We start from the raw sequence: 230686 nt of genomic DNA, 5'->3' as shown, positions 1-230686 counted from the left end.
TTGTAGCCGATGTGAATACAGGAGCTGTTTATTACTCAGAAACCTATGAAGAGCATGAAGCAAATGTTGAAAAATATGTTAATAGTCAATTAGATGAATAATAAATACTGACAAACATGGTGTGCTTCACATCATGTTTGTATTTGTAGATTATCCAAATAAATTTTAGAAAAGAGATAGAAAATGGCAGAAAAAACTTATCCAATGACCCTCGCTGAAAAAGAACAACTCGAACAAGAATTAGAAGAATTAAAATTAGTTCGTCGTCCAGAAGTTGTCGAACGTATTAAAATTGCACGTTCATATGGTGACCTTTCTGAAAACTCAGAATACGATGCTGCTAAAGACGAACAAGCTTTTGTTGAAGGACAAATCCAAATTTTAGAAACTAAAATTCGCTATGCTGAAATCATTGACAGCGATGCTGTTGCCAAAGATGAAGTAGCGATTGGTAAAACTGTTACTGTTGAAGAAGTTGGTACAACTGATAAAGACGTTTACCATATCGTCGGTGCAGCTGGTGCTGATATCTTCTCAGGACGTATTTCTAACGAAAGCCCAATTGCGCAAGCTTTAATTGGTAAAAAAACAGGTGATATTGTTACTATCGAATCACCTGCAGGAAGCTACGACGTTAAAATCGTTAGTGTTGAAAAAACAGCTTAATAAAGTCAGAGCCCCACAAAGGGCTTTTAGAATGTAGATAAACCTATTTTTAACTGAGATAAGTTATAAATAATTATTGTCTCTGTTTGTTTTCAGGATTATTTGCGAGTGAAGCGAGCAAGAAAATGATACTTTGTGCCGCTTAAACAATCTGGGAGATTGTTAGAGATCTTATCTAGAAATAAAAAAGCGAGGAACCTAAGGGAAGTATCGAAAAAGACTTTTTCTTGAAGTTAAAAATTAAAAAGGAACAGGAAGTGCTAAACTTCCTGTTCCTTTTGGTTTTAGTTTTATTATTTACGTTTACGTTGTTTACCAGCGTTGCGGTTGCTTTTCTTAGGTTTGTTGCTAAGTTGTGCATTGTTAGCAGCTGGTGTTACGTCTTTACGAACTTTTGATTTGTAAGTTTTTGGTGGATTTTTTTCAAATTCAGCAGCAATTTTCTGACGAAGTTTTGGTTTGATGATGAGCATAGTAATCAATTGTTGGATGATTGAGAAGAAACCACCGACTAACCAATAAAGGAGAACACTTGCTGGCATGCTCATACCGAAGAATACCATCATAAGTGGCATAGCGTACATCGTACCTTTCATCGCAGCACGTTGTTCTTCAGCAACACCTTGCATAGACAACCATGATTGGAAGAGGTACAAGACGGCGATAACGGCTGTTAGAGGGATACTGCGTGTGCCAAGGTCTATTCCTAAGAAAGTACTTTCAGAGACACCTTGTGTGTATTGCGCAGCAAAATACATTGCTGAGAAGAATGGCATTTGGACGAGAAGTGGGAGACATCCCATACCACCAAGCATATTGATGCCATTTTCTTTTTGGGCAGCCATCAATTCTGTTTGGGCAGCTAATTTTTCTTCTTGTGTTGTTGCATTACGCATACGCTCGTTGATTGGTTCAAAGATTGGTTTAAGATAAGCCATCTTTTCAGATTGATAGCTTGCTTTCCAAGATTGGTAAAGTCCGAGCGGTAGAATAATACAACGAACAATGATAGTTACTAAGATAATAGCTAAACCAAAGCCAAGTCCAACATTATTAGCAAAATATTGGATAAGTTTTGCCATTGGTTCACCAAGAATGTACCAGATAGTACCAGTAGGATTACCATTTGAATCACGACTGACACAACCAGTTAGTAAGAACAATAACGATAAGCTGAGTCCTGAAAAGAGGACACGATTTAGTTTCTTTTTCAATAGATTATTTCCTTTTATTATAATACCCTACTATTTTACTGTTTTTTGGGCAATTTCTCAATACATCTGTAGTCTTATTTTTTAGTGTATTAGTTGACAATGCGAAAATCAGTGAAATCTTCGAAATTAGCAATTTTAACATCAACATAGGTAACCTTTGACCATTGTGAAGGACCTTTGCGAATTTCTTGGATGAATTTAGCTATTTTAGCTGAGTCCTCGGATTGAGCGAGAATTTCTACGGTGCCATCGTCATTATTCCAAACGCGACCATAAATATCCCCGAGTTCAAGGGCTAGGGCATAAGTCGAATAACGGAATCCAACACCTTGAACACGCCCTGAGACAATTAAGCGTACTTTTTTCATCTCACTTTCCTCCTTATAAATACTTGTTAACTTTATCTAGTTTTATTATAACATAAGCAGTTTATGACTGCTTATGTTATAATAGTCATAAAGTTAAAAAAAGAATAGTTAAGTAAGATTACTGATTAATGATTACTGGAATTGGTAGTTGTTAACTCAAAAATTAGTGAGGAATATATGTCCGAAAAACGTCCAAGACTTGAAGATGTAGCTGCTTTGGCGGGTGTTTCCAAAACAACTGTTTCCAGAGTTTTAAATAATAGGGGATACTTAAGTAAAGAAACAATTCAAAAAGTTAATGATGCAATGAAAGAAATAGGCTATCAGCCAAATATTATTGCACGACAATTCTATACACAAAAGACTAACTTAGTCGGACTTATCTTCCCTACTATTAATAACCCATTCTTTGCGCAACTAGAAGCTGAAATGGAACTTCTTTTGTACAAAAAAGGATATAAAGTTTTAATTGGTAATTCACAAAATGATCCAGATAAAGAAGAAGATTATTTGAATCAATTACTGAGTCATCAGGTTGATGGTTTAATTGTTGGGGCGCATAACCAGGGGTTAAGTGAGTATCAAAACAGAAACTTACCAATTGTTTCTATTGATAGAATTATGAATGAGGATATTCCTGTTATTTCTTCGGATAATTACCAAGGTGGGAGGATAGCTACAGAAAAACTAATTTCTGCTGACTGTCAGTATATCGTACATACTAATGGTCCTATAGAATTACAGACACCAGCTCAGAAGCGTCGTATTGGTTATGAAGATACCATGATAGAACATGGATTGACACCAATAACTTATCATCTTGACTTTAATATTAGTCAGGAAGAAAAAAGGGAGTGTCTACGTCACATTTTTGTAGAACATCCGGAAGTTGATGGTATTTTTGCATCTAATGATACTGATGCAGCTATTTTGTTATCTTTAGCACAAGAATTTGACCGTAATGTTCCAAATGATTTAAAAATTATTGGATATGATGGTGCAGATATGGTACGCTTATTACTCCCCCATCTTTCGACTATTCAGCAGCCTATCAATGAGATGGCTGAACTAGCAGTAACCATTTTAGATAATCGGATTAATGGTAAAGGTGACGAAACTACTTCATATACATTACCGGTGAAACTGATTGAAGGTAAAACTTGTTAAATATAAGCAGAAGTAATTAATATTTTTTACAACAGACTCTACATTCTATTTATATGAGAATGTAGAGTTTTTTGCTTGTTTTTACAAGTATATAAAATGTCACATTATTCCTAAAATAATAAGTTAGTATTTGGGTTAAGTCAATGGTGCTACTGGCTAAGATTTTTTTATTTTTTTTGCAAAAAAATATATCAACCGGTTGACATATGAAAATGTAAGCGTTATAATATAACTAACTTCTAGAGGAAAACGATTACATTATATGTTAACCGGTTGATATAAAAAGAGGATAATTATGAATGAAATGACTGTTACTAACCAACGTTATCGCCTTAACTATCATTTAATGGCCAAATCAGGATGGATTAATGATCCTAATGGTTTATCATATTTTAAGGGGTATTACCATATCTTTTATCAATATTATCCATATGACTCTGAGTGGGGGCCAATGCATTGGGGACATGCTAGAAGTAAAGATTTGGTTCATTGGGAAACACTACCAGTTGCTTTAACACCAGGAGAAAGTGAAGATGGCTGCTTTTCAGGTAGTGCGATTGAGTATGATGGAAAATTATGGTTGATTTATACTGGTCACCATTATACTGATCCAACAGATCAAGAACAATTTTATGAAGATCAGAATCTTGCCTACAGTACTGATGGTATCCATTTTACAAAATATGAAGGTAACCCTGTTTTGAGAACACCTGTCGGTAACACCAAACATTTTAGAGATCCAAAAGTTTGGCAAGATAGTGATAATTTCTATATGGTTTTGGGAAGTCAAGAGGAGAATGGATTAGGTAGAGCGTTGCTATATCGTTCTAAAAATTTAATTGATTGGGAATTTATTTCAGTATTATCACAAGCTATCGATTGTGATAGAGAAGGTTTTATGTGGGAATGTCCAGATTTCTTCAGATTAAATGGAGAAGATGTTTTACTAATGTCGCCACAAGGAGTCCAAGAAGATGGTGATAAATACCGTAACCTGAATCAGACAGGCTATTTACTTGGACAATTAGATGACAACAATGGTGTCTTCCATCGTGGGGAGTTTTTCGAGATTGATAATGGTCATGATTTCTATGCAACTCAAACTTTACTGACACCAGATGGACGTCGTGTTATGATAGCTTGGATGAATGCCTGGGATTCTCCGATGTATGAAAAAGAAGATGGTTGGGCAGGAGCTTTAACATTACCAAGAGAATTGGTTATTCGTGATGGTCGACTTTGTCAGTTGCCAATTAAAGAATTAAAAACTTTGCGCGAAAAGATATTATTTGATGGAAAACTTGAAAAAGATGTGCCTTATACTTTAGAAGATAGCAGTGAAATTATTATTGATGCTCAACATATTAATTCTGGTCAATTCTTAAGTCTTTTTGATGGTAGTAATAGTTTAAAAATATCCGTTGATCGTGATGGTGATCGAATTATTTTAAATCGAACAACTACTGATGGTGAACGTGTCGCTCATATGTCATTATCTGATAGCTTGTCTTTACATATTTATGTAGATAGTAGCTCTGTTGAAATTTTCATGAATCAAGGAAGTGTCACTTTTACAGAAAGGATGTATTGGCAGGATAAAATTAACCTAAGCCTGTTAGCAGACTGTGATAATCAATCACGTATCTATCAATTGGAAAGAAATGCAAATAGTTACTAAGATTTGAGAGGTAAATTATGAGTAATTTAAAAAAGTATACTGCTAATCCGTTTTATATGAGCAATTCCTTGATGATTCTTTTATTCTTTACAGGTTGGGGAATTTGGTGGTCATTTTTTCAAATTTGGTTAACAACTAAGCAAGGCTTTTCAGGAACACAAGTTGGAACAATCTATTCTTTCAATTCAGCTATAACATTGATTTTAATGTTTGTGTATGGTTCACTACAGGATAAGCTTGGAATCAAAAAAAATCTATTAATTTTTTGTGTTGCTTGTGAAGTATTTTTAGGTCCTTTCTTTACTTGGGTTTATGTTCCTCTATTAAAAAGTAATTTTATTGTCGGTGCTTTAATTGGTTCTATTTACCTTTCAGTAGCTTTTCTTGCTGCTTCACCAACTTTTGAAGCTTTAGCAGAACGAATGAGTCGTCGTTTTGGTTTTGAATATGGTCAAGCACGCGCATGGGGATCTTTTGGTTATGCTGTTGCGGCTTTAATCGCAGGCTTCATGTTTACACTAAATGCCTATTTGATTTTTTGGATTGGTTCAGTATTTTCAATTGTATTATTACTTGTTTTGCTTTTTGTTAAACCAGAAAATGACACAGCTATCGTTACAAAATATGAAAGTAAATCTGATAACCAAGATGTCAATAATTCACCATCGCTACTAGAAATTTTGAGTGTGTTCAAGATGCCTGATCTTTGGAAAATTGTTATTTTCATCAGTATGAGTTGGACTTTCTATACTGTTTTTGATCAACAAATGTTTCCTGAATTTTTCACTACATTCTTTGGAACAGAAACAGCAGGTCAACAAGCTTATGGTGTTCTTAACTCTTTAGAAGTATTCTTAGAATCAATTATGATGGGAATTATTCCAATTATGATGAGAAAGACAGGGGTTCGTAAAAGTCTATTGATTGGATTGGTTATTATGGTTCTACGTATTGGTGGCTGTGGTTTGGTAACTAATCCTCTTGGTGTATCAATCATTAAGCTTTTACATGCTCCAGAAACTGCAATTTTTATTCTTGCAATGTTCCGTTATTTTACCCTACACTTTGACACGCGTATTTCGACGACACTTTATATGGTAGGGTTTCAAATTGCTGCACAAGTTGGACAGATTATTTTTTCAACGCCATTTGGATTATTACATGATAAAATTGGCTATCAACCAACTTTCTTAATTGTGGCAGGTATTGTATTCATTTCTGCGATATATGCTTTCTTTGTTTTAAAAAAGGACGATCAAGATGTTTATGGACAACCTTTGGAAATAAATTAAACACTACACTAAATCTCCTATTTAGGAGATTTTTTGTTATAATGTAAGCATGCAAGTAGTTATAACCTCAAAATCGAATAATCTCATTAAAAAGGCTAAAAAGTTATTGAAAAAAAAGTATCGTGACCATTCTTATTTAATTGAAGGTTGGCATCTTTTTGAAGAAGCGGAAAAAGCAGGGGCAGAATTTTTAAATATTTTTGTTCTTGAGGACTATGCTGACCGCGTCAGCCATTTTTCAATGGTAACATATGTAACACCTGAGATTTTAAAAGAATTAACGGATTCTAAGACACCGCAGGGGATCATTGCTGAACTTGCTATGCCAAGCCTGCCTTTAGAGAATTTAAAGGTAGGGCGATATTTGGTACTGGAAGATGTTCAAGACCCAGGAAATGTGGGAACGATGATTCGTACAGCAGATGCCGCTGGTTTGGACGGTGTGTTGATTTCAGAAAAATCAGCTGATATTTACAATCAAAAAACGCTACGTTCCATGCAGGGTAGCCATTTTCATTTACCGATTTGGCGTACTAATGTGTATGAGGCTTGTCAGAAGTTACAAAATCTTGATGTACCGCTGATTGCCACAACACTTTCCAAAGAGTCTGTGTCTTACAAGACCGTTGAGCACAATGGAAATTTTGCGCTTGTCATGGGAAATGAAGGTAATGGTATCTCAGATTCAATGACAAAGCAAGCTGATATTTTGGCACATATTATTATGCCTGGGCAAGCAGAAAGTTTAAATGTTGCTGTGGCAACAGGAATTGTCCTTTTTCAGTTGATTTAATTTGAAAATTGCGGTGCAGGAAAAGTAATTTTTGAGAACTTATTTTCAGTTTAATTTAAGGTCATATGCTATAATTAGAGCGAAAGAAGGTGATTCTGCATGGAAGCATATAAAAAAGATAAAGAGTTTATGGAGCTTGTTGGTCATCTTATCCAACACCCTCGTTTTCAAAAATTAGATAATATTCCACAGCATCACTATTCGACGCGTATGGAACATTCTATTAATGTGGCTTATACGAGCTACAAGATTGCCAAAAAAATTGGTTGGGATGAAAAATCCACGGCGCGAGGAGGACTTTTACACGATTTCTTTTATTACGATTGGCGAGAAACGAAATTTAATAAAGGCCATGCTTGGGTACATCCGAGAATTGCTGTGCGTAATGCCAGAAAATTGACTACACTAAATAAACGTGAGGAAGATATTATCTTGAAACATATGTGGGGAGCAACAATTGCTCCACCGCGTTATAAAGAAGGTTATATCGTGACAATGGTGGATAAATATTGGGCTGTCAAAGAAGCCATTACCCCATTTCGTAATCGTTTTAATAAGAGAAAGCGTTACAGTCGTAAAATTTTACCTAGTAATCATCGCTAGAATGGATTGAGTTTAGAAGGATTTTCTAATAGTAAGAGAGGAGATTTCATGAATCATAACGATGTTATTTACACACAGACAGATAGTGCACTGAATCGTTTCTTTGCCAAGATTTACGGTTTGGTCGGAGTTGGAATTGGGTTATCAGCTTTGGTATCGTTTTTGATGCTATATGTGTTTACTGATAACATGATTAATATTATTGTTTACCATCCATTTGTTTATTATGTTGCTATCTTTTTAGAGCTTGCTTTGGTTTTCTTAGCTAGTAATGCTGCTCGTAAAAATACGCCTGCTGCTCTGCCGTTGTTTCTATTTTATTCGGCATTAAATGGCTTTACGCTTAGTTTTGTTATTGTGGCATATACGCAAGCAACGGTTGTTCAAGCCTTTGTTTCATCAGCTTTAGTCTTTGGTGTTATGGCTGTTATCGGAACTTTTGTTAAAAAAGATTTGTCTGGAATGGCTAAGGCACTTATGGCAGGGTTGATTGGTATCATTATTGCTAGTTTGGTCAATATGTTTATTGGTTCAGGCACAATGAGTTATATCATTAGTATCATTTCAGTTTTGATTTTCTCTGGTTTGATTGCTTATGATAATCAAATGATTAAACGTGTTTATGAGAGCACTGGTGGTAATGTTGGTGATGGTTGGGCAATTTCAATGGCCTTAAGTCTTTACCTTGATTTTATTAACTTGTTCTTGAGTTTGCTTCGTATTTTTGGAAATGACGATTAATATGATGAAAAGGAGTTGGTGCAGTTCAATCTGTATCGGCTTCTTTTATTTTTAGGGGATTTCCATTGGTGATTTTGGCGCTTTGTGTTATAATAGTCCTAATATTTTGAAAATTCGAGGGATAAATATGAAAACACCTTTTATTTCAGCTGAAGAGCTCCAAAAAATTACTGATGCATTTCCAACGCCATTTCATCTTTATGATGAAATGGGTATTCGTGAAAAAGCTCGCGCCTTAAACAAAGCTTTTGCTTGGAATAAGGGGTTCAAGGAGTATTTTGCGGTTAAGGCAACACCGACACCTGCGATTTTGAAGATTCTTCAAGAGGAAGATTGTGGTGTAGATTGTGCGACAGAAGTGGAATTATTGATGAGTCACAAGCTTGGTTTTACCGATATTATGTTTTCATCGAACGATACTCCTGCGCGTGAATTTAGATATGCTAAAGAAATCGGAGCAACGATTAATCTTGATGCTTATGAGCATATTGCTTTCTTGAAAGAAGCGGCTGGGCTTCCTGAAACCGTTTCGCTTCGTTACAATCCAGGAGGTGTTTTTGCTCTTGGAACAGATATTATGGATAACCCCGAAGAATCTAAATTTGGGATGACTAAAGCCCAATTGATTCAAGGGTTCAAAGATTTGAAGGCAGAAGGCGTCAAAAACTTTGGTATTCATTCATTTCTTGCTTCAAATACAGTCACAAATGATTACTATCCTGAATTGGCGCGTCAATTATTTGAATTGGCAGTTGAGGTTAAAGAAAAAACAGGTGTAGCTGTCAGCTTTATCAATTTGTCTGGTGGTGTTGGGGTCAACTATCGTCCCGAACAAGAACCAAATGACATTGCTGTGATTGGTAAAGGCGTTCATCGTGTCTTTGATGAGGTGTTGATTCCAGCTGGACTTGGTGATGTCAAAATATTTACCGAACTTGGTCGCTTTATGTTGGCGCCGCATGGTTTACTTGTAACCAAAGTTCGTCATCGTAAACAAACTTATCGAACTTATATTGGAGTCGATGCGTCAGCAGTTAACCTGATGCGCCCTGCCATGTATGATGCTTATCATCATATCACTAACGTGTCTAATCCTAATGGCAAACTTGAAGTGGTTGACGTTGTCGGCTCACTTTGTGAAAACAATGATAAATTTGCAAAACAGCGTGAATTGCCAGAAGCGCGTGTTGGTGATACGCTTGTGGTTCATGATACTGGTGCGCATGGTTTTTCAATGGGCTATCAGTATAATGGTCGCCTACGTTCAGCCGAAATCCTTTACCAAGAAGACGGTGGTGCTCGCTTAATCCGCCGTGCAGAAACACCAGAAGATTATTTCGCAACTATCGAAGGATTTGATTTCGATAACTAACATACCACCATAAAGCACTCGCTTGTGCAATCAAAGTATTGATTAGCATAAAGCGGGTGTTTTTTAGTTAAAAATATAATAAAAATCTGATTATCCGCTAAAACACAGTATCTATCAGCATTTTCAAGGAAATAAATACATCAACTTACTACTTATTTACTACCATTGAATGAGCCTTGATACGCAAAGTTTTCCTAGATATGGTACAGCATATCAGTATTGAAACAGGAAAAATTGAATAACTCATAGACTATGGAATACCTAAAATGACGTTCCATCTCTATTTTATTACCCAAAATGAAAGTAGCATTAGATTTATGAAAAAATATTGAAACGATTGTGTGCGGGCGTACTTGCCCTAGCGACTGTCGTTACCACCTTATCGAGTACATCTGTTCATGCGGAAAGTAAACAATACTGGGCGCAATCCAATGAGCGTGTCTCTATCGTTGAAAAAATAATGAATGACGATTTGGAGGTAATGACTGACACAGTCTATAAAGGAATTATCCGCGCTAGCAGGATATAAAATGACCTATCCATTGACAATCAAAGCTGGCGAAAAGTATTTTAAGTACGAATAAAAGGTAAAACTTGCCAATCCAGTAGCCGATACGGTATCAGGAAAAAACTATACGGGTGCAGATGTGGACTGGTATGTAAAGGCAGAGGATATTGTGTTGAAGAATAAAGGCAATCAAAACGCAGGCAATCCACAGAACCATACACCGCAGGGACAGACGAAAAAATAGGCTTAGTGAATAGATTTTCATTGTAGCGGATATGTGGAACTGTTATAATATGGAATGAAAACAAATTAAATTCATGTAAAGGTAGTGGTGTTATGAAAAGGTATATTGCATTTCTTCGAGGTATAAATATCAGCGGAAAAAATAAAATTTCAATGGCAGAACTAAAAAAGAATTTTGAAGAACTTGGTTTCGAGGAAGTTAAAACATACCTAAATAGTGGCAATGTGATTTTTTTGAGTGATGAAGAAAATATAGGAAAATTAACAATTCAAATTGAAACCATGATAAAGGAATATTTTGGATTTGATATCCCTATCTTTTGTATGTCCAAAGAAGAACTTGAAAATATTTTACAAAATGCTCCTGATTGGTGGGGCAACGAAAATAAAGAAATTTATGACAATTTGATTTTTATTATGCCCCCTGCCACGTTTTCTGATGTTTTCAATGAAATTGGAGAACCGAAAGAAGAATTAGAAAAGATAAGAAATTATAAAGATGTTATTTTCTGGTCTTTTAGTCGAAAGGATTATCAAAAAACAAATTGGTGGTCTAAGACAGCAAGTACAAATATTAGTGGAAAGCTGACAATAAGAACAGCAAATACAGTTAGAAAACTAGCTAAAATGTAATTACTTTTTTACCACAGTTTATATTTCATATCCATACACGCAAAGCAGTTAGTCTGAGGATTGACTGCTTTTTTCGTACCCAGAAAGGAGTGATTGATTTATGCGTATGATTTTGGAATAAAGGACACCGAGTCCCCAGCTTAAAAAGCGTATCTATGATTTGAAGTGCAGTCTGCATGGTGGAATTATCCCCGTGTCTGTACCGCCAGAAGTGCCGTTAAGGGAATTTCCCTACAATGCAGTCGTGGAGCTTGTCAATCCCGCAGCCGATACAGTATCAAGAAAAACTTTTACTGGTGCTGATGTAGACAGGTATGTAAAGGCAGAGGATATTGTATTGAAGAATAAAGGCAATCCACAGAATAATAACACGCAGGAACAGGCCAAAAAATAAGCCAACATCTTATATTTTTATTGTAGCGGATATATGGAACTGTTATAATATGGATATGAAGAAACGAGCAAATTTGAATTTGAGGTGGAAATATGGCATCAAGCAAGGAATATTTAGAGTTTATTTTAGGGCAGTTATCTGAGTTAGAAGAAATTACTTATCGAGCTATGATGGGAGAATTTATTATCTATTATCGTGGCAAGATTGTAGGTGGTATCTATGATGATAGATTGCTTGTTAAACCAGTGAAATCGGCAATTAGTTATATGCCGACAGCTCCGTATGAATTACCCTATGAGGGAGCAAAAGAAATGTTGTTGGTAGATGAAGTTGATAATAAGGAATTTTTAGCAGGATTATTTAATGCTATGTATGATGAGTTACCAAATTCAAAACCGAAAAAGAAGAAATAATAAACGCCCAGTTTGAAAACTTTATATCCATACACACAAAGCAGTTAGTCTTAGGATTGACTGTTTTTTCATACCCAGAAAGGAGTGATTGATTTATGTGCATGATTTGGAACAAAGGACATCGAGTACCCAGCTTAAAAAGCGTATCTATGATTTGAAGTGCAGTCTGCATGGTGGAATTATCCCCGTATCTGTACCGCCAGAAGTGCCGTTAAGGGAATTTCCGTACAATGCAGTCGTGGAGCTTGTCAATCCCGCAGCCGATACAGTATCAAGAAAAACTTTTACTGGTGCTGATGTAGACAGGTATGTAAAGGCAGAGGATATTGTATTGAAGAATAAAGGCAACCAGAACGCAGGTAATCCACAGAACTCTACACCGCAGGGACAGCCGAAAAAATAAACTTACGAAATAGATTTTCATTGTAGCGGATATATGGAACTGTTATAATATGGATATGAAGAAACGGACAAATTAGAATTTGGTGAGGAGATGAGGCTGTTTGAAAAAATATATTGCTACTTTAGAAAAAGAATTTTCTTTAATAGAAAATGGGTTCAAAGAGGAAGAAAAAAGAGCTTTTTTAGATTATAAATCCAATGATAGTGAACATAGTAAAACATTGGCATTTTTAGCCTATAAGTCTGATGTGTATCAAGTAAGAATGTACGGCGTATTTCTTTTTGGTTATTTATCAGAAGATGAAAATATTTTAGAATTTATGAGAGATGAGGTTTCGCATGACGATAATTGGAGAGTTCAAGAAGTTTTAGCAAAGGCGTTTGATGAATTTTGCAAGAAAACAGGATATAAACAGGCACTTCCAATTATAGATGAATGGTTAAAAAGTAGTAATCCTAATACAAGGAGAGCTGTTACAGAGGGATTGAGAATATGGACAAGTAGACCATATTTCAAAGAAAATCCGAATGAAGCTATTAAAAGAATTTCCGGCTTAAAAGAGGATACAAGTGAATATGTTAGAAAATCAGTTGGGAACGCTTTAAGGGATATTAGTAAGAAGTTCCCAGAGTTAATTAGAATTGAACTTGATAGCTGGCACTTAGAAACTAAAGAAATTAAACAAGTTTACAAGCTTGCAAATAAATTGATTGTATGACAAATTCCAGTTTGACAATTTCATATCCATACACACAAAGCAGTTAGTCTTAGGATTGACTGCTTTTTTCGTACCTAGAAAGGAGTGATGAAAAGATGTGCTGTTAGAACTTTTTAATAAGATTATCGGAGCATAAAATTTTATTGTGGTACTGATATGCGAATGTTATAATTGGGATATAAAACATACAAATAAATTTGCTGAAAAATGAGGTATCAAAATATGGAAAATGAATTACTGGAAAACTTAGGAAGACTTCACACAACTGAACTTGGCGTTATTAGAATTAAAAAGAACTTATCTTTGAATGTAGAAAATGTAATTGAATGGTGCAAAGAAAAAATTAGCCTTTCTAATGCGGAAATCACAAGAAAAGGAAAAAACTGGTATATAACGATTGATAATTGTATTATAACGGTAAATGCGTACAGTTATACCGTTATCACTGCTCACAAGGTAAAATGATAAATTTTTCTATAAAGGAATTAAACGCATTTGCAGTTATTGGGCAAGAAGTAGAACTGACTAATTATCAAAAAAAGAATATTCAGATTAGTACACAGTTTTGGAGAAAGTTTAACAGTAGTTTGAAAAAAGCGTATCTTTCACAATCGGGAAATTGGGTAAAATATGCTTTTATGGAAAGAAGAAATGGAAAACTTTATTATTTCTGTTCTATTCCCCAAAGAACCATTACCCCAGAGGGCTTTCTGTATAAAGAAATACCGTCTTATAAATATTTGGTTGTGGAGCATATTGGTGCTATGGATAAAATATATGAAACTTATGGCAAGATTTATCAAGAAATTATTCCTAGTACATCGTATATTCCTATAAAAGATATTATCCTACACTTTGAAAAATACGATTATCGTTTTCATTGGAATAGTGATAATTCAGTTATTGAAATTTGGATACCTATTCAAGATTGAAAGCAATTTCATATCCATACACAAAGCAGTTGGTCTTAGGATTGACTGCTTTTTTCATATCCAGAAAGGAGTGATTGATTTATGCGTAAGATTTGGAACAAAGGACATCGTATCAGAGCCAGCGACAAGCACCTTGTTTACCACTTTTCCATAGGGACGCTTCTGTTTGTATTCGTGGCGGTTCTATTGCTATTGAATATAAAACAGCTCATGCGTACCGATTGGGAGCATTTCGGCTTGTTAGAAAACGGCTTGACGCTTTCCCCTTACAACTTTATAACGATACTGATAGCGACTGGTGTTTGTACATTGGTCGCTTTTCTGTATTATCGCTTCTGCTACGACAGTTTCAAGAAGCTCCTACACTGTCAAAAGCTGGCAAGAATGGTACTGGAAAATAAATAGTATGAAACTGACGACAAAGCCAGAGCCTTACACCTTAGACCGCACATTGCGTTGGGTACAACGGCAGGTAGCACCGACCTTGAAAATGCTGAAAAAGATTGATAAGGGAAACGGTACAGACTACATGGAAACAATCGAAAAGCAGGCAACCTTGAGTGAAAAACATAAAATGATAATCAAACAGCAGACGACCCCTGCAAAAGATTTAGTGGAAAGTTAGGAGTGATAAAAAATGTGGGAATTAGGAAAAGACTTCCTGTTGGTATCTATGGGAATGGGTATCGGCGTAGTCTTGATGTGTATTTTGAGTGTTGGCAAAGAAGCTGACTATAAAATGAAACAATTAAAAGAAAGCGAGGACAATTAAATGAATTTCGGGCAAAATTTGTATCAATGGTTTTTAAGCAACGCACAGAGCCTAGTGCTTATGGCGATTGTGGTTATCGGTATCTACTTAGGGTTCAAACGTGAATTTTCAAAGCTCATTGGCTTCTTGGTAGTTGCCCTTGTCGCAGTCGGCTTGGTATTCAACGCTGGCGGTGTGAAAGATGTACTGTTAGAGCTGTTCAATAAGATTATTGGTGCGTAAAACCTTATTGTAGTGTTTATATAGGGCTGATATAATTGAAATATCTTAATAAAATATCAAAGGAGAAACCTATTTTATGAGCCAAAATTTTCAATATACTAAACAATTCAATTTTTTTACTGATAAAGAAATTGAAGAACAGTTAAAGAAGTCTGATTATAAACACTTGTATAAATGGTTTGATACTGACATACCCAATGATAATCCAAAGCTAATTAGACCTAGCAATAATTTTGAAAATAAACTTGCTGACGAGAGAATATATTATTTTGCATATATAAAATTTTTCAAAATGGACAATCAATTATATGGGATTGTTGCAGGAAAAACAAAGTCTAAATTAGTTAATAGAACTTCTGATGTGAATTTTACAAAAAATTTGAAATATGCTCCTAAAACAAAATGGAACGCAAAAGAATTTCTTGTTCTAAATAACCTTGAATGGGAAAAAAGTAAAATTTTAGTAATTATTCCAAAACAAACAGAGATTGGGTTAAAAGAGAAAGAAGCAAAACAAATAGAAAATTGGTTGCAAAAAGAATTTAATTTGTTCGGTAGTTGATATTGAAAGCAGTTAGTCTTAGGATTGACTGCTTTTTTCTTACCTAAATTTCAGATTGGAGTGATGAAATGAATGATATTTTTAAGGATATGCAGGCAAAAGTCGGCTGTGATTATATTTCTGACCTGCCCTCTTACAAACGTAAGGTATGGCAGGAAATGAAACGACTGAACCCTGCCGATTATGAAGAAAAGCAGTTGGAAGATTTTTCAAAGTATGTGTTTGGTATGTCGTACCAGACCTTAAAAAGACACATGCTGGGAAGCGTGATGGTATATCATTGAGGGAAAAAGAAGCACAGATAAAAAGCGGAACGATGGTATCGACACAGTCAGCGGTAAAATGGCAGTCTGCCAGCTCTATGACAAGAAGAACAGTCAAGGAAAGAATATCAAGAGGACTACTGAAAAATGACCCGTTGGATATGAGGGGCTGGTGCGAGAACTGATTAACAAGTATCACATGGACAAGTTACTGAACATCACACCACATTTATTCCGACATACTTACTGTACAAATATGACAAACAGAGGAATGAACTCAAAAACTCTCCAATATCTCATGGGACACGCTAACATAACCATGACACTTGGCTGTGACGCACACGGTACATTTCAGTCTGAAAAAGTGGAGCTGAAAAGACTGGCTTGTTAATATCGGAGCTTATATATACTACTCATTTACTACTTTTGGTTGCATTTTCATGCTGGTAAATGCCAGCTTATCAACTTATGAAAAGATAATCAGAAATTTAGTAAGCTTTTTAGTTAAAAAGACTTACAATTCATTTGACAAAAACCATTCAAGAATTTGTAAACTCTTTCTATTTTTGCTATAATGAGTGTTGTAGAAAAACTTAGGAGAAAATTATTCATGACAACATTTCTTTGGATTTTGTTAGTTTTGGTTGCCCTTCTTGGCGGCCTTGTTGGTGGCGTTTTCATTGCTCGTAAACAGTTTGAAAAGGAAATTGGTGAACACCCACGTTTGACGCCTGAAGCGATCCGTGAAATGATGAGCCAAATGGGTCAAAAACCTAGCGAAGCTAAGATTCAACAAACTTATCGTAACATTATCAAACAATCAAAAGCAGCTGCAACCAAAGCTAAAAAATAATCTTTAAGCTTTGGTTTGAAAAAATAATTGTCAATTGCTGTGATTGGTGTCGTTGATATTCCAAAAAGTCAGTCTTTTGGCTAAGATTTTCGAGCACAGAGCTCAGAAATGAATGACTCAGTTGGCTCACCAACTGAGTTTTTTCTAAGTCCATGATTAGAAAGAAGATTCTATGGATAATAGACCAATTGGTTTTTTAGATTCTGGAGTTGGTGGCTTAACAGTTGTACGTGAGTTAATGCGTCAGCTGCCACATGAAGAAATTGTATATATTGGAGATTCTGCTAGAGCACCGTACGGTCCTAGACCTGCTGAACAGATTCGCGAATACACTTGGGAATTGGTTAATTTTCTCTTGACACAAAATGTTAAGATGATTGTATTTGCTTGCAATACTGCAACAGCAGTCGCTTGGGAAGCAGTTAAGGAAAAACTGGATATTCCTGTTTTGGGAGTTATTTTGCCAGGTTCTAGCGCAGCCATTAAATCAACTCGCAATGGAAAAATCGGTGTGATTGGAACGCCGATGACAATCAAGTCGGATATTTATCATCAAAAAATAAAATCATTGGCACCGCAAATGAACGTTACAAGCCTCTCTTGTCCTAAATTTGCTCCTCTTGTAGAATCTAACGAAATGACATCAAGTGTTGCTAAAAAAGTTGTTTATGAAACGTTAGCACCGCTTGTTGGTAAAGTCGATACATTAGTGCTCGGATGTACACACTATCCTTTACTTCGTCCGATTATTCAAAACGTAATGGGACCGAATGTCAAACTTATTGATAGTGGGGCTGAATGTATTCGTGATGTATCGGTTTTGTTAAATTACTTTGAAATTAATCGCAGTCGCACACAAGATGATGTGACTCATGCGTTTTACACAACAGCAAGTAGCCAGAGTTTCAAAGAAATTGCTGTGAATTGGCTTGCTAAAGATATTGATGTGCAACACGTCGATTTGAAAAAGCTGAACAAATAGAAATAGGATTGTAATAAATGACTGATAAAATTTATGAGTATAAAGATGCGGAAAATTGGTTTCTTGGTGAATGGGGCGGATTTAATGCCATTTCAGGTTTAGGAAATGTTTGCGATGATGCCGTGTATGAATTAAGTCAACAACTGGCTAAATTGAACACAAGCAAGTGTTGTGGCAATTGCCACGGAGATTGTCATTCCGATGATAGAAATGGTTATAATGTGACTGTTGTGAAAAAATCATCAGATTTTCAATTGATTCGTTTTGTCGCTGATATGATTAATCAAGAAACAAATCGCAAGCTTGAAGTGACACAACGTGCGGGAGCAGTGATTGTTACGGAAGCTGAACAATTGCTCTTGGTTCATTTGCCAGAAAACGGTGTTGAAGCAGCGGCTTTCTTTGGACAAACTTCTGAAGCTGACTTTGGTGATACGATTTTGATTGCAACACGTAATGAAGGCAAGACCAAAGAATTCCGTAAGATGTTTGAAAAAATCGGTATCAAGGTTGAAAATCTTAATGATTATCCTGATTTACCAGAAGTTGAAGAAACTGGCATGAGCTTTGAGGAAAATGCACGTTTGAAAGCTGAAACCATTTCAAAATTGATAGGAAAAATGGTCTTGGCAGATGATTCAGGATTGAAGGTTGATGCTCTTGGCGGACTTCCTGGGGTTTGGTCAGCTCGTTTTTCTGGACCAGATGCGACAGATGAATCAAATAACGCCAAACTACTTCATGAGCTGGCTATGGTATTTGACCATAAAGACCGTTCTGCACAATTCCATACTACTTTGGTGGTTGCAGCACCAGACAAAGACAGTTTAGTTGTTGAAGCTGACTGGCCAGGCTATATTGCAATGGAAGCAAAAGGCGATAATGGCTTTGGCTATGACCCATTGTTTATGGTCGGTGAAACTGGACGTCACGCAGCTGAATTGACTGCTGAAGAAAAAAATAATATTTCGCACAGAGGATTGGCTGTTAAGAAATTAATGGAGGCATTCCCAGTATGGCAAACAAAACAATAATTGTAATGAGTGACTCTCATGGCGACCGTGAGATTATCAATGATATTAAGACAAAATACCAAGGGGAAGTAGATGCTATTTTCCACAATGGTGATTCTGAATTGCCAAGTTCGGACACGATTTGGGAAGGTATCAAGGTGGTTCGTGGTAACTGTGACTATGACAATGGTTATCCTGAAAGATTAATCACTTATCTCGGTGATGTTGTTGTGGCACAAACACATGGTCATCTTTATAATATTAATTTTACGTGGGATAGATTGGATTTATTTGCCCAAGAAGCGGATGCTGATATTTGCCTTTATGGTCATCTACATCGTCCAGCAGCTTGGCGCAATGGCAAAACAATCTTTATCAACCCAGGTAGTGTTTTACAACCACGTGGTGATGTGAAAGAAAAACTCTATGCCAAAATTGACATTACTGATGATAAGATTAAGGTAAATTATTACACACGTAATCACGACCTTTTCCATGTACTTTCTAAGGAATTTGACAGATGATAGCAAAAGAATTTGAAGAGTTTCTTCTCAGTCATTTGGAACATTATTTGATTCCAGCAGAGGATTTAGCTATTTTTATTGATACTCATAATTCTGACCATGCTATGCTTTTATTAGCTAACAATGGTTATTCGCGTGTTCCGGTTATTACTAAAGAGAAAAAATATGTTGGAACCATTAGCATTGCGGATATTATGTCTTATCAAGCCAAAAATCAGTTGACAGACTGGGAATTAGCTCAAACAGATATTGGTAAAATGGTAAATACTAAAATGGAAACGATTAGTGAAACGTCAAATTTGACGGATATTATGCATCTTTTGGTAGATTATCCATTTTTACCTGTTTTAGATAAAAATGACCAGTTTTTGGGCATTATTACTCGTAAATCGATTCTAAAGGCGGTGAATAGCCTTTTACACGATTTCACTGATTATTACACGATTACTCCGAAAGATGATTGATTTTATCCAAGATTTTATTGATAGCAAGCCCTTATCTGAAAATACAAAGAATGCCTATTTTTATGATTTGCAACAATTCGTTGAAGCTATTGATGGCAAAGTTAGCAAAGAAAAGCTGGCATTGTATGAACACTCTTTGTCACTTTTAAAAGCTTCGGCTAAAAAACGAAAAATTTCAGCGGTCAATCAGTTTCTGTATTTTTTATATGAAACAGACCGACTGGACCATTTTTACAAGTTGAGTAATAAAGAGAAAATCACAACAAAACCAGTTGAACTGGCGCTTTTGGATTATCGTTCTTTTTATCAGGAAACGAATTGTCAAACAGGGCAGCTAATTGCGCTTTTGATGATTGAGCTTGGTTTATCACCAAGTGACATTCAACAGTTAAAAATTGCTGATTTTGATTTGACTTTTGCTGTTTTGCGCGTGCAAAGAGCAGGCTTAGTGAGGGTTTTAGAGCTTCCTGAAAAATTATTGCCTTATGTGGCAGCAAGTTTTTCAGAGAATCAGCTTTATCTTTTTGACAATCAAGGACAACCTTATTCACGTCAATGGTTTTTCAATCAACTAAAATCATTTTTAGCAACCTTGGATTTAGATTACTTATCTGCGCAGGCAATTCGCAAGCAGTACATTTTGCATCAAAAAGCAGCAGGTAAATCAATATTGGAGGTTAGTCGTAATCTGGGCCTTAAAAGTCCAGTGACTTTAGAGAAATTTTATAAATAATGGATATTAAGTTAAAAGATTTTGAAGGTCCTCTTGATTTGCTTTTGCATTTGGTTTCAAAGTACCAAATGGATATTTATGATGTGCCGATTGTAGAAGTTATTGAGCAATATTTGGCTTATATTTCAACCTTGCAAGCCATGAAATTGGAAGTGGCTGGTGAATATATGGTTATGGCAAGTCAGCTGATGTTGATTAAAAGCCGTAAGCTTTTGCCAAAAGTTGTCGAGGCAGAGCCAGAAGAAAATGACCCTGAACAAGAATTGCTGACCCAAATTGAGGAATATCGCCGCTTTAAAGCGATTAGTGAGGAACTGTCAGCGCAGCACGACGAACGTGCTAAATTTTATTCAAAACCAAAGCAAGAATTAATTTTTGAAGATGCTGTGTTAACACACGATAAGACGGTCATGGATTTGTTCTTATCGTTTTCGCATGTCATGGCTGAAAAACAAAAAGAATTAAAAAATAGCAATACAGTTATCGAACGTGATGATTATCGCATTGAGGACATGATGACAATCATTGTGGAACGTCTTAATGCGACAAAAAAACTAGTGCTGACAACCGTTTTTCGTGAATGCCAGACACTTCCTGAAATGATTACCATTTTTTTGGCAACCTTGGAATTAATCAAAGTTCACGAAGTTGAGGTTGAACAAGAAAAAAATTTTGGTGACATTGTTTTACGAAGTGTTAGCTAAGCTGTCAAATCTTGTAGAAGGCATTTAGCAAAAGAAGATTAAGAAAGGAAGTTACATGAACTATTTAGCTCAGATTGAAGCCCTCCTTTTTGTGGCAGGTGAAGAGGGATTGAGCTTGCGACATTTGGCTAGTATGGTTAATTTAACACCGACAGCTCTCCAACAACAATTGGAAAAATTAGCCCAAAAATATGAAGTAGATGAGACATCAAGCCTCTGTCTGATTGAAACCGCAGGTAATTATAAAATTGTAACGAAGGAAATCTTTGCTGGCTTACTACGAGAGTTTGCTAAAGCACCTGTCAACCAAAGTTTATCACGTGCGAGTTTAGAAGTTTTGTCCATTATTGCTTATAAACAACCTATTACACGTATTGAAGTTGATGATATTCGTGGGGTGAATTCAAGCAGCGCTATTAGCAAATTGATGGCTTTAGGACTGATCACAGAAGCAGGGAAAAAAGAAGTTATTGGTCGTCCAAATCTATATGTGACAACTGATTATTTCTTGGATTTCATGGGCATTAATGACTTGAGTGAATTAATCGACGTTTCTAATATTGAGTTGGTTGATGAGGAAATGACCCTTTTTGATAATTCTGGCTTGCCTGAAGAAGGTTAGACAGTCGCTAAAAATAATGAAATACTGTAAAATAACAATAAAATCAATTGGTATTTTATAGCATGTAGTAAAGGAAAGAGAATGAGAATTAATAAATACATTGCCCATGCGGGAATTGCCAGCCGTCGTAAAGCTGAAGATTTGATTAAAAGAGGTTTGGTAACCATCAACGGTAAAGTTGTTACAGAACTAGCTACAACGGTTAAAGCTGGTGATGTTGTTGAAGTTGAAGGGACACCAATCTATAACGAAGAAAAAGTTTATTACCTTCTTAATAAACCTCGTGGTGTGATTTCAAGTGTATCAGATGACAAAGGCCGTAAAACGGTTGTTGACTTGCTACCAAATGTTACAGAACGTATCTACCCTGTTGGACGTTTGGACTGGGATACCACTGGACTTTTGATTTTGACAAATGATGGTGATTTCACAGATGAAATGATTCACCCACGTAATGAAATTGACAAAGTCTACTTAGCTCGTGTTAAAGGACTTGCGACAAAAGAAAATCTTCGTCCATTGACACGTGGTGTTGTTATCGATGGCAAAAAGACAAAACCAGCTCGCTACAATATCATTAAGGTAGATCCTGAGAAAAATCGTTCAGTGGTTGAATTAACCATTCATGAAGGACGCAATCACCAAGTTAAGAAAATGTTCGAATCAGTTGGACTTTTGGTAGATAAATTGTCTCGTACGAACTTTGGAACTTTGGATCTATCAGGACTTCGCCCAGGTGAATCACGTCGTTTGAGTAAAAAAGAAATCAGCCAGTTACATAATTTAGCTGTTAACAAACAAAAATGATAAAAAAACTTCTTATTGCGCTTGTTAAATGGTATCAAAAACGGATTTCCCCCATTACCCCTCCATCATGTCGCTATCGACCAAGCTGTTCGTATTACATGATTGTGGCGATTGAAAAGCATGGGCTAAAGGGTGTCATTATGGGAGTGGCAAGGATTTTGCGTTGCCATCCCTTTGTAGAAGGTGGGGATGATCCAGTGCCTGATTATTTTACGCTTCGACGCAATAAAGATTATCGTAAAAAGAAAGAGGAAAGCTAAGCTTTCCTCTTTTTGTGTATTAATATTTAGACCATGTTTTTGGAATGAAGAGGAGCAGCATTGGGTAAATTTCCAAGCGTCCTGCAATCATGGCAAATGACATGAGTAATTTTGAAAATGGACTAAAGATGGCAAAGGTTTGGCTTGTGCCGAGCATTGGTCCGATGTTGTTAAAGGTTGATGTTGCTGCGCTGACAACAACCATAAAGTTATTATTATCAAGCGATAACATCAAGGTCAATCCTAGAAGTAAGAAAACATAAAGCGTCAAATACTTAAGGACACCGTGTTGAATTTCCTTATCAAGTGGTTGCTCGTTGATATGAATAGTCATGATACGGTGTGGATAAAGGGTTGAGAGCACTTGATTTCTTGCGATTTTAGTTAGAATAAGCGTACGCATGACCTTAATCCCACCAGCGGTTGATCCAGCAGATCCACCGACAAACATGAGAAAGAGCAGGATAACCTGAGCAAACAAAGGCCAAACGGTCAAATCGGTCACTCCAAATCCTGTTGTTGTCATGACGTTAGCCACTTCAAATAATGAATTTTCCAAAGCTTTTCCAGTACTTGGATAAAGGCCACTAACATTCAACCAGATTAGGGCTGTTGCAATCATAACAATCCCAATATAAGTTCTTAGTTCTTCGTCTTTAAAGAATGCTTTAAACTTGCGAAGTAATAAGAAGTAGTACAGGTTAAAGTTAATCCCAAAAAGGAGTACAGCAATTGAGACAATATTTGTGATTAGTGAACTGTTGTAATGAGCAATCGAATCATTATAGACTCCAAAACCACCAGTACCAGCACAGCCCATTGCTGTGATGACACTGTCAAAGGCAGGCATGCCAGCTACCATTAAAATAACTACTAAAATAGCAAACATGCTGAGGTAAATGACATAAAGGATTTGCGCTGTTTCTTTCAACTTAGAAACCACTTTACCAAAGACAGGACCAGGTACCTCAGCACGCATAACTTCTAAGTGGCTATTTTTACTATTTTCCATAATGGCTAGTGCAAACACCAATACCCCCATACCACCGATAAGGTGGGCGAAACTTCGCCAGAAGAGTAGTGAGTGTGATAGTACGGCAACATCAGGTACAATAGTGGCACCAGTTGTGGTAAATCCAGAAACCATTTCAAAGAAAGCATCAATGATACTTGGAATTTGTCCTGAAAGTACAAACGGCAGCGCTCCAAAGAATGACCAAAGTATCCAACATAGAGCAACAATTAAGAGTCCCTCTTTGGTGTAAACATGGTAATTTTTTGGCTTGAAAGCAACTCCAAGAAGTCCAATGATGACAAGCATTCCAATCGTGATGACCAGGCTGTTAATCACGCGTATATCTTCATGATAAATGAAAGCCACAATCACAGGTATCAACATCAAAGAGGCTTCAATCAAGAGCAGTTTTGAAAGGAGGTAACGAACCATACTTTTATTCATAACTTACCTCGCTAACAAATCATAGATGCGCGTGATGTTTTTCAAGAAGGTTACGACGACAATCTTATCACCAACTTCAAAGACATCCTCACCAGTTGGATAAATGGTTTTACCTTTGCGGATAATCGCAGCAATCAGAATATTTTCTTTGAATTTCAGTGATGAGAGACTCTTGCCTGCCATTTTATTATTTTCACGAATTTCAAATTGTAAGGTCTCGATACGACCATTAGCAACGTGGTGCATGGCATCAAGGTTTGAGTCTTGGGCATTCACACGACCACGAATGAAGTGCATCATGCTATCAACCGCAATACTTTTTGGTGTGATAATACTTGAAAATTGGCTAGTGTCGATAATTTCAAGCAAGCTAGTACGGTTGACTTTGGTGATATTTTTTCGTACGCCAAGTGTTTCAAGGAACATGGAAGTGATGATGTTTTCTTCATCTACCCCAGTTAGTGTTGCGACCGCATCAAAGTTTTCTACACATTCTTCTAGGAGTACACTCTTGGCTGTACCGTCACCTTGAACGACATGGACGTTTGGAAAGTCTTGGCTGAACATCTGAGCTTGCTCAGGATTATTTTCAATGACCTTAAGATTCATCTTAGTGTTCTTAAGGATGTTGAGCAAGTAGTATGCAATTCGTCCAGCACCAATAATCATCATGTTTTTGATAGATTTGGTTTTTACAGAATTGTGGAAAAGAATCATGTCAATACGATTTCCTGTAACGAAAATCTTATCAGCAGTTTGTAGTGTTGCATCCCCATCAGGAATGATTAATTTTCCACGACGTTCGATAGCACAGATAACTATGTTGCCGAATTTTTTACGGAACTGGCTTAAACTCATGTGGCAAAGTTTACTGCCATCAGAAATCACAAATTCCATCAGCATGACACGTCCATTGACAAAGTGCTCAACAGAAAGGGCATTTGGAAAGTCAACAGTATTAGCAATATAACGTGCAGTTAACAATTCTGGATTGACCACCAAAGAAAAGCCAAGAAAATTCTTATCTTTGAAATAAGTATTTGAGTATTCTGGATTACGAACACGGACAACCGTTTCTTTAGCGCCCATTTGTTTGGCAAGAACAGCTGAAATCATATTAACTTCGTCTTTATCAGTCAGAGCAATAAAGATATCGCAGTTAGCAACATCAGCTTGCTCAAGGATTTTAAAGTTAGCACCATTACCAACGATTCCCATAATATCGTGACGTTTGGTAATATTTTTTAAAACAGCTTCTTTTTCTTCAATTAAGACGACATTGTGTTTTTCTTCAACAAGAGAGCGACAAAGTGCGGTACCAACCTTACCTCCGCCGACAACAATTATTTTCATTTTAACCTCCGAAATGTATCGTATCTATATTACTCTATTTTTCCTAAAAATACTAGCCATTCTAACTGCTGACAAGGGATTAAGCTTGATTTATCAAAGCTAACAATGATTGTTAAAATTATATAACATTTTTACAAAATACTTGCTAAATGAGAAGGGGAGAATTATAATAAATCGTTATCTAATTTTAGGGAGAATTTCAATGCTTGAAAAGTTAAGAAATGTTTTTATTGGTAATCCATTAAAATCAGCTGGCGAGTATGATGAAGAACATTTATTGTCTAAATCACAAGCGTTAGCGATGTTATCGAGTGATGCTCTTTCGTCTATTGCCTATGGACCAGAACAAGTTATCTTAGTTTTAACAACGATTTCTGCGGCAGCTATTTGGTGGTCTCTACCGATTGGATTATTGGTTTTGGTATTGTTAGCTAGTTTGACAATTTCTTACCAACAAGTTATTCACGCCTATCCAAAAGGTGGCGGAGCATATATGGTTTCGACTGAAAATCTATCGCCAAGCATGGGCTTGATAGCTGGTGGTAGTCTTTTGGTTGATTACATGTTGACGGTAGCAGTATCCGTAGCATCTGGTGCCGATGCAATTACATCAGCTTTTCCTGCTATTAAAGAATTTAATCTGGAAATTTCTATTGTATTGGTTCTAATTTTGATGTTTATGAATTTGCGTGGTTTGCGTGAATCAGCGACCTCGCTGATGATTCCAGTTTACCTTTTCATTGTCAGCATCCTTTTCTTAATTGGCTACGGAGGCATTCAAATTGCAACGGGGCACCTTGCTTATAGTGCAACAGCACATGTTGGCAAAGTTGTTCCTGGGGTGTCGTTGATTCTTTTACTAAGAGCTTTCACAAGCGGTTCGGCTTCCCTTACTGGTGTTGAAGCTATTTCAAATGCGGTGCCATTTTTCAAAAAGCCTAAAGAAAAAAATGCTGCTGGTACGCTTGCTATCATGTCAATCATTTTAGGTGTTATGTTTGCAGGTATCACTTTCTTAAACTATTGGTTGGGCATTTTGCCAACAGCACATGTGACTGTTTTGGCGCAAATTGCTCAAAAGGTCTTTGGAGATTCAGCAATTGGAAACGCACTTTTCTATATTTTCCAGTTGTCAACAGCACTTATCTTAGCCGTAGCTGCTAATACTGGTTTTTCAGCCTTTCCAATGTTATCTTTCAACATGGCTAAAAATAAATACATGCCACATCTTTTCATGGAAAAAGGAGCCCGTTTAGGCTATTCTAATGGAATTATTACCTTGGCAGGCGGAGCAATTGTTTTGCTCTGTATTTTCAATGGATCAACAGAACGTCTTATCCCACTTTATACAATTGGTGTTTTTATTCCATTTGCTCTTTCACAAACTGGTATGGTCATCCATTGGAAACGCAAATTTGGTAAAGGGTATTTGAAACATTCGCTTGCTAATATTTTAGGAGCAATCATTTGTTATCTGATTATCTTGATTTTATTGATTTTTAGAATCGGTGAAATCTGGCCATTCTTCCCAATTATTGTGGTCTTGATGATTCTATTTTATTCAATTAAGAGCCATTATAATAATGTTGCCATGCAGTTACGTTTAACAGACGATGTCAAAAATATTCATTACGACGGCAATACGGTTTTGATTTTAGTTGGGAATATCACACAAGCAAGTATTCGTGCCATTAATTACGCCAAAAGTATCGGTCAAACCGTTGTTGCTATGCATGTTTCAACGTTAGAAACCCGTGAAAAAGATTTGGAAATTGAACAAGAATTTAAAACCTATTTCCCAGACGTAACGTTTGTCAATATCGAATCAAACTACCGTGATGTTGTGAAACCAACAATGTCATTCGTTCAAAAAATGAATCGGGAAGCTAAGAAAAACAACCATACCATGACGGTAATTATTCCAAAATTCATTCCAAAACACAGTTGGCAAAATATTCTTCACAACCAAATGAGCTTACGCTTGCGTGCTCGCCTACGCTGGTATGAAGATATTATCATCGCAACGTATTCTTATCATTTGAAAAAATAAATACATAAAGCCCTGAATTTCAGGGTTTTTTTAAAAAAATGAAATAAAAAGTATTGAAACCGTTATTTTTAGGAAAAGAGTCAAAAAATCTTGAAAAAATACGCAAAAACATCACAAAATCATGTCAAATGCGTTGACTTTAGGTATTAAAGTGTTATAATAAATATCAAGAATTCGTTAGTTTAAATCAAACCTGTTATGATTTAAGTTAATGAATCGCCGCCAACCACATTGTTTGCTGAGCTTGACTCCGAGCAGTGTGGTTTATTTTTATGTCGAAATGAAAGGGTAAGTTATGAATATTGAAGAGCTTGACTATCACGAAGAACCGAATAAAGCGACGAATCATATTGTTCTTTTTCAACCACAAATTCCACAAAATACAGGAAATATTGCCAGAACTTGCGCTGCGACAAACGCTCCTTTGCACATTATTCGTCCAATGGGATTCCCAATTGATGACCGTAAAATGAAACGCGCGGGGTTGGATTATTGGGAAAAACTTGATGTGACATTTTATGATAGTTTGGATGAATTTATGGAAAAATGCGATGGTGAGGTTCATTTGATTAGTAAATTTGCCAACAAAGTGTATTCTGATGAAAATTATAACGACGGGAAGCACCATTATTTTCTTTTTGGGCGTGAAGATAAAGGTTTGCCAGAAGAATTTATGCGAGCTAATCCTGAAAAAGCTCTTCGCATTCCGATGAATGATGAACACGTTCGTAGCCTAAACTTATCAAATACTGTTTGTATGATTGTTTATGAAGCTCTTCGTCAGCAAGCTTTTCCGAATTTAGAATTAAGTCATACTTACGCACACGATAAATTAAAATAATTCATATGAAAGCAGTCAAAATGGCTGTTTTTTTGATAATGGCAAGGTTTTTGTGCGAAAAATATTGCATGAATGCTGTTTTTTTGCTATTCTAGAATTGTCTTCAGGGCAGGGTGTAATTCCCGACCGGCGGTAATAATTGCTGAAAATTTTCAACAACTTAGTTTGGTAAGAGAACGAGAGTGATTTAAGTCCGCGAGCTGCAGGGCAGCTGATCTGGTGCGATTCCAGAACCGACAGTATAGTCTGGATGGGAGAAGACTAAGAGTTTGGCTATGCTGTTTTTGTTGTGCTACCATATACTCGAACGCCTTCTTTCAATTTGAGAAAATTGGAGGAACTTTTTTATGCCTGAAACAATGACTAATACGCGTAAAATCGCTCATATTGCGATTTTATCTACACTTTCTTTTTTGCTGATGTATCTTCAGTTTCCACTGATTCCATCAGCTAGTTTTTTACAGTTTGATTTTTCAGTTTTGCCTGTTTTAGTTGGGCTTGTGATGTTTGATTTGAAGAGTGCTTTGGGAATTTTAATTCTTCGTACTCTGCTAAAGCTTTTGCTAAATAACGGTGGTATTTCAACGATTATTGGTTTGCCAATGAATGTCCTTGCTCTAGGTGTTTTTGTAGTAGCGCTAGCTATTCTTTGGAACCAAAAACCAAGCTTGAAAAATTACATACTGGCATCAGTCGTGGGAACGCTTGGCTTAACTGTGGTAATGTTTATGCTGAATTATGTTTACGCTGTGCCACTTTATGCCAAATTTGCGAATTTTGATATTTCTGCTATTTTAGGTTTGGGAAACTATCTCTTTGCCATGGTCATTCCATTTAACCTCATTGAAGGGATTATCTTTTCGGTGACATTCTTTATTTTATATAGTTGTCTTAAACCAATTTTAAAAATAGATTAAGTTGAAAAATTTTTAATACTTCCCCTAGGTTTCTTGCTTTTCAATTTCTAGACTTAGACCTCAAACCATCCACTGGATGCTTTGAGCTGTCGGCAAGTTTAACAGTCCAGTGGACTGTTAGAGGAAACCAAGGAATTCTTAAAACTTCCGAGACGTCATTTCTCTTATCTGCAACCTTAAACAATCTTCCAGATTGTTTAAGCGGTACAAAGTATTGTTTTGTTGGGAGCAAAATTCGCAAATAATTCTAAAATAAACAGAGAAAATAATTATTTGTAACCTATTTTGGATTAAAAGTGGTTTGTCTATACTCTAAAAGCCAACAATGTGTTGGCTTTTGCTTTACGCTCAAAAATGTTATAGTTTAAGTGGAATGAGGGAAAATAGATGTGGGTTTTATTTGCGATTTTATCGGCAGTATTTGCTGCGTTAACATCTATCTTAGCTAAGATTGGGATAAGTGGTGTCAATTCAAATTTAGCGACAGCTATCAGAACAGTTGTCGTGGTTTTCATGGCTTGGGGAATAGTCTTTATCACAAATGCTCAGAGTGGTATTGGTGATATTAGCCGAAAAAGTTGGTTGTTTTTGATATTGTCTGGGCTTGCTACTGGTGTTTCTTGGTTATTTTATTATCGCGCTTTACAAATGGGCGACGCTTCAAAAGTAGCTTCGATAGATAAATTAAGTGTTGTCATCACCTTGATTTTAGCCTTCATTTTTCTAAATGAACAGCTAACTTTAAAGTCAATGCTTGGGTGTTTGCTGATTGTGGCTGGAAGCCTTTTGATGATTTTGTAAACTGTTTAGAATGATAAATTCCTACAATTTTGCCACAGATTTTTCGAGGATTTATCTGGGATTTGAAAACTAACTAAGGTATAATAGACTTACGACATTTTGATAGAAAAGGTATTGTAATATGAAACATAAACAAAATTATTTTGTAGGAGCTTCATTTTTCCTTGTCATTTTTATGATGTTAGGCTATTTGGTCAAATTCTTTCCTGAGACTTTGGCTGGAATTGACTCAAGCATTCAAACAAGTGTTCGTGGCGACCTTCCTGCCAATGCGACAACTTTCTTTAAAATCGTAACGAATTTTGGACACGAAGTTTTTATCTTTGTTTATGTCTTTGCCATTGCTTTTGTATTTTATTTCTGGAAAAAGTGGAAAGCAGAGGCTATTTTGCTAGCTGGAAATTTAGTGTTAATGGGTATTTTTTCAACAGGTTTTAAATACCTTTACAATCGTCCGCGCCCAAGTATCCAGTACTTTATTCCAAAGCCAATGGGACCATCATTTCCTAGTTGGCATTGTGCGGCAACCATGGTCGTTGCTTTGAGTTTGGTTGTGATTATGGAACAACACTTAACCAAGATGATACTTAAACGTTGCTTACAAGTTTTAGTTGTGGTTATTGCTTTGACAACAGCACTTTCAAGAATTTACTTAGGGGTTCATTATCCGTCTGATATTTTGGGAGGCTGGTTACTAGCATTTACTATCGTAGCCGCAACCTATCCATTTTATGACAAAAAACGCTTTGAATGGCGCTTTCAAGGAAAACAAGAGTGAAAAAATTAGAATGAGAGAATAAAAGAAACTGGGGTCATCCCAGTTTCTTTTATAGCTAAGAATACGCTTACGACAAGTGATAAGAGTTTGTTTGTTTTTGGGAAAGTGTTATAATATAAGCTATGAAAAAGCGTTATAATACTTTAAATGATTATTATCGTCAGATTTTTGGGGAGAAGATTTTTAAAGTTCCTATCGATGCGGGCTTTGATTGTCCAAATCGAGATGGTACGGTCGCACATGGAGGCTGTACATTTTGCACTGTATCTGGTTCAGGAGATGCGATTGTTGCTCCTGATGCACCAATTCGTGACCAATTTTACAAAGAAATTGATTTCATGCACCGCAAATGGCCAGATGTTAAGAAATACTTGGTTTATTTTCAAAATTTCACAAATACGCATGATACCGTAGATGTCATTCGTGAGCGTTATGAGCAAGCCATTAATGAACCTGGGGTGGTTGGTATCAATATTGGTACGCGTCCAGACTGCCTGCCAGATGAGACGATTGCTTATATTGCTGCGCTTTCTGAGCGTATGCATGTAACGGTTGAGCTTGGTTTGCAAACAACTTATGATGAAACATCCAAAATCATCAATCGCGCGCATACTTATGACCTTTACGTTGAAACGGTTAAACGCTTGCGTCAGTTAGCGCCAAAAGTTGAGATTGTTTCACATTTGATTAATGGTCTGCCTGGCGAAACGCATGACATGATGATTGAAAATGTCAGACGTTGTGTGACAGATAATGAAATTGACGGGATTAAGCTTCATTTATTGCATTTGATGACAAGTACGAAAATGCAACGTGATTACCATGAAGGGCGTTTAAAATTGCTGGGTATGGAAGAATATGTTAATATCATCTGTGACCAACTGGAGATTATTCCTAAAAATATCATTATTCATCGTATTACAGGTGACGCTCCGCGCGATATGCTCATTGGTCCAATGTGGAGTCTTAAAAAATGGGAAGTCTTAAATGCCATTGATCAAGAAATGGAACGCCGTGGTTCTTATCAAGGGTGTAAGCTAGAAAATAAGGAGGTCGTGTTATGATAAAACGTCCTTTGCATTTATCTCATGATTTTTTAGCAGAAGTTTTGGATGAACAAGCTATCGCAGTTGATGCGACCATGGGAAATGGCAATGACACAGCTTTTCTTGCCCAACATGCTAAAGAGGTTTATGCCTTTGATGTGCAAGAACAAGCTTTGCAAAGCACGAAAGAACGTTTAGAAAAACAAGAAATTCACAACGCTCATTTAATTTTGGATGGGCATCAACATATTGACCATTATGTGAATCAACCAATTCGCGCAGCTATTTTCAATTTAGGGTATTTGCCAAGTGCTGATAAAACGGTTATCACTAAACCTGACACAACCTTGATTGCTGTGGAGAAAATTTTAGAAAAGCTTGAGGTTGGTGGTCGCTTAGCTATCATGATTTACTATGGACATGAGGGTGGCGACATGGAAAAAGATGCTGTGCTAGAATATGTCAATCAGCTAGACCAAAGGCTTTTTACCGCCATGCTGTATCAACCTTTAAACCAAATTAATCAACCACCATTTTTAGTGATGATTGAAAAATTAAAACAGTCGAAAGAGAGTTAAGCATTATGCAAACCGTAGCGGTTCGTGAAAAATTACATCAAATGCATCAAAAATATTTAGATGACGCAAACACTAAACCGTGTGCCAAGTTGTCAGAAGAAGATGCAGAGAAAATCTTGACAATTAAGAAAAAGTTAGCTAGTCTTGAAAAAGAACGTTGCGTACGACTTCGTGATCGTAAAGATGTTACGGCTATTGATCAAAAAATTGCCAAGCAAAAAGAACGTTTTACTGTTTATTGCCGCCAAAAACAACGATAAGGAGTGATGGTTTATCGAGAGTTCTATCCTTGTTATAGCATTTTTATTAATGCTTATTGTTTCCAACGTCATTAATCGTCTTTATCCTAAATTGCCTTTACCTTTTATCCAAATTGTTTTGGGAATTTTGGTGGGTGTTTTAGCAAAAGAGACGACACTCACTTTAGATTCAGAGCTATTTCTGGCTTTGGTAATTGCACCGCTTAATTTTAGAGAGGGGCAAGAAAGTGATGTGACGACCTTTGTCAAATACAAGTCGATTGTGGCTTATCTGATTTTGCCAACTGTTTTGATAACAATGCTGACAGTTGGTTATGTGACTGGTAAGTTATTGCCTGTTGATGTCCCCTTGGCTGCTAGTTTTGCCTTGGGAGCAGCGCTTGCTCCGACAGATGCCGTTGCGTTTTTATCAATTGCAAAACGGTTTAAATTTCCAAAGCGAGTCGAATCCATTTTGACAATAGAAGGGCTTTTGAATGATGCCAGCGGTTTGATTTCTTTCCAATTTGCTGTGACGGCTTTGACTACTGGAGCCTTTTCTTTGCTTACTGCGAGCTTTAGTCTGTTTTGGGCAATTATTGGTGGAATGTTGGTCGGGCTATTTTTTGCCTTGTTAAATCGAGGAGTCATGGCTTTTCTTGAAAAAATTGACGTCGCTGATGTGACAGGGGCTCTCTTATTGGAATTATCATTGCCGATTGTGTCATACTTTGTTGCCAGTCTTTTTGGTGTATCGGGTATCATTGCTGTCGTGATTGCTGGATTATCACAAGCCAGTCGCTTCAAACGAATTCGCTTATTTGATGCTGAGGTGGACCGTGTCAGCCAGATTATTTGGGAGACGGTCAGCTTCATCTTAAATGGCTTTGTCTTTATCGTTTTTGGCTATGAATTGACACGTATTGTTGAGCCTGCTTTGACCAATCCTTTGGTTAATAATTATCGTCTTGCGGCGATTGTGTTAATCGTGACAGCTTTGCTCTTTTTAGTTCGATTTGTCATGGTTGGGCTTTATTATATTCTCCATTATCGTAAAGAAAAACGTTTCAGTAAATCACTATTGAGGGAGGTTTTACTGTTAACTTTTTCTGGTGTGAAAGGGACGGTATCAATCGCGACAATTTTGCTATTGCCGCAGTTTGAAAGTTACGCCTATAGCTTGATTTTATTTACTGTAGCAGCGGTGACTTTGTTAAGTTTTCTAATTGGAGTATTTGTTTTACCACACTTGGCACAAAACTCTGATGATACTGATACTACCGATTATGTCACTCAAATTGCTATTTTAAATGAAGTGGTTAAGACATTGGAGCAAGATTTAAAAGAAGTCAAGAACAAAGGTCCACTTTATGCAGCCATTGATAATTACAATGGGCGTATTGAGCACTTAATTTTGGAACAAGAGCCGACTATTGTCAAAAAAGAATTGGCTTACTTGCGCTTGATGATTCTTGGAATTGAAAGCGATGGTTTAGAGCATGCTTTTTCAGAAGGCAAAATAGAATTAGTTGAATACCGTTTGTATCAACGTTATTTGCAAAATTTGGAACGTCAGATTAATCGCGGTTTTATTTCAACGTTTAGTTATTTCTTCACGATTAGCATGCGAGTGATTCGTCGCTTAGTTCGTGAAAGCCTTAGTTTTTGGCCGACTATCCGTCACTTTCTTTCTGGAAAATCACGCGAAATTAAATTGACAGAAGATAACCGTGACCGCTTGACAGAGCTTTATTTAAGCAATACGGAGCTGGTGTTAGAAGGGTTACAAGATTTGGAAGGCATTTATAATTCTGAGCTGATTGGCTTTCTTCAAAGGTCACGCCTACAAGAAGCTAATATCATTGAATCGGGCGTCTTTGTTGAACGTGTCATTGCTCATATGAAACCTGATAATATTGATGAAATGTTGCGAGGGTATTATCTTGAGCGTAAAGTGATTGCTGAATATGAAATGCGTGGAGACATTACATCAAGCTACGCAACCTTCCTACGCCGCAATGTCAATAAACTCGAAAGTTATTCGTTAAAAGATGACTATGGAACACTACCATATAATTACTTTATTATAAAATGACCCCTAGAACAAAAATGTCCTAGGGGTTTTACTGTTATGATTTAAATTCAGGTTTGATGTAAATGCGTTCGTCGCCTAGTGGGATGATTGAGACGGTTTGGTCATAGAAATCGGTTAAAATGTCCTCAGTCAAAACATCATTTTTAGGACCTTGGGCAATGATTTCTCCTTTTTTCAGCAACAAGACATGAGTTATTGATCGTGTAATTTCTTCGGCATGGTGTGTTACGTAGAGAATTGTTGGAGCATTAGGAAGGCTTGTGATTTGCTTAATCTGTGTCAATAGTTTTTCACGCGCAAACAAATCAAGCCCACTTGTAGCCTCATCTAAAATCAAAATTTCAGGATTTTCCATTAAACTACGTGCGATAAGGAGCAGTTGTTTTTCACCTTGTGACAGACTAGCATAAATACGTCCAAGCAGATGTTCGCCACCAATTGAAATCAACATTTGTCGTGCTTCATCAAGTTCTTTTTCACCGTATTCTTTGTAAAGAATGCTTGATTTGTATTTCCCAGTCAAAACGATTTTTTCGGCAAGCATATTTGCTGGAAGTCGCTCAGCAATAAATGAGCCAACGATACCAATTTTGGTACGAATATCGCTAATATCAGTACCACCAAATGGTGTTCCTAGGACTTCCACCTCACCGTCTGTTTTCCAATATTCAGCCATGATAAGCTTTAAAAGTGTTGTCTTACCAGAACCATTCAATCCTAAAATAGCCCAATGTTCCCCCTTGTTAACTGCCCAGTTAAGATTTTTTAATAATAATTTATGTTGACGTTCTAAGCTGACATTTTTTAGTTTTACTTGTAACATCTGGAGACCTCCATGTGTTTTTAATAATTATTATATCATTTTTCTGAAAATTTTGATATTTTAGTTTGGCATATGTAAAATATGGATGATATAGCTATCAGAATGTAAATAAATCTACTTTTAACCGAAATAAGTTATAAGTAATTATTACTTCCGTTTAATTTCAGAATTATTTGCGATCCTTGTCCCCAATAAAACGATACTTTGTGCCGCTTAAACAATCTGGGAGATTGTTTAAGGTTTCAGATTGGGAATTTTTTGGTTTCCTCTAACAGTCTACTGAATTGTTAGGACTGCCGATGGTTCAAAGCCTCTAGTGGATGGTTGAGGTTTAAGCCTAGAAATTGAAGAGCGAGGAATCTAAGGAAAGTATCAAAAAGACTTTTTCTTCAGTTTAACAGCTGATAGAGCTGTTTGCCTATTACATAAATGCAAAAATATGCTATAATGTAATTACTGTACTATTTTGTCGTGGAGAATAAAATCTTACCATAATAGATATTTGAAGAATAGGAGTAGAATTGATATGGAAGACCCCAGTCAGAATTTAATTTTGCAATTTGTTTTATTATTAATTTTGACCTTGCTAAATGCTTTTTTCTCAGCTTCTGAGATGGCATTAGTTTCCCTTAATCGTTCACGTGTTGAACAAAAAGCAGAAGAAGGCGATAAGAAATTCATTCGTCTATTGTCTGTTTTGGAAAATCCTAATAATTTTTTATCAACGATTCAAGTTGGTATCACCTTTATCAGTCTCTTACAGGGGGCTAGCTTATCTGCCTCTCTTGGGGGTGTTATTGCGTCTTGGTTTGGAGATTTTGTTTGGGCTCAGACAGCAGGTAGTGTTATTTCCCTTGTCTTTTTGACCTATATTTCCATTGTTCTTGGTGAGCTTTATCCAAAACGTATTGCCATGAATCTCAAGGAAAATCTGGCTGTTATCTCTGCCCCTGTTATCATTTTTCTTGGAAAAATTGTTAGTCCTTTTGTTTGGCTCTTATCAGCGTCAACCAATCTTCTCTCACGTATTACGCCAATGCAATTTGATGATGCGGACGAAAAAATGACCCGTGATGAAATTGAATACATGCTGTCAAATAGTGAAGAAACTCTAGATGCTGAAGAAATTGAGATGTTACAAGGTATCTTTTCGCTCGACGAATTAATGGCGCGTGAAGTTATGGTTCCAAGAACAGACGCTTTCATGATTGACATCAATGATGATACACAAGAAAATATTCAAGAAATTCTCAAACAGAATTTTTCACGTATTCCTGTCTATGATGATGATAAGGATAAGATTGTTGGTGTACTTCACACCAAACGCTTGCTGGACGCTGGTTTCCGTGATGGTTTTGACAATATTGTCTTGCGTAAGATTTTGCAAGAACCGCTCTTTGTTCCAGAAACGATTTTTGTGGACGATTTGTTACGCCAATTGAGAAATACCCAAAATCAAATGGCAATTTTGTTGGACGAATATGGTGGCGTTGCAGGTATTGTCACACTTGAGGATTTGCTTGAAGAAATCGTCGGAGAAATCGACGACGAAACAGATAAAGCAGAGCAATTTGTCCGTGAAATTGGTGAACATACTTATATTGTTCTTGGGACAATGACCATCAACGAATTTAATGACTATTTTGACGTCGATCTTGAAAGTGATGATGTGGATACTATTGCTGGTTACTACCTAACTGGTGTGGGAAATATTCCGGACCAAGATAGTCGTGAAACGTTTGAAGTGGATACGAAAGAAAAACACCTTGCTTTGACAAATGATAAAGTTAAAGATGGACGTGTTACAAAACTGAAAGTTATTTTTTCTGATATAGAACAGAGTATTGAAGAAGACTAAGCTAATCTTAGTCTTTTTCCTTTAGAAAATGTTATAATGAAAGCAGAAAAAACGGTTACAAAGGAAGAAAAAAATGACTGAAATTGATTACGGAAAAGTAACTGGGATGATTCACTCAACAGAAAGTTTTGGTTCTGTGGACGGTCCAGGGATTCGGTTTGTAATTTTTATGCAGGGCTGTAAGATGCGCTGTCAATATTGCCACAATCCAGACACTTGGGCTATGGAAACCAATAAATCGCAAGAACGCACAGTTGATGATGTATTGGCTGAAGCTTTGCGTTACAAGCATTTCTGGGGAAACAATGGTGGCATTACCGTATCAGGTGGTGAAGCCATGTTACAGATTGAATTTGTCACAGCACTTTTCACAAAAGCAAAAGAATTGGGAATCCATTGCACGCTAGATACTTGTGGTTTTGCTTTTCGTGACACACCAGAATACCATGAAATTGTGGATAAATTGTTAGCAGTAACAGATTTGGTTCTTTTAGATTTGAAAGAAATTAATCCTAAACAACATATTGTTGTGACACGTCAGCCAAATACTAATATTTTGGCATTTGCGCGTTATTTATCTGATAAGGGTATTCCTGTTTGGATTCGTCACGTTTTGGTACCTGGATTAACTGATTTTGATGATGATTTGGTTGAACTTGGTAAATTTGTCGCAACGTTGAAAAATGTGGATAAATTTGAAATTCTTCCTTATCATACCTTGGGTGAATTTAAATGGCATGAGCTTGGCATTCCATATACTTTGGAGGGCGTTAAACCTCCAACGAAGGAACGTGTGCAAAATGCCAAAGACCTGATGCATACAGAATCTTACACCGAATACATGAAACGGATTCATCAGTAAAAATATTGACATTAGCTTGAAACTTTGGTAAGCTCTAGCATAAGGTGGAATCTATGAACAGTTACAAAGTTTTAAAATTTGACGACGAATTCGTTTACTTGATGCAAGACGGAAAAATAAAAAAGCTTGCGCGTGATTTATTTGATTTTGACATAAAACTAGGAGACAAGGTTGACTATATTCAAGACGGGGACATTGTCCTTGTCTTGCCAAATCAAGATGAGGCGACTTTTGATTTAGATGATGACAAGTCTGTAAAATCTGGGCTATTACAAGGTATCTTGAACCTTTTTCTAGAAACATTGTCTATCCATAATAATGACCTAGGTAATCTGAAAAAAATTTTTTCTCAATTATTGGTGACGCTTTTTATGGCTTGGAGTTTACTTGGTGTCATTGCGATTGAAATCTTACTCTTGATTGAATCGCTTATTACATTTATTTGGCGTTTGCTCGTCAAAGGTGTGAAGAAATTGCATATTGTGGATAATAGCCGAAAGTACATGGCTTATCGCAAAGAACAAGAAGCTATCCGCAATCAAGAAAATCGTGAAGAAGAAGAACGCTTGTTACGCTTAGCCTTAGAGCAAGAAAAAACTGCAAAAGCAGAAGCCGCTAAGGACGATTCTTCTGATAATGAAATGCCAGATGTCGAAAACATCAGCAATGATTTCAAACAAAACACGACAGAAAAAGACTAAAGTAAAAGCATTTTTATCAGTAATTAACAATAATTAGTGATAAAGGTGCTCTTTTTGTGTTATTATTGCGATAAAAGCAGCTACTGACTTTGCTATCTCCTTTAAATTTTGCTAAAATAAGAATAAATAATTATTATGAGGTAGAAAACATGTCTAAAATTTTAGTTTTTGGTCACCAAAATCCAGACTCTGATGCTATCGGTTCATCAGTTGCTTATGCTTATTTGAAACGTGAACTTGGTGTTGATGCTGAAGCTGTTGCTCTTGGAACACCTAATGAAGAAACAACTTTCGCTTTGAATTACTTTGGCGTAGAAGCACCACGTGTTGTTGAATCAGCAAAAGCTGAAGGGGCTGACCAAGTTATTTTGACAGACCACAACGAATTCCAACAATCAATCTCTGATATTCGTGACGTTGAAGTTATCGAAGTTGTTGATCACCACCGTGTTGCAAATTTTGAAACAGCTAACCCACTTTACATGCGTTTAGAACCAGTTGGTTCAGCTTCATCAATCGTTTACCGCCTATACAAAGAAAATAACGTTGTTATTCCTAAAGAAATGGCTGGTTTGCTTTTGTCTGGTTTGATTTCAGATACACTTCTTCTTAAATCACCAACAACTCACTCAACTGACCCAGCTGTTGCTGCTGACTTGGCAGAAATCGCAGGTGTAAACCTTGAAGAATATGGTTTGGCATTGCTTAAAGCTGGTACAAACTTGGCAACAAAATCTGCTGAAGAATTGATTGACATTGACGCTAAAACATTTGAACTTAATGGAAACCAAGTTCGTGTAGCACAAGTTAACACAGTTGATATTAACGAAGTTCTTGAACGCCAAGCAGAAATCGAAGCAGCTATTACAGCAGCAAATACTGCAAATGGTTACTCTGACTTTGTACTTATGATTACTGATATTCTTAACTCAAACTCAGAAATTTTGGCACTTGGTTCAAACATTGACAAAGTTGAAGCTGCCTTCAACTTCAAACTTGAAAACAACCACGCATTCCTTGCAGGTGCTGTTTCACGTAAAAAACAAGTTGTCCCACAATTAACAGAGAGCTTCAACGCTTAATTAATAAGGGATAATAAAAAAGCGACGTGAGTCGTCTTTTTTGGAGAAGTTAAGGAAAAGAAATATGACAGACGAAAAAATACTCTATCATAAAAAAGGAAACCATTGGGAGATTACACTTTCAAAAACGTCAAAAAGAGAAAAGATAGAAGGTGTAATAGGACTTCTTATTGCACTCATTACTTATTTTTTGATGAAATAATGTTATTTCGGTAAATCCTAACATAACAAAAGCCAACCAATCGTTAATTTGATTGGTTTGCTTTTTATTTTTGGGATGTTATTCTTGATCACGGATAAAGGTGAGGGTTTGGTCTTTGGATAATTCTGGTGAGAATTGGAAGCCGTCAAAGGTTAGGTGTTTGATTTGCTCAATGGTTTCAATTTGTTTTTCAGCCATTAGTGAGACCAAACGACCACGTCCTTTTTTAGAAATGGTTGAATGAACTTTTGGCTTTCCGTTTCTATTTTCCATAAAGACAATTTTAACCATGCGTTTGCGGATATTTGGAGAGAAAACTTGCTCAAATTCTGATGACAGTAATGAAATGATGAGTTCGTCATCTTGGACTTCTTCGTTGTATTGTTGTCTCCAAAATTGTTTTAATGATGTGTTGTCAATCTTGAGATTTCCTTGAAAATCAAGGCGATGTGGTGCGATTAACGTCATGGGACTGATTAAACCGTATAAGGCAGTAGCGATACGAAGGTGGTTATCAAGATAATGTCGCTCCGCTTCGGTTACCTGAGTTCGTTTCATATACCGATACATGAGACCGTCATATAATAGCCATGCGGGATAGGTTTTGGCTTGTTTATCCGCTAGACGTTGCCAACGTGTCCATTCTTGGTCAGCTTTACTTGAATTGATTTTGTAGAAATTAGCCAAATTTTCGGCGGGGTATTCTTGTAAGGTTTTGAGCACTGCTTGGCTCTGGGCAGATAATGGTTGGCTTGGAAAAGCATCTTGGTTGGTATGTAATTCTTTGGCGTTAGGAATTAATATTTTCATACTGGCATTATAGCATAGACCTCAAAAATTCTTCAAAGATAAAAACTTATTAAAAAGTGAAGTTTATCTTCTTATAGCAGTCATTCTTGTTTTTTGTTACAATAAAGCTATGAATATTCAAGAATTGCGAGCTGGCGATTTGCTTTTTATGTACGGAATTTCCGATATGTCGCAAGCTATCCAGAAAGCAACTGGACAATATAGCCACGTTGCTATTTATTTTGACTCAATGATTTATCACGCGACCAAGGATAAAGGTGTCATTAAACAGCAGTTAAGGGAATTTTTGAAAACGAAGCAGCATAGGATTTTTGTTTACCGTTATCCTAGGATTAAGGCTGATCAGGTTCAGGTAGCAGCGGAGCATTTGCTGGGCAGACCTTACAATCACAGTTTCTATCCAGATAATGGTTCTTATTATTGCTCACAATATATTGCGGATATTTTGCCGATTTTTGAAACGATTCCCATGCAGTTTGGTGATGACAAGCATACGATTTCTGAGTTTTGGCAGCAATATTATGATGAGCTTGGAGTGGCTGTTCCGTTAAATCAATCTGGGACTAACCCTAGTCAATTGGCACAGTCCGAGAATTTGCAGTATTTAGGAGAATTACATGATTAACATTTGTAATCCAGATAAATTAACCAGACAAGCTTTTTTTCAAGACTTGATTAATTTTCTTTATCAAACAGATGATGTGACCTTACGCCAAATCAAGGCAAACTTTCCAGAAGTTCCCAAAATTGACCGTTTGATTGAGGAATACGTGCAAGCAGGCTACATTATTCGTGACAATAAACGCTATACGATTGGTTTTGACTTGCTTGATAGCCTAGAAAATGTTAGTTTAGACAGTCAACTTTTTGTAGATGACCAAAGTGCTATCTATGAGGACTTGATGGCTCTGACTTTTGAAACACGTTTGACAAATGAGGCTAATGATTTGGTGCTTGTTGAAAAAACAAGTATCGCTCGTAGTGAGTTAACCTTGTCAAATTATTTCTTCAAATTAGCAGATAATTTACCAATGTCTAAAGCGCAAGAACCTTTGTATGACTTGCTTGGAGACGTCAATCCACAATACGCTTTGAAATATATGACAACATTTTTGTTAAAATTTGGTCGTAAGGACGAAGTTGCCCAAAAACGCCCAGATATTTTTGTAGAAACGTTGGAAAAATTGGATTATATCCGAAAAAATGACCAAGGGAAGTACGAATTGAACATGCTTTTTGACAAAGAAAACTTGATTTTTACCAGTAAAGCTTAAAAAACCTGTCCAGTGGACAGGTTTTTCATGAGCCTGAAAATTAAAAATCGAGTTAAGTCCATTGGACAATTCACGTTGTTTTTATCATTAGATAGAGAAAATAAGGAGCTCCGATAACGGCAACGACAAGTCCTGTTGGAATTCCTGTGCCAACTAAGCAAACACGTCCAATTGTATCGGCGATTAAAAAGATAATCATTCCGATGAGCAGACTAGACGGAAGGCTGATGCGGTGGTCGCTTCCTAATAATTGGCGCGTGATGTGACCAGCAAGCAGACCGATAAATGTAATATTGCCCACAAGAACAACACTAAGCGCCGCCAAGGCAGTCGAGAGTATTAGTGTGTAGAGACGTTCTCGTTTTAGATTTAAACCTAAAGCGATAGCTGTTTCTTCGTTAAGGCTCATAATATTTAGTGCATAACTTCGACTGTAAGTTAGTAGCCAAGTGACTAATAGCAGCGGTGCTAAAATCATCAATGTCTGCCAATTGCCACCACTTACTTTTCCGCTTAGCCATGAGACGATATAATCCGTCTTACTCGTATCAAGGTTAGCAATGATTGAAATCATGATGCCTGAAAGCAAGCTAGAAATCCCAACACCTGTAATGATAAGGCGTGTCGGACTAATCGGCTGATTTTTCTGACGTGAAACAAAATAAACAGTACAAATGGTCAGAATACCACCTAACATGGCTAAAAATGGCATAAGCGCAATCATCATGGAATTGGTAACATCCAAAAGCCCAACCATAATCGCAATCACGAGCCCAGCTCCTGCATTTATTCCTAAAATACCTGAATCGGCTAAGGGATTTTTAGTGAGTGTTTGAAGCAACACACCTGACATGGCAAGCGAACCGCCACCGAGCATACAAGCCAAAATGCGTGGCAGTCTGATTTGCGTGACAATGAAAGACATGGTTGCATCTGATTTTCCTAAAAAGACCTTGCAAACCTCTAGAAGTGAGGAATTAGCATATCCTAGAGATAAGGATAGCAGGAAAATAAGACATAACAGAAAAATGAGAACACTGAAATGACAAGCTACTTTCTTTCCAGATGTCATAAATTTTCCCCCTTTCGCACCAACCACAGAAAGCATGGTAAGCCAACAATACTAACAACCGCACTAACTGGCGTTTCTGCTGGCGGATTGATTGTACGGCAAATCAAATCGACCCAAAGCATAAAAGTGCTCCCAGCAAATGCTGTTAAAGGAAGGATAATCCGATAATCTTTCGCCACAAACATTTTGATAAAATGAGGAATGATAAGCCCGACAAATGCAATGCTGCCAACAAGAGCCACGGCGGCAGCCGATAAGATAACCACAATAGCAAGGAAAGTCATGGTCATGGCAAAAGTTCGTTGCCCCAGAGCTTTAGCAACTGTTTCATCAAGACTTAGAATGGTTAATTGACGCGCAAAAAGCTGCGCTAATAGCAATCCAAGGATAATAAAAGGCGCAATAATTCCCAACATTTTCCAATTTATTTGTGCTAAGCCACCAGATTGCCAACCGATAACTGCTTTTGACAAATCAAAATACAGCGTTATTGCCTGACCAAGTGATGAAAATAGGGTTGAAATCATAGCACCTGCTAAAATGAGTCGAAGTTGTTGGTATCCTTTTCGAGGATGATAAGCTATTCCAAATACTAAAATAGCAGCTAAAATCGCACCAAACAGACAAGTGATTAAAATCAAACTGTAATGCATACTACCAAAAATGGCATAACCTACAATCAAGGCTAAACCAGCGCCAGCATTAATGCCAAGCAAACCAGGGTCAGCAATAGGATTACGAGTAACGCCTTGAATAATGCTACCAGCTTGTGCCATGGCAGCCCCAACTAAAATAGCAGCAATGGTTCTTGGAAGCCGCAAATCAAAAATCACATCTTGTAAGTTAGAATCAGTTAAAGGGTGTCTAAAAACACTCATTAATTGAGCATTAGAATAAGCTACCGCACCAAAGCGAAGGCTTAAATACCAACCAAGGATAAAAAGAAAACATAGGCTGAAAAAAAGAAGCCACGCTCTTAAACGTTTATTCTTTTGAAAAAGAAGGTACAGTTGTTTCATTGTCTTTCCCTTTCAGAGAAATCAGCGAAAACTGCCTAGCGTATGGATTGCAGGCAGTTCTCAGCTGGTAAATGAGTTTAACTATTAGCTTGCTCGATTGCTGATACAAAAGCATCCAGCTGTTTATCAAGCGACATTGGGTCTGAGAAGTAGAAGAGGCTTTCATCAACTTCTAAAACGTGATTATTTTTCACAGCAGAAATATTGTTCCAAACATCGCTTTCTTTTAGGGAAGCTGCCGCTTCTTTAGTGTCGTCACTAACATTAAGAACAACGTAGTCTCCGATATAATCTCCAAGAACTTCTTGTGAAATGCCAAACCAGCCAGCAGGGAAAACATCATCTTGGACTTTTTGTGGTGCAGCATAACCAAGCGAATCATAAATCAACTCACCACCACGTCCCCAGTTATTACCATAAAGGTAGATATCTTTGTCGTAAAAATCCATAACCGTAAAAGTCGTTGATGAATCAATGTATTGACTCAGTTCTTCTTTAGCTTCAGCAGTTTTAGTTTCCCAGTTATCAAGCCATTCTTGGGCTTCATCTTCTTTATCAAAAACTTTTCCGAGATTAGTCATCATTTCCAAATAATCACTTTTACCGTATTCAATGACTAAAACAGGAGCAATTGCTTTCAAATCATCAAGATTTTCATCTGTTGAAAAAGCGATGATAAGGTCTGGTTTTTGGGTAGCAATAGCTTCGGTATCATCTGATGTTAATTGGACAGCCTCAGCTAATTGATCACCAAAAGCAGGGCTATTTTTTTCTAAATCAAGTGAATAACTTGAAACATTGACACCGAGTTCTAATAAATAACCTGTGTATGAGTAGGCAAAATTAATGACCTTTTGAGGATTTTTAGGAATATCTCCTTCATAAGAAAATCCAGTAATTTTAGGCATGCTAGATAACTCGGTATTATCTGAAGTTGATGATGTATTATGGCAAGCAACGAGTAAAAATGTTGCTAGAAAAGTCGTTAAAACGGCGAAAAACTTTTTCATGTCTATTCTCCTAATAAAAATCTATGTTAGCTGATAAGTCAGCAAAATAGGACGATTGTGGATAGGGTCTTGAACGATATGGGCTTCGATATTAAAAATATCACGTAAAATGTCTGCTGTCATGATGTCTTGAACCTTACTGTGATATTTAATCGCGCCAGCTTTCATGGCAATCAATTCGTCAGAAAAACGTGCTGATAAGTTCAAATCGTGCAAAACCATAATAATAGTTTTCTGGGTATCTTGGTTAAGTTTTTGGAGTAATTCCAAGATTTCCAGCTGGTGGTTCATATCTAGATAAGTTGTTGGCTCGTCTAAAAAAATAGTATCTGTGTCTTGAGCTAAAGCCATAGCAATCCAAACACGTTGACGTTGACCACCTGAAAGCGAATCAACTTTTTCATTGGCAAATTCAACAACTTTGGTTATTTCCATTGCCCAGTTGATTTTTTCCTTGTCTGTGTCGCTTAAACTTCCCAAATAGTTTTGATGTGGAAAGCGACCGTATGAGACAAGCTCATAAACTGAAATCCCTTCAGTCGCTTCAAGCATTTGGGGGAGTAGTGCTAACTTTTTGGCAATTTCTTTAGTTGGTAAATGAGCAATTGCTTCTCCGTCAACAAATACTTGACCAGCTTTAAGGGCATGAATGCGTGTTAAAGCTTTTAATAAAGTTGATTTACCACAACCATTGGCACCGATAATTGTCGTGATTTTTTGTTTTGCTATGGTGACAGATAAGTCATTGATAATCACTTTATCATCGTAAGCTACTGAGATGTTTTCAGCGTAAATATCTGACATAATCGACCTCCTTTCAAAATGATTTTAGGGGAATTTTTCTTCCCAAAAACAAGTCCCTAAATCGAGAATTGTTTTTTTATTGTAACAAGAAAAAAGACCTCTGAAAAGCCTTTTTTTGAATATTTTTATATTATTTAAATATTTTTATTATTAATTAGAATTGTTCAAAATAATACTTGAAATCGTTCTAATTAAGGTAGCTTTTAGCGATATTCAAATCACCAGCATAAGCTGTGCGTTCACCATTTACGATTTGATAAGCATCAGCTCCTTTACCAGCGATAATAACGGCATCTGTTTCATTATTAGTGCGTGCCATAGCTTGTGAAATAGCCTTTTCACGGTCAACTTGAATGTCAAGTGGACGTGTCACTTGACTAGCAATTTCTTCGGCAATAGCTTGTGGGTCTTCGTAATTAGGGTCATCAGCTGTTAAGATAACGTGAAGATTTGGGTGAGCATTGATGACACGAGCAAAGTCAGCACGACGGCTTTCTCCCTTATTACCAGTTGCACCAAGAATCAGGTGAAGGTCGCCTTTTTGGTGTTCTTCAACGACAGATAACAGTTTTTCAAGACTGTCACCATTGTGCGCATAATCGACGAAGACTTTAGCACCATTAGTTTGCGTAATGACTTCCATGCGACCAGGGACACTTGTTTGGGCAATTCCTTTTTGAATATCAGCTAGACTTGTTCCCAAACGCAGACAAGCAAGACCAGCAGCAACCGCATTTTCTTGGTTAAATGAGCCAATGAGCTGAATATCATAATGTCCTGCTAGTTTGCCAGTCACATCAAAGTCAAAAGCTCTGCCATTTTCAATCGTATTATCAGAATCCTTGCCGTAAAAATCATGAGGAGTATTGGCAACTTGTTGTGCGACAACATTAAAATAATCCATACCTGCATTGACAACAACAGCTTTGCTATTTGCCATTAAAAGGCGTTTGTGGTAGAAATAATCTTCAAATGTTGGATGTTCAATCGGTCCAATATGGTCTGGGCTGATGTTGAGAAACGCTCCGACATCAAAAGTCAATCCATAAACACGTTCAACCAGATAAGCTTGACTAGAAACCTCCATGATAAGGTGTGTCATGCCATTTTGGACAGCTGTTGCCATCATTTTGAAAAGGTCAAGACTTTCAGGCGTTGTTAATTTTGATTTAAAGAAAGTTTTGCCGTCCAAAGTTGTGTTCATGGTTGAAAACATCGCAGGTCTGTGGCTTTGTTTCAAGATATTGTAGGCAAAATAAGCAGCGGTTGTTTTCCCTTTTGTTCCCGTAAAAGCAATGATTTTCAAATCATTTTCTGGATGACCATAAAATTCCATGGCGATTAAGCTCATGGCTTTTTTGATATCAGTAACGATAATCGCTGGAATATCAAGCTCATAATCAACTTGGCTAACATAGAAAGTCAAGCCATTTTCAATTGCTTGCTCAAGATACTCTTTTTTAAAGGTCGCACCTTTGGCAAAGAAAAGTGTTGATTTATCTGCTTCGCGACTATCAAAACTAATCTGAGAAAAACTTGGATTTTCTTTCCAATCTAAAGAATAGTGATTATGGAAAATAATTTCGCGAAAATTATGGTCATTTTTCAGAATGTCGAGGGTTTTTTCAAGTGTAATCATACTCTCTATTTTAGACTTAATGTCTTTGTTTTACAAGTCACAATCAAAAGTTTATAATAAAAAGTAACGCTTATTTTAAAAATTAGGAAGAATACTATGTCTGAAAACAAAACAAATATGACACAGCAGCAACAGATGGTGCGCGGGGCGGCATGGTTGACAGCGTCAAACTTTATTAGTCGCCTTTTGGGTGCTTTCTACATTATCCCTTGGTATGCTTGGATGGGGACTCACGGTGAGCAAGCCAATGCACTTTTTGGAATGGGCTATAATATTTACGCCGTTTTCCTACTCATCTCAACCGCGGGAATTCCTGTTGCCATTGCTAAACAGGTTTCGAAGTATAATACGTTAGGTCAAGAAGATACTAGTTATTATTTATTACGTAAAATTTTAAGATTGACCTTGGTATTGGGGCTTATTTTTGCGGCAATTATGTACATTGGCTCACCGATTCTAGCTGCTTGGAGTGGTGGCGGAGCTGATTTGGTTCGTGTTATGAAAAGTTTATCTTGGGCACTCTTGCTTTTCCCGTCAATGAGTGTTCTACGTGGCTTTTTCCAAGGATTTAATAATTTAAAACCTTATGCCATGAGCCAAATTGCAGAGCAAATTATCCGTGTTATTTGGATGCTTTTAACAGCTTTCATGATTATGAAAATTGGCTCTGGTGATTATGTTTCAGCCGTTGTTCAATCAACGTTTGCTGCTTTTATCGGAATGATTGCTAGTGTCCTCGTCCTCCTTTTCTTCCTTTGGCGCGAGGGTAAATTGCAAGCTATTTTCTCTGCAGGAAATAATGATGTTAATATTGATGCCAATGCGATTATCATTGAAACGATAAAAGAAGCTATTCCGTTTATCATTACAGGAGCAGCGATTCAACTCTTCCAGATTGTTGACCAGTTGTCATTTATCAACACAATGAAGTTGTTTACGTCGCATACGACCAAAGAATTGCAAATTTTATATGCTTATTTGTCAAGTAATCCAAATAAAGTAACGATGATTTTGATTTCTTTGGCTACTGCCATCGGTGGAGCTGGTATTCCCCTTTTGACAGAAAACTTTGTTAATAAAGACAAAAAAGCAGCAGCTCATTTGGTCATTAATAGTTTGCAAATGCTGTGTATGGTGCTTTTTCCAGCAATGCTTGGGGCGATTATTTTAGCACAGCCACTCTATACGCTTTTCTACGGTGCGCCAAATAGCACAGCCCTGTGGTTATTTGTAGGTGCCTTGCTGCAAGTGATTTTCTTAGCACTCTATAGCCTTTTAGCACCTATGCTTCAAGCCTTATTTGAAAATCGCAAAGCTATTCGATATTTTGGTTACGGTTTAATTATTAAGATTGTTTTGCAAATTCCGTTTATCTATTTCTTCCACGCTTATGGCCCACTTTTATCCACAGCCATTGGTTTAACAATACCGATTGTTCTGATGTATAAGCGCATTTATGAAGTGACACGCTTTAACCGTAAAGCTTTGTTGCGAGGAATTTTTCTTGTTAGTATTTTAACAGCTATGATGGGTGTTATTGTTGCTATAGCAACCGTTGGACTTCATTTTATTGTTAGCCCAACGACACGTGTTGGTAGTGTTGTTTATATTGTGCTTGTAGGTGCCTTAGGTGTTCTTGTTTACGGCTTCCTTGCCCTAGTAACTCGTTTGCTTGATAAATTAATTGGTGGCAGAGCAAAAGCACTCCGCCAAAAACTACATTTAGAGCGATGAAAACAGTCCAGTGGACTAACTCGCTTCTTTATTTTTAAGCTCATGAAAAAACAGTCCACTGGATTGACTCGCTTTCTTATTTCTGGGCTCGTGAAAAAAACGTCCAAGGGACGTTTTTTTTAGTTATAGTTTTTACTTATAGCTGATTATCAAGAAATAGAATAACGAAAAAGTCATGCATTTCAACGAATAAATGATAGAATAGTTTATAAATTTTAATAGACCAGATAGCTGGTAGTGATATGTTTTGAGGGGGAGACACCATGAAAAGTGATTGTAGATTGGCAACTATTTTAGCACATGCAGGAATAAAATCAGATGAAGCGACAGGAGCGTTAGCAGCACCTATTCATTTTTCCACAACTTATCAACACCCAGAGTTTGGAAAATCAACAGGTTTTGATTACACAAGAACGAAAAATCCAACACGCGCAACGCTTGAAAAGACACTTGCAGCGATTGAAAAAGCAGATTATGCACTTGCAACGTCATCTGGTATGAGTGCTATTGTTTTAGCCTTTGAAATTTTTCCTGTTAGAGCCAAAGTAGTTGCCGCACGTGACTTATATGGTGGCTCTTTCCGTTGGTTCAATGATAAAGAAAAAGAAGGGCGTTTTTCGTTTGAATACACCAATACAGAAGCAGAGCTTTTAGCAGCGATTTCTGATGACACGGATATTGTTTACATTGAGACCCCAACGAACCCACTAATGGTTGAATTTGACATTGAAAAAGTGGCGAATGCGGCTCATGCCAAGGGCGCTAAGCTTATTGTGGACAATACTTTTTACAGCCCAATTTATCAAAATCCAATTCCACTTGGAGCTGATATTGTTGTGCATTCAGCCACAAAATATTTGGCAGGACATAATGATGTCTTAGCAGGCGTTGTGATTACAAACGACAAAGAGACATATGACAAACTTTTCTACAATCTCAATACGACTGGTCCAACCTTATCACCATTTGATTCTTATATGTTGATGCGTGGGCTAAAAACCCTTAAACTTCGCATGGAAAAATCAACTGAAAATGCGCGTGAGATTGTTGCATTTTTGGAAAAATTACCTGCTGTTAAAGAAGTGCTTTATACGGGTAAAGGTGGCATGATTTCTTTCAGAGTGGTTGATGAAAGTAAGATTCCAGATATTATCAATAGCCTTGACATCATTACATTTGCAGAAAGTCTTGGTGGTGTGGAAAGTTTAATCACTTACCCGAGAACCCAAACACACGCAGACATTCCTGAAGAGGTTCGTTTATCTTACGGATTAACCAATGATTTATTGCGCCTATCTATTGGAATCGAAGATGTTGAAGATTTGATTGATGACCTAAAACACGCATTGGAGGCTTAGTATGGGAACATATGATTTTACAACGAGACCAAATCGTCTAACACATTTCACATATAAATGGCAGGCATCTGAAAATGACCCTGATTTGCTTCAACTTTGGGTTGCTGATATGGATTTTTTGCCTGTTCCAGAAATTAAAGAAGCGATTATAGATTATGGACAAGAACACATCTTTGGCTATAATTATTTTAAGGATTCTCTTTATCAATCAGTGATTGATTGGGAAAGAAAAGAACACGGCTACAACATCACCAAAGATGACATTTCTTTCATTGACGGTGTTGTTCCTGCCATTTCAGTTGCTATTCAGGCCTTTACTGAAAAAGGCGATGCGGTGCTGATTAATTCGCCAGTTTATTATCCTTTTGCACGGACAATTCGCTTAAATGACCGTAAATTAGTGGAAAATTCTTTGATTATTAAGAATGGGCATTTTGAAATTGACTTTGACCAACTTGAGAAAGATATCGTTGATAATCAGGTAAAACTTTATGTTTTTTGTAGCCCACACAACCCTGGTGGACGTATCTGGTCAGCACAAGAATTACAAAAAATCGGTGAGCTTTGTGAAAAACATGGCGTTATATTGGCTTCAGATGAAATTCATCAAGATTTGGCGCTTTTTGGCAATAAGCATCATTCTTTCAACACAGTTGATGACCGTTTTAAAGAATTTACACTTATCCTGTCATCAGCTACGAAAACATTTAACATTGCTGGTACGAAAAACAGTTTTGCGATTATTCAAAATCCGAAACTTCGTAAGCAATTTAAACGTGTCCAACTGGCTAATAATCAACACGAAGTTCCGACTCTGGGAATGATTACGACGGAAACTGCCTTTACTTATGGCAAGCCATGGTTAGAAGAATTAAAAAAAGTTATCGAAGAAAATATTAATTACGTTGTGGATTATTTTGAAGAACATACCAAGATTAAGGTCATGAAGCCTGAGGGAACTTACCTTGTGTGGCTTGACTTTTCAGCCTATGACATTGAACAACCACAATTAGATGAAAAACTTCAAAAGGAAGCAAAAGTGGTGTTAAATGACGGCGCACATTTCGGAAAAGAAGGCAAAAGTTTTGCTCGTCTAAACGTTGCTGCACCACTAGAAACTGTAAAAGAAGCCAGCAAACGCATCGCTAGCGTCTTTGGAAAGTAAAGACATCAGTCCAATTGGCTGATGTTTTTTTCATAAAACTGAGAATAATGACTAATTTTAAAAAAGTATGACATTCGTCATAATTAGTGAGCATATTTTGCCATTTTCTGCTATAATTGATAAGGTTAAACTAAATTCAGTATAAAAGGAGTACATCATGGGAAAATTCCAAGTTATCTCACACCCGCTTATCCAACACAAATTATCAATCTTGCGTCGCACAACAACTTCAACTAAAGATTTTCGTGAATTAGTTAACGAAATTGCAATGCTTATGGGTTATGAAGTGTTGCGCGACCTTCCACTCGAAGATGTTGAAATCGAAACACCGATTACAAAAACAACTCAAAAACAATTAGCTGGTAAAAAATTAGCAATTGTTCCTATTTTACGTGCTGGTATCGGTATGGTTGATGGTTTTCTTAGCCTTGTTCCAGCTGCTAAAGTTGGTCATATCGGAATGTATCGTGATGAAGAAACATTGCAACCTGTTGAATACCTTGTAAAATTACCAGAAGATATTGACCAACGACAAATTTTTGTGGTTGACCCAATGCTTGCAACAGGTGGTTCAGCTATTTTAGCCGTTGATTCTCTTAAAAAACGTGGCGCAGCTAACATTAAATTTGTTTGTCTCGTATCTGCACCAGAAGGTGTTAAAGCTCTCCAAGAAGCACACCCAGATATCGACATTTACACAGCCACTCTTGACGAAAAACTTAACGAACATGGTTACATCGTTCCAGGTCTTGGTGACGCTGGTGACCGACTATTCGGTACAAAATAAGGTTAAGTTGATTGCTTAACTATTAAAAAGAGCACCTCATTTGAAGTGCTCTTTTTAATATCTGCATGTTCTACTTTATTTTATTATCTAAAAAATGTAGAGTTTCAATTGATTTGTAGTGCAATGTAATGAAAGTCAATGTTTCAAAAATCACATGAAATCAAGGTTTCTACCGTCTATTGACGTGTAGTGAACCCCTATTTTACTTCAGGAAAAAGTCAATTATTAACGTTTTTTATTTGACCTTTTTTGACCAATTGACTATAATAGTTTCAGATTGATTATTAAAACCAGACATGGATAAGAAGGTGATAGTCACCATTTCAATTTGTCCGTGTAGCTTAATAAAGGAGAAAATATATGATTCCTGTAGTTATTGAACAAACGAGCCGTGGCGAACGCTCATACGATATTTATTCACGCCTTTTGAAAGACCGTATTATCATGTTGACTGGACCAGTTGAAGATAATATGGCTAACTCTATCATTGCCCAATTGTTGTTCCTTGATGCACAAGATAACACTAAAGATATTTACCTTTATGTTAATACTCCTGGTGGTTCAGTATCAGCAGGGCTTGCCATTGTTGATACAATGAATTTCATTAAGTCAGATGTTCAAACAATTGTTATGGGTATGGCAGCTTCAATGGGAACTGTTATTGCGTCATCAGGTGCAAAAGGTAAACGTTTCATGTTGCCAAATGCTGAATACATGATTCACCAACCAATGGGTGGTACTGGTGGCGGTACACAACAAACAGATATGGCAATTGCTGCCGAACACCTTTTGAAAACACGTCAAAACTTGGAACAAATTTTGGCTGACAACTCTGGTCAAACATTGGAAAAAGTTCATGCTGATGCTGAACGTGATAACTGGATGAGTGCACAAGAAACTCTCGAATACGGCTTCATCGACGAAATCATGGTAAACAACGAATTAAACTAATTGAAGATATATATTAAACCCGCCTTTGGTGGGTTTTTTGTTGCGAGCTGACCAAGGATACATTTAACTTTAATTGTGGTATAATCGTTTTATGTTGACAATTGATGAACAATTATTTGATATTGATGAAGCTATTGATGAGGTTGCCGCATCTTTTCTTGAGTTGGAAAGTGTTAAAAACTATCGGAAAGCACGTGAGGTTTTCTTGGCAGATACTGTGCTTCAGGAAAAAATTATGCATTTTCAAGCCTTGAAACAAAGCTATGAAGATGTTAAATCGTATGCAGCTTTTCGATCAGAAGTTGCTGAAATACGTCGTCAACTTTTTAAGGAAAAAAGGGGCATTGACATTAACGAAAAAGTTAGTCAATTGCGACAAAGTGAAGTTGCTGTTCAAAAAAATTTAGCAGAGCTATCACAAAAGATCTCATCAACTATTTCATCTGATATTTTTGTAGAGACAGGTTTGCCTTTGGCACCACATAAATCACATTATGGGAATTGTAGTAAAGGAGGAAGGAAAAAGCATGTTTAAAAAGCAGGAACGTCAGGGGATTATTGTTTATTTATACTATAATCGTGATGCTCGAAAGTTAAATAAATTTGGTGATGTTTTATACCATTCGCATAAAATGCGATATCAGATCTTGTATGTAAACAAGGAAGAAGCAGAAGATATTGCAAAAGAAATTTCAGAATTGAAATTTGTTAAAGAAGTATTATTATCGGAGTTTGATAATATCGATGAAAATTTTGTAGGCAATTTAGCTCGTTTTTGATATAATATAATCTTGTATGAAGAAGTACGAAAAGAATATTGACAATTTTCTGATAATTCAGTATTATTTTAAGTGACTTTTTATTAGAAATTTAAGGAGAGAAATTCTTATGCATAAAAAGATTGCGCTCACAGCGCTAACTTTTTTAGCCTCAATTACTTTAGCAGCTTGTAGTAAGTCGCCAGACGTAACTGCAAATGCCACAGGAACAACGATTGGTGACACCTTGAAAATTGGTGTTAACCTTGAATTGACTGGTGCGGTAGCTGCTTATGGTAATGCAGAAAATGACGGTATTAAACTTGCCGTTGAAGAGATTAATAAAGCTGGCGGTGTTGATGGTAAAAAAATTGAACTCGTTACGAAAGATAATAAATCTGAAAACGCGGAAGCCTCTACTGCAGCGACTAACTTGGCTATTCAAAGTCAAGTTAATGCAATGATTGGTCCAGCCACTTCTGGTGCGGTTTCTGCCGCTAGTTTGAATGCCCAGAAAACAGGGGTTCCGTTGTTGACTCCAAGTGGTACACAGGATGATTTGACAGTGGGTAGTGATGGTGTGAAAAAAGACGTTTTCCGTACGACTTTCCAAGACAGCTTCCAAGGTCAAGTTTTAGCACAGTACGCTTATAGCAATTTAAATGCTAAAAAGGTTGTTCTTTATTATGATAACTCAAGTGACTATGCTAAAGGAATTGCTGAGGAATTCCAAGAAAAATATCACGGAGAGATTGTTGCAACAGCGACATTTGCTTCAGGGGATAAAGATTTCCAATCAGCCTTGACAAAATTCAAAAACTTGGATTATGATGCGATTGTAATGCCAGGTTATTATACAGAAACTGGTATCATTACAAAACAAGCGCGTGATATGGGTATCGAAGTTCCAATTTTGGGACCTGATGGTTTCAATGATGATAGCTTCGCTGACTTGGCCGGTACAGCAAATACGCATGATGTTTATTACGTATCGGGTTATTCAACGAAAACAGCACTTTCAGATAAAGCAACAGAATTTATTGCAGCATATAAAGAAAAATACGGTTCAGAACCAAATATGTTTGCAGCGCTTGCTTATGACTCTGTTTATATGATTGCTAAAGCAGCAGAAGGTGCAGAAACTTCAATTGATATTGCTAATAACTTAGCAAATCTGACAGATTTTGAAGGTGTTACTGGTACAATGACTATCGATGAAGATCATAACCCAATCAAGACAGCTTTGATGGTTAAGATGAAAGATGGTGTTGAAGATTCAGCTGAAGCCGTTGAAATTACAGGAGATAACTAGAGGTCATTTTCCTTTAGCTTTATATCACATAACTAGAAAGTTTGGTATTATATGTTTTTAGAACAGCTCCCCCAACAACTGGTTAATGGTATTATTCTAGGAAGTATCTATGCGTTACTTGCTCTTGGGTATACCATGGTTTATGGGATTATTAAATTAATTAATTTTGCTCATGGCGATATTTATATGCTAGGTGCATTTATCGGTTACTATGCTATTAGTAGCCTTCACATGAATTTCTGGATTGCCCTCATTTTTACAATGATTGCAACAGCTTGCCTGGGAATGATTATTGAGTTTTTGGCTTATCGTCCATTACGTCATTCGACGCGTATTGCAGCCTTGATTACGGCGATTGGTGTGTCGTTCTTCCTTGAATATGGTATGGTTTTCTTGGTTGGCGCAAATACGCATTCATTCCCGCAAGCTATCGATATTGTTAGCTATAAGATTGGCTCTGTAACAGTGACAAACATTCAATTGTTGATTTTAATTGTTTCCCTTGCTTTGATGGTAGCTTTGCAATTAATCGTTAAGAAAACAAAAATGGGGAAAGCAATGCGTGCCGTGTCTGTTGATAGCGATGCAGCTGAATTAATGGGAATTAACGTCAATTCAACAATTAGTTTCACATTTGCGCTCGGTTCAGCACTTGCAGGTGCCGCAGGTGTGTTAATCGGTCTTTACTATAACTCAATTGAACCATTAATGGGGATGACACCTGGTATTAAAGCCTTCGTTGCCGCTGTTCTGGGTGGTATCGGCATTATTCCAGGGGCAGCTTTAGGTGGATTTGTTATTGGTATTTTGGAAACTTTATCAATTTCGCTCAACCTTTCAAGTTATCGTGATGCCATTGTTTACGGTGTCTTAATTATCATTCTTTTGGTAAGACCTGCTGGTATTCTTGGCAAAAACGTGAAAGAGAAGGTGTAGAAAATGAAAAAGAATCTAAAAATCAATCTTTCTTGGCTTGCTTTGATTGTTGTTCTTTTTGGAATCTTAGAATTTCTAGCAACAACTAATATTTTGAACCTTTACTACATTCAAATTCTCATGGGGATTGGGATTAGTATTTTAATGGGACTTGGTACTAACCTTGTGCTCGGTTTCTCAGGACAATTCACACTTGGACAAGCTGGGTTTATGGCAATCGGTGCTTATGCCACAGCGATTATCACACAACAAAATCCAACTTACGGTGGCTTTTATTTCTCAATGCTTGTTGGGATTGTGATTGCTGTTCTTGTAGCGCTTGTCTTTGGTATTCCAACACTTCGTTTGAAAGGTGACTACCTTGCGATTGCAACGCTTGGTATGGCTGAAATTATCCGTATTGTTATTGTCAATGGTGGCGATTTAACCAACGGTGCGGCTGGTTTGACAGGAATTTTGCCATACACAACATGGCCAGTTATCTTTATCTTTGTCGTTGCAATTACGATTTTGATTTTAAATTTCCTACGTTCATCTATTGGACGTCAAGTTATTTCTGTTCGTGAAGATGAGATTGCAGCAGAAGCAATGGGTGTCAACATCACAAGAATGAAAGTCTTGATTTTTGTAATGGGAGCTATCATTTCAGCTATTGCTGGCTCACTTTACGTTGGTTACATCGGAACAGTTGTACCAAAAGACTTTACTATCATGAAATCAATTGATTACTTGATTATTGCTGTTCTTGGTGGGCTAGGTTCTATCACAGGAACTATTCTAGCAGCCATTGTTTTAGGCATTCTTAACATGTTCTTACAAAACGTTTCAAACCTCCGTATGATTATCTATTCTTTGGCATTAATTTTGGTAATGATTTTCCGTCCAGGAGGACTTTTAGGAACAAAAGAATTCACATTATCACGTTTCTTTAATAAAACTAAGGGGGGCAATCATTAATGGCACTTCTTGATGTTAAAAATTTAACCAAAAATTTCGGTGGTTTGACAGCCGTTGGTGATGTCACAATGCATTTAAATGAGGGAGAATTAGTTGGTCTTATTGGTCCAAACGGTGCTGGTAAAACAACACTTTTCAACCTTTTAACAGGTGTCTATGAACCAAGCGAAGGTTCAGTTTCTTTGGATGGCACATTGTTAAATAGCAAGAAACCTTATAAAATCGCATCACTTGGTCTTTCACGTACTTTCCAAAATATCCGTCTCTTTAAAGATATGACCGTTTTGGAAAATGTACTTGTTGGCATGGCTAATCAAAATAAATCGCATGTCTTTGCAAGCTTTCTTCGTTTGCCAAAATTCTATCAAAGCGAGGAAGAGTTGCGCCAAAAAGCTATGGATTTGTTAGCTATCTTTAATTTGGATGGAGATGCAGATACCCTAGCTAAAAATCTTCCTTACGGTCAGCAACGTCGTTTGGAAATTGTACGTGCCCTTGCCACTGAACCCAAAATTCTCTTTTTAGATGAACCTGCTGCTGGGATGAACCCACAAGAAACAGCAGAATTGACACAGTTAATTCGTCAAATCAAAGAAGAATTTGACATTACCATTATGCTTATCGAACACGATATGAGTCTTGTAATGGAAGTGACAGAACGTATTTACGTTCTTGAATATGGACGTTTAATTGCTCACGGTACACCTGATGAAATCAAAAATAATCAACGTGTTATTGAAGCTTATCTTGGAGGTGAAGGATAATGACAATGTTAAAAGTTGATAATTTATCAGTCCATTACGGCGTTATCCAAGCTGTAAAAGATGTTTCTTTTGAAGTCAATGAAGGAGAAGTTGTCACACTTATCGGTGCCAATGGTGCTGGTAAAACTTCTATTCTTCGTACGATTTCTGGTTTGGTTCGTCCAAGTGCTGGTAAAATCGAATTCTTAGGACAAGAAATTCAAAAAGAACCTGCTCGAAAAATCGTTGCTAGTGGCTTGTCACAGGTTCCTGAAGGACGTCATGTTTTCCCAGGCTTAACTGTGCTTGAAAACCTTGAATTGGGAGCTTTCTTGCGTAATGACCGTGAAGAAAATCAAAAGAATTTGAAGAAAGTTTTTGAACGCTTCCCACGACTTGAAGAACGTAAATCGCAAGATGCAGCCACACTTTCAGGGGGTGAGCAACAGATGCTTGCTATGGGGCGTGCTTTGATGAGCCAACCCAAATTACTTCTTCTTGATGAACCGTCAATGGGGCTTGCGCCAATTTTTATCCAAGAAATATTTGACATCATTCAAGATATTCAAAAACAAGGAACAACTGTCTTGTTGATTGAACAAAATGCCAATAAAGCGTTAGCAATTGCTGACCGCGGTTATGTTTTAGAAACAGGAAAAATTGTTCTTTCAGGAACAGGTAAAGAATTGTTAGAATCAGAAGAAGTCCGCAAGGCTTACCTCGGTGGCTAACAAACCGTTAACTGAATTTAGTATTTAACCAAGTCTAGGATAGCTGTTATCCTAGACTTTTTATCATTAACAACAGTCTCGTCTGCTTTATTTTCATTATTTTTTCAATCTTTGGTGAAACCGTTTGCGGTTTGTGGTATAATAATAACAAGAAAATAATGCGGAGAATTGTTATGGCAGTAAAAGATTTTATGACTAAAAAAGTTGTTTATGTGTCTCCTGATACAACAGTAGCACATGCGGCTGATATGATGAGAGAACAAGGCTTGCGTCGCTTGCCTGTTATCGAAAATGATAAGCTTGTCGGGATTGTTACCGAAAGAACAATGGCAGAAGCTAGTCCTTCAAAAGCAACGACTTTGTCAATTTATGAGATGAATTATTTGCTTAATAAAACTAAAATTCGTGACGTGATGATTCGCGATGTTGTGACGGTTTCACCGTACGCAAGTCTAGAAGATGCGATTTATACCATGATGAAAAATCGTGTTGGAATTGTTCCTGTTGTCGAAAGCGACCAAGTCTATGGTGTTATTACAGATAAAGACGTTTTCAAAGCTTTTCTTGAAATTTCTGGTTATGGCGAAGAAGGTGTTCGCGTGGTTATTTCGGCTGATGATACGGTTGGAACTTTGGCAAAAATTGTAGATACGATTTCAAACGACAATCTCAATATCAAACGTACCGTTGTTGCCACTCGTAAATCTGGAAAAGTTGCTATTGAAATTCAAATCGACGGTAAAGCTGATGTTGCAGATCTACGAGAAAAATTGCTTAACCAAGGCATTCAAGTTGATGCGATTGAATTAACAGAAGCAAAATCATTGGATTAAGTGCTAATTTAACTGAGAAAGCAGAATTTAGTTTCAAGCTAGGTTCTGTTTTTTTTTGAGCGACGAGACGGAAAGTTATGTCTATCAACTTTTTATGCTTGAATCCAATAAGTTAGCGAATTTGCTAGTGTTATTTTTGTCTGTTTTTTGTTAAAATAGAAACATAGAAAGAATTTTAAGGAATTTTCATGAAAAACGGTATAATCATTTCATTTGAAGGCCCAGATGGTGCTGGAAAAACCACAGTTTTAGAACAAGTCCTTCCAGTTTTGCAAGAAAAGGGCTATGATATTATAACCACACGTGAACCTGGTGGTGTCGAAATTGCAGAGCGTATTCGTGATGTCATCTTAGATGTTAACCACGTTGCTATGGATAATAAGACAGAGTTGCTCTTGTATATGGCTGCAAGACGTCAACATTATGTTGAAAAGGTTCTGCCAGCTTTAGAGGCTGGTAAGGTGGTCTTGATTGATCGTTTTATTGATAGTTCAATTGCTTACCAAGGTGCTGGACGTGGCTTGGATAAAGATATCATTAGGAGATTAAATGACTTTGCAACAGACGGTAGAAAACCAGATTTGACGCTTTATTTTGATGTTGAATCAGAAATTGGTTTAGCCAGAATTGCTAAAAATGCTGAGCGTGAAGTTAACCGACTTGATTTGGAAAAATTAGACATGCACAAGCGTGTTCGAGAAGGTTATTTAGCCTTGACTGAACAAGAAAAACGTATTGTGACTATTGATGCGTCACGTGAATTGGCAGAGGTCGTGTCAGAGACACTTCATACCATTCTTGAACAGTTAGCAAAAAATGAGTAGAGGGATTTAGATGGAATTAGAGCACTTGCAACCCCAACTTTTTAAAGAGTTTAATCAAATTTTGAAATCAGATAGGATGAACCACGCCTATCTTTTTTCAGGGGATTTTGCGAGCTTTGATTTTGCTCTTTACTTTGCTAAAAGTCGTTTTTGCGAAAACCTCCAAGATAGTTTGCCATGCGGGAAATGCCGTGAATGTCAGTTAATTGCGGAAAATGAATTTTCGGATGTTAAGGTTGTCAAACCAAGTGGGCAAGTCATCAAAACTGATACGATTCGTGAATTGATGCGTGATTTCTCACGTTCAGGTTTTGAAGGCAAATCACAAGTTTTCATTATTCAAAATTGTGAAAAAATGCATGTTAATGCTGCAAATAGCCTTTTGAAATTCATTGAAGAACCACAAAGTTCTTCCTACATGATTTTGTTGACTAGTGATGAGAATAAAGTTTTACCGACGATTAAAAGTCGAACACAGATTTTCCGTTTTCCGAAAAATAAGCCACTGTTGATCGAGCAAGCTGAAAAAGCTGGAGTTTTGAAAATACAAGCAGAAATATTAGCAGAATTGTCAAAAACACCGGAGCACCTTGATGAAATGATGCAAGATAAAAAAGTATTGGATGTCATTCAAACTTGTGAGCGTTTTGTCACGGTTCTGTTTAAAGAAAAAATGCTGGCTTATTTAGAAACAGGGCGTTTGGTTCAAGTTGCTTTAGAAAAGTCTGACCAAGAACTTGTTTTTCAACTCTTGCCGCTATTTTTAGCAAAGCAATTTAATCAAAAAGAAAGTTTGGTTTATTTAGAAAAAAGTTTTAAGGCGCAACAAATGTGGAAAAGTAATGTGAGTTTCCAAAATGCGCTAGAATATATGGTGATTTCATGACAGAAGTATTGAGCGTAAAATACGAAGAAACAGGCAGTATTGTCTATGTTTTACCAAATAAAAAATATAAACTCGGCGATTACGTCGTCGTCAAAAATAAAAAAGGGTGTCGTTTGGCGCAAGTTGTCACTAGCAACGAAGTCATTGATGAGGTCAAATTACCTGCTGAGATGGATTCTGTAACACGTCTTGCCAATGAAAAAGATAAACAAGCTTACCAAGAAAATATTGATTTAGCGAAGCGTTCGTTTTCAACGGTTAATGAGCTAATTTTAGCTAATGACCTAAAAATGAAAGTGATTGATATTATTTTCCCTTTGGAAAGAAGCTGTGTGCTTATCACGTTTTCAGCAGAAGAACGTGTTGATTTTCGTCAATTGCTACGTGATTTAGCAGGTCATTTCAAAACAAGAATCGAACTTCGTCAAATCAACAGCCGCGAAGAAGCTAAGGTTTATGGTGGTCTTGGACCGTGTGGTCGTGCCCTTTGTTGTTCAAGTTTTTTGGGAGAATTTCCACCTGTGTCTATTAAAATGGTCAAAAATCAAGGAATGTCACTCAGCACAGGAAAAACATCAGGTATCTGTGGGCGTTTGATGTGTTGTTTGAGTTTTGAAGATGACTTTTATAAAGCCTCTAAGAGGAAATTCCCTGATGTAGGAACGGAGATTGAAACAGTTGATGGCTTGGGAGTTATTGCAGGGATTGATGTGTTTTCTGATACCGTCAAAGTTCGTTTTCCAGAAAAACACACGCTCTTAACCTATGCTTTAGAGGAGGTCAAAGTACGTGGATAAAAAAGAATTATTTGATGCCTTTGATGGTTTTTCACAAAATTTAATGATTACCTTAGCTGAAATTGAAGCCATGAAAAAACAAGTGCAATCACTACTAGAGGAAAATACAGCTTTGCGTCTTGAAAATGATAAAATTCGCACGCGTCTAGCTCAACTTGAGCAAGATACACCAGCTAAATCTTCTAAGCAAGGAAAACGATATATCGAAGGCATTTACCATGATGGTTTCCATATTTGCAATGATTATTATGGTCAACGTCGTGAAAACGATGAAGAATGTATGTTTTGTATGGAAGTTTTAGATAGGGAGTAACTGCCTATGAAAGTACAAAAAAGTTTTAAAAATCAGACAACCTATGGCCAGCTGTATCTTGTTCCAACACCGATTGGCAATATGCAAGACATGACTTATCGTGCCGTGGAAATACTAAAAAATGCTGATTTTGTCTGTGCAGAAGACACTCGCAATACAGGGCTTTTGCTGAAACATTTTGACATTTCAGCCAAGCAAATTAGCTTTCATGAACACAATGCCTATGAAAAAATTCCTGAATTGATTGCTCTGATGAAAGAAGGAAAAATTTTGGCACAAGTGTCTGATGCTGGGATGCCTTCTATTTCTGACCCAGGTCATGATTTAGTAAAAGCAGCTATAGCTGAAGAGATTACTGTCGTTGCTATCCCAGGGGCTTCTGCTGGGATTACGGCGCTTATTGCGAGTGGCTTAGCACCGCAACCACATATTTTTTACGGTTTCTTGCCAAGAAAAGCTAAGCAGCAGAAGGAATTTTTTGAAGCTAAGAAGCAGTATCCTGAAACACAAATTTTTTATGAATCACCTTATCGTGTCGCAGATACATTGGACAATATGTTAGCAGTATATGGTGATAGAAAAATTGTTTTGGTTCGTGAGTTGACAAAGCTTTTTGAAGAATACCAGCGCGGATGCATCTCAGAAATTTTGGAATACATTGCCCAAAATCCTTTAAAAGGAGAGTGTTTAATCGTTGTATCTGGTCAAGATGAGATAGCGACATTAGAAGAAATATCAGAAAATATTAATCCAGCTGAACTCGTTGCTCAGTTAATCGAAGCTGGGGACAAGCCAAATCAAGCCATTAAAAAAATTGCTAAAACTTACGGCTTAAACCGTCAAGAAGTTTACAATGCTTATCATCAACTTTAAACATTACTAATCAGCTGAGACAACTACCGATGATTATGGAATTATCATCGGTAGTTTTTTGTCTTGTAAACTCCTTTTATTTATATTTTATAATTTTATGTAAGAAAACATAACAAGGATAGTTGTATCAAAATTAGCGACTTTGCTAACATTTCTATGTCAAGTTATAGAATCAATAAAATGAGTATTATCAAAGGAAGAATATTGTTTTTAAATGTAGAAGAAGACTGACGTTTTATGTTATAAATACAGAAAATTTAGAAAATTCAACAAAAAACACTTTACTCTGCCCCAAAATAATGTTATATTATCTAACATAAAATATCGCAACACTTGTTGTAGTATTTTAGAAAGTCGACTTTAAGGTTTAAAGTCTTAGAATATAAAAGGAGTTTTTGATATGGATGCAGGAAGTATAGCTTTTATGATTATCTGTGCTAGCCTAGTCTTTTTGATGACACCAGGTTTAGCATTCTTCTATGGTGGTTTAGGGAGACGCAAAAATGTCATTAATACAATGATGATGTGTGTGATTCCGATTGCTGTTGCTTCAGTAATGTGGATGATTTGTGGGTATTCCCTTTCATTTGGTGGTGATGGAAGCCTAATTGGTAATTTCTCGCATCTCTTTTTCAATGGTGTTAGCGAAACGGCTAGCACACGTGGTTTAGAAATTCCTGATGCGTTATTCGCAGCGTTCCAAATGATGTTTCCAATCATTACGGTTGCCATTTTAACAGGAGCGGCAGCAGGACGTATGCGTTTTACACCTTTGATTATTTTCATCATTTTCTGGCTTCTCTTGGTTTATTTCCCATTTGCTCATATGGTCTGGGATGAAGGGCTTTTGGCTCAATGGGGAACAATTGACTTTGCTGGTGGTGATGTCGTTCATATTACCTCTGGGGTTTCAGGTTTGGTTTTGGCATTGGTACTTGGAAAACGTCGAGATTATAACCGTTTAGAATACCGTCCGCATAACGTACCATTTGTTTTCCTTGGTGCAGGTCTTCTCTGGTTTGGTTGGTTTGGATTCAATGCTGGTTCTGCCCTTGCAGCAGACGGGCTTGCAGTCCATGCCTTTGTCACAACACACATTTCAGCAGCGGCAGCAATGTTGTCTTGGTTGCTTGTTGAAAAAGTGTTAACTGGAAAATTCTCACTTGTCGGTGCTTCAACAGGATTGGTAGCAGGGCTTGTCGCTATCACGCCAGGAGCAGGTTTTGTTTCAACGTGGAGCTCTCTTCTCATCGGTCTTTGCGTTAGCCCAGTTTGTTATTTTGCGATTTCAGTTCTTAAGAGTAAATTCGGTTATGATGATGCTTTAGATGCCTTTGGTTGTCATGGTATCGGAGGGATCTTTGGTGGTTTGGTAACAGGACTTTTCACTACACCAGAACTCGCTCTTGACGGAAACAATATCGGTTTAATCTATGGTAATGCGCATTTATTCCTAGTAATAGTAGCAGCTATCATTTTTACAATTGTTTGGTCAGCGGTAGCAACTTTTGTTATTATTAAAGTGATTTCAATCTTCACAAGTATTCGTGTTGAGGATCGTGCGGAAGCTATTGGTCTTGATGATAGTGAGCATGAAGAAACAGCTTACCCAACATTTATGGGGCTTGATTCATAATTAAAGGATAGTTAGAAATCTGAGCTAAATAGAAACGTTTAGAAAGAGAGTGTATTATGAAAAAAATAGAGGCGATTATCCGTTCAGACCGTTTGGAAGATCTCAAAGATGCCTTATCTAAAGCAGGATTTACCAAGGGAATGACAGTCAGTCAAGTGCTTGGTTATGGAAACCAACGCGGTTTTGCAGAATATGTTCGTGGTCAAAAGATTGTGCCAACTTTGCTTGCGAAAGTAAAAGTTGAAATTGTGACACACGATGCGGCGGTTGATGAAATTGTGGATATCATCTGCAAAGCTGTTCGTACAGGTGAAGTTGGAGATGGTAAAATTTTTATTCTTCCGATTGAAGAAGTTGTCCGTATTCGGACAGGAGAACGAGGTGGTGATGCCGTTTAAGTTTTAAAATCTCCGAAGTTTAGTCAAGCAAAAATAGTGGTAGAAAACCTGAATTCTTAAAGGATTCGGTTTTTTTGATATAAAAAAGGGAGTGAGACAGAAATCGGTAATTTTGAAAAAATTCGATTTCGTTATCTCACCCCCGTATGGCTCGAAAGATTTGTGGAATCTTTCGAGGTGGGAAAAGAAGTCAAGCGTAGCTTGATGTCAAAAAAGGGTTGTAAAAGCTGATTTATCAGCGCATTAAAAACCCCTCAACTACTGCGTTTTGCAATTAACAACAGGATAAACAAAGAAGCCGAACACTTTTGTCTCTGCCTTTTAATTAATTTTTGTTCCGTGTGCTGCTTGAGCACCAGTTTTTTCAATAAGTTCTTGGTAATTATCAGCTGTGACACCGCCACCAATCATGATTTCAATACGACCGTCAGCGTAATCAACAAGATCTTTAAGGTGAGCGACATTTTCAAAAATATCATTATTTTGAGTAGATCCGTGTGTCAAAATACGTGTAAAGCCTAATTTAACCAATTGGTCGAGTGCTTCTTTTTGCTCTTCAAGCGGAATTTGGTCAAAAGCCATGTGAAAAACAAGTGGTAGTCCTTGTGTGGCGGGAAGAAGTTGTTCGATACCATCTTGGTCAATGTGATTATCTTCTGTTAATAATCCCAAAACTAAACTGTCACTTTCAAGTTCAACGGCGCGAAGAATATCGTCTTCCATGATGCGAAGTTCGCTATCATTATAGACAAAGTTACCACCGCGAGGACGAATCATTGTTGCTAGTGCGATGTCTTTTTCATGCAGGTAGCGTGCCGCTTCTTTGATAACACCATAAGATGGCGTTGTACCTCCAACGGCTAAATTATCACAAAGTTCAACGCGTTTAACAGACTGATTGAGTTGATTGAGAAGTGTTGTATTTTCAGCACAAAATTCTTTGATAATCATTTGGACTCCTTAATTATTTACTACTTACTATTATATCATGATTATTTATAAATATTTTAAGTAAAAAATCTCAAAAATCTTTACAAAATTCAGAAAATTGTGTTATAATTTATACTATTATACGGAGGTATTTTTATGACAATTTACAATTTCTCTGCAGGTCCTGCAGTGTTACCGAAACCAGTGCTTGAACAAGCACAGCGTGAAATGCTTGACTACCAAGGTAGCGGCATGAGTGTTTTAGAAATGTCCCACCGTTCCAAAGAGTTTGATAATATTATTAAAGAAGCAGAACAATTATTGCGTGAATTAATGGCTATTCCAGATAATTATAAAGTGATGTTCCTTCAAGGTGGTGCATCTACGCAATTTACAATGCTTCCTTTAAACCTTGCTAAGGGACGTAAGGCATATTATCTAGTTGGTGGTTCGTGGGGTAAAAAAGCTTATGCAGAAGCTGTTAAATTGTCCAAAACTGTTCCTTTTGAACCATTGCTACTAGCATCATCTGAAGATACAGTATATGACCATATTCCTACTTTTGATTCAAAAGATATTGATCCAGAAGCTGCTTATGTTCACATCACAACAAACAATACAATTGAAGGAACGTCTATTTATGATCTTCCTGATACAAATGGTGTGCCAATTGTAGCGGATATGTCTTCAAATATTCTGGCTGTACGTTACAACGTTGAAGATTTTGCTTTGATTTATGCAGGTGCCCAAAAGAACATCGGTCCTGCAGGGGTTACAGTTGTAATCGTCCGTGAAGATTTCTTGAATGATGAACCAACGCTTTCTGCTATGCTTGATTACCGTATCCAAGCAGAAGCGGGTTCACTTTACAATACACCGCCTGCATATAACATCTATATTGCAAAACTTGTTTTTGAATGGGTGAAAGCTTTCGGTGGTGTTGATAAAATGGAAGCTGCTAACCGCGAAAAATCAGGTTTGTTGTACGATTTCATTGACCAATCTGACTTCTATACAAACCCTGTTAAAAATCCAGCAGAACGTTCAGTAGCTAATATTCCATTTGTAACACCAAGTAAAGAACTTGATGCTAAATTTGTTGCTGAAGCAACACCGCTTGGATTTAAAAATATCAAAGGTCACCGTTCTGTGGGTGGTATGCGTGCTAGTCTTTACAATGCATTCCCACGTCAAGGGGTACTTGATTTGATTGAATTCATGAAAAAATTTGAAGCTGAAAATAAATAATTGTTTTATTACCACTTTCGCATCGAATTTGTTATAAAATAGATTCATAATCATTAGAAGAGGTAATAATATGGAAATTAGACAAGCTTTTCCAAATGAAGTCGACCAAATCATGCTCGTTATTGAGGACGCACGAAAACAATTGGCAGCAAGCGGTAGTAATCAATGGCAAGGGAAATATCCTGATGAGGATACGATTTATGATGACGTTTTGACTGGTCAAGGGTATGTAGCCTTATTAGATGGGCAAATTGTAGCCTATGCAGCTGTTATCACTGATGGTGATCCTGCTTATGACAAGATTTACGATGGTCAGTGGAAACACAATAATCACCGTTACATCACATTTCACCGTGTTGCTGTTTTGTCTAGTGTGACTGGTCGAAAGGTTGCTCAAACATTTCTTCAAGGATTGATTGAAGGAACTGATGGACATGATTTCCGTTGTGACACCCATGAAAAGAATGGTGCCATGCAACACATTTTTGAGAAACTTGGTTATGTCTATTGTGGAAAAGTGCCAATTGATGGTGAACGTCTAGCTTATCAAAAAATTAAAACTAAGGATGAGAATGCTCTCTATCAAGAAGTTGATGAGGCTGATCATCATAGTTATTAACAATAACGGAAAAGGAAGGCTTTTTGTAGCCTTTGTGTGAAATAAATGGTATATAGTGTTAAAACGTTTAATAATATTAATCAAGTAGGGCTTAAAGAATTAGGAAATCATTTTCAAATTGATGGTGAGTTAGCGGAAAATCCAGATGCCTATATTCTTCGTAGTCAAAATTTGCATGGAACAGTATTTCCAGAAAATTTAAAAGCGATTGCGCGTGCAGGTGCAGGAACAAATAATATTCCGATTGATGAAGCAACGGCAGCAGGGATTGTAGTCTTTAATACGCCTGGTGCAAATGCTAATGCTGTAAAAGAAGCGGTTCTTGCTTCTATCTTGATGTCAGCGCGTGACTACATCGCTGCTAATGCGTGGGTAAACACCCTTTCTGGTGATGATGTTCCAAAACAAGTCGAAGCTGGTAAGAAACAATTTGCTGGTAATGAAATTTCTGGTAAAACGCTAGGCGTTATCGGACTTGGTGCTATCGGTGGTCGTATTGCTAACTATGCACAACGTCTTGGTATGAATGTTCTAGGGTATGACCCATATGTTTCTATTGAAACAGCTTGGAATATTTCTCATCACGTCAAACGTGTGGCTGATGTTAAAGAAATCTTTGCGAATTCTGATTATATCACTGTTCATGTGCCTTTGACAGATGAAACACGCCATACATTTGATAGTGAAGCATTTGGTTTGATGCAAAAAGGAACGGTTGTTATCAATTTTGCGCGTGGTGAATTGGTTGACAATGCAGCACTTTTTGAAGCTATTGCAGCTGGTGTTGTGAAACGTTACATTACTGATTTTGGGACAGAAGAGTTGCTTAACAAAGATAAAATCACAGTTTTCCCTCACGTAGGTGGTTCAACGGCTGAAGCTGAACTTAATTGTGCGATTATGGCTGGTAAGACAATTCGTCAGTTCATGGAAACAGGTGAGATTACTAACTCTGTTAACTTTCCAAATGTGCATCAAGCATTGACTGCACCATATCGTATCACATTGATTAATAAAAATGTGCCAAATATCGTCGCTAAAATTTCAACAGCGGTCTCTGACTTAGGCATTAATATTGATAATATCATCAATCGCTCAAAAGGTGACTATGCTTATACGCTACTTGACCTTGATGAAACTGATAAGGCGAAAATTGATCACTTAGTTGCTAATTTTGAATCTAGCGATAATATCGTTCGTGTACGTTTAATCACGAAAAAATAACAATAAAGATTGGAAGAGTTGGGAGTATTTCTCAGCTCTTTTTTTCTTTTTTTGCTATAATGGTTAAAACGATTTCAAAATTAGGGGAGGGAGATAGTTTATGGATAAAAAGCAGTTAAAAGAATACCAAAAACAGTTAAGAGAACGATTTTTCAGTGTTCGATTTGGTAATAAAAAAACAAAATTTGGTTCTGTTAGTTGACCGTGAAATTGGAGTAGAATATCTTGGAGTGACGGCTGGTCTAGGTAATCCTTCGGGGATAACACCTTTACTTAATGCGGATGGGACACCTAAGATTAATACAGAATGGCAGAACCATCAGTTATAGATAAGGCAGCAGAGCTTGCTTTTTCTATTAGGCATATGGATTAAGTGGGAGTGATAAAATGTTAAGAAAGTTGGTTTATCAGTCTGAGTTAGGAGAAATAGTCGTATTAGCTAATGAAAAAGGGCTCTTAGGTTGCTATTTTCTAGGACAAAAGTATTTTGAATATGGTTATGAACGCGAAAAAATTATTGAAGAAACGACCATTTTTTTAGATGAGGCAAAAGTTTGGTTGGATGATTATTTTACTGGTAAAAATCCCGACCCGAGTCGATTGACCTTGGTGCCTTATGGTACGGCTTTTCAGAGGAAAGTTTGGAAAGTCTTAGTACAAATTCCTTATGGGGAGACAATGACCTATGGAGAAATTGCCGAAAAAATTAACTGTGGTTCGGCGCAAGCCGTTGGTGGAGCTGTAGGTAAAAATCCCTTGTCTATCATTGTTCCTTGTCACCGTGTTTTAGGAAATCAAGGGCAATTAACAGGCTATGCTGGCGGAGTAGAGCGAAAGTGTTGGCTATTGGAACATGAGAAAGCTAATTTTTAGAAGGAGAAAGAAATGTTTACTTTTTATGAATATCCAAAATGTAGTACGTGTCGCCGTGCTAAGGCGGAATTGCAAGAATTAGGTGTTGATTTTGTAGCTGTCGATATTACAGTCGATACCCCAAAGGCAGAACAATTGGAAGAATGGATTGAAAATTCAACATATACTATCAAGAATTTTTTCAACACTAGCGGACAAGTCTACCGTGCCCTTGGTTTAAAAGATAAAATCGATAGTTTGTCAATTGATGAGGCAGCAAGCCTCTTGGCTTCAGATGGTATGCTCATCAAACGTCCAGTACTGGTTAAAGATAATCAAGTCTTACAACTTGGCCACCGCAAATCCTATGCAGAATTGCTAGAAAAATAAAATCAACCACTTTCGGTATAGAAAGTGGTTTTTTGTGGGAATTTTTACTCAATGAAAATTAGACTGGTGAGCCGATGTTGATAGATTATTTTTTCAAATTAAGCTAGTGAGGTCTGAATTTGATTTCCAACGAATGTTAATTATCTTGCAGGAGTTTGTTTAGTAATTTTTGAAAATCTTGGACAACTTCTCGGTGATTATCTTTTCGTTTGACGATAGAGCAAGCGATTCCTGATGTTTCTTCAAAGGGAATCCACATGAGATTTGGTGTATTGTCCTTTAAAAATCCTGGGACGAGGCAAACCCCACGACCAGATAAAATATTGGTAATGGTAGATGAGTGATTTGGGCTATCAAAGGTTTTTACTTGGGATTTAGAGATTACTTTTTCCTGAGCTTCTTTGAGTTCTTTGGGGCTGATTTGGCTGACCATTAAAGTTTGATTGTTGAGGTCAGTAGATTTAGCTGTTTTCAAAGTTGATAGGGGATGAGAATTTTCAACAACTAAGTAAATCGGGCTTTGGTATAAAAAAGTTGCTTCCAATTCTGTGATGTTTGGCAATGATGAAGTGATAGCCAGTGCTATGTCCAGTTGCCTGTTTAACAATTGTTCGAGAGCATCCGTAGCATTGAACTGCACATCAATAATTGATTATTTTTCCTACCTGAGATAATCATGGTGATTCCTAAAATGAGGAGGCTTGAAAAAACTCAGGAGCCTAGGATAATGGTAATGAGCCAGCTAAAGTAGGCATCGGCTGGACCACTGAATTGTCTTAGCATCATGGTTTGAAGGAAAAAGAGTGAAAAAGGGAAGAAGCAAAAGAAATGTTTTTATTTGCTTTGAGATAATTCGTTGGTATTATGACAGCAGTAGCGACTAATTCAGCTGCAACTTATGGTGTTAATGCTAATATCCACGGCATGAATGTCAGCTTCTTTGCCATGTCTTTATTTGCTTTGATATTATTGCTACTTGCTCTCAGCTGCCCTACAAGTGAAAAGTAAGAAGGCTTAATTTTTTTAATAAAAATAATCTCCTAAGCTAAAAAACTTAGGAGATTTTATGTGGGTTATAAATCAATTTCCAAGACAATTGGTGTGTGGTCTTGGCGTGCGCCTGAGTCAATCATTTCTGATTTTGTGATTTTGTCTGCGATACGACTTGATGTGAGCCAGTAGTCAATACGCCAGCCACTATTGTTGATTTTGCTTGTTTTGCTACGTTGCGCCCACCAACTATAAACATCAGGAATATCGCCATGGATGTAGCGGAAAGTGTCGGTAAAACCTTTTGCTAGTAAGTTGGTGAATCCTGCACGTTCTTCGTCGGTAAAGCCAGGAGAACGACGGTTTGAGCTTGGGTGTGCCAAGTCAATTTCTTTGTGAGCGACGTTGTAGTCACCTGTTGCCAAGACTGGTTTTACTTGGTCTAATTCTGTTAAGTAATCTGCATATTTTTCGTCCCAGATTTGACGTTCAGCCAAACGTTTTAAACCGTCACCAGCGTTTGGGGTGTAAACTTGTGTGACGAAAAATTTGTCAAATTCAAGGGTGATAATGCGCCCTTCACTATCCATGGTGTCAGGAGCACCGATTTCAGGATATGAAATGCTTGGTGTCAAGCTACTTTTGTAGAGAAACATGGTACCAGCATAGCCTTTTCTGGCAGGTTCAACAGATGAACGCCAAGAGACCTCGTATTCAGGAAAATAATCTTGCAAAATTTGCAAATGCTTTTTGGTCGGACCTTTGGCTGACAATTTTGTTTCTTGAATGGCAATGATGTCAGCATTTTCAGTAACCAAGGTATCAATAACAGCGCGAGACATAACAGCGCGTGCGGAATCGCTAGTCAAAGCAGCGTTGAGTGAATCAATATTCCACGAAATAAGTTTCATAACTAAGCTACCAGAACCTTGTAGGAAAACAAGATTCTCTTCTTTCTAAAAAAATCTAATCGTTACCCCCTATTTTAACAAAAAAAGAAATAGTACGCGACTTTGATGATTTGAAAGGTGGTTTTTTCTTACCATAAAATATGAAGAAAGTGTTATAATCTATTTAGAAAAATATCTAAATAGATTTTCTAAATAACGAAGGGAGGCAGCTATGGGATTTGCAGAGACTTTTAAAGCGTTATCACACCCAATTCGGCGAGAGATTCTGGAGTTATTAAAATCAGAACGCTTGCCAGCAGGTGATATTGCTGGACATTTTGACGTTGCAGGTGCGACAATTTCTCACCACCTTAATATTTTGAAAAAGGCTGGTTTGGTTGTTGAGAAACGTGAGAAAAATTTTATCTATTACGAATTAAGTACGTCAGTTTTAGAAGATATTATGACATGGTTAGCGGATTTAAAGGGGGAGTCAGGAAATGAAGATTAATAAAAAGAGTTTGGTTAAGACAAGTCTTGTCATTCTTTTACCAGTTCTTATCGGAATTTTATTGTGGAATCAATTGCCAAGTCAAATGGCGACACATTTTGATATTAGTGGAACTGCCGACGGTTATAATAGTAAAATTTTTGCCATCTTTGCTTTTCCGATACTTTTCTTACTTTTTCAATCGATTGTGCTAGTATCGTTAGAAAAGGATTCTGTTAAAGCTACCACGCCAGCTCGTATGGTAAAGATATATGCGTGGCTCATTCCTTTGTTTAGTTTAATTGTCCAGTTATCGATTTATGCGAATGCACTTGGAGTTATCAAAAGTAGTCCGGCACTTGTAACTGCTTTTCTGGGCAGCATCTTTATTTTTATTGGAAATTACCTTCCTAAAACACAACGAAATTATACGATTGGCATTCGTTTGCCATGGACACTTTCTGATGACCGCAATTGGTATAAAACGCACCGTTTTGCTAGTAAGATTTGGGTGCTGGGTGGCTTGCTTCTTTTATTTGATAGTTTTTTCCAACTTGCTTTGCCTTATGTTTTGGGTGGTGTTATTGGTGTAATGGTTATTGTGCCAGTGCTTTATTCGTTTGTGCTTAGTCGTCACTCAAGCAAGTAATTTCAGGTAATAATGTGTGATTTCAATAGCTTCGAGGTCTGGTTGGGCGTGTAGCCACCAGCTAAGCGTTGTTAAAAAAGTATCAATAATATATTGGTCCAACAGTTGGTCAGGTAACGCGTTTTCTTTAAAGTAAATGGGCTTAAGAATGGGAACCAAATATTTTTGAAGTTCTGCTTGTAGACTGCGACTAAAATAATCGTCTTCCAGCTGGTAAAGGGTTGTCACTTTATCAGCATTTTCTTTGAAGTGTTGGTAAAGGTGAGTTACCTGCTCTTCAAGGCTGCCTTTGTGTAAGGATTGGTTGGTTTGATGTTCAGCAAGCGAAGAAGTCACAAAAACGTGTTGAAAAAGCTGTTGACAGACAGCGATTAGCAAATCATCTTTGCTCGTAAAATGACTATAAAAGGTTGAACGACCAATATTAGCTTTCTGACATAATTCGCCAATGCGAATATCGTGAAATGATTTTTGAGCTAATAAATCAAAAAATGCGGTAAAAATGGCTTCCTGTGTCTTGACTTCCTGACGTGTCATGAGATTTCTCCTAAAATGGACATTTTTTCTTTTTTGTCTATTATTGAACATTATAATATTTTTGCGTATGGTTTTAAAGTTAAAAGTTTAAGATAATAGAGATAATTTAAAGAAAGAAGTAATCTTATGACAAATACATTACATAAATCCATTTTAAATCTTGCGATACCAGCAACGATTGAAAATATTTTACAGACCTTGGTGGGCTTTATTGATACCTTGATGATTGCAAAACTTGGCTTGACAGCGGTGACAGCAGTAGGTGTTTCTAATACAATTCTTAATGTTTACTTAGCGGTTTACATTGCCATTGGGGTTGGAAGTTCAGCACTGGTATCGCGAAATATTGGTGCGAAAAATAGCAAAGCTGCAAAGAGCGTTGCTGTTCAGTCGATTTATTTAGGACTCATTGTTAGTTTGGTTTTGGGACTGGTAGCGGTACTGTTTGGACATTATCTTTTACTTTGGATGGGGCTTGATGCAACAGAATTGGCAGCAGCCAAAACTTATTTTTACCTTGTTGGCGGATTGACGTGTTTTAATAGTTTGATGACTGTTTTAGCAAGTATTATTCGTGCAACTGGTGATACCAAGTCGCCGATGACGATTTCAGCTATCACAAATGTGACGAATGTCTGTGTTGATTATGTTTTGATTTTTGGGATTGGGTCGTTTGCTGGACTTGGAATATTGGGGACAGCGATTGGAACAGTAATTGCCAGAATCTTTGGAACGGTTTTGTTGTTTAAAAAATTACAATCTTCGGCACTAGCCTTGAAAAGAGAGGATTTAAAGTTTGGAAGTCGTGATAAGGAATTGATTTCCTTGACCATTCCGGCGACAGCAGAGCGTTTGGTCATGCGTTTGGGACAAGTGGTTTATATGAGCTTGATTGTTGCGATTAGTAGTAAAACATACGCCAGCCATAATATTGCAGGGTCAATTGAATCATTTGTTTACATGCCAGCTTATGGTTTAGCAACGGCAGCAGCTGTTTTGGTTGGTATGGCAAAGGGTGAAAAAGATTATCATAAAATTCGTCAAGTTGGTTTTTGGTCAACCCTTTATGGCGTTGTTATCTTAGGATTTTTCGGGCTATTTTTGTTTTTTGGTGGAGCTTATTTTGCCACTTTCTTTACCTCTGATAGCTCTGCGATTGCCCAAGTGGGCATTGCTTTAAAAATTGATGGTTTTATCCAACCTGTTTTGGCGATTAGTTTGATTTTAGCGGGAGCTCTTCAAGGAATGGGGGATACCAAAACGCCTCTTTACAGCACCGTTATTGGCATGTGGGGAATACGCGTGGTTGGTGTATTTCTCTTAGGACAATATCTTGGTTTAGGTATTGCAGGTGTTTGGTTATCGATTCTAATTGATTTAGCCATTCGAGCTATTTTTCTATCTTATCGCTTTAATAAAGTCACTAAAATCTTGGCGTGATTGCCAGGATTTTTTCGCATTGTTATGCGATTTTACCTATAATCAGCTATAAATTTATGTTATAATAAAGTGTTATCAATAAAGGAGTTTCATTAGCTCCTATTTGAAAGGAAAGAAAATGACTAGTAAACAACCATTTTATATTACAACACCTATTTATTATCCATCTGGTAAGCTTCACATTGGTTCAGCTTATACAACAATTGCTTGTGACGTTTTAGCACGTTACAAACGCATGATGAACCACGAGGTTTTTTATTTGACTGGTCTTGATGAACACGGTCAAAAAATTCAACAAAAAGCTGAAGAAGCAGGAATTACACCACAAGCTTATGTTGACGGTATGGCTGCTGACGTTAAAAAACTTTGGGAAATGCTTGATATTTCTTATGATAAATTCATTCGTACAACTGATGATTACCATGAAAAAGTCGTTGCTGATGTTTTTGAAAAATTGTTGGCACAAGATGATATTTATTTGGGTGAGTATTCTGGTTGGTACTCAGTATCAGATGAAGAATTTTTCACAGAAAGCCAATTAGAAGAAGTTTTCCGTGACGAAAATGGAAAAGTCATTGGCGGGATTGCACCTTCTGGACACGAAGTAGAATGGGTTTCAGAAGAATCATATTTCTTACGTCTTGGAAAATATGCTGACCGCTTGGTAGAATTTTTCCATGCATACCCTGATTTCATCCAACCTGATGGTCGTATGAACGAAATCATCAAGAACTTCATTGAACCAGGTCTTGAAGATTTGGCTGTCAGTCGTACATCATTTACATGGGGCGTTAAAGTGCCTTCAAATCCAAAACACGTTGTTTACGTGTGGATTGATGCGCTTCTTAACTACGCTACGGCACTTGGTTATGGTCAAGAAGAACACGCAAACTTTGATAAATTCTGGAACGAGGGAACAGTTTTCCATATGGTTGGTAAAGATATCCTACGTTTCCACTCAATTTACTGGCCAATTATGCTCATGATGTTAGATATGAAATTGCCTGACCGCTTGATTGCCCACGGTTGGTTTGTCATGAAAGACGGTAAAATGTCTAAATCTAAAGGTAATGTGGTTTACCCAGAAATGCTTGTCGAACGCTATGGACTTGACCCACTTCGTTATTACCTCATGCGCTCACTTCCAGTTGGTTCTGATGGAACATTTACGCCAGAAGATTACGTTGGACGTATCAATTATGAGTTGGCAAATGACCTTGGAAACCTTCTTAACCGCACGGTTGCCATGATTAATAAATATTTCGGTGGCGATGTTCCAGCCTACGTTGAAAATGTCACAGCATTTGATGCTGATTTGGCAGGTGTTGTCGAAGAAAAACTCGCTGAATACCATAAACAAATGAATGCTGTTGACTACCCACGCGCACTTGATGCGGTTTGGAACATTATTTCACGTACAAATAAATACATTGACGAAACAGCTCCTTGGGTTCTTGCAAAAGATGACGCTAAACGTGATGAACTGGCAGCAGTAATGGCTCACTTGGCAGCTAGTCTTCGTGTGGTGGCTCACCTTATTCAACCATTTATGATGACAACATCAAACGCTATTATGGAACAACTTGGTCTAGGAAGTGACTTTGACCTTGAAAATCTTACCCTTGCAGGCTTCCCAGAAGGTGTTAAAGTTGTTGCCGAAGGAACACCAATCTTCCCACGCCTTGACATGGAAGCTGAAATCGACTATATCAAAGCTAACATGGGTGGAGCAGCAGTTGCGACAGAAGAAAAAGAATGGAATCCAGCAGATGTTGAGCTAAAAAATGAAAAGAAAGCTATCAAATTTGATGACTTTGACAAAGTAGAAATCCGTGTTGCAGAAGTCAAAGAAGTATCAAAAGTTGAAGGTTCTGAAAAATTACTCAAATTCCGTCTTGATGCTGGCGACGGGGAGGACCGTCAAATCCTTTCAGGAATTGCAAAATTCTATCCAAATGAACAAGAACTCGTTGGTAAAAAATTGCAAATCGTTGCTAATCTGAAACCACGTAAAATGATGGGCTTGCTTAGTCAGGGAATGATTCTATCGGCTGAACATGATGGCAACTTGACTGTTTTAACCATTGACCCAAGCGTACCAAACGGTAGCCAAATTGGTTAATAGTTGTCACAAAAGATAATGAAAATACTCAGTACCTATAATGGTAACTGGGTATTTAACTTGTCTTTTTATGAAAAGAAATTCGCAAAAAATGAAAATAAATTTCAAAAATGACAATTAATTTTCATTTAAGTTTCCTTTGATAATTTTTAATGGCGAATTTTATTATGGTGAATTAGAATCGAGAAAAACAAACATGACTTTAAAAATCTTATCACGAGAAGATTATGAACAAGTGAGTGCCACATTTAAAGAACGTTCGTTTATGCAATCTGTTGAAATGGCGGATTTGCTTGAAAAACGTGGGTTTGACATTACTTTTCTAGGTTTGGAAGCAGATGGAGCTATCCAAGTGGCGGGTGTTTTGTACAGCATGCTGATGACAGGCGGACTTCACATGGAAATTAATTCGGGTCCTGCTTCGACAGATACGGCTTATCTGGCTGAATTTTACAGAGAATTACAAGCTTATGCCAAGGAAAATGGGGCGCTTGAACTGATTGTCAAGCCTTACGATACTTATCAAACATTTGATAGTCACGGTGAGCCAAATGACGACGAAAAGCCTGAACTGATTACGTGTCTGACAGAACTTGGCTATCACTTTGATGGTCTGCAAACTGGTTATCCTGGTGGCGAACCAGATTGGCATTATGTCAAAGATTTGACAGGATTGACACCTGAAACGCTGCGCAAGTCATTTAGCAAAAAAGGACGTCCGCTAGCTAACAAAACAAATTCTTTTGGTATTAAAGTGCGTCGTCTAGAGCGTGATGAACTCCACATTTTTAAAGAAATTACAGCATCAACTTCAGAACGTCGCGAATACGTTGATAAACCGTTAGATTATTATGAAGCTTTTTACGATAGTTTTGGTGATAAATGCGAATTTATGATTGCAACGATTAATTTCCAAGACTATCTTAAAAATCTTCAGTCTAGCCATGAAACGATTGCTTCTGAACTAGCTGTTTTAAATCAAAGAATTGCTGACGGTGTTAACTCAGCTAAGGTCAATAAACAAAAAGCGCAGTTGGATAAACAAATTGCAACCTTTGATGTTCGTATCAAGGAAGCCAAAGAGCTTATTGAGAAACATGGTTCAGAAGATGTGGTTTTGGCAGGTAGTCTCTTTATTTACACACCACAAGAAGCTGTTTACCTCTTTAGTGGCTCTTATACGGAATTTAACAAATTCTATGCGCCTGTCGCCCTTCAAGAACATGTGATGACAGAATCATTAAATCGTGGTATTCATTTTTATACTTTCCTTGGTATTCAAGGGATTTTCGACGGTAGTGATGGTGTTCTTCGTTTCAAACAAAACTTTAATGGCTATATTGTCCGCAAAATGGGAACATTCCGTTATTATCCACGTCCAATACTGCATAAAGTCATAGCTATAATCAAGAAAGTTCTAAGACGATAATTATAACGAGCTTACGAGCTCGTTTTTTGATATACTAGACTTAGTAAAATCAAGGAGAGAGAAATGACTTTTGAAGAAATTTTGCCTGGTTTAAAGGCTAAGAAAAAATATGTCCGCACAGGCTGGGGTGGCGCTGAAAATTACGTTCAGCTATTTGATACGCTTGAGCAAAATGGCGTGGCATTACCAGTAACACCGTATTTTCTCATCAACGTTTCAGGTGACGGTGAAGGCTTTTCCATGTGGTCGCCGACCCCATGTGACGTTCTAGCGACTGATTGGGTTGAAGTCCATGACTAAAGTTCTCATCACAGGCGTTAGTTCTGGCATTGGACTCGCACAAGCACGACTTTTTTTGAAACATGGCTGCGCGGTATATGGCGTTGACAAATCGCAAGCGCCTCAGATTCAAGATGACAACTTTCATTTCTTGCAGTTGGACTTGACGACGGATTTAGCTGCGCTGTACGATTCTGTTCAGGACGTGGATATCTTGTGTAACACCGCTGGAATTCTCGACGCTTACAAGCCTTTGCTTGAAGTATCAGACGACGAATTGGAACGTGTTTTTCAGACCAATTTCTTTGCGACAGTCAAAATTACACGCCACTACTTAGCCAAAATGGTGGAACGACAATCTGGTATCATCATCAACATGTGCTCAATTGCGTCATTTATCGCAGGTGGTGGCGGAGCAGCTTACACCGCTAGTAAACACGCTCTTGCAGGCTTCACGCGCCAGCTGGCACTTGACTATGCTAAGGATAAGATTCAAATTTTTGGTATCGCACCAGGTGCGGTTAAGACAGCCATGACAGCTAGCGATTTTGAACCAGGAGGATTAGCTGACTGGGTAGCCCAAGAAACACCAATCGGACGTTGGAGTAATCCCGAAGAAATCGCTGATTTGACAGAATTTTTAGCATCAGGCAAAGCAAGCTCCATGCAAGGCGAAATCATCAAAATCGACGGTGGCTGGAGTTTGAAGTAGTTATTGGTTATTTGCGAGCGTAGTAAATAGCATATTTAGAAACGAGATTTTAGCAACGGGTAGATAAACAATTCGGCATTGCTTCAAAGGTAGAACAATGAAAGGGAGGCTTCAAAATGAAGAGGAGAAAACCATAGTGGAAAATTCTGTCAAACGGATTGTAAGAAGAAGTAAGACAGAAAAGAATAGGAGATAACCATGAACGCACAAGAACTTTGGAACAAGTATAAGAAAATCAACCCATCAATCGGAGATGTCATTGACGCTTGGCAATTTGGGCTAGAAGCTGATTTGTTAGCGAAGCTAGTCCTTGAGGGCACAAAAACGGCGACGGCATCAGCTTATGACTTATATGCTGTTGATAATGACCCGCTACCTGAAGTTGGATTTTATGATGTGATTTTAGATAGCAAAGACCAAGCAGTTTGCATTATTCAGATTAAAAAAGTCTCTGTTGTACCTTTTAAGGAAGTCTCGGAGAAGCATGCTTTTAAAGAAGGTGAGGGTGATAAATCGCTTGCTTACTGGCGAGATGTTCACGAAGCATTTTTCAAACCCTATTTTAAAGAATGTGGGTTGACATTCACACCAGAAAGCTTAATCGTTTTAGAAGAATTTGAAGTGGTTTATCCCACAGTTTAGCAAGATACGATAGGAGGAAATTCATGAAATTAGCCATTTTAGGAACAGGAAAAATTGTTGACGAAGTGTTACCGGTTTTAAAAGAAATCAATGGCATTGAGTTAAGTGCTATTTTATCAACACCACGAAGTCTTGAAAAAGCACAAAAACTCGCTGAAATTTACGGCATTTCTCAAGCAAGTAGCGATTATGATAGCATTTTGGCAAATCCAGACGTTGACACCGTTTATGTGGCACTTCCAAACCACTTGCACTATGATTATGCTAAAAAAGCACTTCTTGCTGGGAAACACGTCATTTGTGAAAAGCCATTTACATTGACTTTAGCAGAATTTGAAGACTTGGCCAAAATAGCAGAGCAAAACAATCGTATTTTGTTAGAAGCTATTACCAATCAGTACCTTGGCAATTTTGCAGCTATTAAAGACAATCTGGCTAAGCTTGGTGATATTAAAATCGTTGAATGTAATTATTCACAGTATTCTTCACGTTACGACGCCTTCAAACGTGGCGAGATTGCGCCTGCCTTTGACCCAGCAAAAGGTGGCGGAGCACTGCGTGACCTTAATATTTACAACATTCATTTGGTAATTGGCTTATTTGGTAAACCTGAAAAAGTACAGTATTTGGCAAATATGGAACGTGGTGTGGATACCTCAGGTATCCTAATCATGGATTATGGTCACTTTAAAGCTGCTTGTATTGGTGCCAAAGATTGTGCAGCAGAGATTAAATCAACGATTCAAGGCAATAAAGGCTCAATTGCTATTATCGGCGCTACGAATACCTTGCCAGAATTAGCTTTAAGCTTGAATAATCAAAGCATGACAATGATTAATGAAAATACCCTAAATCACCGTATGCACGATGAATTTGTTGCTTTCCAAGCCATTATCGAGCAAGAGGACATGACGGCTACAAAATTGGCGCTTGAGCATAGTCGTGCCGTTATGGAAGTCTTGGATGCAGCCGTTAACAGCTTGTAATGGTTAGAATGTGCACCTTGATTGCCATAAAATTAAGCTCAAAATAAGTAAATGTGATATAATGGAGTAGCTTGTGTGAGAAAAATAAAGGAATGTAACCTTGTTTATCCCACAGAACTACTCTATTTTTTAAGGAATTAGTTATGTCAAATTATGCAATTATTTTAGCCGCTGGTAAGGGAACACGTATGAAATCTGACTTGCCAAAAGTCCTTCATAAAGTTTCTGGCATTACAATGTTAGAACACGTTTTTCGTGCCGTATCAGCTTTGAATCCAGAAAAAAATGTGACGGTTATTGGGCATAAAGCCGAAATGGTTCGTGAGGTTTTAGCTGACAAATCAGAATTTGTCATGCAAACAGAACAACTCGGAACTGGTCATGCGGTCATGATGGCAGAAAATGAATTGGCTGGTCTTGAAGGTCAGACCCTTGTTATCGCTGGTGATACACCGCTTATCACTGGAGAAAGCTTGAAAGAATTAATTGATTTTCATGTTAGCCACAAAAACGTTGCCACAATTTTAACAGCGACAGCCGAAAATCCATTTGGTTACGGCCGTATCATTCGTAATGAAAACGGCGAAGTGCTTAAAATCGTTGAACAAAAAGACGCTTCTGAATTTGAACGTCAAGTCAAAGAAATCAACACAGGAACTTATGTCTTTGACAATAAACGCCTTTTTGAAGCGCTTAAAAATATCAACACTAACAACGCCCAAGGGGAATATTATTTGACTGATGTTATTTCAATTTTCCGCAATAATGGTGAAAAAGTCGGAGCTTACGTGCTTCATGATTTTGATGAAAGTCTTGGTGTTAATGACCGTGTGGCACTTGCGACAGCAGAAGACATTATGCGCCGTCGTATCAACAAAAAACACATGGTCAACGGTGTGACTTTCCAAAACCCAGCAGCAACTTACATTGATGTTGACGTTGAGATTGCACCTGATGTGATGATTGAAGCCAACGTTACCCTCAAAGGAAATACTAAAGTTGGTTCAGGCTCTGTCTTGACAAATGGTACTTATCTTGTTGATGCAACAATTGGTGAAAATGTCGTTATCACAAGCTCAATGATTGAACAATCTGTTGTTAAAGATGGTGTAACCATTGGACCATTTGCTCATGTTCGCCCAGATTCAACACTTGAAAAAAATGTTCACATTGGTAACTTTGTTGAAGTAAAATCATCTATCGTTGGTGAAGATACTAAAGCAGGACATTTGACATACATTGGTAACGCGACCGTTGGAAGCGAAGTTAATTTTGGTGCTGGTACAATCATTGCCAACTATGATGGTCAACATAAATTTAAAACAACCATTGGCAACAATGTGTTTGTTGGAAGCAATTCAACAATCATTGCGCCAGTTACTTTGGGAGATAACGCTTTGACAGCAGCAGGTTCAACGATTTCTGATGATGTTGAAAAAGATGCTTTAGCGATTGGACGTGGTCGTCAAGTTAATAAAGCAGGCTATGCGCTTAACAAACCACACCACCCAAACAATAAAAAGTAAGCATATTTTAGGAGGTTTAAATCATTAAGCTGTATTATGACATGGGCGATTTCTGCTTATTGTTCAGAGGGGACAGTATCAACTTGATTTGACCTCTTTTTAATGATTTTTTAGGGACATTATGGCAATTGACCGTGTAAGAATGGCATTTCTTGCTGTTTTGTAGTAAAATTTATTTGGGAATATTTTTAGGGAGAATGCTTAGTATGGCTTTTGAAGAAAAAACGCTCAAACGAACAGAAATTTTTGATGGGCACATTTTTAAAGTTGTTGTTGACGATGTTGAATTACCAAATGGTTTAGGTCAAGCTAAAAGAGAACTCATTCTTCACCGAGGAGCTGTTGCTGTTTTAGCGGTGACTGATGAGAATAAAATTATTCTGGTTAAGCAATATCGCAAGTCAATCGAAAAAATTTCTTACGAAATTCCAGCAGGCAAACTCGAAATTGGTGAAAACGGCTCTGAACAAGATGCCGCTGCGCGTGAATTAGAAGAGGAAACAGGATACTCTGGCGATTTAAAACAAATTCATGAGTTTTATACTGCTATTGGTTTTTGCAATGAAAAAATTAAGTTATATCAAGCAACTCATTTGCAAAAAGTGCCAAATCCACGTCCGCAAGATGATGACGAAGTCTTAGAAATTCTTGAATTAACCTATCAAGAATGTATGGATTTGGTGAAATCTGGAGCTATTGAAGATGCTAAAACAATCATAGCCCTTCAATATTATGCTCTGCATTTTGGAGGATAGACAAAATGGGAAAACCACTTTTAACAGACGAGATAATCGAACGTGCTAACCGTGGTGAAATTTTTTATGATGACCAGTATCTAGAGGATGACGAGGAGACAAAAGTTATTCGTACAGACCTTTATGACACCATTGTGCCATATGAAGAAGAGGAAGAAGAAACCCAAGGATTTCTGGATAAATGGAAAGATCGTAAGAAAAAAGACCAATACGTTTATAAAAGTCGTCGCATTGAAAATGCTAAACGTAGCAAGTTTCAACGAAAACTTAATCTAATCATGTTTGTGGTTATTGTTTTATTAATTGCACTCTTTTTCGCGGTGTTTAATCTCTAATTAAAAAAGTTAAGAAGGAGTAAGCAAGAGTTAGAAAACTAACTTGGAGAATCATCTTAGTTGAAAACTCTTGTATTTTTGTGATGAAAATTGGAATTATTGCAGCAATGGAGCAGGAATTAAAGCTTCTTGTGGAACATTTGGAAAACAAAGTTGAACATCAAGTTCTAGGGAATACTTATTATGAAGGTAAACTTGGAAATCATGATGTTGTTCTTGTCCAATCAGGTGTTGGAAAGGTGATGTCAGCGATGTCTGTAGCTGTTCTTGCCGATCATTTTGGTGTTGATGCTCTTATTAACACAGGGTCAGCTGGTGCTGTTGCTACGGGTTTAAATATTGGTGATGTTGTCGTTGCTGATAAATTAGTTTATCATGACGTTGATTTAACAGCTTTTGGCTATGATTATGGTCAAATGTCAATGCAACCTCTTTACTTTGAGTCAGACAAAGGCTTTATTGACACTTTTGAACAAGTCTTAAACAAAGCTAACGTCGCTAGTAAAATTGGTTTGATTGCAACTGGGGATTCTTTTATCGCTGGCCAAGATAAAATTGATGCCATTAAAGCAGCATTTCCAGAAGTTCAAGCTGTTGAAATGGAAGGTGCTGCGATTGCGCAAGCTGCCCACAGTTTGAACAAACCATTTATCGTTGTTCGTGCCATGTCTGACACAGCAGCCCATGATGCCAATATTACATTTGATGAATTTATCATCGAAGCTGGTAAACAATCTGCCAAAATTTTAATGGCATTTTTGGAAAAATTAGCGTAGTAACAGTGACTAAGGGATTATTTATTATAGTTAACACTTTACTCAAATAAATCAGATATATGGAAGTAAAATAAAAATAAGTCTGAGACAAGAGTAACTCAAAGCAAAAAGCAACAGCATCAAAACTGTTGCTTTTTGCTTTGTAGCAAGACTATCTCATGTATCTTCACTGTAACACAAATCAAACAAACTTACCATTAGAAATTGCTTCTTGTTTGTCTACTCACAAGGGGTCTTTTCTGGACGGAAAATCGAAAAAATGATGGTTGAAAACTTGGCATGCCCTATCGAACAGGTCAACTTGTCGTCTCTTAGCGGACTATCAATCAATTTCAAGTAGTAGCTGGTATGGAAAGATAAAAGAAAACTTAAACGCCGTCAGCTTAAGAAAGTCCTTCAAAAAGTTTTAGTGCGGGCTGAAAAGTATGAGAACTATCAAGAAACATTTGATGGTCATAATAGCTTTTCTAAAACCAATCCAGATGCTACCTTTATGCGGATGAAAGAGGAGTATATAGTGGTCAACTCAAAGCAGGTTATGGCAGTAAAGAGAACCTCCTAACCTTAGAAATGGGAGTCAGCCACCTGATTAAATATGGCTTATTTAATAAAGACTAGAAAAGAAAGCAGAAGCAATGTTAAAGGTATTTCGATAATTGAGGTTATGATGAAGTCAATGTTATTTACCTCATCTTGACGGTTTGGAAGATCATTTTGATTCTGTTAAACATCAGAGGACAGAGACAGGATTTGAACAAGAAATCAAGGTTTATCAAGCCGTACAGCTAATTTACCTTCCCAAAAAGGACTCTATGTGAATGGGAATATCAGCTCTTAAAAGTAAAAGAAAGCGCTGTTATCTTAGGAAAGCAGTCAGATTTTTGCACAACGCAAAGTTGATGTGGAATCAGTCTTCGGTCAGATCAAGGCTTGTTTGGGTTACAAACGCTGTAGCTTACTGAAATACAACAAGAAATTAACTAATAAAAAAGAGAAACTCACACTAAATATGACTCTCTCTTTTTTATTAGCTGAGAATTCTGCTTATCTCAGACTTATTTTTTGTCTAAGGTTCCTCAATATATAGTTGAGGACATTCTTTTTGGGCTCGTGAGTGTTTAGTTAACTTTAAAATATTTTTACTACAAGCTAATATTAGCTACTCAAACTTTAATAGTCGCTCAGTTAGTTTTCTACTTGATGTCTATTTATACTGATTAATGCAATGCACAATGTTCAGAAAATAGTGTTTCAACTATTAATTGGAAGTGACCTGAGTACTATGAATTAAAGCCTATACCACATAGTAACTTGATATTAGTATATGAACTTTAAAGTTATAACTCCCTAAGTTTTTGGTGGCTTTGTCGGTATCTTTTTCGATTTAAGAATATGTTTTTTAATTAATCATTTGAGGTGTTAGTGGTATCAGTTGTCATAGAATAGGGGAGTTCATTTGCTGTATAAGAACGTGGATTTGGTACAATTCCTAGTTCAAATGACAGCTCCCCTCCCTTGATGATATCATCATGGTTTAAGAAAGTTTCTGTGATAGTTTTCTTATTAAGATCAATGTGATCAACAAATAGTTGTTGAGGAGCGTTTGGTTGAGCGAGAATAGTCAGTTGTTTTCCAGAAGATAGGTTGATAATAGCTTTGTCCCAAAGAGGAATACCGAGTACATATTGGTTTGAAGCAGCAGTAACTGGATAAAAACCAAGGCTAGAGAAAATGTACCAGGCAGCAGTTGTACCGTTATCTTCGTCACCTGGATATCCTTCATAACCGTTGTTAAAAGTCTCTGTCATAAGTTGTCGTAATAAAGGAGTAGCCATCCAAGGTTTTCCGATATAGCTAAAAAGATAGGGATAATGAAAGCTTGGCTGATTCGAAATAGCAACTTGACCAAATTCGAGTGCTGCTAACTCGCTCATTTCATGGATTTCAAAACCATACCCTTCTACATTGAAATCTGGTCGCTGATTACATAATTTAATTAATTTTTTCTCAAAAGCTTCAGAGGAACCATAGCAACTAATAAGTCCAGCAAAATCATGTAAAACTGACCAAGAAGTTTGCCAAGCAGAACCCTCGGCGTAGTCTCTCCCCCATCTTGTAGGGAGAAAATTAGGACGGAAATTGCCATCAGTATCTTTAGCACGCATAAAACCAGTAACAGGATCAAAGATATTACGATAATTTTTGGCTTGTTGGGCATATTTTTGAGCTATATCATCTTTTCCTAGTTTTTTAGCAACTTGTGAAATACAATAATCAGAGAAAGCATAATCCAGAGTGTGGTTAACAGACTCATGGTGATTGAGTGGTACATAGCCTAGTTGCAAGTAATCTTTAGTACCGCGTCGACCGTAATTTGTTTTGCTTGATTGAACAGTTGCCCCTTTTATCATCGCATCTAAAAATTCAGGCATTAAGTCAAGACGGATTTCCTTACTAGCTGCATCAGCAATGACAGCATCAATTAAAGTACCGGGCATAAGGCCACGTTCATCTGGAGAGAGCCATTTTGGTAAAAAGCCTGTCTCACGATAACTGTTAAGAAATCCTTCTAGCATATCACTATACTGTTCTGTTGCAATTAGGCTGTATAGTGGATAGACAGTTCTGAAAGTATCCCAAAATCCATTATTGGTGTAAAGTGGTCCTGTTTTAATGCTTTTAGAAGTAGTATCATAATGAATTTTCCGATTATCCTTATCGTATTCATAAAATGTTTGAGGAAACAGGAAAGTACGATAGAAGTTATGGTAGAAAGTAGAAACTTCATCTTGGTTATGGTGTTCAATCTGAATACGTGAAAGTAAATCCTCCCAAGCGGCTTCAGCTTTGGTAAGATAATCTTCTTTAGACCAATCTTGTTCACGTTTGAGATTAAGCTGGGCCTGTTCTTGTGAGATAAAAGAAGTTGCAAAGTGGATACTAATTTGTTGAGAATCGCCGAAATGTAACTGAACAGCTCCATTTTCTTCCGTCGTTTTCTGTTCACTTATTGTAAAAGGTTGGCTAGTTTTTAGAATGCAGTAGAAAGTGAAATTTTTATCTTCGCAGTCGGCAAAATTAATAACTGAAAGACTGAGAAGATTAGAGTCTTCTTGAGCTACTTTATATTGACCTGGAAGATGAAGCACGAGTCCATTTTCGCTTGCTTGAGTGTCTTTATAGGTAATGTCAAGTAAACCACCATACATAGATGGAATCAATTCAGAAGTGATTTGGTAGCGACATTGAGTGATTTTTAATCGTGTAGGATTAAAAATAGCTTCTTCTGGTCGGTAGGAACTTGTAATATGGTATAAAGAAAGGTCTTTTACCAAGCCCGAAATAGGAGTCATAGTGAGATGTGAAAAATCTCCCATCCATGGACTTGGTTGATGAGTTATGCGATACCCTTCAAAGGTTCGATCGTTTGGATGAAACCACCAAGCCCCCCGGTTGTTAGCAGTCGAGGGGGCGAAATAATTCATCCCCCAAGGAAGTCCCGTGTAAGGGAGGCAGTTTCCATGTGAAAAAGTAGCATCATTTGCAGTGCCATGACGTGTGTCGATAGTATGAATAATCATTTTATATTGTGTGCTCCTTTAAAGTTTTGCGTTTTACAAGATGGACAGGGATTTTAACATCATTTGGCCTTTCTCCTGTTTGAATCCAGTCTAGAAGAAGTTGACCAGCGACCTGTCCCATACGAAAGAAATCTTGTGCTACTGTAGTAAGTGGTGGATTGGAAAGACTCGCTGCCTGAATGTCATCAAACCCTATAATGGAAAGATCATTTGGGATAGAAAAATTATTATCTTGTAATGTTTTCATTGCTTGTAGAGCCACTAAATCATTTTCGCAAACTAAACCAGTTACCTTTTGCTCACGCACTAATTCTAAGACCGAATCTTCTGTATACAGCGCATTATCTAATGTAGTATGAAAAGGAATATTATATTCATTGAGAACTTTAATATAACCTAAGTAGCGATTTCTAGTTGTATGAGGATGATGTTTTTCATTGCTAGTAAGAAAGGCAATGCGCTGATGCCCTAGTTCTAATAGTGCTTGTGTAGCTTGTTCACCACCATTAAAATTATCTGAAGAGACACACGGAAATTGAAAACTATAGATTGGTTTATCTAATAATACAACAGGAAATTGCTGTAGGGAAAGTTCTAATAAGATATCTAGATACTGTGCAGTCGATAGAGGATAGTAAATCAAACCATCAAAACTTTTGGTAATATCAGCGACGGTATTTTCATTTAGATAATTAGCATAGGTAATAAAAACTTTGATATCACTATTATCTAAAGTTGGTACAAGTCCCTGGGTGAAATTACCAAAAGAGACACCTTCAAATGGAATGAGAAAGAGGATTTGTTTCGAAGAGTGGGTTTGTTGCTTTTGAGGGAGTTGGACAAAGGTACCTTTTCCTCTGGTCCTACTAACAAGTCCAAGATGCTCTAAATCATTAAGAGCTCGCTTGGCAGTGATGCGGCTTACAGAGTAACTTTCGGAAAGTTCCTTTTCAGTTGGAAGCTGGTCTCCTACTTTAAAATAACCACTAACAATTTTTTGTTTTAAATCGTCAGAGATATGTTGGTAGAGAGGTAACGTCATAAAAGTATCCCTTTCTTTTAAATATGATATACCATATTTTACTATTTTTTATTAAAAAAACAAGGAAAAAAGCCCAAAAAACTATTTTTTTAATTAAAAAGTTATAATATATCAAAAAAAGCGCTTGCAAAAAATATCAAAAAGACGTATAATCTACTCAAAAGATATATCAAATATTCTATGGAGGAAGACAGTGAGTATGACTATTCCAAAATCGGTTCAAAAATTTATGGAAGAAATAACGGAACTTTGTGGTGAAACTCATAAAGAGTGGGCGATTAATTTTAATCATTCTTTTTCAAATACCTTAGAAACGACCTTAAAAGTTCATGACGATGGTACTACTTTTTTGTTGACAGGTGATATTCCAGCTATGTGGCTGCGGGACTCGACAGCTCAAATGCGTCCTTATCTTGTATTAGCCGAAAAAGATGAAGCTATTCGGAACTTAATTGCTGGCCTTGTTCGTAAGCAAATGTATTATATCAATCTCGATCCATATGCAAATGCCTTTAATGAAAGCGAAAATTTTGCAGGTCATCAGAGTGACCACACAAATTTTAATAGTGCAAAAGGATGGATTTGGGAACGCAAATACGAGATTGATTCGCTTTGTTATCCTGTTCAACTAGCTTATTTGCTTTATAAAAATACGGGCTATACAGAGCATTTTGATGAAGTTTTTGTAGAAGCAGCAAGTAAAATATTAGATGTCTTCGAAATAGAACAAAATCATGAAAAGTCTGAGTATCGTTTTGTTCGTGATACGGAGCGTTTGGAAGATACGTTACCACGAGAAGGACGTGGGACAGCTGTCGCTTACACGGGGATGACTTGGTCCGGTTTTAGACCAAGTGATGATGCTTGTCAATATGGTTATCTGGTTCCGTCTAATATGTTTGCAGTAGTAGTGTTAGATTACCTTGTGGAGATTTTTACCAATCTTATCCCAAATGATACTCTAGCTTGTCGAGCTGAGAAATTATGTATGGTGATTCGGGACGGGTTGGAGAACCATGCCAAGACGACAAATCAAAAAGGTGAGACTATTTGGGCCTATGAAGTAGATGGTCTTGGTCAAGCATCTATTATGGACGACAGCAATGTTCCTAATTTAATGGCGGCTCCTTATCTTGGCTTTTGTGAGATGGATGATGCCTGCTACCTTCAAACGCGAGAGACACTACTAAGTCAGGAAAATCCATTTTATTATGAAGGAACATATGCGTGTGGTATTGGTTCCAGTCATACTCCTGAAAACTATGTGTGGCCAATTGCAATGGCTATGGAAGGACTAACTAGTTTAGATAAAAAAGAGAAAAGACGTATCTTAGATCAGTTGGTTGCAACTGATGCAGGGACGCATTTGATGCATGAAGGCTTTGATGTTGATAACCCGAAACACTATACTCGAGAGTGGTTTAGTTGGGCTAATATGATGTTTTGTGAATTAGTTATGGATTATTTTGATATTCGTGTAAAAAGATAAGAGGATAATTTTCTAGCGGTTTCAAAGGCTGTCATATCAGCTCCAATTTCAGAAATGATACGTAAAGCTGATAAGCGAACCAGGTACGCTTTGGATAACTGATACTTGTTCTTGAAACTTCTGTCTCAAGTCTAAAATTATTTGTTTAAATCTTCTTTACAAATGGCTAGTTCATCGTAGTGAACCTTAATCAGTGGTTATCTCACTATCAATGGTAATTTCTAAAGCTTGGGCTTTGACTGTCATACTTTTATGAACCAGTTCTCCAATTTTTGATTCTTCTTCGGGGTGGTCAAGGATGCTTTCGATAATTGATTGAGCACTTTTTCCGAAAACATCAGAAACGACATTTGCCGCTTGAATATTAGACCAAGTCAGACAATTTTGATAATGGTTCTTTTCATTCACTTGAAGTTGCGTTAATTTCATACGATAACGAAAGAGGTCAGCTATCCACTGTGTCTTTTTCTTATCTGTCTTTTTCCTCGAATTGCTTTGACGTATTTAGGATAAGCCAAACAAATATGGTAGTCCTTTTTAAGGATATTAAAGACTGGAATCCAGTATTTTCTAGTTGATTCCATGCAGATATCCAACCAGGAATAATAGTTAAGCCAATCTTTTAGCTGAAGAAGCCCGTTGGTAAAAGTCGAAAAAGGTTTACGGTGATATTTCGTAATTCTTTGCTTATTTGCGATAGCAACAACCGCAATCACAAAGGTTTTGTGCACATCGATTTCACAACAAGTCGGATAGACAATTTTTACTATGGGTTACTCCCTACATAAACGAGCTAAGTATAAGTTTAGTGCTCATCTTTGCAGTTAGTGATGCTTGATAGAAAAGACGGCACCTATAAGGATACAAGGTCGTAGATGAAATCACACACTTACTCATCTCCCTGTGATTTGTAGTAGTGACAAGGCTTCTCACTTTAATTGTAATCTAGAAAACTCAAAGCACAACACTTTCTCATGAGGTGTTATGCTTTGAATGAAACGAAAGGAATGTATTATAAGAATGACAAAGAAAACAGTACATATCATTTCTCATAGTCATTGGGATCGGGAATGGTATATGGCTTATGAAGAACATCACATGCGACTGATTCAGTTGATTGATGATTTATTGGATTTATTTAAGGCAGATCCAGACTTTGATAGTTTTCATTTAGATGGACAAACTATTATTCTAGAGGATTATTTGCAAGTAAGACCTGAAAGGCGTCAAGAATTAGCTGAAGCGATTACTGCAGGCAAATTAAAAATTGGACCTTTTTATATTTTACAAGATGATTTTTTAATTAGTCCTGAAGCGAATGTTCGTAATATGTTAATAGGACGTCAAGATTCTGAGCATTGGGGCTCGCCAGTAGAACTAGGTTATTTTCCAGATACTTTTGGTAACATGGGACAAGCTCCACAACTCATGAAAGGTGCAAAACTAAATGCCGCAGCTTTTGGTCGAGGGGTTAAACCTATTGGTTTTGATAATCAGGTTTTAGAGCAGTCCGATGAAGCTTATAGCTCACAGTTTTCAGAAATGTGGTGGGAAGGACCAGATGGAACTAAGATTTTAGGGATTTTATTTGCTAACTGGTATTCTAATGGAAATGAGATACCTTCAGAAAAGGAAGCTGCAAAAAGCTTTTGGAAAGAAAAATTAGCAGACGTGGAGCGCTTTGCTTCTACATCTCACCTTTTGATGATGAATGGAGTTGATCATCAACCAGTTCAAAAAGATTTGAGTAAGGCTATTCGACTAGCCAATGAACTTTTTCCAGACTATCATTTTGTTCATAGCAACTGGCCAGCCTATTTAGAGGCAGTATGTTCGGATTTGCCTGAGGAGCTTTCTACGGTAACAGGAGAATTGACTTCTCAAGAGACTGATGGTTGGTATACTTTGGCCAATACAGCTTCTAGCCGTGTTTATCTCAAACAGTGGAATACAAAAGTAGAACGCCAATTGGAAAATGTTGCCGAGCCACTAGCGAGTCTGGCTTACCGAGTGACTAATCAGTATCCACATGATCAATTAACTTATGCATGGAAGACGCTTCTGCAAAATCATCCTCATGATAGCATTTGTGGTTGTTCAGTTGATGCAGTACATCGTGAAATGATGACACGTTTTGAGAAAGCTTACGATGTCGGAAACTTTATTGCTGAGGATGCCTTAGTGGAATTATCAAAAGCAATTACTTTTGAAGGGGAACATCCTTTTGTAGTATTTAATACGGCAAGTTATTCAAAAACTGGTGAGGTCGAAGTTGAGGTGGTTTTGGAACGCAAGTTCTTTAAGGATGGACGTCCGGATCAACTCTATGATCATTTACAAACACGTCCTCAATGTCAATATAAGGTTGTTGATCGAAATGGCTGTGAAATTCCAGCTATGATTAGTGATGAGGAAGTTCTATTTGATTATGATTTACCAAAAGACCGTTTCCGAATCCCTTATATGAAACGTTTTGTTAAAGTCACTCTCTTCTTGAAGGATATGCCTGCTTTTTCTTGGGATACTTACGATTTAGTTCGAGCAGATACAGCCTCTTATCAGAAAGAAAGTATGATTTTTGATCGAATTATTGAAAATGAATATATTCAATTGAAAGTTCAAGAAAACGGTAGCCTGCGTTTGTTTGATAAGATTTCGCAAAAAGTTTTTCATGATTTACTTGTTTTTGAAGAGACAGGAGATATAGGGAATGAATACATCTATTTCCAACCAACAGGCACAAAGCCAATCCTGTCAACGGATTTACCAACTACTTTCTCTGTTGTCATAGATAGACCAGAATTAGCAAAAGTTCGATTAGAGCAAGTCATGATGGTTCCTGAATCAGCAGATGCCTTGTTGGAAGAAGAACAGAAAAAAGTTTTGGAATTCCGTAATCGAAAGGCAGGCCGTTCTGAGAAGATGATACCGATGAAAGTAACAACTTTCATAACAGTTCGTCAATACTCGAAAAAAATAGATTTTGAAACTTATGTGGACAATCAAGCTAAAGATCATCGCCTTCGGGTACTCTTTCCAACAGGTATGAAAGTAGCGACTCATGAAGCAGATAGTATTTATGAAGTGGTAACTAGACCAAATGTAGTACCAAAAACATGGGAGAATCCAACAAACCCACAACATCAGCAGGCTTTTGTAAATTTACGTAATGACCAATATGGTCTAACTGTTGGTAACTTTGGTTTGAATGAATATGAAATTTTAGATAGTTCGACTATTGCACTTACTCTCTTTAGGGGAGTCGGTGAGATGGGGGATTGGGGCTACTTCCCAACGCCGGAAGCACAAACATTGGGCAAGCTTAGATTTTGCTATAGCTTAGAATGTCATGGTCAACCAAGGGAACGTTATAAGACTTATCAAAATGCTTATGCTAGTCAAGTACCATTTTCAGCGATTCAGATTTTATCCACAGATGATAATACATCTACCAAGATGCCGTCTCATGGAACAATGGTAGCTATTGATGATGAGCGTTTTGCTGTGACAGCTTTAAAACGTCGTATATCTGATAATGGTCTCGTCTTACGTGGTTTTAATCTATCGAATCAATCGATTGATTTGAAATTTAATGGAGCTTTACAACTTAATTTATTGGAAGAAGCTTTAGATACACCTTTTGAGGGGCATGTCGGTCCATGCAATATTCAAACTCTATTAATTAAGGAGGAAGAATAATGACAAAATTTTTCAAAAATCTTTGGAGATACAAAGCTTTGGTAGCTATGGCTTTGCCTGGTGCTGTTTGGATGGTTTTCTTCTTTTACATCCCAGTTTTTGCTAATGTTGTCGCTTTCAAAGACTTTCATTTAGATCCAGCAGGTTTTTTAGCTAGTTTATCCAATAGCCCTTGGGTAGGATTGAGTAATTTTGAATTCCTCTTTTCTTCAGGAGCAGCTTTTGACATTACTCGTAACACTATTCTTTATAATCTTGGTTTTATTACTCTGAATTTGTTTATTTCGATTTCATTTGCCATTATTATGAGTGAGTTACGTAATAAAAAGCTTGTAAAAGTGTATCAGACAATGTCACTTTTCCCTTACTTTCTTTCTTGGATTGTAATTTCTTACTTTGTTTATGCATTTTTGGCACCAGGAAAAACAGGTATTATCAACCAACTCATTATGAATAATGGTGGTGTGCCTGTTAACTGGTACCAAGAACCAAAGTATTGGGTTGCTATAATTCTCTTTATTGGTGTCTGGAAAGGAATTGGTTATAACTCAATTGTTTATTTTGCTACTGTCATGGGAATCAATCCAACCTATTATGAAGCAGCCATGGTAGATGGAGCTACAAAATGGCAACAAATTAAACATGTTACCATACCACAAGTTATTCCTTTGATGACCATTTTGACCATACTAGCAGTGGGTAATATTTTTAGAGCAGACTTTGGATTATTCTACAATGTACCACGTCAGTCAGGTGCCTTAACTTCGGTTACTCAGGTGTTAGATACTTACATCTATAATGGTTTGGCTAATACAGGAGATTTAGGAATGGCGACGGCTGCCGCACTTTATCAGTCAGTTGTTGGTTTTATTTTGTTAATGATTACAAACTTTTTCGCTCGTAAATTAGATAGCGATTCTGCCTTATTCTAGGAGGAGATTTGATTGTGAAGAAAAAAAAGAAAAAAATAGCATCTTTATCTGTTAGGGGATTTAATCGTCCGGTCAATTTTATCTTCAATATTGTGATTGCGTTATTTGCGATTTCATGTGTTCTCCCCTTTTTATTTGTTTTAGCTATTTCACTTACAAAAGAATCAGCTTTACAGCAATATGGTTATAGTTTTTTTCCTAGGGAATGGAGCTTTTATGCTTACACTTTCTTGTTTGATCAGATGAAAGAGAAGATGTTGCAGTCTTTATTTGTAACAATTCTTGTAACAGTTCTTGGGACAGTGATTAATGCGACGGCAACTTCTTTATATGCTTATGCAATTTCTCGGAATAACTTTCCTTTTCGTCGCTTTTTTACAGTATTTTGTCTTATCACTATGCTGTTTTCACCTGGTATGATTGCTAACTATCTTGTTGTAACCAATCTTTTGCAACTGCAAGATACAATTTGGGCCTTAATTTTACCAATGGCAGTTTCTCCATTTAATATTATTGTTATGCGAACCTTTTTCAAACGTTCGGTTCCGGATTCTATTATTGAGTCAGCACGTATTGACGGGGCTAGCGAGATGAGAATCTTTACTCAAATTGTTCTTCCACTAGCTGTCCCTGGTATTGCTACTATCTCACTTTTTGCAGCGCTTGGCTATTGGAATGATTGGTTCAATGCTCTACTTTATATATCAGATGATAAGCTGATACCGTTGCAGTATTTATTGATGAAGATTCAAAATAATCTACAATATTTGACGCAAAATGCTGGAGCAGGATCACAGATTGCTGGTGGTCTAGCGGCTCTTCCGGGAGAATCAGCTCGAATGGCTATTGTCGTTATCTCAACTTTGCCGATTGCAATCAGCTATCCTTTCTTCCAACGCTATTTTGTTAAGGGATTGACAATTGGCGGTGTCAAAGAATAGCTAAGATATTATTTACTTTTTAATGTGTTATTTAAATAAAATGGAGGAAACTCCAAGGAGGTTATCTTATGAAAAAATACCAAAGAATTGCTCTTGCTTCACTGTCGATATTGGCAGCTACAACTCTCGTAGCTTGTGGAACTTCAAAATCTTCTAAAGAAGGTTCTAGTGACAAAATCCTGCACATGTATCAAAAAGGTGATAAGCCGGATAATTATGAAGAGTTGATGGCTCAAGCTAATAAAATTATTGAAAAAGAAACAGGATATAAACTAGAAATTAGTTACATTGGTTGGGGAGATTATGATAAAAAAATGAATGTTATAATTTCTTCTGGTGAGGATTACGATATAGCTTTTGCTCAGGATTATGCGACTAATGCTTCTAAGGGAGCGTTTGCTGATTTGACAGACTTAGCACCTAAGTATGCTAAAACTGCATATGAATCTCTCAATCCATCTTATATTGAAGGAAATAAGATTAATGGTAAACTTTATGCTTTTCCTGTAAATGCGAATATTTATGCCCAACAAGTAATTACTTTTAATAAACAGTATCTTGATAAGTATAATTTATCAATTAATGATGTGAATTCCTTTGCGTCAGCTCAAAAAGTTTTAGAAGAATTTCATGAAAAAGAGCCAAATATTGCAGCTCTAGCTGTTGGTCAAGGGTATAAAACACCAGGAAATGTTGATTATGTATTAGGAAATGGCCTACCATTTGTGGTTGATGTGACTGGAGATGGAAAGAAAATTCAAAATGTATATGATATTCCTTCTTATGTTGAGAATTTAAAACTAATGCATGAATATTATACAAAAGGACTTATTCCAGCAGATGCTGCTACTTCTAGTACTGCTTATGATTTGAACTCAAACAACTGGTTTGCTCGAATTGAGACTCAAGGTCCTTACGATTATGGTGATACCATCTTAACGCAAGCTGCAGGTCAAGAATTAGTTTCAAAACCTTTGACAGAATCATTGATTACAACTGACCAAGCACGTGTAGCAAATTTTGTTGTCTCAAATACTTCTAAACATAAAAAAGAAGCAGTGCAAGTTCTTGGATTAATCAACAGCAACGAAAAGCTACTTAATACTCTTGTTTATGGTATTGAAGGTAAACAATGGGAAAAAACGGGTGATAAGAAGATTAAAACATTGAAATCTTATAGTGAAGGTGTAACACACATGCCTGCTTGGAATACTGGAAATAATGCCCTTCTTTACACTACAGATGCTGTTACAGATGAGATGATTGCTAAAAGAGATGAGTCTATTAAAAATGCTTCTGTTTCACCATTATTAGGTTTTACTTTCGATCAATCAAAAGTAAAATCTGAGATTTCAAATCTTTCTAATGTGATGAGTCAGTACTTGGACCAATTAAATACAGGAAGTGTTGATCCGACTGAAACATTGCCAAAACTAAAAGATGATTTGAAGAAAGCTGGTTTTGATAAAGTACAAAAAGAAATGCAAGCACAATATGATGATTATCTTAAAAGTAAAGAATCTAACTAAAGGTATGGTTAACAACAGTCGTTTTTAAAATTAGAGTTTAATTGGTCTAACGTATTAAAACTTTGCTATACCAGAAATCTACTTGACTGAAATTCGGTAGAAAAATTAGTAAGTATCGGGACCTCTCTTGTTGTTTTTTTAAAACATCTTGGGAGGTCTTATTTACTAATAAGTTAACTCAACATTTTATTTTCTTCCTCTTGTATCTATCTTATTCTTAAGCTACATTGGAAGTTGTTCACAATAAAAAATGATTTGGAGTATATGATGACTAATTGGTGGAAAAAAGCTGTTATTTATCAGATTTATCCACGTTCTTTTAAAGATAGTAATGGTGATGGAATAGGAGATATACGTGGAATCTTAGAGAAGTTAGATTATCTAAAAAACTTAGGAATTGATGCTATTTGGCTATCTCCTGTTTATCAATCTCCCATGGTTGATAATGGTTATGATGTGGGGGATTATTGTAAAATCGACCCAATTTTTGGAACGCTATCAGATTTTGATAAGCTTGTCAATCAGTCAAAAAAACTAGGAATTCGTCTGATTATGGATATGGTGGTAAATCATACTTCGGACCAACATGCTTGGTTTCAAGAATCTTGTAAATCTAAGCATAATTCTAAAAGAAATTTCTATATCTGGCGTGATCAGCCTATCGGAAATCCTAGTAACTGGACCTATGATTCGCAGACCAATCAGTATTATTACCATCTCTTTAGTCCCCAGCAACCTGATCTTAACTGGGAAAATAAAGAAGTTCGTCAGCAAATTTATCAGATGATGAATTTTTGGTTAGACAAAGGTATTAGCGGTTTTCGTTTGGATGTGATTGATTTGATTGGTAAGCAAGTCGATAAGGAAGTGACAGTAAATGGTCCGCATCTTCATGATTATCTTCAAGAAATGCATGAGGCTACCTTCGGAAAGCGTGATTGTCTTGTCGTTGGTGAGGCTTGGTCGAGTTCACCAGAGTTGGCAAAGCTTTACAGTGCGCCAGAACGTAAGGAATTGTCGATGGTTTTTGGCTTTTGGCATATCTTGACTTCAGCTGGAAATGGTGACAAATGGAATAAACTTCCTTTAAATGTACCAAAACTAAAAGAGGCTCTACTTGCTTGGCAATCACTAAAGCCAAATCAAGCATGGAATGCTTTATTTACAAATAATCATGATTTGCCACGCATAGTATCTTTCTGGGGTGATGAAGGAGACTATCGTGAGCGTTCGGCTAAAGCTTTTGCTATTCTTTTTCACTTGCTACGAGGCACACCCTTTATTTATCAGGGAGAAGAATTGGGCATGACCAACTATCCCTTTACTGACTTGTCGGAGTTTAAAGATATAGAATCGTGGGATTTTTACAAGTTACAACGACAAATTGGGAAGTCAAAAGAAGATATTTTGAATATCTTACGTGATATGAGTCGTGACAATGCTAGAACCCCTATGCAATGGACAAGTGATATCCAAGCAGGATTTACAACGGGGATTCCTTGGATATCAGTAAATCCTAATTATGTCAATATTAATGCAAAGGATGCTTTAGCAGAGCCTCAATCTATTTTTACGACTTATCAAAATCTGATTCGTCTGAGACACGATGAAGATTGGGTCACTACGGGAGAAACTTTATTTCTAGATAGTGTTGATAGCGTTATTGCCTATCTCAGAAAAACATCTCACCAGACAATTCTTGTGGTCATTAATTTGTCATCCTATCCACAGAATTTTGAGTCTGATTTTATTATAAAACGTCTTATTATTGGTAATGTCTCATTTCCAGATTCGCTGAGTATGGTTTTGCTCCAACCTTGGCAAGCTTTTGCTATCGAAATCGATTCGGTGACTAGGGAAGACTAACTATTTATTGGAGAATGATATGAAAATAACGAAGAAAATGCTCGTTCGATTAGGTCTGTCAACAACAGGAGTGTTAACAGTAGCAACTTTATTAGCAGCTTGTAATAATATGTCTAGTGAGACAAACTATAAAGTAACCTCGGAAGCAATAGCGGACTATCAAAGTAAAAATACCCCCATTTCCTCCTATTGGATGCCCGAAAAATTCTTGAAGTGGTCAGCTAAAAAAGATAAAGATTTACTCTATAATCAATCAAGAGTTCCTCTGGCAAAACGTGTTGCTACAGAGAATTTAACTTCGTCAAATTCCTCACAAAATGAGAAGACTAAAATTGTAGCTCTTTCGATGATGAACTCGTCTACTTCGGGGAACCCATCACGTGGTAGTTCTGAATTTTCGACTTATACTTTCGACTATTGGCAATACATTGATACACTAGTGTATTGGGGTGGTTCAGCTGGAGAGGGGTTGATTGTGACTCCATCAGCAGATGTTATCGATGAAGCTCATATCAACGGTGTACCTGTTCTGGGCACGATTTTCCTACCTCCTAATGAATATGGTGGTAAGGAAGATTGGGTTAAGAAAATGCTTGCAAAGGATGATAATGGTCAATTTCCATTTGCAAGTCAAATGGTAAAAGTGGCAAAAGCATATGGATTTGAAGGTTGGTTTATCAATGAAGAAACAGATGGACTTAGCGCTGAAGATGCGGCAAATATGAAAGCCCTTATTCAACAAGTCAAAAAAGAAGAGCCTAATCTGCAAGTGATGTGGTATGATGCCATGACAAAAGATGGTAAGGTAGATTGGCAAAATCAACTTAATGATCAAAATGCAACCTTCATAGAAGATAAGGCAGCTGATAGCATGTTCTTGAATTTTTGGTGGAATACTAATAAGCTAGCCGATCAAAAGTTACTTGAGAAATCAAATCAATACGCTAAAGAACATAGTTTGGATCCATATCAAATTTATGCGGGGATAGATGTTCAAGAAAAAGATGTGCAGACATCGGTTAAATGGGACTTATTGGAGCAAGGAGACAATAGCACCCAAACTTCTATCGGTTTGTATGCTGCTAGTGCCACCTATACCAATGCTACTGATTGGGATGATTTCCAAAATCGCGAGTCAACTTTTTGGGTCAATCAAGAAGCAGATCCAAGAAAAGTCGATGCCTCTGATGATGAATCTTGGATCGGACTTTCTAAATATGTCCTGGAAAAATCAGCAATCACAGGAGATTCGTTTACTACTAATTTCAATCTAGGAAATGGTTATAATTATTTTAAAGACGGTCAAAAAATATCCGAAAGAGACTGGAACGATCGTAGTTTGGCGGGTATTCTACCGACTTATCGTTGGATTATTGACAATGAAGGCGATAATCAGATAACTCCAAGTTTTGATTTTGCTAATGCTTATAATGGTGGTAATTCTCTTAAATTGCAGGCAGACTATCTTGCAGCAGGTAAATCTTCTACGCTTACTTTGTTTGCCACAGATTTGACCGTCAAAAAAGATGCCATTTTTTCTGTCAAGATGCGTTCCGATCAATCAGTTAAAGTTAAAGCGATTTTTGAATTATCTGATGGTAAAAAAATTGAGTTATCTGGGGATAAAAGCTTAGATAGTGATTGGTCTAATATTACTTTTGATACCAAAAAACTGGTTGGAAAAAACATTCGAAAAATTGGACTTCGCTTGACAGCAGATAAAGATATGGAGGCTCAATCTATTCATATTGGCGAAATGACATTGACAAATGGAGACAAAGCTAAAAATATTTCTGTAGCAGAGGCTAAAGTCTCTGATAAAGTCTTTGAAGAAGAAGGGACTATTGGTGGTTTTAGACTAACTTGGAAGTCAGATGCAGATGAGAGTAATCAAGTACACTATGAGATTTATCAGATTAATGCGGATAAAAGCAAGGAATTTTTAGGTAGCTCCAATATTAATGCTTTCTTTGTAAACGCTTTAAAACGTGGTAAAAATGTAGAGAAAACAAGCTTTGAGATTGTACCTGTTAACCAAGAGGGTAAAGCAGGAAAATCATCAACTACTACAGTTGATTGGCCAGATAATTCTTTACCACAAGCAGCATTTGTAGCAGATAAAACAGTGGTTAGTGTTGGTGAAAAAGTGCACTTTATAAATAAGTCAAACTTAGCTTCTGTAAAATACAAGTGGAAAATCGAAGGTGCCGATAAGGAAAGTGCAACAGCGAAAAATCCGACAGTAAGTTTTGCAAAAGCAGGTACCTATTCAGTTAGTTTGACAGCAGTAAATAATAAGGGCAAGGAAAATAAAGTGACGCAAAAAGCTTTAATAACTGTCGTAGATAAAACAGTGGAATTAACAAATTTTGCTCTCAATAAAGTAGTTGAAGTGGATGGATTTACCAATGAATCAGAAGCAGGCGAAATGGTTGTTGATGGTAAATTAGATACGAAGTGGTGTGCTGTTGGCCCCCGTAAACATAATGTGACGATTGATCTTGGAAAAGCAGAAACAATTAACCAAGTATCAATCAGCCATGCAGAAGCTGGTGGAGAATCGGCGGACATGAATACTTCCGATTATATTGTTGAAGTCTCAGCAGATAAGCAAAACTGGACAGAAGTTGCTAATGTGAAAAAAAATAAGGCGGAAGAAACACAACACGCCTTTAAGCAATGTCAAGCACGTTATGTGCGTATCACAGCAAAAAAACCAACTCAAGGTTCTGACTCAGCGGTTCGCTTGTATGAAGTTCAAGTACAAGGTTTAAAATAAATACAAAATTCACTTAGAAAAGATACTTCCTTATATTTCGGCATCTCTTAATGAATCATTATTTATGAATTTGCAACTCTTATTTGAGTAAAATAATCCTTTAGAAATAAGTAATTCTGAGAAAAATGGATCATGTACACTCTTCGAAAGTTAAAACGATACTGTACCTTCCTTGACTTACCAAATCTTGGTTATATGGGGTAGTTCATTATCTAGTATAGTTTTAATTTTCGTTGAGCGCTATTTGATATTTACTGTTTACCTTAAAACGATATTAACGTTGTTTAAAAACAGTTAAGTCCTCAGAGAAGTGGTACAATAAGGAAAAACACAAATAGAAAGATAGTGAAAAATGATTGGAAAAGCATTAGAAACTTTTTTTATTCGAATATGGGTTATCGTAAAATTGACCCTATTCTTTTGGATTTTAACGGCTACTGGTTTAATTGTTGCGGGAATCGGACCTGCTTTAAAAGTTATTACCATTCTTTATTTATCATATGACTTCGATTATAAATCTATTACGTTAAGGGAAGCGTTTCAACTTTTTCGAAAAGAGTTTGCACGCGCGAACCTAATTTTTTGGATTTATACAGCTATACTTATTTTACTTAGCTACAATTTATATTTATCAGTGCAGATTTCAGGTCTATTATTCTTAGTAGTTGATTTTATTTTGTTCTTCGCTTTAATTTTTGTCATAATAGCTTTTGAGTATGCTTTATTGATCGATAGTCAATTTGAGATAAGTATAAAGAATTTAATAGGATTAAGTTTTATTTCAAATTTTGTTAATTTTATGACCTATTTAAAACTATTAGTAGGCTTAGTTTTGATTTTAGCTCTCACATATCAATTTAAGGGATTAATTCTTTTTGGGATGATAGGTCTTTTACAGGTCTATTGTGTAGCTGTTACCAAGGATTGGCGAAATCATGTTGAGGAACAATTAGCAGAATAAAAGGAGCTTTGTATGTTAGTAACATTTCCAAAGGATTTTTTATGGGGGGGAGCAACGAGTGGCCCGCAAACCGAGGGACGATTTAAGAAAAAGCACGATAGCGTCTTTGACTATGATTTTGATCACTATCAAGAGCGTTTTTGGGGAGCGCTAGGTCCAGACACTGCCAGCAATTTTTTTCATGATTTTAAAGAAGACATACGTTTGATGAAAGAAGCTGGTTTAAAATCACTAAGGACCAGTATTCAGTGGACTCGTTTAATAGATGATTTTGAGAAAAACACTGTCAATGAACAAGGACTTGCCTTTTATAATGCTGTTATTGATGAGTGCTTGGCACAAGGCATTCGCCCCATGTTGAATTTAAATCATTTTGATTTACCAATGGAGTTGATGGAACGGTATGGTGGTTGGGAGAGTCGTCATGTAGTGGATTTGTACGCAAAATTTGCTTCTGTTTGCTTCCAAGCATTTAGCGATCGTGTGGTTGATTGGTTTACCTTCAATGAACCGATGGTAGTGGTTGAATGTGGCTATCTTCTAGGTTTTCACTACCCAGATCTAGTTGATGGCAAAAAAGCAATTCAAGTCGCTTATCACCTTCAATTAGCTTCCTCGTGTGCTATTGCGAATTACCGAAAATATAATCAAAACCCCAAAGGACGGATTGGTATTATATTAAATGTTACGCCTGCCTATCCAGCGACAGACAATATAGAAGATATCAAAGCAACAGAGATGGCAGATCTTTGGCAAAATCGTTTCTTTCTAGATGCTTCAGTTAAAGGCCAATTTCCAAAAGATTTTGTGGAATTATTGGTTAAAGAAGGTATTATCTGGAACTCTAATGTAGAGGATCTGGCTTGTATTCAGAATAATACCATTGATATTTTAGGGATAAATTATTATCATCCAAATCGTGTTAGAGAACCAGAGTATTCAAGTGACAGTTTAGCGCAAGATTGGCGTCCAGATAAATATTATGCTTCTTATCAAAAACGAGGAGTACGTATGAATGCAGATAGAGGATGGGAAATTCATCCTCAGACGCTATATGCTATTGCAAAACGTTTACAAAATGATTACGGAAATCTTCCTTGGTTTGTATCAGAAAATGGAATTGGAGTTGAAAATGAAGAACGCTTCAAGGATGCAGATAATATGATCTGCGATGATTACCGTATTATTTTCATGACTGAGCATCTTTTTTGGTTATATAAAGCTATAGAGGAAGGTGCTAATTGTTTAGGATATCATGTCTGGACTCCGATAGATTGTTGGAGTTGGCGAAATTCATATAAAAATCGTTATGGATTAATTGCTCTAAATACGCATACTCAAATTAAGACGTTAAAAAAATCTGCTTACTGGTATAAACAGCTAACAGATACGTCTACTCTAGATATTTCTGAAGAAATTTTAGAAAAGTATCGAACTTGATAGTAATTTTTTAACTAATTATCTGTATAAGGAGATATTATGTCATTACTAGCTATTGATATCGGTGGAACAACCATAAAATACACCCTTTATGATAAAGGAAAATTAGGAGATATTACCAGTGTTAAAACACCGATAGATTTAGAATCTTTTTATCATTGCCTAAGTAATATAGTGGAACAGGCAAAGAAGGAACACATTATTCAAGGTGTAGCGATTAGTTCCCCGGGTGCTGTTAATAAAAACACTGGTGTTATTGAAGGAGCAAGCGCTCTACCTTATATACATGGATTTAATATTCAGTCGGAACTTGAAACACTGTTTGCTCTTCCTGTATCCATTGAAAATGATGCCAATTGCGCAGCTTTAGCAGAAGTAGCTTTTGGAGCGGCTAAAGGCTGTACGACAGCTTTGTTGTTAGTTCTTGGAACTGGTGTGGGAGGTGCTGTTGTTATCGATGGTAAGGTTCACCATGGCGAGCATCTTTTTGGTGGGGAATTCGGTTATATGTTGGTGGATGATACTCAAACTTTCTCAACTGTTGGAACGACTGTTAGCATGGCTAGACGTTATTATAAACGTACAGGGGAAAAGTTAGATGCAGTTGAGATTTTTGAAAGGGCTTTTCTTGGTGAAACCATTGCTTGTGAGGAAAAAGCTTTTTTTGTACATCAGGTAGCCAGAGGAATTTTTAATTTATCTTATGCTTTTGATCCAGACATTATTTTAATAGGTGGAGGTGTTTCTCAGGCAGATTGGTTAATTCCCGACTTGACAAAAGAATTGAATAATCTGAAGCAAATCGTTGGTATTGCGCCTTTTGTCCCAAATATTGCCAGATGTCGATTTCAAAATGCTGCTAACTTAATGGGGGCTACTGTTGATTTTTTACAAAAAAACAAATTATCTTAACATAGTAGCAGCATATTTTTTGAAAGACTTGCTATACTTAGGTTGACCACTCTTGTTCTTATTACATTTCCGGCGAAATAAACAGTGATAGAGTGGAACTATGGATGTTATTGCAATTAAGGTAAATTATTTTTAGTGTGAGGCATCTTCTTTCATAAGATTTAAGAATTGTCCATCTATTGATTGTTTGTTACTGTTACAAATGATTTACTTCTTTTCTAGTGATTTGGAGTGATGGAGCTTCTCAAAATGTTATTATGAAAATAAAAAGCGTAACACTTCTTTTTCGTTTAGTGTTGTGCCTTGAGTGAAACGAAAGGAATGATTTATAAAAATGACTAAATTATACGGTAGTGTAGAAGCGGGCGGAACCAAATTTGTTTGTGCCGTTGGAGATGAAAATTTCCAAGTTGTTGAAAAAGTACAATTTCCAACAACAACCCCTTATGAAACCATTGACAAAACAGTAGCATTCTTTAAACGTTTTGAAGCTGATTTGGCAGGAATTGCTATTGGCTCTTTTGGTCCAATCGATATTGATGAAAATTCAGAAACTTACGGCTATATCACAACCACTCCAAAACCACACTGGGCTAATGTTGACTTGGTTGGATTGATTTCAAAACACTTTAAGGTGCCAATGTATTTCACAACAGATGTTAACAGCTCTGCTTATGGTGAAACAATTGTTCGTAAAGGTGTTAAGAGCCTTGTCTATTACACAATCGGTACAGGTATCGGTGCCGGTGCAATTCAAAATGGTGAATTCATCGGTGGTATCGGTCATACAGAAGCTGGTCACGTTTATGTGGCTCCACATCCACAAGACGTTGCGAACAACTATACTGGTTTCTGTCCCTTCCACAAAGGTTGTCTAGAAGGTATGGCAGCAGGACCATCACTAGAAGGCCGTACAGGCATTCGTGGTGAATTGATTGAGTTGAATTCAGAAGTTTGGGACGTTCAAGCTTACTATATCGCACAAGCTGCAGTTCAAGCTACTCTTCTTTACCGTCCACAAGTTATTGTCTTTGGTGGTGGTGTTATGGCTCAAGAACACATGTTGAAACGCGTTCGTGATAAATTCACTGCTTTGTTAAATGGTTACGTACCAGTTCCAGATGTAACAGAATATATTGTGACACCAGGTGTTTCTGAAAATGGTTCTGCTACTCTTGGTAACTTTGCTTTGGCTAAAAAAGTATCTGAACGCTAATTATTAATGTCTAATAAACCATTGAGATTGAGGGAATCTAAGGAGATTCTATCCAATAAGCGAGCTCCAAATGAAAGGACTCCAAAACCCAGGTTTTGGAGTCCTTTTGTTATTGACTGATTATACTCGTTCAACATAAATTTGTTCAGCAATTCTTTCTGGGATAACCAATTGTCGTGAGTGGTAGGCGAGTGTGTGCGTTTTGGCATAATCATCGACTTTTATCAACTTGACGACATCATTAATGGCTAATTCATGTTCTTCAAGGTAGTTTAGTAAATGAGCTTCATCGTGTGTTCGACTGATTTTGTAAGTTCCCAATGTTTCAATTTGACTGAGCGTTTGGTGATGAATTTCTACTAAAAAGTCACCCTTTTTTGGAATTGTTCCACCGTGTGGACAAAATGCGGGAAAATTAAGATTTTCTTCCAAACGATCGATAAAAATGGTAGAAACCGTATGTTCTAAAACTTCAGCTTCTTGGTGAATTTCATCAGCATTGTAATGAAGATGGTTGGCTAGAAAAACTTCTATCAAACGGTGTTTTCGGTAAAGTTCTGAAACCAAAAGCAAGCCTTTTTTGGTCAGGTAGTAGCCAAGCTCTTTATCTTTGACAATGAGGTCCTCGGCAATCATTTTTTTGATCATTTCAGAAACAGCTGGCGCAGATACTTTCATTAATTCAGCAATGCGTTTGTTCGTGATTTTAGTTCTGGTTTCTCCAAGTTCATGAATACATTTTAAGTAATCTTCTTTATTTGGCGTCATATCGTCTCGCTTTCTGTTCTTATATTATAGCAAAAAATCTGTTTTTCTTGGGAGATTTGGCGTTTTAGTGGAATGATTTTAATAAAAAGGTAAGCAAAAAATCAAGGCAGGTTATCCTAGCTTGATTTTTTAATTATTTGAGGATCAATTCATTAATCAAAATCGTAGTCTTTCACAACCTCAATACTTGTGATGGTAACATCAGTCGTTGGTTTATCATTGTCATCAGTGTCAACCGCAGCGATTTTATCAACTACATCCATGCCATCAATAACTTGTCCAAAGACAGTATAGTTTTTATCTAAGCTTGGGTTACCGCCGTTAGCATAAGCATCAATAATCGATTGAGGATAATTATCTGATGAGAGTTGACTTGATTGGTCATCTGAATTTTGGTTGATGAAAAATTGGCTACCGTTGGTATCAGCACCAGCATTTGCCATGGCAAGAGCGCCACGAATATTATAGAGGTAGGGTGAGATTTCATTGACAAATCCATTCCCTGAGTCGATACTCTTGTCTTTACCATTCCAGATAGATTGACCACCTGTGCCATCTCCGTTAGGATCGCCTGATTGAATCATGAAATCTGAAATCACACGGTGAAATAGCAGACCATCATAATAGCCGTCCTTGGCGTGTGTGAGGAAATTATCGACCGCCAAAGGTGCGTATTTTGGAAAGAGTTTTAAGGTAATATCTCCCATAGAAGTGTGCATAATAACTTCTGCTTCGTCATTTGCGACATCTGTTGATAATTGAGGAAAGGCAGATTGGTCAGCACTTAAAGCTTTCTTTAATTCTTTTTGGTAAGCTTTTGATGAGGATGCGCTGGCGCTTGCTGAAGCAGAAGCAGCAGCTTCTGAAGAACTCGCTGCTATTTTTGCATTGACATAATCATCACCACGAATAGCGCGTGTAATGCTTTCACAACCAGATAAACTAGCTAGGCATAATACCATTAATCCAAAAGACCAAAATTTTTTCATGTTGCCTCCTAAACAGCTCAAAATCATCAACAGCTTGTGGATATTCTGGTGATAACACGTGTGCATAATCATCATTTGAAATCAACTTATCCACAAGTTTATAGTAATAGAAGTGATATTAGTTATTCCATTTTATCATATTTTTATCGAAATAACCTAAAAGCTTAAAAAATGCTATAATAAGGTTATGTTAACGTAGAAATATAAATTCTTGATTTAAAAGTGTTTTGAGCTATTTTTTATAATTGTAGTAGAGAAACTAACCAAAAATTAACCAAGCAACATATTTTTAATCAATTAGGTATAGAATAAAGTGCATTAGTTTTTTACTAGTGCATTTTACTGTATATTAAATAGATTTTTTTAGTGACAGATTTTGAATTGGTAATTGGTATTTGCAGATTAGTTTCATGTTGCATTAAAGTTAAATTATTCTTAAAAAATATTGACGTTTAAAAATAGAAGTGGCACAATAAGCATAGGAAGAAGTATTTATATTGAAAGCAGAAATATTATTTGACTATTACTTAATTTAAAGTCGTTGCATAGAAAGGGAGAATAACGGAAACAATATTTTTTAACTACTTTAATTAAACTTAAATCATTTACCTTGACGAAACTTATGAAAGTGTGATTTGTTATGAAAAAGATATTATTTATAATAGTTTTTTCTTTTAATGTATTGTTTTTATTATTCGGAACTAATTCGGCTTTTGCTTTGGAGAGTGATGTTTCTTATACTTTAACGCAGGAGCAAATAAATACAGAGTTTGAAGGGTTAAGTGATAATCAGACTGTAGTGGCATTGCCTGACGGTGGGATTATTTTTAGTGTTAATCAAGGATATGTCTTTTCTAATGAAGAGGTTACACAAAATCAGGGTTATGTAGCTATAGTGGGTCAGCTAAAAGATGAGTATCAAACTAAAGAATTTGTCACTTCTGTTAGTGTGATTCCAGAAGTTCCGTTGACTAGGGCGGCTGCACCATCTGCTACGGCTAAAGTTTTGCGAAGTGGATAAGTCTATCGTTCGGCGACTTTTAGTGGTACTGGATGGCGGTTTTCCGGTCTAGGATTTAAACCGGCAGATGGCACAGGTGCTTATTTAGCATGGCAGACATTTAATGATGATGGACGCGTTGGGGATTATAATGAGGCAACTAGAACATTAGGAGGAACTCCTACGGGTACCCTTTTATATAGAGGCACGAGAATATATGTGTTGAGTCGTTATGTCTATCCGTTGTACTATTACACTTATAATCCAGTAGTTGGAACGTACTATATAGTTGATAATATTTGAGGAAAAAGATGTTAAAAAAAGTATTGCCTATATTAGGATTTATTATACTAGTTGTCAGTGTATCTGATGTTTAGCAAACTAAAAATTGGATATTGTCAAAAATAGGTTACTTTTTAGAGCTTTACGCATATCGTAACAACAAAATAAGAGTAATTCAGTACCTCTGCAGTAAGCATGCTTCTTTGGTACTGAATTGCTCTTATTAAGACGCTTGTAAGGACATTGTAACACAATTTAATGGATTTGTTTGTGAAAATTATAAATTTTTATTTAGGTGCTATGAATCCGTATAAGGTTATATCAGAATAGTCCATATGATAGTAAAGAATAATCTATTTGAATGGAAAGCTATTGACAATAACTAAAAATACAATTTTTAAGAGTCATATTGCGTGTTTTGTAAATATTTTGAGCTATAGTGTAGTGGCTGCATGTTTAGTGTTTTTGAGTTTTATGGTGGTTCGTGAGCTTAATAATTAGCATCAAAGCTATAAGATAGAGTAAGATGAAGCAAATCAAAGTAGCGGTGTATGTATGGGTTATTGCATATGACGTTGCTAATAACATTGGTCCGAAAAGAGCAGCCATTGCCCAAGCTGTTAAAATATAACCGTGTAAAATGGCTAATTCCTTTGCGCCATAAATATCGCTGAGATAGGGTGGAATTAGAGAGAACCCTGCCCCATAACAGGACATTAAAATAGCCATTGCAATAACAAATAATATTGGAGAATGGGAAAGCATGATCATTATTGTCATAAGAATATTAACAATGAATAAAATTAAAAAGGTTAAAGGACGACCTATAAAGTCTGAAAGACTTGCCCATAACAGTCTTCCAAAACCATTAAAAACTCCCATAATTCCTACAATAATTGCTGCCTCACTAGCAGATATTCCAGCTAAATCTTGAGCCATTGGAGCAACAACTGAAATAAGTCCCAGTCCACAAGAAATATTGATGAAAAAAATCATCCATAACATATAGAAATCCCATGTTTTTAAAGCTTTTTTAGCAGAGACGCCTTGGGTGATATCCGTTGGTAAATTATCTTTAGATAAAATGTAAAAATCTTTGCTTGTAGGGAGTTTGATAAACTGTGAAACAAGAATCATTACAACGAAATATATTACTCCTAGTATATAAAATGTATTAATAATTCCAGAATGTATTATTAACGACTGTGCCATAGGACTAGTTAAAAGAGCTGCGAAACCAAATCCCATAATAGCTAATCCAGTAGCTAAACCACGTTTATCTGGGAACCATTTAATAATAGTGGATACAGGTGTAATATACCCAGCACCTAATCCGATTCCACCAATAATTCCATACCCTAGATAGAGCAGAACAATACTATTCTTTGCAATAGCCAAACCAGTTAATATGTTGCCTAAGGCATAAAGAAAGGCAGATATACTTCCAGTTAATCTAGGACCAAATTTTTCTACGAGTTGTCCCATAAAAGCAGCGGACATTCCTAAACAAAAAATAGCAAGCGAGAAGGCAAAAGCAATGGCTGATTGATCCCATCCTGTTTCTGCGATAATTGGATTTCTGTAGACGCTCCAAGCATAGGTTGAGCCTAGCATTAAATGTAAGATAACACCACATGTTGCGATGAAGTAACGGTTAGTTTTCATTTTTTCTCCTTTTACGAATATTATTTTATATATAGTCATATTCGTTAGGATTTTATAGTAACTTTTTTATAAAAATAAGTAAAATAATAAGATTTTAAATAAGTGAGTTTATATTCTTAGTAATTAACCTAAAGGTATTTTATTAAAGAAAGTCATCGTGTGGATAGTTGGAAGTAAGGTTTAGAAAAGGTGAAGCTATCATATTTTCTATAAAGTTGGAAGTTTATCTCAAACAGAATAGTTGTGCTAGTATGAACTTTGTAGTAGCATAGCAGTGTACAAAGATTTCCATAGTACTGTGGTTAATGTTAGCGCCAACATGTGAGTAACACAGTATTATGAGTTGGAAAGGAAATATAAGTGATGATTGAAATTACATTTTTAAACGCAGGAAACCAAGAACGAGTGGTGACGTTTGACTCATACGAGGAATTCGAACGTTCACAGCAAGCTTGCTCAATCGATATTGCCGACTATTACAAAGTCACTAAGGTCGTTTATAACGGTCATGTACTGGATTATTCAGGAAATTATGGCAACTTATTTTACTACTTTTTAAAACAAGATTTAACACAATATCGCTAATATCATGTTTGTTATTTAATGATGCGGTGCTTTTATGGGGGAACAAAAATGAAAACATATGATTTATTAGTTATTGGCTTTGGTAAAGCTGGAAAGACACTTGCTGCTAAGATGAGTTCTCTTGGCAAGAAAGTTGCTCTTGTTGAAGAAAGTTCTTCAATGTATGGAGGAACTTGTATCAATATTGGCTGTATTCCAACAAAAACATTAATCCATGCAGCTGAAAATCATTTAACATTTGAGCAGGCAATGGCTGAAAAAGAGGTGGTTACGCATCGATTAAATCAGAAAAATAAAGCCAATGTGGTCAATGCTGGTGTAGATCTTTATGATGCTAAAGCAAGTTTTGTCTCTAATAAGGTTATTAAAATAGTTGCTGGCGAGGATAGTGAACAGTTAACAGCTGATACTATAGTGATTAATACAGGCGCCATTTCAAATCGTTTGCCTATCCCAGGATTAAAGGAATCTAAAAATGTCTTTGACAGCACTGGTATTCAAAAATTAGAAACTTTGCCACAAAGGTTAGGAATCATTGGAGGGGGTAATATCGGGCTTGAATTTGCCAGCCTTTATGCTAATCTTGGCAGTAAGGTCACCGTTTTTGAGACTGCTAACCGTATTTTGCCACGTGAGGAGGATATCGTTGCGCAGCTAGCAAAAGAATACATGGAAGAAGACGGTGTTTCCTTTGTTTTAAATGCTCAGATAAATGCTTTAGAAAATGATGAAGAGGATAATGTTATTTTAAGCAATCATGGTCAGAAAATGAGTTTTGATGCTGTCCTTTATGCGACTGGTCGTAAACCGAATATTACTGACTTGGGACTTGAAAATACAGATATTGTGGTAACAGACCGTGGTGCCATTGAGGTTGATGATTATTGTGAAACTAGTGTTCCAAATGTTTATGCTGTTGGGGATGTCAATGGCGGGCTCCAATTTACTTATGTGTCATTGGACGATTATCGCATAGTTTTTAATAAATTAACTGGACAGAGTGATTATAACGCTAGTCAGAGAAAGAATATCCCTACTACATTATTTATTAACCCTGCTTTGGCACGTGTAGGTTTAACAGAAAAAGAAGCTGCAGAGGCAAATCTTCCCTATAAAGCAAATGAATTAATGGTTTCAGCTATGCCTAGAGCTCATGTTAATGGCAATCTTCGAGGTATTTATAAGGTTATTGTTAATGAAAAAACACAAGATATTTTAGGAGCAACTCTTTTTGGTGAAGGGGCTCAGGAAAATATAAACCTGATTAAGTTAGCTATGGATAACCATATCCCATACACTTATCTTAAGAATCAAATATTTACGCATCCTACTATGGCAGAGAACTTTAATGATGTTTTTAATTTTTAAAATAAAAGGGTGATTAGAAAGATTTGAGTAGTTCCTTGTCAAGTAGTTAGTGAAATAGTAAAAATAGTTAAGCAACCTGATTCCTTAATTCTAAAGGAGTCAGGTTATTTAGTTTAGTTCTCTTTAAATATGGTTATATAGACTAATTTGAATTATTGCTTATATAGTTTGACATATATTGACGTTATTGATATATGAGGATATAGTAACGTGAAATTATAAATGCTTAATTTAAGGGCATTTTAAACTTTTTTATAATTGTAGTAAGGGAGCTAACTAAAAATTAACCAAGCAACATATTTTAATCAACTAGGTATAGAATAAAATGCATTAGTTTTTTGCTAATGCATTTTACTTCAGTGAGAAAGTCAAGATATTAGTGACTGTTGATGATGTTTAGAAACATTGATTTTATCACGTTTTAATCAAAGTAAAGAATATATAAATTATTGTCATTTATCATTTTATAGTGGTTTAATCAGTCAAAAATCAGTCAAGTTTTGGCTAATTAAACTTTTTATGAGATGGATATTTAATAAGTAAAACAATATATTTTTTAATCAATTAGGTATAGAATAAAGTGCATTAGTGTTACTAATGCATTTTACTGTGTATTTTAGTTGAAAAAACTATAAAATAGTGGTACAATGTAAGTACAAATAGAGTACGGAGGTTTTAGTTATGTCAATGGTAACAGTACGTGTAGATGATGAACTAAAGAAAGAAGCTTCAAAGATATATAAAGATTTAGGGCTTGATATGGCAACAGCCGTTAGAATGTTTTTGATTCAAAGTGTGAGAACACGCAGTTTGCCTTTTGATGTAACTTTAGAAAAGCCATCTATTTCTGATGAGGAATTTCTCAAAATGATAGAAGAAAAAATACCATCTAAAAAGGTAGATTTTAATAATCCTGCTGATGTAAAAGAGTTTTTCAGTGACGAAGACTTTTCAGAATATGAGGAGGTGTTTAATGACTGATTTAAATATCTATTCTGTAGTGGTTGCTAGAATAGAGTATATGAGATGAAAGCCATCATGGATTGATATTGTAAGATTTTATGAAATTGATAGTGATAAAGTCAAAATAAAAATTATTGGTCACTTATCAGGACGTGATGTTGATAGATTAAAAGTTTTCTATCAGATAGGGATATATATTAAGGGAGGTGCTTTTTATGAAAAAGAAGTTATTAGCGGTATTGTTAGCGGTTATGTCAGTATTCTTACTTGTTGCGTGTTCATCAAAAGATGATTTAAGTGGGAAGTATTATGGTGTTAATTATAATGGTGAAAAAGAATTAGCTTTGGAGATAGATGGTGATTCTGGGAAATTATATTTTGAGGGTGAACATTCTATAACTAGTGTTGATAGAGAGCATGGTACTTTTACTTTTGTAGATGGAAAAGAATATATTGTATCATATACGTTAGATGATGATGGAGAAATTGATATTGATTATGGTAGTTATGTTTTTTCAGGTTCATCTAAGGCTACTTATTATAAGGAAAATAGCGAAGCTTTGAAAGAAGCTATTGAGGACGCAAAAGATGACGACTAGAAAAAATTCTAGTCGTCTTTTTTTGTTTTATCAGGATTTTTTAGATGATTGTTTATATAATTTTCAAATTCTGGTTTAATGTCATAATGATTTGAAAAATTATAGATATTCCAGTATTCTTCTGGTGTTTCTTCTATATAAGTAGTTATATCTGCTTTTATTCTTCCGTGTTCTGCTTCCGCTTCGAGTTTTGTAAGATAGTTAGGAGAAGAATAAGAGGTTTTGGAGTGTTTCCTTTTGATATGTTCTAGTTCATGTAAGATAATCTGTTCTTGTTTTTGTTGTGGTAGATTTGGATTTACAACCATAAGATTTAACTGTACATAAGCTTTACCACCGCTATCAATGTTTCGGTAAATAATTCTAGTACCTAATTCGTCAAGAAGTTTGTCAATCGTAGTCCTTAAGCTTGCCATCAAAATAATCCTTAATTACCTGTGTTAGAATTTCTCTGTCATGTTCTGTCATAGGTTTTCCGTCATAACTGATAACGTCATTGTTGAGAATTTGTTCAATGTCAGTTTCAGTTAATTCAGAACTATTTTTGATGTCTGTTTTTCCTAATAAATAGTCGGTTGATACATTAAAGAAATTAGCAAATCTTTCTAAAGTTTCTGCTTTAGGTTTTGTTCGACCATTTTCCCATTGAGCATAAGTTGGCTGTTTGATGTTAAGTGCTTCAGCCATTTGTTTTTGAGTAAGTTTTGCCTCTTTACGTAAGGCTTTTAAGCGTTCTGGGAACATATTTTCCTTTCTTTAAAAAAATTTATTTTTTTGTCAAAAAAAGCTTGACAATATAGTTAATCAACTATATAATATAAATATAGTTAGTTAACTATAGTGATTATAACCATTAATTTTTGATTTTCAGTAGTCATATTGAAGTAATTAAGCATATTAATTATTTCAATATACCTATTGACAATCTATTGTTCAAAAGAGATAAAGAGTGCTTTAAAAAAGCAAAATTAGAATTATCCCATGAACGAAAAAGATGTTAGGTATAGTAAAATTAATTTAATAAAAAACACGTCAGATTCTCACTGACATCAGTTAAAATCTAACGTATAATATAGTTTGGTTACTTGTATTATATGCATTTTGGCTGATTTTGTCAAGACTTTTGCGAATTGGTATAGCGTTAAGTTTACTACATCAAATTTGTTAAAAGTAGATTGATAAATCTGACAATGGTGTTAAGGTTTGGGCGGAGCGAAAGCTCAAAGTAGGAAAGATTCAAAAATGGGTTGGAACTGCTTTTGGTTTCCTTGAATTGTACAAAAACCACGAACTGTTTTACGTCAAAAGCGTAAAGAGACCCGCGAGGGTGGACGGTATGTTCTTTCTTTTAAAAAAGAACGGGCTATGGGATAAGGTGTTTTAATAGTGCCTTTTTAGCACTAGCAAGGGGAGTATTTTGAGTAATACGGAACTTGGTGACTTATCCCAAAGGAAAATGCAATGTAGTGTTGTTATTTACTTTAGTAAATGGCATTTGGCGACGATATGAGCCCACGAATGCTTTAACCATTGTATTTTCTTTGATTTTAAGCAGGTGTTTTCGCTGTACTTAAAATCAGTATTGAAGTTAAAGTTGTTTTTAGTGTACTTTAAAATATTTAAAGTATTGAAATATTAAAGTGGCTTAGCAATAAGTCACTTTTTGTTTTGAAAAAGGGTATTAGCGTTTATAATACCCTTTTCCAAGATAAAAGAAAATATGATAGAATGGAGGAAAAATGATAAGAGATTATTCGATTATGGATTTAGCAACGTTTTTAACGGCTCTAATTGCTCTTTTTGGAGTTTTGAATAGTATTATAAGGAATTCTAGAGATACAAGTGCTATTTTGAGAGAATTTACAGCACAATCAAAAGAACATGATGGTTTATCAAAAGAGCATACTGGCTTAACTAATGCTATTAGTGGAGTATCACGGAAAGTTTCTGACGAGTGTGAACAGCTTTCAAAAGAACATTATTCTATTAAAAATGATACGAGATATATTCGTAATGAAATGTTACGTGAAGAAAAGGCTAGAGAAAATCTGTATAATAACACTTCTCGTGCAAAAGAGATTTTGGAGACAATGGATATGATGAAAGAAGTCGTTATCCAAAATTCGAAATTAAATGCAGAGGTTGCTGAATTAAAGGTTAAAAATCAAAAACTTTTAGTTCAAAAAGATGATAAGTATTCTAAATTGTTAGATGCTATTGGTAGGTTTAAAACTCAATTAGCTGAATTTGAAATGTATGGTGAATCGGAGGATATACGTTTTATTTTAAGAAAGATTGAGAATGAATTATCAGAATATGTTGATTGAATGTACAGGTTAATCTTGTACATTTTTTGTTTTAAAAAGCCTACTAAATAAATTAGTAGGTTTCTTAAAGCATATTAGTTTGTGTTTTGAATTTTATAATAGGTGAGGTGATTTTTATTTGAAAGAAGATATTATTTTTTGCCAATTTAAGGTAGATGAAAATGATATTCAGAAAACTAGTATTAATCTTAATATTTTAGCATTAGGAGAAGTCGGTGAGGGAAAAGGTTTTAAAAACATAGGAAAACAGTAAAGTCTAATATTATATGTTATAATAAGACTAGAAAGAGAGGTATGTAGTTATGGTTTATACGATAGAACAGATACAAGAAAAGATTAATCCATTGGCAGAGAAGTATAACCTATCTGCTGTCTATCTTTTTGGTTCGTATGCAAGAGGTGAAGCTGATGAGAATAGTGATATTGATTTAGTTATTGTTTCAAGAGGTTCAGAGGCTTTAGGTTTTGCATTTTATAAACTTTATGATGAATTAGAGGCTGTTTTTGATGATGTAGAAGTTGATTTAATGACTATGGAAGGACTTTCAACAAATTCTACATATATTGGTAAAGAAGTTTATAAGAATTTTGAAAAGGATAAGGTATTACTATATGAGAAGAGAGCAGTTGGAACTGGATTATTCTTATCTTAGGCAGATGTTAAGCTTTGCAGAAGAAATTGAAAATACTTTAGATAAAGTAAAACATTATGGTATTGATTTATATGATGAAATGGTTGTTGCTTCGCTAGCAATGCATATCGGGCAAATTGGTGAGCAATTAGATTCTCGTAAGTTATCTAGTGATCTTCAAGAAAGATATGCTGATTTATTGCCTTGGTCTGAAATTAAGAGATTCAGGGATAAAGCATATCATCACTATGGTGGAACAGATTCATATGAGATTGTTCAAATTGCTTTAAAAGACATTCCAGTTTTGATTGAAAATTTACAAATTATTATTAGGAATGTTGAACGAGAGTTGGATAAAGATTATTAGTTATATGTAAGTCATGAAGAAAGTTCATGGCTTTTTTCTTTTGCAAAAAATTAAGAAGAGGTGATGTTGAGTGATATTTTTACTTGTTTTAATTTTATTTGGTTTTGCAACGTTTGCAACATGGGCGATTGTTCATGGTGGTGATACGAGACATTAGTTAAGATAACTATTGAAAATGGAGGATTATTATGAGTGCTAACAGGGATGATTATTATAAAAAAGAATATGAAAGAATTGTCAATCGGTTTATTTGGAACATATCAATTTATGGTTCAATGTCTGATTGTTATGACGCTTGTTATCAAGAAGCTGTTGATGAAATTGAAAAACTCTATGAAAAAGCATACGGTAGTGAAGATATAACATCAGGTTTACGCAATTGGGCTGTAAATACTATCAAACGCTATTACTTAATGAATAAAAAGAAAGTTAGTGAGTGGGTGAGTTAAAATTTATATTAATATAATCGATAAATGGCGTTATGATAGTGAGTTTCAACCAATGATAAAATTTTATGGGATTGAGATTGTTAATGATAAAACAGGTGAAATATATCGTCCAGTTTATCCGTTTGCAGAATATGAAAATCGAGCAGTATTAGTTGAATTTGTTGAATTGTATGAGAAAGAGTTGCTAGATTTTTATATAAATGGTTGGAATTATTCTTTTGGAACGTTTGTTCATGAAGATAGAGAAAATGATACGAAAGATAAGTTTCGTGATTCTTGGTTTAAAAAAGGGGTGGTGTTTTATTGAATGGTTTTAAGAAAATAGTAAATCGAAAGAAATTTATTTTGGTTTCGTTAATTGCTTTAGGTTTATTAGTTCCGTTAAAGATTGGTTATGATTATTATTCAAGTGATTATCATAGCGATTTAACGGCTAAAGTATATAATGATACAGTTAATGAAGATGTCAACATTGTTTTTTATAAAAAGGGTTGTCCTTACTGTGAAGCTGGAATGAGTAAGATTAAGAGTGAAGCTAAACAAAGTGATGTGACAACGTTTTATGTTGATGTTAATTCAACGGACGGACAAGCGTTAACAAGTCGTTTTGATGTGGTTAAAGCACCGACTATCGTTACGATTCGTAATGGAGCAATTACTTTAGATTATTACGCTTATGATGATAAAAATGGTGATATTGCTGTTAATGATAAGTATATTGAGGAGGTGTTTGCGGATTAGTTAAAGGAGAAAGTAAATGTCAAATAATGTAGTTGAACAATGGTTAGTTAAGCATAAGTTGCTATATCAATTAAGAAATAAAGCACAGTCTAATTCGATTCGTGTTTATTTCTTGAAAAAGTCAGGTGAGGTTGTTTTTGTAAAAACTTATAAACGATATGATGAAGCTTATATTGTAAAAGTTTCTTCTTTAGATTATGCAACATTACGCCGTTATATTGCTAACGGTAGTTTTATTATTTTTAAAGGTAAGTCAACAACGTCACTTGTTGATTTTTTATTAAAGTCAAAAGGTCGAAAGTGGCTACATATTGAACGTCAGATTTTAGATTAAATTGAAAGCGAGATGATGTAGTGAAGTTTGCAAGAGCACCAGCTAGTTATTTAGTGTTGTTGAGTTAAAGATAGTTTTTGCTATCTTTTTTTGTTTTATAAAAAAAGTTAAATAGGAGTTTTAAATTAATGAAAAATAATAATGTTGTAGGTCATGGATTTTTCCGTAAATCAAAAGCATACGGTCTAGTATGTGGTATTGCATTAGGATTAGCTTTTCTAGGTGGTAAAGTTAACGCAGATGAGGCTGTTGTGCCTGACGGAACAGATGTTCCAGTAGTTGCTGAAGCTAGTCAAACGATTGTTGAGCCAGCAAGTGATGAGCTAAATACAGCGATTAGCGACGCAGAAAATACAGGTGTCACAGTTTCGCAAACCACGTCAGAAACAGTTGTTAATCAGGAAGAAGCGCAAGCCGATTATGCCACACAAGCAGAAAGCTTGGAAGCAGTCACAGCGCAACAAGAACAGATTAATACTGAAAATGCGCAAATCACAGCTGATAATCAAGCCCTAAACGAAGCTTACGAAAGTGCTAAAGCACAGGCAGAAAGCACGAATCAAGCTGTTTCAGAAGCTCAATCAACTTATGGGGCAACAGTAACTGAAACAACAGTTGATTATGGTGATGGCACGTTAACTACTGATTATCAAGCAGGTCAAGCTCAAGCGGAAAGTATTGCTGAAGCTAATGAGCAAGCTGTTAGTGATTACTTAACTGAAAAAGCAGCCGTTGATGCTTATAATGCGCAAGTGAAAGCTCGTGAAGATGCTTTAAAGAGTAATAACATTGCTTCAGATGAAGCCAATTATCTTTATGTCACAGGTGAGTTTGATACTAATGCGACAGGTCTTGCTTACTATCAAAACATTAAAGTAGTGACACTTGACCCTAACGCTAAAACAGCTCAAAGTCTTGGCTGGCAAGATAACACAACGATTTCTAATGCGAATGGCGTAACAGTTACAAGTCATGATACTGCAAATGACCCAGCGATTTATGGCACGACGTCAGATTTTTTTTATAAAGTTACAGAAGCGACTGTTGGCGATACCTTTACATTAAATAATATTGGTAAAGCAACTGATGGTACTAATATTAATGCGATTGTGACGATTACCAAAGCTAGTGCTTTAACTGATAAAGAAGATTCATGGTTTGTTATCGGGAAAACTGCTGACAATGGTATCGCTGTCGATTATTGGAACTACGATAACTTGGGATTATCTTTCCAATTTGTAGATGATAGTGGTAATGCTGTTAAATTGGTGGTTGCTTCTGTGGTTGGGGACGTCGATAATGACCAAACGTCTAAAATCGAATTTGATGGTAATACGCTTAACTATGTTAACCCAGATGGTTCAGGTCTGATTGCCAATGCGGATAAATCTCTAACAGGTCTTGGTTTTGCCGTAGATGGCTACCAACAAGCACCACAGGGGACATATCTTATGGTTGGGTCTTCAACAACGGTTAACTACACTCATACGTCAGATGATAATGTTGTTGATGGCAATGGTAATATTGTCAACTACATTGAATTTGACCTCTTTGGCACAACGTCAATGGTTACAACTGAAGAATTTAAGTATCTGCCAGACCCAACACTAACCTTGACAAGTGTTACCTTACCAACTTCACCAGTGGAAACACCACTCAAAGATAATCTAACAGCGACTTATCATCTTAATGAGTATGATGTGGCTTTAACGACGGTTAAAGATGTTTTAAATGACCAAGGTATTTCAATTGATGGTGGCGAGCTTCAAATCGGTGAAACAGGTCATTACACGCTTGAGGGGGCTAAAGTCTTAGCGAATGGTAAAGATACGCTTGTGAAATATGACTTTGAAGATTATCTTGACATTGAACATGATGAATATCAAGGCTATAGCATTTATGCTTTTGTACCAATCACCTTAAAAGACGGGACAGTCATCCAATCTGGCGAAGATCTCAAAGCTTATGCGCAGGCTGTTTACGACGATGTCACAGGTCACTTCTATGTATCTCTTAATTCTGATTTCTTAGCACAAGTGGCTAAAGACTCAGACTTCCAAGCTAAGGTTGATATTGAGTTCGTTCGTATCGCAGCAGGTGATGTTTATAATGATTTCACGAACCATCTTGCTTTTGAAGATGAAGATGGTAATGTGACAGAAGTTCCTGTACCATCAAACGAAGTGGTTACCCATACGGTAGAACCACCAGTTGAAGAAGTGCCAGAAGAACCACAAGCACCAACTGATGTGCAAACGCCAGAAGTGGCAGAAGATGTGCCAGTTGTTAGTCAATCAGTTTTACCTGAAACAGGAGATAATGTTGTTTTAAGCTTAGTTACAGTTCTATCTGGTATCTTGATGACAATGGTTGGATTCTTAGGTATTCGCAAACGTAAAGAAGATTAATGATGTGACCTTGGCATGTCTTAAAACTGCCTTTTTATTGTGTAAAAAATAAAGTGAGGAAAATTTAAATGGAAATTATTGATAACTTGAAATTGAAAAAAGATTTTGTTGGTAAGTTCTTTTACGAACAATTAGGTCAAGCGCTACGTCGTGTGAATGGGGAAGCTGGAAATTATCAACGTCATATTGTAAATAATGAAAAACATGGTGTCTTTCATATTATTACACCTGCTCTTTCTCAAACGTTTCAATTTGATGATGAGCTTGAAATTGATGGTGATTGTTTCTTCTTAGAAGATACAGCTTGGAATGGTCAAGATGTAGCACCAGCTATGAATGTATTGGCAAAAGGTTTTAAACGTGTAGGAGGTAATAAATAATGGCAAAAGTTGGTTTGAATTTTGGTGAGAAGTTACAGGTTGCAGATAAAGAATATCGTATTTTAAATGATGGACTTGTTTCAGCTAAAGAAATTTTGGGTGATTTGAAGTTAATTGCAGTTGTTGAAGAGGATTTGGTTTATACAGACGATACATCTCAACCACGCCGTCAAGATGGAACATATCCACAAATTCCTACGGGTGAAACACGTGGTTTGGTGCTTTCTGTATCATCCTCTGTTTTGAAAAAGTCAGTTAATGTGACAGTATCAGATATGACCGAGGTTCGTTTTGCGGAACTTGGTATTAAGTATCGTGATGTTATTGAATTTGATGATTTGACTTTTGCCTATGTGTCAATTGGTAAACGTTCTGACCGTATTAAACTTTTAGCTTCTAATGTTAAAAAAGTAGGTCAAACACCTAATCAATCTCAACCAAAATCACAGGAGCAAGATAAAAAATAGGGGGTAATCTATGCGATTATTGCCTGAATATAGAGGGCGACGAATTCGTCCGTACATGCGAAAGCTAAATGTGACTTTAGCTTTCGTTTTTTCTTTTGTGTTGTTGTTACCATCAATTGCTTTTGGTTATGTTAATATTGACGCTTTAAAAGCAGTAGATGTTAAAACAATTGTGATTTTAGCTGTTTTAAGTGTTTTGGCAATTGTTTTAGGTATTTGGTTTTCATGGTTTTTTAGAGAACAAACGCCTTTTGGTAAGAAAGTTGACCGTTTAGGTATTTTATCAAAATATTTTTTTGAACATGGTTTTTATTATGAGAAAAAGCGGTCAGGTCAAAATGTAAAGTCTAAAATTAGATATCCAAAAATTTATGTGAAACAGCGTAAATATGATTTGGATATTTCGTTTGAGATGGCTGGGAACAAATTTCAAGATAAGTTTTCAAAAATGGGTGGTGAGCTTGAAAAAACGTTGTTTATGGATTTTATGGAAACAGTAGATGACGTTAAATATAAGACGTATACTATGGCTTATCAAGCTTTTCTTAATCGTATTAATGTTACAGATGTAACGTACGAAAAAGGAAAAGGCTTGTTGCTGATGAAAAATTTTTATTGGGATTTTGATTCAGACCCACATTTGCTTGTTGCAGGTGGTACTGGTGGTGGTAAAACGGTTCTTTTGCAAACATTAGTTTTAGCTTTAGCTAAAATTGGTGTGGTTGATATTTGTGACCCTAAGCAGGCTGATTTTGTAGCGATAGCTGATATGCCAGCTTTTAAAGGTCGTGTTGCTTTTGATGTTGAAGATATTATACAACGTTTTGAGAAAGCAGAAGTAATCATGATGGCACGTTATAAATTCATGAATGATGAACGTGTTCGATTGAAACATAAGAGTTTAAAAAAATATTATGAATATGGCTTAGAGCCGTATTTTATTAGTTGTGATGAGCTTAACGCTTTAATGGCAATGTTAGATTATAAACAACGTGAACGATTAGATAAATCACTTGGAAACATTTTGTTTTTAGGTCGTCAAGCGGGTGTTTTTGATATTTCTGCTATGCAAAAACCAAGTCGTGAAGATTTGGGTTCTAAATTGCAAGCAAATATTAATATGCGTTTGAATGTTGGGCGTCTTGATGACGGAGGCTATGACATTATGTATGGTGAAGTTAATCGTAACAAAGATTTTAAATATCTTAAATATATTTCTGGTCGTCGTGTCTATGGTCGTGGATATGGTGCTGTTATGGGTGATGTGGCTCGTGAGTTTTTCTCACCGAATATGCCTAAAGGATTTGAGTTTTATGATGAGTTTATTAAATTAGAGCGTCATGAAAATCGTTTTGACCCTGATGAAAATCCAGAAATTTCTGTTGATATTGTTAACGATAAAGAACTTTTGGCGGTTGCCACAGAAGCGACTAATCAGGCTAATCAGATATCGGCTAACAAAGTTCAAACAGAAGAGACTAAATATAGCTTAAAAGAAGTTGCTGATAGTATTGGTGCTTCTCGTCCACAAGTTTTTAAGGTTGTGAAAATGATTGAAGATGACGGTTATACAACTTTTGAGCATGATGATACTGATAAACAGGTATTAACTAGTTCGGAAGTGGCTTTAGTGAAAGAGCTCTTTGACTTTAAAGCAACAAATGATTTAACGTGGTCTAATGCTGTGGAGCAGTATTTTACCAAAGAAAGTGAAGATTAGGGTAGGTTTACCCTTTTCTTTTTCCAAGAAGCGATAGCTTGATAGCCGATAGCATGGGCGAATGCCCATGCGGTTATCGGCGGTTATCAAGCGGTTATCGCTTCTTGGAAAAAGAAATTAACCCCCGTATTTCTAATAGGGGGGTAGAGATTTGCGAAAATGGCAACTGGCAACGCCCAAAACTTATATGTATCAAGGGTTTGCGAGATTTGATAAGTGGTTCTAAAATCACTGTTTTTTGGTTCTAAAATTTTTAGGGGGTGGTTAAAGTAGATGGAAGCTTACTACTTGCAACGATTTCGGAAGAAAACAGGGCTTAATCAGTCTGATTTTGCTAAAACGGTTGGTATCTCTCAATCGTTAATTTCTAGATATGAATTAGGAAAAAAGACATTAAGTGTTGAGACGTTTCATAAAATCAAAAGTGCTTTTGGTTATTTTGATTGTGATAAGGATAGGTTGCGTTACATGATTGACTACTTACGAATCACTTTTAAAAGTGTTCGTGATTTGGAAAAATTTACAAGGGAATATTTGTTAATTCCATTTCGTGAGTTTGGCTCGTATGAAACAAAATTGATGATGTACACTCACCTTTGGAAACGTGGTGATGTTTGGATATTTGATTATCATGATAAATTTGAGACTAATAATTATCAAATAACCATTCAATTATCAGGTAGTGGCTGTCGCCAAATGGAAGTTATGCTTGAGCACTATGGCTTAACATGGCGAGATTTACTAGCTAATATGCGGTCAGCATTTGGTGATAGTATGAAAGTAACACGATTGGATATAGCTATTGATGAATTGTATCTCGGTGTTGGTCGTGAAAATGAACAGTTCCAATTGGAAGATTTGATTAGTAAGTATTATAAAAAGGAATTGTACTTTGATAAACTCCGAAAGTGGAACTACATTGGTGGTGGTTCACTTGGTTCATCTAACAATGATAACGAGGAAGAAAGACAAGGTATATCGATTTACTTTGGTTCTCGTCAGTCAGAGATGTATTTCAACTTTTATGAAAAGCGCTATGAATTAGCAAAACAAGAACGCATTACAGTTAATGAAGCTTTGGAAGTCTTTAATATTTGGAATCGTTATGAAATTCGTTTAGCTCAAAAGAAAGCTGATAGCATTGTCAACGAATATATTAATGGTGTTGACTTAGCAATTTTAGGGCGTGGCTTAATTAATAGTCGTATTACTGTTTATGATGGCACGAATGATTATGGCGCTTATCTGGTTGATAGTAAATGGCAACGATTATTTGGTGGTTCAGAGGGTGTTGTTATTTCAATTGACCCTGAGCCCTATGATATTAGACGAACAATTGCATGGCTTCGCTATCAAGTATCTAATAGTTTAGCTTTGGTAAGGGAGTTTGATAAAATCGTCGGCGAGGATAATTTGGATTATGTTTTAAATTCAGGTGAGTTAACAGATGAAGCTAAAAGGACGTTGGTTGCTGTTGAAGCGTTTGTTCGTTTAAATCAAGGTGAGTATGATGACTGTGTTTGAATACTTTATAAGGAGATAGGTGATGACAGTAAATTCTTTTAATACAGAATTACTTGATTTTTTGGTTGTTCGAATACCTGATAAAAAATTAATTGAGTATGTGGTGATGATGTTACCTGATAGGTACTTTTATTATCCTGAAATCGAAACAGACCGTTTTTCAAGCTATCGTGAGGAAGTTAATGAATTGATAAATAATGCTAGAAAAACAATTAATGATTATTCAGGAATGAATGCTACGTATCTTCAAAAAGAATATCATAGTGAGCTTGAACAGTTAGTGACTAGAAAGAGAAAGCTTTTAGTGTTTGGTATTTTATTACAGGAAGAAGATAAACGACGTGAAATTTTATATGAGCTAATTCAGGATAATCATTTAACAAAACATTTAAATCGTATGAAAGAAGTGTTTAGAGAATGAAAAATACTAATAACGAACAAGAAAAGATGACATTCAAAGGTTGGCTGTTTGAAGTTTTGGTTTAGTAAAAAAGAAAAGGAGTATAATGAGTATTTTATTGAAAGATTATTTTTGGATAGCTCTTGCAAATTTTTTACGATTAAGACGTCAAGCCTTTCAAAAGCAACTGATTTTTAGTCGAAAAACTTATCAATTTGGAAGAGCTAAACGGATACGCTTGCCACCAACTTACTTTTTGTAGGTTGTTTTTTGTTGCTGTAAAATGGGAGGGAATTAAAATGGCAGAGATGAATCAAAATGATAAAAAATTATTAGCTGTTGCTAATCAAGTGTCAGAATTGTTGTTAGCTTATAAGTATGATGAAGCATGGGAAGCGGTAGGCGAGTTGAATGCTCTTTTGAAAAAAGAAGATTATTCATTACCTGAAGAAGTTCTTGAGACTATGCGTAAGAATGTTAAATCTTATTATTATCAAGAAATACAGGTTATCCGTCAAGCACACCGTGTAATGTCAGCAATTGGTCATAGCTTAGCTGAAGTTTCAAATTAAGAGTAAGGCGGTTAGTTAGTCTAATCGCCTTTTTGTTTTGGAGGAAATATTATGGATATTACAATTCGTTTGAGAAATACGTTAAACGGTCAAGAAAAAGAAGTAGCACTTCCAACTAGCTTAGAGAGTATTAAAGCACGCTTTGGATTAGATGAAACAGATGATTACGATAATTTAGTGATTGTTGATTCTAATGTTGATTTTATTGATGAGTATGATTTGCTTGAACATGTTCTTAAATTTTCAGAATTAGTTGAAGATGTTGATGAACATTTGGTTTATGCGTGCCATGAGTTCTTTGGTTATGATGTTAGAGGCTTTTTGTTCTATGTAGATGACTTTGATGATATGACTTTGATTTATGATGTCAATACAGATAGAGAGCTTGGTGAATATTGGGTTGATGAACTAGGTATTCAGAATATTCCGAGAGACCAATTGGAGACGTACTTTGATTACGAAGCGTATGGACGAGATATTGCTATTGAAAGTTCTGGTGGCTTTGTAGCTGATGGTTTCCTAGATGTTCATTGAGGTAGTTGGTATGATTAGAGCATTGATTAGAAATCCAGATACAGGTCAGCGCCAATGGTTTGTTTTTCCATTGTATTTTGGAAAATTGATGGCAATTGGTTGTTCAGGTAATCTCAATAATACCGTTGAGGTTGTGGAAGTTGAGGGAACTTCTAGATTTGGAACAGGTTATTATACTGTTGAAGAGCTAGAAGCTTTAAATCAAATAGCGGAGGGATATTATTAATGGAGGAAATTCGTGAAAAATTAAATCATCAAGCTTCTAGACAAGAAGTGGAAAAGGTTGGTGACATTGTTAAACAAAGACTTTTAGAGCGTATCCCGAACTATTATCAAGGTGGAGCAAATGGTCTATTAAATCGTATTATTAACCGTTTGGGTGGTCATTTTGTTACAGCTTTCCGTTTAGGATACGCAGGATTTGGTGTCAATCAGTTTTATATCAGCTATGATTATTACGATTCTACATTTAAGCATGTCAAAGTAGAGTACAAAACAGTATCAGATGATTTGTTTTTAACTTCTCATGACATAGATGCGATTGTTAATGGTCTAATGATTAAAGTTGAGGATTATCTAGAAGAATTTGGGTAAAACAATAGTTGTTATTGCTTGATTTTTCTAAAAGCGTACGCTATAATGTACGTATAAAGAGGTGATAATATGTTAAATACAACTGTTACAAATTTCAGAAAAGATATTTACAATTTGCTAGAACAAACCATTAAGTTTAACGAACCTGTTAATGTGTCTACTAAAAATGGTAATGCTGTTGTTTTAAGTGAGGATGAGTATAATGGAATGGTTGAAACATTGTACTTATATTCAGTTCCTGAACTTAAAGAGCAACTTAAAAAAGATATGAACGCACCTTTAAGTGAGTTTGTTTCAGAAGATGAGGTAGATTGGTGACTTATCAAATTGTTTATTCTAAAACAGCTGTGTCCCAGATTAAACATTTGAAAGCTTCTAAATTAGATAAAAAAGCTAAAAATTTGATTGAGTTAATTAAAGAAAATCCTTATCAAACACCACCAACTTATGAAAAGTTACAAGGTGATTTATTTGGTCTTTATTCACGTCGAATTAATATCAAACATAGATTGGTTTATCAGGTTTTGGAAGATGAAAAGGTTATTAAAATATTAAGTATGTGGACACACTATGAAAAAGGATTAAGGTAGTCGTTTGACTACCTTTTTTAGTTTGATAAAAAGTGGAGGAAAAATGAAACAAGCATTATACATATTGATTGCCTTTATTTTATATTGTTGGAGTGCTGGAAGTATTATTGATATTTATTCGAGACGACATGAAGTTGAAGAAGGAACATATCAGCCTTATTTTAACGTATTAAAACTATTTCAATATGAATCCATCAGAACAAAATTTTATACAGATTTTTGTTTGGCTAACACAATCCATGTGATGACAGAACTTTATTTTTGCTATTTATTAATGAAATGGTGTTTGCTATGAAGAAATTTTTTAAAGTTCTTAATGAAAATCGAAAATTTTATCTTGGAGTATTTATTGTTAGTTTTATTTTGTCAATAATTATCAATGATTATTTTCAAAAAGAGGTTTTTAGTCCTTTTATTTTTAGATTGATTTTATTGGTATTAAATAATTTATTATTAGTTTTTATAGTAATTGATGATGAACGATAATACGATAGGGATTGCTACTAAAAAGATATAAAATCTAAATCTAGGTAGTAGGTTTTCTAATAATTTAAAGTCTTTTTTAGTTTCTTTTGTTTCAAATATAATATTAATTAGTGTTTGAGATACTGCAGTAAAGATAAACATTGTGATAAAAGCAAATAGAGTAACTAATGGACTGTAGTCAATAGTCACGTTTAAGACATTAATGATTATAGAAATGCTAGTTAAATCAAAATCTTTAAGGTTTTGATAGAGTTGTAAATAACAGAAAATGGTTAGTATATAATATGCTATTGTAAAAAGGTTAGCGAATTTAAAATGGAGAATTTTTTTAAGAAGTAATACGCTTAAAAATGAGACAGTTAGCGAAACAGTAGGTAATATTGTAGCTATGAAAGCATTGGCAAACATTTGGATAATTGCTTCAAAAATTGGGGTTAATCCATTGGTAAATAAGCTGAAATTATTAGTGTTTCCTTTGAGAATAGAATCGCTTGGAAGATTAATCCAATTAGATATAAAATTGAAAATAAAAAGTAATAATATCATTTTTGGATAAAAAGAAAATAGTTTTTTTCTGATATATTCAATATTTTCAGATAATCTAGAAGAATTAACTTCCTGAACTTCATAGTTTATAGTTGTTTCATAAATATTTCCATTAACAGTAATACTAGATTCCTTTTTATTAGTGATAAATTCCCATATTTGAAGAATAGTTTGAATAATTGGAATGAGATAAGTAATAGTAAAAGTTAGTATTAATAAGAAAAATGACATTTTTTGCTCCTGTTTTTGTTATATGTTAAATATTATACTACAACGTTTTAGATAAATGTGTAAGAAGTCTGTTGGTTTTAAAATGGAGGTCTATAATGATAGCAGATATTAGGATACGTGATTCAGGTTATAGTGAACCGCTATGTAAACTTGATTTAATGCGTTTTTCAGAAGAGCAAATACGCGACCGTATGCGTGAGCGAGGATTCAGTGATGAATCCTTTTTTATTTGTGGTTTCGTTGATTGGGGCGTTGATACTCAAATGATTTTAAGTGAAGCCTATGGTTTAAAAAGATGTATTCAAAAATTTTATCATGGTGATGAATCCATTGTTATTCATCTTTTAAAAGAACATATTGATGTGAAATATATCATTTCCCATTATTATCGTTTTATCTCAAAGGATGAATATGACACAGCGCTTTATTTGTTAGATCATACTAATATTATTCAATTCATGTTAGCTAAAGCTCTTGATGATGGTATTTTAGCCTCAATCAAAGGAAAAGGCTTTTATATTGCAGATACTAAATTTTAGGGAAAGGAGTAAGTTAAATTGAAATTAAAAGGGGGTGTTATCACCCAGATTAAAGCATTTTTAATGAAATTTTCAAAAAAAGAAAAGCAAGGCAAACAACCAAAGGTTAAGGAGCTATCCAAAAGAACCGCTAATATCATGACTTATGGTTTTTTGCTTTTCTTTGTGTTTATTGGTTTTATTGGTCTAGTAAGAGCAATCTCATTATCTAGTCAAGTAAATTCATTGAAAAATAAGGTGGCTGATTTTGAAACAACCTTAACGGATAGTGCTAATCAGACCTCGACGTTAGATGTGTCACGTGTTCAATATTACATGACTAATTTTATCTATACGTATATTAATTATGATAAAGAATCTGCGGAGGAGCGGGAACAGACCTTACAAGACTATTACGCTTTTGATTCTTCGACTTATACGGAAGAATTGAATGAGACACGAACGTTAAAATCACAACGTGTAATTAGTGTTGAGGAATATAAATCTTATGATTTGGCAATTGTAAAGGTTGGCTATGAAGTTAGTGGCAACAGTTATGTCATGAACTTAGCTGTTCCTTTTAAGATTAAAGATGGCTTGCTGACAATTGTTAGCCTACCTTATAGCTTGGCGGATGACCTTTATCAAGGTGATTCTAAATCATTTGAGAAGAATGATTCGTCTGATTTGGTGAAGTTATCATCTAGTGAAACAGATTCAATCAAAGAGTTTTTGGAAGTATTCTTTGATAAATACGCTTCAAGTGATGAGACGGATTTAAAATTGGTGATGAAAGAACCAGTCTTAATGGGTGGTTCGTATCAGGTGGATACGATTGATAATTCAACAGCTCTCTTTTATGAGGGTGATGATGGTCAAAAGGTTGTTCAAGTGTCTGTCACGTTTACAGATAAAAATACAACTGATAAACATACTGAAAATTTCACTTTGTATTTGTCGCAATCAGATAATGGTTGGGTTGTTGAAAAGTTATATAACTATTTTAAAAGTTAAGGAGTAATAATTTATGGATATTTCAAACTTACGTTCATTTATGTCAGGTGACGCAATTTACCTTTTGAGTGTGGTTTGTGGATTTTTTATTATCAAATATTGGAAATCTGGTGAGATGATTAAGATTTTTACTACACTTATCATTTATGCCATTATTGCAGTATTACTTAAAGGTACTCAAATGCTTAACTTCCTTTCAGGTATTTTGGAATGGTTTGGTATTAATTCAGGGTTATAAAATATGGAAGAAGAACAATTGTTTGATTATGGTAGGGGCATTAATGCTCCCTATTGGATACAAGAAATTAAGTCACCTAAAGGAAAACGTATTTGGTATTTTTCAACGCCAATGCAGGTTTCCTTTTTTGTTGTTTTTTTCTTAGTTTTGATTGTGATGTTTCAACTCTTATCACCGTTGCTGTCGTGGTTAGCGTTGCATACGCATTCGATTTCTAGTTTGCTTTATGCTATCTTACCGTATAAAATCGCAAAAATTTATACGGAAACAGAACCAGAGGGTAAAAAAATGCATGTTTTCATTGTTGACTGGTTGAAATATTGGTTTGAGTTTAAGTTAGATAAGCGAGCTATTTATCAAGGTGAGCGAGTTGATATGGAAAAAGAGTTTGTTTTTGAGAAAACTCATTTATAAAAGGTAAGAGCCTTGACTGTTTAAAATCAAGGCTTTTTAGTTTTAAAAAATAAAGGGGGTAATTAAAAAATGGTAAAGCGTTTGGAATATCCGATAGCAAAGACTGATGGAAATATGGCTTTACGTAAGGACGGTGTTGTCACGGCTTTTTATCGAGTTCCGAACACACCAATTACAATTACAGATACGGATAAAAAGAAAAAACATAAGATAACAGTTTCACAAGTGGTTAAGAAGCTAGCAAAATATAAGTATTTTGAAGTTTCTTTGATTCCTAGAGACTATCTATTAGAAGAAAAAATGCGAGATTTTTCAGAGGATTTAGCTGATGATTCAAAAGTATTAGGTGAACAAACACTTAATAGAACTGTTGGACTATTGACTAAAGAGATGGAAATTCCTTACGAGTATGAATGGATAGTCGGTATTAATATTGAAAAAACGATAGTAAAAAATAATTTAACTGAAGCTGTTACGAATCAATTATCAGAAATAGCGGAAAATATTGCTGGCTTTTTAGGTTTTGAAGTTGAGACCTTAGAGAATTGGTATGAAGATTATCAAGAGATTGAATCCATTATCTATCGCCTACTATCACCGTTAAAAGCAAAACGATTAACAAATGAAGAATTGTTCTATTATCAACGGTATCAGTTCTTAACTTATATTCCTCATTTGAGGGAAGATGTGATTGCCAATCGTGCTTTGGAAAATGTGACAGATACTGTGATTACCGTTGTTGAAGAGGGAATTTTAAAACTATCTAGTATTTACGGTACTTCTTACCTTTCTATTTTGCCAATTGGTCGGTATTCAACGATTTTTAATGGTTTTCATTTAGGTGAGTTGCTTCAACGATTAAGTTTTCCTGTTTGGTTGAAAATGAAAGCAGAGTTTATTGATAAGTCTGGTTTAAACGGTCAAATGGGGCGGTCGAATAATCGTTATCGTAACATTATGAATGAAGCGGCTAGTACGGATACGGTACAGCAAGATGATATTTTAATGGGTGCTTATTCGTTGAAAGATTTAATGAAAAAAGTTGGTAACAAGGAAGAATTGATACGTTTTGGAGCGTATGTGACGGTGGCTGCTTCAAACATTAAACAGTTGAAACAACGTCGTCAATCGTTACTTTCTTACTTCCAAGATATGAGTGTTAGTTTGCATGAGGCAGGTCATGATACGCCTTATCTTTTCCAAAGTTTGCTTTACGGTCAAGATTTGCAAGTTACTACTCGCAAATGGAATCATTTAGTTACTTGTAAAGGCTTTGCGGAGTTAATGTTGTTTACAAATACACGTTCAGGTAACCGTATTGGTTGGTATATTGGACGAGTAGATAATCGGCTGACTGCTTGGGATAATATTGATGAAGCGGTTCAAGGTTCTAAGAACTTAGTTCTCTTTAATGCGACCGTCGCAAATAAAGAGGATATTGCTGGTAAAGTAACGAAAAACCCACACTTGATTATCACAGGTGCAACAGGTAATGGGAAGTCCTATCTTGCCCAATTACTTTTCTTGTTGACAAGCCAACAAAATGTGAGAATTTTGTACATTGACCCAAAACGTGAACTCCGTGAGCACTATCAAAAGGTGATTAGTCAACCTGATTTTGCAAGACGTTTCCCAGAACGTAAAAAACAAATTGAGAATATCAATTTTGTGACCCTTGACGCTACTCTTGAATCGAATCATGGGGTACTTGACCCAATTGTGATTTTGGAAAAAGAAAATGCGCAAGCAACAGCTAAAAATATGTTGCTTTACTTGTTACGTCAAGCGACACAGGTTGAACTCACTCAAACAACGTCGTTGACAAATGCGATTACAACGGTTTTAGAACGACGTGAAGCTGGTGAAACAGTTGGTTTTAATCATGTGATTGAGCTACTTTGTCAAGACGAGGATAAAAAGGTTGTTGAAGTTGGTGAGTATTTTAAAGCCATTATTCGTAATTCAATCTTAGAGTTAGCCTTTTCAGACGGCAATGTTAAAGGGCTTTCTTATGATGAACGGGTAACTGTTTTAGAGATTGCGGATTTGTCATTGCCAAAAGATGGTGTGGAAGATATTTCAGACCATGAAGCAAATTCAATTTGCTTGATGTTTGCACTAGGTGCGTTTTGTAAACATTTTGGTGAACGTAATGATGATGAAACACTTGAAATCTTTGACGAAGCATGGATTTTAATGCAGTCATCAGAGGGAAAAGCGGTTATCAAGTCTATGCGTCGTGTTGGACGGTCTAAATATAACACGCTTTGCTTGGTTACTCAATCGGTTCATGACGCTGAAAACGAAGAAGATTCTACTGGTTTTGGAACAATCTTTGCCTTTTACGAAAAATCGGAACGAAAAGATATTCTGAAACATGTAGGCTTAGAAGTGACTGAAAAAAATCTAGAATGGCTGGATAATATGATTTCAGGACAATGTCTTTATTATGATGTTTATGGCAATTTGAACATGATTTCAGTCCATAATCTTTTTGAAGATATTGACCCATTCTTAAAACCAATGAAACAAACAACGTCAAGTGTACTAGAAAATAAATACGCTAGCTAGTTAGGAGGTGCAAATGAGTTCTGAAGATACAACAAGTATTTTAGTTAAATTTTATATCTGATTTTTGATTATCCGCATAAACACTATACTTTCAAGCATTTTGAAATATAGGAAAGCACTCATTTTACCACGAATTTACCACGATTGAATGAGCCTTGATATGACGTAAGAATTTGAAAAGGACACCGTATAGTTTGGTGTCCTTTTACATGAAAATCATTAGTCGCTATTGATTGTTATTATACATTTTGTTAATTGTTCTTATTTCTTTTACGTTTTTTACCGAAAATCATGAGTATTGTCCGAGAGTGATTGGTCTTGCGTATGGTTAACCCTAAAGTTATGGAAATAAGACTTAGAAGCAAACTTAAGAGTGTGTTGATAGTGCATTATCTTAAAATTTTGTTATAATGGTATCGTAATTTAAGACACTTCAAGAGACATTTCTTAATGAATCTGATATACTGTAAACACTACAGAAAGAAGGATTATTATTATGTCTCGAACAAGAAGAAATTTCTCTGCCAAATTCAAATCAGAATTAGTGATTGAACTGCTCAAAGGAGAAAAAGACTTAAATACAATCGCAACCGAAAACAATATTCAGCCGAATCTTCTCCGCAACTGGAAGAAGGAGTTCCTCGATAAAGCATCCGTGGTTTTTAATGACACACGAGAGGATAATCTGAAAGAAAAACTCGCTTTAGAACGCAAGGAAAAAGCTGAATATGCGAAAAAAGTTGGCCAGCTCACCATGCAGGTGGATTGGTTGAAAAAAAAATCTGAAGAAACACTTGGACCTGACTACGAGAGTAAATTTAGTCCAAAACCTTTTGAAGACTAAAGAACTTCCAGTTAAAACAGGAGCTACACTTCTTGATATCAATCGTACCAGTGTTTATTACAAGGGCATGCCCATATCTCAGGAGGAGTTGGATTGCAAATCGATCATAGATCGATTACACACGGATAATCCGGCCTGGGGAGCACGACAACTGTCTGCTCAACTGAAGAAGCGTGGGCATCAGGTTGGTCGCCGGAAAACGCGCCGTTATATGAATGAAATGGGGATTGATCCAATTTATCCAAAAATGAACCTTTCTAAACGTATGCGACAGGCTAAAGTCTGCCCGTATCTGCTACGTAACGCCGTTATCGACCGTCCAAATCAGGCATGGTCAATCGACATTACATACATCCCCATTAAGCGTGGATTTCTGTATCTGACCGCTGTGATTGACTGGTACAGCCGCTGTATCGTTGGCTGGGAAGTCGATGATACTCTGGATACCAGAATGGTCATAACTGCGTTAAAAAAGGCGTTTATAGTGGCAAAACCTGTTATCCTGAATTCAGATCAGGGCTGTCAGTTTACAAGCAATGAGTACATGAATTTCCTCAAAGAGAACCAGATCCGTCAAAGCATGGATGGTAAAAGCCGGTGGGCTGACAATATCATGATTGAACGATGGTTCCGAAGCTTCAAGTACGAGGAAGCATATCTGACCCAATATAACAATATCAGAGAAGCACGGAAGGCAATCGGTAAATATGTGCACACTTACAACTTTGAACGTTGTCATTCTGCACTCAATAAGCAAACACCGGCATCCTGCTATTATCCGATTCTGTTACTGGATGATCATGCAGCCTAAGGGGGGATTTTCTCCCCTACCCAGTTACATATATCAGTTCATTATAAAAAGCTTAGATTTTTGTCTTGACAACTGAACCACTATATGTATAATAGGAATTGAAGTTAAATTAGATGCTAAAAATTTGTAATTAAGAAGGAGGGATTCGTCATGTTGGTATTCCAAATGCGTAATGTAGATAAAACATCTACTGTTTTGAAACAGACTAAAAACAGTGATTACGCAGATAAATAAATACGTTAGATTAATTCCTACCAGTGACTAATCTTATGACTTTTTAAACAGATAACTAAAATTACAAACAAATCGTTTAACTTCTGTATTTATTTATAGATGCAATTACTTCAGGAGTGATTACATGAACAAAAATATAAAATATTCTCAAAACTTTTTAACGAGTGAAAAAGTACTCAACCAAATAATAAAACAATTGAATTTAAAAGAAACCGATACCGTTTACGAAATTGGAACAGGTAAAGGGCATTTAACGACGAAACTGGCTAAAATAAGTAAACAGGTAACGTCTATTGAATTAGACAGTCATCTATTCAACTTATCGTCAGAAAAATTAAAACTGAATACTCGTGTCACTTTAATTCACCAAGATATTCTACAGTTTCAATTCCCTAACAAACAGAGGTATAAAATTGTTGGGAGTATTCCTTACCATTTAAGCACACAAATTATTAAAAAAGTGGTTTTTGAAAGCCATGCGTCTGACATCTATCTGATTGTTGAAGAAGGATTCTACAAGCGTACCTTGGATATTCACCGAACACTAGGGTTGCTCTTGCACACTCAAGTCTCGATTCAGCAATTGCTTAAGCTGCCAGCGGAATGCTTTCATCCTAAACCAAAAGTAAACAGTGTCTTAATAAAACTTACCCGCCATACCACAGATGTTCCAGATAAATATTGGAAGCTATATACGTACTTTGTTTCAAAATGGGTCAATCGAGAATATCGTCAACTGTTTACTAAAAATCAGTTTCATCAAGCAATGAAACACGCCAAAGTAAACAATTTAAGTACCGTTACTTATGAGCAAGTATTGTCTATTTTTAATAGTTATCTATTATTTAACGGGAGGAAATAATTCTATGAGTCGCTTTTGTAAATTTGGAAAGTTACACGTTACTAAAGGGAATGTAGATAAATTATTAGGTATACTACTGACAGCTTCCAAGGAGCTAAAGCGCTCGGGACCCCATTAAGTATTTTTAAAAGCATGGTCGCAAGTTTCACTAGCAGCCATGCTTTTATTGAATCATTGTAGGACATTTTAAAGATAATTGCCCACTTTAAAATTAAACATGTGCTTAGAATCGTTCTAGGCAACACCAATAACAATCACTAATCACAAGTGATTTGTGATTAATCACTTGTGATTTACAAGGTGTAACGATATAATTAAATGGAAAACGTGCAAAATATTTACATAAACAGGAGGGAGAAACTTGGAACTAGCATTTAGAGAAAGCTTAAAAAAGATGAGAGGTACCAAATCAAAAGAAAAATTCTCCCAAGAATTAGAAATGAGTAGATCAAATTATTCATTGATTGAATCAGGAAAATCAGATCCGACATTAAAAACATTGGAACGAATTGCAGAATTGACAAACTCAACCTTAGTTATTGACTTAATTCCTAATGAATTAGAACAAGTAGAGTTGCAAATAGAAGAAGAGAAGCAATGATTGTCGTTAATATATTTAACGAAATTGTTGCTTATTTTTTTTAAAAGCGGTATACTAGATATAACGAAACAACGAACTGAATAAAGAATACAAAAAAAGAGCCACGACCAACTTATTTTCCGCCAAGAAAATAAGTTGCGAGCCTTAATTGATTACCACCAATCAATTAAAGAAGTCGAGACCCGAAATTTGGTAAAGTATTTAATTACTTTATTAATCAGATACTTAAATATCTGTAAACCCATTATATCGGGTTTTTGAGGGAATTTCAAGTCTTTAAGAAGATACCAGGCAATCAATTAAGAAAAACTTAGTTGATTGCCTTTTTTGTTGTGATTCAACTTTGATCGTAGCTTCTAACTAATTAATTTTCGTAAGAAAGGAGAACAGCTGAATGAATATCCCTTTTGTTGTAGAAACTGTGCTTCATGACGGCTTGTTAAAGTACAAATTTAAAAATAGTAAAATTCGCTCAATCACTACCAAGCCAGGTAAAAGCAAAGGGGCTATTTTTGCGTATCGCTCAAAAAAAAGCATGATTGGCGGACGTGGCGTTGTTCTGACTTCCGAAGAAGCGATTCACGAAAATCAAGATACATTTACGCATTGGACACCAAACGTTTATCGTTATGGTACGTATGCAGACGAAAACCGTTCATACACGAAAGGACATTCTGAAAACAATTTAAGACAAATCAATACCTTCTTTATTGATTTTGATATTCACACGGCAAAAGAAACTATTTCAGCAAGCGATATTTTAACAACAGCTATTGATTTAGGTTTTATGCCTACGTTAATTATCAAATCTGATAAAGGTTATCAAGCATATTTTGTTTTAGAAACGCCAGTTTATGTGACTTCAAAATCAGAATTTAAATCTGTCAAAGCAGCCAAAATAATCTCGCAAAATATCCGAGAATATTTTGGAAAGTCTTTGCCAGTTGATCTAACGTGCAATCATTTTGGGATTGCTCGTATACCAAGAACGGACAATGTAGAATTTTTTGATCCCAATTACCGTTATTCTTTCAAAGAATGGCAAGATTGGTCTTTCAAACAAACAGATAATAAGGGCTTTACTCGTTCAAGTCTAACGGTTTTAAGCGGTACAGAAGGCAAAAAACAAGTAGATGAACCCTGGTTTAATCTCTTATTGCACGAAACGAAATTTTCAGGAGAAAAGGGTTTAATAGGGCGTAATAACGTCATGTTTACCCTCTCTTTAGCCTACTTTAGTTCAGGCTATTCAATCGAAACGTGCGAATATAATATGTTTGAGTTTAATAATCGATTAGATCAACCCTTAGAAGAAAAAGAAGTGATTAAACTTGTTAGAAGTGCCTATTCAGAAAACTATCAAGGGGCTAATAGGGAATACATTACCATTCTTTGCAAAGCTTGGGTATCAAGTGATTTAACCAGTAAAGATTTATTTGTCCGTCAAGGGTGGTTTAAATTCAAGAAAAAAAGAAGTGAACGTCAACGTGTTCATTTGTCAGAATGGAAAGAAGATTTAATGGCTTATATTAGCGAAAAAAGTGATGTATACAAGCCTTATTTGGTGACGACTAAAAAAGAGATTAGAGAAGCGCTAGGCATTCCTGAGCGGACATTAGATAAATTGCTGAAGGTACTGAAGGCGAATCAGGAAATTTTCTTTAAGATTAAACCAGGAAGAAATGGTGGCATTCAACTTGCTAGTGTTAAATCATTGTTGCTATCGATCATTAAAGTAAAAAAAGAAGAAAAAGAAAGCTATATAAAGGCGCTGTCAGAGTTTTTTGACTTAGAACATACATTCATTCAAGAGACTTTAAACAAGCTAGCAGAACGCCCAAAAACGGACACACAACTCGATTTGTTTAGCTATGATACAGGCTGAAAATATGGAAGAAGTTTTAATTGATGATAATATGGTTTTTGATATTGATAATTTAAAAGGATTTCTTAATGATACCAGTTCATTTGGGTTTATAGCTAAAGAAAATAATAAAATTATAGGATTTGCATATTGCTATACACTTTTAAGACCTGATGGAAAAACAATGTTTTATTTACACTCAATAGGAATGTTACCTAACTATCAAGACAAAGGTTATGGTTCAAAATTATTATCTTTTATTAAGGAATATTCTAAAGAGATTGGTTGTTCTGAAATGTTTTTAATAACTGATAAAGGTAATCCTAGAGCTTGCCATGTATATGAAAAATTAGGTGGTAAAAATGATTATAAAGATGAAATAGTATATGTATATGATTATGAAAAAGGTGATAAATAAATGAATATAGTTGAAAATGAAATATGTATAAGAACTTTAATAGATGATGATTTTCCTTTGATGTTAAAATGGTTAACTGATGAAAGAGTATTAGAATTTTATGGTGGTAGAGATAAAAAATATACATTAGAATCATTAAAAAAACATTATACAGAGCCTTGGGAAGATGAAGTTTTTAGAGTAATTATTGAATATAACAATGTTCCTATTGGATATGGACAAATATATAAAATGTATGATGAGTTATATACTGATTATCATTATCCAAAAACTGATGAGATAGTCTATGGTATGGATCAATTTATAGGAGAGCCAAATTATTGGAGTAAAGGAATTGGTACAAGATATATTAAATTGATTTTTGAATTTTTGAAAAAAGAAAGAAATGCTAATGCAGTTATTTTAGACCCTCATAAAAATAATCCAAGAGCAATAAGGGCATACCAAAAATCTGGTTTTAGAATTATTGAAGATTTGCCAGAACATGAATTACACGAGGGCAAAAAAGAAGATTGTTATTTAATGGAATATAGATATGATGATAATGCCACAAATGTTAAGGCAATGAAATATTTAATTGAGCATTACTTTGATAATTTCAAAGTAGATAGTATTGAAATAATCGGTAGTGGTTATGATAGTGTGGCATATTTAGTTAATAATGAATACATTTTTAAAACAAAATTTAGTACTAATAAGAAAAAAGGTTATGCAAAAGAAAAAGCAATATATAATTTTTTAAATACAAATTTAGAAACTAATGTAAAAATTCCTAATATTGAATATTCGTATATTAGTGATGAATTATCTATACTAGGTTATAAAGAAATTAAAGGAACTTTTTTAACACCAGAAATTTATTCTACTATGTCAGAAGAAGAACAAAATTTGTTAAAACGAGATATTGCCAGTTTTTTAAGACAAATGCACGGTTTAGATTATACAGATATTAGTGAATGTACTATTGATAATAAACAAAATGTATTAGAAGAGTATATATTGTTGCGTGAAACTATTTATAATGATTTAACTGATATAGAAAAAGATTATATAGAAAGTTTTATGGAAAGACTAAATGCAACAACAGTTTTTGAGGGTAAAAAGTGTTTATGCCATAATGATTTTAGTTGTAATCATCTATTGTTAGATGGCAATAATAGATTAACTGGAATAATTGATTTTGGAGATTCTGGAATTATAGATGAATATTGTGATTTTATATACTTACTTGAAGATAGTGAAGAAGAAATAGGAACAAATTTTGGAGAAGATATATTAAGAATGTATGGAAATATAGATATTGAGAAAGCAAAAGAATATCAAGATATAGTTGAAGAATATTATCCTATTGAAACTATTGTTTATGGAATTAAAAATATTAAACAGGAATTTATCGAAAATGGTAGAAAAGAAATTTATAAAAGGACTTATAAAGATTGATTATATAATATATGAAAAGCTATTATAAAAGACATTAGTATTAAATAGTTTAAAAAAATGAAAAATAATAAAGGAAGTGAGTCAAGTCCAGACTCCTGTGTAAAATGCTATACAATGTTTTTACCATTTCTACTTATCAAAATTGATGTATTTTCTTGAAGAATAAATCCATTCATCATGTAGGTCCATAAGAACGGCTCCAATTAAGCGATTGGCTGATGTTTGATTGGGGAAGATGCGAATAATCTTTTCTCTTCTGCGTACTTCTTGATTCAGTCGTTCAATTAGATTGGTACTCTTTAGTCGATTGTGGGAATTTCCTTGTACGGTATATTGAAAGGCGTCTTCGAATCCATCATCCAATGATGCGCAAGCTTTTGAATATTTTGGTTGATCGATATAATCATGAATCAATCGATTTTTAGCCTCACGCGCTAAGTTAATATCTGTGAACTTAAAAATTCCTTTAACAGCTTCTCTGAAAGATTTTGAATTTTTTTTAGGAATGGTGGTAAAGATATTTCTTAGGAAGTGAACTTGGCATCTTTGCCAACTTACGTTGGTGAAGGATTTTCTAATGGCAGAGACTAATCCTTTGTGCGCATCAGAAATAACGAGTTCCGTACCTTGTAAACCGCGTTCTTTTAGGTATTCAAAAAATGTTGTCCAGGTCTCTTCGCTTTCGCCACTTTGAATCATGAAGCCGATAATTTCACGGTCGCCATCTTTGGTTATTCCAATCGCTATATGACAGCTTTTTGAGAGTACTCGATTTTCTTCTCGTACTTTTATATAGAGTACATCGGTCATTAAGTAAGGATAATTTTTTTCTGATAATAAACGATTCTGCCACTCGTTAACCATAGGTTCTAGCTGTTCTGTTAAGCTAGAAACGAAGGACTTAGAGACGGATTTACCACAAAGTTCTTCCACAATTTTTGATACTTTACGAGTTGAAACGCCTGATACATACATTTCCAACATTGAAGCCATGAGGGCTTTTTCGTTTCGTTGATAACGTTCAAACACTGTGGGTGAAAAATGGCCATCACGTGTTCTGGGTACTTTTAATTCTAGCGTGCCTACACGTGTCGTAAAGCTGCGCTCATAATAGCCATTTCGTTGACTTTGTCGGTTTTCTGTTCGTTCATATTCTTTTGCTTGAATATATTCTGTTCGTTGATTTTCCATTAGTTGATTAAATACCGTTGTTAAAATATTTTTAGAAACGTCATCCTTTACAGAATATTCAATAATGCTTTGAATCTCTTCGCTTTTCAGTGTAAAATGTACTTGGGTCATGTAAAAGTCCTCCTGGGTATGTTTTTGTCGTTAATAAAACAGCTAATACACCGGTTGAACCAGCAAACATAGAAGTAAACAATCCTACGTTTGTCATATCACCTGTTTTTACAGGGTTCTTTTGTCCGCTAGGCTTTGTTGGAGTAGTTGGCTTGCTCGGTTTCTGTGGCTGTTGTGGACTTACAGGTTTATTTGTTACTTTTTCTTTTACGGTAACTGTAATTGTTTTTTCAGTAATTGCACCATTTTTATCTACTACACGGAAAGTTACATGATAAGTGCCAGCCTTAGAAGTATCTACATCATTTGCAATAATGTTATCTTTTGTTAAAATAATCGTTCCGTCCTCTTTATCTGTTGCTGTCACATTTGCCAATGGGTCGAACGTATCGCCTACATTCAATGTAACATCATTTGCTGAAATGATTGGAGCAGAGTTAAGGTCGCCTGTATTTTGTTTCACAGTTACAGTAATCGTTTTTTTAGCAGAAGCTCCGTTTTTATCTGTTACTTTATAAGTCACATGGTAAGTACCAGCCTTAGAAGTATCTACATCATTTGCAACAATATTATCTTTTGTCAAAGTGATAGTTCCGTCCTCTTTATCTGTTGCTGTTACATTTGCCAATGGGTCGAAAGTATCGCCTACATTCAATGTAACATCATTTGCAGAAATAGTTGGTGCTGTATTATCTTCTCCTTGTGAGTTTAACGATAATTCTACTTTTAAAACAACGTTTCCGTCTTTATAAGTACCGCAATCATACTCATAAGTAACTGGTTTTTTTACATCATCTACCGTTATAATTCCTGTATCTTTATCTAAAGTTCCATTTGCAGTAACTTTTACTTTTGAAATATCTATTCCTTGTTCAACATCTTTTTTTAAGTCGATTTTATTCCCTTTAATATCAATATAACCGTTGCCTACAAAAGCATGATTATTTTCAAGAACTTTATTCTCTCCGACATTTAACCAGTATAAATCATCGCAAATTAATTTTTTAATTTTTGTGTTTTTACTTATATCAAGACCTCTTATCCCTTGTTCAAAAATTTCACCGCAACGTAGCATTTCAAGTTCTAAATTATTGCTTAAATCTAATTTTTTAATAGTTGTATCATGACAAAAAAGGCGTGTCAGTTTTGTGTTTTTTGTTACATCTAATTCAGCTATATTTGTCATATAACATGATAGTTGTTTCAAATTAGGGTTCTTACTTATATCAAGTGTTTTTACTTTTGTATCTCCTATATCTAAAGTGACTAATTGCGGATTATGTGTGACATCAAGTTCCATTAATCCTGTATTGCTACAAGATAGTTGTTCTAAGTTAGGATTGTTTGTTACATCTAAATTGGAAATAGAGGTACTATCTGCAAATAACGTATTCAATTTTTCATTCTTAGATACATCAAGACTGTTAATTGATGTATTATCGCAAACGAAAGCTTCCAAATTCGGATAACGTGTTAAATCAACGCTTCTTACTTTTGAAGAACGACAATCTAATCTTTTTAAAGATGAGTTTTTAACCGGACTTAAGTCTGAAACAGAAGTCGTAGAAACATCTAAAGACTGCAAATTTGTTAGATATTGAATACCCTCTAATGAAGATATCGTTTTCATATCATGCAAGTTTAAGAATTGGGCTTTTGATATTTCATCAACAGATAACACACTATCGCCGTCTTTATCAAATTCTGCAATGATTTGTTCTCTAAATACTTTGTCTGGAAAATGTGCTTCATCAATAGCAATGCTTCCAGCTTTTACTTCTGTATTTTTGCTTGCTTCAACGGTCTTATCTTCGGTAACCACTTCTTTTTCTGGTGTTGCAGGTGTTTCCTGTTTTGTACTTTCTTCTTTTAAAGTTTCTGCATTTTCAGCAGTTTCTTCCTGTTCCTTGTCTGTTATATTCTCTTGTACTTCTGCGTTTTCTGTTTTCTGTTCCACAGGAACTTGCTCTGTCTTGTTTTCTTCTACAACGGCTTCCTGCACAACTTCTGTGTTTTCCTGTGCCATGACAGGAGTAGGAAGCCCTGTAAGTGCAGTTGTTGTTCCAATCATCAATGCGGAACTTACTGCAAGGACTTGTTTTTTCTTCATAGTTTGTTCACTCCTTATTTTTCATAAATTCTTTGCATAGAAAAACGCACAAACTCCCCCTTATAACTGGATAATCTGTGCGTTCTGTTTATTATTGATAGAATTGAAAAAAGGGCAGAATTTACTTGTCTGTCTGTCTGTCTGTCTGTCTGTCTGTCTGTCTGTCGCAAGCGTAACAATGTGTGAACATGACTGTCAACCCTTTCTTTCAAAAAAATTCAATCCTTGCTTCTATACAAAAAACATTATACTGGAAACAAACACCTCTTTCAATCTTTTTATGCGTGCAAGATAAAAAAATTGAGACATCACACTTTTCCTTTTTTCCTCTTGAGTACCCACAACAGAAAAGAAAAAGCCCTGTCAAGAGCTTGCCACCATTGGTGGTGCTTTGCACTCTTGATCGGGCTTTTTGTTTGCTGTATCTTCTCGCAAGAGGAAAAAGATTACTCGTCCTCATCATCAAAATGGTTATTCCTTAATACTTCCCGTAACAGTTCCATATCCTCTTTTGAGTTCGGATTTATCATTTTCACGACTTGATAAGGTGTCCTATATTTATGTCCCTCTATGCTTTCCCCAAACATATCCATACTGTATAAATCATCATAGCGGTCTAGTAATTTTTGAAACTTCAAATGCTGGATAAATTCTTTGATTGGGTAAAGGTCGGACGCTTCAATGCTTTTCCCGTTGATATAGTCTGTAATGTATTCCCGTAACTTTTCCAACTCATATTCCAGCCATTCTTCCTCGCTGTCAAAGAAGTTATCATAGTGTCCGTGTTTCAGTTCTGCATTTAGACGTTCTTCTGTTCTTAAAAACTGACAGACTTCTTTTTCAGACTGATTGACATACTTCCATTCTCCCGATAATAATTCATTCGGCGTTACGTCCAGCACTTCCATTATCTTTTCCAGCGTTTCATAAGCAGGATAGTTCAACCCTCTTTCAATCTTGGAAAGGCTCTGCATATTGATACCGATTTTGTCCGCAAGTTCCTGTTGTTTCATTCCCCTAAATTTTCTTATGGTCTGTATATTATTTCCTAAATGGCTTATTTTCATTGCACAACCCTCCATATCTCGTTATATCTTCACTGTTATAAGTCTATCATGCTTAATATGATTTGTAAAGACAAAAAAAGATATTGACAAATAAGCATATAAGAATTACTATGCTATTGTGAGTGAATAAGCACAATAGCATGAAATACAAAAACATTCAAAAAGAAATACCCATCTGATTAAACCCGTAGATATGAATATTGGTTGAAATGGAACTTGTTAGAAAAGGCAAAACAGGACTTGCTGACAAAGTATTTCTGACACGGTGGCGGAAGCCTCTCAGGCTTACCGCCATGACACCTTGTGTCAAGGGGAAGAAATGCTTTGTCGGCTGGCGAGCCTGCGAGCCTTGACTGTGCCCCCGTTATCTAACAGGGGGGCACTATTTCACAAAAGACAAGTCAAAAACCATACAACCCCAAACCTGTGAGTAGTAATGAGAAGTTTTAAGAAGATAGTAACTTCACATTCTTTTGAATAGTGGTTTACAGGTATTTCAAGGCTATTGTGGGATTGGAGGAATACAATGAACAATTTAGAATTTGCACTTGAAATGAAAAACAAACGTCTTGCTAGCGGTCTTTCACAAGGAGAACTTGCAAGTCTTACCCATGTATCAAGATATAGTATCAACCGCTTTGAGAACGGAAAAGCCAACGCCAGCAAGGAAACACAAAATATTATCCTGCGTTGTCTGAATTACTATATCTGCGATAAGCCTTTTTATCTGCTCGTTGATTATCTGTCTGTCCGTTTTCCAACGACTGACGCATTGGAAATTATCCGAAAGGTGCTTGGCATGAAAGCAGATTATTTTATCCATTATGACTATGGATATTATGGCTATAAGGAGCATTACGCCTACGGGGAAATCAAGGTCATGGCTTCTGATGATGAACACATGGGCGTATTCTTGGAATTAAAAGGAGCAGGCTCACGCAACATGGAATATGTCTTACAGGCACAGAACAGAGATTGGTATTCATTCTTGAACCGCTGTCTTGATTGTGGCGGTGTTATCCGACGTTTTGACTTGGCAATCAATGATATGTGCGGTCTACTGGATATTCCTGTGCTATCTGAAAAATACAAAAATGGCGGTGCGGAATGTCGCTGTAAAAACTATGAAAATGTGCAAGGTGGAAAATTAAGCGGAAAAAACCGTAATTTAGCAAGCACCCTTTATATCGGCTCAAAGGCAAGCACAAAATATTTCTGCTTATATGAAAAGCAAAAGGAACAGGCAGCGAAAAAGAAACATACGGATATTATCAACCGTTTTGAAATTCGTCTGCGTGATAAAAAGGCAGTACAGGCAGTTGAGGAATTGTTATTGACATATAACCCTCATGGGCTGGTGTTTTACCTTATTACTGATTTTGTGCAATTTCCCGACTATCCGTTGTGGGAGATATTCATTTCCCATGACAGTTTACCTTTTGAAATGAACCCCGTACCTGTCAATATGGAACGCACTCTGCAATGGCTGGAAAGACAGGTCATGCCGTCAATCGTGATGATAGAGGAAATCGACAGGCTGACAGGTTCAAACTACATGAAAATGATTGATGAATGTACCCACCTTTCCGAAAAACAGGAAATGCTTGTGGAACAGATGTGTACGGATATAGCAAATGTAATCGAAAGTGAGGGGGTGTTTTATGAGTAATGCACAGGATATTCCCGTATGGGAAAAATATACCCTTACCATTGAAGAAGCGTCAAAGTATTTCCGTATCGGAGAAAACAAGTTAAGACGATTGGCAGAGGAAAACAAGGACGCTGGCTGGCTCATTATGAATGGCAACCGCATACAGATTAAACGCCGACAGTTTGAACAGATTATTGATAAATTGGACGCAATCTAATGCAAATGAGCCTTGTATGTGTTATGATGAACACAAGTCATATCAAGGCTCTTTCCAACAAGGAAAGGAGCAGACACCATGAAAGAAAAAAGACGGGATAACAAAGGTCGTATCCTGCATACTGGAGAGAGCCAACGAACAGACGGAAAATACTTATATAAATATGTAGACGCATTTGGAAACACAAAATATGTGTATGCTTGGAGATTGACGCCCACAGACCCCACACCAAAGGGGAAACGGGAAAAACCCTCACTTCGAGAACTGGAACAGCAGATAAGACGGGATATTGAGGACGGTATCGACAGCACAGGCAAGAAAATGACGCTTTGCCAACTTTACGCCAAACAGAACGCACAGAGGGCAAATGTAAAGAAAAGCACACAGAAACAAAGGGAACAACTCATGCGGTTATTGAAAGAGGACAAGTTAGGTGCTAGGAGCATTGATACAATCAAACCCTCTGACGCTAAAGAATGGGCGTTACGCATGAAAGACAAAGGCTTTTCCTATAACACCATTAACAACCATAAACGCTCGTTAAAGGCGTCATTCTATATCGCCATACAAGACGATTGTGTAAGGAAGAACCCTTTTGATTTTAAGTTAAGTGAAGTCATAGAAAATGATACCAAAGAGAAAGTCGCATTGACAGAGGAACAGGAACAAGCCTTACTCTCATTTATCAAGACGGACAATGTGTATCACAAGCATTATGATGATGTGCTGATATTATTAAAGACAGGACTTCGTATTTCGGAACTGTGCGGACTGACAGTAGCCGACATTGATTTCAAGAATGAAGTTATGATTATCGACCACCAGTTATTAAAGAGCAAGGAACAGGGCTATTACATTGAAACGCCTAAGACGAAAAGTGGAATAAGGCAAGTGCCATTAAGCAAGGAAACGATACAGGCATTTCAACGGGTTATGAAGAAACGTCCAAAGGCAGAACCATTTGTGATAGATGGACAGAGCAATTTCCTATTTGTCAATCAGAAAGGCAAGCCAAAAGTTGCGATTGATTACAACGCCTTATTTGTCCGTATGGTAAAGAAATACAACAAGCAACACAAGGACAATCCCTTACCACATATCACACCGCATACGCTACGCCATACGTTCTGTACAAGACTGGCAAGCAAGAACATGAACCCAAAAGATTTACAGTATATCATGGGACATTCAAATATCAATATCACAATGAACTGGTACGCTCATGCGTCCATAGATACCGCAAAATCAGAGGTTCAGCGTCTAATCGCATAAGAAGTATTTACCACGATTTTAACCACGCTTGATAGCGAAAATATAAGAAGATAGACCTAGATATGTGAGGTTTACCACAAAAGCAAAATGCCCGTAGAGCCGATAAAATAAGGCTTTGCGGACATTTGAGAAGATATAAAAAGATAGTCAAAAAGACATATATAATTTTAGTTAATCTCTATAATAAAGTATCTGGTGTTTCGATTTTTGACTTAAAAGCCTATATAGAACCGACTGCTAGTCTTAATATTAGTGCCGTCTGGAAGATTTTAACAGAAATATTTGTCAATGGTCCATTTATGATTTTAGATTTGATTGTTGGCTTTATTTCGTTAATTCTTCGCTTTTTTGAAAGTTTTGATTTATATGATGTTTATAAAAATACCGTTTATGACACGTCTAAAAACTTATGGAATGGTTTAGCAGGTTCAGGGAATTATAACAATTCTCTTTTGTATCTTGTGATAGCCGTAACGGCTTTTAGTATTTTTATTGGTTATACTTTTTCAAAAGGTGATGTTGGACGTCGATTATTGCATTTATTTGCGGTGATTATGCTTGGCTTAGGGTATTTTGGCACTATGCAAAATACATCTGGTGGTATTTATGTTTTGGATACAATTCACAATGTGGCAACCTCTGCTAGCACGACGATTTCTAACATGAGCATTGTCAATCCTGAAAATGATGATAACACAATCAGTTCAGAAACATCTGTTGCGGATAATTATATTGCCAGAACGGCTTATGCAGCCTATATCTATGTCAATACAGGTCGTCTTGATGGTAAATATATGAACAATCAAACAGGTGCAACAGAAGATTTTGATGATTCAAAGGTTCTTGGTTCTGTAGTAGATGGTAAATTTCAAAAAGTAAAGCCAAGCGAACGTGATGCTGATAGAAAGCAAGGTGGTTATTTAGATGATATAGGACATGGTGCAGATGATGGAGAGGAAAAAAATCGTTGGGTTTCAGCTGTTAGTGATTACATTGTGATTAAATGTCTCTATGTGATTTTGAAAATTGTTGAAGCGATTATTTTAGGCTTACCGCTAATCTTGATTCAATTAATGTCTTTTGTGGCACAGTTATTAGTGATTTTCTTAATGATTGCTTTTCCATTAGCCTTAATTGTGTCACTAGCACCAAGAATGCAAGATGTGATTTTTAATACCATCAAATTAATGTTAGGGGCTAGTTTTTTTCCAGTATTGACTGGCTTTTTAACCTTAATGGTCTTTTATATTGAAGCCATTATTAATGTTTTTGTATCAAGCGGTTTTGATAGTTTATCTGAACAAGATTTAGTTAGCTTTAGTGATTTTCAACCTGTTTTTGAACTAGTGATTTCAACAGTTGTACAAGCGATTGTGTTTGTGGCGATTTGGAAGAATAAAGAAAAGGTTTTAACCTTTATTTTGGGTCATAATCAAGCAAATAGCGTTGCTAGACTTGCGGACGGTGTTGTTAATGCGCCTAGTCAATTTCGTGATACAGGTGGAAATATGTATGAACGAGCGAGTGATATGGCGACAATGGGAATGCTTGCAACTGGTGCAGGTGCAGGGTTAGCCTTAACAGCTAAAGATGGTTTGGAGAAAGCTTTTTCAAAATTTAAACCAGATTATGGTAAGGTAACACCTGATCTAGCTGATAATTCTGATTATGATGACCAATTTGAAGATATGGGTAATCCGTCATATAGTGATGATGATTCTACTGTTGAAGATGTTGATTTTACAGAAGTTGACCCTGACATGGTAGATGTTCCACTATATGATGAGGGTGAACCAAGTATTGAAGATGACACCATTGATTATGATGGTGTTTATCAAGAAAGCTTACCTAATGATTCTCTTGATGATAATGAAAATGTTTCTATTGAAGATTTTGAACAAGATTTGTCAAATGAAGAAGCCATTGACTATCATCAACAAGCGGATAATGCTCAAAGTGATAAAGCTATTGAAGATTATTCAACGGATAACTTTTCAAAAGATTCAGCGATTGAAGAGGTAGAAGTTCCTCAAACAGAATCCCCTTTAACAACGTCTGATGAGTTACCGAATGATTATCGAACGTATCGTAAACAAGCTAAAGTTGATAGATTGGAAGATGAATTATCCCACTATCAATCTAGTGATGATTTAGGACAGTTAGAAACAGGTCAATCAGCTTTTAAACGTGGCTTAGCTAAAACAACAACTAAAAATAGACAATATCGTATGAATAAAAGACGAATGTCTGATATTGAACAACGATTAGCAGAATTGCGAGGTGAATAAGATGAAAAAACGACGCTTGGGCTGTCTCTTTTCTATTTTATTATTGCCTTTCTTTATTACTATCGTTGTTATCATTGCTTTGTTTGCTGGTGCAGATGAAAGTTGTGATGTTTCTTCTGGTTCAACGTCTGGAGCCACTGTTAGTACGGTAGTTTCGGATACGGATTGGACGCACGAGGGGTCAACGGCTTATAACAACGCTAAACTGGTTTTTGATTCTTGGGTGTCTAAAGGGCTAAGCGGTGCTTCGGCTTCTGGAATCGTTGGCTGGGTTAACTCCGAGGGTGGCTTCTCGCTTGTTGACCGAGCCGAGGGGCATTACGGTACAGATGAGTTAACCAATGGATTATCCGCTGGTGTTATTCCAAGCGGTGGCTCTGGTTATTCTGTTGGCGGTGGTGGGATTTATCAATTCACACCGTATACTAAATTTGCGGAAGCTGGCGACAGCAAATGGCTTGACGTAGACGCTCAAAATACCTTTGTGGCACAAGCGATTCTGTCTGGTGATTGGAACGCTTCTATGGACTTGACGGGTGGCAATCATTCATTCCAACAAATGGCACAGATGACCGACCCGCAACAAGCAACCTTAGTCTGGCAAGCTTATGAGCGTGGAAATACCGCTTATATTGACCAAAGTCAAAAACAAGCGGACGCTCAAACCACTTATGACATGTTTAATGGCGCTTCTTATAGCTATGATGAGAGTAAGTTTAATGAAGCGTTTGGCACAAGTTCAAGTGATTCTAGCTCTGATTCCAATTATAAGGTTTCAGCCGTTAGCACTAGTAATTGTTCGTCATCATCTTCTGGTGGTACAGGGTCTTGGTCAACGGATGGAGGTACGGTTTCTTATAGTGCTTACAATGCTTGGAAAAGAGACGATTTACCAGATGACCTAAAACAATATGCTTTAGACCCTGCAAGTGTAGGTCTAGGTTTCAAAGATAGCACGGGTTGGAATGTGATTGCTTACTCGGGCGGTCAATGTACTGACCTTTCCGCAAGTCTTATGTATGCCTTGTGGGAGAAAAATGGTTCTCATCCAACTATGACAAGTGGTAACGGACAAGATATTGCCAAGAATTGGGCAAGTAACTTTGGCGGGTCAACTTCAACAACACCAACTGCGGGGGCAGTTTTTAGTCAAACGCCAAGCTCTGCTGGTAATGATGTTGGTCATACAGGCGTAGTTAGTCACGTATTTTCGAATGGTGATATTTTAGTGGTTGAACAAAACTATTCTTCTCTGTCAGGTGAAAATGGTGGCTTTGGTAAATACACGTGGTCTTATCGTTATGTACCAACTTCTCAATATGCGTCTGGTTGGAGTTTTTATGACCCAAGTAACGCAGGTTATAGTATTGTTTCTGAAGCGTCGTCAGTTGGATAAAAGGAAGGGAAGATATGAAGAAAAAGATAATTATGCTACTAATGATAGTGATTGGTTTCTTATTGGTGTTTAGTAAGCCAATCAGTCATTATGTAATTGGTTTAAGGTCTAATGACTATCAAGTTAGTCAAGTTTCAAAAGCAACGATTGCGAAAAATGAAACAGCAGAAGCCACTTATGACTTTTCAAGTGTTCAGTCCGTTTCCGTAAAAAGCTTATTAACGTCAAGTGGAACAGATTTGCCAGTTATTGGTGGCATTGCTATTCCTGACTTATCTATTAATCTTCCTATTTTTAAAGGCGTGACGAACGACAATTTGCTTTATGGTGCAGGAACGATGAAAGATAATCAAGTCATGGGTGGTGAAAACAATTATGCTTTGGCTAGTCATCACGTTTTTGGCTTAACAGGGTCGTCTCAAATGCTCTTTTCACCGTTAGAAAAAGCAAAAGTTGGTATGACAATCTATTTAACGGATAAGTCAATGATTTATACTTATAAAATTACGGAAATCGAATCTGTTAGTCCTGAACAAACGGAGGTTTTAGCTGATGTTGTTGGGGAATCAACGTTAACCTTAGTGACTTGTGAAGATAAAGAAGCAACGAAACGTCTTATCGTCAAAGCAAGTTTAACTGATTCGAGAGCTTATCAAAAGGCAACAAAAGTTCAAGTGAAAGCTTTTAACTATTCATATAATCAAATTCAGTAAGGAGTTAAAAATGAAGAAAAAGGTCGTTATCGGCTTGCTAGTGTTACTAGTAGGCTTGATTATTTTATCGGTTCGTTCGTGTCATAGGAATGAACAGTCACGGTCATCACCATCAAATACAGATACGGTTACACAACAGTCAACTAAGAAAAGTTCATCTACAAGTGAATCAGAATTGCTTTCAGCACAAGATGAAGCGACACAAACGCTTGAAAAGTCAGATGAACCATTAGATGATGAAGCGACTAAAAAAGTGACTGCTTCGTTGATGGTTGCTTTTGATTATTTAACACAGATTAATAATCAGTCTGATGTTCAAGTAACGTATAAAGACAAATTATCAGTTACTAGTCAAGCAATGGCACAAACAGTTGTGACAATGTTAAAAGCTGGTTATCAGCTTGATATTAGTACGTTAAAAGTTTATGCAAGTGATAGTGAAAACGTGTATCAATTCACAGTTGATTTGACAAAAGACGGTGCAGAAAATCTTTCGCTTGCAGGAAATTATGTGACAGGCACACAACAGTTGGAAATTGCGAGTTTGCATGGTATTCCAACAGGCATTCAATATTAAATTTAAGGAGAAGATAAATGAAAAAATCAAAAATTTTAACAATGGTTACAGTATCAGCGCTTGTTTTAACGCAAGCAGGCACAGCTTTTGCGGACGAATCGGATATTGCAGGAACAGTTGATGATACAGTAGTGGTAACACCATCTACAACAGGTTCAGATTCTTCAACGGATACCCAAACAGATACGTCAAACGCTGGTGATGATGTTAATGATACAATTGATAGTGGTTCAGGTGTTATTGAAACACCAACAACGCCAACAACTGATGATTCATCATCTGAAACAACACCATCTACGGAGACAGATGTTGTGGGTGAAACAACTCAAACAGAAACGTCAGAAAGTGAGAATTCAGACACGCAAACGGATAGTGAAGAAACACAAACGGAAACATCAGATAGTCAAACAGAAGATGACACATCTCAACAAAATCAAGAAACAGGAACAGTTGAAGTTCCAACAACAACTGGTGAAACGACAACAGTTAATACAGATAAGTCACAACCAACTAACAATCCAAACGTATCATCTCAAACAGCTTACGACGCTGGAGCTAGTCAGGTAGGAACAACTTCACAAGTGACAGGTCAAATTGTTCGTGACGTAACGACTGTTAATCCTGTAACGCTTATTAGCGGTGTAACCATTACAGATATTCAAGCGGGTGTTGCGACACTTTCAGATGGTTCAAGTGCTAATTTAACGGATTTGGGTGTAACTGAAAATGAAGATAAGACTTTCTCAGCGACAACAATTGATGGCGAACAAGTGACACTTCCCGAAACTGGTGAAAGTACGGTTGGTGTGATTGTTGGTTTGTTAATTATTTTGGCAGGTCTTAGTCTAGGCTTTAAAGACAAATTAAAAGCCTTGATTGATAATGTTAAAGCAAAATTTAAAAAGTAATAAATTGAGCCATGATTTTTAGTCATGGCTTTTATTATTTGATGTCTTGAGGAATAATATTTAAATTATTTTCATTTAGTAAACGTCCTATTTCAAAAATAATGCCAAATTCTTTATATTTAGGACTAATTTTAGCATGGTAATGTGTATTTTTAAAATATGTTCCGTTAAAGTAAATCGAATCATACAATATAGATAAGTCTATGTAGTGGTCAATTGTTATTTCTGTGTTGTTTTCTAATAGTGCAGTAGCTGTTGAGTGGTGACCGTTTTCTATTAATACTAAGTTTAATGGAAAAACATATATGTTGTAGCAATGATTTTCATTGGGCTTAAAGGGGTTATTAGCTAGTTCACCTATTAATTGTAAATTTTTTAATAATCGCTCCCTTCTCCAAGGGAAAGTAATTATTGGTGTAGAATGGATTGAAATTTTTATTTGCTTTTTGAATGAAATTTCTTTTGGGCGAAGTGTTGTTGGAAAGTTTAATAAATCATTAGTTGGTTCAGGGAATTCTTGAAAATTTGATAATAAATCCTCTATTAATTGGTTTTCGATTGAAAGACTTAAATGCTTTATGATATGGTTTAAACCATTAATTTTTTCTTGTTTTGTAGTTTCTTTGTCGTTGATAATATCATTAACTGCATGTAAATATGTGTTAAATTTCTTGTTATTTTTAAATTTTGAAAGTTGGTCTCTTATGGTGTATTTAACGTTGATATTAGGTGTAAATTTAGTCATTTTAGTGTTCCTTATTGTAAAAGTTTATAAGTTTTCTGAATTGAAGTCAGACTTACGTGTTATTTATCGTTCGGCTGATAAGATTCATGAAATTGTAACTTATGATGTAATAGCAGATCGAGATAAACGTGTTATAGATTATGAATCTAATTTTATCATAAAATATCTTTCTATTTTTGAAAGTAGTGATAGAGTAAATGATAGAACTAAACTTTTATTGGAACATGAAAATCGTATGGAAGATTTTAAAAAGTAAAATATATTGTCATGATAAGTTATCATGGCTTTTTTGTGTAAATGAGGTGAAAATATATGGAAGAAAATATTAATAATTTTCCTGATGTGATGGTAAACAAGCAGGAATTGATTGAAAAATACTTTCCTTATTTCAAAGTAGGAACATTGAACAAATATATTTTGAATATTGCTGATAATGAGCAATTTAAGCATGTGATATTACGTCCATCAACTCGTATGACAATGATTAATGTTAGAGGTTTTTACCTTTATTTGCGTTGGTGTGAAGAACGGAGATTTAAATGATATAATGTAAGCATTGATTAAAGATATGCTTGCTATTGTTAGATAGGAGGTCATATGTTTTATAAAGAATTGGAGAATGGTAAATACCGTTATTATCAGAAATATTGGAATATAAGAAAGGAGTGTTGGTTACAAGTTTCTGTCACATTAAAATCCAAGACACGTGCTGTGCAGGCAGAAGCGAAACGAATTTTAGAAGATAAAATTAGTAAGAAGAATAGTGTTCGTTTATTACAAGCTGAAACTGTAAAAGAGCTGTATGAAGAATGGTTAGTTATACGTAAAATGGAAGTAAAACCTAGTACATTACAAACACAAATGGGTATAATGAATGGTTTTATAAAAATTTTTGGTAATGAAAAATTAACTAGGATTAAATCGGCTGCTTTACAAACATATTTATTAGCTAAAGATTGGTCATATGGCTATCGGAATTTAGTTAAGGTTTATTTATCGTCTCTTTTTGATTATGCAAAAACGGTTGGTTATCTTGTAGATAATCCAATGGATAGAGTTGTCTTACCAAAATATAAAGTAACACAAGAAGAGATAGAATTAAAGAGAGAGCATTATTTATCAAGACAGCAAATACGACTTTATCTGAATATTCTTGATACAGAAGGAAAAAATCCAATATTTAATATATTAGTTGAATTCTTGTATTTGACAGGTTTACGTATTGGTGAAGCGCAGGCGTTAATGTGGTCTGATATTGATTTTGAGACTAAGATACTGACGGTAAGACATACTGTTCAAAGGGCAAATAAAAAATCAGATTATCGAATTACAACACCAAAAACAATTCATTCTTATCGAAAAGTTTACTTTAATAGTAGAGTAGTAGAGTTATTGGACGAATTAAAATGTTTGACATCTGTTGTAAGTGATAAAGATTTAGTTTTTACAAATGGTCGTGGAGATTTCTTTGGTTTGGATGCATTTAATTTATATATTCAACGTTATTTTGATAATCAGAAAATTGGCAAGCCAGATAATTTTAAGTTAACTAGTCATGTTTTTAGGCATTCTCATGTTAGCTTGTTGGCGGAATTAGGTTTTCATGTTCGTGAAATTATGGAACGAGTTGGACATAGTGATGAAAAAACGACGATTCAAATTTATACTCACGTGACAGAAAAAATGAAACAAAATAGTTTTGAGAAGTTAGAATCTGTTGCATTATAATTAACCAAAAACTAACTAAAAATTGAATAAATAAGTAGAAATAAGTGGTAGGTAGTTGTTGGATGAAAAAACTGAAAACTGTAAAATAGTAGTAAATAATAGTATTTGACAATAAGTATTTTTGAAAAACAAGGTTAGGTGATATAATAAGGTTATGGCAAAATCAAAAAGTAGAAAAAAAGGTCGTAAATCACGGCAACCAACAAAAGCAGAAATAAAAAGACAGAAAGCACTGCAACGTTTTATTTTGGCAATTGTGACAGCTGTTATTTTTTTCTTTGCGATTGCTCGTCTAGGAATTTTTGGCATAACAGTTTACAATATCGTCAGATTCGTGGTGGGAAGTTTGGCTTACTTCCTAATGTTTGCGGTACTTATCTATTTAATTGGATTTAAATGGTTTCATAAACAGACAGGGCTTGTCGGTGGTTTTGTGGTGACAATGATTGGGTTGTTGCTTGAATGGCATGCTTACCTATTTTCATTGACAGCTTATCGTGACAAGGAAGTCTTTTCAACAACAGCTCGCTTGCTTTATGGTGACATTATCAATTTTAAAGTAAGTAAGTTTGTCGGTGGAGGAATGCTTGGTGCTGTTCTTTATAAACCCGTAGCCTTTCTTTTTTCAAATGTTGGCACATTTCTGATCGGGGCGTTGTTTATCATCTTGGGGCTCTTTTTGATGAGTCCGTGGGAAGTTTACGATATTGTAGAATTTTTTAAAGAAAAATCCCAAGAATGGGCTGCTAAAAACGAAATCAGAAAGCAAAAACGCTTTGTAAAACGAGAAGAGAAAAAAGCACTTGCTGAACAAAAACGTCAGGAAAAAGCTCAGAAAGAGGAAGAAGAACGCTTGGCTCAAATGACTGTTGACCAAGAAACAGGAGAAATTTTAGAGAATCCTACTGACAATGAGACTTCGCTATTTGATAATCTTCCAGAAAATGACTCACCTACTGAACCTGAAATTTTGGCATATGACCACACTTTGGATGGCTTAGAAGAACCGCCACTTGAAGATTATCCGACAATGGATTCGTCACCGTCGCAAGAAGCTACGCAAGCTATACTTGATGAAGAAGATGACGGCGAACCGTTAGAAGTTGATTTCACGGCGAAAGCAAATCTTCTTTATAAACTACCAACGATTGACTTATTTGCACCAGATAAACCTAAAAATCAGTCTAAGGAAAAAAATCTCGTTCGCAGAAATATCAAAGTCTTAGAAGATACGTTTAATAGCTTTGGGATTGATGTCAAAGTTGAACGTGCGGAGATTGGACCGTCTGTTACGAAATACGAAGTCAAACCAGCAGTTGGGGTGCGTGTTAACCGCATTTCAAATTTGGCCGATGATTTGGCACTTGCACTTGCCGCTAAAGATGTTCGTATCGAGGCACCAATTCCAGGAAAATCGTTGGTCGGTATCGAAGTTCCTAACTCAGAAATTGCAACGGTAACCTTCCGTGAACTTTGGGAACAAGCAAATACAGACCCTAATAAATTATTGGAAGTACCACTTGGTAAGGCTGTTAACGGAACAGCACGTACATTTGACCTTGCTCGTATGCCACACTTGCTTGTCGCTGGTTCAACAGGTTCTGGTAAATCAGTTGCCGTTAATGGGATTATTGCAAGTATCTTGATGAAAGCTCGCCCAGACCAAGTCAAATTCATGATGATTGACCCTAAAATGGTTGAATTGTCAGTTTATAATGATATTCCGCATTTGCTAATTCCTGTAGTAACCAATCCACGTAAGGCAGCAAGAGCACTTCAAAAAGTGGTTGATGAAATGGAAAATCGTTATGAACTCTTTAGTCATTTTGGGGTGCGAAATATCGCAGGCTACAATGCTAAAGTTGAAGAATTTAATGCGCAATCTGAACAAAAACAAATTCCTTTACCATTGATTGTAGTTATTGTTGATGAGTTGGCTGACTTGATGATGGTTGCCAGCAAAGAAGTGGAAGATGCGATTATTCGTCTAGGGCAAAAAGCGCGTGCTGCGGGTATTCACATGATTCTTGCCACACAACGTCCGTCTGTTGACGTCATTAGTGGTTTGATTAAGGCTAATGTGCCATCACGTGTTGCCTTTGCTGTATCATCAGGGACAGATAGCCGTACCATCTTGGATGAGAATGGTGCTGAAAAACTTCTCGGTCGTGGTGACATGCTTTTCAAACCAATTGATGAAAATCATCCAGTCCGCTTGCAAGGCTCTTTCATTTCTGATGATGATGTGGAACGCATTGTTGGCTTCGTTAAAGACCAAGCTGACGCAGATTATGATGATAGCTTTGACCCAGGTGAGGTTTCTGAATCAGATTTGAAATCTGGTGGTGGCGCCCAAGAAGGTGACCCACTCTTTGAAGATGCCAAAGCTTTGGTACTTGAAACACAAAAAGCAAGTGCTTCAATGCTCCAACGTCGTTTGTCTGTTGGATTTAACCGTGCCACCCGTTTAATGGATGAATTAGAAGCAGCAGGTGTCATCGGACCAGCCGAAGGAACAAAACCACGTAAAGTTCTGATGACTAACCCAAATCCAGAAGCATAATAAAAAAACGTTAGCTCAATTGGCTAGCGTTTTTTATGTAATCGTAAAAATTAAAATCAGTACCATAATGTAAAAGAGAAAAGTCAAAATAAAACCAGAGCGCCAGAAAAATTTCCCAAAACGGCGGTAAGAAAAAGAATGATCTCTTCTAAGAAAAGTTACCGTTAAAATAATAGCGAGTAGTGACAGACAAATCAAATAATAAAAGAAAATACTACTCCCTAAAAATTTATTTCCCACCAATCCGATTTCAAAAGCAAAAATCGGAAAAGCAATGTCGGTAAATAGAATGCCAAAACGTTTTAATTTGAAAAATGTCACTAAAATATAAGCAAAAATTGGTGTCAAAAACACAAACGAGAAAGAAAATAATTTGTACATCATCATACTTTATATTTTATACTGAAACCTAAAAGATGTAAATGATTAGAGGGCTTTTCCTAAAATTTAGTTTGACTTTCTTTGTTAGTAAAAATGGACATCAATAATTTAACGTGGAATGGAAATAGGTTATTAGGAAAATCAATAGTGTCTGACGAAAAAATAGCTGGAAAGTGCTTAAATTTGATAACAGTTAATAAAAGTTGTCAAATCAAGGATTTTTAAGAAAATAAATGCAATAAACTCCTTGCTTTTTCCAAAAATTAATGTATAATGGTAAGGTATGCTATTGAGCATATCTGTGGGAGGTAAAAATCTTAATTACCGCCAAAACCACAACAGGAGGATTTTATAAATGGCTAAAAAAGTCGAAAAAGTTGTTAAACTTCAAATTCCTGCTGGTAAAGCTACACCAGCTCCACCAGTTGGTCCAGCTCTTGGTCAAGCAGGTATTAACATCATGGGATTCACTAAAGAATTTAACGCTCGTACAGCTGATCAAGCTGGCATGATTATCCCAGTTGTTATCTCAGTATATGAAGATAAATCATTTGATTTCGTAACTAAAACTCCACCAGCTGCTGTTCTTTTGAAAAAAGCTGCAGGTGTTGAAAAAGGTTCAGGAACACCTAACACAACTAAAGTTGCAACAGTTACTCGTGCACAAGTACAAGAAATTGCTGAAACTAAAATGCCAGACTTAAACGCTGCAAATATTGAATCTGCAATGCGTATGATTGAAGGTACTGCTCGTTCTATGGGATTCACTGTTGTTGACTAATCAATAGCAACCCAATCTGTGATTAATTGAGGTAACCACACTGTACCGTTGAGATTAATTCACGTTAGACCCGCAAGACTTCATCGTAATTTGATGAGTGACGTGGGAGATTTTAAATCAAATCGATATGACCACATTACAAGGAGAATTTTAAATGGCTAAAAAAAGCAAACAAATGCGTGCTGCACTTGAAAAAATCGACAGCACAAAAGCTTACAGCGTAGAAGAAGCTGTGGCTCTTGCAAAAGAAACTAACTTCGCAAAATTTGATGCATCTGTGGAAGTTGCATACAAACTTAACATTGACGTTCGTAAAGCAGACCAACAAATCCGTGGTGCAATGGTATTGCCAAACGGTACTGGTAAAACACAACGTGTTCTTGTATTTGCACGTGGTGCTAAAGCTGAAGAAGCTAAAGCTGCTGGTGCAGACTTCGTTGGTGAAGATGACCTTGTTGCTAAAATCAACGACGGTTGGCTTGACTTTGACGTAGTTATCGCTACACCAGACATGATGGCTATCGTTGGACGCCTTGGACGTGTTCTTGGACCTCGTAACCTTATGCCAAACCCTAAAACTGGTACAGTAACTATGGATGTTGCTAAAGCAGTTGAAGAATCTAAAGGTGGTAAAATCACTTACCGTGCTGATAAAGCAGGTAACGTACAAGCTATCATCGGTAAAGTATCATTTGATGCAGATAAATTGGTTGAAAACTTCAAAGCTATCCACGAAGTTGTCGTTAAAGCTAAACCAGCTACTGCTAAAGGTACATACATGACTAACTTGTCTATCACAACTACACAAGGTGTAGGTATCAAAGTAGATCCAAGTTCATTCTAATGTGATGATACAACAGAAAATCCGTTTCGTTGAAACGGATTTTTTTATGGACTGTGTGATTAATATAGAAAACAAAAAGGGAGTGTTTTGTCATTGTGACATCGTGATTTTGAAACCTTGAATCTTTCAAAATTCAGAGAATTTTGCTAGGTAAAACAGGTAAATTATGATAAAATAGTAAAGATAAAAGAAGGAGTAACTTGTAGTGGAACCTAAGTATAAACGTATTTTAATTAAATTATCTGGTGAAGCGTTAGCTGGTGAAAAAGGTGTGGGAATCGATCTTACAACCGTTCAAACTATCGCAAAAGAAATTGCTGAAGTACATAGTTCAGGTGTTGAAATTGCTTTGGTTATTGGTGGGGGAAATCTTTGGCGTGGAGAACCAGCTGCTGCAGCTGGTATGGATCGCGTACAAGCCGATTACACTGGTATGTTAGGTACAGTGATGAATGCCCTTGTAATGGCTGATAGTTTGCAACAATATGGAGTTGATACTCGTGTTCAAACAGCTATTCCAATGCAAAATGTAGCAGAACCTTATATTCGTGGTCGTGCACTTCGTCATCTTGAAAAAGGTCGCATTGTTATTTTTGGTGCTGGTATTGGTTCACCATACTTTTCAACAGATACAACAGCTGCCCTTCGTGCTGCTGAAATTGAAGCAGAAGCTATTTTAATGGCGAAAAATGGTGTTGATGGTGTCTATAATGCCGATCCTAAGAAAGATGCTAATGCCGTGAAATTCGATGAATTGACACATGGCGAAGTCATTCAACGTGGACTTAAAATTATGGATGCAACAGCTTCTACTCTTTCAATGGACAATGATATTGACCTTGTTGTCTTTAACATGAATGAAGCTGGTAATATTAAACGTGTTGTCTTTGGGGAATCCATTGGTACAACTGTTTCAAATAAAGCTGAACACCACAAAAAATAAGAAATGAGGATTAATAAAATCTATGGCTAATGCTATTATCGAAAAAGCTAAAGAACGCTTTGAACAATCACACAGTTCATTGGCACGCGAATTTGCAGCTATCCGTGCTGGTCGTGCTAACGCATCTCTTTTGGACCGTATCCAAGTAGAATACTACGGTGCCATGACACCACTTAATCAATTGGCTTCTATCACCGTTCCAGAAGCACGTGTTCTTTTGATTTCACCATTTGATAAATCATCTTTGAAAGATATTGAACATGCTATCAATGCTTCAGACCTCGGTATTAACCCCGCGAATGATGGTTCAGTGATTCGTTTGGTTATTCCTGCGCTTACTGAAGAAACTCGTAAAGAACTTGCTAAAGAAGTGAAAAAAGTTGGTGAAAATGCTAAAGTTGCTATCCGTAATATCCGTCGTGATGCTATGGACGAAGCTAAAAAACAAGAAAAAGCTAAAGAAATCACTGAAGACGAATTGAAAGTTCTTGAAAAAGATATTCAAAAAGCAACTGACGAAGCTGTTAAACACATCGATGCTATGACAGCTAACAAAGAAAAAGAATTGCTTGAAGTCTAATCAAAAAAGAAGGTATGGGGGTGGACTTTCCACCTCCTTTTATAAAGGAAAGAATACATGAATAATTTACTTGCCACTATTATCACAGGTCTTGTGATTGATGAGAATGCGAAAGCGTATTTTGTGCAAAAAGATGGCGTGACTTTTATGCTAGATAAGGCAGAAGGTGAGCATAAGATTGGCGATATGGTCAAAGGGTTTGCTTATACTGATGTGCACCAAAAAGCTCGTTTGACAACAGCTGACGTTGCCACAACACGTACGACTTATGGTTGGGGTGTCGTGACAGAAGTACGTCGTGATTTGGGTGTCTTTTTGGACACTGGACTTGCGGATAAGCAGTTTGTTGTTTCACTTGATGTGTTGCCAGATATGAAGGAATTGTGGCCTAAAAAAGGTGATAAACTCTATGTTCATCTGGATGTGGATAAAAAAGACCGTATCTGGGCAATTCCAGCGCAGCCAGAAGTTTTCCAAAAAATGGCTGGACCTGCTTACAATAATATGCAAAATGAAAAATTGCGCGCCATTGTCTATCGTTTGAAACTATCTGGAACATTTGTTTATCTCCCAGATAATAACATGCTTGGCTTTATTCATCCAAGTGAACGTTATGCTGAACCACGTCTTGGTGAAGAAGTAACAGCACGTGTCATTGGTTTTCGCGAAGTTGACCGTACGCTTAATTTGTCATTGAAACCACGTTCGTTTGAAATGTTGGAAAATGATTCTCAAATGATTTTGACGTATTTACAATCAAATGGTGGTTTTATGACCTTGAATGACAAATCATCGCCAGCTGATATTAAAGCAACGTTTGGCATCTCAAAAGGTCAGTTTAAAAAAGCGCTTGGCGGCTTGATGAAAGCACGAAAAGTCAAACAAGACCAATTCGGAACAGAATTAATTGACGAAGAAAAATAGCTTTGAAAAAGAATCCTGATGTTTTAGAAAGTGATGAATAGTATTTTTGAGCAATAAAAAAAGCTTGCCCAAAAAAGCTTAAGGTTTGGAATTAAATAAACTTGCTATTTAGTTTTCGGACTCGAGAAAAAATGTTCAGTGGACCGACTCGCTTTTCAATTTTCAGGCTCGTGAAAAAAATGTCCACTGGACATTTTTTTGCTATAATATATTCACCATAATTTGGAGGTCATAGAATGGAACGTGCGATTTTTGCGGGTGGTTGTTTTTGGTGCATGGTACAACCTTTTGAAGAGCAAGAGGGGATTCTATCTGTTCGTTCGGGTTATACTGGGGGACATGTTGCAAATCCCACTTATGAGCAGGTTAAGGCGCATGAGACTGGTCATACAGAAGCGGTAGAAATCATTTTTGATGAGGAAAAGATTTCTTATGCGGATTTAGTTGAGATTTATTGGGCACAGACGGACCCAACGGATGCTTTCGGTCAGTTTGAAGACCGTGGTGATAATTACCGCCCTGTTATTTTTTATAGCGATGAGCGTCAGCGTCAAATAGCAGAGCAGTCAAAGGTAGCTTTGCAAGCTTCAGGTCGTTTTAAAGAGCCAATCGTAACAGCAATTGAGCCAGTTCAACCATTTTATTTGGCAGAAGATTACCATCAAGGTTTTTACAAGAAAAATCCTGAGCACTATGCCGAAAGTAGTACCATTAGACATCAATTTTTAAAGGAGAATTGGCAATGAGAAAATCATTTTATACTTGGTTAATGACGCAACGTAATCCTAAAAGTCATGAGCCAGTAGCCATTTTAGCGGATTTAGTTTTTGATGATACAACTTTTCCGAAACATACTGACAATTTTGAAACCATTAGTCGTTATTTGGAAGATGAAGCAGATTTTGCCTTTAATCTTAGCGAATTCGACAAAATTTGGGAAGAATACTTAGCGCATTAAGAGGTGAATCACCTCTTTTTTTGTGTAACAAAGCTGGTACAATATCATAAGAAATTTATTCTCTGTGAATTTGCGTGAATCGGCTTTATTTTCAAACTTTTTGTGCTATAATGGATGGCAATTACGATACAAAAACATAGAAATTTCAAGGGAGAGTGGGCTATATGCACGTAGATCAAATGATTTAACTCAATAACTGGCATTTGATAGGCTTTTAACTGACTTATAGGTCTGTCTAAAAGAAATCAAATTTTAAAATCTTATTTTGTTAATAATCTATGACTCTATGGAGAGTCTGACATATTTTAAGGAAATTTACTATGTTTAAAAAATCGTATCGTCATAATATTGCTTTAGTTGGAGCAAGTGAATTTTTCGGTTTTTTCGGAATCACAAGCTTCTGGCTTCTCTTTCTTAGTCAACATGGCATGAGTTTTGGTCAAATTGGGATTTTAGAAAGTCTTTTTCATCTGACCAGTCTCTTGTCTGAAGTGCCTTCAGGTGTCCTAGCTGACCGTTTTACTTACCGTACAAATCTTTATTTGGGACGTTTGATGTCAATATTGTCGTGTCTATTTATGCTATTTGGGCAAGGTCATTTTTGGATTTATGCATTTGGAATGGTACTGAACGCATGGGCATACAATTTTGATTCTGGCACAAGCACTGCCATGTTATTTGAATCGGCTAAAGAAGCAGGGTTAGAGGACAAGTTTCTCAAATTTTCAAGTTTTGTGTCTGCTGTTGCTGAAGCAACAAGAACGTTAGGCGCTGTTGTTGCAGGTTTTTTTGTTCATGGTTTATTGGATATGACGTATGTTATCCAAATTTTCTTCTCTTTGATAGTCATTATTTTGATTACTATGATGAAAGAGCCAGCGTTTAAGAAAGAACGAGAAGAGCCTGCAAGTTTATCGTGTATTTTAAAAACGGTTGTTCAGGAATTTAAAGTGAATCGACACTTATTTTATTGGCTCATCACTAGTCAAGTTTTTTGTGTCATGATGTGTATGTTTTATTTTTACTATCAAAATGAATTAGATATTTTCCCGTCATGGCAGATTAGTTTGCTGATGCTTATCTCTAGTGTTATCAATATTGGGGCTGTTTGGTTGGCAAGTAAGATTGGTAAACGGTTTAAAGCAGTCGCTCTTCTTCCTATCTTAGTTGGGGTGACGGGAATGCTTTACGTTTTAGCAATCACGAAATTACCTCTGATTTATATGATTATTTATTTGATGGCAGATGGGCTTTATGCTTTCTTTTTACCAATCTTTAATAATGATCTTCAAGTGATGATTCCAAGCGATGTGAGAGCCACAATGCTTAGTGTTACTGCCATGTTTTTCAGTCTGTTTATGATAGTCATTTTTCCGATGACTGGCTTTTTGATTGACTGGTTGGGTTTTTCACTAACATTTCTACTTTTAGGTATTGTATTAATGCTTTTAGCTCCGCTTTTCATTTTGAAGCGCAATGATTTGAAATAAAGATAGTTAAGAAATCACGCAAGTCGTGATTTTTTATGTTAAATAAGCTATAATAGGCTTATCAAATACAAAAGAAAGAGGGACTCTATTTGCAAGAGTATTCTGTTGAGATAACATTAAATCATCCTGATGATGTATTGGCGTTGTTTGGGTCAAATGAACGTCATTTGAAGCTGATTGAAGATAATCTTGGCGTTATTATCCATGCACGAACTGAGCGTGTGCAGATTTTGGGAGACGATGAGAAAAGTGTCGAGCTTGCGCGTGTGACTATCCAAGCGCTTTTGGTTTTGGTTTCGCGTGGGATGCTGGTTAATACATCAGACGTTGTGACAGCTCTTTCCATGGCACAGAATGGTTCAATTGATAAATTTGTTGCACTTTACGAAGAAGAGATCATTAAAGATAATTCTGGAAAGCCTATCCGTGTTAAAACTTTGGGACAAAAAGTTTACGTGGATAGCGTCAAATCACATGATGTGGTTTTTGGGATTGGACCAGCAGGAACTGGGAAAACTTTCTTGGCAGTAACTTTAGCGGTGACAGCTCTCAAACGTGGACAAGTCAAACGTATTATTTTAACGCGTCCAGCTGTTGAAGCTGGTGAAAGTCTTGGCTTTTTACCAGGGGATTTGAAAGAAAAAGTTGACCCTTATCTTCGTCCAGTTTATGATGCCCTTTACCAAATTTTAGGAAAAGAGCAAACAACACGTTTAATGGAACGTGATATTATTGAAATTGCTCCGCTGGCTTATATGCGTGGACGAACACTTGATGATGCTTTTGTGATTCTTGATGAAGCACAAAATACGACAATTATGCAAATGAAGATGTTCTTGACACGCCTTGGTTTCAATTCGAAAATGATTGTTAACGGTGACACTAGCCAGATTGACTTGCCTAAAAAAGTTAAGTCTGGTCTGATTGATGCGACTGAAAAATTACAACACATTAAACAGATTGATTTTGTCCATTTTTCAGCTAATGACGTTGTTCGTCATCCAGTTGTTGCTGAAATCATCAATGCTTATGAAAAAGCTGCACCAAAACAGCGCAGCTATTCTCTAAAAGTGTCAGAAGAATCTGTGGCTGAGTCAGGTTTTGCAAGCTATGAAACAATTGGTCAACCAGCTAGTGATAAAGAAGCAAATAATGATTAGAAAGAAAGTGGGACAGTTACAGGTCAATCATAAATTGGTGATGCAGGTAATGACCTTTACAAAGCTGCAACAGTAGCAGTTGTCAATAAATTCCACAACGCTATGGTTGGTGAATTAGAATACATCCATAACCCTAACGGAGACGAACAAGTTGCTATGATTGAACGTGGAAGCAAGGGAGCTGTTCTTGTCACCCTTGTCAGCGGCGACAAGTATTTGGATTCTGAAACAAACTTGGCAGATGGTACTTACACAGACCAAGTTTCAGGACGCCAGTTTAACGTTTATAACAAAGAGGTTTGAAATGATGATAGACTTATGATTAGAACTAATCCTTAACACTTCTCCTTGAAGAAGTAGCTTTACCCTGAGCTACTTCTTTTTCACAAGAAGATCAATCTTGCTATCAGTTAAAAAGTGAAAAACGATGAAAGTTGACCTGCTAAATTCTTGAGATAGTGGGGATGAGTGTTGTAAAGCGTACAGTAGCGGGCTTTATTTTATTATGGTATAATAGCCTTGATATAATTAGTTTGAAAGAAGATTTATATGTACGTTGAAATGATAGATGAAACTGGTCAAGTTTCAGAAGCAATTAAAAAACAAACCCTTGATTTATTACAATTTGCAGCTGAAAAGACAGGTAAAGACAATAAAGAAATGGCCGTGACTTTTGTGACAAATGAACGTAGTCATGAGTTGAACTTGGAATACCGTGACACAGACCGTCCAACAGATGTTATCAGCTTAGAATACAAACCAGAATCAAGTCTGTCATTTTCAGAAGAAGACTTAGAAGAAAATCCTGAACTGGCTGAAATGCTAGATGAATTTGACGCATACATCGGTGAATTATTCATTTCGGTTGATAAAGCGCGTGAACAAGCAGAAGAATATGGACATTCATTTGAACGTGAAATGGGCTTCCTTGCAGTACATGGTTTTTTACATATCAATGGTTATGATCATTACACCCCTGAAGAAGAAAAAGAAATGTTTACTTTACAGGAAGAGATTTTAACTGCCTATGGACTCAAGAGACAATAATTCACCTAAAAAGTGGAAAAATCGTACGTTAGTAGCGAGTATGGAATTTGCCATTACAGGTATTATCACAGCTTTCAAAGAAGAAAGAAACATGCGCAAGCATATGATTTCAGCTATTTTGGCGATCATAGCTGGCACTGTTTTTCGAATTTCGGTGACTGAGTGGCTCTTTTTGCTACTGGCAATTTTTTTAGTCATCACGTTTGAAATCATTAATTCGGCGATTGAAAATGTGGTCGATCTTGCTAGCAATTACCATTTTTCAATGTTAGCTAAAAATGCTAAGGATATGGCAGCGGGTGCGGTTTTAATAATTTCAGGCTATGCTGTTTTAACAGGATTGATTATTTTTGTACCGAAAATTATTGCCTTGATTTTTGCTGAATAGCCAAAACTTAGTTAGAGAGAATTGAAAGGAGCAGGGCGTTTAACGTCCTTTATATATTATGTTTAAATCAGGTTTTGTAGCGATTTTAGGTCGCCCAAATGTTGGAAAATCAACATTTTTAAATCATGTTATGGGGCAAAAAATTGCTATCATGAGTGATAAAGCTCAAACTACTCGTAATAAAATTATGGGAATTTACACGACGGATACGGAACAGATTGTCTTTATTGACACACCTGGGATTCATAAACCTAAAAATGCACTTGGTGATTTCATGGTAGAATCTGCTTACAGCACTCTTCGAGAAGTTGAAACAGTCCTTTTTATGGTGCCTGCTGATGAAAAGCGTGGTAAGGGGGATGATATGATTATCGAGCGTTTGAAGGCTGCTAAAATTCCTGTTATCTTAGTCATTAATAAGATTGACAAAGTGCACCCAGACCAACTTTTGGAACAAATTGATGATTTCCGTAGTCAAATGGATTTCAAAGAAATTGTGCCAATTTCAGCTCTTCAAGGGAACAATGTTGAAACATTGATGAACATTTTGAAAGATAATTTGGAGGAAGGGTTTCAATATTTCCCTGAGGACCAAATTACTGACCACCCAGAACGTTTCTTGGTGTCAGAAATGATTCGTGAAAAAATCTTGAAATTGACTGAACAAGAAGTGCCACATTCTGTTGCAGTTATCGTTGAGTCTATGAAACGTGACCCTGAAACGGATAAAGTGCATATCCGTGCGACAATTATGGTTGAACGTGATAGCCAAAAAGGGATTATTATCGGTAAGCAAGGGGCAATGCTCAAGAAGATCGGTAAAATGGCACGTCGTGACATTGAAATCATGCTTGGTGACAAGGTTTACCTTGAAACATGGGTTAAAGTTAAGAAAAATTGGCGTGATAAAAAACTTGACCTTGCTGACTTTGGTTACAACGAGAAAGAATATTAAGCGTAGCTTAGGTAGTTTTGTCAAAAATAACACTAAAACAGAGTGCTTGTTTAAAAGCAGCACTCTGTTTTATAATAAGCGTAGAAATGTTAACTCAAGAATTAAATAAATTTTAGAAAGGATAGAGGTTCTCAATTGAACCCGAGCGGAAAAGCTAGTGAAAAAGATGATGCGACTGGAAAATTAGGATTTTCCGCCTCATCCTTATTTGTTAAATTTTGTTTAGAAAGGAGTGCCAAGCGGTTGGTTGACTAGAACCCGCCTACGACTCTTTGAAAAAAGATAATCTTTCCTAGGTGTCTTATCACCTTCGTCAAGATTCCTATTTTTCTTTGAGTCGCTTAACGGCTTGGTATCGTATTGTTATGCCTGAATTACCTGAGGTTGAGACGGTTAGACGTGGTTTGGAGAGTCTGATTGTTGGTCGAAAAATTGTAGCTGTTGATGTTCGTGTGCCTAAGATTGTCAAGACAGATTTGGTGGCGTTTGAGACTGGGATTTTGGGGCAAACGTTTCAGAATATTGGAAGGCGTGGAAAATATTTACTATTAATGTTGAATAAGCAGGTGATTATTTCTCATTTGCGAATGGAAGGTAAGTATTTGCTTTTTCCAGAACAGGTGCCTGATAACAAACATTTTCATGTTCTTTTTCAACTTGATGATGGGTCAACGTTGGTTTATCAAGATGTTCGTAAGTTTGGGACAATGGAATTGTTGTATCTAAATCAGATAGAAGCTTATTTTCAAAAGAAAAAGCTCGGTCCTGAACCGACAAAGGAAACATTTGACTTATCAGAGTTCACTAGAAAATTGAAGGCTTCCAAGAAGATTATCAAGCCTTATCTTCTAGACCAAACTTTAGTTGTGGGGCTTGGAAATATTTACGTTGATGAGGCGCTTTGGGCAGCGAAAATTCACCCAGAACGTGTTAGTTCGAGTTTAACAGATTCGGAAATAGCTTTGTTGCATGACGAGATTATTCAGATTTTGCAGCTAGGGATTGTAAAAGGTGGAACGACAATCAGAACGTATCATAATGCCTTTGGTGAGGATGGCAATATGCAGCAGTTTTTGCAAGTTTACGGTAAGACGGGCGAACCTTGTCCACGTTGTGCAACGCCGATTGAAAAAATCAAAGTAGGAGGTCGTGGGACACATCTTTGTCCTGCATGTCAAAAACGATGACAAAAATTATTGGAATCACTGGGGGAATTGCTTCAGGAAAATCAACAGTTGTGGCTGAAATTCGAAAGCAGGGCTATCAGGTTATTGATGCAGATCAAGTTGTGCATGAATTGCAAAAAAAAGGTGGCAAGTTGTATCAAACTTTAGTTGAATGGCTTGGACATGACATTCTGCAAGAAAATGGAGAGCTTGACCGTCAAAAATTAGGACACGCTATTTTTGGAAATAAAGAGATGATGGCAAAATCGTCAAGGTTGCAAAATGAGATTATTCGCCAAGAATTAGCTAATCGTCGCAATCAATTAGCCCAGACAGAGGAAGTCTTTTTCATGGATATTCCGCTGTTGATTGAGCTTGATTATATGGATTGGTTTGATGAGGTCTGGTTAGTTTATGTTGATGAAAAGACGCAGTTAGATCGTTTAGTGATGCGAAATCATTACACACGTTCTGAAGCACAACAACGTATTGCAAGTCAAATGTCAACAGAAGCTAAAAAAGCTTACGCTGATAAATTACTAGATAATCGTGGTAATCTACAAACGCTAAAAGGGCAGGTTGATCAATTGTTAAAAACATTATCGGACTGATTTTTAGCTGTATTTTTAGTGATTAAAACATAATACTTGTATAGGCAACTGTCTTTCTCATTTGACTAATATTGTGCTATAATATCAATTGACGTTTTTTAGAAAAGAGGGTGAACAATGATTAACAGCGAAATTAATTGGAAACAGAATTTGCGGGTAGCTTGGCTTGGTAACTTTTTTACCGGGGCAAGCTTTTCGCTTGTTATGCCTTTTATGGCTTTATATGTTGAACAACTTGGAGCACCTCAAAATAAGGTAGAATGGTATGCTGGTTTAGCGGTGTCACTATCAGCTTTGACTTCGGCTCTTATTGCTCCCGTATGGGGACGTTTGGCAGACCGTTATGGTCGTAAACCAATGATGGTAAGAGCAAGTTTGGTGATGACTTTTACCATGGGGGGGGTAGCTTTTGTTCCTAACGTTTTTTGGTTATTAGTCTTGCGTATCTTGAACGGTTTGTTTTCTGGTTATGTCCCTAATTCAACAGCCTTGATTGCCAGTCAAGCTCCCAAAAATCGTTCAGGTTATGCACTTGGAACACTAGCAACTGGTGTTATCGGTGGTAGTTTGGTAGGACCGTTATTGGGTGGTGTTCTTGCTGAAATCTTGGGTATTCGTCAAGTTTTTCTTTTGGTCGGTTTTATTTTATTGATTTGTAATCTGATGACTATTTTTCTTGTTAAAGAGGATTTCCAACCAGTTACTAAGGCAGAAGTTCTATCAACACGTGACCTATTTTCATCAATTAAGGATAAGCAAATTTTAATTGGTCTTTTTGTGACTAGTATGATTATCCAAGTATCAGCACAATCTATTGCTCCAATTTTGACCTTGTATATTCGTCATCTGGGTCAAACGGAGAACTTGATGTTTGTCTCGGGTTTGATTGTGTCTGCACTAGGATTTTCAAGCATGCTCTCAAGCTCGACTCTTGGGAAAATTGGTGATAGAATAGGTAATCATAGATTACTTTTGATTGCTCTGTTTTATAGCTTTAGTATGTATGTGCTTTGCGCCCTTGCTCAAAATTCATTACAATTAGGCATTGTCCGCTTTTTGTACGGTTTTGGTACGGGTGCATTGATGCCGAGTATTAATTCATTGTTGACTAAAATCACACCACGCGAGGGAATTTCACGTATTTTTAGTTATAATCAAATGTTTATGAATATAGGACAAGTTATTGGACCTTTTATTGGGTCAGCAATCGCAACTGATTTGGGATACCGTTCGGTTTTCTATGTGACTAGTCTTATCGTCTTTATAAACTTTGTTTGGAGCCTTATCAATTTTAGAAAATACTTGAAAGTTAAGGAAATTGTGTGAGAGTAAAGATTAATTTAGAATGTAGCAGTTGTGGCAGTAAGAATTATTTGACAAGTAAAAATAAAACAACTCATCCAGAGCGTATTCAAGGTTTAAAATATTGTCCGAAAGAGCGAAAAGTGACCTTACATATTGAATCTTAGGGATTTTTATGTTAGAATAATCAAGACCATAGTGTAGGAAAGGAATAGAACTCAGACTGAAAGTGCCAAATCATGACCAACTCAATTGATTTGAAAATAACTTTCTGACGCGTTCTTAGTGAAAAAGATGTACAATATACTACTGACAACTTTGCTGGTATTATCTGTTATTATTGTAATTGCTATTTTCTTGCAACCACAAAAAAATCCAAGTGGCAATGTATTTGATAACAGCGGTTCAGAAGCTTTGTTTGAACGTACTAAAGCGCGTGGCTTCGAAGCGTTTATGCAACGTTTTACAGCAGTTCTAGTTTTCTTTTGGCTAGCAATTGCTTTGGCGCTAGCGATTTTATCAAGTAAATAGATAGCAACTAACGAGGCTAAATAGTGGCTTACGTTGGCTGCGCATCTTGAATTTTGTACGAAAATTCATGGGCTGGTCACTCAGCTCATTTTTTATTATGAAGTCGTAAAAGTCTTGTTTACGACCTATTAGAATGAAGTAGAATACGAGAGGAAAATTATTGAGTTAAGCCTAGCTAGGCATTTTATGTCTGATTTTTACTAGGAATACTTACAATCACAAATTATGAACGAAAAAATTATTGCTTATTTAGGGGAGCATGGAAAAGTCAATATTAATGAATTGGCTGCTGGGCTAGACATGGCTGGCGCTGAAAAATTTCCAAAGCTTATCAAAGAGATTTCAAAATTGGAAAGCCAAGGAAAACTGCGTTTTGATGACTATGGGAACCTTGCTCTTCGTAAAAAAATAGAGAAGAAAAAAGAAATCACCGTTACGGGTGTTTTTCGTGCTAACAAAGCTGGTTTTGGTTTTTTAGCGGTTGACGAAAATGAAGATGACATGTTTGTCGGACGTAATGACGTTGGTCATGCGGTTGACGGAGATACGGTTGAAGCGGTTGTTAAAAAGCCAGCTAATCACTTGAAAGGTACAGCTGCTGAGGTTCGCATTGTCGGCATTGTTGAGCGTAGCTTAAAAACGGTTGTTGGGAAATTTATTCTTGATGACGAAAAACCAAAATACGCTGGTTACATTAAATCCAAAAATCAAAAAATTCAACAAAAGATTTATATCAAGAAAGAGCCTGTTCTGCTTGACGGCACTGAGATTATCAAGGTTGACATTGATAAATACCCAACACGAGGCTATGATTATTTTGTTGGTCATGTGCGTGACATCGTTGGACACCAAGGTGATGTTGGTATTGATGTGCTTGAAGTCCTTGAATCAATGGACATCAAATCAGAATTTCCAGAAGATGTTATGGCTGAAGCTAATGCAGTTTCAGATGCGCCGTCTGAGAAAGACATGGTTGGGCGTGTTGATTTACGTAATGAAATCACCTTTACCATTGATGGTGCAGATGCCAAAGACCTAGATGATGCTGTTCATATTAAATTGCTCAGCAATGGTAATTTTGAGCTCGGTGTTCATATTGCGGACGTTTCATACTATGTCACAGAAGGCTCTGCGCTTAATCGTGAAGCTGTTGCTCGTGGGACATCAGTTTATGTGACTGACCGTGTAGTTCCAATGCTGCCTGAACGTTTGTCAAATGGTATTTGTTCGTTAAATCCTAATGTTGACCGTTTGACACAATCATGTTTAATGGAAATTGACTGCAATGGTCACGTTGTTAATCACCAAATTTGTCAATCAGTCATTAAGACAACTTTCCGTATGACTTACAGCAATGTCAATGACATTATTGCTGGTGATGAAGAATTGATTGAGCAATATCAACCAATCGTTGACTCTATTCATCATATGACTGCTCTTCACAATATTCTTGAAACCATGCGCATGCGCCGCGGTGCTCTTAACTTTGATACGAGCGAAGCCAAGATTATTGTTAATGATAAAGGAATGCCAGTTGATATTGTGCTTCGTCAACGTGGTATTGCTGAACGCATGATTGAATCTTTCATGTTAGCAGCTAATGAAACAGTTGCAGAGCATTTTGCAAAACGTAAATTGCCATTTATTTACCGTATCCATGAAGAACCAAAAGCTGAAAAATTACAAAAATTCCTTGATTATGCTAGCATTTTTGGCGTTCAAATCCATGGTACAGCTAACAAAATCACTCAACAAGCTTTGCAAGATTTCATGGCAAAAGTAGAAGGTAAACCAGGCGCAGAAGTGTTAAACATGATGCTTCTTCGTTCAATGCAACAAGCACGTTATTCTGAACATAATCACGGACACTATGGTTTGGCTGCGGAGTACTATACTCACTTCACAAGTCCAATTCGTCGTTATCCTGATTTGCTTGTTCACCGCATGATTCGCGAATACACACAACTCACTGATGAGAAAATCGAACACTTTAGAAATGTGATTCCAGAATTGGCAACGTCATCTTCAACCCTTGAACGTCGTGCTATTGATGCTGAACGTGTCGTTGAAGCCATGAAAAAAGCCGAATACATGGAAGAATACGTTGGTCAGGAATTTGACGGTGTGGTTGCTAGTGTCGTGAAATTTGGGATGTTCATCGAATTGCCAAATACAATCGAAGGACTTGTTCACATCACAACTCTGCCAGAATTTTACAATTATAACGAACGTACATTGACCCTTCAAGGTGAAAAATCAGGAAAAGTTTTTCGTGTTGGTCAACCGATTAAAATCAAATTAACACGTGCTGATAAAGAAACTGGCGATATTGACTTTGAATACATTCCAAGTGAGTATGATGTGGTAGAGAAAGTTAAAAAATCACGCAAAGACCGTTCTGGTAAAGAAAAGCGTCGTCCAAAAACAGATAACCACAAAGGTTCAAAATCAAGCAAACCACGAAATCGTAAATCTTCCACTTCAACTTCTAAAAAGTCAGGCAAGAAACCTTTCTACAAAGAAGTTGCTAAGAAAAAATCACGTAAAGCTAAAAAATAAAACTGCTAATTAAGATAATCACTAATTTTCAAGAGAGGTATCTAATATGCCAAAAGGTGATGGAAATGTTGTTGCACAAAATAAAAAAGCGCGTCATGACTATAACATCGTTGATACAATTGAAGCAGGGATTGTTCTGACAGGAACAGAAATCAAGAGCGTTCGCGCTGCACGTATTCAGCTCAAAGATGGCTATGCCCAAATCAAAAATGGTGAAGCTTGGCTAATTAATGTTCATATTTCACCTTTTGAACAAGGAAATATTTGGAATCAAGCCCCTGAGCGCACCCGTAAATTATTGCTAAAAAAACGCGAAATCGAAAAATTATCAAATGACCTAAAAGGAACAGGGATGACTCTTGTACCACTTAAAGTCTATTTGAAAAATGGCTTCGCTAAAGTTTTGCTTGGTGTGGCAAAAGGGAAGCATGATTATGACAAACGTGAGACCATCAAACGTCGTGAACAAGACCGCGACATCAAACGCCAAATGAAAAATTTCAATGCAAGGTAAAATGGATTTACAATACTGACAAGAAATTAAAGTATATAAAAATTAATTGAATGTTTAATTTTGATAAAAAACAGTTATAAAAAACGCTTACATTTTTTGTAAGCGTTTTTTATAATGTTTTTATAAAGAAATGGAGGCGTACTTATGCATACAGATTATGAAATGAATATTATTTACCAGTCCAAAAACCAACAATTTCATTTATTTAATGGGGAGATAAGTTATATTTTTAGGGTATCAGGAGATGGTAAATTACTACACTTATATTATGGTGAAACTTTACCAGATAATGACTATAGTCATTTAATTGAGATGCATCACAGACCTATGAGTACTTATCGAAATGAAAATGATTTATTATACTCTTTAGAACACTTAAGACAAGAATTTCCTGAATATGGTACAACTGATTTTAGACATCCAGCTATTTCTATATTACAGAAAAATGGATCTCGTCTAACAGATTTTGTTTATATAGGCCATGAAATAGAAGATGGAAAGCCAAGATTAGAAGGTTTACCAGCGACTTACGTTGATAGAGATAGTGAAAGTAAAACACTGAAAGTTTACCTTTTAGATGCTATTACGAGCATTCAAGTAGAGTTATTATATACAATATATAGAGATTATCCTGTTATTACTCGTAGTGTACGAATTATAAATAAAGGAAAAGAGAGTCAAATAATTGAAAATATTAGCAGTTTATCATTAGATTTACCAGATGCTGATTATGAATGGCAACAACTCTCTGGTGCTTGGGGACGTGAGAGAACCATTAAATCGCGTACTTTACAACAAGGGATTCAATCAATTGAGTCTACGCGAGGTATCTCAAGTCATCAACATAATCCATTTGTTACTTTAAAAAGGAAAAATACTGATGAAAATCAAGGAGAAGCTATTGGTGCAGCTTTAGTTTATTCAGGAAATTTTTTAATTCAAGCAGAAGTAGATACATGGGATGTTACCAGACTTCAAATTGGTATCAATCCATTTGGATTTAATTGGCAACTTAATTCTGGTGAGACGTTTACAACACCAGAAGCAATTCTAGTTTATTCAAGTACAGGTTTAAACGGTATGAGTCAAACTTTTCACCAACTATTTAGAAAACGTTTGGCTCGTGGTGAGTGGCGAGAAAAAGATAGGCCAGTTTTAATTAATAATTGGGAAGCAACATATTTTGATTTTGATGAAGATAAGTTAGTTAGTATTGCTAAAAAAGCTTTTGATGTTGGTATAGAATTATTTGTATTAGATGATGGCTGGTTTGGAAACCGAGAAAATGATTGTGCTGGATTAGGGGATTGGTATGTAAATCCTAAAAGATTACCTGAAGGGATTAGTAGCCTCTCGGAAAAAATTCGTAGTTTTGGTATGAAATTTGGCTTATGGTTTGAACCTGAGATGGTGAATAAGGATAGCGAATTATATCGTAAACATCCAAATTGGATTATTTCGACACCAAATCGCAAACCTCATCATGGTAGAAATCAATATGTTTTAAATTTTGGTTTAGATGAAGTTGTTGAAAATATTTTTGATCAAATGTGTAAAATTATTGATGAATCTAAATTGGATTATATAAAATGGGATATGAATCGACCGTTAACTGATGTGTTTGATAGTCATTTGTCAGCAAATCAACAAGGAGAAGTGTTCCACAGATATATACTAGGTGTATATCGTTTATATGAAAAACTGATAACAAAATATCCTAACATATTATTTGAATCTTGTTCTTCAGGTGGAGGACGCTTTGATCCTGGAATGCTATATTATGCTCCTCAAGCTTGGGCTAGTGACGATTCAGATGCAATTGAAAGACTAAAAATTCAGTACGGAACGAGCATGCTTTATCCTATATCATCTATCGGATCTCACGTTTCGATTGTTCCTAACCATCAAACAAACCGTATTGTACCTATCAAAACTAGAGGAAATGTAGCATTTTTTGGTGCTTTTGGATATGAGCTTGACTTAAATGAATTGAATGAAGACGATCTTAGTATTGTTAAAGAACAAATTAGCTTTTATAAAAAATATAGAAATTTAATCCATAATGGTACTTTTTATAGATTATTGTCTCCTTTTGATAACGACAATCAAACCTCATGGATGGTCGTCAGTCACGATAAGAAAATTGCTATTGTAGCTCATTATAAAACATTAAATGAGGTAAATGCCTCTTATCGACGTTTAAAATTAAAAGGACTGGATAGTAATAGGCTCTATCAAGTGGAACAAAATGGTTTATATTCTGGTGCAGAATTGATGAAAGCTGGTTTAGTTTGTTCAGATGCTTCTAGTGGACAAATAAATGATCAGAACCAACGTCCAGAAACATTTGACTTTGATTCTAAAGTTTGGGTTATAAAACAGGAGGAGAGCGACGATGAACAATAACAAAAGTATACTTCAAAAAGGAGCAATTTTAAGTATTTCATTAATGCTAACAAGTTCTCAGGCAATAAATGGCATTATTCCACAAATGAAACAGTCTTTAGGAATATCGCAAAGTCAAAGTGAACTTTTAGGTACTGTTCCAAGTGTGACAGTTATTATATTTATTTTGTTATCTAGTTATTTTGCAAAGAGAGTAGGAATGAAAAAAACAATAATTTTAGGATTATTGTTAGCTGGTGTAGGTGGTATCCTACCAGCTTTTATGGCTAATTTTCAAATAGTACTTATTAGTCGAGTAATACTTGGAGCTGGTTTGGGGTTATACAATTCATTGGCTGTTACATATATTAGCTCTCTATATAGTGGTGATACTAGAGCAACGCTATTGGGAATTAGAAATTCAATGGAAGCTTTAGGGCAAACAATTCTTATTTTTTTAGCTGGACTTCTAGTGAATATTACTTGGACAGCTTCCTTTTTAGTTTATGCAGTAGCGTTTCCTATAGCTTTCTTATTTGCAATGAAAGTTCCCGAGATTAGAAATGAACAAAATGACATTTCCAAAAATGATATCAAAGAAAAAATGAATCCGATAGTTTTTGTTCTAGTCTTATTTGCAATTTTACTGGTAATGAATAGCATTGCTATTTCAGTACGATTTGCATCTATTGCTACTGAAATCAAAGGAGGAGAGTTTAATGCTAGTAATTATTTGGCTTTAATGCCTATTTTAGGAATACTAGCAGGATTTATATTCGGACCAGTAAATAAATGGATAGGAAAAGGAACACTATATTTAGGAATTATATTTTATATCGTTTCAAATCTATTAATTGCCACGTCAAATGGTAACATGACGTTTTTATTGATGGGGTTGTTCTTATCGAGTATAACAGGATCATGGTGTTTCCCATTTATTTTTAGTAACTTAGATAAAGTAACTACAAAGAATACCATTAACTTTGCTACTTCATTGATTTTTATTGGCTGTAATATTGGTAACTTTATTGCTCCTATTGTTATGGAATTGGCACAACTTCTGACTGGAAGTACACACTTAACAGCCCCATTTTATGTGTTTGCCGGAATCTTTATGCTTGTTTTATTTGTGACCTTTTTTATGACGAAGAGAAAAACTGATAGGGTAGTGATTAATTCAATTTGATTAACAAATACTGAACTATCGTTCATAACTTTTTAGTTTAATTAAAGTATTGATGATTTATTGATTTTAGAAAAAGTATTTGGCTTAAATAAAAAGGAGAAGTATCAAAATAATGTTGCATAAAAAAATCATTATGAGATGACATTTTCATTATTTTAGAGTTGGTATAATACTTGATATTGTGGACGATTACTCAGAATATTGCTATGGTCATCAAGAAATCTAAGAGTTTGAGTTATCCATTTAACGCTCCTTAATCCATTTCTTGCAATTAAAATATGACTGTGGTAGAATACGATTAAATTTTTATATAACAAAACGGAAGGTGTTAATGACTTTCCGTTTTGTTAAGTTAGGGACAGCTCTTTTTATTCAGTTTTATATTATGATACAGGCAATATAGTTATGTTAAGAATAATCAGAAAATAACGAGAATTGTTAAAATCTAAAAATAGGAAGGTAGATAATGGAAAATTCTCTTTACTTAGTGAAAGAACCTAATACTCATCTGAAAGATTGTTACTTTAATTTCTGTGGATATTCAAAAACAGAACCGAGACATAGTTTTGGACCAGCTATTCGAAAGCAGTACTTAATACATATAGTTTTAGAAGGCCAAGGCTACTATTTAGTTAATGATCAGAAATATTATTTGAGGAAAGGTCAAGGTTTTGTGATTCCTCCAGGGATATCGACTTTCTATCAGGCAGATGAAAATAATCCGTGGTCGTATGTATGGTTGGGGTTAAGTGGTGATCTTGTCGAATATTATCTCAAAGAAATCGGTGTTGGAAAGGATCACCTTACCTTTAAAGTAGATAATTTAAGTTTATTTAAAGGATTAATTTTTGAAACTTTATCTTATGATCAAGATAATCTAGTTAGCGAGCTATCTAGACAAAAACAGGTTTATAAATTTTTAGAACTTTTATTGAGCTCAGCGAGTCATTTGAAGGAAGGAATTGTTACCAAAAAGATGAATCCTTTTGTACGTCAGGCGATAGAAATAATTCGCGAAAATGCTTATCAAAAAATATCTGTAAAAGATATTGCTACAATGCTATCATTACATGAAAATTATCTATCTCGTTTATTTAAGCTTGATATGGGAATATCAATAAAAGAGTATATTAGTGAGATTAAACTTTCAATTGCAAATGATTTATTATCATCGACTGAATATTCAATTCAGCAAATTAGTGATAAGATAGGTTTTTCAACAGTGCAATCTTTTTCAAAAGCCTTTAAGAAAGCAAATGGTGTTTCACCTGGTATATATCGAAAACATCGATTGGGCTTAGGGATTATTAAAGTTGAATAGTTTTTCATGGAATTGGTTTCGGTGTTAGTTATATGGAGTGGATGAGAATGAAGTAGGCACTCCCAGAGAGGATGAAAGTCATTCTCTTTTTTATTTCAAAAAGAAAGTGTTACATATTGGTATAGTAAAATCTCAGAATCCTATTGTAGTATTCTAGGTAGCTATGTTAGTTTTCATCAGATTTCTTATCATTGCTCTGATGCGAATGCATTTACTTTTCATTGTAGGTTGAATCATATGAGCTTTTTCTACAGTCAAAGAATTGCAGTAAGACAGAATTATGGAATCTAGATTATAGCCTTTTTATAATTTCTTGTGGGCCATATTGAGCAAAACCTCAACAAAAATCATAGCGATAGCCTGCGTATCTACAATAGATTGTTTTGAAATGGAATTTCCAGGAAGAGTAATGACATGATTAAAGTATTTCGCGGCAGCAGCGTGCTCATTTAATGTAATCAGATAGGAATTCTGTGGCATATTTTTTGAAACAGCACTTAATGTGTTATTGAAATTGGTTGACGACCCTGAAATAGAAAACATAATAAGTGTATCTTCTTCGTCAATAATATTTGAAAGATGATTTCCGCTGTTTAAATCACTTGCTAATTGACTAGCGATACCTAAATCTTGTAAACCAAAATGTAAGTACCTTGCAGGGAGTGATGATAGAAAAATACCAAGAATATGCAGACGCTGTCTTTTTAAAATACAATCAACAAGTTCGTCAATTGCTTGACGTTCTAAATGTTTCATTTGATTTAGAATAAGGTTATAATTATCCGCAATTTGGTCAAGAATATCTTCATTTTCTTCTTTTGGCTTTTGATGAATATAATTGATAGCATCGTAGCGAAAATCTTTAAAACCTTTATAGCCCAAAATTTGGCAAAATCGTAGGACGGCAGATGTAGAAGTATGTGAATTTGTTGCAATTCTAGTAATTGTCAACGTTTCTACTTTCTCAAAGTTTTCTTTGAGAAAGTGATAAACTTTTGTTTCAGATTTTGAGTATTCTGGTTCGTGGAGTTGCATTTTTTGTAAAATATTCATAGTAAAAATACCTTTCTAATCAAGTATTTTAATTATTTTTGACAAAAATGTCAAAAATAATTATAAAAAATGTCAAAAAACATTGACAAAGTTTTTGAAAAGAACTACAATGATTGTGTTAAAATTTACAAAACAAAATGACAAAAATTACAAAAGGAGGTTAGCTATGGATTATAAGAAGTTAGCACAAAAAATTGTCACAAATGTTGGTGATGTTGACAATATTCAAACCTTATCTCATTGTATGACACGGTTGCGGTTTCAACTAAAAGATGCTTCAAAAGCTAATAAAGAAGCTTTAGAAAATTTAGAAGGAGTTATTGGAGTTGTCTATGCTGGTGGTCAATATATGGTCATCTTGGGACAACATCTATTGCAAACTTATGATGTGATAATGAATGATTTTAACATTACATCAGGTGGTAGTATCGATGAAAATTTGGATGGTGATTTAACCCCTAAAGAACCGTGGACATGGAAGAATGCAGGCAGTAAAATTATTGGCTTTGTATCAAGTTCAGTTACCCCAATGATCCCTGGTTTGATTGCTGGAGGGATGTTAAAGGTTGTCTTACTATTGATTGTGACCTTTATTGATAGTAATTTTGCTATTTCGTCAAGTTATTTGCTATTATCTGCTATTGCAGATGCCCCATTTTATTTCATGCCAATTTTTGTTGCTTACGGTGCGGCTAATAAATTAGGTGCTACACCAATTTATGCTATGGCTTCGGCAGCAGCATTATTGCATGGGAATTTTACAGGTTTAGTAACAGCAGGTGCCCCCATTACGTTATTTGGAATAAGTGTTAGTTTGCTTTCGTATGGAACATCACTTTTACCTGCTCTACTAATTGCTATTCTTGCTTATTATGTCGAAAAATTTCTTAACAAGATTATTCCAAATATTTTTAAGGCAATTTTTGTCGGAATGGGGACTATTTTTGTAGCAGGAAGTTTAGGTTTTATTATCTTAGGTCCACTTGGAAATATGTTTGGACAAGGTATCGCAAGTTTGTTTATGTTCTTGGAAGGAACTGTGGGACCAATTGCTGTGGGGCTTTTGGCTGCTGCTCTTCCTTGGATGGTTATGGCTGGAATGCATACCGCATTAGCACCATTTATGACACAGTTACTGACTAATCCTGGATACGATGCCATGATTCGTCCTGCCTTTCTTTTACATAATATGGCTGAAGGTGGTGCTGTTATTGGTGTTACGGCACGTACTAAGGACAAAGCTAAACGAGGTGAGCTTCTATCGATTGCTATTGGTTGTATCGTGGCAGGTGTCACAGAACCTGCAATTTATGGGGTTAACTTGAAGTACAAGAAACCAATGTATGGTGTTATGGCTGGTGGTTTTGTTGGTGGTATCGTTGCTGGTATTCTTGGTGCTAAAGCCTATGAAATGGGGTATTCAAATATTCTTGCTCTACCAATCTTCGGTAAAACTGTTTTAGCAGCTGTTGCTGGGATTATTGTGACTATTGTTGTTGCAGCGGTTGTAACTTATCTACTTGGAATTGATACTAGCAAAGAAGATGCTAAGTTGACTGTCACGGAACCTGTTCGTCAGGTTGTACCAGATGATGCTATCCTTGCTATTGCTAATGGTGAGTTGGTTCCATTAGAAAAGGTGAATGATGAAGTATTTGCTCAAAAATTAATGGGAGATGGTATTGCCTTCAAACCAACAAGTGATTTTATCACAGCGCCTGCTAATGGTGAATTAACAACTGTCTTTCCAACAGGACATGCGTTTGGTGTAACACGTCCTGATGGCGTTGAACTATTGGTTCATATTGGTATTAATACCGTTGAGCTAAACGGAGAAGGCTTTGACGTTTTGGCAAGAGCTGGTGATAGTATTCGCGCGGGTCAACCGATTGTGAGAATTGATCGAGACAGGATTAATCAAAAAGGTTATGATACAACAACTATGTTAATTATTACCAATGCTAATGGAAAAACGATTGAACTACCTCAAATGGGTGATGTGAAGCAAGGGCAACGTTTGGATAAGGAGGAAAACTAATGTCATACGAATTACCAAAAGGGTTTCTCTGGGGAGGAGCCACAGCAGATTTTCAATATGAGGGGGGCTTTGACGAAGGAGGACGTGGTTTACTTTCCCATGATTATGAAACAGATGGTTCACAAGAAAATCCACGTCATCATACCATGCAAATGCCAGATGGTAGCATTATCAATCCGCGTAGCTCATTTTTCTATGCCGATCCTGTTCCGAAAGAAGCACAGCCTGTCTTTTTAGAAGATGAATATTATCCTAGTCATCGTGCAGTTGATTTTTATCATCATTATAAGGAAGATATTGCTTTGATGGCTGGCATGGGATTTAATGTTTTTAGATTTTCAATTTGTTGGTCACGTATTTTTCCAACAGGTGAGGAAGAAACGCCTAACGAAGAGGGGTTAGCGTTTTACGATGATGTAATTAATGAAATGGCAAAATATGGCATGGAACCTTTAATTACGATTTGTCATGATGAGTTGCCGATGCATTTGGCGTTGAAATATGATGGTTGGTCATCACGTCATGTCATTGATTGTTATGTAAAATATTGCAAAACTCTCTTTGAACGTTACGGCAACCGTTGCCGTTATTGGTTGACTTTTAATGAAATCAATGCTGTGCGAGGCTTTGGTCCATGTGGGACACGACAATCAGAAGGGCAAGATCGTTATCAAGCTGCCCACCATATGTTTGTAGCTAGTGCGCGTGCTGTTAAACTTGGACATGAAATGATGCCAAATAGCCAATTTGGTGCAATGTATGCCATGAGTGAACTATATCCAGCAACTTGTAAGCCCGAAGATGTTTTTCATCGCTTGCAGGAACGTCGTGAAAATTGGTATTTTATTGACATTATGGGGCGAGGTTATTACCCACGTTATGTAAAAGAAATCTGGCGTCGTCGAGGCGTGAAAGAAATTGTTTTTGCTGAAGGTGATGAAGAAATCCTTAGAGAAGGTCAACTTGATTTTATTTCTTTTTCTTATTATCGCTCTAATACCACTAAAGCTGGAGATGACTGGTTTAATGTTGGTGGCTCTACGAATCCATATCTTAAAGAGACGCCGTGGGGATGGCCTGTTGATCCCTTAGGGCTTCGTCACGTCATGAATGAGATTTATGATCGCATACAAAAACCAATTTTTATTGTTGAGAATGGTATGGGTGCCATTGATGAGCTTGATGAAAATGGTATTGTTCAGGATGATTATCGTATTGATTATTTACGTGATCATCTTCAAGCAATGGCTGATGCTATTATCATTGATGGTGTAGAATGTTTAGGTTACACCATGTGGGGACCTGTTGATTTAGTCTCACTTTCAACAGGAGAAATGAAAAAACGTTATGGCTTTATTTACGTGGATATGGACGATAAAGGTAATGGTAGCTTGAAACGTACTCCTAAAAAATCCTATGCTTGGATGAAAGAAATTATCGCCTCAAATGGTGCTAAGTTATCTGAAATTTAGAAAGAAAAATTCAATCAATAATGAGTGTCATCTCCTTTTGTCATTGATTTTATAAACAAAGCCAGTTCTGAACGTCAAAATTCAGAACTGGTTTTTGGTTATATGGTGTTAATGAAAGGTCTCTATCAAACTAAACGGGGGTATTAGCCTTAAGTAGTTGACAAGCATTGTCTTAGTGTATAGAATTAAGCTACTGAGAATTGTCTATTAAACCACCAAAGCCCGAAGGTATCTTAATGCCTGCGGGCTTTTTGACGTTCTTTTCAAGTTAACGGATTTTCTGATAAAATAGAGCAGAATACAGCTACGATAGCAAGGACGACGTCTGAGAGCTTGTCCACTAGTAGCACTTCCCTTCTAGTGTAAACTTGCTCAAGGGGAAGTATTGCCTAAATAGCATGGCATATACTTGTGTTATTGTGTATGTAAAAGTTATAGTAACGGTTTACGACTAAATTCTTACGTTTTATGACTTGTATCATCATTTTCTTACGAATGTGTTATACTAAAAGCGTGTTAAGCTCTCACCGTAAATGTAAAGGGGAAGTATTCGTTATGAGTGTAAAAACGTTACAAGAGTTTCAGACATTGACAGATACAGAACATGCTTCTGTTAGTAGTGGCGGTTTAGGTTATTATAAACCAGTTATAGAAAGTGCAAATGGTTATGCCTGCTGTTGTAGTAACGGATAGTGGGATTATAAAGTAACTAAGGGTGTCTTCCAAGCTATGACTGACGTTATTACGAATGATTGGATAAAGTCTATAGGGCAATCTTATTTTATTATTCCAGATTATAGAGGATAAAATCAATGCCAAAATTCAATAAAGAAAATATACTAGTTGAAGTCTATAATCTTATTCTTGATAGTGAAACAACCGATACAGAAAGAAAAGAATTAGTTATCTTTAAAGATGAGGTTGAAAAAGGTTTAGACTTTGATAATGCTTTAATGAAATTAGCCGATCACTTACGTTTAATAGGTTTAGATAATGTGTTGAAACACAGAAGCATGAGTAAAAAAGTTAACAAATTTTACATGAAGATAAATTCAGTTGGTCAATTTAAGAAAAATTTTGGTATCTATTTTCCACCTATGTTTTAATTAAGTTGAGAGCTTACACAATATTATGATAAAAAGGAGATTGTTCAATGAGATTAAAATGGTTTGCTGGTTGTAAAGAAAGAAGAGACAAAGCTCTAATTATTCTTGATAAATTAATAGCCAGTTTTCATAATAATTATGGTGTGCAGCCTTTGACAGATTTATTCTTAAAGTATAAGGGTGAATTAAAAAACGGTAGAACATCAACATCGTTTGTTTTGAGTCGTATGAATATCGAGCTTTCAAGAGTATTCACTCAAAATGAAATTAGATTAACTGAAGAGCAGTCTAGATTACTCAAAGATTTAAGAAGTTTATCAAATATCAGATGGGGTTATTATTAATGTTTAGCCAGTACTGGGGATAAAGAGTTACTCATCTTTATCCCTAAATTATTTCTAAAATGTTGCAAAACACCATTTTGGATATTCGCAAATATTGATATATAGCTATTTTTACTAATTAAACTTTTAATCGAGCCATGTAATGACTTTTTCACGAGGCTTACGTGAGCGTGGGTGTTTAGGGTCACGTAGACGATAACCAAATGATACCATGCTTGCGATGCCTTCGTTGTCAGGATTAATGATGCCTGCACTAGCTAAAATGCTATTGACTTTTTCGTAATTAAACCCTTCAATTGGGCAAGAGTCAATGCCAAGCATGCTAGCTGTGGTCATCATATTTCCAAGTGCAATGTAAGTTTGTTTGGCAGTCCAGTCAAATAAAGCACGTGGATTATCAGCCATTTTCATATCATTTTTTTGGAAAGATTCGTAGGTTGCTAAACGGCTGTTAAGAGCATCATCTTCACCGAGACCACGTCGAATAAGGCTATTTTTGACCGATTCAGAATCATAGCGTGCATTTTTTTCAGCAATGAGGAGAACAAAATGACTTGCTGTATCTAATTGGTATTGAGCCCCCCAAGCAACGGCTTTGAGTTCATCACGAAGTTTTTCAATTTGTTTACGGTCAAGAACAACGAAGCGCCAAGCTTCCAAACCAATAGAAGAAGGGCTCAACCAAGCTGTATCAAGGATAAAATCCATATCATCATGGGAAATTTCTTGGTCGTTGTAAACGCGGACAGCAACACGGTGGTCAAAGGCAGTACGAATTTGTTTTTTGATATCTTCTTTTGACATAGTTTTCTCCAGTTTTCTTTCTATGGTAACACTTAAAAGCTATTTTTGCTAGTTTTTAGCAAAAGAAACAAGCCCGTCTAACCAAGCATGGTAAACGTCAAGAAATTCATCGCCTTCAGCTTCGTTCCAACCATACCATGCTAAGCGTAAAACACCATTTTCAGTATCTAAGTCATATGCTTCAATTTGAGCTTCAACGGTCAAAAACAAATGTTTTAAAACGGAAGCGTGTGTCGTTTATAAGAAATAGTAGGCTCTTGACTATACATGTGCACGTCTGGTGAATTTTCGTAATAAGTTTCCCATTTGCTAGCATCAAGCAGACCGTTGAGAATATTGTCAAAGTCAAGGTCTTTAAGGATACCCTCGTTTGAAACAAAGTTATCAGTCAAACCTGGTGTGAATTTTCTGGAAAATTAATAGATAACATCAAATATACATCTTTTATTTGTTAATAGAACAGTATAACAAATATTAGTTGTACACGCAATTATTGAAACTCAAAAATATAAAAATCGGAGTTACTTGCTCTCCGATTATCTTAATTTTTCTGAATTGATATTGATGATAGAAGCCAAGTCATCGGCGTAAGCATCACCAAGAATAGTTTTATAACGGGTATGCAGATTGTCCCAAGCTTCTCGGATATCTGGTAAAAGTTTTCTGCCATTGACTGTAAGATAAACTTTTCGAGTACGTCCTTCAGTTAGTGTTGTGACATAACCTTTATAGACCAATTTTTCGATAAGGCGTGTCAAGGTAGAAGGTGCAATATAAAGTATTTGTGCAATATCCTTTTGCAACCTACCATCTTCTTCCGCAAGAATAAGAAGAATAAAGGCATAAGTTGGAGCCATTCCAACTGTTTGGAAAGCTTCCGCCGCCAATTTGTTGAGGGCACGATCCATCTTTTTTACAGTAAAAAATAGGCAAGAGTCAAGTGATTCTTGAATAGATTTAGACATAGGATTCCTCTCTTCTGTCAATCATATTAGCATACAGAATGGAAATTGGCAAATGGGAGAGATTCATTTTTTTGAAAAGGGTTACATTATAAGGCGAAGTAGTGTATACTAATCTGTATAAATAACTTTGAGGTCTGCTGATGAAAACAAATAAAGAAAAAATTTATGATTATCTGATGACTGATGTTTATGAGACTGGCAAGATAGCTGTAGTAACACAAGAAATTGCTGAAGTTTTCGGACTTCAGCGTTCAAATGCTAGCAGCCTTCTCAATGAATTAGTTAAAGAAGGTCGCTTGGTCAAGCAAAGTGGACGCCCTGTAAAATATATCATCAATGACCATTTTGAAAGTCAAAACAAGCAATTTCCAAAAATGATTGGGGATGATGGTAGCCTTAGTAAAGCTATTCAGCTGGCTAAGGCAGCGATTTTATATCCTAAAGAAAATATCAATGTACTGATAATTTCTGAAATGGGGACAGGTAAAACGGAGCTTGTTCGAAATATGTATGCGTTTGCGACTTCAAATCATGTACTGGGAGTCGATTCACCCTATATTGAGTTTAATTGTCATCATTTCAAAAAAGAGATGCAAACTTTGGTCAATGAATTGTTTGGTTCACGTCTTGAAGATAGTTTATTTGCCAAGGCAGATAATGGTCTTTTGTTTATTGATAATGCAGATATTTTACCAGCAAAGGAACAAAGCAGGCTTTTTAAGCTATTAGAGACAAAGCGTCTATACAGCGAGGACATGACAGATTACATTGATTGCCAGCATTTAAAACTTATTTTAGGTATCTCAGGAGATATAGACAATCAATTTAATCAACATGTCAATATGATTATCAACTTGCCTTCCCTAGATGAGCGAAGTGTGGAAGAAAAGTATAATATCATGTTATCTTTGTTCAAGGAAGAAGCAGCGCGTGCCAATAGACGCATCGAAGTATCCAAGGAAGTGTTGTCACAACTTCTTTTAGCTCATTTTGAGTTTAATATCAAAGAGTTGGGTTACCAACTAACTTCGGCATGTGCCACGGCCTATTTGAGAGTTATTGATAATGAAAAGCCTATCAAGGTTAATTCAAATGACTTGGTTTTAAGAGATAATCAAAAGCTTATTCGTGAGTTGTCCTATCGTCAAAAAGTTTTAAATCTGCTAGAGGATGTTGACTATGTCAGTTTCTTACCTGAAGGTGACAGTTATTTAACCAGGCACAATATCTATCATAAACTGGACAAGAAGTTTCAGGAAATGGGAGATGTGAGTCAGGCTGATAGTTTATTGAAAGAAGTTCATTCGCATATTGGAAAGATCCTTTCCAAATATTTTAAAGGGAGTGAGGATGGTTTAGCGCAGCTGTCGAAAATTGTAGATAATCGTTTGATTACCACCGTTAGTGATTTTTTGCAGCAACACCACATCGAACTTGAGCGTAGTCGGTTTTACGGTTTGTGTCTGCATGTAAATGCTCTCCTAAAAGACAATCACAATCAGCAACAACTTTCCCAAGAACGTTATGTTGAAATGATTAAAAATTATCCAGAAGAGTATCTCCATGCTAATCAATTAGGTAAGGTTTTGGAATCAGATTTTCACCTTGATTTAAGTTTTGAGGAGACTATTATTCTTGCTGCATTTTTTATCAATGAAGAAATGGTAACACCAGTTTCAAAGACTGTTTTGCTGTATATTTTACACGGTGAAGGAACAGCTACGTCATTGGCAGAAACGACCAAGACACTCACTCAGGCAAATAATGTCTATGGTTATGACCTCCAGTTGAATCAAGATATTAGTGATGTAAGAGATGATCTGAAGGACTACATTGCGAACATTCATCAGGGGAAAGGGCTTATCGTTATTTATGATATGGGGTCAATAAAATCTATGCTTAATGAGATTGCTCTGCAACTGAATATAAAAATAAGACGTTTAGAAGTTCCTATTACTATGCTGGGGATTGATATTGCCAGAAGGTTGCAAATGGAAAATGATATTGATGATGTTTTCCATGATACCGCTCTTGAATGGAATAGGTATGCTAATAAAGAGCATAAAGAAAGAATTATTATCACGCTTTGCCACACGGGAGAAGGTGGTGCCTTGCAGATGAAACAGGTAATTGATAAAAATTCTCGGCTGGGCTATAAGGTTATCCCTTTGGCGATTTCAGATAGGGACCTGCTCAATCAAGAGGTTTATTCTCTAAAGAAAGCCTACTATATTCATTGTTTTGTAGGTACTTATGATCCGCGAATGCTGGGTATTCCTTTTATCCCATTACGGTCAGTCTTTGATAATGGTATTGATAATATTGATGCAACGCTGACTTTTTCTCCTATCGCAACCAATCGTGCTAACTATGATCCTATTTATGAAAATCTTGCTGAGAATTTGAAATACACACCGATTGATAAAATCAAAACGTATTTACCAGACTTTATCAATCAGTTGGAGCTGATTTATACCTTATCAGAAGACCAACAAGTTGGACTTTTAATGCACATATCTGCTATGATAAATCGTCTCCGCAGTCCTAATCTAACGGATGTCAATTATAAAATTGATACAGACTATTTTTTACAGCATTTCAAAGATGACTATAAATCAATCCGACGGATGCTAAAAAATCTTGAAAAGCACTTTAATATTATTATTAGTGATGATGAAGTTGCATTGTTAATCCAAATCATTAGGCAAATTTAAAATCCAACCAAACTCTAAAAAATAACTCCCTTAGACAACTGTACTGGCCCCTAAAAGTTGGACAATTAATTATTGAAAGGATTTAGTTCTATATTGCATAGGGCTGAATCCTTTTCGTTTTGTCTTGATTCGTTTATTGTTATAGTAAAAAAATATAGTCTGTAATGGCTTTCTCAAACGCATCAAGAGACTGATAAGACTTCCCGTATAAAACATCTCGGACTTTAGAATGCCAAAGAAAGATTCCATCTATTCCCAAGTTTTCTTTGGTTTTCGCCCCATCTTTGGTGGGCTCCCTCTAGTTTTCTCAACAATAGTACCCCCATTTTTCTTATATTGTGCCAGCCACTTTGCCAGCTGACTATAATTGAGTAAGGCATAATCAAGAGCTAGTTGCTTTTGGGATTGACCTTTAAACAAAACTTTAGCAATCATTTCCTGCTTTAAGTCTGGAGAGTAATAGATATTTTTCCTTTTCTAGACGATACCTATTCCATACCGATCAATCAGTCGGAGAACATATTTAATATGAGACTTAACAAAATACTAAACTTTTGTTATAAGGATTTAACTGATTCTCCATTTTGTCTCAACTTATAGAGTTGAACCTTGTCTTCATAACTTAATGTCATACAAAAAGCACCCCAATCGTTAGATGTCGTGTCTAATGATCGGGGTGCGAGTCAAGGATATTTAAGGTGTTTTCTTGAACTTTGATTTAGTCCTTAACAGGACGTTGACTATGGATTTTTTTCTGAATGTCAAATAAGGTGTCTGACATGCGTCCGTAATAAACACCTTCACTAAACCAACGCATGAGCTTGTTTTGCTTTTGCTTGTTGAAACTATCAATCTCTTGAATAAAGATAATGTCAAGTCCTTTGTCGCTTTCTTCAGTCTGATAATCAATGGTAATAGTATCCGTATGACTTTTGATGATGGCTTTATAACGCTTATTTCGCGTATAATGGTCAATAGTGATTGTCATTGGTTGATGTTCAGCGACAGCAGTGCTATACGTCATTCCTTGATATCACCAGTGTATAGCATATTTTTTGCTTTGCTGTACTGTTCACGTACCTCAGACTCTAGATAATCGTAAAATTCGTCTTGTGTGACATCTAAAGTTCGTATCATTTTCATGACTTTAGTTTATCATATTTCAAAGATGATATGAGTGAATTCATCAAAACTCTTTTTAAGTTGGTTTTGTCTATACAAATAGCTGTAATGTTTATACACTAAAGAGGAATAAAGCCTCAAAAGATATACACTACGACTTTTGAAAAATTTTAGAGAGGATTTATTTTCAAATAGAGTTTATACAGCTATGGAAAGTGTATAAAATAAGCTTAAAAAGCGCTCAAAATCAATTTTGACAGCGGTTACAGAAGTGATAAAATAAAATCATCAAATAACAAAACACAAAGGAGTTAAGTTATGACTGAAAATAGTTCTTCAGAATTGATGGCAATGACCTTAATTGCTAATTCAGGTGATGCACGTTCCTTAGCCTTTCAAGCCTTAGAAGAGGCTAAGGTTGGAAATTTTGATGAAGCAGATAGACTACTTAAAGAATCGGATGAGAAGTCCAAAATCGCCCATCATGCCCAGACGGAACTCCTCTTTTCCGAAGCAAATGGCGATCATCTTGAATTAAACGTCTTACTTGTCCACGCTCAGGATCATCTTATGACAAGTATGTTAGCAGTCGAAATGATTCGCGAATTTATTACTCTGTACAAAAATGAATAAATCACATCTAAAAGGAGAAATTATCATGAAAATTTTACTCGTATGCGCAGGCGGAATGTCAACTTCAATTCTTATGCAAAAAATGGCTAAATATTGGGAAGAACAAGGTCAAGAACTTACAATCAAAGCGGTTGGACTAGGTGACTATGAAAATGTCTATAAAGATTTTGATATTGTCATGATGGGCCCTCAAGTGTCTTATCGTTTAAAAGAAGTAAAAGAAAATACAGGCTTGCCAACAGCAGCTATTCCATCTTTTGAATATGCTATTGGTGACTGTCCAAAAATTATGAAATTAGCTGAACAACTTTATGCAGAAGTCTAAATAAATCTATAAATTATCATTTTTGGAGGTAACACATGGAGTCCTTATTCAATAGTCCTTTTATGGTCAAACTTCAAGATTTTGGGCAAAAATTAGGATCTAACAAATTTCTATCCGCTCTGCAAGGAGCCATGATGTCATTAATGGGAATTATCATGATTGGAGCTATATCCCAAATCATAACTTCTATTGGGAGTACAATGTTTGGTTTATTTTCAGCTGATAGTGAAATCTATGCAATTTTGTACTCACCTTATAATTTCACGATGAACTTACTTTCAGTGTGGGTAGTTGCTTTCTTTGCTTATAACTACGGCAAAAACTTAAAAATGAAAAATCCATTGATTACGATGGTGGATGCTTTGGCAGTGTTCTTCTTAGTTGTTTCACCTATTGTGGTAACTGAAGTAGGTGTTTCAGCACTTGACATGACCTATCTTGGTTCAACAGGTATGTTTGTCGGCTTTGTCATTGTTTTCATTGTTGTTCAACTTGAGAAATTCTGCGCTGACCACAATATTCGTATCAAGATGCCTGATGTAGTTCCTCCCTTCTTGCAAGATTCATTTGCTGCTATTTTGCCATTATTCTTTAATGTTGTTTTGTTCTTAGGGCTTGATGGCATTGTTTCAGTAGTAACTGGTGGGGCATATTCAATTCCTTCAGGATTCATGGCTCTGATTGGTGCTCCTTTAAACGCTCTAACATCAGTACCAGGTATGTTTATTCTTTGTACCTTTGCTGTTTTACTTTGGTGTTTTGGTATTCATGGTACCATGATTCTTGTACCAATTATCATGCCTCTTGGCTTGCAAGCAGCGGCAGCAAATGCAGCAGCTCATGCGGCAGGTGATCCACTAACTTTCTATCCAGTAGCATTGTTTGCAGGTATGGCATGTGCAGGTGGTACAGGTAATACGCTTCCTCTTGCTCTGATGGGACTTCGTTCAAAATCAAAACAGATCTCTGCTATTTCTAAAATCTCAGCAATACCAGGCTGGTTTGGTATCAATGAACCATTGACATTTGGTATGCCAATCATGTACAATCCAATTCTTTGTATCCCTTATGTTCTCAATGTTCCAATTGTCATGTTGCTGACGCTTATTGCATATAAGATTGGTTGGCTCATGCCTGCATGGATTTCTATTTCGGCTCTTCTACCTATGGGCTTTGCCCAATATCTAGGAACTTTGAATTGGTTCAATGCTGTTTGGGATTATCTCATGCTAATTCCTGCAACTATTGTTTATTACCCATTCTTCAAAGCGTATGAAAAACAACTGATTGCAAAAGAAGCAGAAATCGAAGCAGCAGAAGCTGCTAATGCGTAAAGTATTTGATATAAGATGCAGCTGACATTAGCGAAATTGTGTCTTTACATCTTATTTTTAAGTGAAATAAGGAGAACAATAAATGACTTTTCCAGATCATTTTTTATGGGGTGGTGCGACAGCTGCCAATCAATATGAAGGTGGTTTTTCTGCTGGTGGTAAGGGAGTTAACACTTCTGATGTTTTAACAAGTGGCTCACACACAAGCCCACGTCGTATTACTTGGCGTAACCCTAAAACAGGCGATACTGGTGCTATTGATATGACTTTTGGTCAAACTCTATCCTTGCCAGAAGGTGCTATTCCTGATGTGGTTGAAGGCTATTATTACCCAAGCCATACTGCAACTGATTTTTATGGGCATTTTAAAGAAGACATCGCTCTGATGGGAGAAATGGGATTCAAGACTTTTCGGTTATCAATGAATTGGGCGCGCATTTTCCCAAATGGTGATGATAAAGAACCTAACGAAGAAGGACTAGCTTTTTATGATGCGGTTTTTGATGAGTGTGCTAAGTATGGAATTGAACCACTGGTAACTCTCTCCCATTATGAAACGCCGATTCATTTAACGCATGCTTATGGTGGCTGGAAGAACCGTGCTTTGATTGACCATTTTGAAAACTATGCTTCAACAGTTTTTAAACATTACCAAGGGAAAGTTAAGTATTGGCTAACCTTCAATGAAATCAATATGATGGAGTGGAATCCTTTTATGGCGGGAGGAATGACTGACTTTTCTCCTCAAGCAAAGGCCCAAGGTGCTCATAATCAATTGGTAGCATCAGCAAAAGTTGTTCGATCTGCTCGTCAAATTAGTAAAAGCATTAAAGTTGGCATGATGTTAGCCTACCAACCGATTTATGCATATACGTGTGATCCCGATGACCAGCTACAAGCTAAACTAAGTGAACAAACAACTTTGTTCTATTCAGATGTTCAAATGGGTGGCTTTTATCCTGCTTCTCGTTTGAAAAAATACAATCGAGAAGGAATCATATTGGAAGATACTCCTGAAGATTATGATTTACTGCGTGATTATTCAGCTGATTTTCTAGGTTTTTCTTGTTATGGTTCTAGTACCATTACGACACACAAAGATATTTTGGAAAAATCAGGTGGTAACTTGATGATGGGCGTTCAGAATCCTTATCTTGAAACGAATGCTTGGGGATGGGCAACAGATCCTAATTGCCTTCGTATTGCTTTAAATGTTCTTTATGATCGTTATCATAAACCTCTTTGGATTGTTGAGAATGGAATCGGATGGGACGATAAAATAGAATCAGATGGTTCTATTCATGACAACTATCGAATTGATTATTTAAGACAAAATATTAGCTCAATGTTTGATGCTATTAATAATGATGGTATTGAGCTTATGGGTTACACTATGTGGGGTTGTATTGATTTGGTGTCAGCAGGAACTGGTGAAATGAAGAAACGCTATGGTTTTGTTTATGTTGATCGTGATGATCAAGGTCATGGAAGTTTGAAACGTAGCCGTAAGGATTCTTTTTATTGGTATAAAAAAGTAATTGCCAATCAGGGCAGTGATTTAACTTAATGGAAATAATAAAACTGAGGTTAGTCGTCAGATAATCTCAGTTTTATTGTATTTTCAAATCTATCTTAAATTTTTGCGTTTATGAAATTATTATACGGTTGAGCAATTGAATCTATGGTTTAATGATTGAACATAACAATAAAAGAGTTATATAGTTATTCGCCAATATCAATATAAGGATAAAATACTTTTGTAAGATTGGTTTTATCCTAATTAGTTACAGTATTAATTTTTGAAAATTGTTATTATAGCAATGGTAGAATAACATTAACCCAGAACCAAGAAAGTGGCATGACGAGAATCATGGCTGGTATCATATCGGCAATTGGGAACATTTTCAGTTTTACCATACGGAAACCTGTGGCAAGCATTAGAAAACCACCGCAGGCTTTGAAATCAGCAATCATATCAGGTGTTGTAAGTGGCACGATGAAAGCTGACAAGGAGAAAAGGCAGCAGAAAATGATAAATTGTGGAATGGCAACAAGTGATACCACATAACCTAGATTGCAAGCAAAAATAGCTGCTGTGAAGAAGTCCAAAATTGATTTTGAAATCAAGATTGTTGAATCACCAGTCATTCCTGCATCTAGACTACCATAAATACCAGTACCGCTTGCGCAGAAAAGTACGATAACAGTTAACAAGGTAGCAAGGTAATCTTCATGAGATAGTGATGAATGGTCGTTTGGCACGATTTTTGCCATGCTACGTTGCATGAGGGCACCGCCTTTGTTAATCCAATCACCGAGATGAAGTGCAAGTCCAATCCCTGTTCCGATAACGATAGCAAAGATAACAGCGGGCATGTATTTCATCAATCCGATAGATGAAATACCCATTCCCATTGAGCAGACCCCAAAAATCATATTGATTTGTGTCTTGAAGTCTTCTGATAATTTGTTTCCAATAAGACCACCTAGTAGCCCTCCAAAAACGACTGATAGGGCATTAATGATGACGCCAGTAGGCATACAATTTTCCTCCTTCATAAGAACAAAGTCATTAACAGTTTGAAAACATTAGTGTTGACTGCTAGACCGTGTTCTATTATTGTGAATTCTTTCTTTTCTGTTACATTTTAACACCAAGTTTTTAAAAAACAATTCAGATTTTTGTGATATACTATTCTAAAATGGAATAGTATTAAGAATAGGAGCAGGAAATGAATTTCCAAAAATTTCAAGTCTTTCTTAGCTTGTGTGAAACGTTGAATTACACCGAGACAGCAGAACAACTTTATACAACGCAAGGAAGCATTTCAAAGCAAATCATTGCGCTTGAAAAAGAGTTGGGTGTGATTTTGTTTAATCGTAAACATCGTCAAATTTCTCTGACAGAAGAAGGGGAGATTGTGCGAGTTTATGTTCAAAAGATTATGGGCACTTTTCAAGAAATGCAAGAGACATTAGAGGATTTGTCTGAACAAGAAAAACATAAACTAACCATTCATGGTATTCCAAGTATGTCTTCTTATCCTATTATTTCAGATATTGCAGCTTTTCAAAAGCAGTATCCTGATTACACGGTTGTTGTCGAGGAAGAAGAGGCTGACCAGCTGATGCATAGTTTAGATGATGGCATCTGCGATGCGGTCTTTACGCGTTCTTTTACCAAAGCTGCTCCTGATATTTATGATAGTCTAACCTTAGATTATGACCGTTTTGTCTTGGTTTTGCCTGAAAATCATCCCTTAGCCAACAAGGAAAAACTTGATTTGGCTGAATTGAAAGATGAGACATTCTTCCAACTTGGCAATAAAACGCAGTTGCTCCAAAAGGTACGAGAACTTTGTCATACTTATGGTTTTGAACCGAAAATGGGCTATCAAGGAAATCGTATCAATCTCATCATTGACTTTATTGAAAAAGAAATGGGTGTTTCGGTGATGATGGAAAAATTGGTTGCACCGTTTAAAACGAAAGCAATTATCTGTCGTCCGTTGGAGGTTGATATGGTGTCAGAAATGAACTTAATCCGTCGTAAGAAGAAAACAACACCAGCTTTGGATGTATTCTGGAAAGGAATGCAAGAGAAATATTCCAAACAGGAATAGGAAAACGCCTAACTTGAATTGTTTATCGGTGATTGAAGGTTTACACTTTTAATATGAAATCTTTAAGAAGGAAGTAAATCTTATGTCAGAACAACCTTATGATTTGCGTAAAGTCTTGGAAGAACTTAAAGAAATTCCAGGACAATACCATGAAACGGATGTTGAAATCGATCCAAACGCTGAAATTTCTGGCGTTTACCGTTATATCGGAGCTGGCGGTACCGTAGAACGTCCAACTCAAGAAGGTCCAGCAATGACTTTCAATAACATTAAGGGATTCCCTAATGTTCGTGTCAATATTGGTACAATGGCAAGCCGTAAACGTGTTGGTCATATTCTTCATCATGATTACAAAGACCTTGGCCATCTTTTGAACAAAGCCGTTGAAAATCCAGTGAAACCTGTTAAAGTTTCTAAGGACCAAGCACCTGCTCAAGAAGTTGTTCACTTAGCAACTGATGATGATTTTGATATTCGTAAGCTCATTGCTGCGCCAACAAATACAGAATACGATGCAGGACCTTACATCACAACTGGTTTGGTTTATGGTTCAACGCCAGATAAATCAATGAGTGACGTTACAATTCACCGTATGGTTTTGGAAGATAAAGATACTATTGGTATTTATATCATGCCTGGTGGTCGTCATATTGGTGCTTTCTTGTCAGAATATCAAAAACTTAACAAACCAATGCCAATTACAATCAATATTGGTCTTGATCCAGCTATCTTGATTGGGGCGACATTTGAACCACCAACGACACCACTTGGTTACAATGAACTTTGGGTTGCAGGTGCGCTTCGTAACGAACCTGTTCAATTGGTTGATTCTATCGCTGTTGATGAAGTTGGTATTGCACGTTCTGAATTTATCATTGAAGGTGAAATCCTTCCAAATGAAACAATTCAAGAAGATATTAATACGCATACAGGTCATGCCATGCCTGAATTCCCAGGTTACAATGGTCCAGCCAATCCAGCTTTAAATGTTATCAAAGTTAAAGCGGTCACTCACCGTAAAGATAATCCAATTATGCAAACAACAATTGGCCCTTCTGAAGAACACGTGTCAATGGCAGGTATTCCAACAGAAGCTTCTATCCTTAACTTGGTTGACAAAGCTATCCCTGGTAAAGTGCTTAATGTTTACAATCCACCAGCTGGTGGCGGTAAATTGATGACAATCATGCAAATCCGCAAAGAAAATCCTGCAGATGAAGGTATTCAGCGTCAAGCTGCCTTGCTAGCATTCTCATCTTTCAAAGAACTCAAAACAGTTATCCTTGTTGATGAAGATGTGGATATCTTTGATATGAATGATGTCATGTGGACCATCAATACACGCTTCCAAGCCCACAAAGATATTATGTCGTTGGAAGGTATGCGTAACCACCCACTTGACCCATCAGAACGTCCAGAATATTCACCAGAACACATCCGTGTACGAGGAATGTCATCTAAACTTGTCCTTGACGGTACAGTACCATTTGACATGAAAGACCAATTTGAACGTGCTAAATTTAAAGAAGTTCCTGATTGGAAAAAATATTTAGATTAATTGCTAACTCATTTTAGATAACAAAACTGTTGATAAAATGAGATAGAAGATAAGGAAAGTAATCATGAATAAGAGGCTGGAGCTAATCTTCCAACCTCTTATTTTAAGAGACAAAGGGCGTTTAAAGAGCAAAGAAAAATGGTGGTAAGCCAGAAATCTATGATTTCCTCTGCATACCCCTGCCAGAACGACTAGAAAGGTGCGGTTGACTGTTAAGGTGACAAAGTTTTCAGTCGTTTACGGCTGGTAGTAACTAGCTAACGATACAGATTTCCACCCCCTCACTCTCCCTTTTCTTGGTTCGGGCTGAAATCATCCAGTGGATGATTTCACTGCACAGCCTAGGTCATCTTCAATTAAGAATTTTTAAGTTGATAGTCGTTAATACGCTAGCTAAGCAAGTGGCAAGCTAAAAAAACGATTGTCCTTATACGCTTTGAAAATCAGACTTAGAGCTTGTTGACTTATTTTGACGAATTTCGGTTATATCTGCATTTGCATTGTTTAGTCTAATGTTGATTTTCAGTGAGTATTCATTACAAAAGTGAGGTGCTTATGAGCAAAAAACGTATTGTGGTAGCTATTTCTGGCGCTTCAGGCACAATCTATGCTATCAATTTATTAAAGAAACTAAAAGAATATCCTGACATTGAAACGCATGTGGTCATGTCTGACTGGGCACATGAGAATTTAAAACTGGAGCTCGATATGTCACATGATGAATTTGCCAGTTTGTGTGATGTGCTTTATTCTAACAAGGATTTGGGTGCCAAAATTGCTTCAGGGTCTTTCTTGACAGACGGTATGGTGATTGTTCCAGCTTCCATGAAAACTGTTGCAGGTATCGCTTGCGGTTTTTCAGACAATCTTATTGGTCGTGCAGCTGATGTGGCTTTAAAAGAACAACGTAAACTCATCATTGTCCCACGTGAGACACCGTTAAATACGATTCATTTGGAAAATTTGACAAAATTATCACGGATGGGTGTACAAGTCATTCCGCCTGTACCAGCCTTTTACAATCATCCTAAGACTTTGCAAGATATTATCGACCACAATACTGCTAAATTACTAGATGCTTTGCACATTCGCAATGATTATGCTGGACGTTGGGATGGTGATTAGATGGCAACATTCGAAGTGACAGAATATGGGTATTCTATTCAAGTGCAGGTTGACTATATTGGCGCTGACTTGTTTATTCAATTGACAGGTGGAAGCCACCCTCATATTGGCACAGTAACCACTTATTGTAAAGAAAATGCGGACAAGCAAGTGGTGCGTTTTCCAAGCCATTCAGGGCGTTTTCATAAAGATGACGTTTTGGCTGATGTTCTTTTGGAAGAAATAGCAGAGCTGTTGCCGCAAAATTGTGTGATCACCTCAGGTGTCCATGTTGACGGTATTAGCAAAGAACAAATTGCTGGCGCTTTTGAAATGACCAAAGAACTTGCTAGCAAGATTGGCACATGGTTAAAAATTGAAAAATCACCAATCAGTCACCCAAAATACCAAAAAAACACCAAACAATAAACTAGTTTAGACAAATACAACTCAAAAAACGAAACTCCTTTAAATCCATTTCAGTGAAAAAATAAATAAGCCACCCGTTTTCAACAATCGGGTGGCTTTTGGTTGTTGCGTTAGTTTTTCATTTGTTTGGCATAATGTGTGACAAGGAGTTCTGTGAAGATGTCAAACATAATTGGGGAAATGGAATCATATTCCCAGTCTCCTGAAAGAGTTGGGAGTGTGATAACTTTATCAAAATGCTTGCGATATTTGGCATTTGGATTGGCTGTTACTAAAAGTGTTTTGCATTTCAAATTGGTGATTTTGCGAATGTAAGTGGAATCGCCGCCTGCTGAAAAGATAAGCAATAAATCGTCTTTTTTGAAATAGTTAACGGCATCATCAAGGTAATCTGTTGAATAAGATGACACATAAACTCCCATTTTCCGCATCAAGGTTTCAAATAATTTGGCACTTAAAAAACTTTTGGCACCACCAGTGGCAAATAAATGCTCGCTTTGTGATAAAAAGCTTGCTAAATCAGTCATAACCTCATCGGTCAACGTTGCCTTAGTGAGTTCGAGTAATTTGGTGAGGCGCGTGAAATATTCATTGTCCTCATCTGCCTTTCTATTGCCATGATATTAACCTTTATCGTCGAATTTATTATGTATAGCGACAAACGTGTCGAAGGAGCTTTGCAATAAATAAGAATTCTAAAAACCTCACTTGACAACGCTTACAAAATCAACTACAATAAAACTATAATTAAACAAGGATTGTTACTCTTCGGGAGGCATTACCGTTCATCAAGTAAAGGGGTGTGGTATGTCTTCGAAGAGTTTTTTTGTGCAGGACAAATAGCATAAATAGAAAAGGTAGATATGATGAGAGTTGTGAAGAAAATCAATAATAATGTGGCAGAATGTCTTGACAATAATGGTAAATCGTTGGTTGCCTTTGGACGTGGTATTGGTTTTCCAAAGACACCTTATGAGCTAGAGGATCTTTCAAAAATTGATATGACATTTTATAAATTGGATCCTCATTTTCAATTACTTTTGGATGAAATTCCAGAAGATTTGATGTTGCTTAGTGTGGAAATCGTGCAAAATGCGCAGAAGGAGTTGTGTGGAAAACTCAATCCGACTTTGATATTTAGCTTAGCAGACCATATCCAATTTGCTATTCGTCGATTGAAAGAATTTAAGGAAATGAAAATTCTTTTTTCACAGGATGTTGCCCAGCTCTATCCTAAAGAAACGAAATTAGCAGAAGATGCCTTGGTTTTGATAAATACTTCATTAAGTGTTAATCTCCCACACAGTGAAGTGACTAGTATTGCCATGCATTTTATCAATAGCCAAGCCGAATTTGATATTGACAACGAAAGTCAGGCTATCGAAGAATTGATTGAGATTATGACACAGATGATTGAAAATCAATTAGCAATTCGTATTGAGCGTGAGGAATTTAATTACCAAAGGTTTCAAGCACATGTTCGTTATTATCTGAAACGACTACGTGAAAATGAATCATTTATTAATGGGAATGAGACTATTTTACAAAGTCTCAAAGAAAGTCAACCTCATATCTATCAAGTTGCAGTCGTTATCATGGATTATATTCATCAAAGTATGAGATATAGTCAATCTGATGACGAGTTACTCTACCTGATGATACATATCAACAGGTTGTATGAAAAAAATAGCGGAGAAAAATAGCGAAGCTCCGCAAAGGAGAAAGTTATGGTCGATAATAACAAAGTTATCGCAGAAAAAGTGCTTGCTGCAGTTGGTGGCAAGGAAAATGTGATGAGTGCAACACATTGTATGACACGTTTGCGTTTGAATTTAAAGGATACTTCCGTTCCTAAAAAAGACGAGGTAACCAGTATTCCAGGTGTTCTTGCTGTTGTTGAGTCTGGTGGACAGTATCAAGTTGTCATTGGGCAAAATGTTGCAAAAGTTTATCCTGAATTTGCTAAATTAGCAGGGGTCACATTGGAAAAACAAGTTGACGAGAATCTGGATAAACCAAAGGAAAAATTAACATTAAAAGGTGTGGGAATGGCAATCCTTAATTATATGTCAGGCTCAATGACACCTTTAATCCCAGCTATGATTGCTGCAGCAATGTTTAAAACGATTCAAGTCGTTATTGGACCAGATTTACTTGGATTGGTTTCTGAAAAGAGCAATATGTATGTTTTATGTGATATTATGTATAGTGCTTTTTTCTACTTCTTGCCAATTTTTCTTGGTTTTACAGCTGCTAAAAAACTTGGTGTGAGTCAGGTCATGGGGATAATGTTAGGGGCGATGTTGCTAGTACCTGACTTTGTTGCTTTGGACGGTCAAAAATTTACCATTTACGGTTTTCTAACAACAACTGCTCATGATTATTCGCAAACGGTTTTACCTGTTATTATTTCTATTTGGGTAATGAGTTATGTTGAACGTTTTTTCAAAAAAATAATTCCTGATGTTTTATCAACGATTTTCGTGCCATTTTTAACGATTTTTGTTATGGTTCCTATTACCTTTGTTGTTTTGGCTCCAATTGGTAATCTTGGTGGTGAATTAATTGGGAATGGTTTGATTGCTTTTGGTAATGTTGGTGGCTTTCTTTCGATTGCTGTCGTTGCAGCCTTGTGGGAATTTCTTGTTATGTCAGGAATGCACCAAGTTTTGATTGTTTTTGGGATCACTGCTATGATGCAAAATGGTTATGATAGTTTTGTTCTGACAGCAGGTGGTTATGCAACTTGGGCAGCATTTGGCATGGCTTTTGGAGCGTTTCTGCGTTTTCGTGAAAAAGATGCTAAGGCTTTGGCGTTTGGTTATTTTGTTTCAGCGATTATAGGTGGAGTAACCGAACCAGTTCTTTACGGTATTGGACTTCGCTATAAACGTCCTTTTCTTGCCCTTGCAGCAGGTGGCTTCTGTGGTGGACTTTACGCAGGGTTAACCCATGTTGGAACTTATGTTATGGGAGCTACGAATTTTCTAGCTGTTCTTGGCTATGTTGGTGGTGGAACAGTGAACATGATAAATGGCTGTATTGCGGCGGCGATTGCTTTTGCTGTAACTGCTGTTTTAACGTATCTTTTCGGTTTTAATAAAACAGAAAGTGTTTTGCAAAGAAATTAGGTGGTTTTTATGAAAAAAATTCTTTTGCGTGCTGATGATTTAGGTTATTCTGAGGCTGTTAATTATGGTATTGAAAAGTCGGTCAAGGAAGGGCTGATTTCAAGTCTTGGTGTTATGGTCAATATGCCTGCTACGCAGCATGGCGTTGATTTAATCAAAGATTGTCCTTTGGCTCTTGGGGTGCATACCAACATTTGTGCTGGGAAGCCTTTGACAAATCCTGAGCTTATTCCGAGCTTGGTGGATGAGAATGGTAATTTCAAATCTTCTAAACAATTTCGAGCAGCGAAAGAGGATTTTGTCGTTTTTGAGGAAGTTGTCTTGGAAATTGAAGCGCAGTACCAGAAATTTTTAGCCTTATTTGGGCGTCAGCCAGATTATTTTGAAGGGCATGCGGTAGCGTCAAGCAATTTCTTTAAGGGATTAGAAACTGTCGCAGAAAAGCACGGCTTGAAATACTCAGGATTTTCAATAGGTGGCGCACCATTGACAATTGGGAACTCTCTTGTGCAATTCAATATGGAATCAATGGCGCCGCATTATGAGCCTTTTGACATGCTAAAACGCATGGTAGCAAAAGCCGATGACCATGTGGTACAGTTGGCTGTTTTTCACCCTGGTTATCTTGATGATGACATTCTAACGCACTCTAGCCTAACCATTCCTCGAACACAAGAAGTTGCTATGTTAATCAATCCTGATGTCAAACAATGGCTCAGAAAGCAAGATGTTGAACTCATTGATTACCGAGATTTGTAAAACAGTATTTGTTGGCTATAATCTGCTTTTCAATGTCATGTGCTTGTAAACCAGCTGTCTATTGGACAGTTGGTTTATTTATTCTAAACAAGGATAAATAGTAGTTAAAATAGAATTGTAAGCTATAACAAAATATTTTAAGATAGAATCATAAAGATTGTTTAAGAAAGTAGGTGTAAAAATGATTATTGATAGTAATTTATACTGGTTTGATGAAGATATTTTTGAGTCTGAAGAAAAAATGGAAGCTTTTCTAGCGAGTGCTCCTAAGCAGTATGATACCAAAGTCCATGCTGGAACTTTACCAGACGGACGTCCGCAAATTATCATTGAACGTCTTAGTTTCCTCAATTGAAAACCAATCTCAATCGTCAATTTCGTGGTTAGGTGACACATTGCCAGTAACTGTTGCCGCAAAATTAATTATGAGTGAATTGCTGCGTTCATAATACTGACAGGTGTTAAATGTCAATGATTTAACCCTTAAACCAAGTTCCTCATCAATCTCACGCCCCACAGTTGTCTCGGCATTTTCCCCTTGAAACACATAACCAGCCCAGTAAAATATAGTCAGTCATGTCATATTGCTTAATCAAAAGAATCCTATCATGATTTTCATTAAATAAAATCGCACTAATTGCTGTATTAAAGACTGGAAAACGAAAACTCGCACATTATGAGTAATAAGGAATCTCTCCCTCATTTTTTTAAAAATTTTTTCTCCAAAGGATGTCCACATTCGGGACAATAAGTTATTGTTTTGTAAAACATAGAAGCTTCTTTTTAAAGTTCTTAGGCTCATTTTAGCAGTAGTCGTTTTGGCTTGCCTTGCAATAGAAAAATTCCCAAGATTGAACTGGGAATTTTTTGAGCTATATTAATACCATTATCCTTCAAAATAAAGCAATTCTTTTGGTGTGTGTGTAAAGACTTCAAAGCCAGATTTTGTGACGTGTCCGCAATCTTCGATACGTACGCCAACTTTTCCAGGGATGTAAATGCCAGGTTCGACAGAGAAGCACATGCCTTCTTGAATTTCCATATCGTTACCTTCCATGATTGAAGGAAATTCGTGACAAGTCATACCGATACCATGTCCAAGACGGTGGTTGAAGTATTCACCGTAGCCGGATTTTTCAATGACATTACGTGCAGCAGCGTCAACTTCGCTAGCAAGAACACCAGGTTTGATGAATTCTTGAGCTGTTAATTGGGCTTCTAAGCAAAGTTCGTAAATATCTTTTTTGAATTGGTCAGGTTTACCAACGGCAACGGTACGTGTCATATCACTAGCATAGCCATGCATATCTGTTCCAAGGTCAAACAAGAGCAGTGAGTTATTTTCAATTTTGTTCGTACCAGGGATACCGTGTGGATTAGCAGCATTATTTCCAGTCAAGACCATAGTGTCAAAACTCATTTTTTCAACACCTTGTTTTTTCATTTCAAACTCAATCATGGCAATGACATCAGTCTCTGTATTGTCTAATGAAATATTATCAAAACCAACTTGAACCGCTTTATCAGCAAACTGACCAGCGATTAGCATTTTTTCGATTTCATCTTGTGATTTGATGAGACGCATTTTTTGAATAAATGGTGTCAAGTCTTCAAAACGTCCGTCAAAAACAGTTTGCAAACCTTGAAATTTTGTCACATTGAGGTTGTCAAATTCAGCAAAAACTTTCGCGCTGTCAGTTGAAGGTAGACTAGATTTGATTTTTTGCCAAGGATTTTCAGAATCCATATAACCAAAAACTGGGAAAGTGACAATTTGGCTTGCGCGTGCCACTTCAAGTGCTGGAACGAAAAGCACAGGTTCACGGTCGCTATACACAAAAAGGAACATTTGGCGTTCGTGTGGGTCACAGTAAAATCCAGTTAAATAATTTACAGTGACGGGGTCGGAAAAAACAGCAATATTAGCTTTTTCTTGACTAAGATATGGGCGGATTTGATCTAATTTTGACATAAGGAACCTTCTTTCTAATTAATCCCATTTTTTCAAAAAAATCAGAAAAAATCAAGACTTGAGTCAAAAAAAGTGATCTTACGGACAAAAAATAATAAATGAGATAAAAAGAAGTTCTCTCATAATTTTAATGAAAGTTTTCAAAAATTATTTTGAAAAACCTCAAATTTTGACTTTTCAAGTAGTTTGATATAGAAATCAAGCAATTAAACGCTTACAATATATGAAAAGTTTTCAAAAAAGACCACTCACCCCCTTGAAAGTGTTTCCAAAAGATGATAAAATATCCGTGAAAACGAAATTTTCAAATAGAAAGGAAGTCCAATAATGAACACTGATGATACGATTACAATTTATGACGTTGCCCGAGAAGCAGGCGTCTCTATGGCAACAGTTAGTCGTGTTGTAAATGGCAATAAAAACGTAAAGGAAAACACACGTAAAAAAGTTCTTGAAGTTATTGATCGTTTGGATTATCGTCCAAATGCCGTTGCCCGCGGTTTAGCAAGTAAAAAGACAACAACAGTAGGTGTTGTTATTCCCAATATTGCCAATAGCTATTTCTCAATTCTTGCTAAAGGAATTGATGATATTGCCGCTATGTACAAGTATAATATCGTACTTGCTTCAAGTGATGAAGATGATGATAAGGAGGTTAACGTTGTTAACACCTTGTTTGCTAAACAAGTTGACGGTATTATCTTCATGGGACATCATTTGACTGAAAAAATTCGTGCAGAGTTCTCTCGCTCACGCACACCAGTTGTACTTGCGGGTACAGTTGACTTAGAACACCAACTCCCAAGTGTTAATATTGATTACAAAGCAGCGGTTGTTGATGTTGTTGATATTTTAGCTAAAAGCAATAAAGAAATTGCCTTTGTTTCTGGTCCACTTATCGATGATATCAACGGTAAAGTGCGTTTAGCTGGTTACAAAGAAGGTCTTGAAAAAAATGGCTTATCATTCAAAGAAGGTCTTATCTTTGAAGCTAATTACAACTATAAAGAAGGATTTGAACTTGCACAACGTGTGATTAATTCTGGCGCAACAGCAGCCTTTGTTGCCGAAGACGAATTGGCAGCAGGCTTACTGAACGGCTTGTTCGAAGCTGGCAAAAAAGTTCCAGAAGACTTTGAAATCATCACAAGCAATGATTCACCAATTACATCATACACACACCCAAACCTTAGCTCAATCAGTCAACCAGTTTATGACCTTGGTGCTGTCAGCATGCGTATGTTGACTAAAATCATGAACAAAGAGGAACTTGAAGAAAAAGAAATTCTTCTTAACCATGGTCTTATAACACGTGGCACAACACGTTAATAGTTGATTAGTTATATCAAATTAAAATCAGTCCGAGGACTGATTTTTTCACTTTTGGTGAAAAAAAATACAAAATAAGATATAATAGAAATTATGAAAGTTTTACTGTATTTGGAAGCCGAGGATTATTTGAGAAAATCCGGCATAGGACGTGCGATTAAACATCAAGAGCGTGCCCTTACAATTGTGGGGCAAGAATATACAACCAACTCGAAAGACGATTATGATTTAGTACACATTAATACTTATGGGCTTAAAAGCTGGCATCTTTTGATGAAATCTAAAAGAGCTGGCAAAAAAGTGCTTATGCACGGTCATTCAACCGAAGAGGACTTTCGTGATTCATTCATTGGTTCAAATTTAATATCACCAATTTTTAGATGGTATCTTTGTCGTTTTTATCAAAAGGCTGATGCCATTATCACCCCTACGGAATACTCAAAAAATTTAATTGCAGGTTATGGCATTAAGCATCCAATTTACGCTGTTTCAAATGGTATTGATTTGTCACGCTATATTCCAAATTCTGCCAAAGAAGAAGCTTTCCGTCATTATTTTGATATTAAACCAGATGAAAAAGTTGTTATTTGTGCTGGGCTCTACTTCATGCGCAAGGGCATTGACGAATTTGTAAAAGTCGCAGAACAAATGCCAGACGTCCGTTTTATCTGGTTCGGTGAAACAAATAAATGGGTTATCCCACATAAAGTCAGAAGTATTGTTACTCGCAAACACCCATCAAATGTGACCTTTGCTGGTTACATTAAAGGTGATGTTTTTGAGGGAGCAATGAGCGGAGCAGATGCCTTTTTCTTCCCAAGTCGTGAGGAAACCGAAGGGATTGTTGTCTTGGAAGCTCTTGCTAGCCACCAACACGTCGTGCTACGTGATATTCCTGTTTATCACGGCTGGGTAGATGAAAGTTGTGCAGAATTAGCGACTGACATTGATGGATTTGTAGGAGCGCTTCGAAAAGTCTTAGCAGGAAAAAGTCAAAAACAAGAAGCAGGATACAAAGTGGCTGAAAGCCGTAGCATTGATAAAGTTGCTCATGAATTAGTTGACGTCTATGAAAAAGTAATGGAGTTGTAAAATGAGAATAGGTCTTTTTACAGATACCTATTTCCCTCAAGTTTCAGGGGTTTCAACAAGCATTTGCACCCTAAAAGAAGAATTGGAAAAAGAGGGACACGAGGTTTATATATTTACTACCACTGATAAAGCTGTTAAACGCTACGAGGATCCAACGATTATTCGTCTGCCTAGCGTTCCTTTTGTGTCGTTTACTGACCGTCGTGTAGTGTATCGTGGGTTAATTTCCTCTTATAAAATAGCAAAGCAGTATAAATTGGATATTATTCATACTCAGACTGAATTTAGTGTTGGTGTTTTAGGGAAAATGATTGCTGCTGCACTCCGCATTCCTGCGGTACACACTTATCATACTCAGTATGAGGATTATGTTGGTTACATTGCCAAAGGGAAAATCATCAAACCTGGCATGGTTAAGTACATTATTCGCGGTTATTTGAACGATTTAGACGGCGTTATTTGCCCATCACGTATTGTTTTAAATCTGTTAGAAGGTTACGATATTAAAATTCCTAAACGTGTTATCCCGACAGGTATTCGTGTGGAAGAATACGAATGCAAGGATATTACAGCAGAAGATGCTAAAGCTCTCCGTGATAAATTAGGCATTGCTGATGATGAAACCATGCTGCTTAGCTTGTCACGTGTTTCTTACGAAAAAAATATCCAAGCTATCCTAAAACAATTTCCAGAAGTTTTGTCGGAAAATAAACGTGTTAAGTTAGTTGTTGTTGGTGATGGACCCTATCTCCAAGATTTGAAAGATTTGGTAGCAGAGTTGGGTATTGAAGAAGCTGTGATTTTTACAGGAATGGTCCCACATGACGAGACAGCTTTGTATTATAAGGCAAGTGATTTCTTTATTTCAGCTTCTACTAGTGAGACACAAGGATTGACCTACACAGAAAGCCTTGCCAGCGGAACGCCTGTCATTGCTCATGGCAATCCTTATTTGGACGATATTATTGACCAAAAGATGTTCGGGACACTCTTTTATCATGAAGAAGATTTAGCAGATGCAATTTTAGATGCGATTGCCGATACACCAGCAATGGACGAAAGGACATACAAAGAAAAAATGTACGCTATTTCAGCAGAGCATTTTGGAAAATCAGTCTATGCCTTTTATTTAGACGTCTTGATTTCAGCCAAAAATAAGAAAAAATCAAAATTATCATTGACGGTGCGAAGCCAAGATGAAAAAACATCTATCAAATTTGCTCAATCAGCGATAAAAATGCCAGCTAAAGCTGTTAAAGCGACAGCTAAAACATCAGCCAAAGTTGTTAAGGCTCCAAAACGATTAATTAATTCAATTCGAGATTTCATTGATTAAGTTCTTGAAAAATAAATTATTCGTGTTATAATAACTTACGAAGACGAGTTGAACAGGGGTAAACCTTTAGAGCGAGTGCCGGTTGGTGAGAAGGGCGCAGGGTTGGCTGATTCAATACTACTTCCTTGCTTTTATGCAAACATAAAACGGTAGCTACGATATAGCTAGTTTGAGGTTTACGACTCTTTTTTGTCGTAGATAAATGAAGGTGGAACCACGTTACGACGTCCTTTTGGGACGTCGTTTTTCTTTTATCTCGAGGAAAAGTCTCATAAGCTGATAATATTCCTTTTGCTTGGTTCCCCAAAAAGGAATTGTCAACATTGTAAATTATAAAAAGGAGAGAAATATGGTTAAAATCACTTTTCCAGATGGCGCTGTGCGCGAATTTGAATCTGGTGTAACACCTTTTGAAATTGCTCAAAGCATTAGCAATTCACTAGCTAAAAAAGCCTTAGCTGGTAAATTTAATGGTCAATTGATTGATACAACCCGTGAAATTACTGAAGACGGTAGTATTGAAATCGTGACACCTGACCACGAAGATGCTCTTGGTATCTTACGTCACTCAGCTGCTCACCTTTTTGCACAAGCAGCAAAACGTCTTTTCCCAGACCTTTGCCTTGGTGTAGGTCCTGCTATTGAAGATGGTTTCTACTACGATACTGATAACAAAGCTGGTCAAATCTCTGATGAAGATCTTCCTCGTATCGAAGAAGAAATGAAAAAAATCGTTAAAGAAAACTTTCCATGTATTCGTAAAGAAATCACAATTGATGAAGCACGTGAATTGTTCAAAAACGACCCTTACAAACTTGAATTGATTGAAGAACATGGTGCAGACGAAGGTGGTCTTACTGTTTATTCACAAGGTGAATTCACTGATCTTTGCCGTGGTCCACACGTGCCTTCAACTGGTCGTATCCAAGTTTTCCATCTATTGAACGTCGCTGGTGCTTACTGGCGTGGAAATAGCGACAATGCGATGATGCAACGTGTTTACGGTACTGCTTGGTTCGACAAAAAAGATCTTAAAGCTTACCTTAAACAACGTCAAGAAGCTAAAGAACGTGACCACCGTAAACTTGGTAAAGAACTTGATTTGTTCATGATTTCTCAAGAAGTTGGTCAAGGTCTTCCATTCTGGTTGCCAGACGGTGCGACAATTCGTCGTACGTTGGAACGCTACATCGTTGATAAAGAAGTAGCTTCAGGCTACCTTCATGTTTATACTCCACCTTTGGCTTCAGTTGATTTGTACAAAACATCAGGTCACTGGGACCACTACCGTGAAGATATGTTCCCAACAATGGATATGGGTGACGGTGAAGAATTCGTTCTTCGTCCAATGAACTGCCCACACCACATCCAAGTTTACAAACACCATGTACACTCATACCGTGAATTGCCAATCCGTATTGCGGAAATCGGTATGATGCACCGTTATGAAAAATCTGGTGCTTTGTCAGGTCTTCAACGTGTTCGTGAAATGTCACTTAATGACGGTCATTTGTTCGTAACACCTGAACAAATTCAAGAAGAATTCCAAAAAGCTCTTCAATTGATTATCGATGTTTACGAAGATTTCGACTTGACTGAATACCGTTTCCGTCTTTCCCTACGTGACCCTAAAGACACTCACAAATACTATGATGACGACGAAATGTGGGAAAATGCACAATCAATGTTGAAAGCTGCCTTGGATGAAATGGGTGTTGAATACTTCGAAGCAGAAGGTGAAGCAGCCTTTTACGGTCCAAAACTTGATATTCAAGTGAAAACAGCTCTTGGTAACGAAGAAACATTGTCAACTATCCAACTTGACTTCCTTCTTCCAGAACGTTTCGGTTTGACATACATTGGTGCTGATGGTGAAGAACACCGTCCAGTTATGATTCACCGTGGTGTTATCTCAACAATGGAACGTTTCACAGCTATCTTGATTGAAAACTACAAAGGTGCCTTCCCAACATGGCTTGCACCACACCAAGTAACTGTTATCCCAGTTTCTAACGAAGCTCATGTTGACTACGCTTGGGAAGTTGCTAAAGTTCTTCGCGACAAAGGTGTTCGTGTTGACGTTGATGAACGCAACGAAAAAATGCAACTTAAAATCCGTCAAAGCCAAACTAAGAAAATCCCTTACCAATTAATCGTCGGTGACAAAGAAATGGCTGATAAGACAGTTAACGTTCGTCGCTATGGAAGCAAACAAACTCACACAGAAGCAATCGATGAATTTGTTGACAATATCTTAGCTGACATTAACCGCAAATCACGTCCAGATGCTGAATAATACTTCCATTTGCACAATAATATAAATTCGGCAGAAAAGAAGTCTAATAGTTGACCTGCACCCCAAAAGTTAGACAACAAATCTAACTTTTGGGGTGCTTTTCTATGAAATTAAGTTATGAAGATAAAATTGAAATCTATCGCTTACGACAATCTGGTGGGACATGGCCTAAAATCAGTCAAACATTTAATATTAGTAAGTATAACCTTCAATACATGGTCCGCCTTATTGATATACACGGATTGGAAAGTGTTTGTAAAAGGAAAAATAGGTATTATTCTCCTGAACTAAAGCAGGAAATCATAAACGAAGTTCTGATGAAAGGTAGGTCTCAGCTAGAGGTTTCTCTAGATTATGGATTACCAAATAAGGGAATGCTTCCTAATTGGATAGCGCAATACAAGAAAAACGGGTATACTATTCTTGAGAAATCAAGAGGGAGACCTGTAAAGATGGGACGCAAACCAAAGAAAAAACTTGAAGAAATGACTGAATTAGAGCGTCTTCAATATGAAAATGAGTACCTTAGAGCGGAGAATGCCGTACTAAAAAAGTTGAGAGAACTCCGATTGAGGGACGAAGCAAGGCTCAAAGAGCAACAGAAATCATTCAAGGACTAATCAATGTATTTGATTTAAGAATCCTACTTAATATTTTGAAGCTGTCTCAATCAACCTACTATTATCAGGTTAAACGTCTAACCCAGGTAGATAAAAACAAAGAATTAAAAGAAGCTATTCAAGATATTTATTCTGAGAACAAAGGGAGATATGGTTACCGTAGAATTCACCTCGAACTTAAAAATCGAGGCTATAAAGTTAACCATAAGAAAGTTCAACGTCTGATGACAGAACTTGGTTTGAAAGCTAGAATCCGTGCGAAACGTCGCTATAACTCTTATAAAGGTGAGGTGGGCAAGAAAGCTGATAATCTCATTAAGCGTCAATTTAAAGCTGCCCAACCACTTAAGAAGTGTTATACCGATGTAACAGAGTTTTCAATTCCTGCTAGTGATCAAAAATTGTATCTATCACCAGTTCTTGATGGCTTTAACAGTGAGATTATTGCATATAATTTATCTACCTCGCCAAACTTACAACAACTTAAAACGATGCTTTCCGAGGCTTTTCCTGAACAAACTTATCAGGGCACTATTTTACATAGTGACCAAGGATGGCAATATCAACACACTTACTACCATCATTTTCTTGAGGAGCATGAAATGAGACCGTCCATATCGCGTAAAGGAAATAGCTTAGACAACGGCATGATGGAATCTTTCTTTGGAACATTGAAGACAGAAATGTTTTATGGGTTTGAGAAGGAATTTACTTCCCTCGAAACATTGAAAACAGCTATTTCAGAATATATCAACTACTACAACACTAAACGAATCAAACTTACATTAAAAGGACTAAGTCCTGTGCAATACAGAACTCAATCCTTAACTTAAATATTTAGTCTAACTTTTGGGGGTCACTTCATAGTGGGCTTCTTTTTTACTTGTGGAAAATTTCTTCTGATTTAGTGTAAAAATCCTATATATGCAAATTCAAATTGGACTAAACATTTTTATCTAATGATAAAAGCGTTTACACGATGAAAAGATTTAGGGATAACTAAATAAGCTTATTCTAATTTATAGAAAAATTTCAGATATGCAAAAACTTAAAGATAGACATTATCCATGCTAAAATAAATCCACGCTTGTGGGAAAGGAGATAGAATGAAAACAATAAAACAAGTGTTATTGGTATTGTTTAGTGCCATTTTAATGGTTGGTATGACACTAGCGGGAATGTCTAGTTTGAAAGTAGATGCCTCAACAACGGTATCTTGGAATTTCAAAAACTCAAGTTTCAAAAATCTTGGAACAATTTCTAGCACAACGACGGTTGATGGCTTGACGTTGGTAGCAACAGATAGCTTTACCATGCAAGTTAAGGTTAAAGATGCGACGTTTTCTGAAACTGATTATACCTATGCTTTGGCGCTTAGTGGGAGGGGTGACCAAAACGGCAAAGCTGTCAAGGTTCCAGTGTCTGGAAATGACGTGATTAAAGTAAGCTTTCAAAGCGCTTCAAGCACAGACACAAGAATATTGATTGTTGCTGATTCAGCAGGAAATTAATAGACAACAATGTTTGCTGGGGCAATAGTTAGTACACAATCTTACACTTATACAAGTAGTGGGGAGGCTATTTGGGTATATTCACAAGATAGCAGTATTGATATTTTTAAAATTCAAGTTGATTCAAACGGCATAAGCAGTACATCAACTACCACAACAACTTCAGATGCTTCTGCAACCAACACATCAGACGATATAGTCGTAACAAGCTATTCGGAATTGCTTTCAGCGATTAGCCAAGCAGAAAATGCTGGTGGTGGCAAAATTTACGTATCAGGGACAGGCATTGCTTGTAGCGGACAAATTGCGCTTTCAAAAGCCAATGATAATGTCCAAATTAAAAGTTGTTAAGAGTTTTTATTTGCATATTCTAAATTGGTATCTTATGATATACCGTAAAAGATACATAAAGAGGTATGATATATGGTTTTAGCTTATAATAAAAGTTACAATTTAAGAACTTATCAAAAAATTTATAATCAAGCAGAAAAAGTATTTTAAGTTATAATAACACTATGAAAATCGGAGATAAAGCATTTTTTAGTTTTTGGGAAAATAGCAGAGCTGTGACAAGTGCCAATCAGGCAAAGGAAGTCTTGGAGAAAGTCATGGCAATTGCTCAAATGCCTTTAGAATTAACTGGTAACGTCAGCCAGACACGCGAGTTGATAAATCAGTTTTCGGATAACTTGGCACCAGATCATGTCTTTTGGCAAGAATTTGCGGAGGTTGTCCAACTTGCCTTTCCAGCAGAAAGCATGGTAGCCGATAATTTACTGGCTCACCAAATTCATCAATTTCGTTATGTGATTTCTGCCTACCAAGCACAGTGGGTACGAGAATATTTTCCAGCTCAAAATGACCGTTTATCCTTGTTGACTTATCTAAAAGGAAAGAAGGGACGACGTTTTTGGCGGAAGCAATTTGATTTTGATTTGACAGAATCGTCACGCCTTCACAATAAAGCTCCTAAACAGCCTATTTTGGGATTTTCGTTACCCATTAACTTGAAAATTGTAATGGGATTTCACACGGAATTTATCCTAGATAGCCAAGGGCGTTTTGCAAATGAAATTGACCCACAGGGTACCAATCATAATGGTATTATCAACGGTGCTAGTTTTAACTATGCGAATCAGAATGACAAAAGGCATTATGAACTTGATATTGCTCCCATTAAACCACACGATCCTGCCTTTCGGAAACAAATCTTAGCCAATCAAGGCAATCGTTTTTCAGCACCACTTTTAATCAAAAAACGCCAACACGAACAATGGGAGCACAGCTATTTTAATAAAAAAGGGCATTATGCCAAAGCAGGGAAATCTGCCTATCAGCAAGTCAAGGCTTTGCGGCGCTCCTTCCAAAGTGAATTAAGAAAGTTGAAAAAATAGCAAAACAAATATGAGGTATTTCTGCGGCAAGTCCAGCTGGGCTTGCCATATTTAGTGCAATTTATGGTATGATGAATGTAAGAATTTACGTTTTAGAGGTGTTAAATGGCTAAGGTTTATGTGGCAGATGATGAAAAAAATATTCGTGAATTGATTGCGTCATTTTTACGTGAACAAGGACTTGATGTTGAGATTTTTGAGACAGGAGACCAACTGTTACTACGCTTCATGGAGGAAGAAGCAGATGTAGTGATTTTGGATGTTATGATGCCAGGGACAAATGGTGTTGAGATTGTGACTATGCTTCGTAAACGCTCTGATGTGCCCATTATCCTATTAACAGCACGTGATAGTGATGCTGATTTTGTTAAAGGTTTTTCAGCAGGAGCAGATGACTATTTCACCAAGCCATTTTCACCGTTAAAATTAAGCTTGCGCGTGAAAGCTATTTTGGCACGCCAACCGCAATCGCAAGAAGTGGTTAAAGGAACCTCAGATGTCGTGACTTACGAAGCGCTGACCTTATCCGAGAAAGAACGCACGGTCACCTATGACAATCAAGTCTTAAAACTGACCAATACAGAATTTGAATTATTAAAAATGCTGATGAATCATGCAGAAGAGGCTGTTTCACGTGATGAACTTTTGCATCACATTTGGGGATACGAAAGTAGCATAGAAACACGGGTAACGGATGATACCATTAAACGCTTGCGTAGAAAATTGAGAGGAGTCGATAGTCATGTCCTTATTGAAACAGTTTGGGGCTATGGTTTCAAACTCACGAAAAAACAATAAAAAACAGCTCAATTACCCGAAAAAAATATTGCAGAAAAAGCGTCGAAATTTGCGTTTCAAAACGACACTATTTGTTCAGCCTTTAACCATTATTATCGTTTCTTTTGCTATTATTCTTTTAGTATTTAATGTGCTTTTGAAATTATTTATTGCTGAGCAAGCATTTACAGCTGTACAAAATCAATATGATACTTTGGACACTTTATATGTCGGTGATACTCCAGAAACGACAGCAGAAGGAAATATTTTTGAGACTACTTATGTCATTGCAGACGACTCTTTTGATATTAAGTACATTTCAGCTTCTATGTACGATTTATCAGAGAAAAAAATTTCTGAAAAGATTATTGATTATTTTTCAGATAATGATGATATTGAATGGTTTGATGATATTGATGAGGATGATGCAGACTATAGTGATTACCAAAATAGTTTAAATTACTTTAAAAAAGTTGAAATTGATGGTTCAGCTTACATGATCAAAATGCAGGAATATCCTGGCACATTAGCAGACAGTTATGTCAAACAAGACAATAATGATGATTCTCCAACGTATTATATTTTCGTTTTTGCCAATGTCACACCGATTGAAGAACTGGAAGATTATATTAATTTTATATTATTAGTTTTGATGGTTATTGTCGGAATCGTTGCTAGTATCAGTATTTTTCTTACCGCTCGAAAACTTGACCGAAATTTTGATAGTTTGAAATCTTATATTTTACGTGTTGGCAATCGCGAAAAAAACTTGCCAACAGAAAACTTTGCCTACCGTGAATTTAATGAAGTTGGGCAAACTGTTGAGCGGATGAATGATATGATTGATGCTAACCAACGTAGTCAACAACTCTTCTTTCAAAATTCTTCTCATGAATTGCGGACGCCTTTGATGTCTATTCAAGGCTATGCTGAAGGTATTAAAGAGGGGGTTATTGATGCCAAACAAGCAGCTAGTGTCATTGTTGATGAAAGTCAGAAAATGACTGATTTGGTGGATGATATTTTGACACTTTCGAAAATGGAATCCGTCCAAACACAATTACAGCTGGAAAAGCTGAATATTACAGACCTTCTTTATGATGTTAGTTGGCGCTTGAAAGCCAAGGCTGATGAACGCGGTATTACCTTTGAACATCACTTTGACGATGATTATTTGGAAATAGAAGCCGATGAAAAGTTATTGGAACGTGCATTTACCAATATTTTATCGAATGCTGTCCGCTACGCTAAAACACAAATCAGTATTTCAGGAAAGCTGATAGAAAATCAATTACAAATCACTATTTCAAATGATGGCGAAGCTATTTCAGAGCAAGACCAAGAGCACTTATTTGAACGTTTCTACAAGGGAAAAGGTGGTCATTTTGGCATTGGACTTGCCATTACCAAGGAAATTGTTGAGCGCCATAAGGGAACAATCACTGTAATCTCAAATGCCCAAGAAACGAGTTTCATTATTTATTTGCTAGTAAAGTAACGAGGTAATAATAAAAAATACGAAGCTGAGCACCTTGTCTCAACTTCGTATTTTTGTTCTCATTTAGTCTACCTCAAATCTTTCAATCGTCTTACAATTTTGTAAGAGCGCAAGTGCTGAAATCTAGTAAACTAGACTTAGAAGAAATTGCCACACTTTTGCCACAGCTTTTCAATACTTTAGCTGAGATTTTTCAAAAAAGCTTGGTTATAATAGACATATAATGTCGAAGAGAGGAAAAGATGACAGTTTCAAAAAAGTTTAAAATTGATTTGATGAGTGTACTAGCAGTGCTTTTGATAATCTTGTCTATTTACGCTTACAATAATCTTGGTTACACTTTAAGTAGCAAAGAAGCTTATCAAATTGCTTACCAAAACGCTGGTGTTGCAAGCAAGGAACTTCTTTCAAAATCTTTTGAGAAAAGCCGTTTGGGATTAAAGGCAACTTATCATATTACCTTAAAAACTGAAACGACAGACTACAGTTACACCATTGATGCCTCAACGGGTTCTATCATGCAGCGGCAATTTCACGAAAAGTAACTGTTAAGACCCTTTAATTTAAGATATTATTTTAATGAAAAGAAAGAGACATGGCATTTAGCCGATGGTAGCTAAGTGATAAGGAGACTAAAATGAAAAAATCTAAGAAATCAATACTTTATATATTACTTTTACTGGTTTTACCGTTAGCACTTATTGTTTATCTTCTAGAATTGTTTGGTCTGAAGATTATTAGTTGGCGACGTTGAAGTGACACTTTCATTTTTGAGACAAGGGAGGGGAATCTATGGTAGAAGCTGGAACTCAGAGAAAAAATATTCAAATTTTAACAGGAATTGGTTTTATTATTTCTATTGGATTGTTAATTTTCTTTAAACAACACCCAACATATTTCCAAGTTGGAGGAATCTTTCAAAGTTCCCTTGGACAACTTGGGTTCTTTGCACCGCTTATCTTTGTGCTCTTACAAGTGGTTCAAGTCGTTTATCCGATTATTCCTGGTGGGATGACAAGTGTTATTGGTTACATTGCATTTGGACCTATCTGGGGATTTATTTATAACTTTATTGGTATTTTTGCAGGTTCTCTATTAGCTTTTGGGCTTGCTAGACGTTATGGTGAGACTTTTGCCAAAGCCTTTGTCTCACAAGAAACTTATGATAAGTACGTCGGTTATCTAGACCTCAATGATGGTAAATTTTACGCTAAATTTTTAGGAGCAGCCTTTGCTTTACCAGGATTTCCAGATGATTTCCTTTGCATGGTATCTGGGCTTTCAAAAATGACTTGGAAGAAATTTATCACGATTTTCCTCATTACCAAACCAGTGACGCTTTATATTTACACCGTTGTGGCGTATAAAGGGTTGAACTATTTATTAACACTATTCCATTAATGATTTGATTGAATAAACAATAACTTCTTTTTGACATATGACAGCAAAAAATCCCTTACTCACATTGAGTAAGGGATTTTTGTTTGATTTATTATTCGGCAGCTTTTTCCCATTTTTTAGCCAATCGGCGTGAAATTGTTGAAATGGTAAAGTTAATCACAAAGTAAATGGCAGCAATCAAAGCATATAGTGTAAAAACTTGGTTTGCTTCAAAGTAACGTCCCATCAAGATTTGGCTTTTACCAAATAATTCTTGAATAGCGATAACTGAATATAGCAATGACGTATCTTTGATAACTGTTACGAATTGTGAAATGATAGCTGGCAGCATTTTACGGAATGCTTGTGGAAAAATAATGTAAATGAAAATCTGTAAATTTGTCATCCCTTGTGCTAGACCAGCTTCGGTTTGCCCATCATCAACACCATTTAGCCCTCCACGGATGATTTCAGCAAGAGCAGCAGAAGTAAAGACAGTAAAGGCAGTAATTCCTGCTGGTGTTGATTTCATTTGAAAAATAAGGAAAATAATGAAAATCCAAAGCAAGTTTGGAACGTTTCGGACAAATTCAATATAAATACTTGAAATCCAACGCAGAATCGGATTTTTCCCATTACGCATGACAGCAAGTACTGTTCCGATAAGTGTTGATAGTACAATTGCAATAAATGAGATATAAATCGTTAGCCATAATCCTTGGAGGATAAAGCTAATGTTGGTAGGTGTTAATACTGACATTTATTCTCCTCCTAAAGTGAATATGATTTCTTGTTTTCTTCCTCTTTACGACGTGCCCATGTTGCAAGAGGGAAACACATAATGAAGTAAAGAAGTGCTGCACCAGCAAAGGCAGGAACATAGTTAGTAGTTTCATATGCCCAAGCTTTTGCTGTAAACATGATGTCTGCTCCTGAGATGATAGCGACCGTTGATGTATTTTTTATCAAGTTAACCACTTGATTAGTGAGTGGTGGCAAGATTGTACGTACCGCTTGTGGTAGGATAATTAAACTCATGGTTTGACTATAAGTGAATCCTTGTGAAAGAGCAGCTTCTGTTTGCCCTTTTGGCACAGCTTCAATCCCCGAACGAATAACTTCGGCGATATAAGCACCGTGGTAAATCCCAACGCAAAGAACAGCTGTAAAGAATGTTGAAATCATGATAACACCGTTGGTCATAATCGCAAGACCGTAATAAACGAAAACGAATTGCACTAGAAGAGGTGTATTCTGGAAAACTTCAACATAAACACGGGAAATTGCTTTTAGAACTCTACTTTTAGATGATGACATCGCACCAAAGATAACCCCTAAAACAAAGGCTAAAATCAAGGCGCAAATAGACATTCCCAACGTATATAAGAAGCCTTTTGCAAATTCACCAAAATTGGCAAAGAAATCTGCCCAACGTGAGAGGGCAAATGGACTCGCAGCTGCGGTTAATAAAAACATGTCAATTTCTCCTCTCTTAATTATCGTTAGCCTTTGCAGGCGTCAAATCGTATTTATCATAAAGTTTTTGCAAACTACCATCAGCTTTCCAATCAGCAAGTAAGTCATTGATGTAATCAATCACAGACTGATTAGATTTTGTTGCTGCGATACCGTATTCTTGGGTGTTGAACCCTTCGTCAATGATTTCTGTTTTCTTGCTGACATAACCAGTCAAGATAGATTTATCAACAGAGAAAGCACTGATACGATTAGCATAAAGTGAAATGGCTAATTCTGGATATGAACCGAGTTGAACAAAATTAAAGCTTAGATTGTGTGCTTCACCATATTCTTCAATAGCTGATTTAGTTGTTGAACCTTGGGCAACACCGATTGTCAAACCGTCCAAATCAGCAATGCTATCATAACCTTTTGATTTATTAACCAAGAAACCAATCTCATCATAATAATAAGGGTTAGAAATCGCATAAGAAGCCTGACGTTCTTCAGTAATGGTATAAGTTGCGATCAAGATGTCAATTTGTCCATTATCTAAAAGCGCTTCACGTGTTTGAGCAGTAACTGCTGTAAATGAAACTTTAACCCCTAATTTTTTAGCGATTTTTTTAGCTAAATCAACTTCCATACCTTCGTATTTTCCAGTTTCGGCTGAATAATAACCAAAGTTTGGAACGTCTTGTTTAACACCGACTTTTAAAACGCCAGCGTCTTGAATTTTCTTGACTTGTTCAGATACGCTATCTGCAAATGTTGTTTTGCCAGTAAAAAGTGTCAATAAAATAAGTGACAGACTGGCTAAAATGGCTAAACCTAGTTTTTTCTTCATAAGCATCTCCTTATTTCTGAGAGACAGTATCACTTGTGTGATTAATGACTTTACTCAAGAATTGCTTAGCACGTGGTTCAGTTGGATTGTCAAAGAAACCTTGGACATCAGTAGTATCTACCAAAATTTCCCCTTCAGCCATAAAAATAATGCGGTCGGCAACTTCACGGGCAAATCCCATTTCGTGCGTGACAACGACCATGTTCATTCCTTCTTTGGCAAGATTTTGCATGACAGCAAGAACATCACCGATTGTTTCAGGATCAAGAGCAGAAGTAGGCTCATCAAAAAGTAATAACTCTGGCTGCATTGCCAAACCACGAGCAATTGCCACACGCTGTTTTTGTCCACCAGAAAGCATTCCTGGGAATGAATCTTTACGATCCCACATGTTAACATAAGTCAAGTATTGCTCAGCGATAGCTTCAGCTTCTTGTTTTGATTTGCCAAGAACTTTAATCGGTGCTAAAGTCACATTTTCTAACACTGTTTTATGTGGGTACAAGTTAAAATGTTGGAATACCATGCCAACTTCTTTGCGAAGTTGCACAAGGTCTTTAGCTGTTGCAGAAGAAACCTCATGCTCGTTTACTTTTAAGCTCCCTGTGTCAATAGATTCAAGAGCATTCATTGTACGGATAAGTGTTGATTTACCAGACCCTGAAGGACCTAGAAGTACAACAACCTGACCTTTTTCAATTTCTAAGTTAATATTTCTAAGGGCATGATATTCCCCATAGTATTTTTCGACATTTTTAAATTCAATTAGTGCCACGCTTGTCTCCTTTTCAAAGATAAGATTTCTTTGTCAGGTAATCTTACATCTGACATTATAAGTTAGTCTATATTAACATAAGGGGTAGCAATTGTCAAATATATTCAGAAAATTTCAACAAATAAAGGGTTAAAAATAATAATCTTATTGTTTCAAATGTTACTTTATGATGTCAAAAACGCCCAATATTTCCAATTAAAGTCGAATTTTGATATAATTTAGGGCAGAAGTCATTTTGGTGACTGAACATGAAATCGTTGTTTGAGAATTTTTTAATAACTTACGAAGAATAAAGAGGTGGCATATGAAAAAAATTCTTATCGTGGATGATGAAAAACCAATTTCGGATATTATTAAATTTAATTTAGCTAAAGAAGGTTATGAAACTGTAACGGCTTTTGATGGTCGTGAAGCTATTACAAAGTTTGAGGAAGAAAATCCAGATTTAATTATCCTGGATTTGATGTTGCCAGAGTTGGATGGGCTTGAAGTGGCTAAGGAAGTTCGCAAGACAAGTCATATTCCAATCATCATGTTGTCTGCTAAGGATAGCGAGTTTGATAAAGTTATCGGTCTTGAAATTGGTGCAGATGACTATGTAACCAAACCATTTTCAAATCGTGAATTGTTGGCGCGTGTTAAAGCGCACCTTCGTCGTACAGAAAATATTGAAACAGCAGTTGCTGAAGAAAATGCTTCGGCTTCAAATTCAGAAATCACAATTGGCGACTTAAAAATTTTACCAGATGCCTTTGTAGCACAAAAACGTGGTGAAGATATCGAATTAACACACCGTGAGTTTGAATTGCTTCATCATTTGGCAACTCATATGGGACAAGTCATGACTCGTGAATATCTTTTGGAAACCGTTTGGGGCTATGATTATTTTGGTGATGTGCGTACGGTTGATGTAACGATTCGTCGTTTACGCGAAAAAATTGAAGATACACCAAGCCGTCCAGAATATATTTTGACACGTCGGGGTGTTGGGTACTACATGAAGTCATATGAATGATACAATGTTACAAAATTTAACTTATTTTGAACAAGCCATTCTCTTTCTTTTAGCATTTGTCGCAGTTTATTTTGTTTATTTAGCGATAAGAGATTATCGAACTTCTGTTAATATTCGACGTTTGAGTGGTAAAGTGCGAGAGCTTATCACAGGAAAATATACAGAAGATATTATTATTGAAAAAGATAGAGACTTAGCTGAGTTAGCTGACCAATTAAATGATTTGTCAACAGTCTTTCGTTTAGCACAGGAAAATTTGGCGCAAGAAAAGAATCGTTTAGCAAGTATCTTATCCTATATGACAGACGGTGTCTTGGCGACTGACCGTGCTGGAAATATCACAATGATTAATCAAACCGCGCTACAACAACTCAATTTAGAGCACGAAGAAGCTTTGCAGATGAATATTGTTGATATTTTAGGAGCTGATAGTACTTATAGTTATCATGATTTGGTGTCAAAAACACCTGAAATTGTCTTGAACCGTCGTGACGGAACAGGTGAATTTATTACTTTACGTATTCGATTTGCTCTAAATCGTCGTGATAGTGGCTTTATTTCAGGGTTGATTGCTGTTTTGCATGACACAACCGAACAAGAAAAAGAAGACCGTGAGCGTCGCCTTTTCGTTTCTAATGTTAGTCATGAATTGCGAACACCATTAACATCTGTAAAATCTTATCTGGAAGCTTTAGATGAAGGGGCACTCAAAGAAGACATTGCGCCAAGCTTTATCAAAGTGTCTTTAGATGAAACAAACCGTATGATTCGTATGATTTCAGACTTACTTAATTTATCGCGTATTGATAATCAGACGGTTCAACTGGAAGTGGAAATGACCAATTTCACAGCTTTTATGACATCAATTCTTAACCGTTTTGATCAAATTAAAAGCCAACATACAATCAGTGGAAAACAGTATGAGATTGTCAGGGATTATCCGATTAAATCAATCTGGCTTGAAATTGATCCTGATAAGATGACGCAGGTTTTGGATAATATCCTTAATAATGCTATCAAATATTCACCAGATGGTGGAAAAATCACAGTTAGCATGAAAACGACGGAAACACAGTTGATTATCTCAATCTCTGATGAAGGGCTTGGTATTCCTAAGAAAGATTTGCCATTGATTTTCGACCGTTTCTATCGTGTGGATAAGGCTCGAAGTCGTGCCCAAGGTGGTTCAGGACTCGGCTTAGCTATCGCAAAAGAAATTGTCAAACAACATAAAGGTTTTATTTGGGCACAAAGTACTTACGGAAAAGGGTCGACCTTTACAATTGTACTTCCTTACGAAAAAGATTCTGAAATTTATGATGAATGGGAGGATGAAGAAGAGTAGATGTCTGAAAATGCTTTTAAATATAGTATTTTAGCCTCCGGTTCAACTGGAAATTCTTTTTATGTGGAAACACCACAAAAACGTTTTTTGATTGATGCGGGTTTGACTGGTAAGAAAATTACCAGTCTTCTTGCTGAAATTGACCGCAAACCAGAGGACTTAGATGCTATTTTTATTACACACGAACATTCTGACCATATCAAAGGGGTTGGGGTGTTAGCACGTCGTTATAATCTTGATGTTTATGCGAATGAAAAAACGTGGCAAATGATTGATGAGCGAAATATGATTGGAAAGCTTGATTTCGCTCAAAAACATATTTTTGAACGTGGTAAAACATTGACACTTGGTGACATTGATATTGAAAGTTTTGGTGTTAGCCACGATGCCGTTGAGCCACAATTTTATCGTTTGATGAAAGATAATAAATCGTTTGTTATCTTAACAGATACAGGTTATGTTAGTGACCGCATGGCAGGAATTATTGAAAATGCTGACGGTTACTTAATTGAATCAAATCATGATGTTGAGATTTTACGTTCTGGTGCTTATCCGTGGAGTTTGAAACAACGTATCCTATCTGATAAAGGGCACTTGTCAAACGAAGACGGTGCTGGGACAATGATTCGAACCATTGGAAATCGCACGAAGAAAATTTACCTTGGACATTTGAGTAAAGAAAACAATATCAAAGAATTGGCTCACATGACCATGGAAAATAATCTTATTCAAGCTGACTTTGGGGTTGGTTATGACATGAAAGTCTTTGACACCTCACCAGAGGAAGCAACACCATTAACAAAGTTATAAAAGTTTAGTTTGTGAAAACTGTCCGTTGGACAGTTTTTATTGTGCATTTACACTATAAATTCAAGACCAAAATAAATTGTATTAAATAGAAGAAATTAAGGGGATTTTTTGGAGAAATTCCCTTTTTTATGACTTTTCTGGTATAATAAAATAGTCTATGGTAGAAAAAGCGTTTTAATCACTCAATGAATGATTGAGAAGAAACGTTTTAATAAGATAAGGATATAGACTATTTTTTGAAGGGAGATTTATCATGCAAGCTTTAGACACAAAACTTCAGCAAGATTTCGGAATTGTTTTTGAAGATAAAACTTTGCTAGAAACAGCCTTTACCCACACTTCTTATGCTAATGAACATCGCCTCCTAAACAT

General features: G+C 36.2%; 249 protein-coding genes, 7 pseudogenes and 1 riboswitch (2 of these 257 only partly in view). Of the genes and pseudogenes, 208 read left to right on the top strand and 48 right to left on the bottom strand.

From position 1 onward, the window contains the following. Both mltG and greA read left to right on the top strand, forming a co-directional pair. Positions 1–101, top strand: the final stretch of a protein-coding gene (mltG, locus tag E8M05_RS09075; protein WP_003066171.1) for an endolytic transglycosylase MltG. The gene continues 1621 nt to the left of window position 1, outside the view; only the last 101 of its 1722 coding nucleotides appear in the window; its start codon lies off the left edge, out of view; it ends in the stop codon at positions 99–101. A gap of 82 nt (positions 102–183) precedes the next feature. Continuing rightward, the gene (gene greA / locus E8M05_RS09070) at positions 184–666 is read left to right on the top strand and encodes a transcription elongation factor GreA (protein ID WP_003066170.1); all 483 of its coding nucleotides are present in this window, start codon (positions 184–186) and stop codon (positions 664–666) included. Positions 667–959: 293 nt separating this feature from the next. On the opposite strand, the gene yidC is transcribed toward greA, so the two are convergent. Then, complete coding sequence (gene yidC, locus E8M05_RS09065) at positions 960–1880, bottom strand: membrane protein insertase YidC (RefSeq protein ID WP_003066169.1); 921 nt, start codon at positions 1878–1880, stop codon at positions 960–962. Between the two features lie 89 nt (positions 1881–1969). Further along, positions 1970–2248 (bottom strand): acylphosphatase, encoded by a 279-nt coding sequence (locus E8M05_RS09060; RefSeq protein WP_003066168.1) that lies wholly within the window; start codon positions 2246–2248, stop codon positions 1970–1972. 177 nt (positions 2249–2425) lie between these two features. Here E8M05_RS09060 and E8M05_RS09055 point away from each other — a divergent pair, with 177 nt between their 5' ends. The 32 genes and pseudogenes from E8M05_RS09055 (at position 2426) to yidD (ending at position 22919) form a co-directional block, all read left to right on the top strand. Continuing rightward, positions 2426–3415, top strand: coding sequence for a LacI family DNA-binding transcriptional regulator (locus E8M05_RS09055; protein WP_003066167.1), 990 nt, complete (start codon positions 2426–2428; stop codon positions 3413–3415). 295 nt (positions 3416–3710) lie between these two features. After that, a complete protein-coding gene (locus E8M05_RS09050) occupies positions 3711–5093 on the top strand; it encodes a glycoside hydrolase family 32 protein (RefSeq protein ID WP_003066166.1) in 1383 nt (460 codons plus the stop codon). A gap of 17 nt (positions 5094–5110) precedes the next feature. Further along, the gene (locus E8M05_RS09045; protein WP_003066164.1) at positions 5111–6385 is read left to right on the top strand and encodes an oligosaccharide MFS transporter; all 1275 of its coding nucleotides are present in this window, start codon (positions 5111–5113) and stop codon (positions 6383–6385) included. Positions 6386–6434: 49 nt separating this feature from the next. Further along, the gene (locus E8M05_RS09040) at positions 6435–7178 is read left to right on the top strand and encodes a TrmH family RNA methyltransferase (RefSeq protein ID WP_003066162.1); all 744 of its coding nucleotides are present in this window, start codon (positions 6435–6437) and stop codon (positions 7176–7178) included. A 99-nt stretch (positions 7179–7277) separates the two neighbouring features. After that, a complete protein-coding gene (locus E8M05_RS09035; protein ID WP_003066160.1) occupies positions 7278–7781 on the top strand; it encodes an HDIG domain-containing metalloprotein in 504 nt (167 codons plus the stop codon). A gap of 48 nt (positions 7782–7829) precedes the next feature. Beyond that, on the top strand, positions 7830–8522 hold the full coding sequence (locus E8M05_RS09030) for a Bax inhibitor-1/YccA family protein (RefSeq protein ID WP_003066158.1): 693 nt from the start codon (positions 7830–7832) through the stop codon (positions 8520–8522). Positions 8523–8649: 127 nt separating this feature from the next. After that, on the top strand, positions 8650–9894 hold the full coding sequence (locus E8M05_RS09025; protein WP_003066153.1) for a diaminopimelate decarboxylase: 1245 nt from the start codon (positions 8650–8652) through the stop codon (positions 9892–9894). 328 nt (positions 9895–10222) lie between these two features. Next, positions 10223–10423 carry a hypothetical protein gene (locus E8M05_RS09020; RefSeq protein ID WP_003066150.1) on the top strand — a complete coding sequence of 67 codons (201 nt, stop codon included), beginning with the start codon at positions 10223–10225 and terminating at the stop codon, positions 10421–10423. Positions 10424–10738: 315 nt separating this feature from the next. Continuing rightward, a complete protein-coding gene (locus tag E8M05_RS09010; RefSeq protein ID WP_003066148.1) occupies positions 10739–11278 on the top strand; it encodes a DUF1697 domain-containing protein in 540 nt (179 codons plus the stop codon). Between the two features lie 148 nt (positions 11279–11426). Continuing rightward, positions 11427–11672, top strand: a pseudogene (locus E8M05_RS09005) (DUF961 family protein); the annotation flags it as partial. 92 nt (positions 11673–11764) lie between these two features. Beyond that, positions 11765–12085: a TfoX/Sxy family protein gene (locus tag E8M05_RS09000; protein WP_003019339.1), complete on the top strand. Its 321-nt coding sequence runs from the start codon at positions 11765–11767 to the stop codon at positions 12083–12085. A gap of 109 nt (positions 12086–12194) precedes the next feature. Then, positions 12195–12488, top strand: a pseudogene (locus tag E8M05_RS08995) (YdcP family protein); the annotation flags it as partial. Positions 12489–12588: 100 nt separating this feature from the next. After that, complete coding sequence (locus E8M05_RS08990) at positions 12589–13206, top strand: DNA alkylation repair protein (protein ID WP_003066141.1); 618 nt, start codon at positions 12589–12591, stop codon at positions 13204–13206. A gap of 207 nt (positions 13207–13413) precedes the next feature. Continuing rightward, positions 13414–13671, top strand: coding sequence for a DUF3781 domain-containing protein (locus E8M05_RS08985; RefSeq protein ID WP_002305255.1), 258 nt, complete (start codon positions 13414–13416; stop codon positions 13669–13671). Next, positions 13668–14138: a GyrI-like domain-containing protein gene (locus tag E8M05_RS08980; protein ID WP_003066134.1), complete on the top strand. Its 471-nt coding sequence runs from the start codon at positions 13668–13670 to the stop codon at positions 14136–14138. Before E8M05_RS08985 ends, E8M05_RS08980 begins: the two co-directional genes overlap by 4 nt. An 81-nt stretch (positions 14139–14219) precedes the next feature. Then, entirely contained in the window at positions 14220–14543 is a 324-nt protein-coding gene (locus E8M05_RS08975; protein ID WP_041973905.1) for a hypothetical protein, read from the top strand. Position 14544: 1 nt separating this feature from the next. Then, positions 14545–14763, top strand: a complete 219-nt coding sequence (locus E8M05_RS08970) for a replication initiation factor domain-containing protein (protein ID WP_003066130.1) — start codon at positions 14545–14547, stop codon at positions 14761–14763. 39 nt (positions 14764–14802) lie between these two features. After that, positions 14803–14910: a DUF3789 domain-containing protein gene (locus E8M05_RS08960; RefSeq protein WP_353733552.1), complete on the top strand. Its 108-nt coding sequence runs from the start codon at positions 14803–14805 to the stop codon at positions 14908–14910. After that, positions 14911–15132: a hypothetical protein gene (locus E8M05_RS08955; RefSeq protein WP_002317729.1), complete on the top strand. Its 222-nt coding sequence runs from the start codon at positions 14911–14913 to the stop codon at positions 15130–15132. It abuts the gene before it with no gap. A gap of 76 nt (positions 15133–15208) precedes the next feature. Further along, positions 15209–15694, top strand: a complete 486-nt coding sequence (locus tag E8M05_RS08950; RefSeq protein ID WP_003066119.1) for a hypothetical protein — start codon at positions 15209–15211, stop codon at positions 15692–15694. Between the two features lie 68 nt (positions 15695–15762). Beyond that, positions 15763–15942: pseudogene (locus E8M05_RS08945) on the top strand (hypothetical protein); the annotation flags it as partial. Positions 15943–16120: 178 nt separating this feature from the next. Next, positions 16121–16348 (top strand): annotated as a pseudogene (locus E8M05_RS11895) (site-specific integrase); the annotation flags it as partial. A gap of 219 nt (positions 16349–16567) precedes the next feature. Continuing rightward, the gene (locus E8M05_RS08935; RefSeq protein WP_013852176.1) at positions 16568–16810 is read left to right on the top strand and encodes a YneF family protein; all 243 of its coding nucleotides are present in this window, start codon (positions 16568–16570) and stop codon (positions 16808–16810) included. A gap of 172 nt (positions 16811–16982) precedes the next feature. Continuing rightward, positions 16983–17792 (top strand): glutamate racemase, encoded by an 810-nt coding sequence (gene racE, locus E8M05_RS08930; protein ID WP_003066111.1) that lies wholly within the window; start codon positions 16983–16985, stop codon positions 17790–17792. A 17-nt stretch (positions 17793–17809) separates the two neighbouring features. Beyond that, positions 17810–18826, top strand: coding sequence for a nucleoside-triphosphate diphosphatase (locus E8M05_RS08925; RefSeq protein WP_003066110.1), 1017 nt, complete (start codon positions 17810–17812; stop codon positions 18824–18826). After that, positions 18808–19329, top strand: coding sequence for a metallophosphoesterase (locus tag E8M05_RS08920; protein WP_003066108.1), 522 nt, complete (start codon positions 18808–18810; stop codon positions 19327–19329). The genes E8M05_RS08925 and E8M05_RS08920 overlap by 19 nt, the downstream gene beginning before the upstream one ends. Beyond that, positions 19326–19793 (top strand): cyclic-di-AMP-binding protein CbpB, encoded by a 468-nt coding sequence (gene cbpB, locus E8M05_RS08915; protein WP_003066106.1) that lies wholly within the window; start codon positions 19326–19328, stop codon positions 19791–19793. The genes E8M05_RS08920 and cbpB overlap by 4 nt, the downstream gene beginning before the upstream one ends. Further along, positions 19786–20526 (top strand): site-specific tyrosine recombinase XerD, encoded by a 741-nt coding sequence (gene xerD, locus E8M05_RS08910; RefSeq protein WP_003066102.1) that lies wholly within the window; start codon positions 19786–19788, stop codon positions 20524–20526. The genes cbpB and xerD overlap by 8 nt, the downstream gene beginning before the upstream one ends. Further along, positions 20526–21230, top strand: coding sequence for a segregation/condensation protein A (locus E8M05_RS08905; RefSeq protein WP_003066099.1), 705 nt, complete (start codon positions 20526–20528; stop codon positions 21228–21230). Before xerD ends, E8M05_RS08905 begins: the two co-directional genes overlap by 1 nt. A 55-nt stretch (positions 21231–21285) precedes the next feature. Beyond that, complete coding sequence (scpB, locus tag E8M05_RS08900; RefSeq protein WP_003066097.1) at positions 21286–21852, top strand: SMC-Scp complex subunit ScpB; 567 nt, start codon at positions 21286–21288, stop codon at positions 21850–21852. An 81-nt stretch (positions 21853–21933) separates the two neighbouring features. Beyond that, positions 21934–22659, top strand: a complete 726-nt coding sequence (locus E8M05_RS08895; protein ID WP_003066095.1) for a pseudouridine synthase — start codon at positions 21934–21936, stop codon at positions 22657–22659. After that, entirely contained in the window at positions 22659–22919 is a 261-nt protein-coding gene (yidD, locus tag E8M05_RS08890) for a membrane protein insertion efficiency factor YidD (protein ID WP_043895289.1), read from the top strand. The genes E8M05_RS08895 and yidD overlap by 1 nt, the downstream gene beginning before the upstream one ends. A gap of 19 nt (positions 22920–22938) precedes the next feature. Here yidD and E8M05_RS08885 read toward each other — a convergent pair whose 3' ends face one another. Beyond that, positions 22939–24378, bottom strand: coding sequence for a TrkH family potassium uptake protein (locus E8M05_RS08885; RefSeq protein ID WP_003066091.1), 1440 nt, complete (start codon positions 24376–24378; stop codon positions 22939–22941). 3 nt (positions 24379–24381) lie between these two features. Next, on the bottom strand, positions 24382–25731 hold the full coding sequence (gene trkA / locus E8M05_RS08880) for a Trk system potassium transporter TrkA (protein ID WP_003066088.1): 1350 nt from the start codon (positions 25729–25731) through the stop codon (positions 24382–24384). Between the two features lie 202 nt (positions 25732–25933). On the opposite strand from trkA, the gene E8M05_RS08875 reads away from it, so the two are divergent. The 9 genes from E8M05_RS08875 (at position 25934) to E8M05_RS08835 (ending at position 35076) form a co-directional block, all read left to right on the top strand. Further along, positions 25934–27781, top strand: a complete 1848-nt coding sequence (locus E8M05_RS08875) for an APC family permease (protein ID WP_003066086.1) — start codon at positions 25934–25936, stop codon at positions 27779–27781. Positions 27782–28076: 295 nt separating this feature from the next. Continuing rightward, positions 28077–28622: a tRNA (cytidine(34)-2'-O)-methyltransferase gene (locus E8M05_RS08870; RefSeq protein WP_003066084.1), complete on the top strand. Its 546-nt coding sequence runs from the start codon at positions 28077–28079 to the stop codon at positions 28620–28622. Positions 28623–28717: 95 nt separating this feature from the next. Further along, positions 28718–28888, top strand: a riboswitch (FMN riboswitch). Positions 28889–28969: 81 nt separating this feature from the next. Next, the gene (locus E8M05_RS08865; protein WP_003066082.1) at positions 28970–29539 is read left to right on the top strand and encodes an ECF transporter S component; all 570 of its coding nucleotides are present in this window, start codon (positions 28970–28972) and stop codon (positions 29537–29539) included. 387 nt (positions 29540–29926) lie between these two features. Further along, positions 29927–30340: an EamA family transporter gene (locus E8M05_RS08860; protein ID WP_003066080.1), complete on the top strand. Its 414-nt coding sequence runs from the start codon at positions 29927–29929 to the stop codon at positions 30338–30340. Positions 30341–30461: 121 nt separating this feature from the next. Next, positions 30462–31118, top strand: a complete 657-nt coding sequence (locus E8M05_RS08855) for a phosphatase PAP2 family protein (protein ID WP_003066078.1) — start codon at positions 30462–30464, stop codon at positions 31116–31118. 122 nt (positions 31119–31240) lie between these two features. Continuing rightward, entirely contained in the window at positions 31241–32182 is a 942-nt protein-coding gene (locus E8M05_RS08850; protein WP_003066076.1) for a tRNA modification radical SAM protein MnmL/YtqA, read from the top strand. Next, positions 32179–32742, top strand: coding sequence for a tRNA 5-(aminomethyl)-2-thiouridylate-methyltransferase MnmM (locus E8M05_RS08845; RefSeq protein ID WP_003066074.1), 564 nt, complete (start codon positions 32179–32181; stop codon positions 32740–32742). Before E8M05_RS08850 ends, E8M05_RS08845 begins: the two co-directional genes overlap by 4 nt. A 5-nt stretch (positions 32743–32747) precedes the next feature. Then, positions 32748–33002 carry a hypothetical protein gene (locus E8M05_RS08840; protein WP_003066072.1) on the top strand — a complete coding sequence of 85 codons (255 nt, stop codon included), beginning with the start codon at positions 32748–32750 and terminating at the stop codon, positions 33000–33002. 49 nt (positions 33003–33051) lie between these two features. After that, positions 33052–35076: a cation:proton antiporter gene (locus E8M05_RS08835; protein ID WP_003066070.1), complete on the top strand. Its 2025-nt coding sequence runs from the start codon at positions 33052–33054 to the stop codon at positions 35074–35076. A 34-nt stretch (positions 35077–35110) separates the two neighbouring features. On the opposite strand, the gene E8M05_RS08830 is transcribed toward E8M05_RS08835, so the two are convergent. Further along, positions 35111–35899 (bottom strand): ABC transporter ATP-binding protein, encoded by a 789-nt coding sequence (locus E8M05_RS08830; RefSeq protein ID WP_003066068.1) that lies wholly within the window; start codon positions 35897–35899, stop codon positions 35111–35113. 526 nt (positions 35900–36425) lie between these two features. Between E8M05_RS08830 and E8M05_RS08825 the strand changes: the two genes are divergently transcribed. The 5 genes from E8M05_RS08825 to E8M05_RS11230 all read left to right on the top strand — a co-directional run bounded on the left by E8M05_RS08825 (position 36426) and on the right by E8M05_RS11230 (position 40604). Continuing rightward, the gene (locus tag E8M05_RS08825) at positions 36426–37757 is read left to right on the top strand and encodes a hemolysin family protein (RefSeq protein ID WP_003066066.1); all 1332 of its coding nucleotides are present in this window, start codon (positions 36426–36428) and stop codon (positions 37755–37757) included. A 73-nt stretch (positions 37758–37830) separates the two neighbouring features. Then, complete coding sequence (gene pflA, locus E8M05_RS08820; RefSeq protein ID WP_003066064.1) at positions 37831–38619, top strand: pyruvate formate-lyase-activating protein; 789 nt, start codon at positions 37831–37833, stop codon at positions 38617–38619. A 53-nt stretch (positions 38620–38672) separates the two neighbouring features. Next, positions 38673–39320, top strand: coding sequence for a hypothetical protein (locus tag E8M05_RS08815; protein WP_003066062.1), 648 nt, complete (start codon positions 38673–38675; stop codon positions 39318–39320). A gap of 149 nt (positions 39321–39469) precedes the next feature. After that, positions 39470–40402, top strand: a complete 933-nt coding sequence (locus E8M05_RS08810) for a manganese-dependent inorganic pyrophosphatase (protein ID WP_003066060.1) — start codon at positions 39470–39472, stop codon at positions 40400–40402. A 64-nt stretch (positions 40403–40466) separates the two neighbouring features. Continuing rightward, positions 40467–40604: a hypothetical protein gene (locus tag E8M05_RS11230; protein WP_003066058.1), complete on the top strand. Its 138-nt coding sequence runs from the start codon at positions 40467–40469 to the stop codon at positions 40602–40604. A 78-nt stretch (positions 40605–40682) separates the two neighbouring features. On the opposite strand, the gene yaaA is transcribed toward E8M05_RS11230, so the two are convergent. After that, entirely contained in the window at positions 40683–41414 is a 732-nt protein-coding gene (yaaA, locus tag E8M05_RS08805; protein ID WP_003066055.1) for a peroxide stress protein YaaA, read from the bottom strand. A gap of 109 nt (positions 41415–41523) precedes the next feature. Between yaaA and E8M05_RS08800 the strand changes: the two genes are divergently transcribed. After that, the gene (locus E8M05_RS08800) at positions 41524–42039 is read left to right on the top strand and encodes a YiiX/YebB-like N1pC/P60 family cysteine hydrolase (RefSeq protein ID WP_003066053.1); all 516 of its coding nucleotides are present in this window, start codon (positions 41524–41526) and stop codon (positions 42037–42039) included. Next, positions 42032–42688 carry a DUF1803 domain-containing protein gene (locus E8M05_RS08795; protein WP_003066051.1) on the top strand — a complete coding sequence of 219 codons (657 nt, stop codon included), beginning with the start codon at positions 42032–42034 and terminating at the stop codon, positions 42686–42688. The genes E8M05_RS08800 and E8M05_RS08795 overlap by 8 nt, the downstream gene beginning before the upstream one ends. A 70-nt stretch (positions 42689–42758) precedes the next feature. On the opposite strand, the gene E8M05_RS08790 is transcribed toward E8M05_RS08795, so the two are convergent. From E8M05_RS08790 to E8M05_RS08770, 5 genes are all read right to left on the bottom strand, one after another. Continuing rightward, positions 42759–43760, bottom strand: a complete 1002-nt coding sequence (locus E8M05_RS08790; protein ID WP_013852170.1) for a FecCD family ABC transporter permease — start codon at positions 43758–43760, stop codon at positions 42759–42761. Continuing rightward, on the bottom strand, positions 43757–44779 hold the full coding sequence (locus E8M05_RS08785; RefSeq protein ID WP_003066047.1) for a FecCD family ABC transporter permease: 1023 nt from the start codon (positions 44777–44779) through the stop codon (positions 43757–43759). Before E8M05_RS08785 ends, E8M05_RS08790 begins: the two co-directional genes overlap by 4 nt. A gap of 77 nt (positions 44780–44856) precedes the next feature. Next, a complete protein-coding gene (locus E8M05_RS08780) occupies positions 44857–45789 on the bottom strand; it encodes an ABC transporter substrate-binding protein (protein ID WP_003066045.1) in 933 nt (310 codons plus the stop codon). A gap of 21 nt (positions 45790–45810) precedes the next feature. Continuing rightward, positions 45811–46593 carry an ABC transporter ATP-binding protein gene (locus tag E8M05_RS08775; protein WP_003066043.1) on the bottom strand — a complete coding sequence of 261 codons (783 nt, stop codon included), beginning with the start codon at positions 46591–46593 and terminating at the stop codon, positions 45811–45813. 187 nt (positions 46594–46780) lie between these two features. Then, entirely contained in the window at positions 46781–48232 is a 1452-nt protein-coding gene (locus tag E8M05_RS08770; RefSeq protein ID WP_003066041.1) for a UDP-N-acetylmuramoyl-L-alanyl-D-glutamate--L-lysine ligase, read from the bottom strand. Positions 48233–48328: 96 nt separating this feature from the next. Between E8M05_RS08770 and E8M05_RS08765 the strand changes: the two genes are divergently transcribed. The 20 genes from E8M05_RS08765 to E8M05_RS08670 all read left to right on the top strand — a co-directional run bounded on the left by E8M05_RS08765 (position 48329) and on the right by E8M05_RS08670 (position 66224). Continuing rightward, entirely contained in the window at positions 48329–49966 is a 1638-nt protein-coding gene (locus E8M05_RS08765) for a putative polysaccharide biosynthesis protein (RefSeq protein WP_003066039.1), read from the top strand. Between the two features lie 263 nt (positions 49967–50229). Further along, positions 50230–51324 carry a cystathionine gamma-synthase gene (locus tag E8M05_RS08760; protein WP_003066037.1) on the top strand — a complete coding sequence of 365 codons (1095 nt, stop codon included), beginning with the start codon at positions 50230–50232 and terminating at the stop codon, positions 51322–51324. A gap of 1 nt (position 51325) precedes the next feature. Further along, positions 51326–52489 carry a MalY/PatB family protein gene (locus E8M05_RS08755; RefSeq protein WP_003066036.1) on the top strand — a complete coding sequence of 388 codons (1164 nt, stop codon included), beginning with the start codon at positions 51326–51328 and terminating at the stop codon, positions 52487–52489. A 157-nt stretch (positions 52490–52646) separates the two neighbouring features. Continuing rightward, entirely contained in the window at positions 52647–53276 is a 630-nt protein-coding gene (gene upp / locus E8M05_RS08750) for a uracil phosphoribosyltransferase (protein ID WP_003066034.1), read from the top strand. A gap of 360 nt (positions 53277–53636) precedes the next feature. Beyond that, positions 53637–54227 (top strand): ATP-dependent Clp protease proteolytic subunit ClpP, encoded by a 591-nt coding sequence (clpP, locus tag E8M05_RS08745; protein ID WP_003066032.1) that lies wholly within the window; start codon positions 53637–53639, stop codon positions 54225–54227. Between the two features lie 91 nt (positions 54228–54318). Further along, positions 54319–54762 carry a YlbF/YmcA family competence regulator gene (locus tag E8M05_RS08740; protein ID WP_003066031.1) on the top strand — a complete coding sequence of 148 codons (444 nt, stop codon included), beginning with the start codon at positions 54319–54321 and terminating at the stop codon, positions 54760–54762. Continuing rightward, complete coding sequence (locus E8M05_RS08735; RefSeq protein WP_003066029.1) at positions 54755–55006, top strand: YlbG family protein; 252 nt, start codon at positions 54755–54757, stop codon at positions 55004–55006. The genes E8M05_RS08740 and E8M05_RS08735 overlap by 8 nt, the downstream gene beginning before the upstream one ends. A gap of 109 nt (positions 55007–55115) precedes the next feature. Next, complete coding sequence (locus E8M05_RS08730) at positions 55116–56297, top strand: ABC transporter substrate-binding protein (protein WP_003066027.1); 1182 nt, start codon at positions 55116–55118, stop codon at positions 56295–56297. A 51-nt stretch (positions 56298–56348) separates the two neighbouring features. Next, positions 56349–57233, top strand: a complete 885-nt coding sequence (locus E8M05_RS08725) for a branched-chain amino acid ABC transporter permease (RefSeq protein ID WP_003066025.1) — start codon at positions 56349–56351, stop codon at positions 57231–57233. Between the two features lie 3 nt (positions 57234–57236). Beyond that, positions 57237–58190 (top strand): branched-chain amino acid ABC transporter permease, encoded by a 954-nt coding sequence (locus E8M05_RS08720; RefSeq protein ID WP_003066023.1) that lies wholly within the window; start codon positions 57237–57239, stop codon positions 58188–58190. Then, positions 58190–58954 (top strand): ABC transporter ATP-binding protein, encoded by a 765-nt coding sequence (locus tag E8M05_RS08715; RefSeq protein ID WP_003066020.1) that lies wholly within the window; start codon positions 58190–58192, stop codon positions 58952–58954. The genes E8M05_RS08720 and E8M05_RS08715 overlap by 1 nt, the downstream gene beginning before the upstream one ends. Further along, complete coding sequence (locus E8M05_RS08710; RefSeq protein WP_003066018.1) at positions 58954–59664, top strand: ABC transporter ATP-binding protein; 711 nt, start codon at positions 58954–58956, stop codon at positions 59662–59664. The genes E8M05_RS08715 and E8M05_RS08710 overlap by 1 nt, the downstream gene beginning before the upstream one ends. 173 nt (positions 59665–59837) lie before the next feature. After that, the gene (locus tag E8M05_RS08705; RefSeq protein ID WP_013852169.1) at positions 59838–60497 is read left to right on the top strand and encodes a CBS domain-containing protein; all 660 of its coding nucleotides are present in this window, start codon (positions 59838–59840) and stop codon (positions 60495–60497) included. Between the two features lie 188 nt (positions 60498–60685). Continuing rightward, complete coding sequence (gene tmk / locus E8M05_RS08700) at positions 60686–61321, top strand: dTMP kinase (protein ID WP_003066013.1); 636 nt, start codon at positions 60686–60688, stop codon at positions 61319–61321. A 10-nt stretch (positions 61322–61331) separates the two neighbouring features. Then, complete coding sequence (locus E8M05_RS08695; protein WP_003066011.1) at positions 61332–62207, top strand: DNA polymerase III subunit delta'; 876 nt, start codon at positions 61332–61334, stop codon at positions 62205–62207. Continuing rightward, positions 62204–63004, top strand: coding sequence for a PSP1 domain-containing protein (locus E8M05_RS08690; protein WP_003066009.1), 801 nt, complete (start codon positions 62204–62206; stop codon positions 63002–63004). The genes E8M05_RS08695 and E8M05_RS08690 overlap by 4 nt, the downstream gene beginning before the upstream one ends. Further along, on the top strand, positions 62997–63317 hold the full coding sequence (gene yabA, locus E8M05_RS08685; RefSeq protein WP_003066006.1) for a DNA replication initiation control protein YabA: 321 nt from the start codon (positions 62997–62999) through the stop codon (positions 63315–63317). Before E8M05_RS08690 ends, yabA begins: the two co-directional genes overlap by 8 nt. Positions 63318–63323: 6 nt before the next feature. Next, positions 63324–64190 carry a 16S rRNA (cytidine(1402)-2'-O)-methyltransferase gene (gene rsmI / locus E8M05_RS08680; protein ID WP_003066004.1) on the top strand — a complete coding sequence of 289 codons (867 nt, stop codon included), beginning with the start codon at positions 63324–63326 and terminating at the stop codon, positions 64188–64190. 400 nt (positions 64191–64590) lie between these two features. Further along, complete coding sequence (locus E8M05_RS08675) at positions 64591–65826, top strand: ammonium transporter (protein ID WP_003066002.1); 1236 nt, start codon at positions 64591–64593, stop codon at positions 65824–65826. Positions 65827–65882: 56 nt separating this feature from the next. Further along, a complete protein-coding gene (locus tag E8M05_RS08670; protein ID WP_003066000.1) occupies positions 65883–66224 on the top strand; it encodes a P-II family nitrogen regulator in 342 nt (113 codons plus the stop codon). A 321-nt stretch (positions 66225–66545) separates the two neighbouring features. Here the strand turns inward: E8M05_RS08670 and E8M05_RS08665 are convergent, their stop codons facing one another. Beyond that, the gene (locus E8M05_RS08665; RefSeq protein ID WP_003065995.1) at positions 66546–67175 is read right to left on the bottom strand and encodes a copper homeostasis protein CutC; all 630 of its coding nucleotides are present in this window, start codon (positions 67173–67175) and stop codon (positions 66546–66548) included. 135 nt (positions 67176–67310) lie between these two features. On the opposite strand from E8M05_RS08665, the gene serC reads away from it, so the two are divergent. The 6 genes from serC (at position 67311) to E8M05_RS08635 (ending at position 71487) form a co-directional block, all read left to right on the top strand. Then, complete coding sequence (serC, locus tag E8M05_RS08660; protein ID WP_003065993.1) at positions 67311–68402, top strand: 3-phosphoserine/phosphohydroxythreonine transaminase; 1092 nt, start codon at positions 67311–67313, stop codon at positions 68400–68402. Between the two features lie 70 nt (positions 68403–68472). After that, a complete protein-coding gene (locus tag E8M05_RS08655) occupies positions 68473–69021 on the top strand; it encodes a GNAT family N-acetyltransferase (protein WP_003065991.1) in 549 nt (182 codons plus the stop codon). A gap of 45 nt (positions 69022–69066) precedes the next feature. Beyond that, complete coding sequence (locus E8M05_RS08650; RefSeq protein WP_003065989.1) at positions 69067–70245, top strand: 3-phosphoglycerate dehydrogenase family protein; 1179 nt, start codon at positions 69067–69069, stop codon at positions 70243–70245. Positions 70246–70430: 185 nt separating this feature from the next. Further along, the gene (locus E8M05_RS11590; RefSeq protein WP_233437505.1) at positions 70431–70574 is read left to right on the top strand and encodes a DUF6440 family protein; all 144 of its coding nucleotides are present in this window, start codon (positions 70431–70433) and stop codon (positions 70572–70574) included. Positions 70575–70632: 58 nt separating this feature from the next. Continuing rightward, entirely contained in the window at positions 70633–71118 is a 486-nt protein-coding gene (locus tag E8M05_RS08640) for a methylated-DNA--[protein]-cysteine S-methyltransferase (RefSeq protein WP_003065984.1), read from the top strand. Between the two features lie 12 nt (positions 71119–71130). After that, positions 71131–71487: an arsenate reductase family protein gene (locus E8M05_RS08635; RefSeq protein WP_003065982.1), complete on the top strand. Its 357-nt coding sequence runs from the start codon at positions 71131–71133 to the stop codon at positions 71485–71487. A 136-nt stretch (positions 71488–71623) separates the two neighbouring features. On the opposite strand, the gene E8M05_RS08630 is transcribed toward E8M05_RS08635, so the two are convergent. Continuing rightward, positions 71624–72127 (bottom strand): LysR family transcriptional regulator substrate-binding protein, encoded by a 504-nt coding sequence (locus tag E8M05_RS08630; RefSeq protein WP_003065980.1) that lies wholly within the window; start codon positions 72125–72127, stop codon positions 71624–71626. Positions 72128–72351: 224 nt separating this feature from the next. Here E8M05_RS08630 and E8M05_RS08620 point away from each other — a divergent pair, with 224 nt between their 5' ends. Further along, positions 72352–72495: a hypothetical protein gene (locus E8M05_RS08620; RefSeq protein WP_003065978.1), complete on the top strand. Its 144-nt coding sequence runs from the start codon at positions 72352–72354 to the stop codon at positions 72493–72495. Positions 72496–72560: 65 nt separating this feature from the next. Here the strand turns inward: E8M05_RS08620 and E8M05_RS08615 are convergent, their stop codons facing one another. Next, on the bottom strand, positions 72561–73388 hold the full coding sequence (locus tag E8M05_RS08615) for an exodeoxyribonuclease III (RefSeq protein ID WP_003065976.1): 828 nt from the start codon (positions 73386–73388) through the stop codon (positions 72561–72563). 211 nt (positions 73389–73599) lie between these two features. Here E8M05_RS08615 and E8M05_RS08610 point away from each other — a divergent pair, with 211 nt between their 5' ends. Together E8M05_RS08610 and E8M05_RS08605 are read left to right on the top strand one after the other, a co-directional pair. Then, a complete protein-coding gene (locus E8M05_RS08610; protein WP_003065975.1) occupies positions 73600–73878 on the top strand; it encodes an autorepressor SdpR family transcription factor in 279 nt (92 codons plus the stop codon). After that, positions 73868–74506 carry an SdpI family protein gene (locus E8M05_RS08605; protein ID WP_003065973.1) on the top strand — a complete coding sequence of 213 codons (639 nt, stop codon included), beginning with the start codon at positions 73868–73870 and terminating at the stop codon, positions 74504–74506. The genes E8M05_RS08610 and E8M05_RS08605 overlap by 11 nt, the downstream gene beginning before the upstream one ends. On the opposite strand, the gene E8M05_RS08600 is transcribed toward E8M05_RS08605, so the two are convergent. Beyond that, a complete protein-coding gene (locus E8M05_RS08600; protein WP_013852164.1) occupies positions 74495–75043 on the bottom strand; it encodes a TetR/AcrR family transcriptional regulator in 549 nt (182 codons plus the stop codon). The genes E8M05_RS08605 and E8M05_RS08600 overlap by 12 nt on opposite strands. Before the next feature lie 126 nt (positions 75044–75169). Here E8M05_RS08600 and E8M05_RS08595 point away from each other — a divergent pair, with 126 nt between their 5' ends. The 11 genes from E8M05_RS08595 to E8M05_RS08545 all read left to right on the top strand — a co-directional run bounded on the left by E8M05_RS08595 (position 75170) and on the right by E8M05_RS08545 (position 86045). Beyond that, positions 75170–76483, top strand: a complete 1314-nt coding sequence (locus E8M05_RS08595) for an MATE family efflux transporter (protein WP_003065970.1) — start codon at positions 75170–75172, stop codon at positions 76481–76483. A gap of 118 nt (positions 76484–76601) precedes the next feature. Further along, positions 76602–78605, top strand: a complete 2004-nt coding sequence (gene metG / locus E8M05_RS08590) for a methionine--tRNA ligase (protein ID WP_003065968.1) — start codon at positions 76602–76604, stop codon at positions 78603–78605. Positions 78606–78801: 196 nt separating this feature from the next. Further along, a complete protein-coding gene (locus tag E8M05_RS08585; RefSeq protein WP_003065967.1) occupies positions 78802–80034 on the top strand; it encodes an aminoacyltransferase in 1233 nt (410 codons plus the stop codon). Positions 80035–80097: 63 nt separating this feature from the next. Next, positions 80098–80334, top strand: a complete 237-nt coding sequence (locus E8M05_RS08580; protein ID WP_003065964.1) for a DUF2829 domain-containing protein — start codon at positions 80098–80100, stop codon at positions 80332–80334. Continuing rightward, positions 80327–81025, top strand: coding sequence for a 3-oxoacyl-ACP reductase (locus E8M05_RS08575; protein WP_003065962.1), 699 nt, complete (start codon positions 80327–80329; stop codon positions 81023–81025). The genes E8M05_RS08580 and E8M05_RS08575 overlap by 8 nt, the downstream gene beginning before the upstream one ends. 198 nt (positions 81026–81223) lie before the next feature. Further along, a complete protein-coding gene (locus E8M05_RS08570) occupies positions 81224–81667 on the top strand; it encodes an ASCH domain-containing protein (protein WP_003065960.1) in 444 nt (147 codons plus the stop codon). A gap of 23 nt (positions 81668–81690) precedes the next feature. Beyond that, positions 81691–82653: a Gfo/Idh/MocA family protein gene (locus E8M05_RS08565; RefSeq protein WP_003065958.1), complete on the top strand. Its 963-nt coding sequence runs from the start codon at positions 81691–81693 to the stop codon at positions 82651–82653. A gap of 143 nt (positions 82654–82796) precedes the next feature. Further along, positions 82797–84179, top strand: a complete 1383-nt coding sequence (glmU, locus tag E8M05_RS08560; RefSeq protein WP_003065956.1) for a bifunctional UDP-N-acetylglucosamine diphosphorylase/glucosamine-1-phosphate N-acetyltransferase GlmU — start codon at positions 82797–82799, stop codon at positions 84177–84179. Between the two features lie 206 nt (positions 84180–84385). Next, positions 84386–84934, top strand: coding sequence for an NUDIX hydrolase (locus tag E8M05_RS08555; protein ID WP_013852158.1), 549 nt, complete (start codon positions 84386–84388; stop codon positions 84932–84934). A gap of 5 nt (positions 84935–84939) precedes the next feature. Continuing rightward, on the top strand, positions 84940–85269 hold the full coding sequence (macP, locus tag E8M05_RS08550) for a cell wall synthase accessory phosphoprotein MacP (RefSeq protein WP_003065954.1): 330 nt from the start codon (positions 84940–84942) through the stop codon (positions 85267–85269). 83 nt (positions 85270–85352) lie between these two features. After that, positions 85353–86045: a 5'-methylthioadenosine/adenosylhomocysteine nucleosidase gene (locus E8M05_RS08545; RefSeq protein ID WP_003065953.1), complete on the top strand. Its 693-nt coding sequence runs from the start codon at positions 85353–85355 to the stop codon at positions 86043–86045. A 1403-nt stretch (positions 86046–87448) separates the two neighbouring features. Here E8M05_RS08545 and E8M05_RS08535 read toward each other — a convergent pair. Continuing rightward, a complete protein-coding gene (locus tag E8M05_RS08535) occupies positions 87449–89626 on the bottom strand; it encodes a GH92 family glycosyl hydrolase (RefSeq protein WP_003065950.1) in 2178 nt (725 codons plus the stop codon). A 1-nt stretch (position 89627) separates the two neighbouring features. Then, complete coding sequence (locus E8M05_RS08530) at positions 89628–90668, bottom strand: GntR family transcriptional regulator (RefSeq protein ID WP_003065948.1); 1041 nt, start codon at positions 90666–90668, stop codon at positions 89628–89630. 199 nt (positions 90669–90867) lie between these two features. Between E8M05_RS08530 and E8M05_RS08525 the strand changes: the two genes are divergently transcribed. Continuing rightward, complete coding sequence (locus E8M05_RS08525; protein ID WP_003065947.1) at positions 90868–92157, top strand: glycoside hydrolase family 125 protein; 1290 nt, start codon at positions 90868–90870, stop codon at positions 92155–92157. A gap of 186 nt (positions 92158–92343) precedes the next feature. Here the strand turns inward: E8M05_RS08525 and E8M05_RS11890 are convergent, their stop codons facing one another. Then, the gene (locus E8M05_RS11890; RefSeq protein WP_003065945.1) at positions 92344–92586 is read right to left on the bottom strand and encodes a hypothetical protein; all 243 of its coding nucleotides are present in this window, start codon (positions 92584–92586) and stop codon (positions 92344–92346) included. Between the two features lie 20 nt (positions 92587–92606). Continuing rightward, positions 92607–92888 (bottom strand): hypothetical protein, encoded by a 282-nt coding sequence (locus E8M05_RS11885; protein WP_248497719.1) that lies wholly within the window; start codon positions 92886–92888, stop codon positions 92607–92609. Between the two features lie 289 nt (positions 92889–93177). On the opposite strand from E8M05_RS11885, the gene E8M05_RS08515 reads away from it, so the two are divergent. The 10 genes from E8M05_RS08515 to scrK all read left to right on the top strand — a co-directional run bounded on the left by E8M05_RS08515 (position 93178) and on the right by scrK (position 108432). Then, entirely contained in the window at positions 93178–95856 is a 2679-nt protein-coding gene (locus tag E8M05_RS08515; protein WP_041973872.1) for an alpha-mannosidase, read from the top strand. Next, positions 95856–96788, top strand: coding sequence for an ABC transporter permease (locus E8M05_RS08510; protein WP_003065938.1), 933 nt, complete (start codon positions 95856–95858; stop codon positions 96786–96788). Before E8M05_RS08515 ends, E8M05_RS08510 begins: the two co-directional genes overlap by 1 nt. Before the next feature lie 14 nt (positions 96789–96802). Next, on the top strand, positions 96803–97729 hold the full coding sequence (locus E8M05_RS08505; protein ID WP_013852152.1) for a carbohydrate ABC transporter permease: 927 nt from the start codon (positions 96803–96805) through the stop codon (positions 97727–97729). Between the two features lie 68 nt (positions 97730–97797). Next, positions 97798–99258, top strand: coding sequence for an ABC transporter substrate-binding protein (locus tag E8M05_RS08500; RefSeq protein WP_003065934.1), 1461 nt, complete (start codon positions 97798–97800; stop codon positions 99256–99258). A gap of 264 nt (positions 99259–99522) precedes the next feature. Then, on the top strand, positions 99523–101124 hold the full coding sequence (locus E8M05_RS08495) for a glycoside hydrolase family 13 protein (RefSeq protein ID WP_003065933.1): 1602 nt from the start codon (positions 99523–99525) through the stop codon (positions 101122–101124). Between the two features lie 19 nt (positions 101125–101143). Then, the gene (locus E8M05_RS08490) at positions 101144–103903 is read left to right on the top strand and encodes an endo-beta-N-acetylglucosaminidase (protein WP_003065931.1); all 2760 of its coding nucleotides are present in this window, start codon (positions 101144–101146) and stop codon (positions 103901–103903) included. A gap of 352 nt (positions 103904–104255) precedes the next feature. Continuing rightward, complete coding sequence (locus E8M05_RS08485; protein ID WP_003065929.1) at positions 104256–104864, top strand: YesL family protein; 609 nt, start codon at positions 104256–104258, stop codon at positions 104862–104864. A 12-nt stretch (positions 104865–104876) separates the two neighbouring features. After that, positions 104877–106304 (top strand): glycoside hydrolase family 1 protein, encoded by a 1428-nt coding sequence (locus E8M05_RS08480; RefSeq protein WP_003065927.1) that lies wholly within the window; start codon positions 104877–104879, stop codon positions 106302–106304. A 39-nt stretch (positions 106305–106343) separates the two neighbouring features. Continuing rightward, positions 106344–107216 (top strand): ROK family protein, encoded by an 873-nt coding sequence (locus tag E8M05_RS08475; protein ID WP_003065925.1) that lies wholly within the window; start codon positions 106344–106346, stop codon positions 107214–107216. Positions 107217–107550: 334 nt separating this feature from the next. After that, positions 107551–108432 (top strand): fructokinase ScrK, encoded by an 882-nt coding sequence (gene scrK / locus E8M05_RS08470; protein WP_058692431.1) that lies wholly within the window; start codon positions 107551–107553, stop codon positions 108430–108432. A 120-nt stretch (positions 108433–108552) separates the two neighbouring features. Here the strand turns inward: scrK and E8M05_RS08465 are convergent, their stop codons facing one another. From E8M05_RS08465 to E8M05_RS11225, 3 genes are all read right to left on the bottom strand, one after another. Next, complete coding sequence (locus E8M05_RS08465; RefSeq protein WP_003065923.1) at positions 108553–109200, bottom strand: metal-dependent transcriptional regulator; 648 nt, start codon at positions 109198–109200, stop codon at positions 108553–108555. 152 nt (positions 109201–109352) lie between these two features. Further along, on the bottom strand, positions 109353–110189 hold the full coding sequence (locus tag E8M05_RS08460) for a peptidylprolyl isomerase (protein WP_003065921.1): 837 nt from the start codon (positions 110187–110189) through the stop codon (positions 109353–109355). After that, complete coding sequence (locus E8M05_RS11225) at positions 110143–110283, bottom strand: hypothetical protein (RefSeq protein WP_013643322.1); 141 nt, start codon at positions 110281–110283, stop codon at positions 110143–110145. Before E8M05_RS11225 ends, E8M05_RS08460 begins: the two co-directional genes overlap by 47 nt. A 546-nt stretch (positions 110284–110829) precedes the next feature. On the opposite strand from E8M05_RS11225, the gene E8M05_RS08455 reads away from it, so the two are divergent. Continuing rightward, positions 110830–111210: a hypothetical protein gene (locus E8M05_RS08455; protein WP_012962352.1), complete on the top strand. Its 381-nt coding sequence runs from the start codon at positions 110830–110832 to the stop codon at positions 111208–111210. A gap of 717 nt (positions 111211–111927) precedes the next feature. On the opposite strand, the gene E8M05_RS08450 is transcribed toward E8M05_RS08455, so the two are convergent. Next, a complete protein-coding gene (locus E8M05_RS08450) occupies positions 111928–113136 on the bottom strand; it encodes an L-lactate MFS transporter (protein WP_136596463.1) in 1209 nt (402 codons plus the stop codon). A 363-nt stretch (positions 113137–113499) separates the two neighbouring features. Between E8M05_RS08450 and E8M05_RS08445 the strand changes: the two genes are divergently transcribed. The 4 genes from E8M05_RS08445 to E8M05_RS08430 all read left to right on the top strand — a co-directional run bounded on the left by E8M05_RS08445 (position 113500) and on the right by E8M05_RS08430 (position 116651). Further along, positions 113500–113721 carry a DUF4649 family protein gene (locus E8M05_RS08445; RefSeq protein ID WP_012962350.1) on the top strand — a complete coding sequence of 74 codons (222 nt, stop codon included), beginning with the start codon at positions 113500–113502 and terminating at the stop codon, positions 113719–113721. A gap of 48 nt (positions 113722–113769) precedes the next feature. Beyond that, positions 113770–115089 carry an FAD-containing oxidoreductase gene (locus E8M05_RS08440; protein WP_014620232.1) on the top strand — a complete coding sequence of 440 codons (1320 nt, stop codon included), beginning with the start codon at positions 113770–113772 and terminating at the stop codon, positions 115087–115089. 681 nt (positions 115090–115770) lie between these two features. Further along, complete coding sequence (locus E8M05_RS08435; RefSeq protein WP_013643582.1) at positions 115771–116070, top strand: type II toxin-antitoxin system RelB/DinJ family antitoxin; 300 nt, start codon at positions 115771–115773, stop codon at positions 116068–116070. Between the two features lie 197 nt (positions 116071–116267). Continuing rightward, entirely contained in the window at positions 116268–116651 is a 384-nt protein-coding gene (locus E8M05_RS08430) for a hypothetical protein (protein ID WP_041973266.1), read from the top strand. A gap of 8 nt (positions 116652–116659) precedes the next feature. Here E8M05_RS08430 and E8M05_RS08425 read toward each other — a convergent pair whose 3' ends face one another. Both E8M05_RS08425 and E8M05_RS08420 read right to left on the bottom strand, forming a co-directional pair. Then, a complete protein-coding gene (locus tag E8M05_RS08425) occupies positions 116660–117067 on the bottom strand; it encodes an ImmA/IrrE family metallo-endopeptidase (protein ID WP_041973263.1) in 408 nt (135 codons plus the stop codon). Then, complete coding sequence (locus E8M05_RS08420; RefSeq protein WP_014620229.1) at positions 117042–117395, bottom strand: helix-turn-helix domain-containing protein; 354 nt, start codon at positions 117393–117395, stop codon at positions 117042–117044. The genes E8M05_RS08425 and E8M05_RS08420 overlap by 26 nt, the downstream gene beginning before the upstream one ends. A 995-nt stretch (positions 117396–118390) precedes the next feature. Here E8M05_RS08420 and E8M05_RS08415 point away from each other — a divergent pair. The 21 genes from E8M05_RS08415 to E8M05_RS08320 all read left to right on the top strand — a co-directional run bounded on the left by E8M05_RS08415 (position 118391) and on the right by E8M05_RS08320 (position 130985). After that, the gene (locus E8M05_RS08415) at positions 118391–118978 is read left to right on the top strand and encodes a hypothetical protein (protein ID WP_041973261.1); all 588 of its coding nucleotides are present in this window, start codon (positions 118391–118393) and stop codon (positions 118976–118978) included. Positions 118979–119096: 118 nt separating this feature from the next. Then, on the top strand, positions 119097–119231 hold the full coding sequence (locus E8M05_RS11740) for a hypothetical protein (protein ID WP_014620228.1): 135 nt from the start codon (positions 119097–119099) through the stop codon (positions 119229–119231). Positions 119232–119280: 49 nt separating this feature from the next. Further along, positions 119281–119631 carry a nucleotidyltransferase family protein gene (locus tag E8M05_RS08410; RefSeq protein ID WP_012962342.1) on the top strand — a complete coding sequence of 117 codons (351 nt, stop codon included), beginning with the start codon at positions 119281–119283 and terminating at the stop codon, positions 119629–119631. Continuing rightward, positions 119591–119977, top strand: coding sequence for a HepT-like ribonuclease domain-containing protein (locus E8M05_RS08405; RefSeq protein ID WP_014620227.1), 387 nt, complete (start codon positions 119591–119593; stop codon positions 119975–119977). The genes E8M05_RS08410 and E8M05_RS08405 overlap by 41 nt, the downstream gene beginning before the upstream one ends. A gap of 188 nt (positions 119978–120165) precedes the next feature. After that, a complete protein-coding gene (locus E8M05_RS08400; protein ID WP_012962340.1) occupies positions 120166–120426 on the top strand; it encodes a hypothetical protein in 261 nt (86 codons plus the stop codon). 52 nt (positions 120427–120478) lie between these two features. Further along, complete coding sequence (locus E8M05_RS08395; RefSeq protein ID WP_014620226.1) at positions 120479–120733, top strand: hypothetical protein; 255 nt, start codon at positions 120479–120481, stop codon at positions 120731–120733. A 38-nt stretch (positions 120734–120771) separates the two neighbouring features. Then, positions 120772–121167 (top strand): thioredoxin family protein, encoded by a 396-nt coding sequence (locus tag E8M05_RS08390; protein WP_231557395.1) that lies wholly within the window; start codon positions 120772–120774, stop codon positions 121165–121167. A 16-nt stretch (positions 121168–121183) separates the two neighbouring features. Beyond that, complete coding sequence (locus tag E8M05_RS08385; protein ID WP_014620225.1) at positions 121184–121501, top strand: hypothetical protein; 318 nt, start codon at positions 121184–121186, stop codon at positions 121499–121501. Positions 121502–121629: 128 nt separating this feature from the next. Beyond that, the gene (locus E8M05_RS08380) at positions 121630–123909 is read left to right on the top strand and encodes a putative cross-wall-targeting lipoprotein signal domain-containing protein (protein ID WP_136596462.1); all 2280 of its coding nucleotides are present in this window, start codon (positions 121630–121632) and stop codon (positions 123907–123909) included. A gap of 68 nt (positions 123910–123977) precedes the next feature. Then, on the top strand, positions 123978–124289 hold the full coding sequence (locus E8M05_RS08375) for a hypothetical protein (protein WP_041973254.1): 312 nt from the start codon (positions 123978–123980) through the stop codon (positions 124287–124289). Next, on the top strand, positions 124289–124756 hold the full coding sequence (locus E8M05_RS08370; RefSeq protein ID WP_014619895.1) for a hypothetical protein: 468 nt from the start codon (positions 124289–124291) through the stop codon (positions 124754–124756). The genes E8M05_RS08375 and E8M05_RS08370 overlap by 1 nt, the downstream gene beginning before the upstream one ends. 10 nt (positions 124757–124766) lie before the next feature. After that, positions 124767–126476 carry an FtsK/SpoIIIE domain-containing protein gene (locus E8M05_RS08365; RefSeq protein WP_012962330.1) on the top strand — a complete coding sequence of 570 codons (1710 nt, stop codon included), beginning with the start codon at positions 124767–124769 and terminating at the stop codon, positions 126474–126476. A 273-nt stretch (positions 126477–126749) separates the two neighbouring features. Next, positions 126750–128000: a replication initiation factor domain-containing protein gene (locus E8M05_RS08360; protein WP_041973249.1), complete on the top strand. Its 1251-nt coding sequence runs from the start codon at positions 126750–126752 to the stop codon at positions 127998–128000. Positions 128001–128022: 22 nt separating this feature from the next. Further along, on the top strand, positions 128023–128421 hold the full coding sequence (locus E8M05_RS08355; RefSeq protein WP_041973246.1) for a hypothetical protein: 399 nt from the start codon (positions 128023–128025) through the stop codon (positions 128419–128421). Positions 128422–128699: 278 nt separating this feature from the next. Continuing rightward, the gene (locus E8M05_RS08350) at positions 128700–128972 is read left to right on the top strand and encodes a hypothetical protein (protein WP_041973243.1); all 273 of its coding nucleotides are present in this window, start codon (positions 128700–128702) and stop codon (positions 128970–128972) included. A 51-nt stretch (positions 128973–129023) separates the two neighbouring features. Continuing rightward, positions 129024–129506 (top strand): antirestriction protein ArdA, encoded by a 483-nt coding sequence (locus E8M05_RS08345; protein WP_041973240.1) that lies wholly within the window; start codon positions 129024–129026, stop codon positions 129504–129506. A 10-nt stretch (positions 129507–129516) separates the two neighbouring features. Then, positions 129517–129732: a hypothetical protein gene (locus tag E8M05_RS08340; protein ID WP_041973281.1), complete on the top strand. Its 216-nt coding sequence runs from the start codon at positions 129517–129519 to the stop codon at positions 129730–129732. Then, positions 129732–130100 carry a hypothetical protein gene (locus E8M05_RS08335; RefSeq protein WP_041973237.1) on the top strand — a complete coding sequence of 123 codons (369 nt, stop codon included), beginning with the start codon at positions 129732–129734 and terminating at the stop codon, positions 130098–130100. The genes E8M05_RS08340 and E8M05_RS08335 overlap by 1 nt, the downstream gene beginning before the upstream one ends. Before the next feature lie 69 nt (positions 130101–130169). After that, on the top strand, positions 130170–130418 hold the full coding sequence (locus E8M05_RS08330) for a type II toxin-antitoxin system Phd/YefM family antitoxin (protein WP_041973234.1): 249 nt from the start codon (positions 130170–130172) through the stop codon (positions 130416–130418). After that, entirely contained in the window at positions 130415–130690 is a 276-nt protein-coding gene (locus E8M05_RS08325; RefSeq protein ID WP_041973231.1) for a Txe/YoeB family addiction module toxin, read from the top strand. Before E8M05_RS08330 ends, E8M05_RS08325 begins: the two co-directional genes overlap by 4 nt. A 43-nt stretch (positions 130691–130733) precedes the next feature. After that, positions 130734–130985 (top strand): hypothetical protein, encoded by a 252-nt coding sequence (locus tag E8M05_RS08320; RefSeq protein WP_041973228.1) that lies wholly within the window; start codon positions 130734–130736, stop codon positions 130983–130985. A 158-nt stretch (positions 130986–131143) separates the two neighbouring features. Here E8M05_RS08320 and E8M05_RS08315 read toward each other — a convergent pair whose 3' ends face one another. Continuing rightward, positions 131144–131953, bottom strand: a complete 810-nt coding sequence (locus tag E8M05_RS08315; protein ID WP_041973224.1) for a hypothetical protein — start codon at positions 131951–131953, stop codon at positions 131144–131146. A 95-nt stretch (positions 131954–132048) separates the two neighbouring features. On the opposite strand from E8M05_RS08315, the gene E8M05_RS08310 reads away from it, so the two are divergent. The 13 genes from E8M05_RS08310 (at position 132049) to E8M05_RS08250 (ending at position 143782) form a co-directional block, all read left to right on the top strand. Next, positions 132049–132492 (top strand): hypothetical protein, encoded by a 444-nt coding sequence (locus tag E8M05_RS08310; RefSeq protein WP_041973221.1) that lies wholly within the window; start codon positions 132049–132051, stop codon positions 132490–132492. A gap of 18 nt (positions 132493–132510) precedes the next feature. Beyond that, on the top strand, positions 132511–133485 hold the full coding sequence (locus E8M05_RS08305) for a conjugal transfer protein (RefSeq protein ID WP_052454798.1): 975 nt from the start codon (positions 132511–132513) through the stop codon (positions 133483–133485). A 13-nt stretch (positions 133486–133498) separates the two neighbouring features. After that, on the top strand, positions 133499–133723 hold the full coding sequence (locus E8M05_RS08300; RefSeq protein ID WP_039695565.1) for a hypothetical protein: 225 nt from the start codon (positions 133499–133501) through the stop codon (positions 133721–133723). A 3-nt stretch (positions 133724–133726) separates the two neighbouring features. After that, on the top strand, positions 133727–134137 hold the full coding sequence (locus E8M05_RS08295) for a conjugal transfer protein (RefSeq protein WP_039695567.1): 411 nt from the start codon (positions 133727–133729) through the stop codon (positions 134135–134137). A gap of 69 nt (positions 134138–134206) precedes the next feature. Next, the gene (locus tag E8M05_RS08290; RefSeq protein WP_013643556.1) at positions 134207–136708 is read left to right on the top strand and encodes an ATP-binding protein; all 2502 of its coding nucleotides are present in this window, start codon (positions 134207–134209) and stop codon (positions 136706–136708) included. 496 nt (positions 136709–137204) lie between these two features. Beyond that, a complete protein-coding gene (locus E8M05_RS11310; RefSeq protein WP_004615306.1) occupies positions 137205–137552 on the top strand; it encodes a transposase in 348 nt (115 codons plus the stop codon). Continuing rightward, on the top strand, positions 137542–138363 hold the full coding sequence (locus E8M05_RS08285; RefSeq protein ID WP_231299128.1) for an IS3 family transposase: 822 nt from the start codon (positions 137542–137544) through the stop codon (positions 138361–138363). The genes E8M05_RS11310 and E8M05_RS08285 overlap by 11 nt, the downstream gene beginning before the upstream one ends. Positions 138364–138513: 150 nt before the next feature. Next, positions 138514–138597, top strand: a complete 84-nt coding sequence (locus tag E8M05_RS08280; RefSeq protein ID WP_001814874.1) for a 23S rRNA methyltransferase attenuation leader peptide — start codon at positions 138514–138516, stop codon at positions 138595–138597. A 91-nt stretch (positions 138598–138688) separates the two neighbouring features. Continuing rightward, the gene (erm(B), locus tag E8M05_RS08275) at positions 138689–139459 is read left to right on the top strand and encodes a 23S rRNA (adenine(2058)-N(6))-methyltransferase Erm(B) (RefSeq protein ID WP_267899353.1); all 771 of its coding nucleotides are present in this window, start codon (positions 138689–138691) and stop codon (positions 139457–139459) included. Positions 139460–139820: 361 nt separating this feature from the next. Then, positions 139821–140060, top strand: a complete 240-nt coding sequence (locus tag E8M05_RS08265) for a helix-turn-helix transcriptional regulator (RefSeq protein WP_002380754.1) — start codon at positions 139821–139823, stop codon at positions 140058–140060. 394 nt (positions 140061–140454) lie between these two features. Beyond that, complete coding sequence (locus tag E8M05_RS08260) at positions 140455–141945, top strand: primase C-terminal domain-containing protein (protein ID WP_002380753.1); 1491 nt, start codon at positions 140455–140457, stop codon at positions 141943–141945. A gap of 4 nt (positions 141946–141949) precedes the next feature. Continuing rightward, positions 141950–142342, top strand: a complete 393-nt coding sequence (locus E8M05_RS08255) for a GNAT family N-acetyltransferase (RefSeq protein WP_000393259.1) — start codon at positions 141950–141952, stop codon at positions 142340–142342. Next, on the top strand, positions 142343–143782 hold the full coding sequence (locus E8M05_RS08250) for a bifunctional aminoglycoside N-acetyltransferase AAC(6')-Ie/aminoglycoside O-phosphotransferase APH(2'')-Ia (RefSeq protein WP_001028144.1): 1440 nt from the start codon (positions 142343–142345) through the stop codon (positions 143780–143782). Between the two features lie 129 nt (positions 143783–143911). Here the strand turns inward: E8M05_RS08250 and E8M05_RS08245 are convergent, their stop codons facing one another. From E8M05_RS08245 to E8M05_RS08235, 3 genes are all read right to left on the bottom strand, one after another. Further along, on the bottom strand, positions 143912–145084 hold the full coding sequence (locus tag E8M05_RS08245; protein ID WP_000195429.1) for an IS256-like element IS256 family transposase: 1173 nt from the start codon (positions 145082–145084) through the stop codon (positions 143912–143914). After that, a complete protein-coding gene (locus E8M05_RS08240) occupies positions 145032–147194 on the bottom strand; it encodes an immunoglobulin-like domain-containing protein (protein WP_021361842.1) in 2163 nt (720 codons plus the stop codon). Before E8M05_RS08240 ends, E8M05_RS08245 begins: the two co-directional genes overlap by 53 nt. 446 nt (positions 147195–147640) lie before the next feature. Further along, complete coding sequence (locus E8M05_RS08235) at positions 147641–148261, bottom strand: helix-turn-helix domain-containing protein (protein WP_009242236.1); 621 nt, start codon at positions 148259–148261, stop codon at positions 147641–147643. 526 nt (positions 148262–148787) lie between these two features. Between E8M05_RS08235 and E8M05_RS08230 the strand changes: the two genes are divergently transcribed. The 8 genes from E8M05_RS08230 to E8M05_RS08190 all read left to right on the top strand — a co-directional run bounded on the left by E8M05_RS08230 (position 148788) and on the right by E8M05_RS08190 (position 157283). Then, positions 148788–149930: an XRE family transcriptional regulator gene (locus E8M05_RS08230; RefSeq protein ID WP_117575186.1), complete on the top strand. Its 1143-nt coding sequence runs from the start codon at positions 148788–148790 to the stop codon at positions 149928–149930. Then, complete coding sequence (locus E8M05_RS08225; RefSeq protein WP_117575184.1) at positions 149923–150129, top strand: excisionase; 207 nt, start codon at positions 149923–149925, stop codon at positions 150127–150129. The genes E8M05_RS08230 and E8M05_RS08225 overlap by 8 nt, the downstream gene beginning before the upstream one ends. Before the next feature lie 78 nt (positions 150130–150207). Continuing rightward, positions 150208–151401: a site-specific integrase gene (locus E8M05_RS08220; RefSeq protein ID WP_117575182.1), complete on the top strand. Its 1194-nt coding sequence runs from the start codon at positions 150208–150210 to the stop codon at positions 151399–151401. 125 nt (positions 151402–151526) lie between these two features. After that, positions 151527–153689, top strand: a complete 2163-nt coding sequence (locus E8M05_RS08210; RefSeq protein WP_233437504.1) for a hypothetical protein — start codon at positions 151527–151529, stop codon at positions 153687–153689. 1 nt (position 153690) lies between these two features. Further along, positions 153691–155085, top strand: coding sequence for a phage tail tip lysozyme (locus E8M05_RS08205; RefSeq protein ID WP_136596461.1), 1395 nt, complete (start codon positions 153691–153693; stop codon positions 155083–155085). A gap of 14 nt (positions 155086–155099) precedes the next feature. Further along, entirely contained in the window at positions 155100–155798 is a 699-nt protein-coding gene (locus E8M05_RS08200; RefSeq protein WP_041973208.1) for a class A sortase, read from the top strand. 10 nt (positions 155799–155808) lie between these two features. Further along, positions 155809–156375, top strand: a complete 567-nt coding sequence (locus tag E8M05_RS08195) for a hypothetical protein (protein WP_014620212.1) — start codon at positions 155809–155811, stop codon at positions 156373–156375. A 17-nt stretch (positions 156376–156392) separates the two neighbouring features. Further along, a complete protein-coding gene (locus E8M05_RS08190) occupies positions 156393–157283 on the top strand; it encodes a hypothetical protein (RefSeq protein ID WP_014620211.1) in 891 nt (296 codons plus the stop codon). A 34-nt stretch (positions 157284–157317) separates the two neighbouring features. Here the strand turns inward: E8M05_RS08190 and E8M05_RS08185 are convergent, their stop codons facing one another. Then, positions 157318–158028 (bottom strand): DUF6710 family protein, encoded by a 711-nt coding sequence (locus E8M05_RS08185; RefSeq protein ID WP_012962306.1) that lies wholly within the window; start codon positions 158026–158028, stop codon positions 157318–157320. A gap of 312 nt (positions 158029–158340) precedes the next feature. On the opposite strand from E8M05_RS08185, the gene E8M05_RS08175 reads away from it, so the two are divergent. From E8M05_RS08175 to E8M05_RS08165, 3 genes are all read left to right on the top strand, one after another. Next, a complete protein-coding gene (locus E8M05_RS08175; RefSeq protein WP_012962305.1) occupies positions 158341–158571 on the top strand; it encodes a hypothetical protein in 231 nt (76 codons plus the stop codon). A gap of 54 nt (positions 158572–158625) precedes the next feature. Beyond that, positions 158626–159756, top strand: a complete 1131-nt coding sequence (locus E8M05_RS08170; protein WP_014620208.1) for a tyrosine-type recombinase/integrase — start codon at positions 158626–158628, stop codon at positions 159754–159756. A 154-nt stretch (positions 159757–159910) separates the two neighbouring features. After that, positions 159911–162319, top strand: coding sequence for a DNA translocase FtsK (locus tag E8M05_RS08165; protein ID WP_003065919.1), 2409 nt, complete (start codon positions 159911–159913; stop codon positions 162317–162319). Positions 162320–162352: 33 nt separating this feature from the next. Here E8M05_RS08165 and E8M05_RS08160 read toward each other — a convergent pair whose 3' ends face one another. Beyond that, entirely contained in the window at positions 162353–162703 is a 351-nt protein-coding gene (locus tag E8M05_RS08160) for a DUF3397 domain-containing protein (protein ID WP_172473476.1), read from the bottom strand. 352 nt (positions 162704–163055) lie between these two features. Here E8M05_RS08160 and rplK point away from each other — a divergent pair, with 352 nt between their 5' ends. The 23 genes from rplK to E8M05_RS08045 all read left to right on the top strand — a co-directional run bounded on the left by rplK (position 163056) and on the right by E8M05_RS08045 (position 184345). Further along, positions 163056–163481, top strand: a complete 426-nt coding sequence (rplK, locus tag E8M05_RS08155) for a 50S ribosomal protein L11 (protein WP_003065913.1) — start codon at positions 163056–163058, stop codon at positions 163479–163481. Between the two features lie 154 nt (positions 163482–163635). Next, entirely contained in the window at positions 163636–164325 is a 690-nt protein-coding gene (gene rplA / locus E8M05_RS08150) for a 50S ribosomal protein L1 (protein ID WP_003065909.1), read from the top strand. 205 nt (positions 164326–164530) lie between these two features. After that, a complete protein-coding gene (pyrH, locus tag E8M05_RS08145) occupies positions 164531–165268 on the top strand; it encodes a UMP kinase (protein WP_003065905.1) in 738 nt (245 codons plus the stop codon). A gap of 22 nt (positions 165269–165290) precedes the next feature. Next, entirely contained in the window at positions 165291–165848 is a 558-nt protein-coding gene (gene frr / locus E8M05_RS08140) for a ribosome recycling factor (protein ID WP_003065902.1), read from the top strand. 57 nt (positions 165849–165905) lie between these two features. Continuing rightward, positions 165906–166772, top strand: coding sequence for a CvfB family protein (locus E8M05_RS08135; protein WP_003065900.1), 867 nt, complete (start codon positions 165906–165908; stop codon positions 166770–166772). A 236-nt stretch (positions 166773–167008) separates the two neighbouring features. Further along, positions 167009–167518 (top strand): peptide-methionine (S)-S-oxide reductase MsrA, encoded by a 510-nt coding sequence (gene msrA / locus E8M05_RS08130; protein ID WP_003065898.1) that lies wholly within the window; start codon positions 167009–167011, stop codon positions 167516–167518. Next, entirely contained in the window at positions 167515–167730 is a 216-nt protein-coding gene (locus E8M05_RS08125) for a YozE family protein (protein WP_003065897.1), read from the top strand. Before msrA ends, E8M05_RS08125 begins: the two co-directional genes overlap by 4 nt. A gap of 320 nt (positions 167731–168050) precedes the next feature. Then, a complete protein-coding gene (locus E8M05_RS08120; protein ID WP_003065895.1) occupies positions 168051–169220 on the top strand; it encodes an MFS transporter in 1170 nt (389 codons plus the stop codon). A gap of 89 nt (positions 169221–169309) precedes the next feature. Further along, complete coding sequence (locus tag E8M05_RS08115; RefSeq protein WP_003065893.1) at positions 169310–170380, top strand: PhoH family protein; 1071 nt, start codon at positions 169310–169312, stop codon at positions 170378–170380. A gap of 102 nt (positions 170381–170482) precedes the next feature. Continuing rightward, a complete protein-coding gene (locus E8M05_RS08110; RefSeq protein WP_003065890.1) occupies positions 170483–170683 on the top strand; it encodes a hypothetical protein in 201 nt (66 codons plus the stop codon). Positions 170684–170929: 246 nt separating this feature from the next. Next, positions 170930–171427 carry an rRNA maturation RNase YbeY gene (gene ybeY, locus E8M05_RS08105; protein ID WP_003065889.1) on the top strand — a complete coding sequence of 166 codons (498 nt, stop codon included), beginning with the start codon at positions 170930–170932 and terminating at the stop codon, positions 171425–171427. Next, a complete protein-coding gene (locus E8M05_RS08100) occupies positions 171408–171815 on the top strand; it encodes a diacylglycerol kinase family protein (RefSeq protein ID WP_003065887.1) in 408 nt (135 codons plus the stop codon). Before ybeY ends, E8M05_RS08100 begins: the two co-directional genes overlap by 20 nt. A gap of 58 nt (positions 171816–171873) precedes the next feature. Next, complete coding sequence (gene era / locus E8M05_RS08095; protein WP_003065885.1) at positions 171874–172770, top strand: GTPase Era; 897 nt, start codon at positions 171874–171876, stop codon at positions 172768–172770. 365 nt (positions 172771–173135) lie between these two features. Further along, a complete protein-coding gene (gene mutM / locus E8M05_RS08090; protein WP_041973274.1) occupies positions 173136–173957 on the top strand; it encodes a DNA-formamidopyrimidine glycosylase in 822 nt (273 codons plus the stop codon). Then, positions 173954–174547: a dephospho-CoA kinase gene (gene coaE / locus E8M05_RS08085; RefSeq protein WP_282184897.1), complete on the top strand. Its 594-nt coding sequence runs from the start codon at positions 173954–173956 to the stop codon at positions 174545–174547. The genes mutM and coaE overlap by 4 nt, the downstream gene beginning before the upstream one ends. Positions 174548–174664: 117 nt before the next feature. Further along, positions 174665–175873, top strand: a complete 1209-nt coding sequence (locus tag E8M05_RS08080; RefSeq protein ID WP_117566810.1) for a multidrug efflux MFS transporter — start codon at positions 174665–174667, stop codon at positions 175871–175873. Beyond that, positions 175870–176016, top strand: a complete 147-nt coding sequence (gene rpmG / locus E8M05_RS08075; RefSeq protein ID WP_013852139.1) for a 50S ribosomal protein L33 — start codon at positions 175870–175872, stop codon at positions 176014–176016. Before E8M05_RS08080 ends, rpmG begins: the two co-directional genes overlap by 4 nt. Positions 176017–176143: 127 nt before the next feature. Next, positions 176144–176380 (top strand): preprotein translocase subunit SecG, encoded by a 237-nt coding sequence (gene secG, locus E8M05_RS08070; protein WP_003065877.1) that lies wholly within the window; start codon positions 176144–176146, stop codon positions 176378–176380. Positions 176381–176605: 225 nt separating this feature from the next. Beyond that, positions 176606–178939, top strand: a complete 2334-nt coding sequence (gene rnr / locus E8M05_RS08065; RefSeq protein ID WP_003065875.1) for a ribonuclease R — start codon at positions 176606–176608, stop codon at positions 178937–178939. 46 nt (positions 178940–178985) lie between these two features. After that, entirely contained in the window at positions 178986–179453 is a 468-nt protein-coding gene (gene smpB, locus E8M05_RS08060) for an SsrA-binding protein SmpB (protein WP_003065873.1), read from the top strand. 144 nt (positions 179454–179597) lie between these two features. Then, a complete protein-coding gene (locus E8M05_RS08055) occupies positions 179598–181859 on the top strand; it encodes an alpha-galactosidase (RefSeq protein ID WP_003065872.1) in 2262 nt (753 codons plus the stop codon). After that, positions 181849–183024: an MFS transporter gene (locus E8M05_RS08050; RefSeq protein ID WP_003065870.1), complete on the top strand. Its 1176-nt coding sequence runs from the start codon at positions 181849–181851 to the stop codon at positions 183022–183024. The genes E8M05_RS08055 and E8M05_RS08050 overlap by 11 nt, the downstream gene beginning before the upstream one ends. Positions 183025–183490: 466 nt before the next feature. Beyond that, positions 183491–184345, top strand: coding sequence for an AraC family transcriptional regulator (locus E8M05_RS08045; RefSeq protein WP_003065868.1), 855 nt, complete (start codon positions 183491–183493; stop codon positions 184343–184345). 303 nt (positions 184346–184648) lie between these two features. Here the strand turns inward: E8M05_RS08045 and E8M05_RS08040 are convergent, their stop codons facing one another. Continuing rightward, a complete protein-coding gene (locus E8M05_RS08040) occupies positions 184649–185398 on the bottom strand; it encodes a MurR/RpiR family transcriptional regulator (RefSeq protein ID WP_003065866.1) in 750 nt (249 codons plus the stop codon). A 166-nt stretch (positions 185399–185564) separates the two neighbouring features. Between E8M05_RS08040 and E8M05_RS08035 the strand changes: the two genes are divergently transcribed. The 5 genes and pseudogenes from E8M05_RS08035 (at position 185565) to E8M05_RS08015 (ending at position 190358) form a co-directional block, all read left to right on the top strand. Continuing rightward, positions 185565–187436 carry a glucose PTS transporter subunit IIA gene (locus E8M05_RS08035; RefSeq protein WP_041973197.1) on the top strand — a complete coding sequence of 624 codons (1872 nt, stop codon included), beginning with the start codon at positions 185565–185567 and terminating at the stop codon, positions 187434–187436. Further along, complete coding sequence (locus E8M05_RS08030; protein ID WP_003065862.1) at positions 187436–188908, top strand: glycoside hydrolase family 1 protein; 1473 nt, start codon at positions 187436–187438, stop codon at positions 188906–188908. The genes E8M05_RS08035 and E8M05_RS08030 overlap by 1 nt, the downstream gene beginning before the upstream one ends. A gap of 705 nt (positions 188909–189613) precedes the next feature. Beyond that, a pseudogene (locus E8M05_RS11790) lies at positions 189614–189715 on the top strand (hypothetical protein); the annotation flags it as partial. A gap of 5 nt (positions 189716–189720) precedes the next feature. Continuing rightward, on the top strand, positions 189721–190014 hold the full coding sequence (locus E8M05_RS08020) for a bacteriocin immunity family protein (protein WP_003065858.1): 294 nt from the start codon (positions 189721–189723) through the stop codon (positions 190012–190014). Positions 190015–190061: 47 nt separating this feature from the next. After that, on the top strand, positions 190062–190358 hold the full coding sequence (locus tag E8M05_RS08015; RefSeq protein WP_003065857.1) for a bacteriocin immunity protein: 297 nt from the start codon (positions 190062–190064) through the stop codon (positions 190356–190358). 126 nt (positions 190359–190484) lie between these two features. Here E8M05_RS08015 and E8M05_RS08010 read toward each other — a convergent pair whose 3' ends face one another. From E8M05_RS08010 to E8M05_RS08000, 4 genes are all read right to left on the bottom strand, one after another. Next, positions 190485–191162, bottom strand: a complete 678-nt coding sequence (locus E8M05_RS08010) for an NAD(P)H-dependent oxidoreductase (protein WP_003065856.1) — start codon at positions 191160–191162, stop codon at positions 190485–190487. 48 nt (positions 191163–191210) lie between these two features. Beyond that, positions 191211–191366, bottom strand: coding sequence for a hypothetical protein (locus E8M05_RS11575; RefSeq protein ID WP_003065854.1), 156 nt, complete (start codon positions 191364–191366; stop codon positions 191211–191213). Positions 191367–191377: 11 nt separating this feature from the next. After that, positions 191378–191554 carry a hypothetical protein gene (locus E8M05_RS11570; RefSeq protein ID WP_003065853.1) on the bottom strand — a complete coding sequence of 59 codons (177 nt, stop codon included), beginning with the start codon at positions 191552–191554 and terminating at the stop codon, positions 191378–191380. Between the two features lie 144 nt (positions 191555–191698). Continuing rightward, positions 191699–192127: a MarR family winged helix-turn-helix transcriptional regulator gene (locus E8M05_RS08000; protein WP_003065851.1), complete on the bottom strand. Its 429-nt coding sequence runs from the start codon at positions 192125–192127 to the stop codon at positions 191699–191701. A gap of 140 nt (positions 192128–192267) precedes the next feature. On the opposite strand from E8M05_RS08000, the gene E8M05_RS07995 reads away from it, so the two are divergent. Beyond that, the gene (locus tag E8M05_RS07995; RefSeq protein ID WP_136596460.1) at positions 192268–194841 is read left to right on the top strand and encodes a PRD domain-containing protein; all 2574 of its coding nucleotides are present in this window, start codon (positions 192268–192270) and stop codon (positions 194839–194841) included. Between the two features lie 87 nt (positions 194842–194928). Here the strand turns inward: E8M05_RS07995 and E8M05_RS11875 are convergent. The 4 genes and pseudogenes from E8M05_RS11875 to E8M05_RS11735 all read right to left on the bottom strand — a co-directional run. Further along, positions 194929–195090 (bottom strand): annotated as a pseudogene (locus E8M05_RS11875) (IS3 family transposase); the annotation flags it as partial. A 3-nt stretch (positions 195091–195093) separates the two neighbouring features. Further along, positions 195094–195473 (bottom strand): annotated as a pseudogene (locus E8M05_RS11565) (transposase); the annotation flags it as partial. 86 nt (positions 195474–195559) lie between these two features. Next, positions 195560–195865 carry a DUF3284 domain-containing protein gene (locus E8M05_RS07980; RefSeq protein ID WP_003065847.1) on the bottom strand — a complete coding sequence of 102 codons (306 nt, stop codon included), beginning with the start codon at positions 195863–195865 and terminating at the stop codon, positions 195560–195562. Beyond that, on the bottom strand, positions 195862–195984 hold the full coding sequence (locus tag E8M05_RS11735) for a hypothetical protein (RefSeq protein WP_003065845.1): 123 nt from the start codon (positions 195982–195984) through the stop codon (positions 195862–195864). Before E8M05_RS11735 ends, E8M05_RS07980 begins: the two co-directional genes overlap by 4 nt. Positions 195985–196281: 297 nt before the next feature. Here E8M05_RS11735 and E8M05_RS07975 point away from each other — a divergent pair, with 297 nt between their 5' ends. The 4 genes from E8M05_RS07975 (at position 196282) to E8M05_RS07960 (ending at position 199822) form a co-directional block, all read left to right on the top strand. Next, a complete protein-coding gene (locus tag E8M05_RS07975) occupies positions 196282–196596 on the top strand; it encodes a PTS lactose/cellobiose transporter subunit IIA (protein ID WP_003065843.1) in 315 nt (104 codons plus the stop codon). Positions 196597–196621: 25 nt separating this feature from the next. After that, complete coding sequence (locus tag E8M05_RS07970; RefSeq protein ID WP_003065842.1) at positions 196622–196921, top strand: PTS sugar transporter subunit IIB; 300 nt, start codon at positions 196622–196624, stop codon at positions 196919–196921. A 35-nt stretch (positions 196922–196956) separates the two neighbouring features. Beyond that, a complete protein-coding gene (locus E8M05_RS07965; RefSeq protein ID WP_003065840.1) occupies positions 196957–198255 on the top strand; it encodes a PTS sugar transporter subunit IIC in 1299 nt (432 codons plus the stop codon). An 82-nt stretch (positions 198256–198337) separates the two neighbouring features. Then, positions 198338–199822: a glycoside hydrolase family 1 protein gene (locus tag E8M05_RS07960; protein ID WP_003065838.1), complete on the top strand. Its 1485-nt coding sequence runs from the start codon at positions 198338–198340 to the stop codon at positions 199820–199822. 245 nt (positions 199823–200067) lie between these two features. Here the strand turns inward: E8M05_RS07960 and E8M05_RS07955 are convergent, their stop codons facing one another. Further along, positions 200068–200796, bottom strand: coding sequence for a DUF554 domain-containing protein (locus tag E8M05_RS07955; RefSeq protein ID WP_041974360.1), 729 nt, complete (start codon positions 200794–200796; stop codon positions 200068–200070). 191 nt (positions 200797–200987) lie between these two features. Between E8M05_RS07955 and E8M05_RS07950 the strand changes: the two genes are divergently transcribed. The 4 genes from E8M05_RS07950 (at position 200988) to lpdD (ending at position 204969) form a co-directional block, all read left to right on the top strand. Next, positions 200988–201878, top strand: coding sequence for a LysR family transcriptional regulator (locus E8M05_RS07950; RefSeq protein WP_003065834.1), 891 nt, complete (start codon positions 200988–200990; stop codon positions 201876–201878). Positions 201879–201960: 82 nt separating this feature from the next. Then, the gene (locus E8M05_RS07945) at positions 201961–203436 is read left to right on the top strand and encodes a UbiD family decarboxylase (RefSeq protein WP_003065832.1); all 1476 of its coding nucleotides are present in this window, start codon (positions 201961–201963) and stop codon (positions 203434–203436) included. Between the two features lie 555 nt (positions 203437–203991). Beyond that, positions 203992–204561 (top strand): UbiX family flavin prenyltransferase, encoded by a 570-nt coding sequence (locus E8M05_RS07940; protein ID WP_003065829.1) that lies wholly within the window; start codon positions 203992–203994, stop codon positions 204559–204561. Next, positions 204562–204969: a prenylated flavin chaperone LpdD gene (gene lpdD / locus E8M05_RS07935; protein WP_003065826.1), complete on the top strand. Its 408-nt coding sequence runs from the start codon at positions 204562–204564 to the stop codon at positions 204967–204969. It begins immediately after the preceding gene. Between the two features lie 110 nt (positions 204970–205079). Here the strand turns inward: lpdD and E8M05_RS07930 are convergent, their stop codons facing one another. Beyond that, positions 205080–205496 carry a MurR/RpiR family transcriptional regulator gene (locus E8M05_RS07930; RefSeq protein WP_003065824.1) on the bottom strand — a complete coding sequence of 139 codons (417 nt, stop codon included), beginning with the start codon at positions 205494–205496 and terminating at the stop codon, positions 205080–205082. A gap of 339 nt (positions 205497–205835) precedes the next feature. Here E8M05_RS07930 and E8M05_RS07925 point away from each other — a divergent pair, with 339 nt between their 5' ends. The 4 genes from E8M05_RS07925 to E8M05_RS07910 all read left to right on the top strand — a co-directional run bounded on the left by E8M05_RS07925 (position 205836) and on the right by E8M05_RS07910 (position 209214). After that, positions 205836–206672 carry a PRD domain-containing protein gene (locus E8M05_RS07925; RefSeq protein ID WP_041974363.1) on the top strand — a complete coding sequence of 279 codons (837 nt, stop codon included), beginning with the start codon at positions 205836–205838 and terminating at the stop codon, positions 206670–206672. Positions 206673–206696: 24 nt separating this feature from the next. Continuing rightward, positions 206697–208100 carry a PTS transporter subunit EIIC gene (locus tag E8M05_RS07920; RefSeq protein WP_003065816.1) on the top strand — a complete coding sequence of 468 codons (1404 nt, stop codon included), beginning with the start codon at positions 206697–206699 and terminating at the stop codon, positions 208098–208100. 9 nt (positions 208101–208109) lie between these two features. Further along, positions 208110–208859 (top strand): ChbG/HpnK family deacetylase, encoded by a 750-nt coding sequence (locus E8M05_RS07915; protein ID WP_013852120.1) that lies wholly within the window; start codon positions 208110–208112, stop codon positions 208857–208859. A 181-nt stretch (positions 208860–209040) separates the two neighbouring features. Continuing rightward, the gene (locus tag E8M05_RS07910) at positions 209041–209214 is read left to right on the top strand and encodes a hypothetical protein (RefSeq protein ID WP_230321727.1); all 174 of its coding nucleotides are present in this window, start codon (positions 209041–209043) and stop codon (positions 209212–209214) included. A gap of 9 nt (positions 209215–209223) precedes the next feature. On the opposite strand, the gene E8M05_RS11560 is transcribed toward E8M05_RS07910, so the two are convergent. Both E8M05_RS11560 and E8M05_RS07900 read right to left on the bottom strand, forming a co-directional pair. Further along, positions 209224–209406 (bottom strand): NUDIX domain-containing protein, encoded by a 183-nt coding sequence (locus tag E8M05_RS11560; RefSeq protein WP_003065808.1) that lies wholly within the window; start codon positions 209404–209406, stop codon positions 209224–209226. 339 nt (positions 209407–209745) lie between these two features. After that, positions 209746–210831: a M24 family metallopeptidase gene (locus E8M05_RS07900; protein ID WP_003065805.1), complete on the bottom strand. Its 1086-nt coding sequence runs from the start codon at positions 210829–210831 to the stop codon at positions 209746–209748. Positions 210832–211158: 327 nt separating this feature from the next. On the opposite strand from E8M05_RS07900, the gene ccpA reads away from it, so the two are divergent. From ccpA to E8M05_RS07845, 12 genes are all read left to right on the top strand, one after another. Beyond that, on the top strand, positions 211159–212160 hold the full coding sequence (gene ccpA / locus E8M05_RS07895) for a catabolite control protein A (RefSeq protein ID WP_003065802.1): 1002 nt from the start codon (positions 211159–211161) through the stop codon (positions 212158–212160). 93 nt (positions 212161–212253) lie between these two features. After that, entirely contained in the window at positions 212254–213252 is a 999-nt protein-coding gene (locus E8M05_RS07890) for an LTA glycolipid anchor biosynthesis glycosyltransferase, IagA/BgsA family (protein ID WP_003065799.1), read from the top strand. 1 nt (position 213253) lies between these two features. Beyond that, positions 213254–214588, top strand: coding sequence for a glycosyltransferase family 4 protein (locus tag E8M05_RS07885; RefSeq protein ID WP_003065797.1), 1335 nt, complete (start codon positions 213254–213256; stop codon positions 214586–214588). A 349-nt stretch (positions 214589–214937) separates the two neighbouring features. After that, on the top strand, positions 214938–216884 hold the full coding sequence (gene thrS, locus E8M05_RS07880) for a threonine--tRNA ligase (RefSeq protein WP_041974366.1): 1947 nt from the start codon (positions 214938–214940) through the stop codon (positions 216882–216884). A gap of 104 nt (positions 216885–216988) precedes the next feature. Beyond that, a protein-coding gene (locus tag E8M05_RS07875; protein WP_101774278.1) for an IS3 family transposase occupies positions 216989–218337 on the top strand; the annotation gives its coding sequence in 2 pieces (ribosomal slippage) (positions 216989–217430 and positions 217430–218337; 1350 coding nt in all). Between the two features lie 273 nt (positions 218338–218610). Continuing rightward, positions 218611–219015 carry a hypothetical protein gene (locus E8M05_RS11555; RefSeq protein ID WP_003065791.1) on the top strand — a complete coding sequence of 135 codons (405 nt, stop codon included), beginning with the start codon at positions 218611–218613 and terminating at the stop codon, positions 219013–219015. 9 nt (positions 219016–219024) lie between these two features. Continuing rightward, complete coding sequence (locus E8M05_RS11550; protein WP_003065790.1) at positions 219025–219366, top strand: hypothetical protein; 342 nt, start codon at positions 219025–219027, stop codon at positions 219364–219366. 164 nt (positions 219367–219530) lie between these two features. After that, a complete protein-coding gene (locus E8M05_RS07865) occupies positions 219531–220409 on the top strand; it encodes a DUF3114 domain-containing protein (RefSeq protein WP_003065788.1) in 879 nt (292 codons plus the stop codon). A 105-nt stretch (positions 220410–220514) separates the two neighbouring features. Continuing rightward, the gene (locus tag E8M05_RS07860) at positions 220515–221207 is read left to right on the top strand and encodes a response regulator transcription factor (protein WP_003065786.1); all 693 of its coding nucleotides are present in this window, start codon (positions 220515–220517) and stop codon (positions 221205–221207) included. Further along, positions 221179–222684, top strand: coding sequence for a sensor histidine kinase (locus E8M05_RS07855; RefSeq protein ID WP_211116053.1), 1506 nt, complete (start codon positions 221179–221181; stop codon positions 222682–222684). Before E8M05_RS07860 ends, E8M05_RS07855 begins: the two co-directional genes overlap by 29 nt. Positions 222685–222926: 242 nt before the next feature. Next, positions 222927–223229 carry a PepSY domain-containing protein gene (locus E8M05_RS07850; RefSeq protein WP_003065782.1) on the top strand — a complete coding sequence of 101 codons (303 nt, stop codon included), beginning with the start codon at positions 222927–222929 and terminating at the stop codon, positions 223227–223229. 247 nt (positions 223230–223476) lie between these two features. Then, the gene (locus E8M05_RS07845) at positions 223477–224085 is read left to right on the top strand and encodes a TVP38/TMEM64 family protein (protein ID WP_003065779.1); all 609 of its coding nucleotides are present in this window, start codon (positions 223477–223479) and stop codon (positions 224083–224085) included. 91 nt (positions 224086–224176) lie between these two features. Here E8M05_RS07845 and E8M05_RS07840 read toward each other — a convergent pair whose 3' ends face one another. Genes E8M05_RS07840 through E8M05_RS07825 form a run of 4 tightly spaced genes read right to left on the bottom strand, consistent with a single transcriptional unit; the run spans position 224177 to position 227144 of the window. Next, positions 224177–224824 carry an amino acid ABC transporter permease gene (locus tag E8M05_RS07840; RefSeq protein ID WP_003065777.1) on the bottom strand — a complete coding sequence of 216 codons (648 nt, stop codon included), beginning with the start codon at positions 224822–224824 and terminating at the stop codon, positions 224177–224179. A gap of 11 nt (positions 224825–224835) precedes the next feature. After that, positions 224836–225540, bottom strand: coding sequence for an amino acid ABC transporter permease (locus E8M05_RS07835; RefSeq protein WP_003065775.1), 705 nt, complete (start codon positions 225538–225540; stop codon positions 224836–224838). A gap of 16 nt (positions 225541–225556) precedes the next feature. Then, complete coding sequence (locus E8M05_RS07830) at positions 225557–226369, bottom strand: transporter substrate-binding domain-containing protein (protein ID WP_013852112.1); 813 nt, start codon at positions 226367–226369, stop codon at positions 225557–225559. A gap of 10 nt (positions 226370–226379) precedes the next feature. Beyond that, complete coding sequence (locus E8M05_RS07825) at positions 226380–227144, bottom strand: amino acid ABC transporter ATP-binding protein (protein WP_003065772.1); 765 nt, start codon at positions 227142–227144, stop codon at positions 226380–226382. 304 nt (positions 227145–227448) lie between these two features. Between E8M05_RS07825 and yycF the strand changes: the two genes are divergently transcribed. From yycF to rnc, 4 genes are all read left to right on the top strand, one after another. After that, positions 227449–228159, top strand: coding sequence for a response regulator YycF (gene yycF, locus E8M05_RS07820; protein WP_003065770.1), 711 nt, complete (start codon positions 227449–227451; stop codon positions 228157–228159). Continuing rightward, positions 228152–229504: a cell wall metabolism sensor histidine kinase VicK gene (gene vicK, locus E8M05_RS07815; protein WP_003065768.1), complete on the top strand. Its 1353-nt coding sequence runs from the start codon at positions 228152–228154 to the stop codon at positions 229502–229504. Before yycF ends, vicK begins: the two co-directional genes overlap by 8 nt. Further along, positions 229505–230314 (top strand): MBL fold metallo-hydrolase, encoded by an 810-nt coding sequence (locus tag E8M05_RS07810; protein ID WP_003065766.1) that lies wholly within the window; start codon positions 229505–229507, stop codon positions 230312–230314. It abuts the gene before it with no gap. Between the two features lie 253 nt (positions 230315–230567). Continuing rightward, on the top strand, positions 230568–230686 hold the start of the coding sequence (gene rnc, locus E8M05_RS07805; protein WP_003065764.1) for a ribonuclease III. The gene runs 568 nt beyond the window's last position; only the first 119 of its 687 coding nucleotides appear in the window; it begins with the start codon at positions 230568–230570; its stop codon lies beyond the right edge, outside the window.

It is taken from the genome of Streptococcus pasteurianus, from assembly GCF_004843545.1.
Classification (GTDB): Bacteria; Bacillota; Bacilli; order Lactobacillales; family Streptococcaceae; genus Streptococcus; species Streptococcus pasteurianus.
The sequence above is the reverse complement of the archived record's forward strand: the minus strand, read 5'-3'. Positions and strand labels throughout refer to the sequence as shown.

Bases quoted from the DNA above. Each gene is read 5' to 3' on its own strand.
- greA (WP_003066170.1), top strand. From the start codon at position 184: ATGGCAGAAAAAACTTATCCAATGACCCTCGCTGAAAAAGAACAACTC.
- E8M05_RS09060 (WP_003066168.1), bottom strand. From the start codon at position 2,248: ATGAAAAAAGTACGCTTAATTGTCTCAGGGCGTGTTCAAGGTGTTGGA.
- E8M05_RS09055 (WP_003066167.1), top strand. From the start codon at position 2,426: ATGTCCGAAAAACGTCCAAGACTTGAAGATGTAGCTGCTTTGGCGGGT.
- E8M05_RS09050 (WP_003066166.1), top strand. From the start codon at position 3,711: ATGAATGAAATGACTGTTACTAACCAACGTTATCGCCTTAACTATCAT.
- E8M05_RS09045 (WP_003066164.1), top strand. From the start codon at position 5,111: ATGAGTAATTTAAAAAAGTATACTGCTAATCCGTTTTATATGAGCAAT.
- E8M05_RS09040 (WP_003066162.1), top strand. From the start codon at position 6,435: ATGCAAGTAGTTATAACCTCAAAATCGAATAATCTCATTAAAAAGGCT.
- E8M05_RS09035 (WP_003066160.1), top strand. From the start codon at position 7,278: ATGGAAGCATATAAAAAAGATAAAGAGTTTATGGAGCTTGTTGGTCAT.
- E8M05_RS09030 (WP_003066158.1), top strand. From the start codon at position 7,830: ATGAATCATAACGATGTTATTTACACACAGACAGATAGTGCACTGAAT.
- E8M05_RS09025 (WP_003066153.1), top strand. From the start codon at position 8,650: ATGAAAACACCTTTTATTTCAGCTGAAGAGCTCCAAAAAATTACTGAT.
- E8M05_RS09010 (WP_003066148.1), top strand. From the start codon at position 10,739: ATGAAAAGGTATATTGCATTTCTTCGAGGTATAAATATCAGCGGAAAA.
- E8M05_RS09000 (WP_003019339.1), top strand. From the start codon at position 11,765: ATGGCATCAAGCAAGGAATATTTAGAGTTTATTTTAGGGCAGTTATCT.
- E8M05_RS08985 (WP_002305255.1), top strand. From the start codon at position 13,414: ATGAGGTATCAAAATATGGAAAATGAATTACTGGAAAACTTAGGAAGA.
- E8M05_RS08980 (WP_003066134.1), top strand. From the start codon at position 13,668: ATGATAAATTTTTCTATAAAGGAATTAAACGCATTTGCAGTTATTGGG.
- E8M05_RS08975 (WP_041973905.1), top strand. From the start codon at position 14,220: ATGCGTAAGATTTGGAACAAAGGACATCGTATCAGAGCCAGCGACAAG.
- E8M05_RS08970 (WP_003066130.1), top strand. From the start codon at position 14,545: ATGAAACTGACGACAAAGCCAGAGCCTTACACCTTAGACCGCACATTG.
- E8M05_RS08955 (WP_002317729.1), top strand. From the start codon at position 14,911: ATGAATTTCGGGCAAAATTTGTATCAATGGTTTTTAAGCAACGCACAG.
- E8M05_RS08950 (WP_003066119.1), top strand. From the start codon at position 15,209: ATGAGCCAAAATTTTCAATATACTAAACAATTCAATTTTTTTACTGAT.
- E8M05_RS08935 (WP_013852176.1), top strand. From the start codon at position 16,568: ATGACAACATTTCTTTGGATTTTGTTAGTTTTGGTTGCCCTTCTTGGC.
- racE (WP_003066111.1), top strand. From the start codon at position 16,983: ATGGATAATAGACCAATTGGTTTTTTAGATTCTGGAGTTGGTGGCTTA.
- E8M05_RS08925 (WP_003066110.1), top strand. From the start codon at position 17,810: ATGACTGATAAAATTTATGAGTATAAAGATGCGGAAAATTGGTTTCTT.
- E8M05_RS08920 (WP_003066108.1), top strand. From the start codon at position 18,808: ATGGCAAACAAAACAATAATTGTAATGAGTGACTCTCATGGCGACCGT.
- cbpB (WP_003066106.1), top strand. From the start codon at position 19,326: ATGATAGCAAAAGAATTTGAAGAGTTTCTTCTCAGTCATTTGGAACAT.
- xerD (WP_003066102.1), top strand. From the start codon at position 19,786: ATGATTGATTTTATCCAAGATTTTATTGATAGCAAGCCCTTATCTGAA.
- E8M05_RS08905 (WP_003066099.1), top strand. From the start codon at position 20,526: ATGGATATTAAGTTAAAAGATTTTGAAGGTCCTCTTGATTTGCTTTTG.
- scpB (WP_003066097.1), top strand. From the start codon at position 21,286: ATGAACTATTTAGCTCAGATTGAAGCCCTCCTTTTTGTGGCAGGTGAA.
- E8M05_RS08895 (WP_003066095.1), top strand. From the start codon at position 21,934: ATGAGAATTAATAAATACATTGCCCATGCGGGAATTGCCAGCCGTCGT.
- E8M05_RS08885 (WP_003066091.1), bottom strand. From the start codon at position 24,378: ATGAATAAAAGTATGGTTCGTTACCTCCTTTCAAAACTGCTCTTGATT.
- trkA (WP_003066088.1), bottom strand. From the start codon at position 25,731: ATGAAAATAATTGTTGTCGGCGGAGGTAAGGTTGGTACCGCACTTTGT.
- E8M05_RS08875 (WP_003066086.1), top strand. From the start codon at position 25,934: ATGCTTGAAAAGTTAAGAAATGTTTTTATTGGTAATCCATTAAAATCA.
- E8M05_RS08870 (WP_003066084.1), top strand. From the start codon at position 28,077: ATGAATATTGAAGAGCTTGACTATCACGAAGAACCGAATAAAGCGACG.
- E8M05_RS08865 (WP_003066082.1), top strand. From the start codon at position 28,970: ATGCCTGAAACAATGACTAATACGCGTAAAATCGCTCATATTGCGATT.
- E8M05_RS08860 (WP_003066080.1), top strand. From the start codon at position 29,927: ATGTGGGTTTTATTTGCGATTTTATCGGCAGTATTTGCTGCGTTAACA.
- E8M05_RS08855 (WP_003066078.1), top strand. From the start codon at position 30,462: ATGAAACATAAACAAAATTATTTTGTAGGAGCTTCATTTTTCCTTGTC.
- E8M05_RS08850 (WP_003066076.1), top strand. From the start codon at position 31,241: ATGAAAAAGCGTTATAATACTTTAAATGATTATTATCGTCAGATTTTT.
- E8M05_RS08845 (WP_003066074.1), top strand. From the start codon at position 32,179: ATGATAAAACGTCCTTTGCATTTATCTCATGATTTTTTAGCAGAAGTT.
- E8M05_RS08840 (WP_003066072.1), top strand. From the start codon at position 32,748: ATGCAAACCGTAGCGGTTCGTGAAAAATTACATCAAATGCATCAAAAA.
- E8M05_RS08835 (WP_003066070.1), top strand. From the start codon at position 33,052: ATGCTTATTGTTTCCAACGTCATTAATCGTCTTTATCCTAAATTGCCT.
- E8M05_RS08830 (WP_003066068.1), bottom strand. From the start codon at position 35,899: ATGTTACAAGTAAAACTAAAAAATGTCAGCTTAGAACGTCAACATAAA.
- E8M05_RS08825 (WP_003066066.1), top strand. From the start codon at position 36,426: ATGGAAGACCCCAGTCAGAATTTAATTTTGCAATTTGTTTTATTATTA.
- pflA (WP_003066064.1), top strand. From the start codon at position 37,831: ATGACTGAAATTGATTACGGAAAAGTAACTGGGATGATTCACTCAACA.
- E8M05_RS08815 (WP_003066062.1), top strand. From the start codon at position 38,673: ATGAACAGTTACAAAGTTTTAAAATTTGACGACGAATTCGTTTACTTG.
- E8M05_RS08810 (WP_003066060.1), top strand. From the start codon at position 39,470: ATGTCTAAAATTTTAGTTTTTGGTCACCAAAATCCAGACTCTGATGCT.
- E8M05_RS11230 (WP_003066058.1), top strand. From the start codon at position 40,467: ATGACAGACGAAAAAATACTCTATCATAAAAAAGGAAACCATTGGGAG.
- yaaA (WP_003066055.1), bottom strand. From the start codon at position 41,414: ATGAAAATATTAATTCCTAACGCCAAAGAATTACATACCAACCAAGAT.
- E8M05_RS08800 (WP_003066053.1), top strand. From the start codon at position 41,524: ATGAATATTCAAGAATTGCGAGCTGGCGATTTGCTTTTTATGTACGGA.
- E8M05_RS08795 (WP_003066051.1), top strand. From the start codon at position 42,032: ATGATTAACATTTGTAATCCAGATAAATTAACCAGACAAGCTTTTTTT.
- E8M05_RS08790 (WP_013852170.1), bottom strand. From the start codon at position 43,760: ATGACATCTGGAAAGAAAGTAGCTTGTCATTTCAGTGTTCTCATTTTT.
- E8M05_RS08785 (WP_003066047.1), bottom strand. From the start codon at position 44,779: ATGAAACAACTGTACCTTCTTTTTCAAAAGAATAAACGTTTAAGAGCG.
- E8M05_RS08780 (WP_003066045.1), bottom strand. From the start codon at position 45,789: ATGAAAAAGTTTTTCGCCGTTTTAACGACTTTTCTAGCAACATTTTTA.
- E8M05_RS08775 (WP_003066043.1), bottom strand. From the start codon at position 46,593: ATGTCAGATATTTACGCTGAAAACATCTCAGTAGCTTACGATGATAAA.
- E8M05_RS08770 (WP_003066041.1), bottom strand. From the start codon at position 48,232: ATGATTACACTTGAAAAAACCCTCGACATTCTGAAAAATGACCATAAT.
- E8M05_RS08765 (WP_003066039.1), top strand. From the start codon at position 48,329: ATGTCTGAAAACAAAACAAATATGACACAGCAGCAACAGATGGTGCGC.
- E8M05_RS08760 (WP_003066037.1), top strand. From the start codon at position 50,230: ATGAAAAGTGATTGTAGATTGGCAACTATTTTAGCACATGCAGGAATA.
- E8M05_RS08755 (WP_003066036.1), top strand. From the start codon at position 51,326: ATGGGAACATATGATTTTACAACGAGACCAAATCGTCTAACACATTTC.
- upp (WP_003066034.1), top strand. From the start codon at position 52,647: ATGGGAAAATTCCAAGTTATCTCACACCCGCTTATCCAACACAAATTA.
- clpP (WP_003066032.1), top strand. From the start codon at position 53,637: ATGATTCCTGTAGTTATTGAACAAACGAGCCGTGGCGAACGCTCATAC.
- E8M05_RS08740 (WP_003066031.1), top strand. From the start codon at position 54,319: ATGTTGACAATTGATGAACAATTATTTGATATTGATGAAGCTATTGAT.
- E8M05_RS08735 (WP_003066029.1), top strand. From the start codon at position 54,755: ATGTTTAAAAAGCAGGAACGTCAGGGGATTATTGTTTATTTATACTAT.
- E8M05_RS08730 (WP_003066027.1), top strand. From the start codon at position 55,116: ATGCATAAAAAGATTGCGCTCACAGCGCTAACTTTTTTAGCCTCAATT.
- E8M05_RS08725 (WP_003066025.1), top strand. From the start codon at position 56,349: ATGTTTTTAGAACAGCTCCCCCAACAACTGGTTAATGGTATTATTCTA.
- E8M05_RS08720 (WP_003066023.1), top strand. From the start codon at position 57,237: ATGAAAAAGAATCTAAAAATCAATCTTTCTTGGCTTGCTTTGATTGTT.
- E8M05_RS08715 (WP_003066020.1), top strand. From the start codon at position 58,190: ATGGCACTTCTTGATGTTAAAAATTTAACCAAAAATTTCGGTGGTTTG.
- E8M05_RS08710 (WP_003066018.1), top strand. From the start codon at position 58,954: ATGACAATGTTAAAAGTTGATAATTTATCAGTCCATTACGGCGTTATC.
- E8M05_RS08705 (WP_013852169.1), top strand. From the start codon at position 59,838: ATGGCAGTAAAAGATTTTATGACTAAAAAAGTTGTTTATGTGTCTCCT.
- tmk (WP_003066013.1), top strand. From the start codon at position 60,686: ATGAAAAACGGTATAATCATTTCATTTGAAGGCCCAGATGGTGCTGGA.
- E8M05_RS08695 (WP_003066011.1), top strand. From the start codon at position 61,332: ATGGAATTAGAGCACTTGCAACCCCAACTTTTTAAAGAGTTTAATCAA.
- E8M05_RS08690 (WP_003066009.1), top strand. From the start codon at position 62,204: ATGACAGAAGTATTGAGCGTAAAATACGAAGAAACAGGCAGTATTGTC.
- rsmI (WP_003066004.1), top strand. From the start codon at position 63,324: ATGAAAGTACAAAAAAGTTTTAAAAATCAGACAACCTATGGCCAGCTG.
- E8M05_RS08675 (WP_003066002.1), top strand. From the start codon at position 64,591: ATGGATGCAGGAAGTATAGCTTTTATGATTATCTGTGCTAGCCTAGTC.
- E8M05_RS08670 (WP_003066000.1), top strand. From the start codon at position 65,883: ATGAAAAAAATAGAGGCGATTATCCGTTCAGACCGTTTGGAAGATCTC.
- E8M05_RS08665 (WP_003065995.1), bottom strand. From the start codon at position 67,175: ATGATTATCAAAGAATTTTGTGCTGAAAATACAACACTTCTCAATCAA.
- serC (WP_003065993.1), top strand. From the start codon at position 67,311: ATGACAATTTACAATTTCTCTGCAGGTCCTGCAGTGTTACCGAAACCA.
- E8M05_RS08655 (WP_003065991.1), top strand. From the start codon at position 68,473: ATGGAAATTAGACAAGCTTTTCCAAATGAAGTCGACCAAATCATGCTC.
- E8M05_RS08650 (WP_003065989.1), top strand. From the start codon at position 69,067: ATGGTATATAGTGTTAAAACGTTTAATAATATTAATCAAGTAGGGCTT.
- E8M05_RS08640 (WP_003065984.1), top strand. From the start codon at position 70,633: ATGTTAAGAAAGTTGGTTTATCAGTCTGAGTTAGGAGAAATAGTCGTA.
- E8M05_RS08635 (WP_003065982.1), top strand. From the start codon at position 71,131: ATGTTTACTTTTTATGAATATCCAAAATGTAGTACGTGTCGCCGTGCT.
- E8M05_RS08620 (WP_003065978.1), top strand. From the start codon at position 72,352: ATGACAGCAGTAGCGACTAATTCAGCTGCAACTTATGGTGTTAATGCT.
- E8M05_RS08615 (WP_003065976.1), bottom strand. From the start codon at position 73,388: ATGAAACTTATTTCGTGGAATATTGATTCACTCAACGCTGCTTTGACT.
- E8M05_RS08610 (WP_003065975.1), top strand. From the start codon at position 73,600: ATGGGATTTGCAGAGACTTTTAAAGCGTTATCACACCCAATTCGGCGA.
- E8M05_RS08605 (WP_003065973.1), top strand. From the start codon at position 73,868: ATGAAGATTAATAAAAAGAGTTTGGTTAAGACAAGTCTTGTCATTCTT.
- E8M05_RS08600 (WP_013852164.1), bottom strand. From the start codon at position 75,043: ATGACACGTCAGGAAGTCAAGACACAGGAAGCCATTTTTACCGCATTT.
- E8M05_RS08595 (WP_003065970.1), top strand. From the start codon at position 75,170: ATGACAAATACATTACATAAATCCATTTTAAATCTTGCGATACCAGCA.
- metG (WP_003065968.1), top strand. From the start codon at position 76,602: ATGACTAGTAAACAACCATTTTATATTACAACACCTATTTATTATCCA.
- E8M05_RS08585 (WP_003065967.1), top strand. From the start codon at position 78,802: ATGACTTTAAAAATCTTATCACGAGAAGATTATGAACAAGTGAGTGCC.
- E8M05_RS08580 (WP_003065964.1), top strand. From the start codon at position 80,098: ATGACTTTTGAAGAAATTTTGCCTGGTTTAAAGGCTAAGAAAAAATAT.
- E8M05_RS08575 (WP_003065962.1), top strand. From the start codon at position 80,327: ATGACTAAAGTTCTCATCACAGGCGTTAGTTCTGGCATTGGACTCGCA.
- E8M05_RS08570 (WP_003065960.1), top strand. From the start codon at position 81,224: ATGAACGCACAAGAACTTTGGAACAAGTATAAGAAAATCAACCCATCA.
- E8M05_RS08565 (WP_003065958.1), top strand. From the start codon at position 81,691: ATGAAATTAGCCATTTTAGGAACAGGAAAAATTGTTGACGAAGTGTTA.
- glmU (WP_003065956.1), top strand. From the start codon at position 82,797: ATGTCAAATTATGCAATTATTTTAGCCGCTGGTAAGGGAACACGTATG.
- E8M05_RS08555 (WP_013852158.1), top strand. From the start codon at position 84,386: ATGGCTTTTGAAGAAAAAACGCTCAAACGAACAGAAATTTTTGATGGG.
- macP (WP_003065954.1), top strand. From the start codon at position 84,940: ATGGGAAAACCACTTTTAACAGACGAGATAATCGAACGTGCTAACCGT.
- E8M05_RS08545 (WP_003065953.1), top strand. From the start codon at position 85,353: ATGAAAATTGGAATTATTGCAGCAATGGAGCAGGAATTAAAGCTTCTT.
- E8M05_RS08535 (WP_003065950.1), bottom strand. From the start codon at position 89,626: ATGATTATTCATACTATCGACACACGTCATGGCACTGCAAATGATGCT.
- E8M05_RS08530 (WP_003065948.1), bottom strand. From the start codon at position 90,668: ATGACGTTACCTCTCTACCAACATATCTCTGACGATTTAAAACAAAAA.
- E8M05_RS08525 (WP_003065947.1), top strand. From the start codon at position 90,868: ATGACTATTCCAAAATCGGTTCAAAAATTTATGGAAGAAATAACGGAA.
- E8M05_RS11890 (WP_003065945.1), bottom strand. From the start codon at position 92,586: ATGAAATTAACGCAACTTCAAGTGAATGAAAAGAACCATTATCAAAAT.
- E8M05_RS08515 (WP_041973872.1), top strand. From the start codon at position 93,178: ATGACAAAGAAAACAGTACATATCATTTCTCATAGTCATTGGGATCGG.
- E8M05_RS08510 (WP_003065938.1), top strand. From the start codon at position 95,856: ATGACAAAATTTTTCAAAAATCTTTGGAGATACAAAGCTTTGGTAGCT.
- E8M05_RS08500 (WP_003065934.1), top strand. From the start codon at position 97,798: ATGAAAAAATACCAAAGAATTGCTCTTGCTTCACTGTCGATATTGGCA.
- E8M05_RS08495 (WP_003065933.1), top strand. From the start codon at position 99,523: ATGATGACTAATTGGTGGAAAAAAGCTGTTATTTATCAGATTTATCCA.
- E8M05_RS08490 (WP_003065931.1), top strand. From the start codon at position 101,144: ATGAAAATAACGAAGAAAATGCTCGTTCGATTAGGTCTGTCAACAACA.
- E8M05_RS08485 (WP_003065929.1), top strand. From the start codon at position 104,256: ATGATTGGAAAAGCATTAGAAACTTTTTTTATTCGAATATGGGTTATC.
- E8M05_RS08480 (WP_003065927.1), top strand. From the start codon at position 104,877: ATGTTAGTAACATTTCCAAAGGATTTTTTATGGGGGGGAGCAACGAGT.
- E8M05_RS08475 (WP_003065925.1), top strand. From the start codon at position 106,344: ATGTCATTACTAGCTATTGATATCGGTGGAACAACCATAAAATACACC.
- scrK (WP_058692431.1), top strand. From the start codon at position 107,551: ATGACTAAATTATACGGTAGTGTAGAAGCGGGCGGAACCAAATTTGTT.
- E8M05_RS08465 (WP_003065923.1), bottom strand. From the start codon at position 109,200: ATGACGCCAAATAAAGAAGATTACTTAAAATGTATTCATGAACTTGGA.
- E8M05_RS08460 (WP_003065921.1), bottom strand. From the start codon at position 110,189: ATGAAAAAATTTTGGTCTTTTGGATTAATGGTATTATGCCTAGCTAGT.
- E8M05_RS08455 (WP_012962352.1), top strand. From the start codon at position 110,830: ATGAAAAAGATATTATTTATAATAGTTTTTTCTTTTAATGTATTGTTT.
- E8M05_RS08450 (WP_136596463.1), bottom strand. From the start codon at position 113,136: ATGAAAACTAACCGTTACTTCATCGCAACATGTGGTGTTATCTTACAT.
- E8M05_RS08445 (WP_012962350.1), top strand. From the start codon at position 113,500: ATGATTGAAATTACATTTTTAAACGCAGGAAACCAAGAACGAGTGGTG.
- E8M05_RS08440 (WP_014620232.1), top strand. From the start codon at position 113,770: ATGAAAACATATGATTTATTAGTTATTGGCTTTGGTAAAGCTGGAAAG.
- E8M05_RS08435 (WP_013643582.1), top strand. From the start codon at position 115,771: ATGTCAATGGTAACAGTACGTGTAGATGATGAACTAAAGAAAGAAGCT.
- E8M05_RS08430 (WP_041973266.1), top strand. From the start codon at position 116,268: ATGAAAAAGAAGTTATTAGCGGTATTGTTAGCGGTTATGTCAGTATTC.
- E8M05_RS08425 (WP_041973263.1), bottom strand. From the start codon at position 117,067: ATGGCAAGCTTAAGGACTACGATTGACAAACTTCTTGACGAATTAGGT.
- E8M05_RS08420 (WP_014620229.1), bottom strand. From the start codon at position 117,395: ATGTTCCCAGAACGCTTAAAAGCCTTACGTAAAGAGGCAAAACTTACT.
- E8M05_RS08415 (WP_041973261.1), top strand. From the start codon at position 118,391: ATGATAAGAGATTATTCGATTATGGATTTAGCAACGTTTTTAACGGCT.
- E8M05_RS08410 (WP_012962342.1), top strand. From the start codon at position 119,281: ATGGTTTATACGATAGAACAGATACAAGAAAAGATTAATCCATTGGCA.
- E8M05_RS08405 (WP_014620227.1), top strand. From the start codon at position 119,591: ATGAGAAGAGAGCAGTTGGAACTGGATTATTCTTATCTTAGGCAGATG.
- E8M05_RS08400 (WP_012962340.1), top strand. From the start codon at position 120,166: ATGAGTGCTAACAGGGATGATTATTATAAAAAAGAATATGAAAGAATT.
- E8M05_RS08395 (WP_014620226.1), top strand. From the start codon at position 120,479: ATGATAAAATTTTATGGGATTGAGATTGTTAATGATAAAACAGGTGAA.
- E8M05_RS08385 (WP_014620225.1), top strand. From the start codon at position 121,184: ATGTCAAATAATGTAGTTGAACAATGGTTAGTTAAGCATAAGTTGCTA.
- E8M05_RS08380 (WP_136596462.1), top strand. From the start codon at position 121,630: ATGAAAAATAATAATGTTGTAGGTCATGGATTTTTCCGTAAATCAAAA.
- E8M05_RS08375 (WP_041973254.1), top strand. From the start codon at position 123,978: ATGGAAATTATTGATAACTTGAAATTGAAAAAAGATTTTGTTGGTAAG.
- E8M05_RS08370 (WP_014619895.1), top strand. From the start codon at position 124,289: ATGGCAAAAGTTGGTTTGAATTTTGGTGAGAAGTTACAGGTTGCAGAT.
- E8M05_RS08365 (WP_012962330.1), top strand. From the start codon at position 124,767: ATGCGATTATTGCCTGAATATAGAGGGCGACGAATTCGTCCGTACATG.
- E8M05_RS08360 (WP_041973249.1), top strand. From the start codon at position 126,750: ATGGAAGCTTACTACTTGCAACGATTTCGGAAGAAAACAGGGCTTAAT.
- E8M05_RS08355 (WP_041973246.1), top strand. From the start codon at position 128,023: ATGACAGTAAATTCTTTTAATACAGAATTACTTGATTTTTTGGTTGTT.
- E8M05_RS08350 (WP_041973243.1), top strand. From the start codon at position 128,700: ATGGCAGAGATGAATCAAAATGATAAAAAATTATTAGCTGTTGCTAAT.
- E8M05_RS08345 (WP_041973240.1), top strand. From the start codon at position 129,024: ATGGATATTACAATTCGTTTGAGAAATACGTTAAACGGTCAAGAAAAA.
- E8M05_RS08340 (WP_041973281.1), top strand. From the start codon at position 129,517: ATGATTAGAGCATTGATTAGAAATCCAGATACAGGTCAGCGCCAATGG.
- E8M05_RS08335 (WP_041973237.1), top strand. From the start codon at position 129,732: ATGGAGGAAATTCGTGAAAAATTAAATCATCAAGCTTCTAGACAAGAA.
- E8M05_RS08330 (WP_041973234.1), top strand. From the start codon at position 130,170: ATGTTAAATACAACTGTTACAAATTTCAGAAAAGATATTTACAATTTG.
- E8M05_RS08320 (WP_041973228.1), top strand. From the start codon at position 130,734: ATGAAACAAGCATTATACATATTGATTGCCTTTATTTTATATTGTTGG.
- E8M05_RS08315 (WP_041973224.1), bottom strand. From the start codon at position 131,953: ATGTCATTTTTCTTATTAATACTAACTTTTACTATTACTTATCTCATT.
- E8M05_RS08310 (WP_041973221.1), top strand. From the start codon at position 132,049: ATGATAGCAGATATTAGGATACGTGATTCAGGTTATAGTGAACCGCTA.
- E8M05_RS08300 (WP_039695565.1), top strand. From the start codon at position 133,499: ATGGATATTTCAAACTTACGTTCATTTATGTCAGGTGACGCAATTTAC.
- E8M05_RS08295 (WP_039695567.1), top strand. From the start codon at position 133,727: ATGGAAGAAGAACAATTGTTTGATTATGGTAGGGGCATTAATGCTCCC.
- E8M05_RS08290 (WP_013643556.1), top strand. From the start codon at position 134,207: ATGGTAAAGCGTTTGGAATATCCGATAGCAAAGACTGATGGAAATATG.
- E8M05_RS11310 (WP_004615306.1), top strand. From the start codon at position 137,205: ATGTCTCGAACAAGAAGAAATTTCTCTGCCAAATTCAAATCAGAATTA.
- E8M05_RS08280 (WP_001814874.1), top strand. From the start codon at position 138,514: ATGTTGGTATTCCAAATGCGTAATGTAGATAAAACATCTACTGTTTTG.
- E8M05_RS08260 (WP_002380753.1), top strand. From the start codon at position 140,455: ATGAATATCCCTTTTGTTGTAGAAACTGTGCTTCATGACGGCTTGTTA.
- E8M05_RS08255 (WP_000393259.1), top strand. From the start codon at position 141,950: ATGGAAGAAGTTTTAATTGATGATAATATGGTTTTTGATATTGATAAT.
- E8M05_RS08250 (WP_001028144.1), top strand. From the start codon at position 142,343: ATGAATATAGTTGAAAATGAAATATGTATAAGAACTTTAATAGATGAT.
- E8M05_RS08245 (WP_000195429.1), bottom strand. From the start codon at position 145,084: ATGACCCAAGTACATTTTACACTGAAAAGCGAAGAGATTCAAAGCATT.
- E8M05_RS08240 (WP_021361842.1), bottom strand. From the start codon at position 147,194: ATGAAGAAAAAACAAGTCCTTGCAGTAAGTTCCGCATTGATGATTGGA.
- E8M05_RS08235 (WP_009242236.1), bottom strand. From the start codon at position 148,261: ATGAAAATAAGCCATTTAGGAAATAATATACAGACCATAAGAAAATTT.
- E8M05_RS08230 (WP_117575186.1), top strand. From the start codon at position 148,788: ATGAACAATTTAGAATTTGCACTTGAAATGAAAAACAAACGTCTTGCT.
- E8M05_RS08225 (WP_117575184.1), top strand. From the start codon at position 149,923: ATGAGTAATGCACAGGATATTCCCGTATGGGAAAAATATACCCTTACC.
- E8M05_RS08220 (WP_117575182.1), top strand. From the start codon at position 150,208: ATGAAAGAAAAAAGACGGGATAACAAAGGTCGTATCCTGCATACTGGA.
- E8M05_RS08205 (WP_136596461.1), top strand. From the start codon at position 153,691: ATGAAAAAACGACGCTTGGGCTGTCTCTTTTCTATTTTATTATTGCCT.
- E8M05_RS08200 (WP_041973208.1), top strand. From the start codon at position 155,100: ATGAAGAAAAAGATAATTATGCTACTAATGATAGTGATTGGTTTCTTA.
- E8M05_RS08195 (WP_014620212.1), top strand. From the start codon at position 155,809: ATGAAGAAAAAGGTCGTTATCGGCTTGCTAGTGTTACTAGTAGGCTTG.
- E8M05_RS08190 (WP_014620211.1), top strand. From the start codon at position 156,393: ATGAAAAAATCAAAAATTTTAACAATGGTTACAGTATCAGCGCTTGTT.
- E8M05_RS08185 (WP_012962306.1), bottom strand. From the start codon at position 158,028: ATGACTAAATTTACACCTAATATCAACGTTAAATACACCATAAGAGAC.
- E8M05_RS08175 (WP_012962305.1), top strand. From the start codon at position 158,341: ATGGAAGAAAATATTAATAATTTTCCTGATGTGATGGTAAACAAGCAG.
- E8M05_RS08170 (WP_014620208.1), top strand. From the start codon at position 158,626: ATGTTTTATAAAGAATTGGAGAATGGTAAATACCGTTATTATCAGAAA.
- E8M05_RS08165 (WP_003065919.1), top strand. From the start codon at position 159,911: ATGGCAAAATCAAAAAGTAGAAAAAAAGGTCGTAAATCACGGCAACCA.
- E8M05_RS08160 (WP_172473476.1), bottom strand. From the start codon at position 162,703: ATGATGTACAAATTATTTTCTTTCTCGTTTGTGTTTTTGACACCAATT.
- rplK (WP_003065913.1), top strand. From the start codon at position 163,056: ATGGCTAAAAAAGTCGAAAAAGTTGTTAAACTTCAAATTCCTGCTGGT.
- rplA (WP_003065909.1), top strand. From the start codon at position 163,636: ATGGCTAAAAAAAGCAAACAAATGCGTGCTGCACTTGAAAAAATCGAC.
- frr (WP_003065902.1), top strand. From the start codon at position 165,291: ATGGCTAATGCTATTATCGAAAAAGCTAAAGAACGCTTTGAACAATCA.
- E8M05_RS08135 (WP_003065900.1), top strand. From the start codon at position 165,906: ATGAATAATTTACTTGCCACTATTATCACAGGTCTTGTGATTGATGAG.
- msrA (WP_003065898.1), top strand. From the start codon at position 167,009: ATGGAACGTGCGATTTTTGCGGGTGGTTGTTTTTGGTGCATGGTACAA.
- E8M05_RS08125 (WP_003065897.1), top strand. From the start codon at position 167,515: ATGAGAAAATCATTTTATACTTGGTTAATGACGCAACGTAATCCTAAA.
- E8M05_RS08120 (WP_003065895.1), top strand. From the start codon at position 168,051: ATGTTTAAAAAATCGTATCGTCATAATATTGCTTTAGTTGGAGCAAGT.
- E8M05_RS08110 (WP_003065890.1), top strand. From the start codon at position 170,483: ATGGTTGGTGAATTAGAATACATCCATAACCCTAACGGAGACGAACAA.
- ybeY (WP_003065889.1), top strand. From the start codon at position 170,930: ATGTACGTTGAAATGATAGATGAAACTGGTCAAGTTTCAGAAGCAATT.
- E8M05_RS08100 (WP_003065887.1), top strand. From the start codon at position 171,408: ATGGACTCAAGAGACAATAATTCACCTAAAAAGTGGAAAAATCGTACG.
- era (WP_003065885.1), top strand. From the start codon at position 171,874: ATGTTTAAATCAGGTTTTGTAGCGATTTTAGGTCGCCCAAATGTTGGA.
- mutM (WP_041973274.1), top strand. From the start codon at position 173,136: ATGCCTGAATTACCTGAGGTTGAGACGGTTAGACGTGGTTTGGAGAGT.
- coaE (WP_282184897.1), top strand. From the start codon at position 173,954: ATGACAAAAATTATTGGAATCACTGGGGGAATTGCTTCAGGAAAATCA.
- E8M05_RS08080 (WP_117566810.1), top strand. From the start codon at position 174,665: ATGATTAACAGCGAAATTAATTGGAAACAGAATTTGCGGGTAGCTTGG.
- secG (WP_003065877.1), top strand. From the start codon at position 176,144: ATGTACAATATACTACTGACAACTTTGCTGGTATTATCTGTTATTATT.
- rnr (WP_003065875.1), top strand. From the start codon at position 176,606: ATGAACGAAAAAATTATTGCTTATTTAGGGGAGCATGGAAAAGTCAAT.
- smpB (WP_003065873.1), top strand. From the start codon at position 178,986: ATGCCAAAAGGTGATGGAAATGTTGTTGCACAAAATAAAAAAGCGCGT.
- E8M05_RS08055 (WP_003065872.1), top strand. From the start codon at position 179,598: ATGCATACAGATTATGAAATGAATATTATTTACCAGTCCAAAAACCAA.
- E8M05_RS08050 (WP_003065870.1), top strand. From the start codon at position 181,849: ATGAACAATAACAAAAGTATACTTCAAAAAGGAGCAATTTTAAGTATT.
- E8M05_RS08045 (WP_003065868.1), top strand. From the start codon at position 183,491: ATGGAAAATTCTCTTTACTTAGTGAAAGAACCTAATACTCATCTGAAA.
- E8M05_RS08040 (WP_003065866.1), bottom strand. From the start codon at position 185,398: ATGAATATTTTACAAAAAATGCAACTCCACGAACCAGAATACTCAAAA.
- E8M05_RS08035 (WP_041973197.1), top strand. From the start codon at position 185,565: ATGGATTATAAGAAGTTAGCACAAAAAATTGTCACAAATGTTGGTGAT.
- E8M05_RS08030 (WP_003065862.1), top strand. From the start codon at position 187,436: ATGTCATACGAATTACCAAAAGGGTTTCTCTGGGGAGGAGCCACAGCA.
- E8M05_RS08020 (WP_003065858.1), top strand. From the start codon at position 189,721: ATGCCAAAATTCAATAAAGAAAATATACTAGTTGAAGTCTATAATCTT.
- E8M05_RS08015 (WP_003065857.1), top strand. From the start codon at position 190,062: ATGAGATTAAAATGGTTTGCTGGTTGTAAAGAAAGAAGAGACAAAGCT.
- E8M05_RS08010 (WP_003065856.1), bottom strand. From the start codon at position 191,162: ATGTCAAAAGAAGATATCAAAAAACAAATTCGTACTGCCTTTGACCAC.
- E8M05_RS08000 (WP_003065851.1), bottom strand. From the start codon at position 192,127: ATGTCTAAATCTATTCAAGAATCACTTGACTCTTGCCTATTTTTTACT.
- E8M05_RS07995 (WP_136596460.1), top strand. From the start codon at position 192,268: ATGAAAACAAATAAAGAAAAAATTTATGATTATCTGATGACTGATGTT.
- E8M05_RS07980 (WP_003065847.1), bottom strand. From the start codon at position 195,865: ATGACGTATAGCACTGCTGTCGCTGAACATCAACCAATGACAATCACT.
- E8M05_RS11735 (WP_003065845.1), bottom strand. From the start codon at position 195,984: ATGAAAATGATACGAACTTTAGATGTCACACAAGACGAATTTTACGAT.
- E8M05_RS07975 (WP_003065843.1), top strand. From the start codon at position 196,282: ATGACTGAAAATAGTTCTTCAGAATTGATGGCAATGACCTTAATTGCT.
- E8M05_RS07970 (WP_003065842.1), top strand. From the start codon at position 196,622: ATGAAAATTTTACTCGTATGCGCAGGCGGAATGTCAACTTCAATTCTT.
- E8M05_RS07965 (WP_003065840.1), top strand. From the start codon at position 196,957: ATGGAGTCCTTATTCAATAGTCCTTTTATGGTCAAACTTCAAGATTTT.
- E8M05_RS07960 (WP_003065838.1), top strand. From the start codon at position 198,338: ATGACTTTTCCAGATCATTTTTTATGGGGTGGTGCGACAGCTGCCAAT.
- E8M05_RS07955 (WP_041974360.1), bottom strand. From the start codon at position 200,796: ATGCCTACTGGCGTCATCATTAATGCCCTATCAGTCGTTTTTGGAGGG.
- E8M05_RS07950 (WP_003065834.1), top strand. From the start codon at position 200,988: ATGAATTTCCAAAAATTTCAAGTCTTTCTTAGCTTGTGTGAAACGTTG.
- E8M05_RS07945 (WP_003065832.1), top strand. From the start codon at position 201,961: ATGTCAGAACAACCTTATGATTTGCGTAAAGTCTTGGAAGAACTTAAA.
- E8M05_RS07940 (WP_003065829.1), top strand. From the start codon at position 203,992: ATGAGCAAAAAACGTATTGTGGTAGCTATTTCTGGCGCTTCAGGCACA.
- lpdD (WP_003065826.1), top strand. From the start codon at position 204,562: ATGGCAACATTCGAAGTGACAGAATATGGGTATTCTATTCAAGTGCAG.
- E8M05_RS07930 (WP_003065824.1), bottom strand. From the start codon at position 205,496: ATGACTGATTTAGCAAGCTTTTTATCACAAAGCGAGCATTTATTTGCC.
- E8M05_RS07925 (WP_041974363.1), top strand. From the start codon at position 205,836: ATGAGAGTTGTGAAGAAAATCAATAATAATGTGGCAGAATGTCTTGAC.
- E8M05_RS07920 (WP_003065816.1), top strand. From the start codon at position 206,697: ATGGTCGATAATAACAAAGTTATCGCAGAAAAAGTGCTTGCTGCAGTT.
- E8M05_RS07915 (WP_013852120.1), top strand. From the start codon at position 208,110: ATGAAAAAAATTCTTTTGCGTGCTGATGATTTAGGTTATTCTGAGGCT.
- E8M05_RS07910 (WP_230321727.1), top strand. From the start codon at position 209,041: ATGATTATTGATAGTAATTTATACTGGTTTGATGAAGATATTTTTGAG.
- E8M05_RS07900 (WP_003065805.1), bottom strand. From the start codon at position 210,831: ATGTCAAAATTAGATCAAATCCGCCCATATCTTAGTCAAGAAAAAGCT.
- ccpA (WP_003065802.1), top strand. From the start codon at position 211,159: ATGAACACTGATGATACGATTACAATTTATGACGTTGCCCGAGAAGCA.
- E8M05_RS07890 (WP_003065799.1), top strand. From the start codon at position 212,254: ATGAAAGTTTTACTGTATTTGGAAGCCGAGGATTATTTGAGAAAATCC.
- E8M05_RS07885 (WP_003065797.1), top strand. From the start codon at position 213,254: ATGAGAATAGGTCTTTTTACAGATACCTATTTCCCTCAAGTTTCAGGG.
- thrS (WP_041974366.1), top strand. From the start codon at position 214,938: ATGGTTAAAATCACTTTTCCAGATGGCGCTGTGCGCGAATTTGAATCT.
- E8M05_RS11555 (WP_003065791.1), top strand. From the start codon at position 218,611: ATGAAAACAATAAAACAAGTGTTATTGGTATTGTTTAGTGCCATTTTA.
- E8M05_RS11550 (WP_003065790.1), top strand. From the start codon at position 219,025: ATGTTTGCTGGGGCAATAGTTAGTACACAATCTTACACTTATACAAGT.
- E8M05_RS07865 (WP_003065788.1), top strand. From the start codon at position 219,531: ATGAAAATCGGAGATAAAGCATTTTTTAGTTTTTGGGAAAATAGCAGA.
- E8M05_RS07860 (WP_003065786.1), top strand. From the start codon at position 220,515: ATGGCTAAGGTTTATGTGGCAGATGATGAAAAAAATATTCGTGAATTG.
- E8M05_RS07855 (WP_211116053.1), top strand. From the start codon at position 221,179: ATGGTTTCAAACTCACGAAAAAACAATAAAAAACAGCTCAATTACCCG.
- E8M05_RS07850 (WP_003065782.1), top strand. From the start codon at position 222,927: ATGACAGTTTCAAAAAAGTTTAAAATTGATTTGATGAGTGTACTAGCA.
- E8M05_RS07845 (WP_003065779.1), top strand. From the start codon at position 223,477: ATGGTAGAAGCTGGAACTCAGAGAAAAAATATTCAAATTTTAACAGGA.
- E8M05_RS07840 (WP_003065777.1), bottom strand. From the start codon at position 224,824: ATGTCAGTATTAACACCTACCAACATTAGCTTTATCCTCCAAGGATTA.
- E8M05_RS07835 (WP_003065775.1), bottom strand. From the start codon at position 225,540: ATGTTTTTATTAACCGCAGCTGCGAGTCCATTTGCCCTCTCACGTTGG.
- E8M05_RS07830 (WP_013852112.1), bottom strand. From the start codon at position 226,369: ATGAAGAAAAAACTAGGTTTAGCCATTTTAGCCAGTCTGTCACTTATT.
- yycF (WP_003065770.1), top strand. From the start codon at position 227,449: ATGAAAAAAATTCTTATCGTGGATGATGAAAAACCAATTTCGGATATT.
- vicK (WP_003065768.1), top strand. From the start codon at position 228,152: ATGAATGATACAATGTTACAAAATTTAACTTATTTTGAACAAGCCATT.
- E8M05_RS07810 (WP_003065766.1), top strand. From the start codon at position 229,505: ATGTCTGAAAATGCTTTTAAATATAGTATTTTAGCCTCCGGTTCAACT.